This is a genomic window from Marinomonas profundi, from assembly GCF_020694005.1.
Taxonomy (GTDB): domain Bacteria; phylum Pseudomonadota; class Gammaproteobacteria; order Pseudomonadales; family Marinomonadaceae; genus Marinomonas; species Marinomonas profundi.
In genome coordinates, this window is sequence record NZ_CP073013.1 from 1,672,472 (window position 1) to 1,903,157 (window position 230,686).

205 protein-coding genes, 3 pseudogenes and 1 riboswitch (2 of these 209 cut by a window edge) are annotated in these 230,686 nt (G+C 46.8%); of the genes and pseudogenes, 110 read left to right on the forward strand and 98 right to left on the reverse strand.

Annotated elements, in window-relative coordinates:
* The 11 genes from atpA to J8N69_RS07900 all read right to left on the reverse strand — a co-directional run.
* On the reverse strand, nucleotides 1-171 hold the 5' portion of the coding sequence (gene atpA / locus J8N69_RS07850) for a F0F1 ATP synthase subunit alpha (RefSeq protein ID WP_168823756.1). Its footprint begins 1,374 nt before the window's first position; the window shows 171 of its 1,545 coding nt (coding positions 1-171); its start codon is at nucleotides 169-171; its stop codon lies beyond the left edge, outside the window.
* A 38-nt stretch (nucleotides 172-209) separates the two neighbouring features.
* Nucleotides 210-746, reverse strand: a complete 537-nt coding sequence (locus J8N69_RS07855; protein WP_168823754.1) for a F0F1 ATP synthase subunit delta — start codon at nucleotides 744-746, stop codon at nucleotides 210-212.
* An 11-nt stretch (nucleotides 747-757) separates the two neighbouring features.
* Nucleotides 758-1,228, reverse strand: coding sequence for a F0F1 ATP synthase subunit B (locus J8N69_RS07860; RefSeq protein ID WP_168823752.1), 471 nt, complete (start codon nucleotides 1,226-1,228; stop codon nucleotides 758-760).
* 57 nt (nucleotides 1,229-1,285) lie between these two features.
* Nucleotides 1,286-1,543: a F0F1 ATP synthase subunit C gene (gene atpE, locus J8N69_RS07865; RefSeq protein ID WP_111605816.1), complete on the reverse strand. Its 258-nt coding sequence runs from the start codon at nucleotides 1,541-1,543 to the stop codon at nucleotides 1,286-1,288.
* A 68-nt stretch (nucleotides 1,544-1,611) separates the two neighbouring features.
* Nucleotides 1,612-2,439, reverse strand: a complete 828-nt coding sequence (gene atpB, locus J8N69_RS07870; protein WP_168823749.1) for a F0F1 ATP synthase subunit A — start codon at nucleotides 2,437-2,439, stop codon at nucleotides 1,612-1,614.
* A gap of 53 nt (nucleotides 2,440-2,492) precedes the next feature.
* Nucleotides 2,493-2,894: an ATP synthase subunit I gene (locus J8N69_RS07875; RefSeq protein WP_168823748.1), complete on the reverse strand. Its 402-nt coding sequence runs from the start codon at nucleotides 2,892-2,894 to the stop codon at nucleotides 2,493-2,495.
* Nucleotides 2,895-3,058: 164 nt separating this feature from the next.
* On the reverse strand, nucleotides 3,059-3,940 hold the full coding sequence (locus J8N69_RS07880) for a ParB/RepB/Spo0J family partition protein (protein ID WP_168823746.1): 882 nt from the start codon (nucleotides 3,938-3,940) through the stop codon (nucleotides 3,059-3,061).
* 45 nt (nucleotides 3,941-3,985) lie between these two features.
* A complete protein-coding gene (locus tag J8N69_RS07885) occupies nucleotides 3,986-4,753 on the reverse strand; it encodes a ParA family protein (RefSeq protein ID WP_168823744.1) in 768 nt (255 codons plus the stop codon).
* Between the two features lie 3 nt (nucleotides 4,754-4,756).
* On the reverse strand, nucleotides 4,757-5,383 hold the full coding sequence (gene rsmG, locus J8N69_RS07890; RefSeq protein ID WP_168823742.1) for a 16S rRNA (guanine(527)-N(7))-methyltransferase RsmG: 627 nt from the start codon (nucleotides 5,381-5,383) through the stop codon (nucleotides 4,757-4,759).
* A gap of 51 nt (nucleotides 5,384-5,434) precedes the next feature.
* Nucleotides 5,435-7,324 carry a tRNA uridine-5-carboxymethylaminomethyl(34) synthesis enzyme MnmG gene (gene mnmG / locus J8N69_RS07895; protein WP_168823740.1) on the reverse strand — a complete coding sequence of 630 codons (1,890 nt, stop codon included), beginning with the start codon at nucleotides 7,322-7,324 and terminating at the stop codon, nucleotides 5,435-5,437.
* 726 nt (nucleotides 7,325-8,050) lie between these two features.
* Nucleotides 8,051-9,109 (reverse strand): NAD(P)-dependent alcohol dehydrogenase, encoded by a 1,059-nt coding sequence (locus J8N69_RS07900; protein ID WP_168823738.1) that lies wholly within the window; start codon nucleotides 9,107-9,109, stop codon nucleotides 8,051-8,053.
* A gap of 195 nt (nucleotides 9,110-9,304) precedes the next feature.
* Here J8N69_RS07900 and J8N69_RS07905 point away from each other — a divergent pair, with 195 nt between their 5' ends.
* From J8N69_RS07905 to J8N69_RS07945, 9 genes are all read left to right on the forward strand, one after another.
* The gene (locus J8N69_RS07905) at nucleotides 9,305-10,183 is read left to right on the forward strand and encodes an AraC family transcriptional regulator (RefSeq protein ID WP_168823736.1); all 879 of its coding nucleotides are present in this window, start codon (nucleotides 9,305-9,307) and stop codon (nucleotides 10,181-10,183) included.
* 86 nt (nucleotides 10,184-10,269) lie between these two features.
* Nucleotides 10,270-11,253 carry an acrylyl-CoA reductase (NADPH) gene (acuI, locus tag J8N69_RS07910; protein WP_168823734.1) on the forward strand — a complete coding sequence of 328 codons (984 nt, stop codon included), beginning with the start codon at nucleotides 10,270-10,272 and terminating at the stop codon, nucleotides 11,251-11,253.
* A 152-nt stretch (nucleotides 11,254-11,405) separates the two neighbouring features.
* Nucleotides 11,406-12,566, forward strand: a complete 1,161-nt coding sequence (locus tag J8N69_RS07915) for a sugar diacid recognition domain-containing protein (protein WP_168823732.1) — start codon at nucleotides 11,406-11,408, stop codon at nucleotides 12,564-12,566.
* Between the two features lie 187 nt (nucleotides 12,567-12,753).
* The gene (locus tag J8N69_RS07920; RefSeq protein ID WP_168823729.1) at nucleotides 12,754-14,112 is read left to right on the forward strand and encodes a GntP family permease; all 1,359 of its coding nucleotides are present in this window, start codon (nucleotides 12,754-12,756) and stop codon (nucleotides 14,110-14,112) included.
* Nucleotides 14,113-14,134: 22 nt separating this feature from the next.
* Nucleotides 14,135-15,295 carry a glycerate kinase gene (locus J8N69_RS07925; RefSeq protein ID WP_168823728.1) on the forward strand — a complete coding sequence of 387 codons (1,161 nt, stop codon included), beginning with the start codon at nucleotides 14,135-14,137 and terminating at the stop codon, nucleotides 15,293-15,295.
* 111 nt (nucleotides 15,296-15,406) lie between these two features.
* Nucleotides 15,407-16,477, forward strand: a complete 1,071-nt coding sequence (locus J8N69_RS07930; RefSeq protein WP_168823727.1) for a sensor histidine kinase — start codon at nucleotides 15,407-15,409, stop codon at nucleotides 16,475-16,477.
* Complete coding sequence (locus J8N69_RS07935; RefSeq protein ID WP_168823726.1) at nucleotides 16,474-17,163, forward strand: response regulator transcription factor; 690 nt, start codon at nucleotides 16,474-16,476, stop codon at nucleotides 17,161-17,163. Before J8N69_RS07930 ends, J8N69_RS07935 begins: the two co-directional genes overlap by 4 nt.
* A gap of 55 nt (nucleotides 17,164-17,218) precedes the next feature.
* A complete protein-coding gene (locus tag J8N69_RS07940; RefSeq protein WP_168823725.1) occupies nucleotides 17,219-17,872 on the forward strand; it encodes a potassium channel family protein in 654 nt (217 codons plus the stop codon).
* 1 nt (nucleotide 17,873) lies between these two features.
* Entirely contained in the window at nucleotides 17,874-19,241 is a 1,368-nt protein-coding gene (locus J8N69_RS07945) for a TrkH family potassium uptake protein (protein ID WP_168823724.1), read from the forward strand.
* Between the two features lie 69 nt (nucleotides 19,242-19,310).
* On the opposite strand, the gene mnmE is transcribed toward J8N69_RS07945, so the two are convergent.
* The 4 genes from mnmE to rpmH form a co-directional block, all read right to left on the reverse strand.
* Nucleotides 19,311-20,690 (reverse strand): tRNA uridine-5-carboxymethylaminomethyl(34) synthesis GTPase MnmE, encoded by a 1,380-nt coding sequence (gene mnmE / locus J8N69_RS07950; protein ID WP_168823723.1) that lies wholly within the window; start codon nucleotides 20,688-20,690, stop codon nucleotides 19,311-19,313.
* A 144-nt stretch (nucleotides 20,691-20,834) separates the two neighbouring features.
* Nucleotides 20,835-22,490 (reverse strand): membrane protein insertase YidC, encoded by a 1,656-nt coding sequence (gene yidC / locus J8N69_RS07955; RefSeq protein ID WP_168823722.1) that lies wholly within the window; start codon nucleotides 22,488-22,490, stop codon nucleotides 20,835-20,837.
* A 95-nt stretch (nucleotides 22,491-22,585) separates the two neighbouring features.
* Complete coding sequence (gene rnpA, locus J8N69_RS07960; protein WP_168823721.1) at nucleotides 22,586-22,984, reverse strand: ribonuclease P protein component; 399 nt, start codon at nucleotides 22,982-22,984, stop codon at nucleotides 22,586-22,588.
* A gap of 8 nt (nucleotides 22,985-22,992) precedes the next feature.
* A complete protein-coding gene (gene rpmH, locus J8N69_RS07965; protein ID WP_012072147.1) occupies nucleotides 22,993-23,127 on the reverse strand; it encodes a 50S ribosomal protein L34 in 135 nt (44 codons plus the stop codon).
* Nucleotides 23,128-23,638: 511 nt separating this feature from the next.
* Between rpmH and dnaA the strand changes: the two genes are divergently transcribed.
* The 4 genes from dnaA to gyrB all read left to right on the forward strand — a co-directional run bounded on the left by dnaA (nucleotide 23,639) and on the right by gyrB (nucleotide 29,945).
* On the forward strand, nucleotides 23,639-25,186 hold the full coding sequence (gene dnaA, locus J8N69_RS07970) for a chromosomal replication initiator protein DnaA (protein ID WP_168823719.1): 1,548 nt from the start codon (nucleotides 23,639-23,641) through the stop codon (nucleotides 25,184-25,186).
* Nucleotides 25,187-25,218: 32 nt separating this feature from the next.
* Nucleotides 25,219-26,316, forward strand: coding sequence for a DNA polymerase III subunit beta (gene dnaN / locus J8N69_RS07975; protein ID WP_168823717.1), 1,098 nt, complete (start codon nucleotides 25,219-25,221; stop codon nucleotides 26,314-26,316).
* 98 nt (nucleotides 26,317-26,414) lie between these two features.
* Complete coding sequence (gene recF / locus J8N69_RS07980; RefSeq protein ID WP_168823715.1) at nucleotides 26,415-27,521, forward strand: DNA replication/repair protein RecF; 1,107 nt, start codon at nucleotides 26,415-26,417, stop codon at nucleotides 27,519-27,521.
* Nucleotides 27,522-29,945 carry a DNA topoisomerase (ATP-hydrolyzing) subunit B gene (gyrB, locus tag J8N69_RS07985; protein ID WP_168823713.1) on the forward strand — a complete coding sequence of 808 codons (2,424 nt, stop codon included), beginning with the start codon at nucleotides 27,522-27,524 and terminating at the stop codon, nucleotides 29,943-29,945. It begins immediately after the preceding gene.
* A gap of 96 nt (nucleotides 29,946-30,041) precedes the next feature.
* Here gyrB and J8N69_RS07990 read toward each other — a convergent pair whose 3' ends face one another.
* Nucleotides 30,042-30,941 carry a homocysteine S-methyltransferase family protein gene (locus J8N69_RS07990; protein ID WP_211084916.1) on the reverse strand — a complete coding sequence of 300 codons (900 nt, stop codon included), beginning with the start codon at nucleotides 30,939-30,941 and terminating at the stop codon, nucleotides 30,042-30,044.
* A gap of 281 nt (nucleotides 30,942-31,222) precedes the next feature.
* Here J8N69_RS07990 and J8N69_RS07995 point away from each other — a divergent pair, with 281 nt between their 5' ends.
* The 4 genes from J8N69_RS07995 to J8N69_RS08010 all read left to right on the forward strand — a co-directional run bounded on the left by J8N69_RS07995 (nucleotide 31,223) and on the right by J8N69_RS08010 (nucleotide 34,725).
* Complete coding sequence (locus J8N69_RS07995; RefSeq protein WP_168823711.1) at nucleotides 31,223-32,029, forward strand: transporter substrate-binding domain-containing protein; 807 nt, start codon at nucleotides 31,223-31,225, stop codon at nucleotides 32,027-32,029.
* A gap of 70 nt (nucleotides 32,030-32,099) precedes the next feature.
* Entirely contained in the window at nucleotides 32,100-33,047 is a 948-nt protein-coding gene (locus J8N69_RS08000) for an amino acid ABC transporter permease (protein ID WP_168823709.1), read from the forward strand.
* A 4-nt stretch (nucleotides 33,048-33,051) separates the two neighbouring features.
* Nucleotides 33,052-33,801 carry an amino acid ABC transporter ATP-binding protein gene (locus J8N69_RS08005; protein ID WP_168823708.1) on the forward strand — a complete coding sequence of 250 codons (750 nt, stop codon included), beginning with the start codon at nucleotides 33,052-33,054 and terminating at the stop codon, nucleotides 33,799-33,801.
* Nucleotides 33,802-33,837: 36 nt separating this feature from the next.
* Nucleotides 33,838-34,725 carry a LysR substrate-binding domain-containing protein gene (locus J8N69_RS08010; RefSeq protein ID WP_168823705.1) on the forward strand — a complete coding sequence of 296 codons (888 nt, stop codon included), beginning with the start codon at nucleotides 33,838-33,840 and terminating at the stop codon, nucleotides 34,723-34,725.
* A 76-nt stretch (nucleotides 34,726-34,801) separates the two neighbouring features.
* Here J8N69_RS08010 and J8N69_RS08015 read toward each other — a convergent pair whose 3' ends face one another.
* Complete coding sequence (locus tag J8N69_RS08015; protein WP_168823704.1) at nucleotides 34,802-35,647, reverse strand: SDR family oxidoreductase; 846 nt, start codon at nucleotides 35,645-35,647, stop codon at nucleotides 34,802-34,804.
* An 83-nt stretch (nucleotides 35,648-35,730) separates the two neighbouring features.
* On the opposite strand from J8N69_RS08015, the gene J8N69_RS08020 reads away from it, so the two are divergent.
* Together J8N69_RS08020 and J8N69_RS08025 are read left to right on the forward strand one after the other, a co-directional pair.
* Nucleotides 35,731-36,132, forward strand: a complete 402-nt coding sequence (locus J8N69_RS08020; RefSeq protein WP_211084914.1) for a winged helix-turn-helix transcriptional regulator — start codon at nucleotides 35,731-35,733, stop codon at nucleotides 36,130-36,132.
* Between the two features lie 224 nt (nucleotides 36,133-36,356).
* The gene (locus tag J8N69_RS08025) at nucleotides 36,357-36,557 is read left to right on the forward strand and encodes a hypothetical protein (RefSeq protein WP_211084912.1); all 201 of its coding nucleotides are present in this window, start codon (nucleotides 36,357-36,359) and stop codon (nucleotides 36,555-36,557) included.
* A 51-nt stretch (nucleotides 36,558-36,608) separates the two neighbouring features.
* Here J8N69_RS08025 and J8N69_RS08030 read toward each other — a convergent pair whose 3' ends face one another.
* The 4 genes from J8N69_RS08030 to J8N69_RS08045 form a co-directional block, all read right to left on the reverse strand.
* Nucleotides 36,609-37,892, reverse strand: coding sequence for an NAD(P)/FAD-dependent oxidoreductase (locus tag J8N69_RS08030; protein WP_168823702.1), 1,284 nt, complete (start codon nucleotides 37,890-37,892; stop codon nucleotides 36,609-36,611).
* Between the two features lie 12 nt (nucleotides 37,893-37,904).
* The gene (locus J8N69_RS08035; protein WP_168823700.1) at nucleotides 37,905-39,395 is read right to left on the reverse strand and encodes an aldehyde dehydrogenase; all 1,491 of its coding nucleotides are present in this window, start codon (nucleotides 39,393-39,395) and stop codon (nucleotides 37,905-37,907) included.
* A 267-nt stretch (nucleotides 39,396-39,662) separates the two neighbouring features.
* Nucleotides 39,663-40,784 carry an extracellular solute-binding protein gene (locus J8N69_RS08040; RefSeq protein ID WP_168823698.1) on the reverse strand — a complete coding sequence of 374 codons (1,122 nt, stop codon included), beginning with the start codon at nucleotides 40,782-40,784 and terminating at the stop codon, nucleotides 39,663-39,665.
* An 83-nt stretch (nucleotides 40,785-40,867) separates the two neighbouring features.
* Nucleotides 40,868-42,211 carry a glutamine synthetase family protein gene (locus J8N69_RS08045; RefSeq protein WP_168823696.1) on the reverse strand — a complete coding sequence of 448 codons (1,344 nt, stop codon included), beginning with the start codon at nucleotides 42,209-42,211 and terminating at the stop codon, nucleotides 40,868-40,870.
* 239 nt (nucleotides 42,212-42,450) lie between these two features.
* On the opposite strand from J8N69_RS08045, the gene J8N69_RS08050 reads away from it, so the two are divergent.
* Together J8N69_RS08050 and J8N69_RS08055 are read left to right on the forward strand one after the other, a co-directional pair.
* Nucleotides 42,451-43,728 (forward strand): NAD(P)/FAD-dependent oxidoreductase, encoded by a 1,278-nt coding sequence (locus J8N69_RS08050; protein WP_168823694.1) that lies wholly within the window; start codon nucleotides 42,451-42,453, stop codon nucleotides 43,726-43,728.
* 106 nt (nucleotides 43,729-43,834) lie between these two features.
* Nucleotides 43,835-44,488 (forward strand): TetR/AcrR family transcriptional regulator, encoded by a 654-nt coding sequence (locus J8N69_RS08055; RefSeq protein ID WP_168823692.1) that lies wholly within the window; start codon nucleotides 43,835-43,837, stop codon nucleotides 44,486-44,488.
* Nucleotides 44,489-44,527: 39 nt separating this feature from the next.
* On the opposite strand, the gene J8N69_RS08060 is transcribed toward J8N69_RS08055, so the two are convergent.
* Nucleotides 44,528-45,352, reverse strand: coding sequence for a helix-turn-helix transcriptional regulator (locus J8N69_RS08060; RefSeq protein ID WP_227804010.1), 825 nt, complete (start codon nucleotides 45,350-45,352; stop codon nucleotides 44,528-44,530).
* Nucleotides 45,353-45,921: 569 nt separating this feature from the next.
* Between J8N69_RS08060 and J8N69_RS08065 the strand changes: the two genes are divergently transcribed.
* From J8N69_RS08065 to J8N69_RS08090, 6 genes are all read left to right on the forward strand, one after another.
* A complete protein-coding gene (locus J8N69_RS08065) occupies nucleotides 45,922-47,256 on the forward strand; it encodes a glutamine synthetase family protein (protein ID WP_168823690.1) in 1,335 nt (444 codons plus the stop codon).
* 324 nt (nucleotides 47,257-47,580) lie between these two features.
* A complete protein-coding gene (locus J8N69_RS08070) occupies nucleotides 47,581-48,672 on the forward strand; it encodes a polyamine ABC transporter substrate-binding protein (protein ID WP_168823688.1) in 1,092 nt (363 codons plus the stop codon).
* Nucleotides 48,673-48,746: 74 nt separating this feature from the next.
* Nucleotides 48,747-49,907, forward strand: coding sequence for an ABC transporter ATP-binding protein (locus J8N69_RS08075; protein ID WP_168823686.1), 1,161 nt, complete (start codon nucleotides 48,747-48,749; stop codon nucleotides 49,905-49,907).
* Nucleotides 49,904-50,836: an ABC transporter permease subunit gene (locus tag J8N69_RS08080; protein WP_168823684.1), complete on the forward strand. Its 933-nt coding sequence runs from the start codon at nucleotides 49,904-49,906 to the stop codon at nucleotides 50,834-50,836. The genes J8N69_RS08075 and J8N69_RS08080 overlap by 4 nt, the downstream gene beginning before the upstream one ends.
* Nucleotides 50,836-51,645, forward strand: coding sequence for an ABC transporter permease subunit (locus J8N69_RS08085; protein WP_168823682.1), 810 nt, complete (start codon nucleotides 50,836-50,838; stop codon nucleotides 51,643-51,645). Before J8N69_RS08080 ends, J8N69_RS08085 begins: the two co-directional genes overlap by 1 nt.
* 28 nt (nucleotides 51,646-51,673) lie before the next feature.
* Nucleotides 51,674-52,378: a glutamine amidotransferase-related protein gene (locus J8N69_RS08090; protein ID WP_168823681.1), complete on the forward strand. Its 705-nt coding sequence runs from the start codon at nucleotides 51,674-51,676 to the stop codon at nucleotides 52,376-52,378.
* Nucleotides 52,379-52,439: 61 nt separating this feature from the next.
* On the opposite strand, the gene J8N69_RS08095 is transcribed toward J8N69_RS08090, so the two are convergent.
* The 3 genes from J8N69_RS08095 to J8N69_RS08105 form a co-directional block, all read right to left on the reverse strand.
* Nucleotides 52,440-53,177, reverse strand: a complete 738-nt coding sequence (locus tag J8N69_RS08095; RefSeq protein ID WP_168823679.1) for a siderophore ferric iron reductase — start codon at nucleotides 53,175-53,177, stop codon at nucleotides 52,440-52,442.
* A 34-nt stretch (nucleotides 53,178-53,211) separates the two neighbouring features.
* A complete protein-coding gene (locus J8N69_RS08100; RefSeq protein ID WP_227804011.1) occupies nucleotides 53,212-55,314 on the reverse strand; it encodes a TonB-dependent siderophore receptor in 2,103 nt (700 codons plus the stop codon).
* Between the two features lie 194 nt (nucleotides 55,315-55,508).
* The gene (locus tag J8N69_RS08105; RefSeq protein WP_168823677.1) at nucleotides 55,509-56,405 is read right to left on the reverse strand and encodes an AraC family transcriptional regulator; all 897 of its coding nucleotides are present in this window, start codon (nucleotides 56,403-56,405) and stop codon (nucleotides 55,509-55,511) included.
* 191 nt (nucleotides 56,406-56,596) lie between these two features.
* Here J8N69_RS08105 and J8N69_RS08110 point away from each other — a divergent pair, with 191 nt between their 5' ends.
* Nucleotides 56,597-57,724 carry an MFS transporter gene (locus tag J8N69_RS08110; RefSeq protein ID WP_168823675.1) on the forward strand — a complete coding sequence of 376 codons (1,128 nt, stop codon included), beginning with the start codon at nucleotides 56,597-56,599 and terminating at the stop codon, nucleotides 57,722-57,724.
* A gap of 145 nt (nucleotides 57,725-57,869) precedes the next feature.
* On the opposite strand, the gene gmhB is transcribed toward J8N69_RS08110, so the two are convergent.
* The 7 genes from gmhB to def form a co-directional block, all read right to left on the reverse strand.
* Entirely contained in the window at nucleotides 57,870-58,427 is a 558-nt protein-coding gene (gmhB, locus tag J8N69_RS08115) for a D-glycero-beta-D-manno-heptose 1,7-bisphosphate 7-phosphatase (protein ID WP_168823673.1), read from the reverse strand.
* Nucleotides 58,428-58,497: 70 nt separating this feature from the next.
* Complete coding sequence (gene ybaK, locus J8N69_RS08120) at nucleotides 58,498-58,971, reverse strand: Cys-tRNA(Pro) deacylase (RefSeq protein ID WP_168823671.1); 474 nt, start codon at nucleotides 58,969-58,971, stop codon at nucleotides 58,498-58,500.
* 37 nt (nucleotides 58,972-59,008) lie between these two features.
* A complete protein-coding gene (locus J8N69_RS08125) occupies nucleotides 59,009-60,457 on the reverse strand; it encodes a TrkH family potassium uptake protein (RefSeq protein WP_168823669.1) in 1,449 nt (482 codons plus the stop codon).
* 85 nt (nucleotides 60,458-60,542) lie between these two features.
* Nucleotides 60,543-61,916 carry a Trk system potassium transporter TrkA gene (gene trkA / locus J8N69_RS08130; RefSeq protein WP_168823667.1) on the reverse strand — a complete coding sequence of 458 codons (1,374 nt, stop codon included), beginning with the start codon at nucleotides 61,914-61,916 and terminating at the stop codon, nucleotides 60,543-60,545.
* A 243-nt stretch (nucleotides 61,917-62,159) separates the two neighbouring features.
* Nucleotides 62,160-63,557: a 16S rRNA (cytosine(967)-C(5))-methyltransferase RsmB gene (rsmB, locus tag J8N69_RS08135; protein WP_168823665.1), complete on the reverse strand. Its 1,398-nt coding sequence runs from the start codon at nucleotides 63,555-63,557 to the stop codon at nucleotides 62,160-62,162.
* Nucleotides 63,554-64,552 (reverse strand): methionyl-tRNA formyltransferase, encoded by a 999-nt coding sequence (gene fmt, locus J8N69_RS08140; RefSeq protein WP_168823663.1) that lies wholly within the window; start codon nucleotides 64,550-64,552, stop codon nucleotides 63,554-63,556. Before fmt ends, rsmB begins: the two co-directional genes overlap by 4 nt.
* Before the next feature lie 85 nt (nucleotides 64,553-64,637).
* On the reverse strand, nucleotides 64,638-65,153 hold the full coding sequence (gene def / locus J8N69_RS08145; RefSeq protein ID WP_168823661.1) for a peptide deformylase: 516 nt from the start codon (nucleotides 65,151-65,153) through the stop codon (nucleotides 64,638-64,640).
* A 265-nt stretch (nucleotides 65,154-65,418) separates the two neighbouring features.
* Between def and dprA the strand changes: the two genes are divergently transcribed.
* Nucleotides 65,419-66,762: a DNA-processing protein DprA gene (gene dprA, locus J8N69_RS08150; RefSeq protein ID WP_168823659.1), complete on the forward strand. Its 1,344-nt coding sequence runs from the start codon at nucleotides 65,419-65,421 to the stop codon at nucleotides 66,760-66,762.
* A gap of 77 nt (nucleotides 66,763-66,839) precedes the next feature.
* Here dprA and J8N69_RS08155 read toward each other — a convergent pair whose 3' ends face one another.
* Nucleotides 66,840-67,259 carry an RNA-binding S4 domain-containing protein gene (locus J8N69_RS08155; protein WP_168823657.1) on the reverse strand — a complete coding sequence of 140 codons (420 nt, stop codon included), beginning with the start codon at nucleotides 67,257-67,259 and terminating at the stop codon, nucleotides 66,840-66,842.
* 44 nt (nucleotides 67,260-67,303) lie between these two features.
* Here J8N69_RS08155 and cysQ point away from each other — a divergent pair, with 44 nt between their 5' ends.
* Nucleotides 67,304-68,167 (forward strand): 3'(2'),5'-bisphosphate nucleotidase CysQ, encoded by an 864-nt coding sequence (gene cysQ / locus J8N69_RS08160; RefSeq protein WP_168823655.1) that lies wholly within the window; start codon nucleotides 67,304-67,306, stop codon nucleotides 68,165-68,167.
* A gap of 204 nt (nucleotides 68,168-68,371) precedes the next feature.
* Here the strand turns inward: cysQ and J8N69_RS08165 are convergent, their stop codons facing one another.
* The 5 genes from J8N69_RS08165 to J8N69_RS08185 all read right to left on the reverse strand — a co-directional run bounded on the left by J8N69_RS08165 (nucleotide 68,372) and on the right by J8N69_RS08185 (nucleotide 74,151).
* Complete coding sequence (locus J8N69_RS08165; RefSeq protein ID WP_168823654.1) at nucleotides 68,372-69,967, reverse strand: alpha-glucosidase; 1,596 nt, start codon at nucleotides 69,965-69,967, stop codon at nucleotides 68,372-68,374.
* The gene (locus J8N69_RS08170; protein WP_168823652.1) at nucleotides 69,964-70,998 is read right to left on the reverse strand and encodes an ABC transporter ATP-binding protein; all 1,035 of its coding nucleotides are present in this window, start codon (nucleotides 70,996-70,998) and stop codon (nucleotides 69,964-69,966) included. Before J8N69_RS08170 ends, J8N69_RS08165 begins: the two co-directional genes overlap by 4 nt.
* Before the next feature lie 13 nt (nucleotides 70,999-71,011).
* Entirely contained in the window at nucleotides 71,012-71,845 is an 834-nt protein-coding gene (locus J8N69_RS08175) for a carbohydrate ABC transporter permease (RefSeq protein WP_168823650.1), read from the reverse strand.
* Nucleotides 71,842-72,804: a carbohydrate ABC transporter permease gene (locus J8N69_RS08180; protein ID WP_168823648.1), complete on the reverse strand. Its 963-nt coding sequence runs from the start codon at nucleotides 72,802-72,804 to the stop codon at nucleotides 71,842-71,844. The genes J8N69_RS08175 and J8N69_RS08180 overlap by 4 nt, the downstream gene beginning before the upstream one ends.
* Before the next feature lie 69 nt (nucleotides 72,805-72,873).
* Nucleotides 72,874-74,151, reverse strand: coding sequence for an ABC transporter substrate-binding protein (locus J8N69_RS08185; RefSeq protein ID WP_168823646.1), 1,278 nt, complete (start codon nucleotides 74,149-74,151; stop codon nucleotides 72,874-72,876).
* Nucleotides 74,152-74,403: 252 nt separating this feature from the next.
* Between J8N69_RS08185 and J8N69_RS08190 the strand changes: the two genes are divergently transcribed.
* The 4 genes from J8N69_RS08190 to J8N69_RS08205 all read left to right on the forward strand — a co-directional run bounded on the left by J8N69_RS08190 (nucleotide 74,404) and on the right by J8N69_RS08205 (nucleotide 78,505).
* Nucleotides 74,404-75,369, forward strand: a complete 966-nt coding sequence (locus tag J8N69_RS08190) for a LacI family DNA-binding transcriptional regulator (RefSeq protein ID WP_168823644.1) — start codon at nucleotides 74,404-74,406, stop codon at nucleotides 75,367-75,369.
* A gap of 174 nt (nucleotides 75,370-75,543) precedes the next feature.
* A complete protein-coding gene (locus J8N69_RS08195; RefSeq protein WP_168823642.1) occupies nucleotides 75,544-76,323 on the forward strand; it encodes a ThuA domain-containing protein in 780 nt (259 codons plus the stop codon).
* On the forward strand, nucleotides 76,323-77,372 hold the full coding sequence (locus tag J8N69_RS08200; RefSeq protein ID WP_168823640.1) for a Gfo/Idh/MocA family protein: 1,050 nt from the start codon (nucleotides 76,323-76,325) through the stop codon (nucleotides 77,370-77,372). Before J8N69_RS08195 ends, J8N69_RS08200 begins: the two co-directional genes overlap by 1 nt.
* 11 nt (nucleotides 77,373-77,383) lie before the next feature.
* Nucleotides 77,384-78,505: a Gfo/Idh/MocA family protein gene (locus J8N69_RS08205; protein WP_168823638.1), complete on the forward strand. Its 1,122-nt coding sequence runs from the start codon at nucleotides 77,384-77,386 to the stop codon at nucleotides 78,503-78,505.
* Nucleotides 78,506-78,544: 39 nt separating this feature from the next.
* On the opposite strand, the gene J8N69_RS08210 is transcribed toward J8N69_RS08205, so the two are convergent.
* Nucleotides 78,545-79,135 carry a TetR/AcrR family transcriptional regulator gene (locus J8N69_RS08210; protein ID WP_168823636.1) on the reverse strand — a complete coding sequence of 197 codons (591 nt, stop codon included), beginning with the start codon at nucleotides 79,133-79,135 and terminating at the stop codon, nucleotides 78,545-78,547.
* Between the two features lie 76 nt (nucleotides 79,136-79,211).
* Here J8N69_RS08210 and J8N69_RS08215 point away from each other — a divergent pair.
* A pseudogene (locus tag J8N69_RS08215) lies at nucleotides 79,212-79,853 on the forward strand (beta-ketoacyl-[acyl-carrier-protein] synthase family protein); the annotation flags it as partial.
* Between the two features lie 171 nt (nucleotides 79,854-80,024).
* Nucleotides 80,025-80,963 (forward strand): LysR family transcriptional regulator, encoded by a 939-nt coding sequence (locus J8N69_RS08220; RefSeq protein ID WP_168823634.1) that lies wholly within the window; start codon nucleotides 80,025-80,027, stop codon nucleotides 80,961-80,963.
* A 95-nt stretch (nucleotides 80,964-81,058) separates the two neighbouring features.
* On the opposite strand, the gene gabT is transcribed toward J8N69_RS08220, so the two are convergent.
* Together gabT and J8N69_RS08230 are read right to left on the reverse strand one after the other, a co-directional pair.
* Nucleotides 81,059-82,336 (reverse strand): 4-aminobutyrate--2-oxoglutarate transaminase, encoded by a 1,278-nt coding sequence (gene gabT / locus J8N69_RS08225; protein ID WP_168823631.1) that lies wholly within the window; start codon nucleotides 82,334-82,336, stop codon nucleotides 81,059-81,061.
* 96 nt (nucleotides 82,337-82,432) lie between these two features.
* Nucleotides 82,433-83,899: an NAD-dependent succinate-semialdehyde dehydrogenase gene (locus tag J8N69_RS08230; protein WP_168823629.1), complete on the reverse strand. Its 1,467-nt coding sequence runs from the start codon at nucleotides 83,897-83,899 to the stop codon at nucleotides 82,433-82,435.
* Between the two features lie 280 nt (nucleotides 83,900-84,179).
* Between J8N69_RS08230 and J8N69_RS08235 the strand changes: the two genes are divergently transcribed.
* Nucleotides 84,180-84,845 carry a GntR family transcriptional regulator gene (locus J8N69_RS08235; RefSeq protein WP_227804012.1) on the forward strand — a complete coding sequence of 222 codons (666 nt, stop codon included), beginning with the start codon at nucleotides 84,180-84,182 and terminating at the stop codon, nucleotides 84,843-84,845.
* Nucleotides 84,846-84,972: 127 nt separating this feature from the next.
* Here J8N69_RS08235 and J8N69_RS08240 read toward each other — a convergent pair whose 3' ends face one another.
* From J8N69_RS08240 to J8N69_RS08250, 3 genes are read right to left on the reverse strand one after another with little or no spacing between them, the layout of a single operon-like run.
* Nucleotides 84,973-86,223, reverse strand: a complete 1,251-nt coding sequence (locus J8N69_RS08240) for an NAD(P)/FAD-dependent oxidoreductase (protein WP_168823625.1) — start codon at nucleotides 86,221-86,223, stop codon at nucleotides 84,973-84,975.
* 12 nt (nucleotides 86,224-86,235) lie between these two features.
* Nucleotides 86,236-87,171 (reverse strand): 4-hydroxyproline epimerase, encoded by a 936-nt coding sequence (locus J8N69_RS08245; RefSeq protein ID WP_168823623.1) that lies wholly within the window; start codon nucleotides 87,169-87,171, stop codon nucleotides 86,236-86,238.
* Complete coding sequence (locus J8N69_RS08250) at nucleotides 87,162-88,136, reverse strand: dihydrodipicolinate synthase family protein (protein WP_168823621.1); 975 nt, start codon at nucleotides 88,134-88,136, stop codon at nucleotides 87,162-87,164. Before J8N69_RS08250 ends, J8N69_RS08245 begins: the two co-directional genes overlap by 10 nt.
* A gap of 227 nt (nucleotides 88,137-88,363) precedes the next feature.
* Between J8N69_RS08250 and J8N69_RS08255 the strand changes: the two genes are divergently transcribed.
* Together J8N69_RS08255 and J8N69_RS08260 are read left to right on the forward strand one after the other, a co-directional pair.
* Nucleotides 88,364-89,098, forward strand: coding sequence for a HEPN domain-containing protein (locus J8N69_RS08255; RefSeq protein WP_168823619.1), 735 nt, complete (start codon nucleotides 88,364-88,366; stop codon nucleotides 89,096-89,098).
* Between the two features lie 67 nt (nucleotides 89,099-89,165).
* A complete protein-coding gene (locus J8N69_RS08260; protein WP_227804029.1) occupies nucleotides 89,166-89,525 on the forward strand; it encodes a hypothetical protein in 360 nt (119 codons plus the stop codon).
* A 241-nt stretch (nucleotides 89,526-89,766) separates the two neighbouring features.
* Here the strand turns inward: J8N69_RS08260 and lpdA are convergent, their stop codons facing one another.
* The gene (gene lpdA / locus J8N69_RS08265) at nucleotides 89,767-91,170 is read right to left on the reverse strand and encodes a dihydrolipoyl dehydrogenase (protein WP_168823615.1); all 1,404 of its coding nucleotides are present in this window, start codon (nucleotides 91,168-91,170) and stop codon (nucleotides 89,767-89,769) included.
* A gap of 141 nt (nucleotides 91,171-91,311) precedes the next feature.
* Between lpdA and J8N69_RS08270 the strand changes: the two genes are divergently transcribed.
* The 5 genes from J8N69_RS08270 to J8N69_RS08290 all read left to right on the forward strand — a co-directional run bounded on the left by J8N69_RS08270 (nucleotide 91,312) and on the right by J8N69_RS08290 (nucleotide 96,032).
* Nucleotides 91,312-91,872, forward strand: coding sequence for a TetR/AcrR family transcriptional regulator (locus J8N69_RS08270; protein ID WP_168823613.1), 561 nt, complete (start codon nucleotides 91,312-91,314; stop codon nucleotides 91,870-91,872).
* Nucleotides 91,873-91,955: 83 nt separating this feature from the next.
* Nucleotides 91,956-92,894: a lauroyl-Kdo(2)-lipid IV(A) myristoyltransferase gene (gene lpxM, locus J8N69_RS08275; protein WP_168823611.1), complete on the forward strand. Its 939-nt coding sequence runs from the start codon at nucleotides 91,956-91,958 to the stop codon at nucleotides 92,892-92,894.
* Nucleotides 92,895-93,063: 169 nt separating this feature from the next.
* On the forward strand, nucleotides 93,064-94,005 hold the full coding sequence (gene hemF / locus J8N69_RS08280; RefSeq protein WP_168823609.1) for an oxygen-dependent coproporphyrinogen oxidase: 942 nt from the start codon (nucleotides 93,064-93,066) through the stop codon (nucleotides 94,003-94,005).
* A 9-nt stretch (nucleotides 94,006-94,014) separates the two neighbouring features.
* Nucleotides 94,015-94,830, forward strand: a complete 816-nt coding sequence (gene aroE / locus J8N69_RS08285) for a shikimate dehydrogenase (protein WP_227804013.1) — start codon at nucleotides 94,015-94,017, stop codon at nucleotides 94,828-94,830.
* A 41-nt stretch (nucleotides 94,831-94,871) separates the two neighbouring features.
* Nucleotides 94,872-96,032: a GNAT family N-acetyltransferase gene (locus J8N69_RS08290; RefSeq protein WP_168823607.1), complete on the forward strand. Its 1,161-nt coding sequence runs from the start codon at nucleotides 94,872-94,874 to the stop codon at nucleotides 96,030-96,032.
* A gap of 135 nt (nucleotides 96,033-96,167) precedes the next feature.
* Here the strand turns inward: J8N69_RS08290 and J8N69_RS08295 are convergent, their stop codons facing one another.
* Both J8N69_RS08295 and J8N69_RS08300 read right to left on the reverse strand, forming a co-directional pair.
* Nucleotides 96,168-96,722, reverse strand: a complete 555-nt coding sequence (locus tag J8N69_RS08295; protein ID WP_168823605.1) for a PIN domain-containing protein — start codon at nucleotides 96,720-96,722, stop codon at nucleotides 96,168-96,170.
* Nucleotides 96,723-96,731: 9 nt separating this feature from the next.
* Entirely contained in the window at nucleotides 96,732-97,199 is a 468-nt protein-coding gene (locus J8N69_RS08300) for a helix-turn-helix domain-containing protein (RefSeq protein WP_168823603.1), read from the reverse strand.
* Between the two features lie 413 nt (nucleotides 97,200-97,612).
* On the opposite strand from J8N69_RS08300, the gene J8N69_RS08305 reads away from it, so the two are divergent.
* Both J8N69_RS08305 and J8N69_RS17180 read left to right on the forward strand, forming a co-directional pair.
* Complete coding sequence (locus tag J8N69_RS08305; protein WP_168823601.1) at nucleotides 97,613-98,182, forward strand: hypothetical protein; 570 nt, start codon at nucleotides 97,613-97,615, stop codon at nucleotides 98,180-98,182.
* 200 nt (nucleotides 98,183-98,382) lie between these two features.
* Nucleotides 98,383-98,667: pseudogene (locus J8N69_RS17180) on the forward strand (TSUP family transporter); the annotation flags it as partial.
* Nucleotides 98,668-98,932: 265 nt separating this feature from the next.
* Here the strand turns inward: J8N69_RS17180 and J8N69_RS08315 are convergent.
* The 3 genes from J8N69_RS08315 to hmpA form a co-directional block, all read right to left on the reverse strand.
* The gene (locus J8N69_RS08315) at nucleotides 98,933-100,531 is read right to left on the reverse strand and encodes a GMC family oxidoreductase (protein ID WP_168823600.1); all 1,599 of its coding nucleotides are present in this window, start codon (nucleotides 100,529-100,531) and stop codon (nucleotides 98,933-98,935) included.
* A gap of 80 nt (nucleotides 100,532-100,611) precedes the next feature.
* Nucleotides 100,612-102,054: a coniferyl aldehyde dehydrogenase gene (locus tag J8N69_RS08320; RefSeq protein ID WP_168823598.1), complete on the reverse strand. Its 1,443-nt coding sequence runs from the start codon at nucleotides 102,052-102,054 to the stop codon at nucleotides 100,612-100,614.
* Between the two features lie 222 nt (nucleotides 102,055-102,276).
* Nucleotides 102,277-103,467: an NO-inducible flavohemoprotein gene (gene hmpA, locus J8N69_RS08325; protein WP_168823596.1), complete on the reverse strand. Its 1,191-nt coding sequence runs from the start codon at nucleotides 103,465-103,467 to the stop codon at nucleotides 102,277-102,279.
* Between the two features lie 149 nt (nucleotides 103,468-103,616).
* On the opposite strand from hmpA, the gene norR reads away from it, so the two are divergent.
* Nucleotides 103,617-105,284, forward strand: a complete 1,668-nt coding sequence (gene norR / locus J8N69_RS08330; protein WP_211084908.1) for a nitric oxide reductase transcriptional regulator NorR — start codon at nucleotides 103,617-103,619, stop codon at nucleotides 105,282-105,284.
* Between the two features lie 113 nt (nucleotides 105,285-105,397).
* On the opposite strand, the gene J8N69_RS08335 is transcribed toward norR, so the two are convergent.
* The gene (locus J8N69_RS08335) at nucleotides 105,398-105,823 is read right to left on the reverse strand and encodes a group II truncated hemoglobin (protein WP_168823594.1); all 426 of its coding nucleotides are present in this window, start codon (nucleotides 105,821-105,823) and stop codon (nucleotides 105,398-105,400) included.
* Nucleotide 105,824: 1 nt separating this feature from the next.
* Nucleotides 105,825-106,040, reverse strand: a complete 216-nt coding sequence (locus tag J8N69_RS08340; protein ID WP_168823592.1) for a hypothetical protein — start codon at nucleotides 106,038-106,040, stop codon at nucleotides 105,825-105,827.
* A 405-nt stretch (nucleotides 106,041-106,445) separates the two neighbouring features.
* On the opposite strand from J8N69_RS08340, the gene J8N69_RS08345 reads away from it, so the two are divergent.
* Together J8N69_RS08345 and aroE (J8N69_RS08350) are read left to right on the forward strand one after the other, a co-directional pair.
* A complete protein-coding gene (locus J8N69_RS08345) occupies nucleotides 106,446-107,735 on the forward strand; it encodes an MATE family efflux transporter (RefSeq protein WP_168823982.1) in 1,290 nt (429 codons plus the stop codon).
* Between the two features lie 117 nt (nucleotides 107,736-107,852).
* A complete protein-coding gene (aroE, locus tag J8N69_RS08350; protein WP_168823591.1) occupies nucleotides 107,853-108,728 on the forward strand; it encodes a shikimate dehydrogenase in 876 nt (291 codons plus the stop codon).
* Between the two features lie 15 nt (nucleotides 108,729-108,743).
* Here aroE (J8N69_RS08350) and J8N69_RS08355 read toward each other — a convergent pair whose 3' ends face one another.
* Nucleotides 108,744-109,520: an FCD domain-containing protein gene (locus tag J8N69_RS08355; RefSeq protein ID WP_168823589.1), complete on the reverse strand. Its 777-nt coding sequence runs from the start codon at nucleotides 109,518-109,520 to the stop codon at nucleotides 108,744-108,746.
* Between the two features lie 245 nt (nucleotides 109,521-109,765).
* Between J8N69_RS08355 and J8N69_RS08360 the strand changes: the two genes are divergently transcribed.
* Nucleotides 109,766-112,672: an FAD-binding and (Fe-S)-binding domain-containing protein gene (locus J8N69_RS08360; RefSeq protein ID WP_168823587.1), complete on the forward strand. Its 2,907-nt coding sequence runs from the start codon at nucleotides 109,766-109,768 to the stop codon at nucleotides 112,670-112,672.
* A gap of 216 nt (nucleotides 112,673-112,888) precedes the next feature.
* Here J8N69_RS08360 and J8N69_RS08365 read toward each other — a convergent pair whose 3' ends face one another.
* Both J8N69_RS08365 and J8N69_RS08370 read right to left on the reverse strand, forming a co-directional pair.
* Nucleotides 112,889-113,695 (reverse strand): sulfite exporter TauE/SafE family protein, encoded by an 807-nt coding sequence (locus J8N69_RS08365; protein WP_168823585.1) that lies wholly within the window; start codon nucleotides 113,693-113,695, stop codon nucleotides 112,889-112,891.
* 66 nt (nucleotides 113,696-113,761) lie between these two features.
* Entirely contained in the window at nucleotides 113,762-114,652 is an 891-nt protein-coding gene (locus J8N69_RS08370) for a LysR family transcriptional regulator (RefSeq protein ID WP_168823583.1), read from the reverse strand.
* 94 nt (nucleotides 114,653-114,746) lie between these two features.
* Between J8N69_RS08370 and J8N69_RS08375 the strand changes: the two genes are divergently transcribed.
* On the forward strand, nucleotides 114,747-114,962 hold the full coding sequence (locus tag J8N69_RS08375) for a DUF2798 domain-containing protein (protein WP_168823581.1): 216 nt from the start codon (nucleotides 114,747-114,749) through the stop codon (nucleotides 114,960-114,962).
* Nucleotides 114,963-115,061: 99 nt separating this feature from the next.
* On the opposite strand, the gene J8N69_RS08380 is transcribed toward J8N69_RS08375, so the two are convergent.
* Both J8N69_RS08380 and J8N69_RS08385 read right to left on the reverse strand, forming a co-directional pair.
* Nucleotides 115,062-116,468, reverse strand: coding sequence for an alanine/glycine:cation symporter family protein (locus J8N69_RS08380; RefSeq protein ID WP_168823579.1), 1,407 nt, complete (start codon nucleotides 116,466-116,468; stop codon nucleotides 115,062-115,064).
* Between the two features lie 272 nt (nucleotides 116,469-116,740).
* Entirely contained in the window at nucleotides 116,741-117,391 is a 651-nt protein-coding gene (locus J8N69_RS08385) for a pyridoxamine 5'-phosphate oxidase family protein (RefSeq protein ID WP_168823577.1), read from the reverse strand.
* Nucleotides 117,392-117,496: 105 nt separating this feature from the next.
* Between J8N69_RS08385 and pdxR the strand changes: the two genes are divergently transcribed.
* From pdxR to J8N69_RS08420, 7 genes are all read left to right on the forward strand, one after another.
* Nucleotides 117,497-118,966 (forward strand): MocR-like pyridoxine biosynthesis transcription factor PdxR, encoded by a 1,470-nt coding sequence (pdxR, locus tag J8N69_RS08390; protein ID WP_168823575.1) that lies wholly within the window; start codon nucleotides 117,497-117,499, stop codon nucleotides 118,964-118,966.
* 778 nt (nucleotides 118,967-119,744) lie between these two features.
* On the forward strand, nucleotides 119,745-120,731 hold the full coding sequence (gene cyoA / locus J8N69_RS08395; RefSeq protein ID WP_168823573.1) for a ubiquinol oxidase subunit II: 987 nt from the start codon (nucleotides 119,745-119,747) through the stop codon (nucleotides 120,729-120,731).
* Complete coding sequence (gene cyoB, locus J8N69_RS08400; RefSeq protein ID WP_168823571.1) at nucleotides 120,731-122,710, forward strand: cytochrome o ubiquinol oxidase subunit I; 1,980 nt, start codon at nucleotides 120,731-120,733, stop codon at nucleotides 122,708-122,710. The genes cyoA and cyoB overlap by 1 nt, the downstream gene beginning before the upstream one ends.
* A 2-nt stretch (nucleotides 122,711-122,712) precedes the next feature.
* Nucleotides 122,713-123,336: a cytochrome o ubiquinol oxidase subunit III gene (gene cyoC / locus J8N69_RS08405; protein ID WP_168823569.1), complete on the forward strand. Its 624-nt coding sequence runs from the start codon at nucleotides 122,713-122,715 to the stop codon at nucleotides 123,334-123,336.
* Nucleotides 123,336-123,656: a cytochrome o ubiquinol oxidase subunit IV gene (cyoD, locus tag J8N69_RS08410; protein ID WP_168823568.1), complete on the forward strand. Its 321-nt coding sequence runs from the start codon at nucleotides 123,336-123,338 to the stop codon at nucleotides 123,654-123,656. The genes cyoC and cyoD overlap by 1 nt, the downstream gene beginning before the upstream one ends.
* 71 nt (nucleotides 123,657-123,727) lie before the next feature.
* Entirely contained in the window at nucleotides 123,728-124,618 is an 891-nt protein-coding gene (gene cyoE, locus J8N69_RS08415; RefSeq protein WP_168823566.1) for a heme o synthase, read from the forward strand.
* 206 nt (nucleotides 124,619-124,824) lie between these two features.
* Nucleotides 124,825-126,489, forward strand: coding sequence for a tannase/feruloyl esterase family alpha/beta hydrolase (locus tag J8N69_RS08420; protein ID WP_168823564.1), 1,665 nt, complete (start codon nucleotides 124,825-124,827; stop codon nucleotides 126,487-126,489).
* 15 nt (nucleotides 126,490-126,504) lie between these two features.
* Here J8N69_RS08420 and J8N69_RS08425 read toward each other — a convergent pair whose 3' ends face one another.
* Complete coding sequence (locus J8N69_RS08425; RefSeq protein WP_168823562.1) at nucleotides 126,505-127,254, reverse strand: SDR family oxidoreductase; 750 nt, start codon at nucleotides 127,252-127,254, stop codon at nucleotides 126,505-126,507.
* Between the two features lie 227 nt (nucleotides 127,255-127,481).
* Here J8N69_RS08425 and J8N69_RS08430 point away from each other — a divergent pair, with 227 nt between their 5' ends.
* The 9 genes from J8N69_RS08430 (at nucleotide 127,482) to J8N69_RS08470 (ending at nucleotide 135,111) form a co-directional block, all read left to right on the forward strand.
* Nucleotides 127,482-127,907: a MarR family winged helix-turn-helix transcriptional regulator gene (locus tag J8N69_RS08430; protein WP_168823559.1), complete on the forward strand. Its 426-nt coding sequence runs from the start codon at nucleotides 127,482-127,484 to the stop codon at nucleotides 127,905-127,907.
* A gap of 23 nt (nucleotides 127,908-127,930) precedes the next feature.
* A complete protein-coding gene (locus J8N69_RS08435; RefSeq protein WP_168823557.1) occupies nucleotides 127,931-129,010 on the forward strand; it encodes an HlyD family secretion protein in 1,080 nt (359 codons plus the stop codon).
* 10 nt (nucleotides 129,011-129,020) lie between these two features.
* The gene (locus J8N69_RS08440) at nucleotides 129,021-130,547 is read left to right on the forward strand and encodes a DHA2 family efflux MFS transporter permease subunit (RefSeq protein WP_168823555.1); all 1,527 of its coding nucleotides are present in this window, start codon (nucleotides 129,021-129,023) and stop codon (nucleotides 130,545-130,547) included.
* A gap of 86 nt (nucleotides 130,548-130,633) precedes the next feature.
* The gene (locus J8N69_RS08445; protein ID WP_168823553.1) at nucleotides 130,634-131,242 is read left to right on the forward strand and encodes a gamma-glutamylcyclotransferase family protein; all 609 of its coding nucleotides are present in this window, start codon (nucleotides 130,634-130,636) and stop codon (nucleotides 131,240-131,242) included.
* Nucleotides 131,232-132,293, forward strand: coding sequence for a class I SAM-dependent methyltransferase (locus J8N69_RS08450; RefSeq protein ID WP_168823551.1), 1,062 nt, complete (start codon nucleotides 131,232-131,234; stop codon nucleotides 132,291-132,293). Before J8N69_RS08445 ends, J8N69_RS08450 begins: the two co-directional genes overlap by 11 nt.
* A gap of 280 nt (nucleotides 132,294-132,573) precedes the next feature.
* The gene (locus J8N69_RS08455) at nucleotides 132,574-132,813 is read left to right on the forward strand and encodes a hypothetical protein (protein WP_168823550.1); all 240 of its coding nucleotides are present in this window, start codon (nucleotides 132,574-132,576) and stop codon (nucleotides 132,811-132,813) included.
* Nucleotides 132,782-133,312, forward strand: coding sequence for a hypothetical protein (locus J8N69_RS08460; protein ID WP_168823548.1), 531 nt, complete (start codon nucleotides 132,782-132,784; stop codon nucleotides 133,310-133,312). The genes J8N69_RS08455 and J8N69_RS08460 overlap by 32 nt, the downstream gene beginning before the upstream one ends.
* 101 nt (nucleotides 133,313-133,413) lie before the next feature.
* Complete coding sequence (locus J8N69_RS08465) at nucleotides 133,414-133,872, forward strand: YehS family protein (protein ID WP_168823546.1); 459 nt, start codon at nucleotides 133,414-133,416, stop codon at nucleotides 133,870-133,872.
* A gap of 195 nt (nucleotides 133,873-134,067) precedes the next feature.
* Nucleotides 134,068-135,111 (forward strand): hypothetical protein, encoded by a 1,044-nt coding sequence (locus tag J8N69_RS08470; protein WP_227804014.1) that lies wholly within the window; start codon nucleotides 134,068-134,070, stop codon nucleotides 135,109-135,111.
* Between the two features lie 83 nt (nucleotides 135,112-135,194).
* Here J8N69_RS08470 and J8N69_RS08475 read toward each other — a convergent pair whose 3' ends face one another.
* The 9 genes from J8N69_RS08475 to J8N69_RS08515 form a co-directional block, all read right to left on the reverse strand.
* Nucleotides 135,195-136,154, reverse strand: coding sequence for an AraC family transcriptional regulator (locus J8N69_RS08475; RefSeq protein ID WP_168823542.1), 960 nt, complete (start codon nucleotides 136,152-136,154; stop codon nucleotides 135,195-135,197).
* 265 nt (nucleotides 136,155-136,419) lie between these two features.
* Nucleotides 136,420-137,484, reverse strand: coding sequence for a peptide ABC transporter ATP-binding protein (locus J8N69_RS08480; RefSeq protein ID WP_168823540.1), 1,065 nt, complete (start codon nucleotides 137,482-137,484; stop codon nucleotides 136,420-136,422).
* Nucleotides 137,481-138,449, reverse strand: coding sequence for a dipeptide ABC transporter ATP-binding protein (gene dppD, locus J8N69_RS08485; RefSeq protein ID WP_168823538.1), 969 nt, complete (start codon nucleotides 138,447-138,449; stop codon nucleotides 137,481-137,483). The genes J8N69_RS08480 and dppD overlap by 4 nt, the downstream gene beginning before the upstream one ends.
* Before the next feature lie 11 nt (nucleotides 138,450-138,460).
* Complete coding sequence (gene dppC / locus J8N69_RS08490) at nucleotides 138,461-139,375, reverse strand: dipeptide ABC transporter permease DppC (protein ID WP_211084906.1); 915 nt, start codon at nucleotides 139,373-139,375, stop codon at nucleotides 138,461-138,463.
* A 10-nt stretch (nucleotides 139,376-139,385) separates the two neighbouring features.
* The gene (locus J8N69_RS08495; protein WP_168823536.1) at nucleotides 139,386-140,396 is read right to left on the reverse strand and encodes an ABC transporter permease subunit; all 1,011 of its coding nucleotides are present in this window, start codon (nucleotides 140,394-140,396) and stop codon (nucleotides 139,386-139,388) included.
* Between the two features lie 172 nt (nucleotides 140,397-140,568).
* Nucleotides 140,569-142,161, reverse strand: a complete 1,593-nt coding sequence (locus tag J8N69_RS08500; protein WP_168823534.1) for an ABC transporter substrate-binding protein — start codon at nucleotides 142,159-142,161, stop codon at nucleotides 140,569-140,571.
* Between the two features lie 585 nt (nucleotides 142,162-142,746).
* Nucleotides 142,747-143,613, reverse strand: coding sequence for an NAD(P)-dependent oxidoreductase (locus J8N69_RS08505; RefSeq protein ID WP_168823532.1), 867 nt, complete (start codon nucleotides 143,611-143,613; stop codon nucleotides 142,747-142,749).
* A 431-nt stretch (nucleotides 143,614-144,044) separates the two neighbouring features.
* A complete protein-coding gene (locus tag J8N69_RS08510) occupies nucleotides 144,045-144,668 on the reverse strand; it encodes an SGNH/GDSL hydrolase family protein (protein WP_227804015.1) in 624 nt (207 codons plus the stop codon).
* Nucleotides 144,669-144,895: 227 nt separating this feature from the next.
* A complete protein-coding gene (locus tag J8N69_RS08515; protein WP_168823528.1) occupies nucleotides 144,896-146,881 on the reverse strand; it encodes a methyl-accepting chemotaxis protein in 1,986 nt (661 codons plus the stop codon).
* Nucleotides 146,882-147,058: 177 nt separating this feature from the next.
* Here J8N69_RS08515 and J8N69_RS08520 point away from each other — a divergent pair, with 177 nt between their 5' ends.
* On the forward strand, nucleotides 147,059-148,228 hold the full coding sequence (locus J8N69_RS08520; RefSeq protein ID WP_168823527.1) for an aldose 1-epimerase family protein: 1,170 nt from the start codon (nucleotides 147,059-147,061) through the stop codon (nucleotides 148,226-148,228).
* On the opposite strand, the gene J8N69_RS08525 is transcribed toward J8N69_RS08520, so the two are convergent.
* Both J8N69_RS08525 and J8N69_RS08530 read right to left on the reverse strand, forming a co-directional pair.
* Nucleotides 148,203-148,658, reverse strand: coding sequence for a gamma-glutamylcyclotransferase family protein (locus J8N69_RS08525; RefSeq protein WP_227804016.1), 456 nt, complete (start codon nucleotides 148,656-148,658; stop codon nucleotides 148,203-148,205). The two genes, J8N69_RS08520 and J8N69_RS08525, sit on opposite strands and share 26 nt — an antisense overlap.
* A 159-nt stretch (nucleotides 148,659-148,817) precedes the next feature.
* Nucleotides 148,818-149,870, reverse strand: coding sequence for a bifunctional transcriptional activator/DNA repair enzyme AdaA (locus tag J8N69_RS08530; RefSeq protein ID WP_168823525.1), 1,053 nt, complete (start codon nucleotides 149,868-149,870; stop codon nucleotides 148,818-148,820).
* Between the two features lie 259 nt (nucleotides 149,871-150,129).
* On the opposite strand from J8N69_RS08530, the gene ypfH reads away from it, so the two are divergent.
* Entirely contained in the window at nucleotides 150,130-150,744 is a 615-nt protein-coding gene (gene ypfH, locus J8N69_RS08535; RefSeq protein WP_168823523.1) for an esterase, read from the forward strand.
* Between the two features lie 88 nt (nucleotides 150,745-150,832).
* Here ypfH and J8N69_RS08540 read toward each other — a convergent pair whose 3' ends face one another.
* Nucleotides 150,833-152,740 carry a methyl-accepting chemotaxis protein gene (locus tag J8N69_RS08540; protein ID WP_168823521.1) on the reverse strand — a complete coding sequence of 636 codons (1,908 nt, stop codon included), beginning with the start codon at nucleotides 152,738-152,740 and terminating at the stop codon, nucleotides 150,833-150,835.
* 136 nt (nucleotides 152,741-152,876) lie between these two features.
* Nucleotides 152,877-153,848, reverse strand: coding sequence for an IS5 family transposase (locus J8N69_RS08545; protein ID WP_067038543.1), 972 nt, complete (start codon nucleotides 153,846-153,848; stop codon nucleotides 152,877-152,879).
* 396 nt (nucleotides 153,849-154,244) lie between these two features.
* Between J8N69_RS08545 and J8N69_RS08550 the strand changes: the two genes are divergently transcribed.
* Entirely contained in the window at nucleotides 154,245-155,006 is a 762-nt protein-coding gene (locus tag J8N69_RS08550) for a sulfite exporter TauE/SafE family protein (RefSeq protein WP_168825235.1), read from the forward strand.
* A gap of 64 nt (nucleotides 155,007-155,070) precedes the next feature.
* On the opposite strand, the gene J8N69_RS08555 is transcribed toward J8N69_RS08550, so the two are convergent.
* Nucleotides 155,071-157,101: an SWIM zinc finger family protein gene (locus J8N69_RS08555; protein WP_168825237.1), complete on the reverse strand. Its 2,031-nt coding sequence runs from the start codon at nucleotides 157,099-157,101 to the stop codon at nucleotides 155,071-155,073.
* A 404-nt stretch (nucleotides 157,102-157,505) separates the two neighbouring features.
* Here J8N69_RS08555 and J8N69_RS08560 point away from each other — a divergent pair, with 404 nt between their 5' ends.
* The 3 genes from J8N69_RS08560 (at nucleotide 157,506) to J8N69_RS08570 (ending at nucleotide 158,876) form a co-directional block, all read left to right on the forward strand.
* On the forward strand, nucleotides 157,506-157,916 hold the full coding sequence (locus J8N69_RS08560; RefSeq protein ID WP_168825239.1) for a hypothetical protein: 411 nt from the start codon (nucleotides 157,506-157,508) through the stop codon (nucleotides 157,914-157,916).
* 75 nt (nucleotides 157,917-157,991) lie between these two features.
* A complete protein-coding gene (locus tag J8N69_RS08565) occupies nucleotides 157,992-158,468 on the forward strand; it encodes a HEPN domain-containing protein (RefSeq protein ID WP_168825241.1) in 477 nt (158 codons plus the stop codon).
* 87 nt (nucleotides 158,469-158,555) lie between these two features.
* Nucleotides 158,556-158,876, forward strand: a complete 321-nt coding sequence (locus J8N69_RS08570) for a hypothetical protein (RefSeq protein WP_227803848.1) — start codon at nucleotides 158,556-158,558, stop codon at nucleotides 158,874-158,876.
* A gap of 212 nt (nucleotides 158,877-159,088) precedes the next feature.
* On the opposite strand, the gene J8N69_RS08575 is transcribed toward J8N69_RS08570, so the two are convergent.
* The 3 genes from J8N69_RS08575 to J8N69_RS08585 form a co-directional block, all read right to left on the reverse strand.
* On the reverse strand, nucleotides 159,089-159,388 hold the full coding sequence (locus tag J8N69_RS08575) for a type II toxin-antitoxin system RelE/ParE family toxin (RefSeq protein WP_168825243.1): 300 nt from the start codon (nucleotides 159,386-159,388) through the stop codon (nucleotides 159,089-159,091).
* A complete protein-coding gene (locus J8N69_RS08580; protein WP_168825245.1) occupies nucleotides 159,385-159,627 on the reverse strand; it encodes a type II toxin-antitoxin system ParD family antitoxin in 243 nt (80 codons plus the stop codon). The genes J8N69_RS08575 and J8N69_RS08580 overlap by 4 nt, the downstream gene beginning before the upstream one ends.
* Nucleotides 159,628-159,725: 98 nt before the next feature.
* A complete protein-coding gene (locus tag J8N69_RS08585) occupies nucleotides 159,726-160,007 on the reverse strand; it encodes a diguanylate cyclase (RefSeq protein WP_227803849.1) in 282 nt (93 codons plus the stop codon).
* Between J8N69_RS08585 and J8N69_RS08590 the strand changes: the two genes are divergently transcribed.
* Nucleotides 159,969-160,187, forward strand: a complete 219-nt coding sequence (locus J8N69_RS08590) for an addiction module antidote protein (protein ID WP_227803850.1) — start codon at nucleotides 159,969-159,971, stop codon at nucleotides 160,185-160,187. The two genes, J8N69_RS08585 and J8N69_RS08590, sit on opposite strands and share 39 nt — an antisense overlap.
* Nucleotides 160,188-160,215: 28 nt before the next feature.
* On the opposite strand, the gene J8N69_RS08595 is transcribed toward J8N69_RS08590, so the two are convergent.
* Both J8N69_RS08595 and J8N69_RS08600 read right to left on the reverse strand, forming a co-directional pair.
* The gene (locus tag J8N69_RS08595) at nucleotides 160,216-160,806 is read right to left on the reverse strand and encodes a DNA-3-methyladenine glycosylase I (RefSeq protein WP_168825249.1); all 591 of its coding nucleotides are present in this window, start codon (nucleotides 160,804-160,806) and stop codon (nucleotides 160,216-160,218) included.
* Nucleotides 160,790-161,722: a LysR family transcriptional regulator gene (locus tag J8N69_RS08600; protein ID WP_168825251.1), complete on the reverse strand. Its 933-nt coding sequence runs from the start codon at nucleotides 161,720-161,722 to the stop codon at nucleotides 160,790-160,792. Before J8N69_RS08600 ends, J8N69_RS08595 begins: the two co-directional genes overlap by 17 nt.
* 281 nt (nucleotides 161,723-162,003) lie before the next feature.
* Here J8N69_RS08600 and J8N69_RS08605 point away from each other — a divergent pair, with 281 nt between their 5' ends.
* From J8N69_RS08605 to J8N69_RS08625, 5 genes are all read left to right on the forward strand, one after another.
* Complete coding sequence (locus J8N69_RS08605) at nucleotides 162,004-163,035, forward strand: amino acid ABC transporter substrate-binding protein (protein WP_168825252.1); 1,032 nt, start codon at nucleotides 162,004-162,006, stop codon at nucleotides 163,033-163,035.
* 97 nt (nucleotides 163,036-163,132) lie between these two features.
* A complete protein-coding gene (locus tag J8N69_RS08610) occupies nucleotides 163,133-164,320 on the forward strand; it encodes an amino acid ABC transporter permease (RefSeq protein WP_168825254.1) in 1,188 nt (395 codons plus the stop codon).
* Nucleotides 164,321-165,679: an amino acid ABC transporter permease gene (locus J8N69_RS08615; RefSeq protein WP_168825256.1), complete on the forward strand. Its 1,359-nt coding sequence runs from the start codon at nucleotides 164,321-164,323 to the stop codon at nucleotides 165,677-165,679.
* Entirely contained in the window at nucleotides 165,679-166,449 is a 771-nt protein-coding gene (locus tag J8N69_RS08620) for an amino acid ABC transporter ATP-binding protein (RefSeq protein ID WP_168825258.1), read from the forward strand. Before J8N69_RS08615 ends, J8N69_RS08620 begins: the two co-directional genes overlap by 1 nt.
* 50 nt (nucleotides 166,450-166,499) lie before the next feature.
* The gene (locus tag J8N69_RS08625; RefSeq protein WP_168825260.1) at nucleotides 166,500-167,810 is read left to right on the forward strand and encodes an NAD(P)/FAD-dependent oxidoreductase; all 1,311 of its coding nucleotides are present in this window, start codon (nucleotides 166,500-166,502) and stop codon (nucleotides 167,808-167,810) included.
* A 143-nt stretch (nucleotides 167,811-167,953) separates the two neighbouring features.
* Here the strand turns inward: J8N69_RS08625 and J8N69_RS08630 are convergent, their stop codons facing one another.
* From J8N69_RS08630 to rarD, 4 genes are all read right to left on the reverse strand, one after another.
* Entirely contained in the window at nucleotides 167,954-168,487 is a 534-nt protein-coding gene (locus tag J8N69_RS08630; protein ID WP_211085024.1) for a 5' nucleotidase, NT5C type, read from the reverse strand.
* A 624-nt stretch (nucleotides 168,488-169,111) separates the two neighbouring features.
* A complete protein-coding gene (locus J8N69_RS17110; protein ID WP_168825262.1) occupies nucleotides 169,112-170,419 on the reverse strand; it encodes a methyl-accepting chemotaxis protein in 1,308 nt (435 codons plus the stop codon).
* A 321-nt stretch (nucleotides 170,420-170,740) separates the two neighbouring features.
* Nucleotides 170,741-171,562 carry an ATP-grasp domain-containing protein gene (locus J8N69_RS08645; RefSeq protein ID WP_168825266.1) on the reverse strand — a complete coding sequence of 274 codons (822 nt, stop codon included), beginning with the start codon at nucleotides 171,560-171,562 and terminating at the stop codon, nucleotides 170,741-170,743.
* 205 nt (nucleotides 171,563-171,767) lie between these two features.
* Nucleotides 171,768-172,664, reverse strand: coding sequence for an EamA family transporter RarD (gene rarD, locus J8N69_RS08650; RefSeq protein WP_168825268.1), 897 nt, complete (start codon nucleotides 172,662-172,664; stop codon nucleotides 171,768-171,770).
* A 225-nt stretch (nucleotides 172,665-172,889) separates the two neighbouring features.
* On the opposite strand from rarD, the gene J8N69_RS08655 reads away from it, so the two are divergent.
* Both J8N69_RS08655 and J8N69_RS08660 read left to right on the forward strand, forming a co-directional pair.
* On the forward strand, nucleotides 172,890-174,098 hold the full coding sequence (locus tag J8N69_RS08655) for an MFS transporter (RefSeq protein WP_168825270.1): 1,209 nt from the start codon (nucleotides 172,890-172,892) through the stop codon (nucleotides 174,096-174,098).
* Between the two features lie 174 nt (nucleotides 174,099-174,272).
* Nucleotides 174,273-176,423, forward strand: coding sequence for an FAD-dependent oxidoreductase (locus J8N69_RS08660; protein WP_168825272.1), 2,151 nt, complete (start codon nucleotides 174,273-174,275; stop codon nucleotides 176,421-176,423).
* Here the strand turns inward: J8N69_RS08660 and J8N69_RS08665 are convergent.
* Entirely contained in the window at nucleotides 176,420-177,334 is a 915-nt protein-coding gene (locus J8N69_RS08665; RefSeq protein WP_168825274.1) for a LysR family transcriptional regulator, read from the reverse strand. The two genes, J8N69_RS08660 and J8N69_RS08665, sit on opposite strands and share 4 nt — an antisense overlap.
* A 129-nt stretch (nucleotides 177,335-177,463) precedes the next feature.
* On the opposite strand from J8N69_RS08665, the gene J8N69_RS08670 reads away from it, so the two are divergent.
* Both J8N69_RS08670 and J8N69_RS08675 read left to right on the forward strand, forming a co-directional pair.
* Nucleotides 177,464-178,189, forward strand: a complete 726-nt coding sequence (locus J8N69_RS08670; RefSeq protein ID WP_168825276.1) for a sulfite exporter TauE/SafE family protein — start codon at nucleotides 177,464-177,466, stop codon at nucleotides 178,187-178,189.
* Nucleotides 178,190-178,336: 147 nt separating this feature from the next.
* Nucleotides 178,337-178,852 (forward strand): M48 metallopeptidase family protein, encoded by a 516-nt coding sequence (locus J8N69_RS08675; protein WP_168825278.1) that lies wholly within the window; start codon nucleotides 178,337-178,339, stop codon nucleotides 178,850-178,852.
* 2 nt (nucleotides 178,853-178,854) lie between these two features.
* Here the strand turns inward: J8N69_RS08675 and J8N69_RS08680 are convergent, their stop codons facing one another.
* The gene (locus tag J8N69_RS08680) at nucleotides 178,855-179,526 is read right to left on the reverse strand and encodes a 7-cyano-7-deazaguanine/7-aminomethyl-7-deazaguanine transporter (protein WP_168825280.1); all 672 of its coding nucleotides are present in this window, start codon (nucleotides 179,524-179,526) and stop codon (nucleotides 178,855-178,857) included.
* Between the two features lie 616 nt (nucleotides 179,527-180,142).
* Here J8N69_RS08680 and J8N69_RS08685 point away from each other — a divergent pair.
* Nucleotides 180,143-180,463, forward strand: a complete 321-nt coding sequence (locus J8N69_RS08685; protein WP_211085026.1) for a hypothetical protein — start codon at nucleotides 180,143-180,145, stop codon at nucleotides 180,461-180,463.
* A gap of 29 nt (nucleotides 180,464-180,492) precedes the next feature.
* Here the strand turns inward: J8N69_RS08685 and J8N69_RS08690 are convergent, their stop codons facing one another.
* The 4 genes from J8N69_RS08690 to lhpI form a co-directional block, all read right to left on the reverse strand.
* The gene (locus tag J8N69_RS08690) at nucleotides 180,493-181,350 is read right to left on the reverse strand and encodes a PA4780 family RIO1-like protein kinase (RefSeq protein ID WP_168825282.1); all 858 of its coding nucleotides are present in this window, start codon (nucleotides 181,348-181,350) and stop codon (nucleotides 180,493-180,495) included.
* Between the two features lie 106 nt (nucleotides 181,351-181,456).
* Nucleotides 181,457-182,371 (reverse strand): hypothetical protein, encoded by a 915-nt coding sequence (locus J8N69_RS08695; RefSeq protein ID WP_168825284.1) that lies wholly within the window; start codon nucleotides 182,369-182,371, stop codon nucleotides 181,457-181,459.
* Between the two features lie 497 nt (nucleotides 182,372-182,868).
* Nucleotides 182,869-184,107, reverse strand: coding sequence for a DEAD/DEAH box helicase (locus J8N69_RS08700; protein ID WP_168825286.1), 1,239 nt, complete (start codon nucleotides 184,105-184,107; stop codon nucleotides 182,869-182,871).
* Between the two features lie 285 nt (nucleotides 184,108-184,392).
* Nucleotides 184,393-185,343: a bifunctional Delta(1)-pyrroline-2-carboxylate/Delta(1)-piperideine-2-carboxylate reductase gene (gene lhpI / locus J8N69_RS08705; protein ID WP_168825288.1), complete on the reverse strand. Its 951-nt coding sequence runs from the start codon at nucleotides 185,341-185,343 to the stop codon at nucleotides 184,393-184,395.
* A gap of 389 nt (nucleotides 185,344-185,732) precedes the next feature.
* Between lhpI and J8N69_RS08710 the strand changes: the two genes are divergently transcribed.
* Complete coding sequence (locus J8N69_RS08710) at nucleotides 185,733-186,737, forward strand: carbohydrate porin (RefSeq protein ID WP_168825290.1); 1,005 nt, start codon at nucleotides 185,733-185,735, stop codon at nucleotides 186,735-186,737.
* Between the two features lie 154 nt (nucleotides 186,738-186,891).
* Here J8N69_RS08710 and gss read toward each other — a convergent pair whose 3' ends face one another.
* Nucleotides 186,892-188,769: a bifunctional glutathionylspermidine amidase/synthase gene (gss, locus tag J8N69_RS08715; RefSeq protein WP_168825292.1), complete on the reverse strand. Its 1,878-nt coding sequence runs from the start codon at nucleotides 188,767-188,769 to the stop codon at nucleotides 186,892-186,894.
* A 227-nt stretch (nucleotides 188,770-188,996) separates the two neighbouring features.
* Between gss and J8N69_RS08720 the strand changes: the two genes are divergently transcribed.
* Both J8N69_RS08720 and J8N69_RS08725 read left to right on the forward strand, forming a co-directional pair.
* Complete coding sequence (locus J8N69_RS08720) at nucleotides 188,997-190,073, forward strand: alkene reductase (protein ID WP_211085028.1); 1,077 nt, start codon at nucleotides 188,997-188,999, stop codon at nucleotides 190,071-190,073.
* A gap of 120 nt (nucleotides 190,074-190,193) precedes the next feature.
* Nucleotides 190,194-191,351, forward strand: a complete 1,158-nt coding sequence (locus tag J8N69_RS08725) for a methionine aminotransferase (RefSeq protein ID WP_168825294.1) — start codon at nucleotides 190,194-190,196, stop codon at nucleotides 191,349-191,351.
* A 46-nt stretch (nucleotides 191,352-191,397) separates the two neighbouring features.
* On the opposite strand, the gene J8N69_RS08730 is transcribed toward J8N69_RS08725, so the two are convergent.
* Complete coding sequence (locus tag J8N69_RS08730; RefSeq protein ID WP_168825296.1) at nucleotides 191,398-191,805, reverse strand: GFA family protein; 408 nt, start codon at nucleotides 191,803-191,805, stop codon at nucleotides 191,398-191,400.
* 30 nt (nucleotides 191,806-191,835) lie between these two features.
* The gene (locus J8N69_RS08735) at nucleotides 191,836-192,111 is read right to left on the reverse strand and encodes an Lrp/AsnC family transcriptional regulator (RefSeq protein ID WP_168825298.1); all 276 of its coding nucleotides are present in this window, start codon (nucleotides 192,109-192,111) and stop codon (nucleotides 191,836-191,838) included.
* A gap of 348 nt (nucleotides 192,112-192,459) precedes the next feature.
* Between J8N69_RS08735 and J8N69_RS08740 the strand changes: the two genes are divergently transcribed.
* Nucleotides 192,460-193,752: a dicarboxylate/amino acid:cation symporter gene (locus J8N69_RS08740; protein ID WP_168825300.1), complete on the forward strand. Its 1,293-nt coding sequence runs from the start codon at nucleotides 192,460-192,462 to the stop codon at nucleotides 193,750-193,752.
* A 29-nt stretch (nucleotides 193,753-193,781) separates the two neighbouring features.
* Here J8N69_RS08740 and J8N69_RS08745 read toward each other — a convergent pair whose 3' ends face one another.
* The gene (locus tag J8N69_RS08745) at nucleotides 193,782-195,491 is read right to left on the reverse strand and encodes a diacylglycerol kinase family protein (protein ID WP_168825302.1); all 1,710 of its coding nucleotides are present in this window, start codon (nucleotides 195,489-195,491) and stop codon (nucleotides 193,782-193,784) included.
* 223 nt (nucleotides 195,492-195,714) lie between these two features.
* Here J8N69_RS08745 and J8N69_RS08750 point away from each other — a divergent pair, with 223 nt between their 5' ends.
* Entirely contained in the window at nucleotides 195,715-197,712 is a 1,998-nt protein-coding gene (locus tag J8N69_RS08750) for a BCCT family transporter (protein ID WP_168825304.1), read from the forward strand.
* Nucleotides 197,713-197,859: 147 nt separating this feature from the next.
* Here the strand turns inward: J8N69_RS08750 and J8N69_RS08755 are convergent, their stop codons facing one another.
* Nucleotides 197,860-199,788 carry a B12-binding domain-containing radical SAM protein gene (locus J8N69_RS08755; RefSeq protein ID WP_168825305.1) on the reverse strand — a complete coding sequence of 643 codons (1,929 nt, stop codon included), beginning with the start codon at nucleotides 199,786-199,788 and terminating at the stop codon, nucleotides 197,860-197,862.
* Between the two features lie 148 nt (nucleotides 199,789-199,936).
* A riboswitch (cobalamin riboswitch) is annotated at nucleotides 199,937-200,131 on the forward strand.
* A gap of 120 nt (nucleotides 200,132-200,251) precedes the next feature.
* Between J8N69_RS08755 and J8N69_RS08760 the strand changes: the two genes are divergently transcribed.
* The 5 genes and pseudogenes from J8N69_RS08760 to J8N69_RS17115 all read left to right on the forward strand — a co-directional run.
* The gene (locus J8N69_RS08760; protein ID WP_168825307.1) at nucleotides 200,252-202,039 is read left to right on the forward strand and encodes a TonB-dependent receptor domain-containing protein; all 1,788 of its coding nucleotides are present in this window, start codon (nucleotides 200,252-200,254) and stop codon (nucleotides 202,037-202,039) included.
* A complete protein-coding gene (locus J8N69_RS08765; RefSeq protein WP_168825309.1) occupies nucleotides 202,039-202,944 on the forward strand; it encodes a cobalamin-binding protein in 906 nt (301 codons plus the stop codon). The genes J8N69_RS08760 and J8N69_RS08765 overlap by 1 nt, the downstream gene beginning before the upstream one ends.
* A 28-nt stretch (nucleotides 202,945-202,972) precedes the next feature.
* Nucleotides 202,973-203,935, forward strand: a complete 963-nt coding sequence (locus J8N69_RS08770; RefSeq protein ID WP_211085043.1) for a FecCD family ABC transporter permease — start codon at nucleotides 202,973-202,975, stop codon at nucleotides 203,933-203,935.
* A complete protein-coding gene (locus tag J8N69_RS08775; RefSeq protein ID WP_168825311.1) occupies nucleotides 203,932-204,705 on the forward strand; it encodes an ABC transporter ATP-binding protein in 774 nt (257 codons plus the stop codon). Before J8N69_RS08770 ends, J8N69_RS08775 begins: the two co-directional genes overlap by 4 nt.
* A 164-nt stretch (nucleotides 204,706-204,869) precedes the next feature.
* Nucleotides 204,870-206,408 (forward strand): annotated as a pseudogene (locus tag J8N69_RS17115) (methyl-accepting chemotaxis protein); the annotation flags it as partial.
* Between the two features lie 76 nt (nucleotides 206,409-206,484).
* Here the strand turns inward: J8N69_RS17115 and hrpB are convergent.
* The gene (gene hrpB, locus J8N69_RS08790) at nucleotides 206,485-209,013 is read right to left on the reverse strand and encodes an ATP-dependent helicase HrpB (protein ID WP_168825314.1); all 2,529 of its coding nucleotides are present in this window, start codon (nucleotides 209,011-209,013) and stop codon (nucleotides 206,485-206,487) included.
* Between the two features lie 47 nt (nucleotides 209,014-209,060).
* Complete coding sequence (locus J8N69_RS08795; RefSeq protein ID WP_227803851.1) at nucleotides 209,061-209,375, reverse strand: 2Fe-2S iron-sulfur cluster-binding protein; 315 nt, start codon at nucleotides 209,373-209,375, stop codon at nucleotides 209,061-209,063.
* A 132-nt stretch (nucleotides 209,376-209,507) separates the two neighbouring features.
* On the opposite strand from J8N69_RS08795, the gene J8N69_RS08800 reads away from it, so the two are divergent.
* From J8N69_RS08800 to J8N69_RS08850, 11 genes are all read left to right on the forward strand, one after another.
* A complete protein-coding gene (locus tag J8N69_RS08800) occupies nucleotides 209,508-210,242 on the forward strand; it encodes a response regulator (protein ID WP_168825317.1) in 735 nt (244 codons plus the stop codon).
* Nucleotides 210,243-212,756 (forward strand): PAS-domain containing protein, encoded by a 2,514-nt coding sequence (locus J8N69_RS08805; protein ID WP_168825319.1) that lies wholly within the window; start codon nucleotides 210,243-210,245, stop codon nucleotides 212,754-212,756. It abuts the gene before it with no gap.
* 153 nt (nucleotides 212,757-212,909) lie between these two features.
* Nucleotides 212,910-213,932 carry a sugar ABC transporter substrate-binding protein gene (locus tag J8N69_RS08810; protein ID WP_168825320.1) on the forward strand — a complete coding sequence of 341 codons (1,023 nt, stop codon included), beginning with the start codon at nucleotides 212,910-212,912 and terminating at the stop codon, nucleotides 213,930-213,932.
* Nucleotides 213,933-214,025: 93 nt separating this feature from the next.
* Nucleotides 214,026-215,108 (forward strand): ABC transporter permease, encoded by a 1,083-nt coding sequence (locus tag J8N69_RS08815; RefSeq protein ID WP_168825322.1) that lies wholly within the window; start codon nucleotides 214,026-214,028, stop codon nucleotides 215,106-215,108.
* Nucleotides 215,108-215,902: an ATP-binding cassette domain-containing protein gene (locus J8N69_RS08820; RefSeq protein WP_168825324.1), complete on the forward strand. Its 795-nt coding sequence runs from the start codon at nucleotides 215,108-215,110 to the stop codon at nucleotides 215,900-215,902. The genes J8N69_RS08815 and J8N69_RS08820 overlap by 1 nt, the downstream gene beginning before the upstream one ends.
* A gap of 119 nt (nucleotides 215,903-216,021) precedes the next feature.
* Entirely contained in the window at nucleotides 216,022-217,008 is a 987-nt protein-coding gene (locus tag J8N69_RS08825) for a substrate-binding domain-containing protein (protein WP_168825326.1), read from the forward strand.
* A 71-nt stretch (nucleotides 217,009-217,079) separates the two neighbouring features.
* On the forward strand, nucleotides 217,080-217,967 hold the full coding sequence (locus J8N69_RS08830) for an AEC family transporter (protein ID WP_168825328.1): 888 nt from the start codon (nucleotides 217,080-217,082) through the stop codon (nucleotides 217,965-217,967).
* 21 nt (nucleotides 217,968-217,988) lie between these two features.
* Entirely contained in the window at nucleotides 217,989-218,573 is a 585-nt protein-coding gene (locus tag J8N69_RS08835; RefSeq protein WP_227803852.1) for a mechanosensitive ion channel domain-containing protein, read from the forward strand.
* Between the two features lie 82 nt (nucleotides 218,574-218,655).
* Nucleotides 218,656-218,931, forward strand: a complete 276-nt coding sequence (locus tag J8N69_RS08840; RefSeq protein ID WP_168825330.1) for a hypothetical protein — start codon at nucleotides 218,656-218,658, stop codon at nucleotides 218,929-218,931.
* 117 nt (nucleotides 218,932-219,048) lie between these two features.
* Entirely contained in the window at nucleotides 219,049-219,882 is an 834-nt protein-coding gene (locus J8N69_RS08845; RefSeq protein ID WP_168825332.1) for an ion transporter, read from the forward strand.
* Nucleotides 219,883-220,228: 346 nt separating this feature from the next.
* Nucleotides 220,229-221,596, forward strand: a complete 1,368-nt coding sequence (locus J8N69_RS08850; RefSeq protein ID WP_168825334.1) for an Abi family protein — start codon at nucleotides 220,229-220,231, stop codon at nucleotides 221,594-221,596.
* Nucleotides 221,597-221,853: 257 nt separating this feature from the next.
* Here J8N69_RS08850 and J8N69_RS08855 read toward each other — a convergent pair whose 3' ends face one another.
* Complete coding sequence (locus J8N69_RS08855) at nucleotides 221,854-222,750, reverse strand: EamA family transporter (RefSeq protein ID WP_168825336.1); 897 nt, start codon at nucleotides 222,748-222,750, stop codon at nucleotides 221,854-221,856.
* A 277-nt stretch (nucleotides 222,751-223,027) separates the two neighbouring features.
* Here J8N69_RS08855 and J8N69_RS08860 point away from each other — a divergent pair, with 277 nt between their 5' ends.
* The 5 genes from J8N69_RS08860 (at nucleotide 223,028) to J8N69_RS08880 (ending at nucleotide 229,257) form a co-directional block, all read left to right on the forward strand.
* Nucleotides 223,028-223,699, forward strand: coding sequence for a response regulator transcription factor (locus J8N69_RS08860; RefSeq protein ID WP_168825337.1), 672 nt, complete (start codon nucleotides 223,028-223,030; stop codon nucleotides 223,697-223,699).
* A complete protein-coding gene (locus tag J8N69_RS08865) occupies nucleotides 223,692-225,125 on the forward strand; it encodes a sensor histidine kinase (RefSeq protein ID WP_168825339.1) in 1,434 nt (477 codons plus the stop codon). The genes J8N69_RS08860 and J8N69_RS08865 overlap by 8 nt, the downstream gene beginning before the upstream one ends.
* Complete coding sequence (locus J8N69_RS08870; RefSeq protein WP_168825341.1) at nucleotides 225,122-226,222, forward strand: ABC transporter substrate-binding protein; 1,101 nt, start codon at nucleotides 225,122-225,124, stop codon at nucleotides 226,220-226,222. The genes J8N69_RS08865 and J8N69_RS08870 overlap by 4 nt, the downstream gene beginning before the upstream one ends.
* A 127-nt stretch (nucleotides 226,223-226,349) precedes the next feature.
* Nucleotides 226,350-227,291, forward strand: coding sequence for a TAXI family TRAP transporter solute-binding subunit (locus J8N69_RS08875; protein WP_227803853.1), 942 nt, complete (start codon nucleotides 226,350-226,352; stop codon nucleotides 227,289-227,291).
* Between the two features lie 10 nt (nucleotides 227,292-227,301).
* A complete protein-coding gene (locus J8N69_RS08880) occupies nucleotides 227,302-229,257 on the forward strand; it encodes a TRAP transporter permease (protein WP_168825345.1) in 1,956 nt (651 codons plus the stop codon).
* Nucleotides 229,258-229,344: 87 nt separating this feature from the next.
* Here J8N69_RS08880 and J8N69_RS08885 read toward each other — a convergent pair whose 3' ends face one another.
* The 3 genes in view from J8N69_RS08885 to J8N69_RS08895 are tightly spaced (each overlapping or abutting the next) and all read right to left on the reverse strand, a layout consistent with a single transcriptional unit that may run on beyond the window.
* Nucleotides 229,345-229,482 carry a hypothetical protein gene (locus J8N69_RS08885; protein ID WP_168825347.1) on the reverse strand — a complete coding sequence of 46 codons (138 nt, stop codon included), beginning with the start codon at nucleotides 229,480-229,482 and terminating at the stop codon, nucleotides 229,345-229,347.
* Complete coding sequence (gene cydB, locus J8N69_RS08890) at nucleotides 229,482-230,492, reverse strand: cytochrome d ubiquinol oxidase subunit II (RefSeq protein WP_168825349.1); 1,011 nt, start codon at nucleotides 230,490-230,492, stop codon at nucleotides 229,482-229,484. The genes J8N69_RS08885 and cydB overlap by 1 nt, the downstream gene beginning before the upstream one ends.
* Nucleotides 230,492-230,686, reverse strand: partial view of a cytochrome ubiquinol oxidase subunit I gene (locus J8N69_RS08895; protein ID WP_168825351.1) — the final stretch only. It continues 1,260 nt past the right edge of the window; the window shows 195 of its 1,455 coding nt (coding positions 1,261-1,455); its start codon lies off the right edge, out of view — the gene reads right to left on this strand; the stop codon is at nucleotides 230,492-230,494. Before J8N69_RS08895 ends, cydB begins: the two co-directional genes overlap by 1 nt.

Sequence of the window (230,686 nt, forward strand, 5' to 3'; positions counted from 1 at the left end):
AGGGAATTCAATCATTTCCCCGTACATAACATCTGCCAAGCCGTGGATCAGAACGATACCGTCTGCCACACTGACAATTGTGCCCTCATTTTGGGCATCAGAAGATACATCGAGGTTCTCGATGCGCTTCTTGATAATCTCGCTGATCTCAGATGGATTCAGTTGCTGCATGCTAAATTCCTCAACCCTGGTTTCGACTTAACGAAACACTAGGAGTTTATCGCCTCGGCCAGTTTCGCTAATTTACCGCGTACTGAACCGTCGATGATTAAGTCACCGGTACGGATAACCACGCCACCAATTAGGCTCGCGTCTGTGTCACTGGATAAGTTGACAGTACGGTCCAACTTTTTCGCCAATGATGCGGCCAATGCCTGTGTTTGTTCAGCTGATAATGCAAAAGCGGACGTAAATTGAACATTTACCGCTTTTTCATAGTTCAGTTTAAACTGTACAAATAACTCAGAAATAGCAGGAAGAAGCGATAAACGCTTATTCATAGCAAGGGTCAGTAAAAATGCTTTCCCTTGTTCTGTTGTTACTTCTGCACAAACATCTGCCAGAGCGTTTGCCTTCTCTTCCGCACTAAAAGCCGGATTTCCAAGTGCTTTTTTAAGCTTAGGTTCTACTGTCACAGCGGCTAATGTGTTTAACATTTCTGCCCACTCTGAAATATGACCTTGCTCTCTAGCGACTTCAAAAACCGCTTTAGCGTACGGTCGCGCGACTGTTTTTAATTCAGCCATTAGACCCTCGCTTAAAGCTCTTTGGCGAGCTGTTCAACGATCTCGCTATGTGCTTTTTCGTCAATGGTGGCGCCCAAAATTTTCTCGGCTCCAGCAAAAGCTAAAACAGCAACTTGAGCACGCAATGCTTCTTTAGCACGCATAACATCTTGTTCTATTTCCGCTTGAGCTGCTTCGCGCAGACGCTTGCCATCAGCAATCACCTGCTCTTTTGCCTCGTCGATCATTTGGTTCGCACGTTTGTTGGCTTGTTCAATAATCTCGGCCGCGTTGTCTTTGCTTTCACGTAATACCTGAGAGGCTTGTTCTTGTGCCAATTCAAGATCACGTGAAGCGCGGTTCGCTGCTTCTAAACCGTCTGCTATTTTTTTGCTACGCTCTTCGAGCGCAGCAATCACTGGTGGCCACACAAATTTCATGCAGAACCAGACAAAAATAGCAAACGAAATAGCTTGGCCTATAAGTGTGAGATTCAAATTCACGCTAATACCCTCGCTTTAGTCGTTCAAAAAATAAGTCACTTACAATAAAGTGAGATATTAGCCTGCAACCAAAGCAACGAATGGGTTTGCGAAAGTGAAGAACAATGCAATACCAACACCGATCATAGAAACAGCGTCCAAAAGACCTGCCACGATGAACATCTTGGTTTGTAGCATTGGTGCAAGTTCTGGTTGACGCGCACTTGCTTCAAGAAATTTGCCACCCAAGATAGCAAAGCCAATTGCTGTGCCCAATGCAGCCAAGCCGATAAGGATTGCTACAGAGATAACAGTTAAACCAACTACAGTTTCCATTTTAACTCCTAGATTTTACAGTTTTAGATTCAAGGTTTATAAATTATTACTTTAAAAGGTAACAAACTTTAGTGCTTTTCAGTAGCCATACTCAAGTACACAATGGTCAACATCATGAAGATAAAAGCTTGCAGTGTGATGATCAATATATGGAAAATTGCCCATGGTACAGACAGAGCCCATTGAACACCCCATGGCAAAATGGCGATCAAGATAAAAATCAATTCGCCGGCATACAGGTTACCGAACAGTCGCAATGCTAATGACACAGGTTTCGCCAACAAGCCAACCATTTCCAATATAAAGTTAAATGGAATCATGATCGGCGTATTGAAAGGTTGTAATGTCAGCTCTTTCGCAAAACCACCAAACCCTTTGATGCTGATGCTGTAGAAAATAATCAGTAAGAACACAGATATAGACAAACCAATAGTGGCGTTAATATCGGTTGTTGGCACTATTTTAAAGTACTCTAAACCAAAAACATCACTCGCTATTCTTGGAATAAAATCAATAGGGACCAAATCCATTAAGTTCATCAAAAATATCCAGACAAAAACCGTCAATGCCAACGGGGCGATGACTTTACTTTTGCCATGAAAACTTTCTTTAACGGAGTTATCAATAAACTCGACCATAAGTTCTACAAAATTCTGTAGGCCTCTTGGTGTTTCTACTGATGCTTTTTTCGCGGCAATACGGAATAACCATAGGAATAGAATACCTAAACCAATAGAGAACCCCATTGTGTCTAAATGTATCGCCCAAAAGCCCATGTCCGATGCTTCTTGAGATGTCTTCGCAATACCCCAGCTACCATCAGGGTGCTGACCATAAGTCAAATTCTGAAGGTGATGCTGTATATATTCCGAAGCGGTTGGATTTTCACTTGCCATATTTATATCCACGCTATTTCAATGATAAAACCACACGCCTACCATTCGTTTTTTTAACGAATAATCGCAGGACTGAGCCAGTGACTCAAAATTGCTAAACTGAAGCCTATAAAAAAGCTTCCTGCCGCCAAGGGTTTCACTAGGATAAACACCAGCGATAACAGTAATACTGTTAACACCAGTTTTCCGGCTTCTCCCCTGTAGAAGGACTTAACCACTTCTTTTGCAGGCAAAATTCCTTTATGGCCAAACACACGCCAAGCCATATAAATATTGGGTAAAATACTGCAAAAAGCACCCAGTAAAAAAGAGTACCCACTCAGACCGCCAGAAACATAAAAAATTCCCAACGACACGAAAATAGTAAGAAATATTTGTAACCGTAAGAAACGAAACACCGTCTTCTTTTTAGCGCTAATAATAGCACTGGCACTTAACGGCTTATTCACTTCCATTACTAACTCTCTTTTTCGCACTAAAAAAGTGCAAGCAATACGATGATTTACAAAATTCGAGGCATTATAGGGGTAATGACGGCCGTGTTCAACTTAAAGTGATTATCAGGATCACTTTATAGGTATCTTGTCTAGATAGGAAAAAGCACTTGTCATAAATTGCTTCATTTCCCCTCTAGCAGCTCACCAATCAAGCGCTCCAAATGTTCAGGGTTGCGATATTCAATAACCAACTTACCCTTCCCTTTAGAAGAGGGCTGTATTTTTACCGCGGCATTGATTTTTTGGCTAATGCGTTCCGCTTCTGCGCTTAAATCAGGCAGAGAAGGTTTATTGTCTGCCGTTTTTTCCACTTGGAAAGTTTTCACTAATCTTTCTGTTTCACGTACAGACAGCGATTTGGTGACAACTTGTGACGCGGCTTGAATTTGCTTGTCATGTTCTAGAGGAAGTAAGGCCCTTGCGTGACCCATTTCAATATCGCCATGTTCCAATAAACGTCGCACTTCTGGCGTCAATCCAAGTAGGCGCAGCAAATTCGCCACGCTAGAACGAGATTTACCAACGGTATCAGCTACTTCTTGCTGGGTGAGGTGGAAGTCTTCAACCAAACGCTGTAACGCTAACGCTTCTTCAACAGGGTTCAGGTCTTCACGCTGAATGTTTTCGATTAAAGCTAACACCACCGCATCGGCGTCTTCAACATGGCGCACAATAACCGGAACTTGCGTTAGGTCCGCCAGTTTGGCCGCACGCCAACGACGTTCGCCAGCGATAATCTCATATTGATTATGGCCACTGGGTCGCACCACAATAGGCTGCATGATGCCTTGATTACGAATGGACGCAGCAAGATCTTCTAGGTGAGCGGGATTCATGTCACGACGAGGCTGAAACTTGCCTTTTGAAAGCCAGTCTACAGGCAGATAGGTCAAGCCTTTAACCTGCTCATCATTAACACCGCCATTAACCTCTTTGGTTGAGGTTGTTTGTGGTGCCAATAAGGCATCTAAGCCACGACCTAGACCTCTTTTTTTCATCGTCATTTCATTAACCCTAATGGCTATTAAAGCACACTTATAAAACAGTAATCACACTACAGATTTTCGAATAAACTCACCCGCCAAAGCAAGGTAAGCAATAGCGCCACGAGATTGTTTCTCGTAATGTAAGACAGGTAGGCCATAACTTGGCGACTCCGCCAAACGGATATTTCGAGGGATCACAGTGTCGTAAACCTTGTCGCCAAAATGCTTATGAAGCTGGCTAGAAACATCATGCGTTAAGCTAGGACGTGGATCATACATGGTTCGTAAAATTCCTTCGACCTCTAATGCGGGGTTTAATGCTTGGGTAATACGGTTAATCGTTTGCAATAACGCGGTTAACCCTTCTAGTGCATAATATTCACATTGCACCGGAATAAGCACCCCTTGAGACGCCGCCAATGCATTCACTGTCAACATATTTAAAGACGGTGGGCAATCGAGCAAAATAAAATCGAAATCATTGTCGACTTCATAAAGACCAGCACGCAGACGCGTTTCTTTACTGGGCAAATCCAATAAAGCCACTTCTGCGCCAGTCAAATCGCCATTCGCAGGCAACACCCAATACTCACCAGGCATGCTTTTTACCATGACGTCTTTTACGCCATGCGACCCCAGTAAAACGTCATAAACACTGGTGTCTAATTCTTCCTTAATCAAGCCACTTCCTGTCGTCGCGTTGCCCTGCGGGTCTAAATCGATCAACAGCACTCGGCGCTTCATGGCTGCCAATGATGCCGCTAAATTAACACAGGTGGTGGTTTTGCCCACACCACCTTTTTGGTTGGTCACTGCAATGATTCTTGCCATGCTTTATCCTTTACGCGTCATCACGACCATGTGACGCTCCGCCTGAACATGTGGCACATTAAGAGGTTCTACTGAGACTAATTCAACCTCTTTCGGTAGCGCCGCGATTTCTTCACTAGGGTAAACCCCTTTCATGGCTAGAAAATTACCCGTCGCTTTAGGAAGCGGTAATGTCCAATTAATCATATCTTGTAAAGAGGCAAAGGCTCGTGAAATAACATGATCGTATTCACCTTGATGCTGGTGTTTTTCAACCCGCTCGTTTGCGACCGTGACATTTTGAATGCCCAATTCCATCTTAACTTGCGTCAAAAAACGGGTCTTTTTGCCATTACTGTCGAGTAACGTGACGTGTTTCTCTGGGTAACATATAGCAAGCACCATACCAGGTAAACCTGGACCAGTGCCCACATCAATGATATTTGCGCCAGTAATAAAGGGTAAAGTCGCCAAACTATCAAATAAATGCAGAGAAATCATCTGTTCCACATCACGAATCGCGGTCAGGTTATAAGCCTTGTTCCACTTTTCTAGCATGGCTAGGTATTTTACCAGTGTCTGAATCGTTTCATCAGATAAAGCAGCGCCCATTTGTTGGGCGCCTTTTTGAATAGTGTCAAAGTGTGTCACAGTCGATCCATTTCTATATAAATAGCAATTAGGGATTATCGGCTGATGATTCTAGGCACTTTTGCGCGCAATGGCACGTTTTTTCAAGTGAATTAACAGTAAGGACACCGCAGCAGGCGTGACACCTTGAATTCGAGACGCCGAGGCAAGTGTCGCAGGACGAAGCTGAGTCAGTTTTTGTTTGATCTCATTCGACAAACCTTCCATCTTCAAATAATCCAAATCATCAGGCAAGGCAGTATTTTCTTGGCGGCGTAGACGCTCAATATCGTCAGCTTGACGAGTAATGTAGCCTGCGTATTTCACCGCTATTTGCACTTGCTCGGAAACTTGTTCATCAACCGGTTCAGTAAGACTATTTTTCAAATTCGCCACATCGGAATAAACAATATTCGGACGTTTAAGCAAATCTAACAAACTGTATTCATGGGTAATCGGCGTTTCCAATTTGGGGTTAATGGCGTCGGCTTCTGGTGTATTAGGCACAATCCAGCTGGATTTCAGACGTTGCGTTTCCAATTCAATGGCTTCACGCTTTTTACAAAACGCCGCCCAACGCACATCAGAGACCAAGCCAAGTTCACGGCCTTTCTCGGTGAGACGCATGTCGGCGTTGTCTTCACGTAAAATCAAACGATATTCCGCACGACTGGTGAACATACGGTAGGGTTCTTTCGTTCCCATGCTAATCAAATCATCAACCAATACACCAAGATAAGCTTCATCACGGCGCGGTGTCCAAGCGTCTTTATCTTGAGCTAATAACGCTGCGTTTAAGCCCGCCAATAAACCTTGCGCACCCGCTTCTTCGTAGCCAGTCGTGCCATTGATTTGTCCAGCAAAGAACAAACCTGGCATGTGTTTGGTTTCTAACGAATATTTTAGATCTTGCGGGTTAAAATAATCGTACTCAATGGCGTAGCCAGGGCGAGTAATATGGGCGTTTTCCATGCCTTTCATCGAACGAACCAACTCAATTTGCACATCAAATGGCAACGAGGTTGAAATACCATTTGGGTACAATTCGTGCGTGGTTAACCCTTCAGGCTCGATAAAAATTTGGTGTGAGTTTTTATCGGCAAAGCGGACAATTTTATCTTCAATTGAAGGGCAATAACGTGGGCCAATTCCTTCAATAACCCCAGTGTACATAGGAGATCTGTCCATTCCCGCACGAATAATGTCATGGGTGCGTTCGTTGGTATGGGTAATAAAGCACTCAATTTGACGCGGGTGCATGGCGCGATTCCCCATGTAAGACATGACCGGATCAATATCATCGCCCGGTTGCGCTTGCATTTGCGAGAAATCAACCGAACGAGCGTCGATTCGAGGTGGCGTACCGGTTTTTAAACGATCGACACGAAAAGGCAAGGCGCGTAATTTTTGCGCTAAACCAATGGATGGCGGATCACCCGCTCGACCACCAGAATGATTTTGTAAGCCAATATGGATAATGCCACCTAGAAAAGTCCCAGCCGTTAGCACCACGGTTTTACTGTTAAACCGTATACCGGTTTGGGTAATGACACCACGAGCAGCACCATTTTCAACAATTAGGTCTTCTACAGACTGTTGAAAAAGCCATAAATTTTCTTGGTTTTCTAATTTATGACGAATAGCGGCTTTGTATAAGATACGATCTGCTTGAGCACGAGTGGCTCGAACAGCGGGCCCTTTACGAGAGTTCAAAGTACGAAACTGAATGCCTGCTTGATCTGTTGCTAATGCCATAGCGCCATCTAAAGCATCAATTTCTTTTACCAAATGTGACTTCCCTATCCCACCGATAGCAGGGTTACAAGACATTTGTCCTAACGTTTCAATGTTATGGGACAGTAAAAGTGTTTTCACACCCATACGAGCGGAGGCTAAAGCGGCTTCTGTGCCAGCATGTCCGCCACCAACCACAATCACATCAAAACAACTTGGGAAATCCACAGCAACCTCGGTATTACTAATCAATAGAATGGAATGAATAAAAAACGAACAGATTCGATAAGGTGGCCTAGTATATCGGCAAATTTTGAAAAAGAAAGAGACGCTAGAGGCTATTCCCCGGTCATCAATATTAATAAATTAATTAAGTATATAGATCTTTTTATGTTTGTTATGTTTATGTAGTAAGAGAAAATCTGTGTATAACGATAAAAAATCCTTATTTATTAAATTCTTATAGAGATAACATCTTGTTAAGAGAGGGCATGACTACCTGTGGTGTGGATAACCTCAACCTGTGTATAAATACCCTACTTATACAGAGTGGTTTTTTTACCTCTAAGTTGTTAAAAACTGTGCAAAACTTCTTATCCACCTATCACCATACTTATCAACAGCACTTTTTTGTTATTTTATAAATATTATCTATTTGTTTTTATTGGACTTTTACCTTAAAAATAGCTTTTTTAAAGCGCTTATTTTAAAAAAAGAGTCCACAGGCAAAAAAATTAATTTTTTTGAAAACTTCATATTTCAGAACAATTAAGAATGTGCATAATATCCCCTGTCAACGCCTTGACAGGGATAACGATTGCCTTGTGTATAAAAAAATAGGCTTAAAAAGCCCCCGTGTGGATATCCGCTTTAGACAGACGAAAAAAAACGCCAGTGATGCAAGTTAGGGCATCACTGGCGTTGTATGGATTAGGTGTTGTTTTACACCTTGGCTTACTCGTCGTTTTTTAGGCTTTTCATATCAATGATAAACCGATATTTCACATCGCCTTTTTTCATGCGTTGATACGCTTGGTTGATATCTTGGATATTGATCATCTCAGCATCACACTCGATATTGTGCTGTGCACAGAAGTCTAATACCTCTTGTGTTTCTGCAATACCGCCGATGAGAGAGCCGGTCAGAACGCGACGTTTCAACACCAAGTTTGCAGAGTGAACCGCCGGTTCCATTGGTTCAACTAATCCCACTAAAATATGCGTTCCATCGACTTTTAAGCAATTTAGGTAAGGGTTCAAATCGTGTTGTACCGGAATAGTGTCTAACAGATAGTCAAAGTGCATGGTTGCAGCGGCCATTTGCGCGTCATCGGTCGACACAATGACATGATCGGCGCCCTGTTTTTTAGCTTCTGCAATTTTACTTTCAGAACGAGTAAAGATAGTCACTTCTGCACCGAGCGCTTTAGCGAACTTGACGCCCATGTGACCTAAGCCACCCATGCCTAAAACACCGACTTTATCGCCTGCTTTTACACCATGATGGCGAAGCGGAGAATAAGTGGTAATGCCAGCACACAATAATGGTGCGGCTTTACTTATATCAAGGGCTTCTGGAATGGCTAAAACGAATTTTTCCCTTACTACTATGTGATCTGAGTAACCGCCATAGGTTAAGGTGCCATCTATTAAGTCGTTGAAACCGTAAGTTCCGACAAACCCCTTGTCACAATATTGTTCTAGATCTGCGGCGCAGTGCGAGCAATGCTGGCAAGAGTCGACCATACAGCCAACACCGACCACATCGCCTATTTTGTATTTAGAAACCTTGTTGCCAACTTGTGTCACTTTACCCACAATTTCATGGCCTGGAACGATAGGATAGTTACTTGGCCCCCAATCACTTTCAGCCACATGAATGTCGGAATGGCAGACGCCACAATACAGAATATCGATCTTTACATCATCTTCACGAAGCGCGCGGCGTTCAAATGAAAACGGGGCTAACGGGGTGGTGGCAGATTGTGCTGCGTAGGCTTTTGCTTGACTCATAACCTTTACTCCAGTGGTTGAATAGAACATTAGTGGTATTCAGTTTAGAGTAAAACAAACACAATTAAGTTGTGCATTTTTGCTATAGTTTTGCCTATTCCTCTAAATAGAGCAGACTTTACTTTTCCTACACAATCTCGTAAGACCTAAATTCAGCGCTAATAACGGCATTGATTTTTTATAGATGGATCAAACATGAGCGATAACAATTTAGTCAATTTGATCAAACCTCTGGTGAGTGACGATGGCTTTTCAGATACCTTAATTACTCATGTTCGCCTGATGAAGTGTGCGAAGTCTCTGCCTCGCATGCCCCTTATCTATCGTCCTGGGTTGACGATTATTGTGCAAGGTCGAAAAATAGGTTACTTAGGTGACCGTGAAATTCACTATAATTCTGGTCATTATTTGGTCCAAACCCTGCCTTTGCCTTTTGAATGCGAAACCTTTGCCAGTCAAGAAGAGCCGCTACTTGGCGTGTCTATAGAGATTGACCCTGTTTTATTATCTGAGTTGGTGTCTGTTGCTTCTGAAGAGCATTTAAAGCCATCTGTATCTCATTTTCCCATGTCATCCGTGCCGATGAGCGCGGATATGATGGAGTCTGTGGCGCGTCTTATCAAAGCATTGCATGACCCTTATACGGCAAAAATCATGGGACAAAGTCGAGTACGAGACGTTATTTTTGAAGCCTTACAAAGTCCACAAGGCGATGCTTTGCGTGCCTTAGTGACGAATCAAGGCCGCTTTTCATTGATAGCAAATACGCTTAAGCAATTACATCTTCAGCTGGACCAAGAGGTTCGGGTAGAGCAGCTTGCTGAACATGCTCATATGAGTGTGTCTAGTTTCCATCATCACTTTAAAAGCATCACGGGCTCTTCCCCTTTGCAGTATTTAAAGCGACTACGTTTACTTAAAGCACAGATGCTATTGAACCAAGGCTATTTGAATGTCAGTCAGGTCTCATTAGAAGTCGGTTATAACAGTATCCATCAATTTAGCCGAGACTATAAACGCTACTTTGGATTGCCGCCAACAAAAGACCTGCTAAGAGAAGACACACTAATATGATGCTTTTCTGGACTAGAGTTGATTTTTTCATCATTGTTATCTAATGGTTATCAGATGAGACTAAAAGAGCAAAACGGGAGAAAATGATGTTTAAAGCCATATTAATCACGCAAGAAGATAAAAAAAGTGCGGCATCCGTGGCGACACTACATGACTATCAATTGCCTGAAGGCGATGTCTTAATCGAGGTACATTACAGTACTTTAAATTATAAAGATGGTTTGGCCATCACCGGCAAAGCGCCTGTGGTGCGTTCTTTTCCTATGGTGCCAGGCATCGATTTAGTCGGCAAAGTGTTACAAAGCGATTCTGAACGTTTCTCACCGGGGAATTTCGTTGTGCTTAATGGTTTTGGCGTGGGGGAAGTCCATTGGGGTGGATTGGCCGAAAAAGCACGACTCAAAAGTGAGTGGCTTATTCCCCTACCAAAAGGTATAGAACCAAAGCAATCTATGGCAATAGGTACCGCGGGCTATACTGCAATGTTGTCGATTCTTGCCCTTGAAAAACAAGGTGTTACGCCGGATTCTGGCGATATTCTTGTCACCGGTGCAAACGGTGGTGTGGGCAGCTTTGCGATTCGTCTATTAAACCGCCTTGGTTATCATGTGGTTGCTTCCACAGGGCGGATGGAAGAAAGCGATTACCTAAAAAGCCTTGGAGCGCGTGACATTATCGACCGAAATACCTTGTCTGAGCCTGGTAAACCTTTGCAGAAAGAGCATTGGGCAGGGGTAATCGATTGTGTTGGTAGTCACACCTTAGCCAATGCGTGCGCCAGTACCAAATACGGCGGCGTCGTTACCGCTTGCGGCTTGGCTCAAGGCATGGACTTCCCCGTTTCCGTCGCTCCCTTCATCTTACGAGGCATCAAATTGATCGGCATCGACAGCGTTATGCGGCCCTTAGCGGACAGAATAGAAGCGTGGCAGCGCTTGAGTGAACTACTACAACCAGAAGACTATGACAGCATCAGTGAAGAAATCGGCTTGGAAGACGTAGTCGACACGGCCCATAAATTGCTCGATGGTAAAGTTCGCGGTCGAGTGATTGTGACATTAAAATCGTAAGATAAAACAACGCTCTGGATTTATTACAGACACTGAATTATTACAGACGCAGAATACTTTTGTACTCTGTGTCTGGCTTATGTCTACCTCGCTATTTTCCCTCGTGGATTTTCAGTAATATGACACCTACTTTGTTATAGATTGGAGCGCCAATGGATGTCTTAGACCCCGCTATTGCGATGCAAATTGTTAGTCGTACCATGAGCATTTTGGGTCACAATGTGAATGTGATGAACAGCCGAGGGGTGATTCTTGGTTCGGGTGATAATCTGCGTATTGGCGCGGTTCATGAAGGGGCTTTACTGGCGATCACTCAAAATAGAGTGGTAGAAATTACCGCAGAAGTGGCTTCTGGACTTATTGGCGTTAAACCGGGGATTAATTTACCTCTGCATTATCAAGGAGAAATCATTGGTGTTATTGGGATAACCGGTGAATTTAAAGAAATAACCCCTTATGGCCAGTTGCTCAAAATGACCGCAGAGATGATCGTTGAGCAAGCTAACTTACAAGACAATCTGCAATGGGAAAACCGTCAGAAAGAAGCGTTTATATTACAGCTGGTTAAGGGAGAACTCCCACATAAAGCGCAGCTGACAGAATGGGCAGCGCAATTAGGTGTTTCTCTAGAAACCCCTAGAGTCGCGGCTATTATTGAAGTCAGTGATTTGAACGCCAGCGTGCAGCATGATGGTCATGGTGCCAACAACCTTAAAGAAATATCGCGCCTTTTACAGCATCCAGAACGCGATAATTTAGTGGCCATGACATCACTGAATCAGCTGGTTATCTTAAAACCCGCGTTGCTTGATGGAAAACAATGGGATCCTATTTTAGAAAGCACACGCATTGATTCCTTGCTAAAGCGTTTGCCTGCGCATCTAAAAGACCGTATTAAAATTGCCTTAGGGCATTATTTTCCGAGCATTGAAGGCATTGCTCACTCCTATCAAACGGCACAAGAGACTTTAAGCATTGGTAAGCAGATGAACAGCGAAGAGAGAAAATATCTTTTTGAGGATTACTCTTTGCAGGTTTTGCTGTCAGGCCTCAAGCATAACTGGCGGGGTGAGGTTCTTTCCAGTCATTATAAGCAGCTTCAATCCGTTGATAAAAAAGGTGTTTTAAGAAAAACCTTGGCAGCTTACACCACTCATTTTGGTGATTTACAACACTGTGCCAATGCGCTACACATTCACCGTAATACGCTGCGTTACCGATTAGACAAAATCCAAGCGATCACCCATGTTGATATTCATACCTTAGATGGCCTTTTCAGTCTGTATTTGGGGCAGTTGATAACAGATCAATGACTGGAAAAGGGAGGACTTATCCCATAAAAATGCATTTTTTTGTGCAAATGACTAAAAAATAAAGAAAAATCCTCCCAATATCCAGCTAAGTGGCTAAAGCTTCTGATGCGCATTTGTTGAATAATGAAAAGTCTTAAACGCTGGTGTCATTGGCTCCAATAATTAAAATTAAAAAGGACATTATTCGATGAACTTAGTACTGATCTTGATAGGGGTTATTGCCTTTATCGTACTCGCAACCTCTAGATTTAAACTTCATCCCTTCTTAACCTTGATATTAGCGGCGTTTATCGCGGCTTTTGCTTACGGTTTACCAAGTAGTGATATCGCAAAAACCATCACATCGGGCTTTGGCGGCATTCTTGGGTACATAGGCTTAGTGATCGTTTTGGGCACGATTATTGGTGCCATTTTAGAAAAAAGTGGTGCCGCCATTACCATGGCGGATTGTGTTATTAGGCTTTTAGGTAAGCGCTTCCCTACGTTAACCATGTCTTTGATTGGTTATCTTGTCTCCATTCCTGTGTTTTGTGATTCTGGTTTTGTCATTTTGAACTCATTGAAGCAGTCGATGGCAAATCGTATGAAGGTTTCCAGTGTGTCCATGAGTGTGGCATTGGCAACAGGGCTTTATGCTACTCATACTTTTGTTCCGCCAACGCCAGGTCCTATTGCTGCTGCCGGTAACTTAGGCTTAGAGTCAAATTTAGGTTTGGTTATCTTAGTAGGGGTTTTTGTTGCTGCTGTGGCCGCTTTGGCGGGCATGTTGTGGGCAAATCGCTTTGCGAATGTCGAGCCTGATGGTGAAGGCGCGGATGAACTAAAAACGCAAAATGCAGACTACGAAGCGTTAAAGCAAAGTTACGGTGAGCTGCCAAGCCCATTCAAAGCTTTTGCGCCGATTTTTGTGCCTATTTTATTAATCTGTTTTGGTTCTATCGCCGGCTTTCCTTCTGCTCCTTTAGGGAAAGAGACGTTATATGATGTATTGGTCTTTTTAGGACAACCCGTTAATGCCTTGCTAATTGGTCTGTTTTTATCTTTGTTGTTGCTAAAAAGTGATAAAAAAATAGCAGAGTTTAGTGAGCGAATTAGCCAAGGTTTGGTGGTTGCTGCCCCTATTTTGCTAATTACGGGGGCCGGTGGTGCCTTTGGTGCGGTTCTGAAAGCCACCCCGATTGGCGATTTTCTGGGTACGTCACTGTCTGCGCTGGGGATTGGTATTTTTATGCCGTTTATTGTGTCGGCGGCATTAAAATCGGCACAAGGCTCTTCTACCGTTGCTTTGGTGGCAACATCGGCTTTGGTTGCGCCTATGTTAGGTGATATTGGCTTAGCCAGTGAGATGGGTCGAGTATTAACGGTCATGGCAATTGGTGCGGGCGCCATGACGGTATCTCATGCTAACGATAGCTTCTTCTGGGTAGTGGCTCAATTTAGCCGCATGAGCGTCTCTCAAGCTTATAAAGCGCAAACCATGGCAACCTTGATTCAAGGCGTTACCGCAATGTGCCTTGTGTATATTTTGAGCTTATTCTTACTGTAACGGATTGTTGAAAGGAACCACTATGAAGATTGTGATTGCACCCGATTCCTTTAAAGAAAGCTTAACCGCTTTTGACGTCGCCAATGCGATTGAAGCGGGTTTTCGTCAGGTATTTCCGGCGGGGGAATACGTAAAAGTGCCGATGGCCGATGGCGGTGAAGGCACGGTGCAATCCATGGTTGAAGCGACGCAAGGGTATTTGGTGGATCTTGAAGTGACTGGGCCGCTGGGCAATAAAGTGATGGCGCAATACGGTATTTTAGGCGCGGTAGAGGGCCAAACATCGACCTCGGCAGTGATTGAAATGGCGTCGGCTTCAGGGTTGCATTTGGTGCCACGGGATCAGCGTGATCCGCTTTATACCACCAGCTTCGGCGCAGGCGAACTCATCAAAGATGCCTTGGATCGAGGCATTAAACACATTGTGTTAGGACTAGGTGGCAGTGCAACCAATGATGCCGGTGTCGGTTTGGCACAAGCATTGGGCATTCAATTCCAAGATGAAACCAATCAAGAACTGCCGTTTGGGGGCATGGCGCTGGCGCAATTAAGCCGTGTGGATTTGAGCCAGGTGCACCCTTTGTTAGCCGAATGCCGTTTCGATGTCGCCTGTGATGTTGATAATCCGTTATGTGGTGAACATGGCGCTTCCGCTATCTTTGGGCCACAAAAAGGTGCCACCCCAGACATGGTGGCCTTGTTAGATAAAACCCTTGGTCATTTTGCGGATGTGTTAGTGCAAAGTGGCTTTGCGGACCACAGATTAGAGCCAGGCGTTGGTGCCGCTGGCGGCATGGGATTAGGGGCGAAAGTCTTTCTTAATGCGACGCTAAAACCCGGTATCGAGATTGTGATGGAAACCGTTGGTCTGGCTGAAAAACTGCAAAATGCCGATTTGGTCATCACCGGTGAAGGCCGAATTGATGGCCAAACTGTGTTTGGCAAAACGCCCATGGGCGTGCTGAAACAAGCCAACGCAAATAAGGTTCCAACCATTGGTATTGCTGGTAGTTTGGGACAAGACGCCGAGGCTATTTTGGCGCACGGCATGTTGGCTATTTTCCCGATTATTCCCGCGCTGGATAGCTTGGATAATGTGCTGGCTCAGGCTGAAAAGAACCTCATCACCACCTCACGCAACATCGCCGCCGCGATGAAATTAGGTCGTTTTCTAGGCGAGTGAATTTGATGGTGTAATGAAAAATTACGCTTTTTTTACGCGCTAATGCTTATCGCCTTTGTTAGAGTCTTGCTTGTGCTCTTCCCTATTTAATTGCCCATAACAAGCGACCCTATGAAACAGAATTGGCCAAGCATCTCCTCTCACTATCTAGCCGTGTGTGCTGTTGTTGCGGCTCTGCTAATCAGTTATGGGTTGGATACTTGGCTTGGGTCAAATATTGCGGTGTTGCTGATTTTACAATTGGCGGTGGTGGTAGTGGCGCTTTTGTGTCGTCCTCGTTGGGTCTATGTTGTCGCTCTGTTTGAGGCTTTGTGTTTCAACTTTTTCTTCACCGTTCCGCGTTATTCTTTTGAAATGTTTAACCGCGATGACATGTTGAATTTGCTGGTGTTTTTGCTGGTGGCCGTGATCACCAGTAGGCTAGCTGAGCTGTATCAGCATCAACAAAATCAATTAAAACAAGAACAGTTACGCAGTCGTATTTTATTGTCCGTTTCTCATGATTTACGCACGCCTTTGGCGACGATTATTGGTACTTTGAGTACGCTTAAAGAGTACACGAATAAGCTGACTGAAAAGGAAAAAACCGAGCTATTAGGCAGTGCCACCAGCGAAAGTCACCGACTGCATCAATACATCGAAAATCTGTTGCAAGCGACCAAACTGCAGCATGGTGTGGTGGTTCCGAAACAATCTGAACAGTCTGCTGTTGCCATTATTGATCTTGTTATGGCGCGTTTTAGCGAGCAAAAATCACGTTTAACACTACAAATAGACGACAAGCTGCCGCTGATTTCGGTGAGTGCGTCGCTTATCCAACAAGCGATTTTTAACGTTGTCGACAATGCCTTGCGCTATTCGCCAATCGATAAATCTGTGATCATTTCTGTAAGTACGTTAGATACAGATAATAAGCATCCTCAGATTGTGATTGACGTGCAAGATCAAGGTGTTGGTATTCGATCGGATCAGTCAAACAGTATCTTTGAGCTGTTTTATTCGGTTGATTCTTTTAAGCGTAGCGACAGTGGTACGGGGTTAGGTTTAGCGGTATCAAAAGGCATTATTGCCGCCCATCAAGGTACGATTCAATCCATTCCCGTTGCGCAAGGTTGTCTGATTCGCATCTGTCTGCCCGCGAGCATTGAGCCATCACGGCATGGCAAAGGGAGTGCATCATGACTTCTTATAAAATACTGGTGATCGACGACGAACCACAAATCCACACCTTTATGCGAATCTCATTGGTGGCGGAAGGTTTTGAATATCTTGGTGCGGACTCTATTCAGTCAGCTAAGCAAATTATGGAGCAGAACCCACCGCACTTGTTGATATTGGATCTGGGGTTGCCTGATGGCGATGGTATGGATTTGCTCAACTTCGTGCGCGCCACCAGTCATACACCAATTCTGATTTTAACCGCGCGTGATGAGGAAGAGGAAAAAATTCGTCTACTTGAGGCAGGCGCGAATGATTATCTTAGTAAGCCATTCGGCATTCGAGAGTTGATCGCCCGAGTGAAGGTTTTGCTGCGGGACTTAGTAAATACCCACTTACCTGCTGATATCCTAGAAACAAGAGATATTAAGCTGGAAATCAGCACCAATCAGGCGTGGTTTCAAGGCGCACCTTTGGCGTTAACCAAAAAAGAATTCGCCTTTCTACGCATGCTGATCACCACGCCAGATAAGCTGGTGATGCAAGAAGTGTTACTGGCCAATATTTGGGGCGTTACTCACACCCGAGATTCGCATTACTTGCGGATTTTAGTCAGTCAGCTGCGTAAAAAACTCCAAGATAATGCCAATGAGCAGCGTGTTATCAAAACAGAGCCCGGTCTAGGTTATCGCTTGTTATCAGACAGTTAACTCATCAGAAAACTTTTAAAAAACTCTCAAAAGACATGAATAAAAGGTAATTAATATGGCGCATTTTACGGTGATTGGTTTGGGGCGTTTCGGGGTTGCCGCCAGTATGGAGCTGATTTATCTGGGTCATACCGTCACCGGCGTGGATCGAGACGCCAAAATTGCGGAGAAATATGTCGATGATTTCACTCAAGTGATGATTTGTGATTCCACCGATGAAAATGCGTTAAAAGAGCTTGATCTGATTAATAGCGATGCGGTGCTGGTGGCCATTGGTGAAGACATGGAATCCAGCCTGTTGTGTATTCTGGCACTGAAAAAGCTTGGTGTGAAAGAAATCTGGGTCAAGGCCAGTAGCCGCGCTCATCACACGATTGTTTCCAAACTTGGCGTGGCGCGTATTATTCACCCTGAAGAAGAAATGGGCATGCGTGTTGCTCAGGCGCTGAATTACCCGATGGTGAACGATTATTTGTCTATTGGCCACGGTTTATATGTGGTGGAGATTCACATCAAACCACAGCTAGACGGACGTCCTCTTGGCGATGTTTTAGACCCAGCAAAAGGAAAAGTCGACGCGGTGATGATCAAACGAGAGCAAGAGACGTTTTTGCAATTGGATAAAGCGTTTGTGTTGAAAGAAAAAGATATCTTGTTACTGTGCGGTCTGCGTAGCGAACTAAAACACATCGCACCAAGGCTGGCTTGAGATGATGAACTGGGACCCCGCCGTAATCGCCATAGAGCGTCATCCCAAAGCGGCGAAAAAAATCATGGCGGCGCCACCCTTAATCTTGTGTGGTGGCTTCTTATTATTAATTCTAATTGGTACCTTGTTGCTTAAATTGCCGATGGCGACCACACAACCTATCTCTTGGTTACACAGTGTTTTTACTGCGACCTCAGCAGTCACGGTAACAGGCTTGGTAGTTCAAGACACGGGCACGGTATTTACTACCTTTGGGCAAGTGGTGATTGCGCTACTGATTCAGTGCGGTGGCCTGGGGTTAATGACCTTCGCTATCGTCACTCTCGTCGCGCTGGGTGGTCGTATTGGTTTTCTTCAGCGTACCGTCGCCATTGAAGCCTTTAATCAAACTGACGCCTCTACCATCGTTTCTACGGCGAAGTCTGTGTTGCTGTTCTCCTTGATTGTCGAAGTGATCGGCATGTTGATTCTTGCAGTACATTGGAGTGATACATTAGGTTGGAAAACCAGCTTATTTCATGGTTTTTTCTACACCATTAGCGCTTTTAATAACGCGGGATTTGCCTTGTCCTCTGCAAGCTTAATGCCCTACGTGGCGGATCCTGTGGTGAATTTGACCATCAGCGGACTGTTTATTATCGGTGGTTTGGGTTTTTCCGTATGGATTGACCTCATAAAAAATCGTCGTTGGGCGAGGCTTTCGCCCTACAGTAAAATGATGATTACCGGCACCATTATTATTAATCTTGTTGCCTTGCTGGCCATCTATTTTATCGAATACAGCAACCCGAAAACCCTTGGCCCACTGAGCGAAACAGGCAAATGGCTGGCGTCTTGGTTCCAAGCGGTGACACCACGTACGGCAGGGTTTAACACGCTCGCCATTGAAGAACTAAGAGATGCCACGACCGCGCTGATGTTGGTGCTGATGTTCATTGGTGGTGGGTCTTTGAGTACCGCCAGCGGCATAAAGGTGGTGACTTTTATGCTGCTGGTGCTAGCAACTTACGCTTACCTGCGTCGTGATGACGAAGTGAACGTATTTAAACGCGAGATTCCTAAGGAAGTGATCAGCAAAGCGCTGGCTTTGAGCATGATTTCTATTGGTGTGACTTGGTTGGCCATATTTGTGCTATTGATAAGTGAAAAACACGCGCAAATGATCGACGTGGTGTTCGAAGCCGTATCGGCATTGGGTACGGTTGGCCTTTCTCGTGGCTTAACCGGTTCCTTGAGTAACACGGGGGAAGGCATCATCATCTTCTTGATGTTTATTGGCCGCCTTGGGCCACTCACACTCGCCTACTTCCTCGCCAGCCCAAGAAGCAAAAAAGTCCGCTACCCGAAAGTCAAAATGACCGTGGGTTAGAGACTTTCCGTGCTCTAAACCTTATGGCTTAGAGCACGGAATTTTTTTCATTTGTTCATTAACGTATTTCTATTTCCCGATACAAAACGAGCCAAAGATGCGGCCAAGTAGGTCATCGCTGGTGAAGGCGCCGGTGATTTCACTGAGGGCTTGTTGGGCTTCTTTTAGGTCTTCTGCGAGTAATTCCCCTGCGCCGTAGCCGTGCAGTTGTTCGTTGCCGGCGTCTAAAAAGCGCTTGGCTTTGTTGAGTGCTTCAATATGACGACGACGCGCGATAAAACCGCCTTCTGTGGTGCTGTCGAAGCCCATGACGGCTTTTAGGTGTTCCGTCAAATCACTAACGCCCTCGCCTGTTTTGGCCGATAGAGAGACAACAGAGACACCTGAGATCATTTCTAGCCCCGTGCTTTCTTTGGTCAAGTCGACTTTGTTGCGTACCAAGGTAAGGTGTTTGGTGTTGCCCAGTTTTTCGATGAATTCAGGCCAGATTTCGTTTGGGTCTTTTGAATCAATGGATTGGCTGTCGACCATCATTAAGATGCGATCCGCTTTGCTGATTTCGTCCCATGCGCGCTGAATACCGATGCGCTCGACTTCGTCTGGGCTGTCACGTAAACCGGCAGTGTCGATAATGTGCAGCGGCATGCCATCAAGATGAATGTGTTCGCGCAAGACGTCACGCGTGGTGCCTGCGATGTTGGTGACGATGGCGGATTCTTTACCAGATAAGGCATTCAATAAGCTGGATTTACCGGCATTGGGGCGGCCTGCGATGACCACGTTCATGCCTTCGCGAATCAAGGCGCCTTGGCTTGCTTCTTTGAGTACCTCGGCCAGTTTGCTTTGAATGCCGGTCAGTTCTGCGGCGACTTTGCCATCCCCAATAAAATCGATTTCTTCTTCCGGAAAATCAATCGCAGCTTCGACATAAATACGCAGGTGGATTAAGGCTTCAACCAGTTCGTCTACGCGTTTTGAAAACGCCCCTTGTAAGGAGCGCAACGCGCATTTGGCGGCTTGCTCCGAGGTACTGTCGATCAAATCGGCAATGGCTTCCGCTTGGGTTAAGTCCATTTTGTCGTTCATAAAAGCCCGTTCGGAGAATTCACCGGGACGGGCTAAACGCGCGCCAAGCGTCACACAATGGCTCAGTAGCATGTCCATAATGACGGGGCCGCCATGGCCTTGCAGTTCAAAAACATCTTCGCCAGTGAAGGAGTTGGGCCCTGGGAAATACAGCGCCAAGCCCATGTCGAGTTGTTCGTCTTGCGCGCCTTTGAAGGGCACATAATGCGCGTAACGTGGCGTGGGTTCGAAGCCGATAATCTGCTTGGCGATGGCAAGGCTTTTTGGCCCTGATAAACGAATAATCCCTACGCCACCTCGGCCGGGAGCCGTGGCTTGTGCGGCGATGGTGTCTTGGTCTGTGGCGTATTGGAAATCGGTCATAATCAAACTCTGTGCTGTGGTACGGTAAAAAAGAATGGCTAGCAATCGGGCAATTGTCTATTAGCCTAGCTGACATGGCAATCTAAACGTAAAAAAGGCCTCCCACTGGGAAGCCTTTTAATCGAAACCTGAGCCTGTTGAGTATCAGGCTTCTTTTTCGATGCGCTTAGTAATGATGTACTGCTGTACGATAGATAAGGTGTTGTTAACCACCCAGTACAACACCAAACCACTTGGGAACCACAAGAAGAAGAAGGTAAATGCGATGGGCATTATCTTCATGATTCGAGCTTGCATTGGATCGGGTGGTGTTGGGTTAAGCATTTGCTGGCCCATCATACTTAAGCCCATCAAGATAGGCAGTACGAAATAAGGGTCCATAGACGCTAAGTCATGTATCCATAGGAAGAAGGGTGCGTGACGTAATTCAACCGACTCCATCAATACCCAGTACAAAGAAAGGAAAACCGGCATTTGTACCAAGATAGGTAAACAGCCCCCTAGCGGGTTAATTTTCTCTTTTTTGTACAATGCCATCATTTCTTGCGACATTTTCTGGCGATCGTCACCGTACTGATCTTTCAGCTTGGCGATTTCTGGGCCGAATTTGCGCATTTTTGCCATTGAACGGTAGCTAGCAGCAGACAACTTGAAGAAGACGGCTTTTACGCACACTACGATCAAGATAATCGCGATACCCCAGTTGATCACGAAAGATTGGATCAGGGTAAGCAACCAAAATAGCGGTTTCGCTAACCACCACAACCAGCCGTAATCGACAGTGAGATCTAGATTCTCTGCGGTTTCTTCCAGCTGGTCTTGAAGTTTTGGACCAACATAAAAGGTTGAGCTCAACGTGCCTTGTTTGCCAGAGGCTATTTCAACCGGAGAGCCGGTGAAACCTATGATGTTAAAGTCGCCATTGGTTCGCGCTTGCAAGGTGACTTTTTGGCCTTGTTCAGGGATCCAGGCAGAAACAAAATAGTGTTGCAGTACCGCAACCCAGCCTTGAGTGGTGGTGGTTTTAAGCGGTTCCTCTTCCATGTCTGAAAAAGAAATCTTTTTGTATTTATTCTGCTCATCTGAAACGGCACCACCCAGATAAGGCTGTAGGCCCATACTTGTCGCGCTGCTTGGATCTTCTGAGTTATCACGCTTTATTTGAGCGAATAAATTACCGCGCCACGTATCCGCAGACGTATTGTCTATCGTGATTAGCTGACGAATACGGTATTTGCCTTTAGTGAAACGGAAGGTTTTGGTGTATTTCACGCCTTTCGCGTCAGTGTAGTAGAGGTTTACATCAAGCGAATCGTCACCTTCTGCCAAGGAGTAAGACGTTTGCTCTGATTGGTAAACTGGACGACCTTGTGGTGACGCATCAGGACCATTTTGACCGATTAGGCCACTTTGTGTCACATAAGTGCGTTCGTCGCCGTTTTCTAAGATGACAAAAGAATCGGGTTTATCCAATGTTTTTTTGTAATCCAAAAGCGCCGCTTCAACTAGGTCACCGCCGACTGGGTTAATGGCAACACGTAGGGTATCGGTTGTCACTTCAATCAATTTTCCAGGTGCGAGTTTTGTCGCACTTTGTGGAATTTCGGCATTAGCATCGCTAGTACTTTGAGTTGCCAAAGGCAAATCATCGCTCATTTGAGGGTTCGCCTCAGATTGATTCTGAGTGCTTTGAGCTACGCTTTGAGTGGACTGAGGACCATAATCTTGGCTCCACTGTAAAAACAGTAGGTAGCCACTGATAAAAAGCGCACCCCATAAAAAGTAACGTCTGAAATCCATGGTATTCAACTAATTTATTTGGTTGGACAAGTAGGTTCATTGAACCCTTATAAAAATCACGCGCTATTAAACCAGCCTTTGGCAGTTTTTTCAGCCTATTTCTGCTTATCTTGGTCGCGTTTTTTATTTTGGGCGGGTTTTAGGGCTTTTTTTGCTAACTGATCCCATGCTTTTTCGAGTCGGCTGTGCAAAGTGGCGTTGTCTAGCTCTTTAATGCCTTGTCGTGCTAAGAAAATAATATCCAAGCCGGACAGTGGAATTTTGTGATGGCGAAAGGAATCACGCACCAAGCGTTTGATACGATTCCGGCCTACGGCACGCTTATCTGTTTTTTTCGACACAATAAGACCCAACCGAGTTTGGTTGTCATCTCGTTTTCGTGCCAATAAAAGAAATTCGCCAGCGAAGACTTTGGAGGTGGTGTCGTTAAAGACGGATTGATAATCCCCGGCATTCAGAAGTCTGACATGCCGAGGAAAACAATATTCGGTCATCAGCGGTTTTATGCGCTTAGAACCTTGCGGCCGCGAGCACGACGACGAGCGATAACTTGACGTCCGCCTTTAGTAGCCATACGAGCACGGAAACCGTGGTTACGTTTGCGTTTTAGAACGCTAGGTTGGAAAGTTCTTTTCATCTTAATTCTCTCACTGAATGCAGTGTTTGAGTTTTGAGGGTTAGCGATCGCCAAGCCTCTACATTTGATTGGTCAAATCAGGGCGCGGATTTTAGAGCCTTTCCCCAGTAAATTCAATGCTTACACCGCTTAATTATGAAAAAAATAGCGATACAATCTATTAAATACTTACCCACAGAGTTTTACTCTGTTGGTGGATAAAAAAACTCGCTGAAAAATTTATTATCCACAGGTGTGCTGTTTTTTTATTTTATGTGTATAAAAATCAAATAGATGAAACCTTTTTAAATTGTGCACAAGGTAAAAATAAAGGTCGCTTATTATGTGTATAACTTACCCTTTTATGCACATGATTGATCTTTTATCACCCGCTGTGCATAACCTTGATTGTTATTAACATTTTTAGATTTAGCGTCGAATTCGGTTTTTTTCTATTTATGTGTGGATAACTTTAAAAGCCCGATGTAAAATCCGCTCCTTGTCTGTCACTCAACCAGGGAGTACGTCTACAGTGTCTTTGGAGCATTGGAATCTTTGTCTGCAGCGCTTGCAGGGTGAGTTTTCCACATCTCAATTCAACACCTGGATTCGTCCATTACAGGCTGAAATGATGCCGAATGGCGAATTGTGCCTAAGTGCACCAAACCGTTTTGTGTTGGATTGGGTGAGTAACAAATATCAAACGCGCATAAAAGAGTTGTTGTCTGAGTTTGCGGGCGACGATCTTGCCCCGGCTTTAACGTTAGAAGTAAAGACTCAAAACTTTGCTCAAGCAAATCGAACGTCGCCACCGCCTCCGGTCTCCAGTGAACCGGCTATCAACCCGTTGAATAATGAAGTGGCAAGAGAGTCTGGTTATCGCCCAGGGTTTGGCTTAATGGATGATGAAGAAGGCAGCGCCAATGCTGACCTTGAATTTGAAGCACCATTAACCTTGTCTGGCGCAGGCTTGCGCGGCGAACTTGAACCTTACGAACAGGGTCAACTGCCATTAACGGCACCCAAACGTAAAGTGCAGGTAGAAGGCGGTATTAATCACGGCGCGAATCTGAACAATTCATTTACCTTTGATAACTTCATCGAAGGCAAATCCAACCAGCTCGCTCACGCCGCGGCCTTGCAAGTGGCGGAGAACCCCGGCGGCGCTTACAACCCGCTGTTTATCTACGGTGGCGTTGGTCTGGGTAAAACTCACTTAATGCAAGCCGTCGGCACTGAAATGATGCGCCATAATCCGAATGCCAAGGTGGTTTACCTGCATTCTGAGCGCTTTGTGGCCGACATGGTAAAAGCATTACAGCTGAATGCGATTAACGATTTCAAGCGTTATTATCGTTCTGTGGATGCGTTATTAATCGACGATATTCAGTTCTTTGCTGGCAAAGACCGTACGCAAGAAGAATTTTTCCACACCTTTAACGCTTTATTAGAAGGTGGTCAGCAGATGATTTTGACCTGTGACCGCTATCCTAAAGAGATTCAAGGCTTGGAAGATCGTCTTAAATCGCGTTTTGGTTGGGGGTTAACGGTCGCCGTTGAGCCACCGGAACTGGAAACACGAGTGGCGATTTTGATGCGTAAAGCGGATGAAAGTGGCATCAAGCTGTCTTATGATTCGGCTTTTTTTATTGCGCAGAAAATACGTTCAAACGTCCGAGAATTAGAAGGCGCGCTTAAACGGGTTATTGCCAACTCGCATTTTACTGGACGAGCCATTACGCCAGATTTTGTGCGTGAGTCGTTAAAAGACCTTTTGGCCTTGCAAGATAAGCTGGTAAACATCGATAATATCCAGCGCATTGTGGCGGAATACTACAAGATTAAGATCAGTGATTTGTTATCGAAGCGCCGTAGCCGCTCGGTGGCGCGTCCTCGCCAAGTGGCGATGTCGTTGGCAAAAGAGTTAACGAATCACAGTTTGCCGGAGATTGGTGATGCCTTTGGTGGCCGCGACCATACCACGGCCTTGCATGCGATTCGCAAGATTAAAGAACTGCAAGACACGGATTCCGATATTCGTGAAGACTACAAACAATTGATGCGAATTCTGACCACCTGATGGTCTAAGACTTTGAGTTTACGAGGAAAATAATGAAATTTTCAGTCGTCCGCGAGACGCTTCTTAAGCCCCTTCAATTAGTGGCTGGCGTTGTAGAGCGCAAACAAACCATGCCGGTCTTGGCCAATGTGTTGGTGGAAGTGAAAGACCAAGTATTAACGCTTACCGGTTCTGACTTAGAAGTCGAACTGATTGGCCATGTGCCATTAGATGAATGCGAGGAAGGCCGAATTACGGTACCCGCTCGTAAATTAATGGACATTTGCAAAAGCTTACCAGACAGCGCGGTGATTGAATTCACCTTGGATGACCAAAAAGCGGTGATTCGCTCTGGCCGTTCACGTTTTAGCTTGTCTACCTTGCCTGCGGATGAATTTCCTAATATCCAAGACATGCAAGGCGATTTAACGGTTTCTATCGCGCAAAACAGTGTCCGTCGTTTGATCGACCGCACGGGCTTTGCCATGGCGAACCAAGATGTGCGCTATTACCTTAACGGCATGTTGTTAGAAGTCGCCGATGGTCAGCTACGTGTGGTTGCAACCGATGGACACCGTTTAGCGACAGCGGTTGAAGACGCGCAAGTCAGCGGCGATTTGACCCAAGTGATCGTACCTCGCAAAGGGGTGTTGGAACTAAACCGTTTGCTAAACGACACAGAAGAAGTGGTTGAGTTAACCATAGGGACAAATCATATTCGCGCTAAAGTCGCTGACTATGTGTTTACCTCGAAATTGGTCGACGGTAAGTTTCCAGATTATCATCGTGTTATTCCGCGTAATAATGAAAAAATCGTCATTGCCGATCGTTTGGAATTACGCCAAGTCTTCCTACGTGCCTCGATTCTATCTAACGAGAAATACCGTGGTGTGCGTTTGATTTTGTCTAACGGCATGTTGCAAGTGTTTGCCAATAACCCAGAGCAAGAAGAAGCCGAAGAATCCGTGTTGGTGCAATACCAAGGCGATAATATAGAAGTCGGTTTCAACGTGGGTTACTTGTTAGATGTGCTGGGTGTCGTCGACGCGCAAGAAGTGCGTTTGTCATTGAACGACTCCAACAGCAGCGCCTTGATCGAAGAAGCGCAAAGCCACGCCGCACAATACGTTGTGATGCCGATGCGTCTTTAGTCATTTGTTAGATGATAGACCTATCACCCGCTTGGCGATTTAGTTCGTTAACATGCCAAGCGGGTTGTCTTCTCTCCCCTAATTAAGGTTTTAGTGTTATGCCGCTGGTGCGTTTGGACATCTCTCATGTTCGCAACCTTTCTAGTGTGCGCTTTGAACCTTCGCCCCAAGTAAATGTGATCGTTGGCAAAAATGGCAGTGGTAAAACCTCCATTTTGGAAGCCATTCATCTGTTGTCGTTTGGTCGTTCCTTTCGCAGTCACAAGCATAAAACCTATATTCAGCACGAAAATGATGCCTGCGTTGTCTTTGCGCAACTTCATCAACCACAAGGCGGCCCGATTCGTGTCGGCTTGCAGCGCTATCGTGATGGTCACATTGACGTGCGTATTCAAGGACAGCGAGCGCAATCGGTTGTCGAGCTGGCCGAACGCCTCCCCGTGCAGCTGATTAACCCCGATGCGTTTCGATTATTAGAAGGTTCCCCGAGCATTCGACGCCAATTTATTGACTGGGGCGCGTTCCATTTTGATAAAGACTTCATTCAGGCGTGGCGAGGCTGGCAAAAAGCATTAAAACAGCGGAATACCTTGCTCAGACGTGGTAAAATATCCCACAGTTTATTGGCGGCATTTGATCAGGAATTGATCCGACTGGGTGAGCAAGTGAATCAATCTCGCAAAGCCTACGTGGAGCAATTAACCCCGCATTTTGTGAAGGTTTTATCGCTATTAACCACAGAGCTTTCGGTGAGTCTACAGTTCTTCCAAGGCTGGGATGCACAGAAAAGCTTGCAAGTGGCCGTTGAAGCGGGACGTGAGCGAGATATCGAACTCGGTTACACGCACACCGGCCCTCAAAGAGCCGATTTACGTGTGAAAACCGCGACGGGAGATGCGCTTGATACCCTGTCTCGCGGCCAACAAAAATTGGTGGTTTCTGCGCTGAAGATTGCCCAAGGGCAATTGCTGATCGATATGGGTCGCCCGCTGGTATTTTTAGTGGATGATTTACCAGCCGAGTTGGACGCCAACCACAGACAGAAGCTTTGTCAGTTGTTGGAGTCATTAAACAGCCAAATTTTTATTACCAGTGTCGAGCCTGATACCACGGATTTTACGTGGGCCGACACCACAGACGTTCGTCAGTTTTCCATGAACCATGGCGAGCTGTCTTTATTGAGCAAAGGTTTGCAGGAGAGTTAAATGAGTGAAAATAATTACGATTCGTCCAGTATCAAGGTGCTCAAAGGGCTAGATGCCGTACGTAAACGCCCCGGCATGTACATTGGCGATACGGATGATGGCACAGGTTTGCATCACATGGTGTTTGAAGTCGTGGATAACTCCATCGATGAAGCCCTTGCAGGTCACTGTGACACCATTACCGTACTGATTCACCCAGATGAATCGATTTCTGTTTCGGACAATGGCCGTGGTATTCCGGTCGATATACACGAAGAAGAAGGCGTTTCTGCAGCGGAAGTGATCATGACAGTCCTTCACGCTGGTGGTAAGTTTGACGATAACTCATACAAGGTGTCTGGTGGTCTTCACGGCGTGGGGGTTTCGGTAGTAAACGCCCTCTCTGAAGCACTTACTTTGACCATCCGCAAAAACGGTAAAGTATACGAACAATTTTATGCGCATGGCGTGCCACAAGCACCATTGTCTATCGTCGGTGACTCTGATGGCGCAGGCACAACAGTGCACTTCAAACCTTCTCCAGCGACCTTTAACAATATCTTGTTTGTGTATGACATCTTGGCGAAGCGACTACGTGAATTGTCGTTCTTGAACTCGGGTGTTGCCATCAAATTGAAAGACGAGCGCACTGGCAAAGAAGACTTCTTTAACTACAGTGGGGGTTTGCGCTCTTTTGTTGAGCATTTGAATACCAACAAAACGCCAATCAACGATATTTTTCACTTCATTTGCCAGCGTGATGACCTAGAAGATGGCATCGCCGTAGAAGTGGCATTGCAGTGGAACGAAGGCTTTCAAGAAAACATCTACTGTTACACCAACAACATTCCACAACGCGACGGTGGTGCCCACCTTGCCGGTTTCCGTGGTGCCTTGACGCGTACCCTAAACACCTTCATCGAGAAAGAAGGCTTAGCGAAAAAGCAAAAAGTCGCCACCACGGGCGATGACTGCCGCGAAGGTTTGACCGCCATCGTCTCGGTAAAAGTACCGGATCCAAAATTCTCTTCTCAGACCAAAGACAAGTTGGTGTCGTCTGAAGTAAAAACCGCCGTAGAGCAAGAAATGACCAAACGTTTCTCTGAGTATTTACTTGAGAAACCTGGCGAAGCGAAAATTATCGTTAATAAGATGATCGATGCCGCTCGTGCCCGTGAAGCGGCGCGTCGTGCTCGTGACATGACACGTCGTAAAGGCGCGTTAGACATCGCCGGTTTACCGGGTAAATTGGCCGATTGTCAGGAAAAAGACCCCGCGCTTTCTGAAATCTACCTAGTGGAGGGTGACTCTGCAGGTGGCTCGGCAAAACAAGGTCGTGATCGTCGTACCCAAGCGATTTTGCCGTTGAAAGGTAAAATTCTAAACGTCGAAAAAGCCCGTTTTGACAAAATGCTAGCGTCGGTTGAAGTCGGCACCCTGATTACCGCACTCGGTTGTGGTATCGGTCGTGACGAATTTAACGCCGACAAATTGCGTTACCACAGCATCGTCATCATGACCGATGCCGACGTGGATGGATCGCACATTCGTACCCTGCTGTTGACCTTCTTCTTCCGTCAAATGCCAGAAATCATCGAACGTGGTCATATCTTTATTGCCCAACCGCCGTTGTTCAAAATCAAACGTGGCAAGCAAGAACAGTACATCAAAGACGAAGCGGCATTGAATCAACACTTGATCGAAGTGGCGCTGGACGGCGCTCACATGCACGTTAACGAAGAAGCACCAGGCATCCAAGGCGAGCATTTAGCGAAATTAGTCCGTGATTACATTCAAATCGAAGCCGACATTGATCGTTTGTCTCGAGTGTACCCAAAAGATGTTATGGGAAAACTTCTGTACTGCAAAGCGCTTACGCAAGAAAACTTAACCGATGAATCTATTGTCTTGGAATGGGTTGACGCCATTCGCAGTCAAATGCCACAAGATGCACGCACGGGTTTCCGTTTCGACTTCTCGGTAGAAAAAGACGACGAGCGCAATATCTACTTGCCAATCGTCGACATCATGTCTCACGGCGTCTCTAACCGTTACCGTTTTGAAGGCGCTTTCTTTAATTCGCCCGAGTACAAACGTATCGTTGCTATGGCGGAAACCGTCGGTGAATTGTTTGGCGAAGAGTCTTATATTCAGCGTGGCGAACGTCGTGAAAGCGTGAAAACCATCAGCGAGATGAAAGCCTGGCTAATGAAAGAAGCCTCCCGTGGCATGACCATCCAGCGCTATAAAGGGCTGGGAGAGATGAACCCAGAACAACTTTGGGAAACCACCATGGACCCAGAAGCTCGCCGCATGCTCCGCGTGACCATCGACGACGCCGTCGCCGCCGACCAAATGTTCACCACCTTAATGGGTGACGAAGTCGAACCACGTCGTAACTTCATCCAAGACAACGCCTTAAACGTCGCCAACCTAGACGTATAAGTGTTTGATTGATCAATAAAAAAGCCCCAGTTTGAAGAAGCTGGGGCTTTTTAGTATATGGAGTAATTAGCGAGGGGCGCTTTCCCTTTTTGTATCTTAAAGCTGTTCGGATAGCGCTTTAATGTGTTCTGGCCCAATACCGCAGCAGCCGCCAATCAAGGTAGCACCCTGCTCTTTCCAGCGTTGTGCCCAAACAAGATAAGAGCTAGGTGATAGGTCTTTACGTAGTTCGTCCAAACCATCATTTGCCGTCGCATTTTTGGGTTGAGGAGGAAACGCATTGGCGTATGCGCCTAGTTGTACTTTGTCATTGATATCGGACAGTACGGTTTTTGAGATTTGGATCGCATCGGCAATAATTTCAGGCTGGCAGCAGTTAAACAGAATGCCATCCACTCCGGCTTTGGCCATGGCGGCAACGGCTTCTTTGACGGTTTCGCCAGAGCGTAAGCGTGGTTGATCTGTTGGCTCAGAGTCTTCAAGAGTAAAGGAAACCCAGTAAGGCTTGCTTTGGTCGTCGATCTCATCCACTAACGCTTTCATTTGCAGGGTTTCAGCGAGCAAACTTTGAGTTTCGTTGAGCCATAGATCGACTCGTGGTGCTAAGGCTTCAATGATTGGACGAGCAATTTGCTCGGCACGATCTGCTTCATACAAATCAGCACGGTATGAACCAAATAAGGGAGCTAAAGAGCCAGCGATTTTCACTTCAGCATCGGCTTCTTGTGCTGCTTCACGAGCAACGCGGGCCGATTCAATCACCAGTTCCGTCACGCGTTGCTGGAACACGTCTTCACCAATGTGGAAAGGCACCAATGCGTAGCTATTAGTGGTGATAACGCGAGAACCTGCTGCAATAAAGGCTTTATGGACCTCTTTAACTATTTCTGGTGCTTCCATCATGGCCAAAGCGGACCATTCAGGTTGTTTAAAGGGAGCGCCGCGACGCTCTAATTCGCGACCCATGCCGCCATCTAGAATAGTGATTGATTGCATTACCGTCCCCAGTATTTTTAATACTGGGCATTTTAACCATGAGCTCTACAGATAGAAATTAGTTTTATTATAAAATTTGGGTCAATTTCAGGTTTTTATGTCTATAATGGCCTTATCCATTAAAAATCATCCTCTATCAATTAAAAAACATTGGTCTTAGGGGCGAATTCAATAGTTATTCTTACGTTCCCATTTCCGTTATATTGTCCGCCAAATACCCCCCTATAATGTCGAGATTCATGCGTTTTATCGCATATTGGATGAACAGCGAGAGGAATAATATGAAAGTTAGTCTTAAAGAAGCCCTGTCCGGCTTAGCATTGGTTGGAGCTTTGTTCTCTGCTAACAGTTACGCTGCCGATTCTGCTATTGATAGCATTTTGACCAGCAGTGAGCTTAAGGTGTGCTTTGAGGCGGGTTACATTCCTTTCGAAATGAAGAGTAAAGATGGCCGTTTTATCGGCTTTGATATCGATCTGGCTAAGCATATGGCACGTTCGATGGATGTGAAGTTTGTGCCAGTCAATACGGCTTGGGACGGTATCATTCCTGCTCTACAAACGGGCAAGTGCGACATTATTATTGGTGGCATGGCGATTACACCGCAGCGTAACTTGAAAGTTATGTTTGCAGATACTTACATCGAAATCGGCCAAACCGTTCTTATCAAGCCTGACTTACAAGGCAAAGTGACGTCTTACCGTGATCTGAACGATGCGAAATACACCTTGTCGTCTCAAATTGGTACCACTGGCGCGCAAGCAGCGAAAAAATACTTTCCAAAAGCAACGTTAAACCTATTTGAAACCTCTGCAGACGCCGTGCTTCAAGTCGCAAATGGAAAAGCGGATGGATTTGTTTATGACCTGCCATACAATGCGCTGTATGCATCTCAGCATAAAGACACAGTCGTACACTTGGACCAGTCATTCACCTATGAGCCGTTAGGTTGGGCGATTCGTCAAAATGACCCGAATTTCCTAAACTTCTTAAATAACTATCTTGTGCAGATCAAAAAAGACGGTTCTTACGATCGTATTTACGACAAGTGGTTTAAATCTGATGCTTGGGTCGATAGCATTCAGTAAACATAGATGTTAATTATCGCGTTTCAAAGAGTCTATATTATATAGGCTCTTTTTATATTTAAGAGAGCTCATGCAAACACAATCTTCACGTTGGCTTGGACACGGTTTATACCTAGTGATCATGGCTTTACTGGTTTCTGGTGTGTACTTCGCAGGTCAGAAGATCAATTACTCTTGGCATTGGGAACGCCTGTGGCCCTACATCATTAACACCGAATCCCAAGACATTGTGGCGATAACGGATGGCACCGCTGTGGTTAATAAAGCAGGCCGTTTATCTATTGAACCCGATTATGGTGATGACTCCCAGATGGTTAATGCCTACGACACTCTAGTGGCTCGAGATGGTGATTTGATTTTCCAAGGGGACACCATTGCACGCATTGATGGCTGGCGCTTTGGCCCTATTGCAGAAGGATTATGGGTTACCATTAAAATCTCATTCGTCTCGCTGATATTTGCCGTGTTATTGGGGGTAATGTTTGGCTTGATGCGTGTGGCGCAGGGTCAAGTATGGCGAAATTTGGCGGTGACTTATGTGGAAGTCATCCGTGGTACGCCCCTGCTCGTACAGATATTCATCGTGTATTTCTTTATTGGTACCGTATTTGATTTAGACCGTTTCACTTCTGGTGTCGCAGCCTTGTCTATTTTTACTGGTGCCTATGTTGCCGAGATAGTAAGAGCTGGAATTCAGTCTGTTCCTGCAGGGCAAATGGAGGCGGCGCGCTCTCTTGGGATGAATTATGTGCAAGCCATGGTGTACGTCATCATGCCACAGGCGATTAAACGTACCTTACCACCGCTCGCTGGGCAGTTTATTAATCTGATCAAAGACTCTTCGCTGGTGTCGGTTATTTCTATTACCGATTTAACCAAGGCGGGTCGCGAAGTCGTCAGCGGCAGTTTTGCGCCATTTGAAGTCTGGTTTACGGTCGCCGTTTTATATTTGGTGGTGACAGGCGGCTTATCTTTGCTTATTCAGTGTTTAGAAAAGAGGTTATCGGTCAGTGATTGATCCAATGACAGAGCAATCTAACCTGCGCGCACTTATTAAAGCGCGTAAGGTAAACAAGGTTTTCCCTAATGGTTGCCACGCTCTTAAGGACGTTTCCTTAGATGTTCAGCCAGGTGAAGTGGTGGTTATTATTGGGCCAAGTGGTTCGGGTAAATCGACCTTTTTACGTACCATTAATCAATTAGAAAGCATCACATCTGGCCGTATTTTGTTAGATCAAGTGGACCTTACTGATAAGCGCACCAACATCAATAAGGTACGCGAAGAAGTGGGCATGGTATTTCAAGCGTTTAACTTGTTTCCCCATAAAACCGCGCTAGGCAATGTAATGTTGGCACCAATGCAAGTGCTTAAGCAAAGCAAGTCGGAGGCACGACGAACGGCCGTTGATTTGCTAGAGCGAGTTGGGCTTGCTGATCGCATGGGGAATTTTCCGTCACGTTTGTCTGGTGGCCAGCAACAGCGCGTAGCGATTGCTCGTTCGTTAGCAATGAAGCCCAAAGTGCTTTTATTTGATGAGCCGACCAGTGCGCTTGACCCTGAAATGGTTGGCGAAGTGTTGGACGTGATGAAAGAACTCGCCCGTGCGGGAATGACTATGGTGGTAGTAACGCACGAAATGGGCTTTGCTCGTGAAGTCGCAGACCGCGTAGTGTTTATGGAAGATGGAGAGCTTGTTTTAGAAGAATCCCCAGAGCGTTTCTTTCATTCTGATCATCCGCGCTTGCAACGCTTTTTAGGTCAGGTACTCTAACGCTTCGCTTTTTTTGAACGATGGTTAAAGTACTAAATGAACCAAAAGTCACTTCCTCCGTTAAATTGGTTAAGAACCTTTGAGGTCTCTGCGCGCAGCCTGAATTTTACCAAGGCGGCACAAGAGCTGCACTTAACCCAAGGAGCTGTTAGTCAACAAATACGCTTGCTCGAAGGCCACCTAGGCGTATCCTTATTTACTCGCCTGCCTAGAGGGCTCGCGCTTACCGACGAAGGTATGTCTTATCTTCCGGTAGTACAGGATTCTATTTCCCGCTTGGCGGCAGCGACTAATGAGCTGTTTAACCAAGATCAGCGAACCCCGGTTAAAATTCGCGGTAGCTTGTCTTTTTTCGTTCATTGGCTGGCACCAAGATTAACGAAATTTCATCGTCTGTACCCCAATATCGATATTCGATATATCAGCTCCCTGTGGGTGAAAGACTCAGAAGCCGATGATGACTTTGAAATTCGCTGGGGGAATGGTCAATGGCTAGGTTATGTATCTCAGCGTTTAAGTTGGGACAGTTTATTTCCCGTCTGTTCACCCGAGCTGCTAGAGCGCTTACCGCTTAATACCACTGCTGATCTTGTCGACCATACTTTATTGCATGTATTAGGTTACGAGGAGGGTTGGGGTTATTGGTTGTCTATGGTCAATGAAGCTGACGTAGATCCATCAAGAGGAATGCAAGTAGATACCCTATTGGCGTCGTTACGTTTGGCAGAGCTGGGGATTGGTGTGGCTTTAGCAAGATCTTCCATGGTGGAAGATATGCTGGTTGATGGCCGTCTGGTAGAACCTTTTAACCTGCGTATTCCCGCGAGTGAATCCTTCTATTTGGTGCGTAAATCTGGTCCAGAAATCTCTGTGGAAGCCATGCAGTTTTTTGAATGGCTAGAGCGACAAGCACATCTTTCTTAAACAAATGTACCTTTTATAAAAATGTAGGTGACAGAATAAGGTGAATGACTTTGCCTTAGTCTGTCACTGCGTCAACTTACAACGCGGCTTTGATGCTGTCTTCAATGGACGTGGTTGGACGGCCAATCAGAGTCGATAAGTCTTTGCTGGCGCTGAATAAGCCGCCTTTGGAGGCGCCGACTTCAGCGTTTGCAAGGATAGCGGCAAAGCCTTCTGGTAAGCCTGCGCCAACCAAAATCTTGGTGAATTCCGCTTCTGGAACATTGTGGTAGGCCACGGTTTTGCCTGACACCTTGCTGATGGTGGCGGCGTATTCGCTTAGTGTGAAAGCCTTGTCGCCAGCCAGTTCGTATACTTTGCCAGCTTGTCCGTCTTTTAACAGAACGACGGCTGCGGCGGCTGCATAATCTTCACGCGTTGCCGTAGCGAGTTTGCCCTCTTCAGTACAACCCACCACGCCGTGTTCTAACGCGGTGACTAGGCTCATTGTGTAGTTTTCTGAGTACCAGCCATTGCGCAGCAGTACATGAGGCACGCCAGACTCCGCTAATAGTTTCTCTGTCGCTAGGTGCTCTTCTGCCAAGATAAGGGGGGATGTGTCGGCCTTTAAAATGCTGGTGTAAGCAATCAAAGAAACACCCGCTTGTTTGGCGGCGTTGATGACATTGCTGTGCTGAGCAGTACGTTGACCGACTTCACTGGAAGAAATAAGCAATACTTTTTCTACGCCGGCAAATGCAGCCACTAGGCTATCGGGTTGCGAATAGTCTGCTTGTCTTACTTGTACGCCTTTTTCAGCGAGATCTTTTACGCTGTCTGGGTTACGAACGGCGGCGATGATGTTGCTTGCCGCTGTTTTTGCTAAGAGGGAATCAATAACAAGACGGCCAAGTTGACCCGATGCACCAGTTACTAAAATCATACTATTCTCCTTTGAATTTTACGTTGATGGAAGTAGAATATATCACTAACAAACTTTTAGTAAGTACATACAAAAAGGTAAGTATGAAGAAAAATAATCAAGCCTATGACGAGATCAAACAGTCCGGTTTATCGGCTCAAATACATCGCGGTAATGTCTTCTCGGATAAGTGCCCTTCTCGTAATGTGTTGAATCACGTTACCAGTCGTTGGGGGGTTTTGGTTTTACTGGCCTTAAGAGATGGTCAAACACACCGTTTTAGTGAACTGAGACGAACGATTAATGGCGTCAGTGAAAAAATGCTCGCACAAACCTTGCAAGCGCTAGAACAAGATCGTTTTGTTTTGCGTACGGCTTACCCCGTTGTGCCGCCGCATGTGGAGTACAGTTTGACCGCATTGGGGGCCGAGGTAGCGGTTCGAGTGGCCAGTTTAGCAGATTGGATTGAAGACAATATGGCTGATATTTTGAGGCGTGCATCATAACGCTGAGTGAATAGCCGTTGGCTTTTGTTGTGTTAGCTTTGTTTCAGTTGATAAGCCAGTCTGATGTTTGATTGCAATTTTAGAGCAAAAATTCTAACTTAGCGGTTACTAACGTGTCGAGTATCGAAACGATCAGACAAAGATACATATTCTAAAAAGACACTTATTTGAAAAAGCCCCTTTATTCAACAAGGATAAAGGGGAAAGACAATAAAAATAGGACCATGATTTTGAACGAAGCAGATCGTAAATTTTTTCGCCCCAAATGGCGTCGTGTCGTGGCCACACTATTTTGTGCTGGCTGGACGGTGGTTGAGTGGTTTTCTGGAGAACCTTTTTGGGGCGTTATGGCCGCGGGTATTACGTTGTATTGCCTCTGGCACTTTTTCTATGCCTATGAAGAAAGCCAAGACACGCCAGAGTAACGCGCTTTGTTTGGCCCATTGCTGGTACATGGACCAAACGGTGTACGCTTTTCAAATACCGAGTTTATCGCGTATGTTGTAGTAGGCCGCGCCGACGGCGGTGTAAGGTATGCGCAGCAGGCGGCCGCCGGGGAATGGATATTGGGGCATGCTGGCGAATACGTCGAAACGTTCGGTGTCACCGTGAATCGCGTCGGATAATATTTCACCCATTAAGTGTGAGTTGGTCACGCCATGGCCTGAGTAGCCTTGTGCATAGTAGAGGTTGTCGCCAATCTTGCCCACCTGTGGCATGCGCATCATGGTGAGGAGAAAGTTTCCCGTCCAAGCAAAGTCAATTTTTGTGTCTTTTAGCATGGGGTAGGTTTTCAGCATTTTGGGCACGATAATGGATTCAATTTTGCCCGGATCGCGGGCGCCATAAGTGGTGCCGCCGCCATAGATCAAACGACCATCGCCGGATAAGCGGTAATAATCCAATAAATAGTTACAGTCTTCGACACAGTGATCGGTTGGTAACAGTTGTTTTTGGATTGCTTCAGGCAATGGCGCTGTCGCGATTACTTGTGTGCCACAGGGCATGGCTTTTTTTTCTATTTCTGGCAGCAAACCAAACAGGTAGGCGTTGCCAGCGACGACAATTGTATCGGCGATAACACTGCCTTGTTGGGTGATCACTTTGCCGGGTTTGCCTTGCTCAAGGCGAATGACTTGAGAGTCTTCGAAGATTTGCCCGCCCAGCTTTTCAAAGGCGTTGGCTTGGCCCAGTACCAGATTTAATGGCTGAATGTGCCCGCCTTTTCGATCTAGCAAGCCGCCTGCGTAGCGGTCTGTGCCGATATGGTCTTGGATGGACGAGGCGCTCAATAGTTCTAGCTCGTTATGACCGTGCTTTTCCCATAAGGCTTTTTTGGCTTTGAGGTCTTCAAATTGCTTTTTATTGCAGGCCGCAAAGAGGTTGCCATGTTTGAGGTCGCAGTCGATGTTGTATTTTTCGATACGATGACGAATCAGTTCCGATCCCGCAAAGGCCATTTTTGCCATTTTGTGGCCAATGTCTTCACCGTAGGTGTTGAAAATATAGTCGATGTCACGGTTAAAACTGTTGACGATTTGACCGCCGTTACGACCTGAGGCGCCAAAGCCAATGCGGGCGCTTTCTACCACGATGACGCGTTTGCCCTTTTCTGCCAGGCTTAAAGCGGTCGAAATACCGGTAAATCCAGCACCAACAACGCACACATCGCAGCGCTGTTCACCTGTTAGTTGTGGGCGGATAACCTTGTCGTTGGCGGACGCTGCGTAGTAAGAGTTTGCATGAGTAGGGGCTGACATATCGGACCTCTCCTATTTTAAGCTGATCCAGGTGTTTTTAATTTCCGTGTATTTTTCAAGCGCGTGCCAAGATTTATCTCGACCGTTGCCGGAGGCTTTCACCCCACCAAATGGCACCGTGGTATCGCCATCGCCCCAGGTATTGACCCAGACCATGCCAGATTCTAGTTGTCGGCTGACGCGGTGGGCGCGAGACAAGTCGTTGGTCCAAAGTGCTGCGCCAAGGCCGTATTTAGAGTCGTTTGCTAAGGCGATGGCTTCTTCTTCTGTGTCGAATGTCATCACCGCGAGCACGGGGCCAAAAATTTCTTCCCGGACAAATTCCATCTCATGGTTTGCGTCGGTGAAAATGGTTGGTTGAGCGTAATACCCCTGCCCTGCTTGATAGTCACGTACGCCACCCAAGGCGAGGTGGGCGCCATCGTTTAGGGCGCTTTCGATAAAGCGCGTCACCGTATCCAGTTGGGCTTTGTCGACCATGGGGCCCATTTTGGTGGCGGGATCCAGTGGGTCTCCTGGTACATAGACTTTGGCCGCTTCAAGCAGCGCTGCCATGAATTCGTCTTTGATGGTGTTTTGTATGTAGAGACGCGAGCAGGCGATACAGACCTCCCCTTGGTTGGTAAAGATGGCCGCCGCTGCGCCTTTGGCGGCCGCTTTGATGTCTTTGCAATCCTCAAATACCAAACACGGCGATTTACCGCCCGCTTCGAGCCAGACGCGTTTCATGTTGGACTGTCCGGCGTATTGCATCAGCATGCCAGCCACACGACTGGAGCCGGTAAACGCTAGGGTGCCAATGTCGTGATGTAAGGCTAGCGCCTTTCCTGCGGTATGACCAAAGCCTGGAAGGACGTTGAATACGCCATCTGGGACGCCCGCTTGCGTGGCTAATTGGGCAATTCTTAAGGCGCTTAATGGGGATTTTTCGGACGGTTTTAAAATAATACTGTTGCCCGCCGCCAGCGCGGGGGCGATTTTCCACATCACCATCATTAATGGGTAATTCCACGGAGTGATGATCGCCACAACGCCTAACGGCTCGCGACTGATAAGCGCAAGGTTGCTGGAATGGGTGGGCGCGATTTCGCCGTATAGTTTATCAATGCACTCGGCAGACCAGCGTAGGCAGTCGATGGAATCGGGCACGTCGATATTGACCATTTCAGAGATTGATTTACCCATGTCTAAGGTATCAATCAATGCCAATTCATCTTGGTTTTCTTCGAGTAAATCAGCCCATTTTTGCAGGATACGTTTACGCTTACCGGGGGCCATGTCTGACCAGACGCCACGTTTAAAGGCGTCTTTGGCCGCTGCGGTGGCGAGGTTTACATCGGCTTCATCACAGCTGGCGACGTTAGCCAGTAACGATTCATCGCTAGGATTGATGCAAGCAAACGTTTCACCGCTTTGAGCGGGCGTGAAAGCGCCATTAATGTAAGCGTCAAAAGGCAGGCTAATGGTGTCGCGAAGGGCTTGCCATTCTTGGTAGGTTCTCATACGTAATTCCTTTCTTTGGCGTTCAAGCAGAGCGCAAAATGTGTGGCCATGACAATAAACTAACTGAGTACGGCCACATCACACCATATCCCCGTGGGGGTATATGGTTATTTTCTGGAGGCTAAGAGTGTGCCATGGGCTAAAAACCTTTTTCCCTTAGCACGACATAAAAACTGAGCGTAAAACAAAAAATGCCTAGCATACAGTGCTAGGCATTTTTTATTGATTAGTGACTGACAGCGACGACTCAACATGCTCGATGCTATGTTAGCGTCCGGTTTTAATATCCGTCCATAAACGCACCATCAAACGTTCGATTTTCAGCCCTCGTACTTTTTGAGCGAACAATTTCTTTTTCACGTCGTCGCTTGGGTAGATGCCTTTGTTATTCGCAATGTCTGGGTCTTGTAGATCCATGGCGTCTAGGTTTGGGTTAGCGTAGGCGACGTAGTTTGAGACATCCGCAATGATCTCTGGGCGCAGTAAGAAATTAATAAAGGCATGCGCGGCGGCTTTGTTTTCGGCGTCTTTTGGTATCGCTAACATGTCAAACCAGATCTGCGTGCCTTCGTTGGGAATGCTGTACTCGATGTTGACGCCATTGTCCGCTTCAATGGCGCGATCTTGGGCTTGAATGACATCGCCAGACCAACCAATGGCCACACAAATTTCGCCATTGGCGAGGGCGCTGATGTATTGCGACGAATGGAATTGGCCGATGTAGGGGCGCACGTTTTTGAGCAGCGTCACCGCTTCACTGTCCAAGGCATAGTCTTGAGGATTGCGACTATTGGGGTTTTTGCCCAAGTAATTGAGCGTTAATGGGTACAGTTCATCGGGTGAGTCTAAAAACATAACGCCGCATTCTTGTAGTTTGGCCATGTTTTCAGGCTTAAACACCAGATCCCAGCTGTTGACCGGTGCGTCTTCTCCCAGCACTTCTTTTACTTTGTCGACATTATAACCAATGCCTGTGGTGCCCCATAAGTACGGCACGCCGTATTGGTTGCCTGGGTCGACGGCTTCAAGGAAGGACAATAAGTCGGGATCGAGATGGTGAAGATTGGTTAGCTGCTGTTTGTCCAGTTTATCAAACACCCCTGCTTGAATTTGACGCCCCATAAAAGACGCGGTGGGCACCACTAGGTCATAGCCGGAACGACCCGCCAGCAGTTTTGCTTCTAATACTTCGTTGCTATCAAAAACGTCTTCTATGACCTCTATGCCTGTTTCGTTGGTAAATCGATCAACTGTATCTTCGGCTATATAGTCCGACCAGTTGAACAGTTTCAGTGTTTCCGCGGTGGCGGGCGTTGCCATGGTGCCTAAAGTACAGACCAGACCTGCAATAGGTAATAGGTGACGCATTGGACGATATTTGTATGTCATGATTTGGTTCCTTTTATGATGAAGCCATGAAAACCATGCCGGGCTTTTATATCCCAGTCATGGCGTATCGCGGGTTAAGATGATTACACATTGAGCAATAAATGCTCGCGCTCCCAAGAGCTGATGACTCGGTTAAAGGTCTCGAACTCACTGCGTTTCACGCCCATATAAGCGGTGACGAAGTCTTGACCTAAGATGTCACATAAGGGTTCACATTCTTCCAATAGGCGTAAGCCTTCTTCTAATGTTCGAGCGATTTCCACGTCTGGATTGTCGGATGGTGCTTGGTTGGTTTTGACCGGTTCAGTAGGATGCAGCTTTTGTTTCATGCCTAAGTAGCCACATGCCAGTGTTGCGGCGATGGCAAGATAAGGGTTGCTGTCTGCCCCGGGGAAACGGTTTTCTATCCGCGTTGCTTGTGGCGGTGCAAAAGGAATACGCAAGCCAGCGGTACGGTTATCAAAGCCCCAATTCATGTTGATGGGAGCGGCCATTTCGGGTGAAAAACGACGGTAAGAATTCACATTTGGCGCAAAGAATGAAATCGCATTCGGCGTGAATTTTTGCAGCCCACCTAAATAATGATAGAACAATTCACTGGGTTTGCCGTTGTCATCAAAGACATTTTTACCGGTTTTTGCATCGACTAGACTCTGGTGAATGTGCATCGAGCTGCCGGGTTCATCTTTCATTGGTTTTGCCATAAAGGTGGCATACACACCATGTTTCAGCGCGGCTTCACGTAGGGTACGCTTGAAGACAAAAACCTGATCCGCTAACTCTAATGGGTCTCCGTGAATAAAGTTAATTTCCATTTGGGCGGCACCGGATTCATGGATCAAGGTGTCTACATCCAAGTTTTGTGCTTCACAATAACTGTAGAGAGTATCAATGATGGTATTGAACTCATTTACCGCGTCAATGCTGTAGGAGCGGCGTGAGGTTTCACGCTTGCCCGAGCGCCCTACGGCAGGTTTTAGTTCATAATCGGGGTCGGTATTGGGTTGGATCAGATAGAATTCGACTTCTGGCGCGATGACCGGCTGTAAGCCTTCTTTTTCGTATAAAGCCAAAATATGGCGCAAAATGGTGCGGCTGGCCAGCGGGTGAAGATTGCCGTCGGTGGTATAGCAATCATTGATCACCTGCGCGGTGGGCTCGTCGGCCCAAGGCACCATACGTAAGGTGTTGGGGTCCGGTTTAAGCACCATATCGCGGTCACTGGCGTCGATAATATCGTAGTGATTATCGGCCCAATCCCCCGTCACACTTTGCACTAGGACGGTTTCTGGAATGCGACCTGTCTTTTCTGCGAGGAACTTGAAGGTGGGGTAAAATTTCCCCCGCGCATTGCCTGTCATATCAGCTAATGTAGACTCGACCTCTGTAATGCCATTGTCTTTTAAAAAAGCCTCAAACTCTGTCATAACTCACCTTTACGTTGGCTGCTTAACGAATATTTCTGAGCCGTAAAAGAGTCTATTACGGCTTTTTGTTATTGGGATTCTATTGCACTAATCCGAATGATAGTTCGGTTTAAACCATATTTTAGTTTGATCATTAAATCAACACTTGGTCGAAAAATAAGTTTACAGTACAATTGACATCGCCTTTAAAATCGATCAATCATTCGGTTAATAGGTTTGAATGATAAGAGGAGTCGCCTTTGAGCAAACATCAATTGTCTTACTATGAGGCCACGGCAAAGGGGGCAAAAAATCGCCCTCAATTGATCGGTGAACATAATGTCGACATCTGTATCATCGGCGGTGGTTTGACGGGTACCTCTGCGGCGCTGCATCTGGCGGAGGCGGGTTATCAAGTTACCTTATTGGAAGCGAATGAGATCGGCTGGGGTGCGTCAGGACGCAATGGCGGCCAAATTTGCCAAGGCCACAATATGAGCCATGAAGAAATGCTCGCTAAGGTGGGCAAAGACACCGCGGATGCTTTGTGGCAAACGTCAGTCGACTCTGTCGCCATGGTCAAAGCTCTGATCGCGAGATACCAAATTGATTGCGATTTAACGCCGGGGGTATTGCATGTAGCCTCTAAACCGCGCCATGCCGAGGAAATTAAAAAAGCCGTCGACTATAAACGCCATGTATTGGGTTATGACGGCGTCGCATTTTATGACCGCAAGACGGTCGCCGATAAGCTTGGCACCGATCGTTATCATGGTGGCGAGTGGTACCAAGACGGGGCGCACATTCAGCCGTTGAATTTTTCGCTTGGGCTGGCCGCAGCGGCCGAGGCTCACGGTGCCAAGTTATATGAACATTCGGCGGTATTGGAATACACCGATGGGCAGCATCCTGAGGTGATTACCGCCAAAGGTCGTGTTACTTGTCGCTATTTGTTGTTCGCCTGCAATGGCTATCTTGGGCATCTAAACGGCCCGGCGGCGCGCAAAATTATGCCGATTAATAACTTTATTATCGCGACTGAGCCCTTGCCGGATGAGGTGGTTGAACGGATTAACCCTGACCGTATTGCGGTTGCTGACTCAAAATTTGTCGTCAATTATTATCGTCTATCCAGCGATAAACGTATGTTGTGGGGCGGTGGCGAAAATTACAGTCAACACTTCCCGAAAGACATTGCCGGGTTCGTTAAAAAGCACATGCTGGAAACGTATCCAGAGCTTGCGCGCTATCGAATTGACTACGCTTGGGGCGGTACGCTGGCCATTACGCTGAATCGAATGCCGCAGATTGCCCGTCAACAGGAGAATATTTTTGTTGCCCATGGTTATTCTGGCCATGGGGTGGCCATGGCAACCTATGCGGGGGCCATTTTTGCCAAAGCCGTGCAAGGCTCATTAGAAACAGTGGATGCGTTTGAGGCGTTGCCTTGTCGAGATTTCCCCGGTGGCACCTTACTGCGTTGGCCAGGGTTGGTGGCTGGCATGCTGTATTACTCTATGCTCGATCGCTTGCCATAATTTTACTGAAGTCGCGCCATTGGCGTGTCCAGTATTGGTGGCTGTGTGTATAATTTAAACACTCGTTTATTCGTCGTATTTTGTATTAAGGAAATCAGTCCCGATCATGGCTACCCCTCCCACGACAATGAAAACCATGCAATCTGTCTCGCCCCGTAGCGAGCCAGTACAGTCACGTTCCATCAAGCGTGCGCAGCAAATCTTAGACGTCACCAGTGAGTTGCTGGAAAGTGTCGGATTGAACGATCTCAACACCGCCATTATCGCCAAGGAAGTCGGTATTTCGGTGGGTTCCTTGTACCATTATTTTCCCAATAAACACGCCATCTTGTATGCCATGGGAAAGTCATGGTTGGACAGCATTGAAGAGGTGCTTAAAGAGATTCAAGAGTGGCACCTTGAAGACATGACCTTGTCGCGTTTCATTGATCAGGTGGTCGACACAAATCTGCGTACGTATCGACAACAGCGTGCGGTATTGCGTTTGGTACAGGCGATGTTTTCGGTGCAGGAATTACGGGAATTGGATGAGCGCCATGATGACATGGTGATCTCGCAAATGGCCAAGGTGTTTAAACGCATTGGGCTGAAAAAACATGTTCGTGAACGGGAGCGAATTGCGCGTTTGTATTTAGAGGTTACCCACAGTACGTATCTGGTGGTGGTCAATCAAAACGAACGGCGTGCAGCGCGTACATTAGCAGACCTTAAACTGATGCTAGCGTCTGTGCTTGAACACCATCTCAATGAGCCAGAATAGTACAGAGCGTTTCGAATGACCTGCTTTAAGACGCTGTTTTCATTCGTTTTTTGCTCGATCCAAGGCGTCCAAATGACTTAAAAACAAGGTAAAAATCTCAGACTGAGTTGAAGTGTCTAGTTTGGCGTGGATATTTTTGCGGTGAACCTTCACCGTACCGGCACTGATACCCAGTTCGTTGGCGATGGATTTTGAGGAATGGCCTTTGAGCAGCAGCCCGAGAATCTCTTGTTCACGAAGCGTCAACACCCCATGAGCAAAGCTTTTAAGCGCGTATTTAAGAGGGCCTGAGCTAGACGCTCTGTCGACAAACTCCCCTGCTTGGGCGAGCCAAAATTGCCGAATCAAAGCTTCCAGCATCGGGAAGACGGCTTTTAAGTTATTCAATTCAGTACGGCGTATCGAGCCCACCACTTTCTGACGACCCAATGACACAGTGCAAGTTGTCGTGTTATCGAGCTCGACCAAAATATTGATTTCATCGACGAGATCAAAGTTGCGATAGCATGTTTGATAGTATTCGGTCTCTTCAAAAGAGTCTGGCGCCATGTCGACCAAGCGATACACCCCAGGCGTAATACCGTGCTGAATGGCATTGAACAAGGGGTCGAGCAAGTAAGCTTGGTTTAAATACAGGCGCAACGTATGGCTTTGCTCGCTAGGGTCGCTGGGGTGAATGAGCAGCGGCTTTAACGCTTTTTTGTACGTCACCATGATAATGGTATCGAAATAGCACAGGTTTTTAAGCGTGCTTTCTAACGCGATGGGGAAGCTAGGAACGCGAATGTGATGGGTGAGAGACGCCAGGTCTTTCATCAGTTCAGGTAATACTAACTGCCCTCCCAAGGTGTTTTTCGGCATCATTTTAGTCCTCTTTTTTGCCCTCTATGATAGGCTGTTTGAGCTCATAAACAGCGCCATTTTGGTGCACTGAGCATCACAGATACAGATTTTGCCATCAAAAGCAGCAGACGCTTCAAGCAATCTGCGCTGCATCTATCAAGCCGATCTTTTACTCGGTTTTGGTATTTCTTTAAAAGAGATTGCTTGGCGCAAAATTTCTATCGACTTCTTTATTCTTTCTGTAGTAGAAATATGGACTTAACGCGGATGAATTGTCGACTTAGGCCGATCGAAAGTGCGTTTAAGTCAGCGTCCTAAATATTTTTTATTAATAAATATCAATAAAATAGACAGTCAAGATGAAAAGGTTACACCTATTGTAAGGTGATTTATAGACAAATGAATCTAGGTTTTCATATACCTACTCGGAGATAGTTACTCGTATCATTTGCTCAGGTTAAGGTAATTTGTATCGAAAGAATTTGGCTTGAATTATGCGTCAGCAATGAAATAAACGAATTAAAATTCGATTATCCGTTAGCACAAACACCTTCTTTCGCGGTAAGACTAATTTCATAAGAGTATATTTTATGTCGGATATGTACGAAGGGAACAACGAATTTGATCTGTTCATTACAGACCTAAACGGCAACTTACGTGGTAAGCGTATGCCAGCCAGTGGTTTAAAATATGTGATGACACAAGGGGTAAAACTGCCTCACTCGGTGATTGGCTTTGATCACTGGGGCGACGATGTTCTTGATAACGGCATGGTGTTCGAAACGGGCGACAGCGACGGGTTGTGCTTGGCCGTGCACCCTAAGCCAATTTCTGTGCCATGGGCTGAATCTGCCCGCGATCAAATTTTAGCCATGATGTACAACGCAGACGGCACGCCTTTTTACCCTGATCCACGCCAAATACTGACCCGAATTGTTCAGCGTTACAAAGACCTAGGGTATACCCCTGTGGTGGCAACGGAGCTGGAGTTCTATTTATTAGATGGCGATTCGGAAGCAAAACGCCGACCTTCGCCGCCGATTATAGTCGAAGGCAATGGCGTGCGGTTGAATAAAACCGACTGTTATTCGATTGAAGAAATGGATGGCTTAGAGGGTTTTTTTGCCGAAGTTCGCCGAGCTTGTGAGATTCAAGGCATTCCTGCAGACACGATTATTTCGGAATTAGGCCCAGGCCAATTTGAAATCAACATGAAACACAGCAACGACGCGGTTCAGGCCGGTGATCATGCGATTATGTTTAAACGGCTGATCAAAGGGGTCGCTCGCCAGCATGACTTTGGTGCCACCTTCATGGCGAAACCTTACGCGGATAAAAGCGGCAATGGCTTTCATGTGCACTTTAGTTTATTGGATGAGCAAGGAAACAATGTCTTCAATAATGGCACCGAGGAAGGTTCTAGCTTGATGCAACAAGCGGTCGCGGGGTTGTTAAATCACATGGCGGATTGCATGTTGGTGTTTGCGCCACATATGAATTCTTACCGTCGTTTCCAAACAGGCGCCCATGCACCGACCTTTGCCAGCTGGGGCTATGAGAACCGCACGGTTGCGGTGCGAATTCCGGAAAGCGACGATGTGGCCCGTCGTATTGAACACCGTGTCGCGGGGGCAGACGCCAACCCTTATTTGGTGTTGGCGGCGGTTTTAGGCGCCGCATTGCATGGCATAGAAACCAAAATGTCGCCGCCACAACCCATTGAAGGCGATGCTTACGCCTTGTCAGAGCGGTTTGAACCTTTGCCTAACCGTTGGGAGCTGGCCAGTGAATCGTTTGCGGACAGTGCCTTCTTACAAGAGTATTTAGGGGAAGAGTTTGTGCGTGTCTACGCGGCCGCAAAAGAGCAAGAGCAACTAAAAATACACGGACGTATTTCCAATGTGGAATATGAGGCTTATTTATAAGTGCTGGCTCTGCTTTATAAGTGCTGGCTCTGCTTTATAAGTGCCCTGCACTGCTTGATAAGTGCCCTGCACTGCTTGATAAGTGCCCTGCACTGCTTGATAAGTGCCCTGCACTGCTTGATAAGTTCAAGGCCTGCTTTATAAGTTCAAGACAGGGTCGAGCCGCAATAAAAATAGCAGAACAACAAGAAAGCACTGAAAAAAAACAAAACAAAAAACGCTATGAAAGGTGACAAGAAGCCCAACCAAGGCGTCACAAAAATAGCGAATACCATCACAACTGGAACCAGTCCAACAAGGTTGGCTGATAATGGGAGAACCCACATGAAACCGAATGTATTAAGTTTATTAGTGGCAGGCGCCGCCTCTACTTTTGCGTTAAACAGCCAAGCTGAAGACGTCTTGAATATCTATAACTGGTCGGATTATATGGCGCCAGGTGCGTTGGAACAGTTTAGCCAAGAGACCGGCATTAAAGTCAATTACGATGTCTACGACAGCAACGAAGTACTGGAAGCCAAGTTGATGGCGGGCGGTTCTGGTTACGATGTGGTCATGCCATCAAACTCATTTTTTGAACGCCAAGTTCAAGCCGGTGTGTACCAAGCCATCGATAAAAGCAAATTGAGCAATTACGCCAACCTAGATCAAACGTTGGCCAAGCAAATTGAAAAACACGATGCTGGCAATGTGCACAATATCCCTTATGCGTGGGGCACGATAGGCATAGGCTACAACACCAAAATGATAGAGCAGCGCTTGGGCACGACACAAATTGATTCTTGGGATATCTTGTTTGACTCAAGCATCGCCGCCAAGTTAGAAGACTGTGGTATCGCCGTATTGGATTCACCCGCCGAAATCATGTCGGTGGTGAATAATTATCGTGGCGAAGACCCTAATTCAGAAGATAAAAATGTGCTCGATGAGTCGGTAAAATTGATGGCAACGGCGCAAGACAACATTAAATATTTCCATTCAAGCAAATACATTTCTGACTTAGCCAATGGTGAAGTGTGCGTGGCGATTGGTTACAACGGTGACATTTTACAGTCGCAAAGCCGAGCAGAAGAAGCCAATCAAGGGGTTGATATCAACTTTGTGATTCCACAAGAAGGCACCTTAGTGTGGTTTGATTTGATGGCGATTCCGGCCGATGCTCCGCACCCTGAAGCGGCGCATCAATTTATCGACTTTATTCTCAAAAAGGACATTGCCGCCGCGATTTCGAACTACGTCTTCTATGCGGTGCCAAATACCGCCGCGGAACCACTGTTAGACGACGAAGTAGCGAACAATAAAGGCGTGTACCCAACACAAGCCGTAAAAGAAAAACTGTTCGTACAAGTGGCTCACACCGCGCGCTTCGATCGCTTGCTGACGCGGGCGTGGACAAATATTAAGACAGGGCGTTAAATCGTCTGCTGTGCGTGGACGGCACGCTTGAGTGCCGTCCTTGTTGAATATTAACACGCTGACAGGTGGGTATTATGTCTGTGTCTTCTGTTTCTCCCTCTCCTATCGTGACGTCTCAAACGATGCCTGCTTGGCGTCAAAAAGAGGCAGAACCCTTTGTTCGCATTGAGCAAATACACAAGAATTTTGGCGACTTTGCCGCGGTGAATAATGTCTCGTTGGACATTTATAAAAATGAGTTGTTTTGTTTATTGGGCGGCTCTGGCTCGGGCAAAAGTACCTTGTTGCGTATGTTAGCGGGGTTTGAGACCCCAACATCAGGTCGTATTATCATCGATGGTGTGGACATGTCCAATGTGCCACCGTGGGAACGCCCCGTTAACATGATGTTCCAGTCTTACGCCTTGTTTCCGCACTTGACGGTGGAAGGCAACGTGGCGTTTGGTTTAAAGCGCGAAGGCTTGCCCAGTGCTGAGGTGAAAAAGCGTGTCGCAGACATTCTTGATATGGTTCAGTTGGGGCATCTTGCACGTCGTAAACCTCATCTGCTATCTGGCGGTCAGCGTCAGCGTGTGGCGTTGGCGCGGTCTTTAGTGAAACGACCTAAGCTGCTATTGCTGGATGAGCCGCTTGGCGCGTTAGACAAAAAGCTACGAGAAGAAACACAATTCGAGTTGGTGCGTTTGCAAGATGAGCTGGGCATTACCTTTGTGGTGGTGACGCACGATCAAGAAGAAGCCATGACGCTGGCCACGCGCATTGGGGTGATGAACAACGGCGTGATTGTGCAAACCGCTGAACCACATGAAGTTTACGAATATCCGAGTAATCGTTTTGTGGCGGAATTTGTTGGCAACGTGAATTTATTTGACGGCACTGTGGTGTCGGATGAGCGAGACAGTGCGACCATTCATTGCGCCGACACCAACGGCTTGATTTACCTCGACCATGGCATCAGCTGCGCGCCTAATCAGTCTGTCTGTGTGGCGCTTCGACCAGAAAAAATGCGCATTACCCGCGACGCACCCACGGCGCAACATAATACCGCGAATGGCATTATCACCGAAGTGGCGTACATGGGCAGCCAGTCAATCTACAAGGTGCGCTTGGCGTCAGGTAAAGAGGTTCGTATTACCCAACCCAATACTCAGCGCGACACGGGAGAGCGGTTAACCTGGGATGACGTGGTGTACTTGTCTTGGGACGCGGACAGCAGCGTGGTACTGACATCATGATAACCACCACGACCAATACGACACGTCTGACGCTATGGCAGCGACTACAAGGCATTCGGTTGGGGCGCTGGTTGGTGATTTTGGTGCCTATGCTGTGGTTGGCCGCGTTTTTCTTCATTCCTTTTTTGGTGGTGTTTAAGATTTCGCTGTCGGAAGCCATGATCGCGGTGCCGCCCTATTCGCCTTTGTTGGAGTGGGACCCGAGCCGCGCCTATGCCACACTCAAAATTACCTTTGGTAATTACTTATTCTTGTTCGAGTCGCGCTTTTATTTGGATGCTTACCTAAGCTCTTTACGCATCGCGGCGGTGTCTACCTTTTTCACCTTGATTATTGGTTTCCCTGTTGCCTACTTGATCGCCAAAAGTGGCCCAACCATGCGCACCGTGTTGCTGTCCTTGGTTATTTTGCCATTTTGGACGTCTTTCTTGCTGCGGGTTTACGCTTGGATGTCCTTGCTGAAAAAGAACGGTTTGGTTAACGAAACCCTGTTGTCTCTGGGATTGATTGATCAGCCATTGCAAATTTTACAGACCGATGTGGCTGTGTATATCGGCATTGTTTATACCTATTTGCCTTTTATGATTTTGCCCTTGTATACCTCTTTGGAAAAAATGGACATCAGCCTGATCGAGGCCGCGAAAGATTTGGGCGCGAAGCCTTGGCGCGCTTTTTGTCTGGTGACGTTACCATTGGCCAAGCCCGGCATTATCGCAGGGTGTTTGCTGGTGTTTATTCCCGCCGTGGGCGAGTTTGTCATCCCAGCATTGCTGGGGGGGTCTGACACCCTAATGATTGGTCGTGTCTTGTGGGATGAGTTCTTCCTTAACCGGGATTGGCCATTGGCGTCTGCGGTGGCGATCATCATGCTAATTGTTTTGGTGGGCCCGATTATGTTTATGCGCAACGGCAATAAGGAGGCGATGTAATGAAAAATCATTCCTTAGCGTTAAGACTCAGTGCGGGCTTTGGTTTCTTGTTTTTATACGCGCCGATTGTTGCCCTGATGGTTTACAGCTTTAACGAATCCAAATTGGTAACGGTATGGGGCGGTTGGTCACTTAAATGGTACGTCGAGCTGTTCCAAAACAAGCAGATTATGGACGCGGCGTGGGTGAGCTTAAAAATAGCCTTTATCAGTGCGACGTTGGCCTCGGTATTGGGGACATTGGCCGGCTTTGTGCTGAGTCGTATGGGCAAGTTTCGCGGTAAAACCATGATGGCCGGTTGGGTCACTGCCCCTTTGGTCATGCCAGAAGTGATTACGGGGTTATCTTTGCTACTGCTGTTTGTGGCGATGGAAAACCTATTTGGTTGGCCCGCGGGGCGCGGTTTGACGACCGTTATTATCGCTCACACCACCTTTTGTTTGGCGTTTGTCGCGGTGGTGGTGCAGTCTCGTCTGGCGTCAATGGATGAAACTTTGGAAGAGGCGGCGATGGATCTTGGGGCGAAACCGGTGTCACTGTTTTTCTTAATCACCTTGCCATTGATTGCGCCAGCGATATTATCGGGTTGGTTGCTGGCGTTTACCTTATCGCTTGATGATTTGGTGATTGCCAGCTTTGTGTCTGGGCCGGGTAACTCGACATTGCCTATGGTGATTTTCTCCAAAGTACGCCTTGGTGTTACGCCAGAGATTAACGCCCTAGCAACCTTAATGATACTCGTGGTGGCCATTGCGGTGATTGCTGCAATTGTTATTATGCGTCGTCAAAGTCGAATCCAAGAACCATAAATAGAGTGTTTTTCGAGGTAAATTGTTCATGAAAATAGGCATTCTTGCGGCGGGTATTACGCCGGATGCGTTACGCTCTCAGTATCCGACGTATGCGCAAATGTTTGCACAACAGATTTCAGCCTTGGCGCCGAGCTTGTCGTTTGAAATATTTGATGTGCGTTTGGATCAGTTCCCTAGCGACGCGGACGACTGCGACGGCTGGTTGATCACAGGCTCTAAATCTGACGCCTACGGTGATGAGCCATGGATTACGCGGTTGTGCGAACTTATTCGAGAGGTGGACGGTAAAGGCCAAGTGCTGGTGGGGATTTGCTTTGGCCATCAGATCATTGCTCGCGCCTTGGGTGGTCGCGTGGCTAAATTTGACGGTGGCTGGGGCGTGGGCGTGCATAATTACCAAGTGGCGGATAATATGGCGACGCCATTAGGGCTTAAAAACCTCGCCTTTTGCGCATTCCACCAAGACCAAGTGGTGGAAAAGCCGGCCAAGATGACGAGCTTTTTGAGCAATGATTTCTGCCAGCACGCAGGTTTGATCTACAAAGACCGCATCTTGACGTTCCAAGGTCACCCAGAGTTTTCTAAGGCCTATGAAATGGCATTGATCGATCTATACGATGGGGTCACTCTCACGCCAGAGGAGGCCCAAAAAGCACGCCACAGCGTCCAGCAAGAAAACATTGATAGCCAACAGCTGATGGCTTGGATTGGCGCGTTTTTGCAAGGCTAACGCCTAGCGCTGCCTTGCCCTTGAGCATTCTTTTGGTCTGCATGAAGGCGTCTGAAAACACTCAGCACGCCATTTTCGCACTGCGTTTATGCAGCCTTGGGCAATTGGCACACAACTCACCCTGATCACGACGAAAGTGTAAGCAGCAGGTATGGCGCACAAAAACAGGCGCGGCGGCAGTTTGTGGGGCGAGCCCTGCGAGTGGTTTCAATGGCAAGTTCATCGCGTGCGCCCAACGGCAAAAATCTTTTTCTAGGGTGTGTTTTTGCTCGTCTGGCAAGACGTTCCTGACGGCAATTAAGGCGCTCATTAATTGGTCGGCGAGCAAGCCTTTATAAAGCGCGGGTCGTCCGCCAAAGGCCTCAACATGGGCGGTTTCAAAGGGCATAAAAATCCTATTGAGCTGTTCGCTGGCAGCCTTAATAAGCGCCTCATGGCAGCCCTCTTGCCACTCGCCATCGGCTAAGACATAACCCGCGATCATTTCACCCTGTTGTTTTTGTTCTATTTCGTGCAAGCTCAAGGGCACCGCCTTGAGCTGATAAACCGAGATCATGGCAAGATAGATAGGCTGCCAACACACCAAGCCCCAGCAACGCACACGCCAATAAGGCGCACCCGTTTCCGGGTGCGCCTCGCGTAGTGTTTGATGCAAAGCCTGAAGCGCCTGTGCTGGTTTTTCTGAAGACAAAAAAACTGTGTCTATTTTTGACTCAGCAGAAACGCTTTCTTGTCCATCTAAGGCCGCTATATACGACTTCGCCGTCCTGAAAAGACGATCTAAAAGCCTTTCCACCATGTATCTTTACCTCTGATTGTCGATCATAAGTCGGCTAAAACTCATAACGACCGCTGATTTCAAAAGACCGCTCATCGCCGAACCAGCAATTGGAGGCGTCGTAGCAGCTGTAATAGGTGTCATTAAACGCGTTGCTCATGGAGAACTTGACACTGGCGCCTTGCCATTGTGCCGACAGCTTAGATAAGTCATAACCTATGGACAAATCGACCAAGGTGAAAGACGGCACCGTATTAGAATTTGCGGCATCGAGCTGCATTTGACCGACATAACGTACGCCCGCTCCAAAGGACGCCCCGGTTAAATTCCCTTCTGTCGGCACATAGCTTAGCCAAGCATTAAATTGCTTTTCAGGTACCCAGATAGGCGTATTGCCTTCTATGCCGCTGTTGTCTTTGGTGACTTCAACATCTTGCAAGGTGTAAGCGGCTTTGACTGTTACGTCAGCTGTAATGGCTTGTTGTAACTCCAGCTCGATACCACGAGAGCGAACTTTGCCCACTTGGATTTTGTCGTAAGCGGAACCGTTTGGATCGCGTGTTAACACTTTGCTTTTAATGATCTCGAAGGCGGTTGCACTGGCGGTCATATTTCGTCTTGTGTATTTTAGGCCTGCTTCTCTCTGATCGGCGGTGGATGTATCAAAGGTATTGCCATTTCGGTCCGAGCCTGTGATGGGTTCGAAACTTTGCGCGTAACTCACAAACGGCGCTAAGCCATTATCAAATTCATACAACGCACCGACTCGGCCGCTAAACTGGCTCTGATCGACTTCCGTGTTGGTGGCCGCGCCGTATTTTCGGCCTTTTTCAGTCGCTTTAAACTGATCATAGCGGCCGCCCGCAATCAGCACCCACTGGTCTAGGCGTATTTGATCTTGCAGATACACACCGGTTTGCTCTTTGTTGATGGTGAAATCGCTGCTGTAACCTGAGGCGGCAAAATCTAGGCTGCTACTGATGATTTGCTGATGGTCTGGATTATAAAGGTCGATACTCGGCGCCGCCGCGTCTTCATAAAGAATGTCTGATTTTAGTTTTAAGTAATCCACACCGACCAAGACATTGTGCTCGGCATCCCCAATATCAAATACGCCCGAAAATTGGTTGTCTATATTGATGCCTTCGGATTTTTCGTCAGTGAGATAAGCGCGGCGATTTAGGGTTCTTTCATCATTGTCTAACGAGGTGGAATAGGTGTTTTCTTGGTACGCTTTGGCGGTGGTGAAACGAGCATTCTGTAAAAAGCGCCACGTGTTGTTTAGGTTGTGGTCGAGTTTATAACCAAGCAAAAGCACGTCTCGATCATAGGTTTCCCAATTACTGTCGCCAGCGTAGCTATCGGACGACAAGGTGCCATTGATATTGTCGTAGACGGTGCCTTTTGACGGTAAAGAGGAATAGACGCCCATGCTGGGGTCTTTTTGGTAATACAGGTTTAGGTTAAGCATGGTGTCATCGCTGATTTTCCAATCAATAGAGGGCGCTATCATGATGCGCTCTTCTTCTGAGGTGACAGCTTGTCCGTCTTTCTGGCGAAGCAGCCCGACGACACGATAGTTCAGATTATGCTTGATCGCGCCTGTGCTATCGATTTGTGTTTCGCGTTTATTGTCACTGCCAAGGGCGACGTCAATACTGTGTTCGCTGTCGGCTTGCGGCGCTTTACCGATGAGATTCACCATGCCACCCGGTGGCATAGCACCATAAAGCGTCGAAGTTGGGCCTTTGAATACTTCCACTTGCTCTACGGCTGCCATGTCAATTTGTGGCTGTAGGTTCCAATCGTTATAAAGCAACTGCAACCCGTCGTAATAGGCTTTGTCATTTTCAAACCCTCGAATATTGAAGAAATCCAATCGTGTGACGGCACCTCCGCGCAGCTCTGTATTAATCCCAGCGGTATAGCGAACCGCTTCGGCAACGCTTTCTATGCCTCGTTGTTGCAGCTCATCCTGCGTTACCACGGAGATGGCTTGCGGCGTTTCTTCTGGGTCTAATTGCGTTTTTGTTGCTGTGTTGCGGTAGGTCTGCCCCTTAACTTCCAATGTGGTTAGCGAACCGTCGATGACCGTGCCTGTGTTGTTGACGCTTTCTGCCGTTTCCGTGGCGAGGGAATAAGACGACACTGAGGCCATTGCGATGGCAAGCAAAGAGCGTTAGAAATGTGCAACTGGTTTCATGATAACTCCGAATATAGAACGAATCAATATTGATAATGAATATCATTCTATAGATGGTGATAAATAAAACTTAACCTTTTGGTGCATCATAGCCCTTGTCTTGAACTACCGCTTGAGCGCTTTCAGGCCAGAGCAAGAGGTGCTGAAAATCACCTTGGCTCGATTGGCAGCCAATATTCCATGTAGCTCAACGGGCTGTTCGGGTCGTAGTCTGCTGCATATTTTTCTAGTTCAAAGCCAGATACGCCGTTGTAATTCGAATCGGGTAGCCATTGATGAAGAAACCATCTTACCGCCAGCTCGATCGCGTGTACTTTTCCATGCACGGGAATAACGGCGTATTCTTGTCGCGGTACATGGATGGTCTCGGCGTGTTCTGGCGCATGGTTTTGGTCCTGATACCCAGCCCAATAACAGATTGCGTCGGGCTGTTCGGGATGGTCGCGGGTATCGATAACCCCAATGGCTTGAGCGTCGCTTGCGTGCGTTTTTTTAGTCTGTGTTCTTTTAGTCTGTATAAGGTCCGCCCAAATTTGCGGTACTCGCTGCAGAAAATTAGGCGATGAAGAAAAAGGTCCGTAAATCCAGTCGTGCTTACCTTGTATTTGAAACGCGTCGACGCTTTCGATGCGGATTTGAGTGAAGACGGTTGGCGCTTCATTGGACGCGTACTGTGGGCTTCTATAGCGTAACGGTGTGCGCAAGCCATAGCGCTTTCCTCGTTGTCGATAATCCCGAGGGGTACAGTTGAACATGTGCTTAAACGCTCGACAGAAGCTTATTTCGGAGTCAAAGCCACATGAAATGGCAATATCTAGGTGTTTGTTTTTACTGGACAGTAACAGTTCAGCGGCCTTGCTTAAACGCAATTCTCTAATGTATTGGGCGACGGTCAGCCCCGTAGCTTCGCCAAAGACACGTTGGAATTGCCAACGTGACCAACAGCTTTTTTCAGCCAGGTTGGCCACATGAATAGGCTCATCTAAGTGCTGATGAATGTATTCTAAGACCCTTTCGATACGGGTTAGTCTGCTTTGAAGTGTCATAGGGGTATTTTTGTTAAAATAATAACCATTATCATCTAAACGCCCTGCTATGCCAATCTGTTTTGTGTGGCAGAGGATTTTCTTTGCGCTCTATTAATTAATCAAGTTGCGTGATTAAATTCAAATTCAAACGCTTTTCTAATCGGTTTACTTGAAAAAGCCAACAACAATAAAAATGGATAACGCTTGCTATGAAGGAATTCCCACGAACGGCGCTGTATTGCGCGATGTTTCTGGCGGCTGGTGCTGCCTCTGGGTTGCTTGGCCCAAGTCTGATTTATTTGGCGGGGTTAATTGAGGCATCGGTTGCTGAGATTTCGGTCGTATTTACGGCGCGAGCCATCGGCAATATCCTCGGTGCTTTGTTGGCTGGGCGCATGTTTGATCGTTGGCAAGGCCATCACTATCTTATCGTTATGTTGCTGTGTGTGATTATCAGCTTGGTGTTGGTGCCCTTTTCGTTCAGTTTGCCGATGTTAGTGGGGTTATTCTTTTTGCTGGGGGCGACAGAGGTTTCGGTCAATGCCGGAGGCAATATGATGATGCTGTGGCTGCATAAGGAAAAAGTCGGCTCTTACGTGACGATTTTGCATTTATGCTACAGCGCGGGCTGTATGTTGGCACCATTGATCTTGGTGTTTGCCGAGTGGACTGGGCAGGGTTACGGTGCGGGTTATTGGCTGGTGGCGTTGTACGCTCTTGTGTTGCCGTTTTTGCTCTGGCGCCAACCGAGTCCGACTTTTGAGGCAAGGCCCAATGAGGTGGTGCCAGCCACCAAACAGAAAGCCACCTTTATTGCCTTTTTGACGGTGATTTTTTTGTATGTGGGGTTTGAGATCACTATTGCAGGCTGGATCAGTACGTATGCTGTGTTGTCGGGCGAAGATCAAAATAGCGCAGCGATTTTGGTGACGTGGTTTTTTGTGAGCTTGTCGCTTGGGCGTTTGTTTTCCGTGGCGTTATTGCGTTGGATCAGCCCTCAGCAAGGGATTTTCGGACTTTTGTTGATCAGCATTACGGGCAGTTTGATGATGTTGTCTGATGCCTCGTTGATCGTGATCGCCTTGTGGTTAGGGCTGGGATGCTCGGCGTTTTTCCCTATGCTGTTTTCCTTTGCCAATAGCATTATGTCGCTGAATGGTAAGCGCACAGGGTTTGTGTTTGTGTGTTGCGGACTGGGCGCGCTGGTGGCGCCATCCCTAACCGGGCCTATTATTGAGGTGTTTGGTGTGGCGACCTTCCCGTACTTGTTACTGGGACTGGCGTTATTAATGGGGTTAAGTTGGTTACGACTGTCAGCCATGACCCGAAGTAAATAGTATTGTTTACGGTTAAACTGACTGACTGACAGTAAGTAAGTACTTACTTCTACCTGAGCGCCTACCATATTAGTGCTCACTGTCAGTTAAAGATCGATGGTCAGTTAAATGACGGCTTGATACGCAACCAGCATAAGCTTACCAATCAACTGTATTTATGCAGCGTGGCAATGGTGAACGCGGCCAAGTCGGTATAGACAGCGAATGGAAAGTCTATTGCCTTGTATTGCGTCTCACGGCCTTTTCCCGTCAACACTAATACTGGCGAGCAACCACGGGCATTTCCCGCCTGAAGGTCGCGTAGAGAGTCTCCGACCATGATCGCTGGGTGGTCTTCGAACGATAGTCCTAGTTCTGCTTCAATGGCTTCGATCATGCCGCTTTTGGGTTTGCGACAGTGGCAGTCATCATCAGGGCCATGAGGACAATAGTGAATGCCCGCAATTTTGCCACCTTCTGCCTCAACCAGTGCGGTCATTTTGTCGTGCATGGCGTGCAGCGTGGAGTCGTCATAATAACCGCGGGCAATGCCTGATTGATTGGTGACAACGAACACCTGAAAGCCGGCTTTCGACAGAGCAGCGATGGATTTTATACTGCCCGAAATAGGTTGCCATTCGTCGACGGATTTAACATAGGCGTCTGAGTCTTGATTAATGACGCCGTCGCGGTCTAATAAAATAATGGGTTTGGTTTGCGTCATAGAGAATCGCCTTATTTGTGAATCAAGTTGAAATGCTGGTTGTGCGGCTTTGAACACACTTGTCGTACGGCTATTTGGTTTCGCCAATGGCGGCAAAGATAGCGCCACGACACGCCAGACTCAGATCGTTTGGCGTTAGGCCAATATCCAGACCTCGCTGCCCACCGCTCACATAGATTTTTTCAAACGCCTGCGCACTCTGGTCAATACAGGTGACGAGGCTTTTCTTTTGCCCTATTGGACTGATGCCGCCAACCAAATAGCCCGTGAGCCGTTGGGCATCCTTCGCGTCCGCCATGCGCAATTTTTTTACCTTCAAGGCGCTGGCGGCGCGTTTTAAATTTAACGTGCCCGTGACGGGCACTATGGTAACGAAGGTGTTTTTGTCGTCGGTGACCAGCAGTGTCTTGAACACACACGCGGGGTCGAGATTTAGCTTCTCGGCGGCCTCCTCGCCAAAATGAGAGCAGTGCGGATCATGCTCATATTCGTGGAGGCTAAACCCAATCTTGAGTTGCTTCAGCTGGTTGATGGCTGGTGTCATGGTTTTCATCCCTCTGTTTTCTAACGGCCACTGGGTGCTATTTTTGCCAGAACATAGGCGTGAACAATACCAACAAGGTAAAGACTTCCAAACGCCCTAACAACATAGAAAAACACAGCATCCATTTGGCCGGATCACTGACGTTGGTGAAACTCGATGCGACTTCACCTAAGCCTGGGCCAAGGTTATTGAGCGTGGCGGCAACAGCCGACCATGCGGTGACTTGATCCAAACCCGTCGCCATCAGGCCAATCATCAGCACCACGTAGACCAACAGATAGGCTGAGAAAAACCCCCAAACCGCGGACACGACTCTTTCATTGACCGCTTTGCCGCCCACCTTAACGGGAATAACCGCATTGGGGTGAATCAAGCGTTTAATTTCTCGCATGCCTTGCTTGAGGATTAATAAAATACGAATGACCTTCATACCGCCACCTGTTGAACTGGCACAGCCACCCACGAAGGAGGTCACTATGAGTAAGAAGGGCAAAAAGTGTGGCCAGCTTGAAAAGTCTGTCGTGCCAAAGCCTGATGTCGTGGCAATCGAGACACTTTCAAACACCGCATAACGTAAAGACGAACTCCAGTCATAAGTCGCAGTCATTGCCAGCACTAAGGTCGAAAGCGCACAAGTACTTAATAATATAAATAAGAAGAAACGGGCTTCTGGGTCTTTAAAATAATGCCAGACACTTTTGTGACGCCAAGCGTAAAAATGCAAAGCAAAGTTGCAAGCAGAGACAATCATAAAGAAGGTACAAATCATCTCTATCGCCACACTGTCAAAGTAACCAATGCTGGCGTCATGAGTCGAGAAGCCCCCAATCGCCACGGTTGAAAAGCTATGGCAAATGGCATCAAACAAGCTCATCCCCGCGATCCAATAACCTAAGGCACAGACACTGGTGAGTGTTGCGTAGATGTACCAAAGTGCTTTGGCGGTTTCGGCAATACGAGGGGTTAACTTGGTGTCTTTTACCGGTCCTGGGGTTTCCGCCCGATACAGCTGCATCCCACCAATGCCCAACATCGGCATGATGGCGACCGCCAGTACAATGATACCCATACCGCCAAGCCAGGTGAGCAACTGGCGATAAAACAAAATCGATTTAGGTAAATCATCGATACCCGTGAGTATGGTGGCCCCTGTGGTCGTCAGCCCGGATATGGATTCAAACAAAGCATCAGTGAAACTGAGGTTGGGGGTTTCCGCCAAGAAAAACGGCACCGAACCGAACAAACCCAACACGGACCAGAACAGCACAGTGACTAAAAAGCCATCGCGAATTTTCAACTCGCCACGTTCATTACGAACGGGAAACCAAAGCAAAAATCCACAGACTAAATTGATGGCGAAGGCGTATAAAAACGCTTGAACTGTGCCGTCGGAATAAATAAGAGAGACGATAATCGGTGGAATCAGTGTCACACTGAACACCATCACCAATAAGCCAATCACGCGTAAAATGACGCTAAAATGCATATGTGTTTCCCAGACCCTGTCGTTGCTTCATTCGTTGTTTTACTCAAAGCCGCTTATATTAAAAAAAGCGTAAACCTACTTGTGATTAAAAAAAGCTTAAACCTACTTGGAACAGTTGCTCCACCGCGGGAATTTGTTTTTTGTTGGTGACAAAAATGATGACATGATCTTCTGCTTGAATCACCAAATCGCCCGTGGCGACCAGCATATTGTCTTCACGTACGATGGCACCTATGGTGGCGCCTTCTGGAAGGTTCAAATTAGCAATGCTGCGCCCAACGACTTTAGAAGAGCGATAATCCCCATGGGCAACCGCTTCCAGTGCTTCTGCCGCGCCTTTGCGCATAGAGTGAACGTTGACCACGTCGCCGCGTCGGATATAACTTAATAGCGAACTGATGGTGGTTTGTTGAGGTGAAATCGCAATGTCGATCATGCCTTCCTGCACGATGTCGACATAGGCTGGGTTATTAATAATGGTCATAACCGTGCGCACGCCCAATACCTTGGCCAACATGGACGACATGATATTGGCTTCGTCGTTGTTGGTGAGAGCGCAAAAAACATCGGTGGATTCGATATTCTCTTCCAGTAGCAACTCTTGTTTTGACGCGTCGCCATGGAGCACTATGGTGTTGTTTAAGGTTTCGGATAAATACCGGCAGCGCTCTGGATCTCGTTCAATGATTTTGACACGGTATTCTTTTTCTAGACTCTGCGCCAAACGCTCCCCTATGTTACCGCCACCGGCAATAATAATGCGGCGATAAGGCGTATCTAACGGGCGTAATTCACTCATGACATCCAATACATCGCGCTGCGCGGTAAGGAAAAAGACTTCGTCATTCGCGTGAATGTGTGTATTGCCGTCTGGCGATATGGATTTACCGTCACGATAAATCGCCGCGATGCGCGTTAGGATTGATGGCATGTGCTCTTTTAGGAAGCTGATTGGCTGATCAATAAGCGGCCCGCCCTTTTCGGCTTTCACTACCACTAGCTGTACTTTGCCATCGGCAAACTCCATGACTTGCAAGGCGCCAGGATAACGAATCAAACGGCTTAAATGTTTTGTTACTTCTTTTTCAGGGCTAATGCGCACATCCATCGGAATAGCCTGATCCGCAAAAAGCTCGGGGTAATTCGCGTAAGCGCTTGATCGAACCCGACCTATTTTAGTGGGGGTTTTAAACAAGGTATGCGCAATCTGACAGGCGATCATATTGGTTTCATCTTGGCTGCTGACGGCAATCAACATATCGGCATCATTACACCCTGCTTGGTTCAACACATCTGGGTGCGAACCGCTGCCCTCAACGGTCTGAATATCAAGCCTGTCTTGCAGCTCTCTAAGGCGGTTTGAGTCGGTATCGATAACGGTAATATCGTTATCTTCACTCGCTAAGTTTTCCGCCAGTGTGGCGCCAACTTGGCCTGCACCTATAATGATGATCTTCATAATCTGCCTTAGAGCGCGGTTTGTTGTTTGGCTCTTTTAGTGTATTAATTGTTGCTTGAATCAAGTTAGGTAAGTGTACTCATATAAGGGGCGATATTTAACTTGAACTTGCAAAATAGCCGTAATTTTTTCTGGCTGTCTACGCATTCGCCGGATTACATCTTCGTGCCTCGATTCATCCGGCCTACGGTTGGTTGTGCGTGGTTGCTTTCGATGTTTCATGTGAAACACGACTTTAGGTTTCTAGGCTAGTTTTTGCAGCAAGCAATAATAGAAACCATCGTGCCCTTCTAGGTTAGGAAACAACTGACGACCATGACTAACGGGAATCCCCCACTCTATTTGCTTGTCTGGTGCTAATGAATTCAACGCCACTTCTTGGGCGTCTTCTTGGTGTGCCAGAAAATGCTGAATCTGTTGCTCATTTTCTTCCGGCATTAAAGAGCAGGTAGCGTACAACATGAACCCGCCCGGCTTCAGTGTCGTCCAAACCTTGTTAAGGATCGCTCGCTGGATGATAACGAGGTCATCAATGTCGGCGGGTTTTCGATTGATCTTAATGTCTGGATTACGACGAATGACCCCAGTCGCGGTACATGGCACATCGAGGAGGATTTTGTCGAAGTGCTCGCCATTCCACCAGGCGTCCAGATCGCTCGCATCGGCACAGATTAATTGCGCCGAATAACCGAGTCGATGCAAATTAGACTCGATTTTTTCCATGCGCCAAGGTTCTAGCTCGACGGCCGTCAGTTCAATGTGGTTGGACTTTTCTAACAGGTGACCTGTTTTGCCACCGGGCGCTGCGCAAGCGTCCAATACTTTCTCTCCAGCTTTTGGGGACAATAGCTGAGCGGAAAGTTGAGCGGCTTCATCTTGAACGCTCACAAAACCTTCTTCAAAATCAGGTAGCTCTCCCACTCGAACGGCATTTCTTAGGTACAGTGCTGAGCCTGAAAACGGCCCTTCTTCTGAATTTATACCCAATTCTACAAGCTGTGCTTGGTATGTTTCACGTGAAACTCGAGCCTCGTTGACACGAATGCACATAGGCGGATGGGTGTTACTGGCTTCAATGATTTGCTCAAAGTGTTCAGGCCAATGTTTGTTAAAACGCTTCACCAGCCACTTTGGCATGTTGAATTCCACGGAAGGTTGCGCTTCTAGCAGTGCGACGATTTCGTCCGCTTCTCTTTGGTAACGACGCAGTACGGCATTCATTAACTTGGTGGCCCAGTCCTTTTTCAGCAGTCGACAGGCTTCTACTGTTTCATTGACCGCCGCATGATCTGGGGTGTTCATGTAGGTTAATTGGTATAAACCTAAAAGCAGCACAGCGTATAAATCTGTGTCCTTTTCTTCAAAAGGATGTGCCAACAAGTGCAATGCGATGCTGTTTAGTCTTGGGTACTGCCGACAAACACCGAAGCATAATTCCTTTAACATAGGAATGTGGTCACTGGCCACTTCCGTTTGGTGGCGCGCCAGTTGCGTACTAAGCGAGCCTTGCTGAAGCAAAATATTGCTGATGACCTTGACCGCGACTTGTCGAGCGCTCTGCTGGCTTGTACTCATGTCAGACTGAAAGCTTGTGTCGGACAGGCTTGTGTTAGATGAGAAGGTATTGTCGTGTTGATTCATGCTGCTTGCTCGCTAAGGCCAAGGCGTTGACCAATTTCTAAGGCGGCTTTGTGTTTGCCGTTGAGTGCGTCTTGCACCTTCATGCGTTTACCGCCAGCAAATTGGATCTCAGTAATAAGGAGAGAACCTTGCCCAGTCGCAACGATAATGCCCTCTTTGCTCACGACCAAAATATCACCCGGTGTTGAGGCTTCATCACTGACGCTGGCAATCTGTGCCGCATGGATTTTCATTACCCCAGCAAGGCTGTTGGTATAAGCCACAGGCCAATGCGATAGGCCGCGGATTTGACGTTCGATTAGCTCTGCAGACAGCATCCAGTTTACGTCACCTTCTTGCTTGGTGAGTTTGGTTGCGTAGCAAGTGAGGCTGTCGTCTTGTTGCTCCGCTCCCAGCGTGCCCGCTTGGAACTTCTCTAGGGCTTCAATCAGCGTGCTACCGCCAAGCGTCGCCAAGCGATCATGGAGCGTTTCAGAGGTGTCTGTTGGTTTGATATCACAATGCGCTTTGAGCAACATGTCGCCCGTGTCCAAGCCAACATCCATTTGCATAATGGTGATGCCGGTTTCTCTGTCGCCAGCGATTAAGGCGCGATGAATCGGCGCCGCACCACGCCAGCGAGGCAGCAAAGACGCATGCACATTGAGGCAACCAAACTTAGGCGCCTCCAGTACGTCTTTTGGCAAAATGATGCCGTACGCCGCGACTATCATTAGGTCCGCTTTCAATGCCGTAAGTTGCGCCTTGTCTTCCTCTAGCTTGAAATTCAGCGGCTGATAAACCGGAATATCATTGGCAATAGCAAGTTGCTTCACGGGGCTTTGTACCAGCTTTTGACCACGTCCCGCAGGACGGTCTGGCTGGGTGTAAACGCCGACGATGTGATACTGGTTTTCAGCGTTTGAATCTTTCATGTTTATTAAGAGTGCCTGCAGGCTGGCCGCTGCGAATTCGGGTGTGCCAGCAAAAACAATACGAAGTGGTGAGGTTGACATAGGGTTTCCTTAACAAAAAATCAGGCCAAAGCCTGATTTTGTAATAGGTTCTTAATGATCCAAAGACGCAACACGAAGCCGCTTTCTAACCTTGTTTCTGCGCTAGCTTGTGGGCTTTTTCAAGCTTGCTCTTGATGCGGTTACGTTTTAATGGCGACAAATAATCCACCATCAACTTGCCGTCAAGGTGATCCACTTCGTGTTGTACGCACACCGCCATCAGCTCGTCCACTTCCAGTTCAAAGGGCTTGCCATGACGGTCGAGTGCTTTGACGCGTACTTTGGCCGCACGATAAATGTGCTCGTAAAAACCCGGAACCGACAAACAGCCTTCTTGGCATTCGTTTGGCTCGTCGTCTAGGACGACAAATTCAGGGTTAATAAAAACGATGGGCTCGTTACGTTCTTCAGAGAAATCCATCACCACAAGGCGATAATGATAATCCACTTGCGTCGCCGCTAAGCCCAAACCATTTTCGTCATACATGGTATCAAGCATGTCGTCGATTTGAGTTTGCAGCTCGTCAGTGAATTCGGTAATGGGCTTCGCAATGGTGCGTAAGCGTTTATCTGGGTATTCAAGTACAGTCAAAACAGCCATGATCTTTTCCAACGATGTGTCTTTATTAATGAGTAGAGGGTCGCTATGGGTTCTCTTACTCGTTTCATTCTGTCTATTGTAACGCAAGTCTGACTTTTGGGCAGTCTTCTCATGGCGGTTTTTTGGTCAATATGGTTGAATAGCTTTCATTGCCAAAGGCTATGTGTGTTTGGTGATGGTTTTAACTCGGATTGGGCAGGGAATGTCTAATGTATTGATCGACGGTTGAAAGACTGTCATGGGGTTACGCAAGGAGGCTTTGTTTATGCCCGCATCTTCTATTTCTAATGACACTGATAGTCGTGCCGTCAATGATGCCGATCGTCATTGTGCCAGTAATAGCACCGGATTATCTCAGAGCGATTGGCTATGCTTGAGCTTCTTATCGAGCATTGGCCCAGCCCGACTCTCGCGCCTCTATACTTATCTCAGTCAACTGCACCAACATGTAACGAGCGACCAAGACGATAATCTGTCGCTGTTTCATCACGCCGATACGCCCAAAACGATTTCGTATGATTTGCTAAGAGCGCTAAAGTGGCCTGATATTACCGCGCGTCAGGCGGTGGATTACCTATCCCATGGCACATTAACAAAAGAACAAGCCACTAAGCGTGATGAATCGCTCGCTTGGTTAGAGGAAGACGATCACCATTTGTTGTTGCGCGAAGACGAGTATTACCCCCTTGCACTAAGAGAGATCAGCGTGGCGCCGGCTTTTCTTTATGTAGAAGGCAATCGTGATGCGTTGGCTTTGCCCAAAATTGGTATTGTTGGCGCGCGAAAATGCACGCGCTATGGCCGAGAAACCACCTTTTTGTTGGCTGAGCAATTAGCCTCTTGTGGTATTTGTGTGGTCAGTGGCGGCGCGCTGGGGATCGATACCGCGGCACATCAAGGCGCATTGCAGAGTAAAACGACGCCCACCATTGTGGTGATGGGAACGGGGTTATTACACCGTTATCCTAATCAGAACCGAGCGCTGTTTGACGACATCCTAGAGCGCGGCGGCGCACTAATAAGTGAGTACCCACTATCAACCAGTCCGCGCCCTCACCTTTTCCCACCCCGAAACCGTATTATCAGCGGCCTAAGTATGGGGGTGCTTGTGGCGGAGGCGTCACTCAAAAGCGGCTCATTAATAAGTGCGAATTATGCTGTGCAGCAGAATCGAGAGGTGTTTGCTTTACCGGGACGTTTAACCGACCTGCAGTCCGCAGGTTGCCATCAGTTGCTTCGACAGGGTGCGACCTTAGTGAGACAGGTGGACGATATCTTGGCGGAGTGCCCAGAGCTGCCTACCACAGGCAAGACAAGCGCACGCCCCGCTGGACATCAAACGACTAAAAAAACCGCGCCAGACAGTCGTAGCCACTCGACGCAAAACGCCCCGGCTCTCACTTCAGGACGCTCTCATAGCTTGCCTGAATCGACATCAGACAATGCCAAAGCCGTGGTCGCCATTATGGAACAAGAAGCGCAACCGATGGACTTTGACGCCTTGATTCGCCATAGCAAAATGGACGCAGGACTGATGATGCAGGTGTTAATAGAGCTGGAACTGTACGGCTGCGTGGAAAACCGAGAAGGTCTTTATGGTCGTTGTTAACTTTTTAGCGGTTAACCTTTATACATAGCCATTAACCTTCATAGCCATTAACCTTCATAGCCGTTGCTGACCTGCGTTTACTCCATGCCACCGAAGATGTCTTGCTTGAGCTGCTTAATATCGCGGCGCTCTTTTTTGTTTGGCTTATGGTCGGACATGATACGGCCACCATAAGACTTATTTTCCAAGACGCGTTTTTCACGCTTTTCTATCGACTCAGGTGTTTCCTCATAAAGCAACTGTGCTTCAGGGGCACCACGGCGTTGTTCGCTAATGGCTTTTATCTTCACCACTTTTTCATCCCAACCGGCTCGTATGCCGATCAAGGCGCCGATTTCGACATTGCGACTGGCTTTGCCCTTGCTGCCGTTATAAGACACCTTGCCACCCTCGATGGCGTCTTTACAAAGTGAACGGGTTTTAAAAAAACGCGCGGCCCAAAGCCACTTATCTAAACGAACGGCTTGTGGAGTTGACTGCTTTTCTGTTTTACTCATAAGGAATGCGTTGATCCTATTCTGTTGTCATATTTGAGGCTGTTATGCAGGACATTAGTAGACATCCCACTTTCCAAGCTCTGCAAAAAATAATACACGATGCGGCCGATGCGATCATGGAAATTTATCAAGGTGCCGACTTGGGCATCGAACAAAAACTGGACGATAGCCCAGTGACGGCCGCTGACCTTGCTGCTCACAACGTGATTCTAGCAGGTTTGCAAGCACTTACACCCGATATCCCCGTTTTGTCTGAAGAAGGCGTGGTGACCTTCGAAGAGCGCTCTAAATGGCCGATGTTGTGGATCGTCGATCCGCTGGATGGCACCAAAGAGTTTATCAAGCGCAATGGCGAATTTAGCATCAATATTGCCCTAGTCGAAAACGGCGCGCCCATTTTGGGCGTGGTGTACTTACCGACCACCACGGAAGGCTATTTTGGTGTCACCAAAGCCTGGCAAGACCTACCCATTGGCGCGGTGAAATGGCAAGGCCGAGAAGACGAAAAAATTGACTATGAAAGCATTAACGTGCGTGAACCGCGTGAGCCGATTATTGCGATGACTAGCCGAAGCCACGGCCCTGCTCTTCCGGCGTCACTAAAAAATAAGCTAAAGCAAACCTACGAGCAAGTACGAGAATTGCCTAAAGGCAGTTCAATAAAAGGCTGTCGAATTGCCGAAGGCATCGCGGACTTACATCTGCGCCGAGGACCAACCAGTGAATGGGACACCGCCGCCCAGCAAGCCATCATCGAAGCCGCTGGCGGCATGCTCGTCACCCCGGATGGCAAACCCTTTCGCTACAACCAAAGAGAAACCCTACTCAACGGCCACTTCTTTGTGTCCGGTGCGGAACTCGCCCCCTACGTGATGAACTGGTATCTCGAAAATGACGAAGAAGAGTAAAGCCTACTCTTCTTGTTCTTTCTCCTAAGAGTTGTTCTTTTTTTTAAGGGTTGTTCTTTCTTCTAAGGGGTGACTGCTTTATCTAATTGTTTCACGTGAAAAAATGTAAAAACAAAAAAGCCTTTGCGTGGTAAAACGCAAAGGCTAGTTGGCAGCCTTGTTTACATTGCTCTCTTACATTGCTCTCTAATGAAATTTAAATCGCTACCTTATTAAAAAAGCAAAACCGTTGGCCTTCAATAGTATGTTTTGTGCCTCTACGGTGGCGTGCTGATGTTTGACACACTGCGTAAACTCACTGGTGTTTTGGTAAGTCACCGGCTGATGGCTGAGGTTAAACACGCATAATAGGGCATCGCCTCGGACATAGGCTAAAAGTGAGTTTTCTGCACTGAGAAAACACGAATTTCCGCTCCGTAGAACAGGGTTTTGCTTACGAAACGTCAGCATGTCGCGATAAAAATTAAGCACAGATTCTGGATCATTGTCTTGGTCGGCGACATTTCGTTGACGCTGATTGTCTTTGACTGGAAGCCATGGGGTGGTGGAAGAAAACCCGGAAAACGGAGTATTATCCCAACTCATTGGCGTGCGACAGCCGTCTCTTCCCTTGTCTTCCGGCCAAAATTCAATGCCTTGTGGATCAACCAGTTCGTCGTAGTTTAAATCCGTTTCTTGTTGGCCTAGCTCTTCGCCTTGATACAGACAAACAGAGCCTTCTAAACTTAATAATAAAGCACAGGCTTGTTTGGCTAACACGGCTGAGTCCTGTGTATGGTGCTGCCAACGACTAACGTGTCGCACCACATCGTGGTTGGAAAATGCCCAACATGGCCAGCCGTTTGGTGCGAGCCGGAAGAATTCAGTGACTTGTTTTGAAAAGTGTTTTGGGGAAAAGGAATGCCCTAACATTTCAAATGAGTAAGCCATATGCAATCGTTTGTTAGTGGTATATTCGCCCATCATCTCTATCGGATGGTGGCTTTCTCCTACTTCTCCAACCGATGTGGTGGCTTCATATTCATCTAATAGCGCCCTAAATTTTTTAAGGAAGGCTAAATTTTCTGGCTGGTTTTTTGAAAACAAATGATATTGCATGTGGTAGGGATTCCAGTCTACTACCGATTTCTGACGAAAATCCGCGGCGTCGTCACGTAACAATGCATCATGAAAGTAAAAATTGACCGTGTCTAAACGGAAGCCATCGACGCCACGCTCTAGCCAAAAGCGTACCGTGCTGAGAATCCACTCTTGCACCGCTGGATTATGAAAGTTCAAATCCGGCTGTTGGCGTAAAAAATTATGCAAATAATACTGCTTGCGACGCGGTTCCCATTGCCAGCCGATGCCACCAAAAATGGATAGCCAGTTATTCGGTGGTGAGCCATCGGGTTTCGCATCGGCCCACACATACCAATCGGCTTTATCATTCGTTTGGTCTTGGCGGCTTTCTAAGAAATAAGGGTGTTGGTCGCTGGTGTGTGACAGCACTTGATCAATAATGACTTTAAGGCCCAATTGATGCGCCTTGGCTATCATTTCATCAAAATCTGACAGCGTCCCAAAAGACGGATCTATGTCAATATAATTTGAAACATCGTAACCCATGTCTTTCATGGGAGACGTAAAAATTGGCGACAACCAAATCGCATCGACACCCAAATCAGCCAAATACTCTAAACGGCTGGTGATACCAGAGATATCCCCTATACCATCGTTATTGCTGTCCATAAAAGATCGTGGGTATATTTGATAAGTAACACTGCCGCGCCACCATTCTGGTGAAATCGATCCACTCATAAATTTTCTCCTGTTTGATTTATTGTTGGAGTAATGGGCAAACCATTGACGTCAAAGCGGTGCAGACGCGCAGGTAGCGGACGAACATGCACTTGCGTATCTAATGGAATACGTTCTTGCCCATCTAAACGGACGACCAGCGGTTCACCTGTGCCCATATCCAAGTAAACAAAAAAATCTGAGCCCAAATTTTCCGTGTGTATTACCTTACCTTTCCAGACACCTTTTTCTGCATCGATCAGAAGGTGTTCCGGACGGATACCAAGCGTGTGGCATTGATGCTGGTCAGCAATGTCTCCGGTAATGAAGTTCATTTTTGGGGAGCCAATAAAGCCTGCAACAAATAGCGATTTGGGAGAATGATAGAGCTCTTCAGGGGTGCCAACCTGTTCAATGTTGCCATCTCTTAACACACAAATGCGGTCCGCCAAGGTCATGGCTTCTACTTGATCGTGGGTGACATAAACCATGGTGGCGTCTTTCATTTTGTGATGCAGCTTGGCTATTTCTAGTCGAGTATCCACCCGTAACGACGCATCTAAATTCGAGAGCGGTTCGTCAAAAAGAAACACTCTCGGATCCCTGACAATCGCGCGGCCAATGGCAACCCGTTGGCGTTGGCCGCCGGAAAGTTGTTTAGGTAAGCGATCAAGTAAATGGTCTATTTGCAGCATTTTAGCGGCTTCAAGGACGCGAGCTTGCATTTCTTTATTTGAGAAATTGGCTAATTTGAGACCAAACGCCATATTTTTATACACTGACATGTGCGGGTACAGGGCGTAGGACTGAAACACCATGGCGATGCCACGTTCAGACGGCACCTTGTCATTCATCGAGACATCATCGAAGAGTAACTCTCCTGAGGTGATGTCTTCTAATCCACATATAAGCCGTAATAACGTGGATTTTCCGCAGCCGGAAGGCCCCACAAAGACCATAAATTCGCCAGCGTTAATGGTGAGGTCAACTGCTCTAATAACGTCTACATCACCGAAGGTTTTACTCAATTTTTTTAGTTCGATTTTTGCCATAACAAAGTACTCCTTAGCCTTTCACGCCACCAGCGGTCAGACCAGATACGATTTTTCGTTGAAATATAAGCACCAAGATCACTAACGGAATGGTGACCAAAACAGAGGCCGCCATAATCAGCCCCCAGGGTGTTTCATATTGTGATGAGCCTGACAACATAGCGATGGCTAGCGGCACGGTGCGCATGGTTTCCGATGCGGTAAAGGTCAGAGCAAATAAGAACTCATTCCAAGCACCGATGAAGGCGAGCAAGCCGGTTGTGACCAAGGCTGGCCACAGTAAGGGCATAAAAATTTGCGTGATAATGACCCAAGGTGTGGCACCATCGACAATCGCTGCTTCTTCAATTTCGACGGGCAAATCACGCATAAAGGTGGTCAAAACCCAAACGGTGAACGGCAGTGTAAAAATGGTGTAAGACAAAATCATCGCCCAAGGGGTGTTGTATATCCCAATAAAGCGAATCAGTTCGAATAGCCCTGCTAGCACGGCAATCTGAGGAAACATAGAGACGGCTAAAATAGTCATCAGCAACAACCCTCGCCCCCTAAATCGGACTCTCGCTAATGCGTAGGATGCCGTAACGGCAATAAACAGAGCGAATATGACCGTGGTGCTGGCAATAAATACGGAATTTAAAGTGCTGCGTATAAATTTGCCATTATTCAGAATCTCGATGTAGTTGCGAAAATCGAACGACGAAGGGAAATAATTCACCTTGAACAAATCTGTCCCAGTTTTAAAGCTGGTTAAGATCGCATAGTAAAATGGGAACACTGAAATAAGGACAATAACCACCACGACGGTGTAGAAAGCGAATTTGTTGCGTAATGTCTTGAGAGTCATGATTTATCTCCATTCAGGTCGAGCTTGCCAAGCCAAATATAAAGCGCGACGAATATCGCGATAATGGCAAACAGTAATGTCGACTGGGCGGAGCCATAGGCAAACTTGTCAAATTCAATGAGGTTCTCTCTGGAAATAATCGACATGGTTTTGGTGGCGGTGGAGTTTGGCGTGAGCACATAGACCAAATCAAACATGCGTAATGCATCAAGTGTTCGAAAGATGACCGCTACCATGAGTGCTGGTTTTACTAAAGGAAGCGTCACCTGAAAGAAGACTTTGATGGGGTGAATGCCGTCGATTTTCGCCGATTCGTACATATCTCTGGGGATCATTTGCAGCCCCGCCAAACAGAGCAGCGCCATAAAGGGCGTGGTTTTCCAAATATCGACGATTAATACCGACAGCATGGCGGTATCAAGATTCGCTGTCCAAGCGATTTTATGATCGATTAACCCCACGGTTAACAGCATGTCATTAATGATGCCGAATTGGTCATTGAACATCCATGCCCACATTTTTGCTGAGACAATGGTTGGGATCGCCCAGGGGATTAAAATCGCCGCCCGTACCAACGCTCGGCCTTTGAACTCAGCGTTTAAGACCAGCGCAACCATTAAGCCGATAATGGTTTCGAGGGTGACAGAAACAACGGCAAATTTTACGGTATTCCAAACGGCATTCCACCACGCGGGATCAACCAAGGTGCCGGAGTAAATGATGCGTCCAGAAGACAGTGTTTTCCAGCTCAAGTAATTTTTGAACCCAACCCACTCTCCGCCATACAAATCGGTTAACGAGGTGTCGGTGAATGAGAAGTAAATAGAGCGTAAGAGTGGCCAGGCGGCGACACAAATCAATACCAATAGCATTGGCGCTAGGAACCAAAATGCCGCTCGCTGTTTTTGTTTTTGCAAACTGGAGATGGGCGGATTGGTTAAGGTGTGTTTATTAAACATACAAGCGTGTCCTATCGAAAAAGGAAGGGGCTCAAAAGAGGTTCTTTTGAGCCTTATCTAGCGCTGGAATTACCAGCGGCTGCCTTTTAGTTCTTCCAATTCATATTCGAGTACTTCAAGGTTCTCTTCTGCGGAGCCGCTGCCTAACAGCGTGGCGTGTACCGCAGAGAAAAATTTAGAAGACACTTCGTTGTATTTGATTTTGGTCGGCGCAGAAGGCCGTGGTACCGCCTGTAAAAACACGTCTTTCCATTGTGCGATCATAGGTTGTTGCTGTTTGATGTCTGGATCATCGTACAAGGACATGATGGTCGGTAACCGAGATGATTGAAGGGCTTGGTACTTTTGTACTTCTTCGGACGCGAGGAATTTTATTAATGAAATAGACGCGTCTTTTTTGGTTGAGTAGCTTGAAACCGCTAAATTCCAGCCACCTAATGTGGCTGCGGATGGGCCATTTTCAGTGCCACTGGGTAATGGCATAACAGCAAACTGGTCTTTAATCGTACTGGTTTCCATGTTGCCAAGCGCATAGGCATAAGGCCAATTTCGCATGAAAACCGCGTTGCCTGTTTGCCACACGCCGCGAGCATCTTCTTCTTGATAAGCCAATACCCCAGCAGGAGAAATGTTACCGACCCAAGATTTCGCCAGTTTTAACGCCTCTATGGCTTTTTCGTTGTTGATCGAAATTGAACCGTCAGCTTCTACTATTTGGCCGCCGCCAAAAGATTTTACCCATTCAAGCGCGTTACAAGTCAGGCCTTCATAAGAATTGCCTTGCCAGACAAATCCCCACATATTGTCATTGCCTGCTTGACGCTCTTTGGTTTGAATTTCTTTTGCGGTAGCGGTGAGTTCTTGCCAAGTGGTTGGTGCTGCTTTTTGGTATTTTTCCAATAGGTCTTTACGGTAATAAAGTGCGGGAGCATCAGTAAAAAAAGGCAGCGCAACCAGCTTCCCGTTGCTTGTTTGTGACTCAATAATGGAAGGAAAGTGTTGGTTTATGATGTCTTTGGTGTAGGGAGTAAGGTCCACAAAATTATTAGCGAGTTGTGGGGCCCAAATTACGTCGGTTTGAAAAACGTCTATGTCGGCATTCCCCGCCGCGAGCCATAAGCGATACTGAGCGAACTGATCGGTCGTTGACGCTGGCATGGGAAATACGGTCAGCGTATGCCCCGTTTTTTGTTCCCACGGTTTTACTATTTCTTTTAGTATTTCGATGTCTTTACCCACTGCTCCAGAAACTAATACGACTTCTTCGGCCTGTGCCACATTAATAACTGAGGCGGCGATTGAGATGGATAGAAAAGGCGCATTGATATATTTCCACGGTTTTTTCATTGCACTCACTCCTGTTCTTGTTTTTGTTGAGTTTATTTTAAATATGAGAACGTAAACGTTTACTCATGCTTTTGAAATTAACGTAAACCTTTACGTCAGTCAATGAAATATGGAAATAATTAGCATGCTTTCAAAAAAAGACAGTGAGGATAAAACGACATGAAGGTTTTTCCGCGGTCAGTCGCTTGTGTGGTACATTTGCGATATTCTTAAAAGTCTTATCCCATATTCTAAAAAAGCGATCATCACTGCATGAGTAATAAGTCGGTTACGATTCACGAATTGGCCAATTTAGCAGGCGTGTCTATTGCGTCGGTCAGTCGAGCATTAAATGGCAAACCCGGTATTAGCGACGCCTTGCGCGCCCGTATTTTGTCGTTAAGTGAGGAAATTAATTACCAACCTAATGTCATGGCCCGTCAGCTTATTTCAGGAAAAACGCCGGTAGTGGCTCTGTGCATGCCGCCTTCTCCTTATGAGTTTTCTGATAGACCGTATTTCGTTCATCTTTACCAAGCACTAACCTTGTATTTACATCGCAAAGGCTTGGTTCCAGTGTTATTCGCCTATGAAAATATTGATCAGGTGTTCTCTCAAGCAAGCTCGGCTATTTTGTTAGGGGCAACGGAAGATGACAGGCCTGAAATATTTGATCGGCAGGCGTTTCCTTACGTCACGTTAGAGACGGGTGTGGGTGCATCGGTGGTGATTGATGAGTCAAACGGTGTGTACAAGCTCACCCATTACCTTGCTCAAAAAGGCCGTAAAAAGATGCTTTTTTTAGGCGAAAATATTGATATTTCGACCAGCCAAGGGCGGCTTCGAGGCTATCGAAAAGCCATGGCGGAGCTTGAGTTGCCGGAATATTTTGATAATGTGTCTCGCCATATAAGTGCCTCGTTAAGTGCTTATCGACGAATGATGGTGCACTTTCAGTCACCTGAATCCTTTCCTTACGATGCGGTTATTTGCGTCAATGATGAATTGGCCGTTGGGGTGATTCAAGCGGCAGAAGATGCGGGTTATCAAGTGCCTGAAGATATTTCGGTAACCGGATTCGATGATTTACCACGGTTTTCGAATAAGATTACAACAATCCATCAAGATATCCCCAAAATTGCTGAGGCCGCTGTCAGTTTGCTATCAGAGCAGTTAGATGGACTCCCTCCGCGCGTTGTCGAAGTGATGACGCGGCTGGTTAGCCGAGAGAGCGCTTAAGTCCTTCGTGCTCTCTCCACTTCTCCTCTGGCTACCACTACCAGCATTACAAGCTTTGTAATTTATTTTATCAAAAAGGCTTTTATTATTTTGAGTAAACGTTTAAGTTAATAACGTAAACGTTTACTCACGTTTATTTTCCATTATCAAAAAAACAACATCTTGGAGAACAGAATGACAATAAAAGTGACGGTATGGGGCGAAAACGTCCATGAAAAAACCAATAAAGTGGTCGCCCGCATTTATCCTGATGGTATGCACAACTGCATTGCGGAGGGGTTAAATGAAGATAAAGCGATCACCGCAACCAGTGTTACCTTGCAGGATAAAGAGCACGGCCTTACCGAAGAAAAATTAGAAAATACCGATGTTTTAATTTGGTGGGGACATGCTGCTCATGGTGATGTGTCTGATGAAATTGTAGACCGCGTACAACAACGTGTACTGGAAGGTATGGGCTTATTGGTTTTGCACTCTGGACATTATGCCAAAATATTTAAGCGTTTAATGGGCACGACCTGCTCTCTTAAATGGCGTGAAGCCGGCGAACGTGAGCGCCTCTGGGTCGTCAATCCGGGCCACCCTATTGTTCAAGGTGTGGGCGATTATATTGAGTTACCCCATACTGAAATGTATGGCGAACCCTTTGCGGTCCCCAATCCTGATGAGGTGATCTTTATCAGCGCTTTTGAAGGCGGAGAAGTATTCCGTTCAGGTCTTGTCTATCGTCGCGGCAATGGCAAGATTTTCTACTTTCGTCCTGGTCATGAAACTTATCCAATTTACTATGATGACAAGGTCAAACGTGTTCTAAAAAATGCGGTGAAATGGTCTCAGCCCGAAGGCAGCCGTTGGATTGACTCTTGTCCTTGTGTACCGGCGGATCAAGCGCCGAACCCTATCGAGGTTAAAGGTGAAGGTTTGCATCAAGCTGGTGAAGAGGGCTTCAAATAATGATTCGCATTGGCATTATTGGAACGGGCGGAATGGCCCGATCTCATGCAGAGGCGTTTGCTAACATTGCTAATTGTGAGCTTGTTGCGGCATGCGATCTTAACGCGGCGCGTGTTGAGAGTTTTGCTAAGGCGCATAATATCCCCCACGCTTTTGAATCCATAGAGGACTTAATCACCAGTGGATATGTGGATGCGGTATCCATTGTGACACCGGATCCTTTTCACAAAAAACTAGCGCTTCAAGCGCTTGAAGCGGGTTTGCATGTGTTATGTGAAAAGCCTTTAGCACTCAATGCATTGGACGCCAAAGAGATGGCAGATGCCGCGTTAAAAGCAAAACGCATTAACATGGTTAATTTGAGCTACCGCAATGCGCATTCATTGCAAAAAGCTCGAGAGCTGATTGCTGCTGGTCGAATCGGCAATATTCGTCATATAGAAGCCAGCTATTTGCAGAGTTGGTTAGTATCGCCTAAATGGGGGGATTGGAAGACTGAAGATACTTGGTTGTGGCGGCTTTCCAGTGCACACGGCAGTAAAGGCGTCTTGGGCGACGTGGGGGTTCATATCCTCGACTTTGTGCGCTTTCCGGTTGGCGAGTTTGCGAGTGTAAACTGTACCCTAGCGACCTTTGATAAGGCGGATAATAACCAAATTGGTGACTATCATCTTGATGCAAACGACAGCGCCTTAATTACCGCTCGAATGCAAAATGGTGCTATGGCGTCTATTCATGCTTCTCGTTGGGCCACGGGAAATCTCAATGATTTGCGTTTGGTTGTGCATGGCGATAAAGGCGCAGTGAAAGTGTCATTAAAGCTGGATCAGGAATGGAATCAACTGGAAGTATGCTTGGATGACGATGTGATTGACGGCGTCTGGAAAACCGTAAAGTGCGAAAGCACGCCCAATATCTATCAACGCTTTGTCAGTAGTATCTTGTCGGGTAAACAAGAGCAACCCGATTTTAATGCCGGGCTGCAGGTGCAGCGGGTGCTGGATGCCTGTGAGCAATCTGACCAGCTAGGTCAGGCGGTACAACTTTAGGAGCGTATTGGATGACGATATTACGTTGGGGAATGGTCGGCGGTGGAGAAGACGCTTTTATTGGCGATGTTCACCGCATGGCGGCCCGCTTAGATGGAGGCTACCAGCTTGTCGCTGGTTGCTTTTCCTCTAACCTCGAAAAAACAAAAACGTCCGCAATAGTACTAGGTGTGGCGGAAGATCGAGCTTACGCTGATTTTCACACTATGGCTGAGACGGAAAGCCAACGAAAAGATGGCATTGAGGTAGTGAGTATTGTCACCCCCAACTTTTTGCATTATGACAATGTAGCGGCTTTTTTAAACGCCGGTATCGCGGTTATCTGTGAAAAGCCCCTTACCGTTTCGTTGGCTCAGGCTCAAGCGTTACAGACGTTGGCAAAGGAGCGAAACACGTTTCTCGGAGTGACCTATAACTATATTGAAAACCCTATGGTTAAGGTGGCACGAGAACGGGTCAAAAACGGTGAATTGGGCGAATTGTTAATGATAGACGCCTACTATTTACAAGATTGGTTGGCTGTAGACATTGAGCATTCTGGTCAAAAACAAGCCGCTTGGCGTACGGACCCCGCGAAGGCAGGACGTGCTGGCTGTTTAGGCGATATAGCGATACATGCTTATAATTTGCTCAGTTATTTGGTTGGTTATTCGGCCACATCCGTGAATGCACGCTTAACGTCTTTTGTTGAGGGAAGAAAAGTGGATGACCATGCGGATATTCAATTAAGTTACTCAGATCGTCTTTTGCAAGGTCGAGTGCTGGCTTCTCAGGTGATGACGGGGCATGAAAATGATCTCGGCTTTCGCTTGACTGGCCGTAAAGCAACGCTTGAGTGGCGCCAAGAAGACCCTAATGTGTTGTGGTTTAGGCCACTTGGCGCACCAGCCCAGCGCCTCACCCGTAATGGCCCTGATTATCCTGAGAGCTTAAACGCCTGGTGTCGTGTTCCGGCAGGTCACCCTGAAGGTTACTTAGAAGCTTTTGCCAATGTGTATCAAAATATCCGTCTGGCTTTATTGGAAAAGGATACTTTGCACTACTCAAATATCGATCAGGCGGTGAAAGACATGGCGTTTGTTGAAGCCTGCTTACAGTCTCATGATCAAGGTAACTGGCGTGAGGTTGAATAGGCATACGGGAATAAACAATATCGCTCCTGCCGAAAAAGGCTAAGCCGTATTTTCTAACCCGCTGTTGAGTCGGTTGACGATGCGTTCTTGGGCGCGTTTTAAAAAGTCGCTTTGCAGCGGTTGATCAAAGGAGCGTGCGATGGCGACGGTTCCAACTAGCGAGACGACCGTTTCTTCGGCGAGGGCTTCGGCTTCGTGGCTACCGCGTTTTTTCAAAATCCCGGCAAGACGTTCAACTAGGCTATCAAAACATGCTTGGTAAGCTTGGCGAACTTTTTCTTCGTTGTGCGCAGCGTCAGTGACCAAAAACTCCAATGGTGATGGGTGCTCTTTGTCACTGCGACTCCAGCTTAGGTAACGGGTCACCAGGGCTTTCAAGTGCGTCTCATTGCTTTCGGTTTTTTTGTCGTTACGCGCCCAAAAACCATGGGACGTGGCGAATTGCATGGCCGCTTCATATAGGCTGCTTTTACCTGAAAAATGCGCGTAAAACGCACCGTGCGTCATGTTGGCTTGTTTCATGATTTGGGTCAGCGTGACGCGATCAAAACCATGCGAACAGAAGAGTTTTGCCGCGGCTTGCAAAATGCGTTGTCGAGTTTGCTCTTTGTGTTTTGGGGTGTAAGACATGGTTAACCTCCTTTATATCCCATGATAAAACGAATTCTAAATATTATCTTGATCATATATAGGCTCACTCTAGCATGGGGACTTGAAGGCGCTGTCTACGAGAAACGACGACCCAGCAAAAGCGTCGCGCCCTTTTGATAAAGACCGTGAAGGCTTTGTGATGGGCGAAGGTGCTGGCTTAGTAGTGCTAGAAACTCTTGAGCATGCCTTGGCTCGTGGTGCGACACCTCTGGCTGAAATCGTCGGTTACGGCACTAGTGCCGATGCTTATCATCTGACGTCTGGCCCAGAAAATGGCGAAGGCGCCGCTCGTGCGATGCAAACCGCGCTCAACATGGCGGGCATTACTGCGGATCAGATTGGTTATGTAAACGCCCATGCTACATCGACGCCAGTGGGTGATCGCGGTGAAATTAACGCCTTGCGTCGTGTATTTGGTGAAAAAGTGACAGAGGTGGCGATTTCGTCGACAAAATCGGCGACAGGTCATTTGTTGGGTGCCGCTGGTGGCGTAGAAACCATTTTCAGTGTTCAAGCGCTTATCACTGGCATTTTGCCGCCAACACTGAACCTTGAAAACCCAGAAGACTGCATGGCGGATTTGGATCTTATCCCCTTGGTTTCACGTGAAAAAAGTGTTGAGTATGTGCTGTGCAATGGCTTTGGCTTTGGCGGCGTAAACGCAGCGATTATCTTAAAACGTTACCTTGATGGATAAAGGCAACAGACATTTGTCGTGGCGTTACGGATAGCGGAGGTCGTGGTGTTTGATTGATAAGCTATTTTCTACCTTAAAGATGCAGAAAGAAGGATGAAAGCGATATAAATCAATGTAAAGTTAGAAAATCAGCGAACTGATAACCACGATAAGATCAAACTGGGAGAGGCGATGAGTGCAAAAAACTACTCACTGGGGCAAGTTGGTGATTACGAGATCAAGCAGCTAAAAGTGTTTAAAACCGTGGTGGATTGCGGTGGCTTTTCAGCAGCGGAAACCTCTCTTAATATTGGTCGTTCCACCATCAGCTTGCATATCTCCAATTTAGAAGCGCGCCTCAATTTAGTGCTCTGTAAGCGTGGGCGTGGTGGATTTTCGCTGACCGAAGAAGGCGTCATTATCTATAAAATGACCGAGAACCTACTCGAATCACTCGATGCCTTTCGAACCACGGTCAATAATCTAAACGCCAGCTTAACTGGACAGCTTCGCCTCGCCCTTTCCGATAAAGTCAGCTTGGATCCTCGCAGTCATTTTCCTGAACTTATCCAGCGCTTTTCGACCGAAGCGCCTGAAGTGTCTATCACCACTAACGTGGCGTCGATGTCGAACATCGAACGGATGATTCTGAATGATGAGGCAGACATTGGCTTCATTCCTTATCACCGCAAACTGGATGGCCTAAGTTATGTGCATTTGTACAGCGACGATTGTTATCTTTACTGCGGGAAACAGCATCCATTGGCAACCATGTCGTTTGCAGAGCAAGAAGCGCAAGCGGATAAATACCCCGCCACCCACGCAGGCTTAAAGCCACATGAAGCGGTCAGCGAGCAAATTTCTCATATGAACCTCACCGCCATTTCGTATTTTTATGACAGTCGCCTCGCGCTTATTTTATCGGGTAAATATATCGGATTTTTGCCAGAGCAATACGCCCTGCCTTACGTTGAAAAAGGCGACATCGTTAAAGTCTCACCGCACGATCGCTCTTATACTCTCGGTGTGGCAGTGATTTGCAAGAAAACCACCCAGCCCAACAAGCCTCGTGAATTGTTCTTAAAAGTGCTTCATCAGACCGTTGAAGAGCTTGTCGTGGCGCCTTATTAGTTCTGTCTTTAAATAGGTCATTTAAACAATTTGCTGAAATAAAAAACACGGCCTTGATACATCAAGGCCGTGTTTTAGCTGGTGCAATGTTGGTATTAAACCAGTTCTTTAAAGCAGCGTTTGAAGATCTCCATACCTTCGTCGATCAGTGCCATTTCAATGGTCAAAGCAGGCAAGAAGCGAATAACGTTGCCGCGAATACCACAAGACAGAAGCACTAAACCATTTTCAGAGGCTTTTGCTGACAGTTTTTTAGCAAGCTCTGGATAAGGTTTGTTGACGTCACCATCGTGCACGAACTCCACCGCGATCATCGCGCCCGCGTTACGCACATCACCAATCACTTGCGGGTAATCAGCCTGAAGCGCTTTTAAATGCTCAACAAAGTATGTGCCAATCTGCGTGGCACGATCACATAGTTTCTCTTCTTCGATTACTTCAAAGACGGCAAGACCTGCTGCACAACCAACAGGAGAACCGCCGTAAGTGCCGCCTAGGCCGCCAGGAATGGGCGCATCCATAATGTCTGCTTTACCGACTACTGCCGCGATGGGGAAGCCACCAGCGATGCCTTTTGCCGCCGTCATAAGATCGGCTTCAATGCCCGCTTGCTCGTGACAGAACAGGGTGCCAGTACGGGCAAAGCCTGTTTGAATTTCATCAAGAATCAATAAAATGCCGTGCTCGTCACATAGCTTACGAAGTTTCTGTAGGAAGCTTGCGGACGCTTTGTAGAAACCGCCCTCACCTTGTACTGGCTCGATGATGATGGCCGCAACGCGTGATGGCTCAATGTCACATGTGAAGCGCAATTGCAGGTCAGCAAGTGCTTGCTCTTCGGTAATACCTAGGTAGTCATTTGGGTAAGGAACATGGAAAATATCGCTTGGGAAAGGGCCGAAACCAATCTTGTAAGGATTCACCTTCCCCGTTAGACCCATGGTCATATTAGTACGGCCATGGAAGCCACCATTGAAGGCGATAATGCCAGGACGACCAGTGTAAGCACGAGCAATTTTTACACAGTTTTCCACTGCTTCAGCGCCTGTGGTAACAAAGATAGACTTCTTCGGAGTGCTACCTGGTGCCGCCGCGTTTAGCTTCTCTGCCAACGCCACAGCGGATTCGTATGGGCTAACCATCACGCAAGTGTGAGTGAAGCGTTCAAGTTGGGCTTGCACTGCGGCTTTTACTTTTGGGTGGTTATGGCCCGTGTTGACCACGGCGATACCCGCACCAAAATCAATGTGGCGTTTGCCTTCAACGTCCCAAATTTCGGCGTTTAAAGCACGGTCAACATAAACGGGTGCCATGTTTCCTTGGCCGCGAGCAATCGCACTTTCTTTGCGTTTTTGTAGATCTGCGTTGTTCATTTTGTCTTTTACCTTAAGAGCAAGCTCTATGCACATGAAGCAGCATTTTGCTCCGCTTGTTAATGAAAATAAGAGAGGTTGTGTGAGGTAAAAACCTTACGCCAAGCCGCCCATGCACAAGTATTTAATTTCAACGTATTCATCAATGCCGTACTGAGAACCTTCACGGCCACTGCCAGACTCTTTTACACCACCAAACGGCGCCACTTCACTGGAAATAATGCCTTCGTTGATGCCAACCATGCCGTATTCCAAGGCTTCAGAAACACGCCAAATACGCGCAATATTTTGGGAATAGAAATAAGACGCCAAGCCAAATGGGGTATTGTTTGCCATGGCAACGGCTTGGTCTTCGGTTTTAAATTTAAACAAGGGCGCAACAGGGCCAAAAATTTCATTAGAGAAAATATCCATGTCTTCGGTGACGCCAGTCAAAATCGTTGGCTCGAAGAACTGCGCGCCAGCCGCTGTGGCTTTTGATCCGCCAATCAAAGCCTTTGCGCCTTTTGCCAGCGCATCGCCAACAAGTTGCTCAACTTTGCTGATCGCCGCAGGATTGATCAATGGACCAATATTGACGCCTTCGGCAAAACCATCGCCGGTTTTAAAGGTCGCAACACGCTTCGCAAGCTTCTCGGCGAACGCATCGTACACGCCTTCTTGTACCAAGATTCGGTTCGCACAGACACAGGTTTGACCAGCGTTACGGTATTTAGACGCAATCGCGCCTTCTACAGCGGCGTCTAAATCAGCATCATCAAACACGATGAAAGGTGCGTTGCCGCCCAATTCCATTGACGTGCGTTTCACCGTTTGTGCGCACTGAGAAAGTAATAATTTGCCCACTGGCGTCGATCCCGTGAAAGACAATTTACGCACTGTCGGATGGCCCGTTAATACACCACCAATGGCTTTTGCGTCTTTGCCGACCACCACGTTCAACACGCCAGCTGGAATACCTGCTTGATGGGCAAGCTCTGCCAGCGCCAAGGCACACAACGGCGTTTCATCAGATGGTTTGATCACAATCGCACAACCCGCCGCCAATGCTGGGCCAGCTTTACGAGTGATCATGGCGATCGGGAAGTTCCATGGTGTAATGGCTGCCACCACACCAATAGGCTGCTTGATGGTCAATACACGTTTGTCTTTCGCAAAAGTCGGAATCACATCGCCATTTAAACGACGCGCTTCGTCAGCAAACCAATCAATAAAAGACGCGCCATAAGCCACTTCGCCTTTGGCTTCGGCAAAGGGTTTGCCTTGTTCCAAGGTCATCAAGGTCGCTAAATCGTTTTGATTATCCAGAATAAGCTGATTCCAACGACGCAATAGGGTCGCACGCTCTTTTGCGGTGCGGCCTTGCCATTCTTTTTGGGCTTTTTCAGCGGCTTCAACGGCAAGCGTTGTCTCTTCTGCGCCTAAATCCGCAACATCGATAATGTGTTCGCCATTCGCCGGGTTGGTAATCGCGAAGGTCTTGCCAGATTTGGCTTCTACCCACTCACCCCCAATGTATGAGTGACTTTTGAGTAGAGAGGGCTGAGATAGTATTGCTGTCATAAAACACTCCAGGCTTGGCTACGGAGAATGGTTAATAAGTGCTGCTCGTCATATAACGTAGCACTTTTAATACCCATCGATAGTAGGCAATGGCGGAAGTTTGAAAAATGAGAAGCTATCAATTCAATGTTTGATGTATTTCAAACATTGATCTATGTTTTTAGAAACGTTAATCGCGAATAACACTCTAAAAAAGCGCTGTTAACCTCACGTTAGCGGCGCTTTTGCGTATAATAGCTTGATCTTCCTGTATTTTAGTTGATGAAGGAGTCATAGCTTGGTGCCAAAAAGAGCCGTTGTTCGTCAGAGTTTACCCGATGTCATTGCGGCCGATTTGCGTCAGCGTATTTTGTCTGGCGATTTGGTTGAAGGGGAATTGATTCGTCAGGAACTTTTAGCGGAAGAATATGCTGTGTCACGCATGCCCATTCGTGAAGCGTTAAAGCGTCTTGATGCGGAAGGGCTGGTGGTGTTTACCAATAATCGTGGTGCCACTGTGACCAAACACTCGTTAGATGAAATTGCCGAAATCTTTGATGTGCGCATGATGCTAGAAGTGGATCTGTTCACCCGCGCCATTCCTCTCATGCAAGCAGCACACTTTGCGGAATGCGAGAGCATTCTGGAAGAGATGGAAATCTCTTATCAACGTGGTGATGTGGCGGCTTGGGGGCCGTTAAACGCGAGATTTCATGGTGCGCTGTATGCCGCAGCAGACCGAAAGTTAACCAGTAATTTATTAGAACGCGCCAGCTTACAATCCAATCGATATGTGAGTATGCACATCGACCAGTTGAATAAATCCCAAAGCGCCCAGCAAGATCACAGCGATTTATTGGTCTTGGCAAGACAAGGTAACGTACAAGGCGCGGCAGACAAACTGCGTTCTCATATAGACAACACCAAGTTCCAAGTGCTGGAATGGATTACCGCCGCTCGCCGCTGATTTTTATTCAGGTTCTTAACGTTGCCTTTATTGCCGATTAATAAGAGTGGCGTTTTTGATGAGGTAGGCGATAGTTTCGAAGAAAAACGCCACTCGTTTAATCTGCTTTTGCACAGGTTAGAAGAGGTTAAAAACGGGCGGCTGAAAACGGCGTGAGGTCGATTTCTGGCGTTTCGTTGTTAGCAAGTGCCGCGACTAACTCTGCCGTCCCTGCGGATTGTGTTAATCCTAAATGTCCATGTCCGAAGGCGTAAATCACTCGTTTAGATCGGTTTGAATAGCCGATTACCGGTAGGCTGTCTGGCATGGAAGGACGAAAGCCCATCCATTGCTTTCCGCCCTCGGTTTTTAACCCGGGTAAGAATTCCGCCGCTTTGTTGAGCAAAACGTCCGCACGCTTGTAATTGGGTTCTAGGTTCAAACCACCCAGCTCCACTGCGCCGCCAACTCGTACACCCTCGCCTATTTTTGTCACCACAAAACCGTGATTACTAAAGGTGATATGGGTTTTTAAGTTAAATGCGCCAGCTGGTAAGGTCGTGTTGTACCCGCGCTCGGTGTCCAATGGCAAACTGTCACCAATGGATTGCGCTAGGGTTTTCGACCAAGCCCCTGCTGCCAGCACCACTTGATGGGCTTCATAATCGGCCGAGTCGCTTTTTAATGTCACTGAATCCTTGTTTATCGTCATAGAATGAATCGACGCAATGGCAATTTTACCACCGAGCTTTTCAAATTCGTTGGCTAGGTGCTGAGTCCATTCGGCAGGATCACAGACATTCTTCCATTCTGGGGTGAACACCGCGTGGGTGAATCTAGGGTGAATGCCGGGCTGTCTTTTGGCAATGGCATCAGGTGTGAGCAACAGCTCATAGCGCACACCGTGTTTTTGACGTGTTTGCCAACCAGCAAGACTGGCACTGAACTCGGCTTCGCCTTCATAAAGTTGCAACTGCCCTTCGCGTCGAATCATGGCCTCGCCATTAACGGCGTTAATTTGACGTTCTAGCGCCGCTTTCGACAAATCCATTAAACTGGCTTGTGCGGCCAAGGCAGCTTGGTATTTGTCTTGCCAGCTGGCCCGCCAGAAACGCAACATCCAAGGTAAGATTTTCAGCGCGTAAGCAGGACGCAAGGACAAGGGGCCGAGCGGGTCGATTAACCACTTTGGTGCCTTGCGCATAATTCCGGGGGTGGCGAGTGGAATCACATCGGCAAAGGCAAAGGCGCCTGCGTTGCCAGCGGAGGTTTCGGCCGCCACGCCTTTTCGATCCAACACTAAGACCTGACGGCCTTGAGATTGCAGCTTGAGCGCAATGCTTATGCCGATAATCCCAGCGCCAATGACAATTACATCCTGATTTGTTGCCGTGTCCATTTTTTGTCCCTATTAAGAGAGCCTAATGCCGTTTTTTAATGGGTCGTTAGGGTTCATGATTAAAGTAGCTTCCTTAGTAACAAACGCCTGTCCGGTAATGTTAGGGATAATCGTATCGCCTGTCGCAGGCTGATAGCTCAAACGATAGTGGCTGCCAATGGTGCTTTCTTGAATGATCTCTTCGCCCGGCGCAAGACGATTATCCGCCGCGAGGCAAGCCAAGCGAGCCGAGCTTCCCGTACCGCAAGGTGAGCGATCATAAGCATTGTCAGGGCATAAAACGAAGTTGCGGCTGTGGCCGTTTTTGTTCAAAGCTGGCCCATACAAAACAACGTGATCAATGATGCCGCCCTCTGACCCTGTTAATTTTTTCTCTTCAATGGCATCGCGTAACTTGATAGCGACTTCCGTTAGAGTGCGAATGTTGCTGGGAATCACAGGAACAGGGCTTTTATCGACGATAAAGAACCAATTTCCACCATAAGCCACATCACCAAAAACTGTACCCACACCATCGATTTCAAGGCGAACGTCTTTCTGTAAACGGCGGCTGGCAACGTTTTTCACCGTCACAGTATTCGCATCAGACAAGGTGACTTCAACCACACCGACGGGCGTTTCGATTTTGTGCGTACCAATATCAATTTTACCCATGTGAGCCAGCGTGGCCGCGACGCCAATCGTGCCATGACCACACATACCAATAACCGCCGCCGCGTCAAAATAAATCACCCCAGCGACGCAGGTTGGATCGACCGGTTCGACCAGCATCACGCCGACCATGGCTTCTTGCCCGTAAGGCTCGGACACCACAGAACGATAAAAATCCTGGTGCTCTGTGGCTAATATCTTGGCGCGTTCCGCTAACGAACCAGAACCCAAATCTGGCCCGCCAGACACAATAACGCGAGTGGGTTCACCTTCCGTATGACTGTCGATTACTTGCACGAATCTATTACTCCACCTTGCTTTTTCCAATCCGCGAACCAGTCTTTGAAAAGTGCATATTGCTCTTCACAATAATGACGTTGCGCGGCATTTAGCTCGTCTGTTTCGTTAAAGTGTAATCGATACGCTTCTTCGCCGTTTAAAACAAGCAAATATTTGAAGAACAATACCAGATCAGGCCCTTCGTCGAAGCTCGCTAAGACAGAAAAGGCTTCTTCTAACTCTTGCGCGCGAACGCGTGCTTCGGCGTTGCCCTTCGCAGCCAATCGACAGAGATTGGCGAGCAACAAAACTTCTTTCGGCAATGCTGTGCCAATACCCGTGATGGCACCCACTGCGCCGCATTTGACAAAACCGTGGTAGACCGCTGTATCCACACCCACCATCAGCAACACATCATCGTCTTGGGAGGTGATATTTTCCGCGGCATAGCGCAAGGCTTCTTTGCTACCAAACTCTTTAAACCCCACCAGATTTTTGTGCTCCGCTCGCAATGCAAAAAATAAATCCGCACGGGTTTCAAAACCATACACAGGGCTGTTGTAGATAATCGCTGGAGTGGAAGGCGCCGCGGCTAAAATCGCCTTGAAATGATGCTTCTGCGCCGCGATTACCGAGCCACGAGACAGTACGCGAGGAATCACCATCAAACCCGCTGCACCGATTTTTTCGGCGTGTGCTGCCAACGCCACCGCCGATTTGGTATTAATCGCCCCAGTGCCGACCACCACAGGAATGCCTGCGTTAACCAAACGCTCCACGCCTTCCATGCGTTCCGCATCCGTCAACAAAGGCCAATCTCCCATGGAACCGCAATACACCACCGCCGACATCCCTGCCGCCATCATTTCCTTGCCCTTCTTCACCAAGTTATCAAAATCTGGCGTGCGATCCGCCTTACAAGGCGTCATCAACGCCGGCATGATGCCGTTAAAAACACTTACATCAAAAACGTCATTGCTCATCATTCGATACCTTTTTTAAGAAGTTGAAGGAACTTGCTAACCATTGGTTAAAATGTATTTTGTATCCAAAATATACCTAGAGCAAAAAGTAGTCAATGGTGTAAAGTTAAATTATGAAGACTTGAGTAGGTAAGTAGCAGTACGATAGAAGCGTGTTTTATGCATTGAAAATAATAATGTTAATGTATAGACGTTGAAAGGCATCGAAAAACCATTAAGGACTTAGCATGAATGATGAGTTTAATTTTCAGATAGCATTGAATGCTTGCGCTCAAGATATTTTTAGGTCACAGGCGGATCAAGATTATATTTCAGCTAGATCTAGTTATTTTATGGGGTTTCAGCAACAGTTTTTATGGTCAGCTCAACAGGCAGTTGAAAAATACTTGAAGGCAATACTGCTTTATAATGGCAATACCGCTCGTTGGAAAAAAGAACCAAACTCAAATGGAAATGGAGGTAAGACTTTTGGGCATGACTTGATTGCATTAAATAGTAAAGTCAAAGAAATTGGTTACTTAGAATACTCTCTTCCTGAGTGGGGGGAATTATATTTAAACAAACTAGCTAAGTTTGGTGGCGCTAATCGTTATCTTTCACAATGGTCAGATACTACATATGAAGATTTAGAAAAGTTGGATGAGCTAGTTTGGTATATCCGTAGGTATTGCTTTTTTATTCGCGAAAATACTGAAAAAATGAGTTTTAGGGATACAAAGATAAATAGTATTAAGTCAAAAAGTTTTCCAACTATGCACAACTTGAATGATGGTTTACTGGAAAAAGTTATTAAAAACAAATCTACTGCTAGAGATGCGTTGGTAAGAGAAAACCGTGTGTACGGAACTGAGAATGATTTATTACAAGAAACTCAAATATCATCCTCTATAATTCCTCCGCGAGATCGAGATTGGTTTACTGAGGATATGAAAGAGCGGTTAGAGTATTTCATACAGCCATAATGCCTTTAATCAAGCTGCAAAATGATTTTATAAGTTAGAAAGGATTAACGTGGTTCGGTTGGAGAGAATGTGTTTGCCCTATTTCGATCAGTTTATGCAGCAGTGGAAAGCCTATTTAACGCAGCAGCTTTCCCAATGCGGGCTACGTTATGAAGTCTCAGACGCTGGTGATGTAGTGGATATTAAAACGAATTCATTGGCGTATTTTGCTTGGTTGAGGACGCATTCCATCGAACTTGTTGGAATCGATGAAGCAAGGGATGGCGTGGCGTGGGTCATGTTGGAAAAGCAGTTAAAAATCTTAGCGGAAAAAGCCGAAAAAGGTACTTTTGATCTGGTTTCGAAGCTGCATATTGAAGCAAGCCAAATCCAGATTGACCTGAATTTTAGTTATGATGACGAACAGCATATTGTTTATGTAAGTTGATCTCGGGCTTCCTGGTTATTGTTTTTCATCATAAGAAAATGTTCTCGCATTCCCGAGAAGGCGGGTGTTGCTAAACCACTTCCGTTGATCTTGTAGGTCGTCGCGCATTTATGCCGACAAAAAACTCCTCATAACACATTCCGTCTTGTCGGGCTAAAGCCACGACCTACAAAAAACAATATAAATCAATAAATTGTACGTGAACAACCATAGGTTGCTCACGTAAAGAGCTCTGTAATCATTAAGCTTTCTTTGCTTTCTTGTTCGGCAAGTCGGTGATCGTTCCTGCACCGAGTTCCGCCGCTAAGCCGACGGATTCGTGTAGGCTTGGGTGGGCGTGGATGGTTAAGGCGATGTCTTCCAATGTAGCACCGAACTCGATGGCTAGGGTTAGTTCACCGAGTAATTCTCCTGCATGAGAACCAACGATGCCAGCACCCAAGACGCGTTCTGTGGCTTCATCATAGATGAGTTTGGTTTTGCCTTGGGTGACACCAGAAGCAATGGCGCGTCCGCTTGCAGTCCATGGAAAAACAGCGGTTTTAACAGGGATGCCCTGCTTTTTCGCTTCGGTTTCGGTTAAGCCCACCCAAGCGACTTCTGGATAAGTGTAAGCAATCGATGGAATGGCAAGGGGCTGAAAATCGACTTTGTGACCAGCAATGACTTCAGCGGCGGTATGGCCTTGATGGGATGCTTTGTGTGCCAGCATGGGGCCGTGAGTGACGTCGCCAATGGCATATATATTGGGTACAGATGTTCTGCATTGTTCATTGGTCAATACAAAACCACGTTCGTCTAATGTGACGCCAATGTTGGCAATACCAGCGGTTTTGCCATTCGGCGAGCGGCCTACCGCAACCAGTACGGCATCCACCGCGAGCTGGCGTTCGCCGTCTTTGTCTTTTAGGGTGACATTTAGCGCTTCTGGTGTGGCTTCTATGTTGGTGACTTGGGTTTTGATTAAAAAGCTCATGCGGTCTTTGTTTACTTGCTCGAAGACACTAACAAGGTCTTTGTCTGCGCCGGTCATGATTTGCTCGCCCAATTCCGCCACGGTAATTTTTGCGCCTAGCGACTGGTAAACGGTGGCCATTTCAAGACCAATGATGCCACCGCCAAGCACCAATAAATGTTCTGGAATACGTTCGAGTTGCAAGGCGCTGGTGGAGTCTAAAATGCGCGGATCGTCATAAGGCACAAACGGCAATTTAATGGCGCGTGAACCGACGGCAATAATGGCGTTTTTGAATGCTACTTTTTCTTCTGAACCTGCTTTTGAGACAGTTATTGAATTGACTGAGTCAAACTTCCCTTCCCCATGCAGCACGGTGACTTTTCGCCCCTTGGCCATCATGGTAAGGCCGCCAGTTAATGTGTCGACAGTGGATTGTCTGTGATGGCGGATGGCTTCAAGGTCGATGGTTGGCTTGGCAAATTGCACGCCATGAGCGGGCTCTTCTGCCATCAATATTTTCCCCGCCACATGCAATAACGCTTTGGACGGAATGCAGCCAACATTAAGACAAACACCACCCAATGTATTATGACGTTCTATCATGGCCACCTTTAAACCCAAATCTGCCGCTCGAAATGCCGCCGCATATCCGCCAGGGCCACTGCCTAACACCACTAGATCGTACATATCATTGTTCTCCTCAGACTGTTTAGTGAATGAATAAGTATTTCTACCTATCACTAGATAGGTGCAATATAGCTTGAGTATTTAAGCTTGGTCAATAGAATACCTATCACTAGATAGATGAAATGATGAGATAGATCAAAGATGGCTGATAAAAACGATACTAAAACCAAACTCTTAGACGCTGCCGAAGGCTTTATTGTGCAAGGCGGCTACAATGCGTTCAGTTTTCGTGATCTTGCTGAAGCGGTTGGTATTAAGAGTGCAAGTGTTCACTATCACTATCCGACCAAAGAAGACTTAGTCGCAGCGGTCATGGCGCGTTATACCGAATTATTTTCGCAATTATTGCCTGATCCCAATGATAACGTGCTGGACCCTAAACGCTTATTAAAGGGCTTTATCGATGGTTTTAAAGCCAAGATCGTCGATCAGAAAAATATGAGTATATGTACTGTACTGGCATCCGATAAAAGGCTATTGCCTGAGTCGGTTGGCAGAGAACTTGCGGGGTTTTATCAGTTAAAGCTAAATTGGCTCGCTCAGATCTTTGTGCGCCTAGGTTACACTGAGGGCGAGTCTGCCTTGGTGCAGGCCAGCCAGTTACTCGCTTGCCTACATGGTGCATCGATTCTAGTACAAGGTACGAATCAGCCCGACTTTTTTGATCGTGCTTTGTCTACATGGCGTCAGCTAAGTGGTTGAAATAAAGCAACACAATTGTATTTTCAGCTGTTGGAGGATTGCTGTATCATCAAACATCCACAATTTATGCGAAATGTTGCCAAATGAGATCTGCTGATAAGCATTTATACAATCCTACTTTTCAATGGCGATTTCTTCATCCTCGGTTTTGGTTAACTTGGTTGGGTGTTGCGGGGGTGCTGGCGATTGCCTTTTTCCCGTTGCGTTGGCGCGATAAGTTAGCAAGTTGGATAGCTTGTCGTTTGTTGCATACCAAAAGTGGTGCCTTAAAAAGAGCACGGATTAATTTGGCGCAATGCTTTCCTGAAAAGTCGTCGCAAGAACGCGAAGCGCTGCTCAAACAAAGCTTTCAGACCGCCGCGCAGTACTTTATTGCCTATGGTGAGTTGATTGTGCGTAGTAAACGTCATTGTGAAAATCGCTGTGTGATTTTTGGCGAAGAGCATTTATTTCCCTTGCTAGAAAGCGATCAGAATGTGATTGCCTTGGTGCCGCATTGTTGGGCGATTGATTACGCTGGGGTGATGTTGACGGCAAAAGGTCATAAAACCGTGGCCATGATCCGTATCCAGAAAAATCCTATCTTTAATTGGTTGATTCATTGCCAACGAGTGCGTTATGGCGCTCGCGTGTATTTGCGTAGCGCCGGTATTAAGCCTTTTATGACGTCAATCAAAGAAGGTTATTTAGGGTATTACTTGCCGGACGAAGACTTGGGTGCTCAGCATTCTGTTTTTACGCCTTTTTTTGCCTCTAACAAAGCCACCATGAAAGGCTTGGGGCGCTTGGCCTGCTTGGCCGACGCGAAAGTAGTGCCCATGTTGCCTGCCTATAATGCTGAATTGGGCCGATATGAGTTGTTTATTTCTCCGCCTTTAGAAAACTTCCCAAGCGGTAATGAAGAGACCGACGCGCTGATGATGAACCAAGCTCTTGAGGCGATGATTGCCAAACATCCTGAGCAATATATGTGGGTACTGAATTTGCTTCGCACCCGTCCCGATGGTTCGCGTCTTTATTAACGATAACCGTAATGAACAAGTTGCGTCGCGATGGGGCTCTTTTCAGTGCTAAACTTGGGTAACTATTTAGCTAGGCTCTTCTTTAGCCATTTTTTACGTTTTTTATAAAACTGTTTTTTTTACGATTTTTTAAGCTGATTTTTTAATAAAAGACACGATGGAGCATTTCATGTCAGTAAGCGCACCGGCCACGGTCACCCGTCTTGATGTTCAGGCGGTTAAAGATTATCTCCTGTCCCTTCAAGACCATATTTGCTCTACATTAGAAAGCGTCGAACCAAGCGCTCGTTTCAAAGAAGACGCTTGGGATAGACCCAATGGCGGCGGTGGACGTTCGCGTGTTATCGCGGCTGGTGAGGTGATTGAAAAAGGCGGCGTGAACTTCTCTCATGTGATGGGCGACAAGCTCCCGCCTTCCGCAACGGTCGACCGTCCAGAGCTGGCGGGTGGTCGTTTTGAAGCCATGGGCGTGTCCTTGGTGATTCACCCAAATAACCCTTTTGCTCCAACCTCTCATGCCAATGTGCGTTTGTTTATCGTTTATAAAGATGGCATGGAGCCTGTTTGGTGGTTTGGTGGCGGTTTTGATCTGACACCTTATTACGGTTTTGATCAAGACTGTATCCATTGGCATCAAACCGCGTACGATGCGGTGGAGCCGTTTGGCGAAGGTTATTACGCTCGTTTCAAAAAATGGTGTGACGAATATTTCTATTTAAAACACCGTGGTGAGCCTCGCGGTATTGGTGGTTTGTTTTTTGATGATTTCAACGAAGGCAGCTTCGAGCATTGTTTTGCCATGATGCGAGCGGTTGGTGATGCTTACACAAAAGCCTATTTGCCGATTCTAGAGCGTCGTAAAGACCATGAGTTCAATGAGCAACAACGGGACTTCCAATTGCACCGTCGTGGCCGCTACGTGGAGTTTAACTTGGTGTTCGACCGAGGCACGCATTTTGGTCTACAAAGTGGTTTGGGCCGTACGGAATCTATCTTGATGTCGTTACCACCAGAAGTGCGCTGGACCTATGAATATCAGGTTGATGCCGACAGTGAAGAGGCCAAGTTAACCGAGTATTATCTCACGTCAAAAGATTGGCTTTGGGTTTAGTTGTTTAACATGAAAGGACATATTTTGGATCAATACGCCGTTGTTGGAAACCCGATTGCTCACAGCAAATCCCCCAGTATTCATGCCTATTTTGCTCAGCAAACGGGGCAGGATTTGGTTTATTCGACCTTACTCGGAGATGAGGTCGAATTTGAAAACCAAGTGCGAGACTTTTTTGAAAAAGATGGAAAAGGTTTAAATATAACCGTGCCTTTCAAAGAGCGCGCGTTTGCCATGTGCGATATTCTCAGCCAACGCGCCAAGCAAGCGGGGGCGGTAAATACCTTGATGATGGGCAAAAATGGCGACCTGTTCGGCGATAATACCGACGGCGTCGGCATGGTTCGTGACATTATTAAAAACCATGGCCAGAGCTTAACCGCTAAAAGCATTCTTATTTTAGGGGCGGGTGGCGCGGTGCGTGGTGTGCTTGAACCTATTTTAGCCGAGAATCCAGAATCTGTTACCATCGCTAATCGTACTCTTGAAAAAGCACACGCCTTGGCGGACCAATTTGATTGCCTCGCTTCGTCTTTCGAAGACTTAGAAGGCCCGTTTGATATTATCATCAACGGCACGTCGGCGAGCTTGTCGGGCAGCTTGCCACCCTTAAAAGACGCCTTAGTGAATGCTGAAACATGGTGCTACGACATGATGTACGGCAAAGACCGCACGGTATTTTTACAGTGGGCCCATGAACGCGGTGCCGATGGCGCGGATGGCCTTGGTATGTTGGTCGGCCAAGCGGCCGAGGCATTTTATTTATGGCGACAAGTACGACCCGAAACCGCCAGCCTAGTGGATGACATGCGCCAACAGATGTAAGCCAAACAGTCTTTGCAATAAGCAATAGAAAGGAAAGTGGTATGAAAGCGCAGTGGTTCAACTCAGTTGATCAAATAGGCGAAGCCAAATGGCAAGCGGCTATTGGCGAGACCCGTTATCCCTTCGCGCAATTTGCTTTTCATCAGGCGTTAGAGCAAAGCCACAGTATTGGTGATGGCACGGGTTGGTACCCTGAATACTTATTGGTGATGGACGATGATGACAGTCCACTGGCCATCGCCCCAACCTATTTGAAAACCCATTCCCAAGGCGAATTTGTCTTTGATTGGTCGTGGGCCGATGCCTATCAGCGTTACGGTATGCGTTACTTTCCTAAGCGCATTTGGGCGATTCCCTTTTCGCCTGTAACCGGTGTGCGGCTTTTTTCTCATCTTGATCCAAACGGCGATGACGTAGCGTTCTCGCATCTGTACCCAGCGCTTGCCGACATCATGACCCAAGCCAACCAAGAGCGAGGCTTTTCAAGCTGGCATCTGTTATTTGCCAAGCCAGAACATGTCGCACTATTCGCGCCAAGCAAAGATCTGCTACAGCGAATCTCCTGTCAGTTCCATTGGTTCAACCGTGGCTACAAAGACATGGACGATTACTTCTCACACTTCTCTAGCCGCAAACGCAAAACCGCCCGTAAGGAACGAGAAAAGGTTGCCAAAGAAGGCATCAAACTGACTCGAACCCTAGGTAGCGATTTGACCTCGGCCGACATCGATTTCTTTTATCTGTGTTACCAATCCACCTACGCCAAACGCGGACAACAAGGCTATTTAACCCGAGAGTTCTTTAGGCAACTGGCCGAGACCATGGGCGATCAAATCCTCTTGGTACAAGCCTTTCGGGACGACGAGCCTATTGCCGCGTCTTGGTGTTTCTTTGACCATCATTCCTTGTATGGCCGTTATTGGGGCTGTATGGAAGAAGTGGATTGCCTGCACTTCGAAGTCTGCTATTACCAAGGCATCGAATTTTGCCTCGAAAAAGGCTTACAGCACTTTGACCCTGGCACCCAAGGGGAACACAAAATCGCCCGTGGATTTGAACCGGTATTCAGCCACAGCGTCCACTACATCGCCCATGACGGCTTCCGCGACGCCATTGGCAACTTCTGCGAAGAAGAAGCCCAAGCCGTGCGTGAGTACCATCAAGACACCCATGCGTTGTTGCCGTTTAAGCAAGAAACTTAGTAACCCCCTCCCCTTTTGTCTTCCAAGGGGAAGAGTTAAAGATCACACGTCTTGATGTGTGAAAAATGTTTTGTTCAGGCACAAAAAAACCACCCGAAGGTGGTATTTTTTAAGCAATACAGGATTTTATTTAAGTCACGACTCCCTTACTAAGTGAGTAAAACTTGGAACTGAACGTTCAAGCTTTATTAGTAAGTCTTCGACTGTAAGCTTTGGATCTTTGTGTACACGAGCAAAATTATCTAAAGCTTGCATGACATTATCTTTCTCATTAGTGAACAAGAAACACATCAATTCGTCTCTTGTCATCGTTCTAATGCCATACTCAGCCAATAATTTTGCTGGAAAATGTTTAATGTTATCTGTCGCAATAATGTTACAACCCGTCTTTATAGCAGCGGCGAGTACATGGCGATCATTTGGATCAGGAAGCTCAAGCAGCTCTATTAATGGCTCGTAATCTAAGACATAACAGTCAAAAAAGGACGTCTTAATAGATTTAACTTGGCTGATAACGCTTTCTTTGCCTTCAGGGTGATTGCGATTTAAAGCACCAGTCCATTCCGCATCTATCTTATCTGTCCAAAACAATTGAACTGAACACTCATCTAAATTGGCTAAATTGAGAAGCATCATTCTCAATGGCTGTGAATACAAGACATTCGCATCCAATAAAACTTTATCACTCATGGTATTTCCTTACATAAAATCTGACTCCTGTTCAAAGTTAGCAATTAAACTAAGGGTTTCATCACGCGACATTTTCGCGTTAGAAAGCTTTTCTCTGAATAACATCACATCCGCCATTTTTACACGGTGATGAGTGCCTACCTTCATAGATGGAATTTGCCCAGCCAAAATATAACCGGTTACTTTTGGTCGTGACATTCCAAGGTATTTCGCTGCAATAGCCGGACTAACCATTTTATTTGGATCAACCTGTTGCACTTCAAAGTTTTCACTTTCCCCATTTTTAGCCAATTGACTTAACGCCTGAACAAGTACTTCAAGGGTTAGTGTTGGCACTTCAAATTCGGCTTTTTGGCCATTTTTTAGAAGCACATCAATTTTTAACTTGTCTAGATCCGCTTGGTGCTGTGTTAGATACTGTTGCGCTCTCATTATTGCGCTAACATCCGGTTCAACATGTAAACGTGTCTTATTCATTAATAACTCCTTCCTCTTAGCATTATCGAAGCAAGCCGAAGCTAGGAATTCTCAAACGTCTTAGAGGGTTATAATTTTTACTAAATCTTTGATAACTAATAACAAAGATCCACTATTTTATACCAACATAGGTTTTAGCTGGCTAAGTTTCGCCCTTAGATAGAGCTTTAATTACCAATTATCTTGGTTCTAGAGGCATCCAACGATGCTGCAAATTGTGTTACTGGATTCGACACCAGTAACACAGATAATAAGTGAAACAACTGAAAAAAACAACTGAAAATTCAGATATTTCATTTATTTTTTTTAGGATATTAATCTCCAGTTTTGCAACCAGAAATGAGGCGGGATTTCAAGAATGACGAACTCTAGGGTAAAGTAGCGAGATCAATCATTTATTCATGGACGACACCATGCTCAAAAAAATTGAAGCACTTCTAACTTACTCTGTAATGGCTTTATTGCTAATTATTACTGGTTTTGCAATTGGCTTATTAGCAGCTGCTTTGTACTTCATACCTATCTATCAAACCAAACTCACTTTTGCTGACATAGGTGGAATGCTGGCTGGTGTTGGCACAATGGGGCTTTTGGTTGTGGCACTCAAGACAGCAAGCTCATGGAAAAAACAGCTTAAAGAACAAGATAGAACACGCACTATAGAAGAGTATTTTGAAGCTAGGCGTCAACTAACTAAGATTATGGTAGAGCTAGCCAGTACTGAGTATTTAGATAACAAAGACAATGTTGATGAAGTAGTAATATACCAAAAACTCGATAATGCCTATGACGTATTTCAGCAAAAATATTTAAAGCTAATAACTGCATATGGTGCTGATGAAAAACATGGGCTTCAAGTCTTAAATATGGCAAATAAAATGAAACTACAAAATAGACCTAACATGGAAGAGCTCTACACAATGCGTCAGCAAATGATGGATCAAGAAGAAAAACAACTAGTCAAACTCTATAGCAAACACTAGGGGCATTTCGTCCCTTGTTCCTTCTCTGTTCTACCCTTCTCCTAAGTGACGGCCTGTGGCGTTTTTTACGTGTTCGATGGTTTGGTTGACCATGCTGGGTTAGTTTGGAGTCTGGTAGCTTGTTGTTAGCTGTTGCAGATGGTTTGTACCATTGTTCATTAGGCAAATAATGGGGCTGGAAATTTTTAAGCGGAAGTTTCTTAATATTTTTATTTGTAAGAGGCTTTGGCTTTGATTTTTTGAATGCATCAGCCTCAGCCAAGCTTATTAACATGGGAACATTCACCGCAGCACTGTTGTTTTTCATACCCACTGGAAATGTGCTGTGGCAGGTGGGCGCTATTATTGCTGTCTGCAATATTCTCGGTGCATTTGTTGGCGTTTTCCTTGCTCTACGTTTTGGTAGCGGATTCATTCGAATTTTGTTCTTAATATTGCTGGTTTTTTTAATCGGCCGCATGGGGCTAGACCTATTATTTAACTGATGTTTGAAGTTTTCATATCATGGCGAAAACCTCTAAAGTTGAATCTCAAAATAGAGTGTGAGTACATCAAGAAGACACCCATGCGTTGTTGCCGTTTAAGCAAACTTAGTGCCTTGAGTTACTTTTCGCATTAATCTTTTAATCTTGTCTTATGGCCCTTTTATCGGCTCCAAAGCAATTTTTGACAGGCACACTTGGCGGTTATTAGCGTGCTGAATAATGCCAAACAGTGATTAAAATTGAAGTCGGGTTATCAGCATGGTGTTTATGACTGCATTAGCATCATATCTGCGCCTTTTTCGGCGATCATGATGGTGACCGCGGTTGTATTCCCCCCGATCAAGGTTGGCATGATAGACGCATCGACAACGCGCAGCCCTTCAAGGCCGTGTACTTTAAGTGTGTCGTCAACCACTGCCATATCATCATGGCCCATTTTACAGGTGCCTACGGGGTGGTAAATGTTGTCCGCTTTTTGACGAATAAAGGCTCTGATTTCTTCGTCGCTTTGCACGCTTTCCCTTGGGAATATTTCATCGCCGCGCCATGATTCCAATGCTTTTTGAGCAAATATAGTACGGACTGCTTTCACGCCACGAACCATGCGCTCTAAATCATCAGGATGGCTTAGTAAATTGGGGTCAATCAGTGGGGGGCTGTTTGGATTGGCATCTCGTAACGTTAGGGTACCCCGACTTTTAGGCCGTAGCACACAGGCATGGCCCGAGTAACCATAGCCAAGAGTGAAGGCTAAATTAAGGCCATGATTATCCAAACGTACGCAACTCATGTGCAACTGAATATCGGGGATGTTTTCTTCCGGGCGTGATTTAATAAATCCGCCGGATTCTGCGACGTTAGACGTTAAAATCCCCGTTCGTTTAAAAATATAATGATATAAGGCAGCAGGGCCATTTATGCAGATCATTTTTGGTGTGATGGCTATGGTGTCCCGGCGCTTACTTTTGTGCACAATTAAAACATCGGGGTGATCTTGTAGATTCTCGCCAACGCCAGGTAGTTCATGTAGCACAGCAATGCCATGTTTTTCTAACTCATCTCTCGGGCCAACACCTGATAATTTTAGGAGTTTCGGTGAGTTAATTGCGCCACCCGATAAAATAATTTCGGTACCTTCGAGTGTTTCTTTCGTCTTGCGCGTCTTAGCGATTTCAACACCGGTCGCACGTTTGCCAGCAAACACAACCTTATTAACGGTGACGCCGGTCATAACCGTGAGATTGGGACGGTTTACGATGGGATGAAGATAGCCACGAGCGGCACTAAAGCGTTCGCCATTTTTCTGGAATACTTTGAATAAACTGACGCCTTCTGGGGTGGCGGTGTTTAAATCGTCAGTTGCTGAGTAACCGGCTTCAATGCCCGCGTCGACAAACGCTTTGCTAACGTCTAATGGCGATTGCAAATCGGCAATGTTTAACGGACCACCGACGCCATGAAATTCATTCTCGCCGGCTTCGTAGTGCTCGCTACGCTTAAAAATAGGCAATACGTCATGGTAGCCCCAACCTTTATTGCCTAACGATTCCCAATGATCAAAATCCCATTGATGGCCGCGGGTATAACACATGGCATTGACCGCCGATGAGCCGCCTAACGTTCGTCCACGTGGGATGTAAACTTTGCGGTTGTTAAGCGCTTTTTGTGGTTCAGTCCAATAGCGCCAATTACGGCTAAGCGAACGCATCATGACAATAATACCGGCGGGCACTTTAATAAAAAGGCTGTTGTCGGTTGGGCCCGCTTCAATCAGGCAGACTTTATTGTTTGGGTCTTCCGATAGACGATTGGCTAATACACAACCGGCCGCACCTGCACCAACGATAATGTAATCAAATGTCATTTGGTTTTGCCCTCAATGATAAGCGATCTAGTCGATGTGATTGGCCTGTGTAAATGGTGAGGCAAGTCATCAGGATACAATTAACGGATAAAAATTTTGTAAATCAGTTTGTGCCATGCTGTGCCATAGGGCGGATAAATAATTTTACCGATATTAAAGCGCCCTTTACGGTGTACTGATTTTGCTTTTGATAATGTTAAGAACCCTTCTTTACCATGGTAATGTCCCATGCCAGAAGGGCCGATACCGCCAAATGGCATATCATCTTGAGCAATGTGCATCAGTGTGTCGTTGATGGAGACTCCTCCTGAATGAGTCTGTTTTAACACATGCTCTTGTTGCACTTTATCTCCGCTAAACAGGTATAACGCGAGGGGGCGTTCCCTATTATTAATGTAGTGGATGGCATCATCAAGGGACTGGTAAGGCACGATTGGCAAAATCGGACCAAACAATTCTTCTTGCATGATTGTCATGCTGTCGGTTCCCTCTTCGATAATATGTGGCGGCATTTTGCGTGTTCCGGCAAAATCTTCATGTGCAGGGTTGATCTGGGTGATTTTCGCGCCTTTGTCTTCTGCCTCTAGTAGCCAGCCCGCTAAGCGTTCGTATTGGCGGTCATTAATGATCGCCGTATAGCTGCTGTTGTCGCGCAAAGAAGGGTACATCTGAGTGAAAGCTTGGCGGTATTTATCAATAAACTCTTTTTCGGCTCCTTTCGGTAGTAAAACATAATCAGGTGAAATACAGGTTTGCCCTGCGTTGACTGATTTACCAAAGCAGATGCGGTCAACCGCATCATGTAGATCCGCTCCCGGTGCGATAATAGCGGGCGATTTGCCGCCGAGTTCAAGCGTGACGGGGGTAAGGTTTTTTGCCGCTGCAGACATGACGTGTTTACCGACAGCGGTCGATCCGGTGAAGATCAAATGATTCCACGGGGTTTCTGAAAACGCGCTCGATACTTCAACTTCACCCTCTATAACGGCAACGGATTCTTCGTCGAACACGTCCGCAAGCAATTTTTTGATTACCGAGTTTGTCGCGGGGGTAAATTCCGACATTTTGATCATGGCGCGATTGCCCGCAGCAATAGCGGTTGCTAAGGGAACAATGGCGAGCTGAATGGGGTAATTCCATGGCACCATAATGCCAACGACACCTAGCGGTTGGTAGATGACTTGGTTAGATGATGGGGTAAACAACAGACTGACACGACGGCGTGACGGACGCATCCATCGGTGTATATTTTTGATCATATAGTTCAGTGATTGAACCGTCATCATGATTTCAGTGATCAGGGTTTCGTCTTTGGCTCGACAGCTAAAGTCTTCGTTTACAGCATGAATAATGGCGTCTTGATGGTGGATTAACGCGACTTTTAGTGCACGCAGTTGGTCAATTCGAGAAGCGGCGCTTGGCATAGAATGGCAATGAAAGGCCGATTGTTGTTTGGCGAAAAGATCTTGTAGCCGAGCTATTTCTTGTGCGGGCGGATGCATTCCAGTAACCGTGCTAACCATTTTGGGCTCCTGCATTGATCTATTGTTAGTTGCCCTGTCATTTTTACATTGTTAGGGTAATGACTGATATGTTGTTAGGCGATATTTATCAGATTTTTATATGTGTCTTGTGCCTCGTCTCATCTGACCTACGGGGGGTAACCCCATCCTCCACCTTCCCCTTGGAAGACACAAGGGGAAGGTACTAAGCCCAGCTCAGCGGGGTTAGGGAGGGGTTAACTATCACACGTCTTGATGTGGGCCGAATAGTTCGTAGTGAATGCGGTCGGCTTCTACGCCAAGGGTTAACAATTGCTGTTTAACGAACATCATGAAGCCAACGGGGCCGCATAGATAAAACTCACCATTGGTCAGCGGTAAGCTGTCTTTGATGGCTTCTAGCTGCATCATGCCGTTTGATACGCCCTCTTCTGCGCTGTCTGCTTGCTCGTACCAAGTGTGGACAGACAAATTCAATTGGTCTTTTAGGCTGTTTACGTGGTCTTTGAACGAATGCTGACTTGGCTGGGCACAAGCGTGCAAATAGCTTACTGGTTGGCGATATTGCTGCTTAGCAAGGGTATTTAATATGGCTTGCATGGGCGTTAAGCCAACACCGCCAGAAATCAGTACCACGGGCGTTTGCTTGTCTTGGAAAACGAAGTCGCCTGCGGGTGGCATAGCGTCAACTTCATCGCCCACGTTTAAGTGATCATGTAGGTAATTCGACATAACGCCTGCAATGTCGCCCGCGCCTTCGCGTTTTACGCTGATGCGGTAGTTTTTGCCATTTGGCGTGGTTGATAGAGAGTATTGACGTATCTCATCGAACTCATTGCCTTTTGGGTGTAACTTAACGCCCAAATATTGGCCGGGTTGGTAGTCGATTACCGCGCCGCCATCGACTGGTTCAAACACAAAGCTGGTCACTAAATCGGACTCTGGTGTTTTAGACGCCACACGGAAGCGACGGAAATCTTTCCAGCCACCCAGTTGCGCGGCGCGTTCTGCATAAAGATCGCCTTCGACCTTGATGAAGATGCCTGCTAATTGGCCATAAGCGGCTCCCCATGCTTCTTCTACGTCTTGGGTAAAAGCGTCTGGTGCCAGTTCGCGTAAGGTTTCAATCAGGTGATGGCCAACGATATCGTATTGATTTGGTTGGATATTAAAGCTGGTGTGCTTATGAGCAATACGCATCACCGCACTGGTCAGCACTTCTAGGTTATCGATGTGCGTGGCGTAGGCAGCGATGGCGTTGAACAAGGCGGCAGGTTGACCACCTGTTCTTTGGTGCGTCATGTTGAACACGTCTTTTAGTTCTGGATTATGAGAAAACATGCGCTGGTAAAAATGCTCGGTAATGGCGGTGCCAGCAGACGCAAGCAGAGGAATAGTTGCTTTCACTGTGTCTATATGTTGTTGAGATAACATGTTTGTTTCCTTTTTAAGCGAGTGAATAAAGTCTTATTGTCTCTTCTATAGCGAAACGCGTGCCAACTTAAAATAATTAATAAAATCAATGTTTTAAGGTTTTTCTTCAAATAAAAGAGTCGATAAGACTCGCTAATAAAAAAGTCTATATGGTATCTTTGAGTCAAATTGACATAAAACAAATCTCTCCCTATGAGCCGATTACCATGAATCAGGTTTCTAATAATGCCTTGCTGAGCTTTGCCCTCGACCTTGCCAGTGCGGTGACGCAACCCAATCGCTTCGAACAATTAGTGTATGCCGTGCGCGCAACGATTAACTGCGATGCGGTTGTTTTGTTGGTCAATCATGATGGTGTGTTAATCCCCATGGCTCAACGTGGCTTAACGGAAGACCTGATGGGACGGCGATTTATTATTGATGAACACCCGCGTTTGAAAGCCATCAGTAGCGGTCATTATCCGGTGCGCTTTCCTGCTGATTCCGATCTCCCTGACCCTTACGATGGCATGGTGTTAGGCCATGACGAAAATCTACCGGTGCATTCCTGTATGGGCGTACCACTGTATTTGGAAGGCAAATTGATTGGCATTGTCACGCTCGACAGCATCATGCCGGGTGTGTTTGACGATATTGACGCGCGCGCGTTGGAAATCATCGGCACCATGGCCGCCATGACGCTAAATACCGCGATTTTGATGGAGCAATTAGAAAGCAAGTCGCAACATGCACAGCATGTTTTAAAGGTCATAAGTGAGCAAAGTCATGAAATGATCGGCCAAAGTAAGGCCATGCAAGATCTCAAACAATCGATCAATCTGGTGGCGCCATCGGACTTTGCCATCTTGATCGAAGGCGAAACCGGCGTGGGCAAAGAATTGGTGGCTCGAGCGCTGCACGAGCACTCTTCTCGTTCTGATGCGCCTATGGTGTATGTGAACTGCGCAGCCATTCCTTATCATCTGATTGAAAGTGAGCTTTTTGGACACGTCAAAGGCGCCTTTACTGGCGCGAATCGAGACAGAGACGGCAAGTTTTTATTGGCCGATGGTGGAACCTTGCTGCTCGATGAAATTGGTGAGCTGCCGTTAGAAGTACAAGGTACCTTGTTAAGGGCGATTCAGAACCAAGAAATTCAAGCCGTCGGCAAAGATCAAATTCGCAAGGTAAACGTGCGTATCATAGCCGCCACCAACCGACATTTAGAAACCGAAGTCGCCGAAAATCGTTTTCGTGCTGACCTCTTCCATCGCCTCAGCGTTTTCCCTATTCATGTACCGCCGCTACGAGACCGACAAGGCGATATTCCGCTCTTGGCAGGTTTTTTTGCTGAACGCTTTTGCCGTAAATTGGGACTTCAGCAACTGACCTTGTCTGCGTCAGCTATCAACTTATTAGAGGCTTATCATTGGCCTGGCAATGTGCGCGAGCTAGAGCACGTTATTTCCCGTGCGGCACTATTTTCTAAGGCCGAGAGCTCAAAAGCCGAGAGTTCTAAGGCAGAAAGCGCTAAAGCGGATAATGCAACAGGGATTACCGTTATTTCATCGGCACACTTAACTGGATTACAGATAGACAGTAGTGTTCAAGAAAAGAAACAGAAACACGACACATCGCCGTTAGCCTTGGATAATCAAAAATCAATCGATTTGCGTTTAGAAACAGAAGCTTACCAACGAGACTTAATCCGTAAAGCATTGGAAACCAATCAAGGTAACTGGACCAAAGCCGCGCAGCAGTTGTCTATGGACCGCGCCAACCTAGCGCGCTTGGCAAAACGCTTGGGAATTGTCGTCGCCAAGGAAGTACGCATTTAAAGACACCAGAATGACATTATTTAAAGCAAAGCAAAATGACATTCATACGAGGTAGGCGATAGTTTCGAGGAAGAATGTCATTTGCTTTGATTACAAGTCGCGTTGGGAATAATTTATTGGTGTCTCGCCGCGCTCACCTGTCGAATTCGCTCGGCAGGAAAGGCAAGTTGAGGTAGCAAATAGGCTTTCAACTCTTCAGGATAATTTAGTTCGTCCAGTGCCGCTGCCATGCAGTTTAGCCACATGGCTTTTTCTTTTTCGGTGACGATTAAGTGGGCATGAGCTTGCGGTAAGCTGATTGGGCCATATTTTTGCGAGAACAGTTTTTCACCCCCCATCCAGCCGGATAAAAACGACACCAGTTTATCAATGGTTAGCTCAATATTGTTTGGGTGCATATCAAACAAGGGGCGAAACTCTGCTGTGTTTTGCATGATTCGGTAAAAGGTTTCGACCAAGGTTTGCAAGCCAGTTAAACCGCCAACAGCTTGTAATGTCGCGTCGCCTTCGCCATAAACAGGTGGGTGAGAGTGAGTCATTTTATTTGGCGTCTTGTTTGTTTTCGTTTGGTTGATTTTGTGCTTTTTTCGCGGCTTTTTCTTGATCCATTTTGATCGAGTTGCGATAACCGCCAAGCGCCGCTAAAGCGCCAATGATGAAACTCATATACAGCGGAATTTCAAATAACATCGTGATGCTGATAAAGACGCAGCCGACGGCTAAACCTTCCAGATAGGGTTTAAATTGCTTTGGCATTGGGCTTCTCCGAGAGATAAAAATAAACGCGAGTTTAGCAAAGTTTTACGACGATGTGCGCCTGATTGTGGAAAAAAGCACCACTTATCCCATATTAGAAACAGTGAATTTGATCGGATTGATGGTGTCTATTTTTGTGGGTAAGTCCGCGCTAAACGAGAACCATACCTGATAGTAGCCAGTTTTTGATCCGTTAATGCACAAAATCAGTAAAAACCGCCTCTAAATGTGAATAAATGTTATTATTTTCCACAGATCGGCGCGTTCCGGTTTTCCAATTTTGATTATTTTTTATCCACAGATTTTGAAATATCCACAAGTGAGACTCGTGTGTCAAAGTTATCCCCCAGTGCTATTTTTCACTCGTATCGTGCTAATGCGGTATTAAATCAAAAAATTTGGCGTATGGCGTGGCCGCCGATGGTGTCGAATATCACCACGCCGCTGCTTGGCTTGGTCGATACGGCGGTGGTTGGGCATTTGGGAACGGCAACGCATTTGGCTGCGGTGGCGATTGGCGCGAGTATTTTTAGTTTTCTATTTTGGGCGTTTGGTTTTTTGCGCATGGGTTCAACCGGATTAACCGCGCAAGCGCTTGGACAAGGCGATGACAGACGCGTGCGTGAATTGCTGCTGCAATCGATTTTGATGGGCGTGTTTATCGGCTTGATGCTGATTCTATTTCGAGCGCCCTTAATTGATTTGGCGATTACCCTGATGGCGCCCAGCGCTGAAGTGGAGCCTTGGGCGCGATTGTATTGTGAAGCGCGGATTTTCAGCGCGCCAGCTGTGTTGGCGGGTTACGCCTTAATGGGGTGGTTCTTTGGCGTGCAATATTCCAAAGGGCCGTTGTGGATGTTGTTGGTGATCAATGTCGCCAACATGATTCTCGATTATTTCGCGGTATATGGCTTGGGCATGGCGAGTGACGGCGTGGCGTGGGCAACGGTGGCGGCGCATTATATCGGCGTGACGGTAGCGGCTGTGTTGGCTTGGCATAAGCTAAAAGGCTTTTCGGGCCATGTGCCATTCAGTGTGTTGGCAAAATGGCGCGAATACACGGCCTTGGTCAAAGTAAACCGCTATCTGTTTGTGCGCACGATTCTCTTGTTGTTGGTGATGTTGTTTTTTACTGCTCAAGGCGCGCGCCAAGGGGATTCGATTCTGGCCGCCAACGCGGTTTTGCTGACGTTTTTGATGATTATATCTAACGCCTTGGATGGCTTTGCTTTTTCGGTAGAAGCCTTGTGTGGCGAATATTATGGTCGTAAAGACAAAGCCAATTTTAAAAAAGTGATTCAGCTATCGACCTATTGGGCGCTGCTCGCTGCGGTTGTTTTGATGCTGATATTTTGGCTTTTTGGTAATCAAATCATTGCCTTACTGACCAGCGTGCAAAGCGTTCGAGACGATGCTGCTCTGTACCTACCTTGGCTTATTTTCTTTCCTTTGTTGGGTATTTGGTCTTTTATGCTGGATGGCATTTTCATCGGCACTACCAGCGTAAAACAAATGCAAAACACCATGATTATTTGTGTGGTTGGTGTGTTCTTCCCTGTATGGTTTATCACCCAAGACCTTGGTAACCATGGTTTATGGTTTAGCCAAGCCATGCTGTTTATCGCCAGAGCCATTACCCTTTATTGGTGTTACCTGCAAAACATGAAAAAAGGCGTGTGGTTCGCGAATGCTTAAAGACTATTACCTCGTGTAAAGGCTTCTGTTAACAATTGAAATTTTTTTGGTGACTGGGTTTGTTACCATGCATGACGTGTTCTTTTTTAAAGCCACCAAACATGGAGAGAATTCAATATGTCGAAGCATTTTTTAAGCGAGTTAACCGGTTCTTTTGCCACGCCAGCGTTAGAGAACCCGACTGGCGTGATGATGGAAGCTGCGTACCAGAATTTGGGTCTGGATTGGCGTTATATTAACTGTGAGATCCAGCCAGATGATCTAAAAAACGCCGTATTAGGGGCGAAAGCCATGAACTGGCGCGGCTTTAACTGCTCTATTCCTCATAAAGTGTCCGTTATTGCTCACCTTGATGACTTAGGCGAGTCGGCTCGCATCATTGGTGCGGTGAATACCGTGGTGAACCGTGATGGCAAGTTGATTGGTGAAAATACCGATGGTCGTGGCTTTGTCGAATCGGTTAAATCCAGCTTAGCACTGGCCAATAAACGTGTGGTCTTGTTCGGTGCGGGTGGCGCGGCACGAGCGGTGGCAGTGGAGCTTGCCTTAGCCGGCGTCGCGCACATAATCATAGTGAATCGTAACCAAGAACGTGGTCAAGAGCTTGCTAGCTTAGTTGCCGAGAACACGCCTGCTGATGCGGAATACCATGCTTGGACACAGCAATATCAGATTCCCGCAGAGGCAGATTTAGTGATCAATGTGACCTCTATTGGCTTGTTTCCTAACGTGGATGCAGAGCTAGATATAGACACAGAATCGATTAAATCAAGCATGGTAGTTGCAGATGGGATTTTTAATCCACCTGAAACTCGACTGATCCAAACTGCGAAATCTAAGGGCTGCACGACGGTAAATGGCTTGGGTATGCTCGTCCAGCAAGGCGTGATCGCCTTCGAATATTGGACAGGTAAAACGCCTTCTATCGATGTAATGAAAGCCGCATTGAGTGATGCTTTGGATATCACTGACCTGAAGAGTACAGAAAAGTAATTTTCCAAAGATCGTTCAAAACGGATTCTGGTGCTCGTTTCTGCGTAGCGAGCGCTGGATTCGTGTTTCCTCTTGGCGCATTTTCAATAAGTTGTCTTCTACAAACACCAAATGCATATGTGCTGCTGTTCGAGCCGCGTCCGCATTGCCCGCCATGATGGCTTGATAAAGAGTCGTGTGTTGTTCCATCACGCGCTGTCGGGCGGCGTGTTTCTCAAATAGGTTCCTAAGGTTGCTTGAAATACTTTTTGCCAACATGGCGTGCAGGCTGCGGAGTGTGTGTAGCAAGACCACATTGTGCGCTGCTTCCGCGATGGTCATATGAAACTCCACATCGAGCTTGGCTTCTAAGGCGAAAGCTTTATTTTGGTTGGCTTCTACTAGCTGATTAAAGCAGTGCGTGAGTTTGGTTTTGTCGGCGTCTGTACTACGTAACGCGGCGTAATAAGCGGCGAGACTTTCTAACGCATCGCGAAATTCCAATTGATCGTATAAAAACTCATCGTGCGAGCTGAGCAAATCTTGTAGCGGGTCGGCAAAGGAGCTGCCGAGTTGTTCCGACACATAGGTTCCGCCGCCATGACGACTGAATAACACACCGCGGGCGATCAGCTTTTGAATGGCTTCCCGCAGCGAAGGTCGAGACACTTCAAAACGCGCCGCCAATTCCCTTTCTGGTGGTAGTTTTTGCCCAGCGGTAAAACTGCCTTCTACAATCATGCTTTCGAGTTCTTTCATGATGATGTCGGAGATTTTGGGCTGTTTAACGCGAGCAAAGTGATTGGAATCCATGACGTTTCCTAAAAAATGGTTTTTTAGCTATTTCTTTCGTGAAGGCTGTGCATAAGCTAAAAAGTGGTAAAACCAATTAATATTGTCGTTAAAATTCACGAAATATCGACTAAACTATCGGTTGACAAAGTTTATTAAGCTTCTTAATGTGCCTTATATTTAAAAGGTAAATTGGTCTTACCAATTTGTCTAGCATTCATTTTTAGTACACATAATAAAAATAGGCTTCTGCCGTGGAATTTTTGATGAACACTGCCTCAACTGCTATCGACTCACTCGCACACAAAACAGCTCAATACCGTGATTTATACCTTGCCCTGAAAGACGCGAAAAACGGCGCGATTGATGAGGCTCGATTAATCCGCGATCCACTGCGTACCTTAGCTTATGGTACGGACGCGAGTTTTTATCGCCTGATTCCGCAGTTGGTGGTGCGAGTCGATAACGAAGCTGAGGTGCAATTGGTACTAAAAGAAGCCCGAAAGCGTCATTTGCCGGTGACGTTCCGCGCGGCGGGCACGAGTTTGTCTGGGCAGGCGGTAACCGATTCCATCTTGATGCAGTTGTCCGATAACTGGAAAGGTCACCGAGTGCATGAGCATGGCCATCGTATTTCGCTGCAACCTGGCATTATCGGCGCGCGAGCCAACCAACTGCTGGCGCCTTTTCAACGAAAAATCGGCCCAGATCCCGCGTCTATTAATGCCTGTATGATTGGCGGTATCGCCGCCAACAACGCCAGCGGCATGTGCTGTGGCACGGCGCAAAACAGCTATCACACCATCCAAAGTGCTCGGCTGATTTTCGCCGATGGTTCGGTATTGGACACCGCTGACGAAGCCAGTCGTTTGGCGTTTGGTAACCGCCATGCCGATCTACTTGATACACTCAGTCGTTTGTCTAAAAGCGTGCAAGCTAACAGCGAGCTAGCCGAAAGAATTAGACACAAATATCGTTTAAAAAACACCACAGGATACAGTTTAAACAGCCTAGTCGACTTTGAAGACCCGTTTGATATCTTGCTGCATTTGATGATCGGCTCCGAAGGCACCTTGGGCTTTATCAGCGAAATCACCTACGCAACCGTGGTCGATCATCCGATTAAAGCAGCGGCGATGATCTTCTTTGAGGATATGAAAACCACCTGCCAAGCCGTCACCGCGTTAAAAAGCTCGCCAGTCTCTGCGGTAGAATTGATTGACCGCGCAGGCCTGCGTGCTGTGGAAGGCAAACCGGGCATGCCGGACATCTTGTCGTCCCTTGGTTCGCAAGTGGCGGGGTTATTGGTCGATGTGCGCGCCGCCGATGCAGAGGAATTAGCTGCGAATTTGCTCTTGGTGAAACAGGCATTACGCGGTCAAGCAACACTCAATGAGATTGAATTTACTCAAGACAAAGCCATTTATGATTCCTACTGGAAGATTCGCAAAGGCTTGTTCCCTGCGGTCGGCGCGGTGCGTCCTGTTGGTACCACTGTGATCATCGAAGACGTGGCCTTCCCTGTCGAACAACTGGCAGAAGGGGTTTTAGAGCTGCAAGGTGTGTTTCAAAAACATGGCTATCGTGAAGCAATTTTGTTCGGTCACGCCTTAGAAGGCAATTTGCACTTTGTTTTTACCCAAGGCTTTGATGATCCGAACGAGGTAAAACGCTACGAGCAATTGATGGACGAAGTGGCGCAACTGGTAGCGGTGAAATACCAGGGTTCGTTGAAAGCGGAACACGGTACAGGCCGCAACATGGCGCCGTATGTGGAACTGGAATGGGGCAAAGAAGCCTATGACATTATGTGGCAAATCAAACGCGCGTTTGACCCGCAAGGCTTGCTCAACCCAGATGTGATCTTGTCGCACAATGCCAACTTGCATGTACAGAATCTCAAGCCTTTGCCCAAAGCCAATGACAAGGTCGATACCTGTATCGAATGCGGCTTTTGTGAATCCTCTTGTCCATCAAAATCCATTACCTTAACGCCGCGCCAGCGGATCGTGATTTGGCGCGAGATTCAGCGGTTGACCGCAATGGGTACAGATCCGCTGCGTCTTGTTGAACTGAAAAAAGATTATGATTATCAAGGTGTTGATACCTGTGCTGGTTGTGGTTTGTGCTCGATGCAATGTCCAGTCGGCATCAATACGGGCGATTTAACCCGCGAATTACGACATGATCGCCATCCAGGTAGTAAAGTCGGTTATTGGATTGCCGATCATTTTGCAGGTGTAACCAAAACCGCAAGAATGGGGCTTGGCCTTGCTGGCGGTACGCGTCGAATTATTGGCGATTCTGGCATGTCTGCTGTTAGCTCAATGATGAACAAGGTATCTCACGGCGCAGTGCCGAAGTGGCATAAGCAAATGCCCAGCGCTGCGGCGTCTTTGAAGTCTATTCCTGTCATTCAATGTAATGATATTCAAAGTAATGAGATGCAAGCGGATGACAGGCAGAAAGAAGTCATTTACTTCCCCAGTTGCGCCACTCGCGTGATGGGCGCAGGACCAAATGCAGAAGATAAACGTTCTGTCATGGAGGTGATGTTCTCTGTATTGCAAAAAGCAGGCTATAAAGTCACTGTACCTAATAATATCGACAGTCAATGCTGCGGTATGGCGTTTCAGTCCAAAGGGCAATTCGACGCAGCGAACAAAAAAGCAAATGATCTCAATAATTTACTACTCGAAGCCAGCGATAATGGCCGAATCCCTATCGTCTGCGATGTCAGCCCTTGCTTGCTACGAATGCAGGAAAGCCTTGATCCTTGTTTGGAACTGCATGAGCAAGTAGGCTTTGTCTCGACTTATGTGATGCCAAACCTAATGGTAAAAGAGAAGCTTGGCAAAATCGCGCTGCATGTCACTTGCAGCACCACCCGCATGGGGCTCGCCGACAGCTTCGTGCAACTGGCTCACCAACTCGCCGATGAAGTGGTGATTCCGCCAGACATTACTTGCTGTGGCTTTGCTGGCGACAAAGGCTTCTCGACACCCGAACTCAACGCCAGCGCCTTGAAAACCCTAGCCAAAGCCGTAGAAGGCTGCGAAGCAGGTTACTCCAACAGCCGCACCTGCGAGATTGGCTTATCGGAACACAGCGGCATCGAGTATCAATCCATCGTCTATCTGGTTGATCAATTGTCTGAATCCTCAACTTCCTAATCGCGGTTCAAGAGGACGTTTTGCTTGCGTCACTGACGTCGTCACCGCAAAACGCCCTCTTGAACCGCTTGAACCTGTTATGTCGATACTATTGCTCATTTAGCGAATGTCACTAGATCAACACCGAGCGGACGTTCTCGCTTTAGCGCCGAAGCGAGGGTTGATCTAGTGACTGAGCTAACCGTGAGTGGCTGCGTTAAAGACGAATTAAAAACCTCAAAGCATGAACGTCGAGTACAAGCCAAATCCGCAGACGATGAGTAGTGCCCAGCCGACGAATTGGAAGAAGACGGGTGTTTCAGCTTTTTGAATTCGGTTGTGGAGCTTTTGCCCAAAGACGTGTCCAAGCAAGGCGCAAGGCAGTAACCAAAGTTGGTGAATGAGTTGTAGGTCGATGCCGGCGATGAGGAAGGACGCCATTTTGATCATCACTAAGATAAACCAAAGTACGAACAAGGTGTCGCGCAGTTGGTGGCGCGGTACTTTGGTGGCGAAGACGGAGACGATAAGCGGTGCGCCGATTAAGGAGGTGCCGCTGACGTAACCGCCGAGCATGAGGAAAACCGTATCGAGGAATTTGTTGTTGGTATAAAAAGGTTTATTCAGAATGTAAGACACGGCAAATACCGCGACGATGACGAAAATCACCCCAGTGACTATGTTGCCCGGTAAGGTTAATAAACCAAATACGCCGATCAATTTCGGCACTATCATGATACCGAGTGCTTTCTTTAAATAACCCCAGGCGATGTTGCCCTGGGCTTCTTGCGGTGCTTCGCCTCGCTCTGCGGCGAGTTGAGCTTGTTTCTTGCTCGTTCTCGCACCTTGCCAAGCAATCCAGCTGGAAAATACCAAAAGGTGAATGGAAATAATCGGCAAAAATAACAGCGGATCGTTTTTCACCAATAATAGGAAAGGCAAAGCCAGTACCGCGCCGCCAAACCCTAGGCCGCTGCGAACAAAGCCGCTCCATATAAAAATGGCGCCGATTAAGGCGTATTGCCACCAGAATAAGTTTTCCATGAGTATCCTTTAATCGGTATAAAAATAAATGCTGTGCGCTAGTATAACTAAATTTCCCTTTTTAAACTAAGGGCTTGGGTGGAACCAAGTCTGTTGCTGGAGGAATTTAGTGAGTTCATCACGCAATAATTTTGCTCTGGCTGATAAGCTGCGTCTGTAAGGCCAGACTAAGAAAATTTCTCTATTTTGTCCGCGCCACTCTGGCAATACTCGAACTAGTTCGCCTGCTTCAAGGGCGTGTATAACCATGCTCATGGGCATTAAAGCAATGCCTGCGCCTGCTTTGGCTAGGTTGAGGGTGACATTCATGTCGTTGCTAATATGCCTGTGTTCTTTGTTTAGTGGATGAAGCTCACTTTGGCTATTCATTAATAACCAATCGGCAAACATATTAGACGCGATACTTGGAGCTTGCTGTAAGTCGTCTATCGATTCTGGCAGCGGAAACGTTATGTTGGGTGATGCCACTAAAATGGGCTCAATGTGCCCCAGTTTTTTTTGAATAAGTGATGAACTCGGCAGCGTTCCTGAGCGCAAAGCAATGTCGGCGCGAGTATCTCTTATGTCTTGCACTGTGTTGCTCAGTTCGATATTTAATTCAATCTCTGGGTATTGTTGAACAAAGTCGCGCCAAAATCCATCTAGAGGCCCACTGCCTAAATTGACAGGTGCCAATATTTTTAACTCGCCTTTTAGGCTGTTCAAGGTTTGATCGAGATTGGATATGCGTTGGTCTAGCGCATCGATAAATTCGGCGCATTCTTGATAGTAGCTTTCCCCTATTGGCGTCAGCGTTAGACCTTTTGTTGAGCGATGTAATAGCTCGCAGCCGAGTTTTTGCTCAAGCGCACTGATACGACGCGACACAGTAGCGATGGTCATATCGAGATGCTGAGCCGCAGCGGTCAGGCTATTTTTATTGGCCGCGGTGATAAAAATCTTTAGATCATCAATCATTTTGCATTTTTGTAAATTTGATTTTAAAAAATCAGTATATTTACAAATAAAGATGTTTGCTAGCATGAACACATAAGTTCATCAGGAGAGAAAAATGAAACACAGAATTATTTTTGCGGTATTAATGTCGTTTACCTTGTCGTTGATGATGTCTGCGTGGATTACTTACGTGAACATTGGACTGCACCCAGATTTTGTGTCCTTTTGGATGCATGCTTGGGTATTGGCATGGCCAGCTGCTGGCCTTATTTCTTTTATCGCTGGCCCATTCTTACATGGCTTAGCGCATAAATTGGCAGTGAAATTTTAGTTTTTGCGAAGAGCTTGAAAGAGTCTTGATTGCCAAAAGAGAACCCGCTGATGTGCAGCGGGTTTTTTGGAAAACGTGTTATGAGCTGGCAATAACGGCTTATTTGCTTGGTTTTTCATCCCATACGGTTAGATCGATATCGTCACGAACTTCTGGGAAGTCTTCGGAGTTGAAGACTGGAGTGTGAGTTTTCAATTGCGTGAAATAGTCTTTGGTTAATTTCACCACCAAACCAGATAACATCATGATGGCAATCAGGTTGATTGTCGCCATTAGTCCCATCGCTGCGTCTGCGGCATTAAAGACCATAGCCACACTTTCATAGGCGCCCCAAGGAATCATGCCCAGTGCTAAGATGCGAAGAATGAAAATACCAGGCTTATTTGCCCATTTTAGGTAAGTCAGTGCATTTTCAGCGTAACTGTAGTTACCAATGATGGACGTAAACGCAAAGAAGAAGATCGCAATCGCCACAAAGTATTGACCCGCGCTACCGATGTGAGTTGTAAGAGCTGTTTGCGTCAAAGCGATACCGGTTTGGCCGTTACCCAAGGCACCTGACAGTAGGATCATTAAGGCGGTTGCTGTACAAATTAGCAAAGTATCAATGAAGACACCAAGGGACTGAACCATACCTTGAGACGCAGGATGATGAGGGTTTGGTGTCGCCACTGCAGCGATATTGGGCGCAGAGCCCATACCCGCTTCGTTAGAAAATAAACCACGTTTTATACCGTTTAGCATGGCACCCAAAACGCCGCCAGCGGCTTGCTCAATACCAAATGCGCTTTTGAAAATTAACGCGAAGGCTGCTGGTACATCGGAGATGTTGGTGAAAATAACGTATAAAGCTAATAGTAGATACAAAGCTGCCATGAATGGCACAACAATTTCAGCAAAGCGTGCGATTTTTTTGATACCGCCGAAGATGACAATCGCCGCCAACAGCATGATAATGATGCCAGTGATACTAGTGTCGATACCAAACGCACCTTCCATTGCGCCAGCAATTGAGTTTGCTTGCACCGCGTTGAAAACCAAACCAAACGCTAATATCAGTGCTAGAGAAAATACTGCGCCAGCCCAAGGTGCTTTTAAACCTTTACTGATGTAAAACGCCGGACCACCACGCAATTGACCATTCTGATCACGTACTTTATAGAGTTGCGCTAAAGTGCTTTCCGCGTAAGCGGTGGCCATACCAATAATAGCGACGATCCACATCCAAAAAATAGCGCCTGGGCCACCCAAATATAATGCGACAGCCACACCTGTCATGTTGCCGGTTCCGACACGAGAAGCGAGGCTAGTACAAAGTGCTTGGAAAGGAGAAATACCGCCACGATCGGATTGTGGAGCTTTAAGAACCGTTCGAATGAATTCCGGAAAACGATGGATCTGAATAAAACCTAGGCGTAAGGTGAAATATACGCCTACGGCTAGTAGTCCGTAGATGAGGATGTAATTCCAGAAAATAGTATTTAAAAAATCTATGATGGCTGCCATGTAGGGCACTCCCTTTATTCGATAGGATTATCGCTTTATTGTTCGTGGGTTGAATGTTAGAGATGTATTTTTGGGTAAAAAAGGCACTCTAAGAAACGCGCAGAAGCTTAAAAAAGTGTGCAAGGGTAGCGATTTTATGGAAAACCGCAAGAAAAAAACCATTTCCACGCACATAAAAAGTGCATAAAAGGTGATTTGTGGCTCTTGGAGGGAATGCGAGACAAAGATCTGGAAAAAGACTTTATCTCGCTGGTGAATAAATGTGTTTATGTTTAGAACGCACTTGGGCTGGTTGGGAAAGGTAAAATCGCTGTTTGAATTGGATCCTGCTCCACCTCACCCCACTGTTTTTCTAAAGGAATAACGCCCGCCCATACGGGCCAGTCTTTATCGGCTGGATCATCAATAGGTGGTTCGGCACGCATTTTTACCGAGGCTTCTTCGATTTTAATGCGAACTAAGCCGGTGGCTTTGATTTCTTGATCGTTGACTGGACGTAGTTCGTCCCAGCGACCTGGGCTGACTTTTTCTAAGAAAATCTTAAATTGACGGACTTTCTCTTCTTTCTCTTCGACCCGTTCAGGCACACCAAATAACGTCACTGAGCGATAGTTCACAGAATGGTGGAATGCTGAGCGCGCCATCACCAAACCATCGAGCTGGGAGATATTGATACAGACTTTCTCCTGTGCATCAATGGGCCCTTTGACATTTCGAGCCTTCGAGTGGCCGTGCCAATACAAATAGTCACCATCGCGCCAGTGGCAAGTGGGAGTAACAAAGACTTGACCATCTTTAGTTTGTCCTACATGGCACATCAGCGATGAATCAATAATATGGAGCGCGATGTCTTTGTCGTAAGAGGCACGATTTGGCCCACGCTTGACCTTGCTTAATGCCGTTTCTTCTAGTGACTGGCTCACGAATTATCTCCTTGTGTCTTAATAAGTGATTGGCTATAACAAGACTTTAGAAGAATCTGGCTTTTATAAAAATAGCCAGAATTAGGATAAATTAGCAGGCCAGATATGAAGCATGCCATCGCCAGTTTACGTTTCTCTTTAGAGGACGGGGCGCCTTATTACCAACAATTGGTGGAACAGATACAGCAAGGCATAGTGTCGGGTGAATTGTTTGTTGGTGACAAACTTCCCTCCTCGCGTTTTCTGGCGGGATCACTAGGCGTTTCACGAAGTACTACGTCGCGGGCTTATGATCAGTTAATTGCCGAAGGCATTTTAACCAGTGAAGAAAAACGCGGTGTGTTTGTTGCAGCCTTGCCCATGGTGAGTCATCGTTCAACGAAACACCCTTCCACTTCAGTGAGTGATATAAAGCAGATGCCCTTGGCATTTGACGCAGGCGTGGATGTGTCTGTTTTTCCTACCAAGGAATGGGCGGCAAGTATGCGACGTAGCTGGCTTAATCCTGACATGACTGTGTTGGAAGGCGGTTATGCAACAGGTTACCCGGATTTAAAAGCAGCGATAGTCGACTATTTGTATCGCGTGCGTGGCCTTGAATGCTCTGCAGAGCAAATTATTGTCACGGCTGGTAGTCGGGATTCGTTGCTTTTATTACAACATGCGATTACGTCATTGGGTGATTCTGGAGATTCGGCAATGAAGTGGTGGTTAGAGGAGCCGACATATCCGCCTATCCGTGAGACGATTTCTTCCCGCACAAAAAAAGTCGGTACACTTTTAATTGATGAAGATGGGCCGTGTTTGCCTGATAGTGCACACATTTCGAATGTGGCGATTGTTACACCGAATCGGCAATACCCTCTTGGGGCAAGCATGAGTGCGGTTCGACGGCAGCAATGGTTGCAAGCCTTACAGCATGATTCGCCAAGCTGGTGGTTGGTAGAAGACGATTATGACAATGAGTTTGTTTATCAAGGTCGCAGCAATGTGCCTTTTATGCAAACGGCGAGCGTGCATGAACAGGCTCGTGATCGTGTGTTCTTTGTGGGGAGTTTTTCTAAAGTGTTGTTTCGTGGCTTGCGACTTGGTTTTATTGTCGCACCGACAAGGCATGTTGTGACATTGCATAAAAGTCAGAGCGTTCTGGGGACATCTGCGTCTTTGCCAATACAGCCTGCGGTGGCTGATTTTATGCAACAAGGGAACTTTGACCGTCATGTAAATAAGATGCGTCGACATTATCGATTGAAGCGGGATTTCTTAATCTTGCAATTAGATAGACGATTCACCTCTTGGTTTGAATGGAGAAAGCCGCGAGGGGGGATGCATATATTAATAACGCTTAAACCGTCCATTGTGTTGGCGCTGTCGTCTGATATGGCATTGGATCAACGCATAGCGTTAGATCTCGCGCAAATAGGTATTGAGCTTTCGCCTCTGTCTGCACATTATAATGACGCTTCTTGTGCTACACACATGGGGTTCTTATTGGGCTTTAGTGGTGCTAAAGAAGAAACTATGGTGCACATTGTTGTCGCATTGGAACATTGGTTTGAGAAAAAACTGGGGTAAGGTACAATCTACACATTGTAAGGAAACCGTCTTATAAGGGCGTTACTCTTTGGGATGAGAGTAAAAATCAGGGATTTCCTTATGCTTAGAATGTGAATTTTTATAAAAAGACAGTGAAGCAAAGAAGAACAAAGGCTAAACTACGCTTTGTGTGGTTGCTTAAATTTTGCTATATTTCGCCTACGTAAATTCGTATGAAGCGAGTAAAAACGGCATCTACACTTTTGTTTTTATGGATTGGATGGATAAATTGAACAATTTTCAAGACATTTTGCATCATTGTATGCATTCAGTATCCAGCGTCTTGGCGGATTCCTTACGCCCTGTGATTGCTGTGTCTTGCCTTTGCCTATGTTTCTTTGTATTTACTGCCGCTCCTTCCTCTGTTGATAGCCTAGGCGTTATCAGTGTCGACCCTATTATTAAGACGGGGCTACCTCTTAGCCTCGTTTTTACCACCCTATTATTGGTTAGTTATTGGTCCGTTATGACCAATATCAACCCTGCTCGCCAGATATTGGCCTTCTCTTTAGTTCATGTGTTTGCTCCTAATGAGCAATCTAGTCGTGCTGAGGCCCGACGCATGTTGAGATGTAGAGCTCCCTTTTTCAGATTAGGTGATCCAAAAAAATCATTACTGCGTTAATAGTATTAACTTAGTAATGGTTTTTGTGCTGTTCTCAGTATGGTGATCTTTACTGAAATACCCGGCATTAGCCGGATTTTCGTTCTGTTACCTGATCTTAGGTAGCAGTTTTGTGAACATAAGGGTTAGAGGATGATTCTCTTGTTAACTCGTATCCTAAGTAAAGTCGCTTTGGCGCTAATGGTGGGCTTGCTCGCCGGTTGTCAGGGTGGTGTGCTCGATCCTAAAGGGCAAATTGGTATTGAAGAGAAGCAACTAATTATTGTTGCGACTTTGCTGATGCTGCTTGTTGTGATTCCTGTCATTTTCATGACACTGTATTTCGCTTGGAAATACCGTGAAGGTCGTGACGAAATCTACGAACCGAAGTGGTCCCACTCCACAAAAATTGAAATCATAGTATGGGCTATTCCAATTGTCATCGTCATCATTCTTGGTGTGATTACATGGAAATCCACTCATGCACTAGATCCTTATAAGCCGTTGAAATCGGATAAAGATCATATCAACGTTCAGGTCATTTCAATGAACTGGAAGTGGTTATTTATCTATCCGGATCTTGGTATTGCTTCTGTGAACGAGCTGAGATTCCCAGCAAACGTTCCTGTTGCTTTCCAGATTTCATCTGAAGGCACAATGAATTCGTTCTTCATACCTCAATTGGGTAGTCAAATTTACTCAATGGCAGGCATGGTGACCAAGCTACATTTGATTGCGAATGAACCAGGCACATTTGATGGTATTTCGGCAAACTACAGTGGTGCTGGTTTCACTGGTATGAAGTTCAAAGCCATTGCGACAGAAACAGAAGCAGATTTTGAAGCTTGGGTTGAAGGTGTGAAAGCACAATCCATAGAGGGCGCCATTAACAATGGCGTACTGGATCAGGCTTCCTATGAGGCGCTTGCTGAATTTGATCTAGATGCTCATCACATTGAACCTACGCCAGTTCAATACTACAACTCTATTAAATCAAGCATTTTCATGGACAATGTTATGAAGTTTATGAAAGATCACGGCAAGGTTGAGTTGCTTAAAGGAACTGTTTTTGATTCTAAAATGATTCATGAGGAGTCTCAACACTCATCGCATGATATGCATACGGAGGCTGAAAAATAATGTCTGCACTCTTAGGCAAATTATCTTGGGACGCGCTTCCATACGACCCGATTGTTATCACGACTTTGTGCGTGGTAGCGGTTGCGGCGTTTGTTGTTGCCTTCCTAGTGATAAAAAACAACTTACTTGGTGTACTCTGGAATGACTGGTTAACGTCCGTTGACCACAAACGTCTGGGTGTAATGTACATCGTACTGGCACTCGTAATGCTTATTCGTGGCTTCGCTGATGCCATCATGATGCGTTTGCAACTTGCACTCGCCACGAACGGTGATCCTGGCTATTTGCCTCCAAGTCACTACGACCAAATCTTTACCGCTCACGGTGTGATCATGATCATCTTCATGGCTATGCCATTTATGATTGGTTTGATGAATATCGTGGTGCCTTTACAGATTGGTGCTCGTGACGTTGCATTCCCGTTCTTGAACAACTTAAGCTTCTGGCTTGCTGTTTCTGGTGCGGTATTAGTCAACATTTCCTTAGGCCTTGGTGAATTTGCTATGACGGGTTGGGTAGCGTATCCACCATTGTCTGGTTTGGAATACAGTCCAGGCGTTGGGGTAGACTATTATATCTGGGCATTGCAGATATCGGGTATCGGTACCACTTTAACTGCGGTTAACTTCTTGGCAACTGTGTTTAAAATGCGTGCTCCTGGCATGAAATTGATGGATATGCCGATCTTTACTTGGACCTGTACTTGGGCCAATATTTTGATCGCAGCATCATTCCCGATTTTGACTGCTTTACTGGCTATGTTAACGCTTGACCGTTACCTAGACTTCCATTTCTTTACGACTGATGGCGGCGGTAACTCAATGATGTATATCAACTTGTTCTGGGCATGGGGTCACCCTGAGGTGTACATCCTTGTACTTCCAGCGTTTGGTATCTTCTCTGAAGTTGTATCTACCTTTACAGGTAAGCGTTTGTTTGGCCATAAATCTATGATTTGGGCAAGTGGTGCAATTTCCATTCTTGGCTTCATCGTGTGGTTGCATCACTTCTTTACCATGGGCTCCAGCGCAAACGTCAATGCCTTCTTTGGTATCATGACAATGATTATCGCGGTCCCAACGGGTGTGAAATTGTTTAACTGGTTGTTCACTATGTACCGCGGTCGTCTTCGTGTGACTGTTCCGGTTCTATGGACGCTTGGTTTTATGGTGACCTTCACTATCGGTGGTATGACTGGTGTACTTCTAGCATTGCCTGGCGCTAACTATGTATTGCATAACAGCCTATTCTTGATTGCTCACTTCCACAACACCATCATTGGTGGTGCGGTATTTGGTTATCTAGCTGGTTTTGTTTTCTGGTTCCCGAAAGTGATGGGCTTCCACCTCAACGTGAAGTTGGGTAAAGCGGCTTTCTGGTGCTGGTTGGTCGGTTTCTTCTTAGCCTTTATGCCTCTTTACGTATTGGGCTTCTTGGGTATGACTCGTCGTCTTAACCACACGGATAACCCAGACTGGAATATCTGGCTGTACATAGCGGTTGTGGGTGCGTTTGTTATCCTTGCGGGTATCATCTGTCAGTTCCTACAACTGTACGTCAGCTTCCGTGATCGCAAGCAGAACTTAGACACAACGGGTGATCCATGGAACGCTCATACGCTTGAGTGGGCTACCTCGTCTCCACCACAGTTTTATAACTTTGCCGAGATTCCTGTTGTTTCTGATATCGATGCGTTTACTGATATGAAAGAAAAAGGCACAGCGTACGTTCGTAAAGCAAGTTACGCACCTATCCACATGCCTAAGAATACGAATGCTGGAATTATCATCGGTGCTCTTATCACAGCCTTTGGTTTCGCTATGATTTGGCATATTTGGTGGTTAGCAATCGTTGGCTTGGTAGGCTCTATCGTGGCCTTTGTGGTTCGCGCTTATACCAAAGATGTGGATTACTATGTTCAGCCAGATGAAGTGGCTCGCATTGAGAATGCACATTTAGATAACGTGGCTAAGGGGTAATCATGAGCACAACACATATGAGTACACACGGCGCTCACGACGCCGCTCATGACGAGCATCACGATACTGGTGGCAACACCGTATTCGGGTTCTGGTTATACTTGATGACAGACTGTTTGCTTTTTGCATCAGTCTTCGCTACCTATGCTGTGCTCTTTATGAACTCAGCAGGTGGTGTTACAGCCAAAGAAGTGTTTGAGCCTACGTTGAGCCTGATTTTGGTGGGAACGTCTGCGTTACTTATTTCAAGTATCACATTCGGCTTCGCTATGATCAGTGCTCATAACAAAAATCGTTCTGGCACGTTAATGTGGTTGCTGGCGACCTTTATTTTTGGTGGTGTGTTTATAGCACTAGAAATATATGAATTTCAGCATTTGATCCATAATGGCAACGGCCCTCAAGCCAGCGCATTTTTGTCAGCATTTTTTAGCCTTGTTGGCTTGCATGGATTGCACGTTACAGCAGGTTTGATTTGGATGGTTATTTTAGCTGTTGAAATCATTATGACAGGGCTGACTGGTCGATCATTGACTCGTCTGGCTTGCCTAAGCTTGTTCTGGCACTTTTTGGATATTATCTGGATCTGTGTTTTCACCGTTGTTTATCTGATGGGGGCGATCTAATGAGCGATCATTCTTCTGAAGCGCATTCACACGGTAGCGTTAAATCATACGTAGTGGGCTTTATTTGGTCGGTTATTCTGACCGCTATCCCATTTTGGATGGTTATGACGGAAGCGTTTGATAAAGGACCAACTTACATAACAATCGTTGTGTTGGCCATTGTTCAGATTTTTGTACATTTGAAGTACTTCCTTCATTTGAACTTTTCTCAACAAGGTAAGTTGGATACTTATTCATTTATTTTTTCTGTTGTTATCATTGTTATGGTGGTGGGATTGTCCGTATGGATTATCTACGCTTCCAACGCGATGATGATGTAAGCAGAGTAATTTGATGATTATGCGGACTTTTTTCATGTTATGTGATACCTGTCCGGTGGGAGCCTATAAAGATGTTTAAGCGTTATCTTCAGGTGACTAAGCCTGGCATCATTATGGGCAACCTCATCTCTGTTGCGGGGGGCTTCTTTCTAGCCTCCCGTGGCGAGATTGATTGGATTCTTATGCTAGCGACGGTTATTGGCTTGTCGTTAGTGGTTGCTTCTGGCTGTGCCATTAACAACTATGTCGATAGAGATATTGATGCAAAAATGCAACGTACACGTAACCGCGTTACGGTCAATGGTGAAATGTCCGGTAAAGCGGCGTTTTTTCATGGTGTTGTGTTAGGTGTTATTGGTTTTGCTTTATTGGCGTATTTTACTAACTGGGTAGCGGTTGCTTTTGCTGCCTTTGGTTATGTTGTCTACGTTGGCTTGTATACCATGTATTTCAAGCGCAATTCCGTTTATGGAACCTTTGTTGGTAGTTTATCGGGTGCGGTTCCTCCAGTGGTAGGATATTGTGCCGCTGCAGGTCAGTTTGACGCTGGTGCTGCTATTCTTCTGACGATGTTTTGTATTTGGCAGATGCCACATTCTTATGCGATTGCTATTTTTCGCTATAAAGATTACGAAGCGGCAGGTATTCCTGTTTTGCCTGTGTCACAAGGTATTGCAAAAGCCAAGCGCCATATAGTCCTCCACATTGCTGCTTTTGCAGTGGTTGCAGCACTTTTACCACTGACTGGCTATGTTGGAATTGGCTTTATGGTTGTTGCTCTGGCGACTAGCCTTTGGTGGTTAGCCATGGCGTTGCGAGGTTACCGTTTAGGTATTGATGTGAATAAGTGGGCACGACAAGTGTTCTTCTTTTCTATTATCACAGTAACGGCGCTTAGCGTGACCATGGCGTTGGACTTTAATGAGGTGTCACCCAATTTGCTGGTGTTTAGCGCCCATTAATTCAAGCGTTGCAAAACGGGCTTTTCAGCCCGTTTTTTTATTTGTCTCTTCTGACGCCAATACTTTCTTCTGATAACTTTCTATTTGCCCCATTATTCGTTATTTTGAAGGCTTGCCTGTTAAATCCCATGCTTAAAAAAGCCTTTCTTATAATACTGGGAATAATTTCTTTGCTCTGACATTAAAAATCAAAAAGGACGATGTGTATGAGAACGCTGTTTATCGTATTGGCCCCCGTTATTGTGCTTTCTATGCTAACGAGTCATTCCACTCTGGCGAATGGGGCGAGTTGCCAAGCTTTACCCACGCAAGCACCGGATAATGTCAGTATAAAAACCACTATGATGGCGCCAGATAAGGACGTGAGAAGCGCTTATTGTTTGGTGTCTGGTGTCATGGCGCAACGCATGGGAGTGGACGATAAAGCTTATTCGATTCAATTTGAACTGCGTTTACCGCATTTTTGGCAAGGACGTTTTGCCTATCAGTTTAATGGCGGTAACGACGGCGAAGTTAAACCCGCTTTAGGCAAGGTGACAGGGCTTAAAGGTTATCAGTATGCGATTAACCAAGGCTTTGCGGTGGTCTCGAGTAATGGTGGTCATGACGCAAACGCGAACCCTGAACGGGGCCTGGTTGGCGGAGCGGTATTTGGACATGACCCAGAAGCGCGCCGTGATTACGGTTACGCCGCGGTAGAAAAATTAAACCCAGTCGCTCGATTTCTGGTGGAAAGTTATTACGAGTCGCCTATCCGCTATTCTTATGGCTTGGGTCAGTCGAATGGCGGGCGCATGGCGATGGTCGCGGCGACGCGTTTTCCGGATAGTTTTGACGGACTGTTAGTGGGTTATCCCGGGTTTAATTTGCCCAAAGCCGCTTTACAGCATGCTTGGGATATTCAAGCGTTGCATCGGGTAAACGCCGACATTAGCCAATCCTTAACTCAAAGGGACGTGACCTTTTTTTCGAATAAACTGCTTGAGCAGTGCGACACACTGGACGGTATCAGTGACGATATGATCTTCGCTGCTGACGCCTGTCAAAAGGTGTTCGAACCTAAGGCGTTAGTTTGCAAAAATGAGTTTGATCGAGACTGTTTGCCATTGCTAAAGGTCGCCGCGTTAATCAAGATGCACAGAGGTCCGCATAACTCGAAAAACCAAGCCCTCTACTCGGATTGGGTATATGACGCTGGCATTCGTTCGAATAACTGGCGCATGTGGAAAGTAGCAAGCCCAGTATCCGCGTGGAATAATAAACCTATCATTGGCGTGATGGGGGCGGCTTCTTTAGCGCATGTGTTCACCACGCCTTTTACCAATGTGGCTGGCGATATTTATTCATTAGAGAATTACCTGCTCAAGTTTGATTTTGATAAAGACGCGCCAAAAATCTACAGCACGAATCAGCAATTTAAAGCATCCGCCATGGCGATAATGACCCCACCGGATGCGGCCAAGCCGAAGCTTACTGAGTTTAAACAAAATGGCGGCAAGATGATTATTTTCCATGGCAACAGTGATCCGGTGTTTTCTGTCAAAGACACCATGCGTTGGTATGATTTTCTCGACTTTGGTTTAGTGGGTCGCGCCCATCAGTTCGTGCGTTTGTATCGCGTGCCGGGTATGTCGCATGGTGCTGGCGGGCCATCGGCGGATCAGTTTGACATGCTTCAGCCCTTAATATCCTGGGTCGAAAGAAACCAAGCGCCGCAAGAAATCGTGGCAGCGACACGAGCCGACAACCCAGAAATTACGCCTCGTATGGTGGGTATGACGCGCCCTTTGTGTCCTTACCCAGCGTACGCTAAGTACCATAAAGGCGACTTTCTGACCGCGAGTTCCTTTCAATGTGTGGTTGCTAAATAGCGTCAAGCGGCGCGGTTAACGACCGCCGCCCACATCAATAAAACCGCCTGTTGAATAGCTGGATTTGTCGCTGAGTAACCAGAGGATAGCTTCCGCGACTTCTTCTGGTTGTCCACCACGCTGCAATGGTAAATTGGGTCCAATGCGATCCACTCGGCCAGCTTCGCCGCCATCGGCGTGCATGTCGGTATATATTAACCCTGGTCTCACCACATTGACGCGAATGCCATCGCCCGCCACTTCCAAAGCAAAGCCTTTGGAAAAAGAATCGACAGCGCCTTTACTGGCGGCGTAATCCACATATTCATTTGGCGAACCATAAACCGAGGCGAGAGAAGATACGTTGACGATGGTTCCGCCTTGGCCTCCACGACTCAGCGCCATGTCTTGGAAGGCTTCTTGGCAGCACTGCATGGTGCCAAAGACATTGGTTTGAAAGATGCGTTGCCAGCGTTCTGGCGTGGTATCAACAAAATGTGCTTGTTGATCCAAGACACCGGCATTATTGACTAAGGCTTTAATCGCTCCCCATTCACGTCTAATCCTTGCAAACATCTCGGAGACTTGTTGAGTATCGCTGATGTCAGCTTGTACGCAATGGACCAAGCCGCCAAATGCGGTAATATCGGCGACCACTTTTTCGGCCGATGCCCGATCCTTTTTGTAATTAATAATAACCTGGTAGCCCTGCTGCGCTGCGAGTTTCGCCGTGGCCGCACCAATGCCTCGGCCTCCGCCTGTGATCAACATAAGCGGTGCTTTCATCTTATTCTCCTGATTGTGTTGTGAGTCACCGTGTCGTGAGTCTCAGTGTTGTTCATCATTGTTTGACAACGATAACCTGCTCGATCAAGCAAAACCAGTTGAATGACGGACAGATAGTGGCTGACTGAACGGCCGATTAAGGAAGTATTAGGCATCTTTATACGTTCATATTGAATATAGTAAGTAACATATATAATAATCATAGCGTATTAAATAGGGTGATTTAAATGCAGACAAAAAATATTGGCTTTCTCTTAACCGACATTCTTCGACTGATGCGTCGGGAGTATACCAAAAGCGATTTAGACATGACGCCAATGCAAGCACGGGCGCTGGTGTATGTTTCCCATAGTGAAGGTATTCGGCAGGTCACATTGGCGGAAATGCTCGACATACAGCCCATCACACTGGCGCGTTTGATCGATCAATTGGCGTTGGACAATTTGGTTGAGCGTCGATCAGACCCAACAGACCGCCGTGCCTATGGTTTGTATCTGACCAAGGACGCGGCTCCGTTATTAGAAAAAATTGAGATTGAGGTTAAGCGAGTGCGTGAAAAAGCATTGCAGGGCTTAACCGACGCACAAGTAGAGGTCATGTTGGATGCCTTACTGACGTTGCACGCCAATTTATCAACTGATTCGTCACTGTAGACTTTATCTGGAGACACCCCTTTATGAGTGAACATGAAACGAGAGAACATGAAACGCCCCCGTCATTACCAAAGCATGTTGAGAGGCGCAGAACGCGGCGTGTTTTATTATTGGCCTTGCCATTGGTCGTGGTATTGGCCTCGGTTGTTGTTTATATGCAAGGCGGACGTTATGTTGAAACGGACAATGCGTATATTCAGTCTGAGATGACGACCATTAATGCTGAAGTATCAGGAGTGATTAAGTCCATTGCTGTGAAAGACAATAATACGGTCAAACAAGGCCAGTTACTGTTTCGTATCGATGATGCTTCCTTTCGGGTCGCTGAGGCGAAAGCACAGGCGCAACGCCAGCAAGTTCGATTGAATATTTTGGAGCAAAAAGCCGCTTACGAAGAGAAGAAAGCGGAAATTGCACAAGCTAACAACCTTTATGACTACAACTTGCGTGAGGAAAAGCGCCAAGCTAACTTGTTGAAGCAAAAATATATTTCCGACACCCAATACGATCAAGCGCGTCAGGCAACACGTACCAGCGAGCTAACTATTGCCACCTTGGAGAAAGATTTATTTCGCCTAAAACAAGCCTTGGGTGGTGATCCAGATGCCGCATTGGAACGTCATCCTAGTTACCAATCCGCTCAAGCGGCATTAGATCAAGCTCGTTTAGACCTTAGCCATGTTAATGTGCGTGCGCCGACTTCTGGGGTGGTGGCGAAAGTCCCACATAACGGAGAGTATGTGCAGGCAGGATCAACCGCCATGGTGTTGGTGTCCACTGAACAACCTTGGATTGAAGCGAATTTCACCGAAAAAGACCTCGCCTATGTTTTGCCTGGCCAAGACGTTGATATCGAAATAGACGCTTATCCAGATAGGAGGCTGCATGGCAAGGTAGAGAGTATTAGCCCTGCGACGGGGTCTGAGTTCTCAGTGATTCCAGCCGAAAACGCAACGGGTAACTGGGTGAAAATTACTCAGCGCTTAGCGGTTAAAATTTTAGTCGAGACAAATCAAAGCACGCCGGTATTGCGTTCAGGTTTCAGTACCACGGTGACGATAGACACAGAACATCAGCGTCGTTTGTTCGGTTTGGCATTGTGAGGCAATAGGTATGGCTGTTACGCAAAGCGTGCAACCCAAGGACGCCAGCACAACACGGATCATGATTACCATCTCTGTTATGTTAGCGACCATCATGCAGGCATTAGACACCACCATTGCCAACGTGGCGTTGCCTCATATGAGAGGCGCCATGGGAACCACTCAAGATCAAATTTCTTGGGTGCTAACGTCTTACATTGTGGCGGCGGCGATTTGTATGCCTCTCACCGGTGTATTAGCTGCAAAAATTGGCCGCAAGCGTCTATTTATGTGGTCTATCGTGGGCTTTACCGTTTCTTCTATTTTGTGTGGCGCAGCGCAATCTTTGGACCAAATCGTATTTTTCCGCCTACTGCAGGGTGTGTTTGGCGCGAGTCTAGTACCTTTGTCGCAGTCTGTGTTGCTAGACACCTACCCGAAAGAAAAGCATGGTTCCGCGATGGCTATGTGGGGTGTTGGCGTCATGGTTGGACCGATTCTCGGACCTTATCTGGGCGGATTATTGACCGAGTATTACAGCTGGCGTTGGGTGTTTTACATCAACGTACCGTTTGGCATTATCGCGTGGCTTGGTTTGGCGGGTTTTTTAGACGAATCAAAGCTCGATAAAAAACGCCGCTTTGACCTATATGGCTTTGTGCTGTTGGGCGTGGCGATTGGCAGCTTGCAGATGATGCTTGACCGAGGCGAATCGCAAAGCTGGTTTGATAGTTTAGAAGTGACGATTGAAGGCTTATTGGCCCTTGTTTGTGGTTATATGTTTCTTGTGCATATTTTTACCCATGACCAGCCTTTCATTGAGCCTAAAATGTTCCGTGACCGAAACTTCAGTATTGGTATGGTGTTTATCTTCATTGTTGGCATTATCTTGCTGTCGTCCATGGCGTTATTGCCACCGTTTATGAGCTCCCTTATGGGGTATCCCGTTGTTGATATTGGCGCGATTCTCGCCCCTCGTGGTTTTGGCACCATGGCAGCGATGATCATCGTTGGACGCTTTGCGAATAAAGTCGATGCACGTTATTTCATCACCTTAGGTTTAGTGCTGATTACGTTTTCTATGTGGGAAATGACCTTGTTTACCACCGAGGTGACGGCATGGGACATTATTCGTACGGGCATGGTTCAAGGTATGGGGCTGGGTTTTATCTTTGTGCCTTTGTCGACTATTAGTTTTGCGACACTGGATCCGAAATACCGCAATGAAGGCACAGCGATGTTTAGTTTATTGAGAAACATCGGTAGCAGTATTGGGATTTCGGTGGTAACCACGTATTTGGCGCAGCGAACGCAAATTAATCATGCGGCATTTGCCGACTATATTACGCCTTTCAGTGTACCTTTGCAGATGGCTCAGGAGCAGGGCAGCTACAATATAACCACCACCGCAGGGCTGGCCGCAATGAACGCCGTGGTCAATGGGCAAGCAGCGACCTTGGCGTATTTGCAAGATTTTCGCTTAATGATGTGGGTAACGATTGCGGCTCTGCCCTTAGTACTGCTGTTAAAAGGCTCAGCGAAAAAAGCCAAATCCTAAGCAACATCAAGCGTAAGCTAGTACTGTCTACGGGCTCAGGCTATCATGGCGGTACGGCGATGCATTGGGGTTTGTTTGGAGGCGATATGAGCGTAGTAGATCGACATTTTATTTTGGGCTATGGCAGCCTAATGAACGGTGAAAGTCGTGCGAAGACGGGTGAGACAGGTGACGTTTGGCCTGTCAAACTGCACGGCTTTGAACGTCATTGGTCGGTAATGTCTGTCGAATATGGCATGAGTTCCGTGGCAGTGGTGCAGACGCCTGAAAAAGCCTGTAATGGCGTATTGGTTGAAGTCCCCCATGACCAGTTTCCGTTATTTGATGAGCGAGAGCGTGGTTATCGGCGTGCTAGAATCAAGCCCGAGCAATTAACGCCTTATCATAAAAAGACCCTGCCGCAAGGGACTTATTGGGTTTATCATACTCATAATGTCGTTGAGCCTCATGATGAATGCCCTATCGCGCTGAGTTATCTTGATGTGATCTTATCGGGCTGTTTGGAGCATGGCGACGCTTTTGCGCAAGACTTTTTAGCCCTCACCAAAGGCTGGTCTTCGCCTTTGCTGAACGATCGACAAACGCCGCGTTACCCCAGAGCGCAACCTGAACTTTCTACTGAGCGCTTAAATACGTTATTGGCGCCAGTCACCACCCTTTCTATAAAAGAGCTATCTGTTACTTATGAATCTTAATTCGACCAGCCAACTATTGGTACGCAATAATACCGAATTAGCGGGCAAAATTTTATTTGCTAATCCAGAAGACACCTACCCGCAGGACGTCAGCCGACAAGCGGACGTTTATGCTTGGTGCCAATCTAAAACCGCTTATGATGCTTTGTTGCGAGTGGGTTTTGCCGACGAAAAACTGTTTTTATCCGCGCAATGGGCGATTGAAAATGGTGATGATTTTGACCATGTTGTAATCTACCAGCCTAAAGCCAAGGAGCTGTTGGATTATTTATTGGCGTCTGTTTTGCCGCTGTTAAAAGACGGTGGTCAAATTTGGCTGGTGGGCGACAATAAAAGCGGCGTTAAATCCTCTATGAAGCGCCTAGAAGCGGGTTTAGACGATGTCGGCAAGGTAGATGGTGCGAAACACTGCTTGCTTTACGCGGGTTACAAACGTCGTCCTGCTAAGCCATTTGTGTTCGAGGATTGGCTTGTCACTTGGCAACAAGAAGTCGCCGGACAAACCTTAACACTGTGCAGCTTGCCGGGGGTTTTTGGCCACGGTAAATTAGACAAAGGCACCAACATCTTGCTGAACCAGCTAAACGAGCATCGCTTTATGAGTGACGTTGCCAGTGCTCGAATACTCGACTTTGGCTGTGGCGATGGCATTATTGCACTTTGGTTGCACAACAAAACCGGCGCGAAAATGACGGCGCTCGATGACAGTGTATTGGCGCTCAAAGCAACGGAATTAACCTTTGCTGCTAACCAAGCCAGCGACGCGCTTACCTTAGTCGCGTCCAATGGTTTGGCAGACGTCAAAGGCCGTTTTAACTACGTTGTCACCAATCCACCCTTCCATACCGGTGTCAATACTGACTACAGCATAGCGGAAAGCTTTTTTATGACGGTAAAACAACACCTTACCTTAAATGGTGAACTGTTTGTTGTCGCCAACGACTTCCTCCGCTATCCACCGATTTTAGACGCCGCGCTGGGGTCGCATACTCGCTTGTACCGAGACAAAGGCTTCGCCATTTATCATGGTCGTCAGCCGAAGAAAAAATAGTCGCTCAACGGCTAGGTAGTGGGTTATAAGCACCCCTTTGGTTACTGGGGGCTGAAAAATAGTTTGTTCGTCAGCGCTTTGCTTTTACAGGCAATCAGAAATGTACGGCATGGAAGTTAATATATATTGACGACTGTGTCAGATAGTGGAAGATGAATAGTAGAAACGCATAATCAGCCCCGCTCGGTTAGGCAAGTCAGCCCCGCTCGGTTAGGCAAGTCAGCCCCGCTCGGTTAGGTAAGTTTGAAAGGTCAAAGATACTGATATGAGGTAATAATGTATGAGTAATTTTCTCAGAGGAATGGCTAGGGTATTTAATTTGTTTCCTGCAACAGATTATATGGCCATGGTCCCGAAAGAAGGTGAAATGCTTGAAAAATCGGCTCGCGATGTCAGTCGATCAATGACAAAGGCCTATAATGACCTCTCCCAGCAATACGGATATGCTCCATATCAGAAAAGTAAAGGTGTAAAAGTAAAAGGATACTTTGAAGGAACAAGATGTCGACGTATCAATTAACCCTCAAGATGTGCTTGACGAGATCGGCCGAGAATCGCCTGCATTAAAAGAAACCTTGGACAAAAACCCTGCTTTAGAAGGGGATTTACTAAAAGATCCTGAAGTGCTTCAGAGACTTTTGGTGCTCAGTAGAACTTCGCACACCGAGATCCGTTCCAGTCATTACCCTCCTGCAGACGAAATGATTAAAGTCGAGACTATCCATCCTGGCTATATTTCCCATCTTATGGATATGCATAAAAATGCATTGGAAAACAACAATAAGATGTCCAATAAAGGCATGGAATACGTTTTTAAAGAGCGTATGTTTGGGCAGGTCTGTGGTTTAGTTCTTGGGGTGCTGGGAGTGAGCGCCGGTGTTTACTTGGGTTTGAATGATCATGATGTTTTGGGGGGTGTTATTGGTGGATCGACGGTCATTGCTCTGGTTACCGTGTTTGTAACAGGGAAAGTTAGCCGAGTTGATAGGTCGTCGGAGCAAAACGATCAAGAAAATTAGCGCACTCTTTTGCCGTGTACTTTTTTCATGTTAGCCAATCTGATAAAGTCCGCCACATTGTCATTCATAGCACTGCCTTAACCTAACACTAGGAACATATTTTGAACAACAACGATATTTTACGCCGCCTTCGCTATACCTTTGATTTAAAAGAGCTCACCGTAGTGGATATTTTTGCTGCCGCAGACGGTGTGGTAGCACAAGAACAAGTTACCAGCTGGCTTAAAAAAGAAGACGATGCGGGTTATGTTGAAATAACCGATGTGGAAATGGCGACGTTTCTGAATGGCTTTATCAACACCAAACGCGGCAAACGCGAAGGCCCACAACCTGAGCCAGAAAAGCGCCTGACAAACAATATTGTCTTCATGAAGTTGCGTATTGCCTTGAACCTACAAGCCGACGCCATTCTAGACATCATGTCGCTTGCAGAATTTAACCTAAGCAAGCATGAACTAAGCTCCTTCTTCCGCAAACCAGACAACCGTCACTACTGCGAATGCAAAGACCAGATTCTGCGTAACTTTCTGATGGGACTGCAAAAGCAGTTTCGGGCTTAGCGTTTAAGCTAAAGGGGTCGGTCAAAAGATCTGACCCCTTTACGTTCCCTTTTCTATTCCCCTACCTTTTTCTCATTCTTTGCACACAGTGTACAAAGATTGCAGTATACGGCTATTTTATAGCGCTGTGCTTTGCGATATTGATCCTCTAATTATAAATATAACGGTCAATAAGCAGGTGGTATCAATATGCTAATGAAAAATAAAGTTGCACAAGCGGTTATTATTGCAAGCCTTTCTTCTCAAGGGTTTGCGCTGGATTTGGGTGAGTTTAATGGCACTCAATTTAAAATCGGCGGCTACCTTAAAGCAGAAGGTGTGTTTAACAACCCAGACACAAGCAACAGCACTTTTGAAGGAAGTGCGAGCCAGTCGCGTTTAAACGTCACCACCAGCCGTAAAGAAGGCGACCATAATCTAACAGGTTTTGTTGAAGGTGATTTTAGAGGGGACAAAGATGTATTTCGTTTGCGCCATGCCACGATTACGGTCGATAACCTAACGGTTGGTCAAACATGGACAGGGCAGTTTTTTGCCAATGCGCCGTTTGATACCGAAATGATTAACTTTTATGGAACAGGCATTGGTACCGTTTCGGGTAACGGCGCGGTTGTTAGACCGGGATTGGTTGCTCACTATGCCAAAGACGGTGTGCGTTTAACCCTACAAGACCCCATTTACAATGAAGCCCATCACCCAGATATGGTGGCAGGTTATACTCACCGCACCGCTGACGGTCACGCATTCAACGTGGCGGTTACGGGTCGTGATGTTGACTTGGGCAATGGTGATTCTGAGTTTGGAGCGGCCTTGTCTTTGGCGGCGAAACTTAAATTTGGCGATACCAGTGTATCGCTGAGCGGTTTCTCTGGTAAAGGCGCCGCAGTATACGCAGGTTGGGGCTATAATGGCTCTGCTGGGGCAGCTACGTCTGAAGTCGATGCTCAAGGGGATTTGATTACTCTGACGGGCTTCTCTGCAGGGGTGGGTCACAAGTTAAGTGACAAGCTGCGTATGAACTTACGTTATGGTCAAGTGACGTCAGATGAAGTTTCATCAGCAGTCGCTGACGATACACTTAAACTGACAACAGCGAATATTATTTATACCTACCTTCCTGGACTTGATATTGGTGTAGAGCTACGCGATCAAAATATCGCTAACCGCCCAGCCTCTTCAGACACGACTACCCGCCCAGCGGGACAACAAGTGGAAGTAATGGCGATGTATTCGTTTTAATAAGCCTGATACGCCTTTATAAAGAGTAAGCAAGAACAGACTGGGCTTTCCCCTTTTGCCCAGTCTGTTTTTTTTTGATTTGATTAATAAGAAAAATCACGCAATGTTTTTGAGGGTAATTCCCCTATTTGCTCACGGTATTGCGCCGAGAATCGCCCTAAATTGGTAAAGCCATACTTCAATGCCACCTGAGTCACATTCTTAATCCGCTCATTGTTTTTTAATTCCGCATGCACACTTTCTAGTTTCAGACGACGAACATAGGTTGAGGGGGTTAGCCCTGTTTCACGCTCAAACAAATTGTAAAGTGATTTACGGCTAATCTGGCATAGACTGGCCAATTCGTCGATCGTGATGTCAGTGGTAATATTGTCTAATACGTAATGACGAATGCGCGCAATATAGCGATGTAATGAGGCGTTAGACACGGAATCTGAACGGACATTACTGTTGAAGATATTGAGAATGGCGCTATTGAGTAGCTTGCAGTAATACACCAGCGCCCGTTCGTTAAGGGTCGATTTATCTTGCTGCAGCATGTCATTTAGCAGATTAAATAACGGCCCCGCCATGGGAAAACGATGGGCGGCCGAATCAAACTGAATCGCTCCAGCGGGTGATAAATAACCAAACTCAAGCAGCGTTTGGTGTAAAAAATCCGTGGGGATTTTCACCATGAGCTTTTTACAGTCTGCCGAGTCATCGGATTCAAAATGCGTATTAGGCATAATCATCAGCGAATCGCCGGCGGTTAATAGGCGCTCTGTGCCTTGGCCTTGTACAACACTGCGGCCAGTCAGAATCACCTGTAAAAAATACGCGTTTGACACCTTGGGAGCGTGCACCTGTACTGATGCCCCAACGCCATACTCTAAAATAGTAAGAGGGCCGAACGCTTTAAACTTCAGCGTTGCGAGCTTTTGTTGCGCTGTACTTTCAATAAAATGATGCTCCCCGAAGCCCTTGTCTAATAAAATACCAGCAAGCGCTTGAGTAGAGGCGTCTACAAGTTGAAGATCGTAAGTTGAAAAATCAAATCTCATAACAACACACCAATGCATTAATTGTTTTTATAAGCCAGCAAGTTTAGGTAATGCCTAAATTGCTATTAACGTGCCTAGTGAGTGTAGTGCGTGAGGCTTTTAATTAGTCATCCATTTTTTAGGTCAACACATCAATTATTGGTATAGTAAACAGTCATAAAAGCCGTCCATAAAAAAACGCCATAAAAAAAACGCCCTTGCGGGCGTTCAAAAGCTCACTTTTCAGTGAGTCGGGTATGATCTGTTTGCTAGGCAGCGCGACGGGTTACGCGGCGTCGATGCTGATGGCGTCGATGCGCTTTTCTTCCACCGCGTGACAGGCGATCATGTGGCCTTGTTCTTGCGCTGCCTGATCGTCTAATCTCAGCAATGGCGTTTCGCTTTTGCAGCGCTCGTTGGCGTAGCTGCAACGTCCGTGGAAAGCGCAACCAGAAGGCGGATTCAGCGGTGAAGGCAATTCGCCTTGCAGCTTAATACGCACCCGACGTTTATCGGGCGAAAGCTGCGGCGTACTAGACAGCAAAGCCAAGGTGTAAGGGTGTTTAGGGTTCTCGAATAGTTGCTCACGCGTGCCTTGTTCCACCACTTTGCCCAAGTACATCACCATCACGTCGTCGGCGATGTGTTCTACCACAGACAAATCGTGCGAGATAAACACATAGCTCAAGCCAAACTCTTGCTGCAAATCCATCATCAGGTTCAATACTTGTGCCTGAACCGAGACATCTAGTGCCGATACAGGTTCGTCAGCAACAATGACGTTAGGGTCGAGCATCAAGCCGCGAGCGATGGCAATACGCTGGCGCTGACCACCGGAAAACATGTGCGGGTAACGCTCGTAATGTTCGGTTTTCAAGCCAACTTTCGCCATGATAGCGAGGGCCTTTGCTTTGCGTTCGGCTTTGGAAAGCTTGGTGTTAATCACCAAAGGCTCTTCCAAAATGGCACCGATTTTCTTGCGCGGATTCAGCGAGCCATAAGGGTTTTGGAAGATGATTTGGATCTTCTGACGTAGCTTTGCTTGCGCGTCAGAACTTAAGGTGAGTAAGTCTTCCCCTAGGTGCGACAAGCTACCCTCAGTGGGCGTTTCAATCATGGTGAGCATGCGACCAAGGGTGGATTTACCGCAACCTGATTCACCTACCACCGCAAGGGTTTTGCCCTTTTCTAGATTGAAGCTAATGCCATCGACGGCTTTCACCACCACGTCCGGTTTAAAGAAACCTTGTCTGACGTGGTAATGCTGCTTTAGATTTTCAGCCTTTAAAATTAATTGGCTATCTAATGTATTGTCGGATGTATTGTCGGATGAATTATTAAATTGATTCATGCGGCGGGTCTCCCTTCGCTGTCCAATGGCGTATGGCATTTTACTTGGCGGTCAAGATCGCCTTGGTTGGCAGGTTCCACCTTACGACAATGATCGGTCGCATAAGGGCAGCGCGGGCTGAGCAAACAACCCAAAGGTCGATCATATTGACCCGGAACCACGCCCGGCAAGGCTTCTAGTCGTGCTTTACCGGCGGCGGACTCTGGCAAAGAAGCCAGCAATGCCTGCGTATACGGATGTCTTGGTGTACTGAAGACTTCCGCTGCGGGGCCAGATTCGACGATTTGACCGGCGTACATCACAATAACGCGATGGGCGACTTCGGCGACTAAGGCCAAGTCATGGGTGATCAACACCAAGCCCATTTGTTTTTTGCGCTGCAGTTCGATCAATAGATCAATGATCTGCGCTTGAATGGTCACGTCTAGCGCCGTGGTTGGCTCGTCGGCGATCAATAAACGCGGATCACAAGCAATCGACATGGCGATCATCACCCGCTGGCTCATACCGCCTGAGAGCTGATGAGGGTAATTGTCCAAACGCGATTCCGGCGCCGGAATGCCCACTTGCTTTAACAGTTCAAGGGCGCGCGCTTTGAGCTCTTTTTTGCTGCCGCCTTGGTGCGTTTTTAACGCTTCAATGATCTGATAACCGACGGTAAAGCATGGATTCAGGCTGGTCATCGGATCTTGGAAGATCATCGCAATGTCGGAACCTGTTAGCTTACGACGTTGCTTTTCTGGCATGGCTTGCAGATCCTGACCGTCGAAGGTCAACTGGTCTGCACTGACTTTGCCGGGAAAATCGATCAAGCCCATAATAGACAATGAACTGACACTTTTGCCTGAGCCAGATTCCCCCACGATGCCGAGAACTTCCCCTTCTTCGACCTTGTAACTGATGTTATCCACGGCGCGAAAATTGCCGAAGGTAACGCTTAAATTTTCCAACTGTAACAGTGACATAACAACCTCTCTTACTGTTTCAACTTGGGATCAAGGGCATCACGTAAGCCATCGCCCATGAGGTTAAACGCCAGTACTGTGATCAAAATCATCAAACCGGGGAAAGTCACCACCCACCAAGCGCGCTGCACAAATTGCAAGGCATCGGCCAACATAGAGCCCCATTCTGGGGTCGGTGGTTGCGCGCCAAGGCCCAAAAAGCCAAGGGCCGCCATGTCGAGAATGGCGCTAGAAAAGCCTAATGTGGCCTGTACGATTAACGGCGCCAAGCAGTTTGGCAAAATGCACACAAACATCAAACGCAGTGGACTCGCGCCAAGCACCTTGGACGAGGTGACGTAATCGCGGGACATTTCCGCCATGGTCGCGGCACGGGTTAAGCGCACATAATGCGGCAGCGAGACAATGGAAATCGCCAACGCGGCGTTGACAATGCTTGGCCCCAAGATTGCCACAATCGCAATCGCCAACAACAAGCTTGGCATTGCCAACATAATGTCGACAATGCGCATGATGGCGGTGTCTATCATGCCTTTAAAATAACCGGCCACTAGGCCAAGTAAAATGCCCATGATCAAAGACGCGGTCACCGCGACGATGCCAACGGCAATCGACAGGCGTGAGCCATAGATCAAACGTGACAAAATATCGCGGCCTACATCGTCTGTGCCTAAGACAAATGACCAGTTACCGCCTTCTAACCAAGCCGGAGGCAATAACAGCGCATCACGGTATTGATCCGATGGCGAATGTGGCGCGACAAAGTTAGCAAACACCGCCATAAAGCAAATAATTAAAATAACAATCAGACCCGCTACCGCGCCTTTGTTGCTGCTGAAATAGTGCCAAAATTCTTGCAATGGCGTCATTGGCGCGGGGGCGGTCAATGGCATGCTCGTCGTGGACGTTTTAGTAGATGTCGTCATAAACGCCTCCTTAGCGGCTGTGTCGAATACGTGGGTTAACGATGCCGTAAGTGATATCTACCAAGAGATTCACCACAATGATGATACAAGCGACAATCAAAATACCGCCTTGTACAACGGGATAATCACGGCGTCCGATGGATTCGATCAGCCATTTACCAATGCCCGGCCAAGCAAATACTGTCTCGGTCAAAATCGCCCCAGAAAGCAAAATACCCACTTGCAAGCCGATCACGGTAATCACCGGAATCAAGGCGTTACGCAACGCATGAATCACGATAACGCGCCAAGGAGCGATGCCTTTGGCGCGGGCGGTACGAATGTAATCTTCGCTTAATACTTCCAGCATAGAAGAGCGCGTCATACGGGCGATCACCGCCATAGGAATGGTACCAAGCACAATACTGGGCAACACCAGATGCGAAACCGCAGACGTAAACGCACCCGCCTCGTCAGATAAGAGCGAGTCTATTAGCATGAAGCCGGTCACATCCTCAATCCAGTAGACGACGTCGATCCGCCCCGAGACAGGCGTCCAACCCAGATTAACGGAAAACACCAACATCAATAACAGCGCCCACCAGAAGATGGGCATCGAATAGCCGGTGAGAGAGAAGGTCATTACCGAGTGATCAATAAAGGTGCCGCGCTTTACCGCGGCAAAAATACCCGCGGGTAAACCAATAAAAATGGCAAAAATAGCCGCACATACCGCCAGCTCTATTGTGGCGGGAAAGAGCGTGAGAAATTCTTTCATCACCGGTTCGCGGGTGATCAAGGAGTTACCCAAGTCGCCTTGCAATACACCAGTGACATAATGGAAATACTGCTCATACAAGGGCTTATCAAAGCCCAGTTGCGCACTTAATTCGGCGTGGCGTTCTGCGCTCACACCGCGTTCGCCGGCCATCACTTCAATAGGGTCACCGGGAATTAAGCGAATAAGGGTAAAAGTCAGCAAGGTGATTCCGATAAAAGTCGGAATGACGAGGCTTAAGCGACGGAAAATAAACTGGAACATAAAGGACAGGCTCTCTTGAGATATTATGTGATCGAGCAAGTTGCTCGGTCAGCAAGACATCTGCTCGCGTCCCAGCGAGCAGATGTCTTGTAGTCCGAAGACTTTTGTTAGTCCGAAGACTTTTGTTAGTCCGAAGACTTTTTAGCCCTAAGGGCTTACTTCGAAACGTCGATTATTTGCTGACGTTATAGAAGTAGTGACCACCCAATGGGTCAATTTTGTAGCCTTTTACTTCTTTACGGATCGGCTCGTAAACCACTGAGTGGGCGAGGGTGATCCAAGGTGCTTCACGTTTGAAGACTTCCTGAGCTTTTTCGTAGTCTTTGGTACGTTCGGCTTTGTCAGACGTTTGTTTGGCTTTTAGAAGCAAGTTATTGAACTCTTCGTTACACCACTGGGCACGGTTCGCGCCACCAACAGCGTCACAGCCTAACAAAACATATAGGAAGTTATCTGGGTCACCGTTATCACCGGTCCAACCTAGCAATACGGTATCGTGTTCACCATTTTTAGAACGGTTTAGGTATTCACCCCATTCGTAAGAAACGATTTCTGCTTTCACACCGATTTTAGACCAGTCTTCTTGCATGATTTCGGCCATACGGCGGGCATTTGGGTTGTATGGACGTTGTACTGGCATAGCCCAGATATTGGTAGAGAAACCATCAGGATAACCCGCTTCAGCCAGCAATTTTTTCGCTTTTACAGGATCGTATGGATAATCAACAATGTTCTTGTTGTACGACCACATAGTGGGTGGAATAGGGTTTTTAGCGTCTTTGCCTGCGCCTTGGAACACGGCGTCAATGATGGCGCTCTTGTCGGTGGCTAAGCTTAGGGCTTGGCGAACACGAACATCAGTGAAAGGGGCTTTTTGTGTGTTAAACGCCAAATAACCTACGTTCAAGCCTTCTTGGCTCATTAGGTTGATATTTGGATCCGCTTCCATCTGCTTAAGATCCGCAGGATTCGGATAAGGCATGATGTCGCACTCACCCGCTTTTAGCTTTGCGTAACGCACTGAAGCGTCTGGTGTGATAGAGAAAACCAGACGATCGATTTTTGCTTTGCCTTTCCAGTAGTCTTGGAAAGCGGTGTAGCGGATCAAAGAGTCTTTCTGGTACTGAACTTTTTGGAAAGGACCGGTGCCCACTGGATCAAGGTCTAACTTCTCTGGCGTGCCGGCTTTCATATAAGCATCGGCTTGTTCTTTGGAAAAGATCGACGCAAAGTCCATCGCAAGGTTGGCGATGAAAGGCGCTTCAGGCTTGCTTAAAATGAATTTGACCGTGTAGTCGTCGACTTTCACCATCTCTTTAATCAAGGTGTCCATGCCCATGCCGGTGAAGTACTCGTAAGAGCCGCCAGACACAGTGTGGTAAGGGTTGTTTTTGTTACCCTGACGGTCAAAGGTAAAAATCACATCGTCAGCGTTAAAATCACGGGTCGGTTTGAAATCTTTTGCCGAATGAAACTTCACGCCTTTGCGTAAATGGAAAGTGTATTCAAGGCCATCGCTGGATACGTCATAGCTTTCTGCTAATCCTGGCTCTGTTTCAGTGGTACCCAGTTTGAACTCGATTAAACGGTTGAACATGTTTTTCGAGGTTGCATCAAAAGTGGTACCCGCGGTGTAAAACGCTGGGTTAAAGCCTTCTGGGCTGCCTTCTGAGCAATAAACCAGTGTGGTTGCAGCGTGAGCAGAGGTACTGATTGCTCCGGCGGCCATAAGTGCAAGCGTTATTTTTGCTAGCCCTGTTTTCATTGTCACTCTCCATTAACATAATTATTGTCGTGCTAAGCACGTGGGAAGTCGAATCAAGGTGTTCGTTACTTTTGTGTTTTTTTGAGGGTGAAAAGCGGCTTTTAGCGTTGCTGTCATGACCGTTAATAAAACAAACCCCATCCAAACTCCTAGTTCGAATGGGGTTGTTCTGCCTCGTCCCTGAGCCCCCTTTAGCTATAAAAGATGCACCTGAATACACAGAAGCATCAAGAACAGCGTCTCTGAAGATTACTCAAGCCTATTTAAATAACCAATCGAAATAACGATATGGCCTATACGTGGAATGAATACAGAATGGCTATAAAGGGTGGGAGGCCTTGAAAACAAAGGCATTGAAGGGAAATGCCTGGCGTAATAAAAGTGAAAAAAAAGAGACGACATTGTCATAAAAAGTTGAGAAAAAGAAAATAACCCCTCCCTAGCCCTTTTCTTGAAAGACATAAGGGATGGCAAGGATTTCGCACCTCCCCCTATTTAGATAAGGGGGACAGTGACAATTCGGGTCTGCTCCTCCCCCTTGTGTCTTGAAGGGGGAGGCTGGGATGGGGTCACTTTAGGAGGAGGTTATTTCTTATCCAATGCCTTAATTAAGACCGATGTGTCTTGGCGGCCACGGCCTTCTGCGATTAAATCTTGATAGTCTTGGTCGACGGTTTGGGTGAGTGGCAGTGTTAAGCCCATTTTTTCCGCTTGAGCAAGGCATAAGCCTAAGTCTTTATGCATCCATTCAATAGCGAAGCCGAAATCAAATTCGTCTTTTGCCATGCTGGGGCCGCGGTTCTCTAATTGCCAAGATCCCGCCGCGCCATGTTTGAGCGTATCGACTAATGTGGCAATGTGTAGATTCGCTTTTTGGGCAAAACGAATGCCTTCGGATAAGCCAGAGAGTACGCCTGCGATCAGGATTTGATTGACCATTTTTGCCATTTGGCCGTTGCCGACAGGCCCCATTAGGCTGGTGGCTTTGGCATAGCAATCCAACACGGCTTGCGCTTTGTCTAGATCACGTTGAGAACCGCCTATCATCACGGTTAAGACGCCGTTAATCGCGCCAGCTTGACCGCCAGATACCGGTGCATCCATGAACAAGAACCCACGCTCTCGCGCGGCTTGATGAAGCTCTTTTGCCACTTCGGCAGACGCGGTGGTGTGGTCAATAAACAGTGTACCGGCCTTGGCATGTTGAAACGCGCCTGCTGGGCCCAAATACACCGAGCGCAAGTCGTCGTCATTGCCAACACAGGTCAAAACGATGTCGGCATCTTGTGCCGCAAGGGCCGGCGTGGTGGCAAACGTGCCGCGGTATTCCTCACACCATTTTTGGGCTTTTGCTGTGGATCGGTTATAGACCACAAGGCTGTGGCCCGCTTTGCTGACATGTCCTGCCATTGGGTAACCCATTGTACCCAGTCCGATGAAGCTTACTTTCATTGCTTTTTCCTTTACTGCCTAGGTTCGAGATGGCTTAAATAATACGGATTTGCTGATGAATTACGAGGCACAAAAAGCCATAAAATCAGGCATACAGAAGTAAATACGGGTGTTCACTAGCAAATATTGTGACCTGGGTGTGGGCGCGATACCCTGTGGATAACTTTGTGCAAGAAAATATTAATGAGCGATTATTTCGTGAAAATGCGACGACGTTCAAATAATCGTGCATATTTCATACAATTTTCATGCTTTCCTTTTGGGCTGCTAGATCTTCCTTCCTTTGTCAATAGCTGAAAGCGCTTGTTCGTTAACATGGTTGAATTTTATCGCATTTTTTATGGCTCTAAGCGGGTTTCTCGGCGGTTTGCTTTGGTCGTTTTGACTCTTCCAATAAAAACAAAAAATCTATTTAAAACATATTGTTATGATCAAACCTTGCCTTTTAGAAGAGAAAACACTGCCTCAGCCAGTTGCTCGTTTGCTTGGGCATCCAGATGCACACCATCAATCTCACTGGGTTGTAGGATGCCTGCAGAATTGAGGAAGAGGCATTTATTGTGAACCGCAACATCTTGGTAGTATTGATGAAAATGTTGAGACTTTTCAACGGCTCCATCAAAACTTTCGGCCACCGCCCCGTTTGGGGATAAAATATTTGGCGGTGCAATGATCAGCAAGATTGGGCTAGGAAAGCCATGAGTGTTTGGCATTTTTGACTTTTCGATCAGTTTTTCTATTCCTTTTGCTGCCTCGTAAGCCCCCACATTAAAATGCCGCTTCAAATCATTGGTGCCTAACATGATGATTAAAATATCAACTGGGCCAAAGGTTTCCAGCGCCGCTTGCAGATACGCAAGGCCATTTCGACCTTCTAAAAAAGGATCGTTCCATAACGTCGTGCGACCAGGCAAGCCCAAATTAATGACCTGATGGTGCTTACCTAATCGCTCATTGAGTTGGCTTGGCCAGCGTAGATGTTTTGGGTAACGTCCGCCATTCGGTACGCTGCCCCAAGTGAGTGAATCGCCATAACAAAGAATTGTCGTCATCATGTTCCCCTTGCCGGTTGCTTGCAGCTATTTGCTTGCTACTACTTGCTTACTACTAAATAGTGCTTTGCTCATTAAATAGTGTAGCTACTTTGGCGATGCTTAGAGCAAAATATCCTGTTAATCCTTGCTGGTGAAATAAGCTGACAGGGCCTAATAAAACGAAAAAAAGCCATGATGATCGAGTCATCATGGCTTTTTAGTCGTTAAAGAAAATGCTGGTTTAGGGGTTATTTCAGCGCGTTTAGACGTTTTGCGATGGCGTCTATTTCTTGGCTCATACGGCTCAGTTGGTTTGAGTCACTGGCATTACTGCCGGTGAGTTCCTGTAGCCGAGACACAAACATGCTCAAGTCCTGCGACACTTTCTGTTGTTCGCCAGCGGCAACAGAGATTTGCGTGGCTTGATCGGTGATTTGTGAAAACGCGTCAACCACGTGTTGCAAATGGGCGGCGGTGGATTCCGCTGTGGTCACGGCCCGTTGGGTTTCACTGTGTCCCAGCTCCATGGAGCTCACCGACTCTTTAGACGCTACCTGTAAGCGCCCTAGCACTTGTTCTATCTCCACCGCAGAGCTTTCGCTCTTCGCGGCTAGGTTACGCACTTCGTCGGCCACCACCGCAAAGCCGCGGCCTGTTTCTCCGGCTCTTGCGGCCTCAATAGCGGCGTTTAATGCCAGTAGGTTCGTTTGCTCGGCAATGTCTCTAATCACTCCCAACATGCCGTTTGCGCGGCGGCTGTCTTCGTCCAATTGCAGAATGTTGGTTTGTGCCTGCGTCATGGCATGGGTTAAAGAACGCATGGTTTCAATCACCGTGTTCATTTCTTTGCCGCTATTACGCACGTCTTGGTGAATACGCTCTACGGTTTCTTTGGTTTCGTTCGCATACATGGCGACATCGTGAGAGGTCGCGCCAAGCTCTTCTGTGGCGGCGGCCAGCGTGGTGTTCTCGTCACTTAGGCTATTCGCCTTGCTTAAAAAATCGTTACTAAAGGTGCTAAGACGACCAGCGTCTTTTACCAAGTTGGCTGATTCTATGTGAATGTGTTCCAGTAGTTTTTTCAATTTATCGCCATAGGCATTGACCGCCTGACGCAAGTCGCCCAGCTCATTTAATTTGCCCACGTCAAGCTCTTGGCTGCTGCCGCCATCGGCAAGTTCTTGGATTTGTTGTGTGGTTTGATTGACCTTATTCAACAAGCTACGGAAGAAGGTGGCGGCGATAATACCGACAATAATCAGCAAGGCCCCAATGGTTAATACTAGAAACAAACCCATACTTTGGGCTATTTCTGTCATCCGTGCTTTGGAGACGACTAAGCCAATGGTCCAGCCTGTTTGGGGATGTTCAAACAGATTAACGTAGGCTTCACCGCCCAGAATGTTGTCATGATCCAGAGAAACGATTTGCCCTGATCGCCCGGCCTTGACCAAGGCGGGTTTTAGCCAAGGCAGTTGGTTGCCCAGCTCTGTTGATGTCAGCATGCTGCCATCGTTTTTAACAAGGTCTGCCTTATCTTTTGGGAAGCTTAACACTTGGCCTGTCTGGTCAATGGCAAACACATAGCCTTGATTCTCTTTGCCGTATTGTTCCAATGTTGCTGTGATGCCATCGAGCATCATGTCGACGGTGGTGACACCGGTAAATGTATTGCTCTCTTTCATGGGGATAGTACAGGTCACCATAGGAATATTGGTGATAGGGTCAATGTAGGCCTCTGACCAAGAACAAAGCTTGGTGGTGCCTGTTTTGCCAACTGTGTACCAGCTTTCGTTATGATAACCCGAGCTTGATGGGTCATTGTAATCGTCCAGATAGCTCATATTGGCGCCATCACGTCCCCAGAAAAAGCTGCGCCGCTCGGTGCCTTTGGTGAAGACAGAAGGTTCTGGCCAAATCCCTCCGCCGGCAATGCTTTTGTCGCCATGGTTATTGATAATACTGGGAAAGACCTTTTTAAATAAGGCTTCCTCTTTTGGAAGCTGAGATCCTGCTAGAGCCAATGTACTGGTTAATAACTGAATTTTCTCCAGCTTGGCACTGAGTAAATCACTTAAATCGTTTTGATTGACCGTAATTTGTCTTTGTCGCTCAGCGGTTAGATCGGGTTTTACTTTGAGTTCGACAACGAGAAAAATACTGGCAAGCGCGAGCAGAAAAATGACCACTAAGCCAATGTTAATCTGCTGACGAATTCGAATTGGAGACTTCATAATAACCTCACTCTATCAATGCAACATGGGGGATATTTAAAACAATAGTCGTATATAAAGACTGAGATCAAGCGCATTTTTTACACAATTTGTAACAAGCTCGTATTCAGAGGGATTGCCAGTAGCCATCAACCAGTGAGCGCGCTAGCATAGGGGGATTTTTTGGGAGTCTAACGTATGTTTCAACTTGTTCTTCTTAGTCATCAACAACAGATTGATGTGGGTAATTTATCGCTGTCTGCTGAGTTAATGGGGTTGCCGAAAGCCATTCCGATCAGTGTACAGCAGACTTGCCTGATGGGCGGCAAGCAAGCGGGTTCGCGTTTGATCACCTTAACCGTGGGTGATTCTGTGGTGCGTGTTGTGCCGACTCGTGGCATGGCGGTGCTGGATGTCGTTAGGAAAGATGCAGCGAGAAAAGACGTGCGCTTTGGTTGGGACTCGCCCGTTAAAGACGTTGTGCATCCCAGCTTTATTAACCAAGAAGCCTCTGGTGGTTTGGGCTGGTTAGATGGTTTTAACGAGATGGTCGTGCGCTGTGGTTACCAGTGGGCGGGGCATCCCGGTCAAGATGGCGATGAGTTTTTAACGCTGCATGGTCGTATTCAAAATACGCCCGCCGACGAGGTGGTTTTAGAGGTTGAGCAAGTGCCGCCTTATCGTGTGACCTTGCGTGGCCGAGTCGATGAAAAACGTTTCAAATCCACTAACTTTGAGTTGCAAACCGCCTTGTCATTAACGCCCGATGAGCCGTATTTGCTGCTGGAAGACACCTTGACCAATAAAGGCAGTTATCCGCGTGAATATCAGGCGATTTATCACAATAACTTTGCTCAGCCAATTCTGGAAAGCGGCGCGCAACTGCATGTTCCCATGGCGGAGTTATCGCCCTTCAATGATTATGCGGCGGGTGGTTTGAGCGATTGGAATCAGATGCCAGCGCCAACCAAAGCGTTTGACGAAATGGTGTTTAACATTCGCCCTATTAGTGACGAAAACGGCTTTTCTCATGCCTTATTGCACAATGCCAACGCCAGCTGTGGCATAGAGGTGAGTTATCACACCGATACCTTGCCCGTGCTGACCGTATGGAAAAATACCGACACACTGGAGCAAGGTTATGTGGTGGGCATCGAACCGGGCACCAGCTTCGCTTATAACCGTGCTTATCAGCGAGATTTAGGCTTGGTGCCGACCATTGCGGCGGGTGAGTCGAAACACTTTGTGGTGCGTTTTGGCTTGTTAACGCAAGCAGAGCAAGTCAACGCCAGTGTGGCGAATATTGCCCAATTACAAAACAGTCAAACCGCGCAAGTCTTGTCTACGCCGATTGTGCGTCTTGGTTAGACATACTTTGGCTAGACATACTTTGGCGAGTTATGTCTTGGCGAGGCATAACGGTTCGGGAGTATCGCTCCCAATCGCCTGCTTCCATGTACGGCGCGTGGTCTAGGGATTTGTTGTACACGTAAATCCAGCCTCGTCCATAGGGCGAGAAAACGCGCTTTCTAATGTACAAAGAGCTTTCTGGTGTCTTTGGGTCGTAACCTTCGAGTTGATCCAAAGACGCGAGTATTTCGTCTGATACGTCATACCATTCGACGCGTATCCGACCGCCGTTTTCATGGGTTGATACAATCCCTGGGAAGTCTCCTAGATTGTGCATGCGAAAGCCTGTTAACCAGCCGAGGCCGATGCGCTTGCATTCGGCTAGAAGTTGGTGATTATTAAGTCCTTCACGAAGCGTTCCATATACAGCAACAATGTTTGTCGGCATGTTAAATTCCATCCAGTCACGATCAAAGTGCACAAGATGGACTGACCCAGCAGGCATTTCAAGAGGGCTATCGGGAAATTACATTGCCATGACACAACCTTGATGTATTCATGAGGTTAGCGTCACAGGGCGATGAATTTTTGCGGTCTTTTAGGTTTTTTAGCGGTGTGTCTTTTCATGATCCAATAACCAGCGTTTGCGTTCTAGTCCTCCAGAATAGCCGGTTAAGCTGCCATCTTTGCCTATCACTCGATGGCAAGGAATAACAATGGCAATGCGGTTCATACCATTGGCGCGGGCGACGGCTCTGACGGCGTTGGGGTTGTTCAAGCGAATGGCTTGTTCTTGATAGCTGGCGGTGTCACCAAAAGGAATGGAACCCAAGGCTTGCCAGACGGCGTTTTGAAAATCGGTGCCCGGCGTGTGGAGCGGTACCGAGAAGGTTTTCCGTTGGCCTGCAAAATATTCCTCCAGCTCTGTTTTAAGCTGTGTCATATGGGCGTTTTCCCCCGTTATGATCGGTGCTTTTAAACGCCGTTGTAAGTCTTCAAATTCGGTTTCTAACATGCGTCGATCAACGAATTCTAGTAGACAAATGCCGTCATCCGTCGCGCAAACAAACATCGGCCCAATCGGCGTGGTTAACCTATCGATTAGAATCACAGTATTCTCCAAATTCAAGGTTGGCGCATGGCCAAGTAATTTTTTAAAAGTGTAACCGAAACCACTTAACGAGTCGTAGCCCGAATCCAACGCAGTATGAGTGGCGGTTTTGCCGGTCTTTAATTCTTGAAAGGCATAATTGATACGGTACATGCGCTGAAACGTTTGAAACGTCATGCCGTAATGTTGATTAAACCAACGACGGACAAAAATGGGCCGGATGCCGGATTCTCTTAACTGCTGGTCGGTGATTTTGGCCTTAGTGCAATCGCGCACTAGGTTCATCGCGGCTTGCACTTCATCGGGTGCTTCGTGGGCGTTTTCAGTGGGTCGACAGACTTTACAAGGACGAAAACCCGCGTCCATAGCGTCTTTAAAATGCGTGTAAAACACCACGTTTTCGCGCTTTGGCTTGCGCGCCCGACAGCTCGCAATGCAAAAAATAGCCGTGGTTTTCACGCCAACAAAAAACACCCCAACATAGCTTGGTTCACGGTTGAGTAAGGCTTGATAATAACCATCGGCTTGTTTTTCATCTGTTATTAACATGCGCTTGTCCGTTGTTTGAATAATGGATGAAGTCGTGTGTAGTTGAGTTGTGTGTAGTTGAGTCGAGTTTACTGAGTTAGGTTAGCTTGCTTAGCAATCAAGCCACAACCGAAAACTGGACGAGCATTTTTTTATTTTTTAATGGGGCGATAGATTATTTCTAAATACGAAATAGAAACTTAATAAATAGCCTATATATCTTAATTTTGTAAAAGAATAGAGTGTTTATCATTCGAGTGACTCTTTATAAGGATTCTGCATGTCTACTACTCTTTTGATACAAGCGCCGCATTCGCCCACGCATTTGTTTTTATTATTTCATGGTGTTGGTGCTACGCCACAGAGCCTGGCTTTTTTGGGAGGTGTTTTGGCGACGTCTTTCCCCAGCGCCACTATTGTGTCGGTACAAGCACCAGATGCTTCCGATTTTGGACAAGGTTACCAATGGTTTTCGGTACAAGGTGTGACGGAAGAAAATCGCATTGAACGTATCGAAGCGGCGATGCCAGCTTTTGTCGATAGCGTAAAATATTGGCAACAAAAAACCGCTTTAAGCGCGGCTAAAACAACCTTGCTCGGTTTTTCTCAAGGGGCAATTATGGCCTTGTCTTCGACACAAATGGTCGATGAAAAGCTAGCCGAAAAAATAGTGTCTTTGTCTGGGCGATTTGCTTTATTGCCAAAGAGAGAGCCCGTGAATACGCAAATACATTTTATCCATGGTGATCAGGACAAGGTGATTGACTATCGTCTGTCTAAATCAGCGTATGACGCTTTGATAGGTTATGGTGCAAAGGCGACTTATGATCTTATTCCAGGTCTGGCTCATACGGTGAATCAGGCTGTTTTGGATCGTTTGTTAGGGCATTTATAGAGCATTTATGGACAATGAAAAAGCCCTAACGCCAGTGTTCTGGTGTTAGGGCTAGGGGAGAGATTTTGAAGCGCTTTAACGATGCAGACTAACTAGACTTGAAGCGCGCCACCATGCTTTGCAGTTCCGCCGACAGCGTATTGAGTGCGGTGGCTGTTTGTGAAACTTGCTGAGAAAGATCGCTGGTTTTTATCGTGCCATCATGAATCACGATCACATTGGTGTTAATTTCTTCCGCCACCAAATGTTGCTCCTCGGCGGAGGCGCTGATTTGAATCATCATGTCCTTAATCTCCAAAACGGAATGAAGGATTTTTTCAAAAACTTGGTACGTTTGAGACGCCAATACAACCGACTCTTTTGTCACCGTAACGCTGTTATTCATCTTATTCGCCACAGCGCCTGTTTGTTGTTTTAACTTAGTGAGCATGTTGTCAATTTCGGTCGTTGATTCTGCCGTTCTGCCTGCTAGTGTGCGCACCTCATCGGCAACAACCGCAAATCCACGCCCTTGCTCACCAGCACTAGCCGCTTCAATTGCCGCGTTCAACGCGAGCAAGTTGGTTTGTTCAGCGATGGCTTTAATGGTGTCTAGAATACTAACGATACTCTCAGAATCTTTTGTTAACTCGATCATGCTTTCATTTGAGCTGAAAATTTCTTTTTCTAGATTATTCAAAGAACTCATCGTTTGCTGGATAAGTTTATTGCCTTCTTGTACCTGTGCTTCACTGTTTTCCGCTGCTGCCGCGGCGCTACTGCAGTTTGACGCCACTTCATTCGCGGTAGCGACCATTTCATTAAAGGCGGTTGAGACATGATCAACAGAGTTCACTTGATGTGACGCAATGTTGCTGAGCTCTGATGATAGCCCTTCCGACTTGTTAGCAACTTGGCTGATCTGCTCACAAGACGATTTTGCATGGCCGACGATACTGTCTATCGATGTGACAAACTGATTAAACGCTGACGCCATTTGGCCTGATTCGTCTTTGTCTTTTACTTCTAAGCGCTGTGTTAAATCCCCTTCGCCTTGACTAATATCGGTCAAGCGATCGGCCATAACTTTGACGGGGCGAATCACAATGCCAGACAAAATGGCGCCAATTGTCATAAATATTGCGATCATGACGAGCGCAATAATAACGGTGGTGGTGATCAGACTGTTTGCTTGTGCGTAAATAACCTTGCTTGGAACCAGCCCGATAAACTTCCAGCCAAGAGCGGGTGATGTATAAACCATCGCGAACCATGTTTCTCCATCAATGGTTAGCTCTTGAAGGGCATCGCTATCCTTGAGTGTAGAATAAGGCCGCGAGGCATCTTTAATCGGTTTGAAGTTGTTCTCTGGATCAACAGGGTCGGCTAAGATGGTATTGGTATCTTCCACCATGACCACATAGCCTTCACCACCAAACTTTACTTTGGCCAATAATTCCGTCAGCTTTTTCAAGGTTACATCAACACCAACGGTTCCATACAGACCGTTTTGGCCTTCAAAGCGTTGTAAGTAATCGACTAAAGGCGCTCCGGTAAAAGAGTCTTTATAGGATGGAATGCGGATAGGTGTTTTGCTATCAATCGATTGCTTGTACCAATTATGAGTTGTAGCGTCATAGTTGATGCCATTTTTACCTTTTGGCCACTGCAGGTAACCTGAATCGTTGGTTCCAAGCCAAATATACGCTAGATCTGGGTGTGATTTACCAAAATCATCCATAAGCGCGAACGCTTTTTGCTCTTGAGGAGAGTTTTGCTCTGGGGTCATCATTTCTTGGGTGGTTTTGTTTGCGTAACTCGTGATGCTGTTAGGCGTCAGTTCGTTTAGTGCACCAGATCTTGCGAAAAACGCGACATTTTCGGCAAGGTTATTTAAATACATTGAGAAAATACTATCGACGTGCCCAATCTCTGTCTGACTTTGGGATTCAAAATTCTTTATCGCATTTTTACGCACTTCGCTAATGATGACAGCAGATACAATAAAAACAGGCAAGGGAACATACGAACAAGTAAGACAATTTTTAGCTGACTTTCAGCTTGTGACAGTATTTCCTCAGAAGCGACATTTAATCACCACTTAACCCACTTGTAAGGTACTTCAAGCACCTTACAACCGTTATTTGGACGGATTAACCCCGTGCAGAACGTATCATCTGATCTACTCGTAACAAATTTCCAAGTGCAAACAGCACGGCGAGTTTGTTGTCATTTTTAGACAGGCCTTTGTAGACGACTTTGCGGAACCCAAACTGGCATTTCAGTATTCTAAACGGGTGCTCGACTTTCGCTCGGATACTCGCCTTTAAGTATTCCGTTCGGATCAGCTGCTTGTTGAGGCGGGGGTGCTTTTTCCAAGCACGTATCTTGCTGGGCATCTCAGCTACTAACCAATCGACATTCTTATCTTTTGTTTCTGTGCGCTTTTCTACGCCACGGTAGCCAGAGTCCGCCGATACAAATGACTCATTGCCATGAAGAAGTTCCGTCAACTGGTTTAAATCGTGATCATTGGCAGGCGTCGTGGTGAAGCTGTGAACTAACCCACGCTTTGCATCAACACCGATGTGAGCTTTCATGCCAAAGAACCATTGTTTTCCCTTTTGCGTTTGGTGCATTTCGGGATCGCGTGCATTAGATTTATTTTTGGTGGAACTTGCTGCCTCAATAATCGTCGCATCAACGATTGTCCCTTCTTTAAAGTAGGTGCCAGAATCAGACAGCCATTTGTTTACTTCTTTGAAGAGTTTACGACCCAGCTTATGCTTCTCAAGCAGGTGACGGAAATTCATGATGGTCGTGTGGTCTGGGATCGCACCTTCTAATGATAGGCCAGCAAACAGCCGCATAGAGGTGATCTCGTAAAGGGCATCTTCCATCGCTGGATCACTCATGTTGTACCAGTTCTGCATAAAGTGAATGCGCAGCATGGTAGCGAGAGGGTATGGACGCCGACCATTGCCAGCTTTTGGGTAAAACGGCTCAATCTGAGCTTCGAGCTGTAGCCATGGAATCAGCTCATTCATCCGACCAAGGAAGAGCTCTTTGCGAGTCTTGCGGCGTTTGCTGGTAAATTCGGTATCGGCGAAGGAAAGCTGATTCATGTCATTCGGTCTTGAGGTAATGGTCAGATCGGCATTGTCTCATATTGGGGACTTAATCGCAGTTTCCCAAGATGACGCCTGCGGCCATTAGAGCAATGATTTTAGATCTAACTGTCATGAATACCTCACTTAAGTACCGAATAGAATATAAGACCTATAACGAATTAAAAAAGGGCGCTGGGTGGCAGGGTTCTCTAATGCAATTTTCATTGTCACTTTTATGGTCACTGCAATGAATCTAGGCCATTTTTAGCCATCTGTCAGTATTAATTCGTCTCTGTTCAGTTGATAAAAGAAAGCAAAAAATCTTTTGTTCATCCTACATTTTATCCTTATCATTCGTCCCTTCTTTTTATTCTTTTCCGATTCGCTCAAGAGTCATGTAAGGACGATTTTATGGATTACAGTTTATTCACCGTGTCGCTTTTGATCGGGACGGGTTTTCTTGCTGGCATTATTAATACTTTAGCGGGTGGTGGCTCTAATCTTACCTTGCCCGCCTTGATGGTGATGGGCATGCCAGCGGACATTGCCAATGCGACCAATCGAGTGGGGGTGTTTTTGCAAAATGTGGCGGCGACTTTTGGCTTTCGTAAAGCGAAAAAGCTCGATAATGCCGATATTTTACCGGTGATGATACCGTCTCTACTGGGCGGCGTAGTAGGGGCTTTTGCCGCCAGCTACGCACCAGAAACTTGGCTCAAGCCGCTATTGCTTAGTGCGATGATCGGCATGACCATCATCATGATTGTTCGCCCTACCATGATAGCGCCACCCGAAGGCACGGTGCCTTTTAAAGTCTCAGAAAAGCCCAGTGCGTGGATTGCCTTGTTTATTGCTGGCGTGTACGGTGGTTTTGTGCAAGCAGGTGTGGGCTTTATTCTTATTGCGGCGTTGGCGGGCACCTTGCGTTACGACTTGGTACGCACAAATGCGCTGAAAATGGTCTGTACGCTGGGCTTTACCGCCTTGGCGCTAGGGGTGTTTATTTGGAATGATCAGATCCTGTGGATTCCTGGATTAATCCTTGCCTCTGGCACCATACTTGGCTCTTTCCTCGCGGTAAAAATGGCCATCAAAGCCAACCCCGGCCAGCTTAAATGGTTCCTTTTTGTGATGACGGTATGTGGCAGTGCCGCCGCGCTGTTGAGTGATTAAACTGATATCTCGCCCCTTGGGGCGGGGTTATTCATTTTCAGAGAAAAGGTTACGTAATTCGCTGTTACTCGACCAGTTTTTTCCCCGGAGCCGCAAAACGGTTCAATACTTCTTGCAGACGTTTCTTTGCCTTATGGCGCTGGCGAACATCACTGAGGATTTTTTCCCACCGTGGCAGCGTGTTTTGTTGTTGGCAAATTAAATGGATCTGCTTGAGGTGTTCCCCAGCGGTTGGGTAGTTCTTAGGGTTCACCTTGCCAATTTCAGCCTCAGCTTTATTAAGCCATATGGTGATAGCAAGATCGGGATGGGTAGCGGCGACTTTTCTCGCCAACATTTTCGCTGTGCTTGATTGATACTTATAGGCGTTGGCTGGCAATTGCTCAAATAACTCTGCGGCCGCTGCAAAGCGCTTTTCATGTAGCGCAATGTCAATCTTAAGCAAATCATAGGAAGAAGACTTGGGTAAACTGCTTGGGGAAGATTGTCGATTTGCGTTGTAGTTAAACCGCGTTAGTAAAGGCGCAGGCAAAGGCCACACCGTTTCATCCCAATCCGGTTCTGGCAGGGTGCCGTCATCTAAATAATCGATGAGTTTGTTGCGTACTGGCTGCCAAATAGACAGAGACTGACAAAGCTCTTCTTGTTGTTTAAACCGGTCAAGATCTGGGCGAGTAAAGTAATCATCGGCCAATAATGCCGCCACCTCGTGGTTTTTGCCTTCTTTTTGCAATTGTTCTACTAACAGTTTTTTCAGTGATGAGGCTGCGCCAGATGACGTGTTTTTAAAGCCTATAGTGATCCATTTTTTGGCTTTCTCCGCGTCATTGATGGTTAAATACTTTGTTACTAATTCACGATAGTCTTCCGTGATGTCTATATTGTTTTCCATTATCGTTAATATCGCCGCTTGGTCATGCAATTTTTCCAATGCGGACAGCAGGTGTTGTAAGACATTTTTGTACTGGTATCGCTCACTAAAAGATAACGCTCTATTAGTTAGTGCTTTTCTCTGATTGTCCAACCGTTCACCCAGTATCCTGGCGACAGAGCGCCATTCAGTCTCTTGATAACTGGCATGCTCATAGGGCAGGTCAATGTTATACAAAATACAATACTCGTCTGATAATTCATGATCGATTAGCCAAAGTAGCTGATCAACCGGCGACAGTGAACTATTGGCAAGTGCTGTGTATACGGGTTGCATGGCAGAGCACAGCTGTTCGGCGGTTTCGCCTTCGTCACCCGAGTTTCCAACTTGTATTATGCCCATTGTCCAAAGTTCTTTTCCTAGGGCGATTACCTCATCAAACTGCCCCTGTTCCAGTAACGCTGTTAAGCCTCTTTCAATGGGGCCATAGCTTGGTGTAAAACCTGTGCCATCCCAATGGTTTTGCCAACTTTCTTGCGCGGTGATTTTCTTGATTTGGTGGCGTAGATTCGCAATTTGTTTTTTAGGATCCAGCGTCGATAACGCGTCAGCGCGCTCCCTTATATCAAACAGAATATCATCAGGATCATCCTCTGCCATTTCCATTAGTAACTGAATAAGTTTGCCTTTAGTCAGAGCGTTCAGAGTACGACGAAGCTGCATATGAAAGTCTATGTCTTCGTCTGCTTCATCCTCGTCTAGGTCTTGATGACGGTAGAGTTGGCTTGGTAACGCCAATACTGACTCAGTATTTAGGCCCGAGTTGGTGAGTTTTTCCCTAATCGACTTGATTCTGGCGTCTTTATCTAGTCTTTCTTGATCCATTTCGGTAGGCATGAGAGTGTTTTCTTCTGGCGCTTGTGTGGGAATATTCTGACCCGATGTTAGCACTTTTGCCGCTGCCAAAATCAGGGCCACCGCATGTTTGCAATGCCCCCAGCTATAAGGACAAGAACAATCGGATTCCAGAGAACCCTCTAGAAAGACTCGGCAATCGTACAGCTCACTACCTTGAACCCGTGCATTGAGTTGGTCGTCATTCCCTAAATGAAGTTGCATGACCTTGTGGGTAAGCCCCTTACCCCGCTCAAAAATAGTGCTACCAGCCCATGTTTCTAAATCATCATAGGTTAGGGCTTGTAAATATCGAATCAGATCAGTCACGTTCTTCCCTCAGTTTTCTCATTTTTTGTGCTACGTCTCATCTACTATGATCATGGGCATGGCATTTGTGGATAATTGCCCAAAAGCCGTAAATATATCGTTTATTTTTATGACTGCCAATTTTTGACTCGGTTTGTCTAAAAGGCAATCATGATTTAGCGCATTGGTACTGGCAGCAAGCCAGAAAGTCTTTTAGTATCAATGGATAAGAATTTACAGAACCGAAATAACAGGCTGTGAATAAAGGTGCAAACGCGCATGCTCGTTTTCCCGGTTTTGGTTTTTGTTAATATCCATAGGAAATCATTATTATTCATCTGGTTATAATGGGATTTTGAGGGATTTTAAATTGTTTAAACACGCATGCGCATTAATAAAACGTTATGCCCAATGGAGTTCCGCAGATGAGCGAGTATGGGTTGAAAGAAGCAATTGATGAGCATATGCCATTTATTGACGAGCATCTGCAAAAATTGAACGTACCGATATTTGATCGATTTATGCGTGCTGCATGTTTGTTTGTGGATTTTGCCATAATTGATTCAAATTATGAAAGCAAAGAGGAGCTTTTAAAGAGTGCAGCGTTTATTGAAGGAATAGTCCCCTTAGTCAATGACTGGTATTGGGATAAATATGGAGAGTTGGCTAAAAGCCCAGTCAATAGAACTTACTCGGGAATTATTACTCCTTATGGGCATCCTGTTTTAGTCAAGATTCCAGCAACTACAAGTAGAGTAGAAGTGCCAAATGAAACAGCATGGCTTACTTTCCCTGACTGCTTGACCGAGAATGAATCCATAGGAGATATGGCTTAGACTACGATTGATTTAGGCAAGCTCCCTGCAGAAGAGATGGATAGGTTGTCAACCGAGTTTAGCGAAGTGGTTTCTATGACTCGGAAAATTAATCTTAATGTAGGTTCGGTGGGTGGTGTTGACAAAGAAGCTGCCAACATGGCAGACGGTATATGGGGGCATATAGAAAAATCTATTGCTGATATCTTGTCATTTCAAGATACTCAAGCATCAATTGGTTGCTGGGAACTACATTTGGCAATCGAAAAAACATTAAAGGTGTATTTAAAACAAATTTGCGGCTTTTGGGTATTTGGTCATGACCTAAACAAATTGAGCAGCAAGATTAATAATCATGATGCGAGCTTAGATTTTTCTGTGATTCAGTCGCTTCCAAGTGACAAAGACGCTATTAAATTGAGGTATGCCGAGCTTGTAACAAATGTAAGTGATGCGGTGGATTATTATAAAAAAGCGTTGCGATTAATTGAGAAAGTGACAAGTAAGTACGAAAGAAAGTACTCTATCAATAATGCATCTTTTTTGCTGAAGATGGCGCCGTGGGCAAAATGAGGCTTAACAAGTTGCTGCACGCGGAAAAATTACTCGCTACGCTCCCAATTTTCCGGTGAGCAAAGCGTTAAGTTTTTGGGAGGTAGCTTGAGTACAGTCGTTGGACGGTGGCGCATTAAATGGATGGAAATGTGGGATCAAGATTTTGTTGATCTTGTCGAGCCTGGATACTTCCAGTTTGATAAAGGTGGCCTTGGTTTTTTTGTATTCGGTGCAGTTGAGGGGAAAATTGATTACCGTGTTTCTGCTGATGGAGAACGAGTCGAGTTTTCATGGGCTGGAAATGATGATGGCAGCGAGAACTCCGGGCGTGGGTGGTTTCAGATTCAATCTTCACGTTTAGCAAAAGGGATATTTTTCATTCATTGTGGAGATGAGTCGGCAGTGGAGATCGAGCATCAAACATAACCATGCCAGCCACGCGTGTTGGCGGCGTTATGTGCCTCCCGTATTGTCTGTGATTGCATGCTAAATCCTCGAAAAGTACAATAAAACGTACTTCTATTTGTACGGTGTATTTGCCATGTCAAAGTTCAGAGCTGATAAAGATATTCGCCCTTTATCAGATTTCGGGCTGGAATAGCGTCGTTTGTAAAGCACGCACTACGCTGTTTGTGGCGTTATGGCTTTTCAAGCTGTGATTCAGTATCCATGCTTTTATGAAGAACACGAACAATGAAAATTGAGTTATCTTTATTTTCGTAAAAGATGGTATGACTTTCATGTCGGTGTTTTTTTAAACCAGAGATTATGTAGTCACAAGGCGTGCCTGACATTGGATTTTCTGCTAAAAAAAGGAAGGTTCGATCTAGTTCTTTTATGTAGGATCTGCGTTGCTCAGTCCCCCATGTCTTTTGGGTATATGCCGCTATATTTTTCAAGTCTCCACGAGCAGCTCTTGAAATTAAAAATAAGCTCATTTGCCAAGCTCGTCATCAAGCTCTGCCATCAAACCGTCATAACTGTATTCGGCAGTACCGCTGGCTACACCTTCCTGTATAAGCGCGCGCAGTGTTTCAAGCTTTTGGGTATCGTCCTCAAGCTTACGCAGCCCAGCACGAATCACTTCACTAGCAGAACCATAGCGCCCATCAGCTACCTGTCGTGCAATAAATTGATCAAAATGATTACCCAAGCTAATACTTGTGTTTTTAGCCATACATCACCTCTAAAGTACCAATATTTATTGTATTTTGGTACAAATGCCATAACAAGTCAAAGCGCTCGGACGCAGCTACGCTCGCCGATGTTCGAACGTTATAAAAGGTCTTTGTGAACGCTTTTCCATTTAACTTGGTTTTTACCCTTGTGCTTTGCAAGGTATAAGGCTTCATCCGCTGTAGCGAATAAAGATTCAAAATTAGAATCTTCTTTAGGAATCATAGAGGCGACCCCCGCGCTTATAGTCACGACTCTTTTGTCGTTTCGATTGCACACAATGGCCATTGCCTGAACCTCGTCAATACATTTATTAAGGCGCTGCAATGCTTCTTCTTTTCTATGGTGCTTGAGGATGGTGATACCGATGAACTTATTCATGCGCTTGGTCACATTGCCAAAGCGCGAGGCATGACACAAATAGCCAAAGACAGCGGGCTTGGGCGTGAAAGCCTTTATAAAGCGCTTAGATCCGGCTCTCGGCCACAATTTGACACTATAGTAAAGGTGCTTAAATCCCTTAACTTTGACTTGAAAGCCGTGATTCATACGCAAAAATAAGCGTATCGACATTCAATTGGATGTGCTTTTACGGCCTCATAAACTCTCTTCGCGCCTGATCAATTTCCTTTCGCATAAAACAGTCTTTTGCGTGGTCGTTGATCAGTCCCATGGATTGCATGAAGGCGTAGATGGTGGTTGGGCCGACAAACTGCCAGCCGCGTTTTTTCAGTGCTTTGGCGAGGGCGATAGATTCCTCGCTAGTGGTTTGCGTTTCGGGCGGTGGCAGGCTGTTTTCGTCGGGTTCGTAGCGCCAGATGAAGGCGGCTAACGAACCTTCTTGTTCGACCATTTCTTGAGCGCGTTTGGCGTTGTTGATCACCGCGAGGATTTTGCGTTTATTACGCACGATGCCGCCATTATTGAGCAAGTCTGCGACTTCTTTTTCGCCAAACTGCGCGACTTTATTGAAATCAAACTGCTGAAAGGCGAGACGAAAGTTCTCTCGCTTGCTCAAAATCGTTCGCCAACTCAAGCCAGACTGAAAGGTCTCTAAACAGAGTTTTTCAAACAAACGCTGGTCGTTATCGACCGGAAAGCCCCATTCTGTATCGTGGTAATGAGGAAAGTCTGGCGCGGAATCGGCCCACGCGCAGCGGGGTTTATCGTCGTGACGCATGGTTTGCGTCCGATGGTAGTTGTGTCTGTCTCTCCAATTTTGCAATCAATGCGTCGTAAAAGTCTTTGGCGAGGCCGGACAGTGGGCTTAAGTTGGAGGTCAGTACTTCTAATGGTTCAACAATGTTGGGGGCGAAGGGTTTGATGACGACATTAGGCAGTTGGAAGACTTTGTCAAAGTAGCGGAAGTTGAGGATGTCGACCAAGGTGGCGCCCATGCCCAAGTTGACAAAGGAGAGTCCGTGAATCGTGGTGTGGACTTCTAGGCTTCGATTAAAGGGCAAGCCGTTTTCTACGTAAAGGCGTTTCAATGCTTTGGTGGTGGCGTTTTCGGAATCGAGCGTAATCCAGTTTATGCCGTGTAAATCATGGGGATGAATAATATCTAGTTGGGCCGCTGGGTGGTCTTTTGGCACCGCGCAATAACAGGCCAGGTCAAAGGCAACGGAATCGTGTTTCGAAGAGCTTTGGGCTTTATCAACCAAACCAATTTGATATTGCCCTGAAGCGATGCCTTGTCGAATCGCTGAGCAACCAGAAAGGTGTAAGCTCACGTCTACACCGGGGTGTGTTTTCATGTATTCGGCTATCAGTTCGGGTAAAAATTGATAGGATGGGCCAAAAATGGTGGCGATGCGCAAGCGGCCGGTTTTGCTGTTTTTCGCGCTTTTGATACTGTCTTCTAGGTGGTTCACGCCCTGTAATAAACCATACACTTCTTCGTGCAAATAGAGCGCTTCGTCAGTTGGGATAAGCTTGCCGTTATTGCGCACAAAGAGTTTGTAGCCAATTTCGTCCTCAAAATTCGTCAGCATTTTACTGGCGGCAGGCTGGCTAACATAGCTTCGTTCTGCCGCACGAGTGATGCTGCCAGTAACAAAGACCTCGTGAAAAATACGCAATTTATTGATGTTCATTGGCATAACCTAAAGTTATCAGACTATTAAAAATATTCAGTGTGATTATAGAAAGTCTTCACATAAGATCCTAAAGGTTAGTTGTTTGATCTGCATTAAAAAATTTCATAAAAGAATGCAATCTAGGTATCACAACCCCACCCTAGCCCTCCCCTTTAAAGACACAAGGGGAGGGGACAAGAGCTCTAGCTCCTCCCCCTGCCAAGGGGGAGGTTGGGAGGGGGGCGGGGCACTAAATAAAAAGAAACCATAAAATCAACAGCACATAAAAGGAACGAACAATGAATAAATTTACTATGGCGTTAGCGGCAACCACAACGCTGCTGGCGGCAAACACTTATGCCGATGACAATGTTTCAACTTTGAGCGCGGTAAAAGATCGCGGTTATGTGAGTTGTGTGATCGGTAACTCTTTCCCAGGTTTTTATAGCTTAAACAAAGCAGGCGAATGGCAAGGCATGGACATTGATATGTGCCGAGGCGTGGCTTCTGCGGTGTTTGGTGATGCGTCTAAGGTGAAATTTTTACCGGTACAGTGGGCACAAAGTTTTACTTCTATTAAGAGTGGTAAAGGTGACATTTTATCAAAAGGCATGACCTGGACTTTGTCCCGTGATACGCAACAAGGCTTGGATTTCTTGGATACTTATTTTTATGACGGCCAAGGTTTTATGGTGCGTAAAGACTTGGGCGTGAAGTCGGTGAAAGAATTAAAAGGCGCAACGGTATGTGTTCTCACCGGTACGTCCAGTGAATTGAATATTGCCGATTACAGCCGTGCCAATAATTTGGACATCAGGACCGTAGTGTTTGATGACTCTTCTGTGCGTAACACTGCCTTCTTCAATAACAACTGCGATGCGTTAACCAATGATAAATCCGGCTTGGCGGCTCAACGTTCTGCTGCACCGAACCCAAGTGATTACGTGATTCTGCCTGAAACCATTTCCAAAGAAGCCTTGTCGTTCGCGGTAAAACAAAACGACAGTGAATGGGCGAACGTAGTGAAGTGGACCTTTGCCGCTATGATTGCGGCGGAAGAATTTGGGGTGAATTCTCAGAACGTGGAAAAAATGCGTGCCGACAGCCAAAGCCCAGTGATTCGCCGTTTGCTAGGGGTTGAAGGTGATTTGAATAATGGGCTAGGACTGCCACAGGATTGGGCTTATCAAGTAATTAAAAACGTCGGTAACTACGGTGAAGTGTACGAGCGTAACGTCGGGCCAAACAGCGTGTTGGGCTTGGATCGTGAAGGCACATTAAACGCCTTGTGGACCCATGGCGGCTTGATGTACGCGAAGTCTTTCCGCTAATACACGACTTTTTACCAATGCTTGCTAATAAATAGCCCTGTGGTTCTCGGCCTATTTATTAGCATTTTGGTTTTTCTCCTTCGTTTGGTGTATCGATATGATTCAGTCCTCTACGAGCAAGTCGTCTAATCGAACGGGCTTGTTAAATAATGATGCAAGCAGGGCGGTGATATTACAGGCCGTTGTGTTGCTGCTTGCCTTGTTTGGCTTGTGGTTTTTATTCGCCAATGCCAGCGAAAATTTAAACCGTTTGGGTATGACCTTTGGTTTTGATTTTTTGCAGGTGACAGCGGGGTTCAATATCAGTTGGAGCCTGATCCCTTACGATCCGAGCATGAGTTATTGGCGTGTGTTTTTTGTTGGTATCGTCAATACGCTGGTGTTGTCTTTCTGCGTGATTGTTGTTGGCACCATCATTGGTACAGTGGTGGGGATTTTAAGATTATCCGATAACCCTTTGGTGTCTCAACTGGCCCGTTGGTATGTGGAAATCGTGCGTAACGTGCCCTTGTTAATCCAGATTATCTTTTGGTTCACCGTGGTGTTTTCGACCTTGCCTGCGCCGCGTCAAAGTTATCATCTTGGCGAATGGCTGTTTTTGAATAACCGTGGCTTGTATGTGACGACCTTGCAAAGTGCCGTGTCATGGGGCTGGGTTCTCTTGCTGGTCGCGGCATTAATCATCGCGCTTTATGGGCTGTTTCGCTGGTCTAAATCTTACTACACCTTGTCGGGTTCCCGCTCCACAGGATTCTATATTGGCTTACTCTTCTGGGCGCTATTTGCTTGTTGGGCGCTGTGGTTTTTGGTCAACGCCATGACGTTGTCGGTGCCGAGTTTACAAGGTTTTAATTTCAGCGGCGGGGCTTTTTTGCCAGCGTCATTTGGGGCGGCGTTTGTCGCCATGACGGTGTATCGATCCGCTGCCATTGCAGAAACGGTTCGCGCGGGCATGCAGTCGATTGATCGCGGCCAGCACGAAGCGGCCTTTACCATTGGCTTTTCGCGTGTTCAGTCATTGCGCTTGATTTTAATTCCACAGGCGATTCGCGCCATTATTCCGCCTATGACCAACTCTTGGTTGACCAGTGTAAAAGATTCTTCTCTCGCCGTGGCGATTGGCTTTCCTGAACTGGTGTCGGTGTTTATGCAAACCTCGATGAACCAAACCGGACGTGCTATCGAAATCATCTTTATGGTGATGGGCTTCTATATCTTCATCAGTTTGCTGATCTCTTACTTGCTCAACAAGTACAACGACAGCGTGCAGTATAAGGTGCGATAAATGGACGATTTAAACGTGAAAAACCAATCTGCTGTAAAGCAATTTGTGCCGACACCACCGCGCCCGCCACGTAAAACTGAACGAGGTTTTTTGGGTACGATTCGCCATCGTTGTTTTAACAGTGTAGGTAATGGCTTACTGACCCTGTGTGTGGCGACTGTGCTGTTTTATCTGGTTAAACATGTGTTGGATTGGGCGGTGTTTAATGCGGTGTTTAGCGCTGATAATCGTCGCCAATGTATGGACGTCAGCCCAGAAGGCGCGTGCTGGGCTGGGGTGATTAGTTGGTTTAATGGCTTGATTTACGGCCGTTTTCCGCTCGAAGAGCAATGGCGTGTCAATGTGGGAGTGTTGCTGGGCTTGGTGTGGTTATTGCCGCTGATCTCGAAGCGCTTACCCTTGCGCAATTTCATCCTGTTGTCTTGGATTGGCTTATACCCTTTTGTCGGCGCGTATCTTTTTTTAGGTGGCCGCTTTGGCGCTGAGCTGGGCTTGATTCATGGCGCGATGGCTTCTCTTGCCTTGGCATTTCTGGGCATCCTCTATGCCAACTGGGTCTTGTCGGCGCTGGGTAAAAAAGGTTTAAACGAGCTGTTTGTGCCCTTGCTGTCTCGCTTTGTTCAACGTCGTCTTCAGTTGCTGAGCCTTGTTGCCGTATGGCTGCTTGTTGCGCTGGTGATGGTGTTTGGGCTGAGTCAAATGTCGTTAACGCCTGTGCCGATTGATCGTTGGGGCGGCTTGTTCTTAACCTTTATTATCGCGGGCTTTGCCATCACCATGGCGATTCCCATTGGCGTGGTACTGGCGCTGGGTCGTCGTTCTAAATTGCCGGTGATTCATTGGCTGTCGATGGCGGTGATTGAGCTGGTGCGCTCGGTGCCTTTGATTACGGTTTTGTTTATGGCGGTGACCCTGTTGCCGATCTTTTTGCCAGCCGACATGGAGTTTAACAAGCTCACGCAAGTGCTGGTGGCGGTGTGCCTATTTGCCGGAGCTTACATGGCAGAGAATATTCGCGGTGGCTTGCAAGCGATTCCAAAAGGTCAATATGAAGCGGCCGCAACACTGGGCTTGGGTTATCTGCATACCATGGTGCTGGTGATTTTGCCGCAGGCGTTAAGAATGATGATTCCAAACATCATGACGTCATTTATCAGCTTACTTAAAGACACCACCTTGGTGTCCATCATTGGCTTGTTCGACATCATGTTGATGGCGCGTAACATCGCCAATGACAAGGATTGGGTCGGTATGCACACCGAGCCTTTGGTGATGATTTCCGTGCTCTTCTTCGTATTGTGCTACGGCATGTCTCAGTACAGCTTGAATCTTGAAAAACGTTTAAAGGTGGATCGCTAATGACGATATCCTCTGGAAATAGCGCGAAAAAAGTCGCCGTAAACACAGCGATAGACATTCAAAAACTGAATAAATGGTATGGCGATCATCATGTGTTGAAAGACATTTCGCTCGATATTTGTGAAGGCGAAATCATGGTGGTGTGTGGGCCGTCTGGCTCAGGTAAATCCACCTTGATTCGTTGTTTGAACCATTTAGAAGAATACCAAGAAGGCGTGGTGTCGGTGTTTGGTCAGCCACTGTCACGGGATCGCCAAAGCCATAAAATTATTCACCAAACCATGGGCATGGTGTTCCAGAATTTTAATCTCTTTCCGCATCTGACGGTGTTGCAAAACTGCACCTTGGGACTGACTTGGCTGCGCAAAATGTCAGAACGCGATGCCGATAAAATGGCGATGCGCTTGTTGGACCGTGTGGGCATTGCTCAGTTAGCAACTCGTTATCCGGGGCAATTGTCCGGTGGTCAACAACAGCGAGTGGCGATTTCTCGATCCCTCGCGATGGAACCCAAAATCCTGTTGTTCGACGAGCCAACCTCTGCCCTAGACCCAGAAATGGTGAAGGAAGTCTTGGACGTGATGATCGATCTGGCCAAAACCGGCATGACCATGGTGTGCGTCACCCATGAAATGCAGTTTGCTCGCCAAGTGGCAGATCGAGTGGTGTTCATGGCTGATGGTGAAATCGTCGAAGTCGGGCCACCAGAACAGGTGTTAGTGACTCCCCAGTGGGATAGGACGAGAGAGTTTTTACAACACGTACTTTAAGACTTTATTCGAAGTACAAATTTACCCTTATTTTATGGAATGAAATCGATATGTTGGCAAAAAATCTATCGACGTATACCAACATGCCTTTTTGGCTGGCAGATACGTCTTTGGCGAGCAAAATACACGCAAACGCACGTTTTGAAATCCCACAAAAAGCCGACGTTGTGATTGTCGGTGGTGGCTTTACCGGTGTTTCTGCGGCCATTACTTTGGCGCGGGCGGGACTAAAAGTGGTTCTGCTGGAAGCGGGGCATTTAGGCGAAGGGGCAAGTTGTCGAAATGGCGGACTGCTCGGCCCAAGCTTCAGCAAATTGGGCGTCGATGGGCTGGAGCGTCAATATGGTCGTGATCAGGTGCATTCGACAATTCGAGAAAGCTTGGTCGCGTTTAATTGGCTGGTGGACTTTATTCAGCAAGAGCAAATCGATTGTGATTTGTCTTTATGTGGCCGTTTTCGTGGTGCCAGCCACCCTAGTCATTACGCAGGATTAATCGAACAGGCGGAAGAACTGGCGAAAGTCGTGGACTTTCCCGCCATTGCGGTAAGTCGTCAGGACCAATTCGAAGAGGTGGGCTCTAATGCCTATTACGGCGGCGTTATCTACCCGACCGATGGCACCTTACAGCCTGCCAAATTACACCGTGGATTGTGCCAAATTGCTCAGCAAGCGGGCGTATTAATACTAGAGCACACCATGGTTCGCGGTATTAGCAAACAAGGACATAGTCATAAAGTGCAATACGATGGCGGCACGATAGACGCAGATCAGGTGATTATCGCCACCAATGGCTATACGGGCGGCGAGTTTGGACAATTCAAACGTCGTATCATTCCTATTCGCTCTGCGATGATTGCCACCGAAGAATTACCTGAATCTGTGATTCGCTCCGTGAGCCCGAAATTGCGCGCCCACGGCGGCACCGAGCGTTTGGTTGCTTATTATCGACCTTCGCCAGATGGTAAGCGCATCTTATTTGGTGGTCGCGCCTTTGGTCGCGGCGATCAGCCACAGCTGTATTCAAAATACCTACAGGATTTTATGATCCGAACCTTCCCGCAACTAGAAGACGCCAAGATAGATTACGCTTGGTCAGGTTATGTTGCCTACACCTTTGACCATGTGCCGCACATTGGCAAAATGGACGAGATGCACTACGCCATGGGCTACTGTGGCTCGGGTGTTGGTCGCGCCAATTATTTTGGCCGCAAAATCGCCCAACAAGTGCTTAACCAAGCGGAAGGCAAAACGTCTTTTGACCAGTTTCCGTTCAATACTCGTCCGTTTTACACCGGAAAACCTTGGTTCCTACCGATGATCATGAAATGGCACGACTTTGCCGATCGTCGTGGCTGGTAACGGCGGCGGTCAGAAAAGCCTGTGATATCTATGGAAATTGGCGGTTTTGTTAATAACAAAGCCCTAATGCAGGCTATTTTTTAGAAGTTACTTTCTAAAAGCTATTTTCTAGAAACTACTTTGCTAAAGGTTATTTTTTCGCGTTAGTCCAATCCTAGTTTTTCTAGGATGTCTTGCCAGCTATGCACACGTTGATAACCTTGGGCATGGATGTTGTGCAAGGCGTTAAATAGTATCCCTTCACCAACAAAGGTATCTAGGTGTTTTGGTGTGTCATCGATCAGGTAGTCGGCGTGGATGATGCTTTTGTCACCGCAAAAAACAAAATTGAGTTCGTTAATGAAAGGGAAATGAGTTTTTAACCAATCGTATTTGGCGGCAAAAGACGCGGGGTATTCCATGGCGGCAGTGACAAAAAAGATGTCATATTGCGTCGACAATATTTTGATGGCGTCAATTGCGCCGTCAAATGCCGCTAGGTCACGGAAAAAATCGGGATGATTGGGGTGTTGCCTCACCCGATCCACATGTTCCTGCGGAATCACATGGTAAATACGCGTTCCTGTGGTGTCTTCTTTGGTTAACCTAGCGTCAAATTCGTGGTTATACCATTCAATATGACGCTGCAGGCTGTCACAGATGGTTTCGTCCATATCAATTGCGATGCGTTTTCTCACATATTTCCCCTCAATGAAAAATGATATTTTGCGGTTTGTTTGTTATATGCAATCTTGCTGAATGCTTGAAAAATAGCAAATTGACATGACAAATCAGTGACTTAAACACAAGGCTTTGACTCAGTCGTGGGTATTGCTACTTATGAAGCGTGACGCTTTTCTCTTAGAAAGCCTTTTAGTATCAATAGGTCAGAATATCCGCAGCAGGTCTACGGCAATGCTGTATCATGATTCGCATGAGATTCATCGAAACCAGCGCTTTCACAACGCTCCTTCCAGATTACCTTTCCGATGAAGATATGCCTGCCTTGTAGGCATATCTTATGCAAAAGCCTGATGCAGGTGATATCGTCAGAGGCTCAGGAGGCGTCAGGAAGGTTTGCTGGGCTCCCGATGGAAGGGGAAAGAGTGCGGTGTTCGAGCTATCTATTATTGGAAGAAATCTGACCACGAAATCTGGATGCTCACTATTTATAGCAAATCGGAGCGATCTACGATTTCTGGTTATATGCTGAAGCAAAGTTTTCGGGCAGCTCCACTAAATATGTAACAAGCGTAGGTTGTTGGGCTAATTACCCGCTTACGTCAGGTACGGATGTTGGTGAATTTCACTCAGTTGTGTGTTTAATCTTTCATTTTGTCGATCATTTGCACGAATCTGGTGACGCCGGATGATATTTCGGTAAGGCCGCGTGAGACTTCTCCGATGCTTTCTTGGCCGTGTAGTGCGATGCCATTCACGGCGTGTAGCATGTCGTCCATTTGATTGATGAGGTCATGGTTTGTTTCAACGACTTGGCTAATTTCCGCAGTGGCTTCTGCGGTGTTGCTGGCCAGCTTACGAACTTCGTCGGCAACGACAGAAAAACCTCGCCCAGCGTCGCCAGCTCGGGCGGCTTCTATGGCAGCATTTAGCGCGAGCAGGTTGGTTTGGTCGGCAATGGCGCGGATGGTGACGACAATGTCGGAGATGCTTTTCGATTGTGCTTTTAACTGTTCGCCGGTGTCGGTCGCTTGTTGTATTTTATCGGTTATCTCTTTTGATGTTTGCACTGAGGCATTAAGAACATTGACTGCGTTAGACGAGACTTGGCTAGTTTGTTCTGAGGTGGCGGCGGCAAGTTCAACGGCGATGAGGGTATTGTTTACCCGTTCGGTGATGTCGGCCGCAAATTTAATGACTTTATAAACCTGGCCTTTTTCGTTCACTATTGGGTTGTAGGTGGCTTCTAGCCAGATAACATTACCTTCACCGTCAATACGTTGGAAGCGCCCAGAAAAGTGTTTGCCATGGGCAAGCTCAGCCCAAAAATGTGGATTTTGTTGATAAAAACTATCATCACAAAACATTTTGTGGTGTTTGCCTTTAATCTCTTCCAGAGTGTATTTCGTCGCGTCTAAAAAGTTGTCATTAGCATTGAGGACATTGCCTTTGGGGTCAAATTCGATCATGGCTAATGATAGCTCTAAGGCGGTTAAGATGGCGTTTTTGTCTTTCAGGGCAACTTGATTATGGGTAACGTCATTGGCGATTTTGAGGATTTTTGTGACCTCGCCGTTTTCGTCGGTCACGGGGAAATAGCTGGCTTCTAGGTAAATGGGTTGTTGGTCGTTTTTGAAGCGTAAAAATGTGCCACTGGAGGGTTTTCCCGCCGCCAGATCAGACCAAAAACGTTTGTATTCTGTGGTTTTTACATAGTCTTCATCACAAAATATGCGGTGGTGCTTACCGATAATTTGATCCAGCGAGTAGCCCGTTGTTTGCAGGAACGGTTCATTCGCATCGAGAATAATGCCTTCTTGAGTAAAGCTAATGCAGGTGGTGTTTCTCTTGATGGCTCTTAGCTCATTTTCACCGTCCATTAGGTTACTTGTTTGCTCTGATGGCTGTGGCTGACTTTTGCTCTTGCGTCCTTCTCTGGAAAAAAACATGTGTGATCCTTAAAAGAGTTCCGTTGTGATGGGGCTATTGAGCATTAAATATGGCAGAAATGTTTACTTTTGTAATGCTCAAAAGTAAAAAAGTGGATTGCGTGATGTTGGCCTTGTCACATAACGGGCATTTTGCTGTTACTTTGTTGTCGTGTATTCGTCCTCGTCGTGATTATGTTCAGACCTTGCGAGAGAAGATGGGTATTGAGACGATACACTTGCTGGGGCGAGGCAAGGCCAGCCGTTTGAGGTCAAGGTGCGCTGGGAAAAGCATCCTAAGCGGTTGAGTAAAACCGCTCCGAACATTTTATAAGTATTTGTTTATGACGCGAGTGGCTCAAACTCACTGGGTTGATCGATCAAATGAGCGATGGACAGCAAATGTTGCTCATTCAAATAATTGAGCAATTCTGTATTCACTTCTTGCTGAATATTTTGGATGCCTTGATTGCCAAAAATTCTATTGATTTCAATCACGTAAGGTGTTGAGCCTACCATGGCGATATCAAACCCTGCGTGGTTGATGTCTAAGGATTGCGCCAAATAGGTCACCAAGTCTTGGGCTTCTTTAGGGAGCAACGCTTCTTCGACTTGGCCGCCTTGGCTGATGTTGTTGTGAAAACCATTGTCTGATTGTAAGCGCCAATAGCCACTGACAATTTTATTACCCACCCAGATAATGCGCATGTCTCGGTCAATGGGTAAATATTCCTGAGCGTACAAAATATCGGTTTGTGCGACATAATCGCGCCATTGGCCGACGGTTTCTATTAAAAATACGCCATTGCCCATGCTACTACGAGGGATTTTTGCCACAAAAGGAGATGGCATTTCGTCCCAAATTTTCTCCGCTTCATAAGGCGTATTGGCAGAAATAATCGTATAAGGGTGTTGATGAGGGGCAACGGTGCGAAAGGTACGCGTCATCTCGACTTTGTCGTGTCCTATCATGTAGGAAGCAAGACTGGGAAAAATACGCTTTTTTAAGCCATGAACCAAGGCCGTAAGTTGCCAGTATTGTGGAAAAAGTAGCCAGTCAGCCTCTTTGATCTCGTCTAAATGTTCGTACATAGACTCGGGTTTGATGTATCGCACATGAGGTAAATGCAGCGTTCTTAGCGCGTCAAAAGAGATGATCTTCATTAGGTATAATCAGTAGCCAAAGATGCCGCGATTGTGGGGCTTAGCGTGGCAAAAAGAAACTAAGAAAAGCGCCTTTAATATACTTAAAGAAGATTAAAAGCACTTCATATAGACCTAAAGACTATAAAACGTCCAATATACCACCAATGCTCTTACCGAGTGGCGTTGTCGCCAATGGCACAGCATCACAGCTTCTCGCGGCAAACTAGTGGGTTAGTGGCTTCTTTGTGTTCCGCAAGCGGCGGATAGAGTCAAAAATCAGTATGGCAAGCGCGGACCAAATCAGTACAAAGGTCGTGAGTTTTTCTGGGCTGAGGGGCTCGTCGTATAAAAACACCGCCAGAAAAAACATACCGGTTGGGCCGATATATTGGAAGAACCCCAGAGTCACCATACTGACTCGGTTGGCCGCCGCCGCGAAGCACATTAGCGGGATCATGGTGACCGGCCCTGCGGCAAACAGTAACCAATTGACACTGGCACTGTTTTCAAACATGTTGGCACTGGGCGAGTCGACCAGCATTAAATAAACCAAGGCGAAAGGCAGCAAAATAGCCGTTTCAATGGCCATTCCTGTAAAACTATCGACCGCGGCTTTTTTGCGAACTAAACCATAAAAACCAAATGTCACCGCCAGCACCAGCGCGATCCAAGGCAGAGAGCCAAACTGAATCACTTCAAACGCCACCGCACAAAAGCATAAAACCACAGCGGCTTTGCGCACTCTATCCAGCTTATCTTGAAAGAAAATCATCCCTAATAAAATACTAATCAGCGGGTTAATGTAATAACCCAGGCTGGCGCTGAGCATTTTATTGTTTTGAATCGCCCAAATAAACGTCCCCCAATTGATGGCAATCAGTACCGTCGACACCACCATCGCCAATAAGGTCTTAGGCGATTGCAGAACCGTCTTTAGCGCGTCGGTATAGCGCAGTATAAGAATCAAGACAAGCACGATCACGCAAGACCAAATGACGCGATGAGCAAGAATCTCCGTCGCCGGAACAAACGACATTTCTTTAAAGTAAATAGGGGCAATGGCCCAAAGAGTAAACGCGGTTAACGCGTAAAAAATGCCGCTTTTGGAAGAAGTTTGCATTGAAGTGATCCTATTCAATGAGAGTGATTTTTAGGGAGAGAGTGTATCTTAATACTGGATAAACGGTCAGCATTTTTGTTTTTCCTCTTTTGTTTCTGCAACTACCTGCTCATTTTTAGGGCTTTTTGTTTTACAATGGCGGCCATAATTTGTCCGCAAGGTCAGTTTTAAGTCCATCTGTTTGTTCTGTGATGGGCTTAATTTTTATTCTAATAAGGAAGCCAGATGTCACGTTCTTCGTTTAAGTCCCCCGTTATTGAGCCTAAAACCCAGTGGCTGGAAGTGATTTTGCTGTGGGTGGCGGGTATTTCCGCGGCGATGCAGTTTGCCAAGTTTTCAGTGTCGTTTGATGATTTGTTGGTGCATTACCAAGCGGGTGCGACATCTACGGGGGCGGCGCTGTCGGCGGTTGGTTTGGTCGGTTTGGTATTTGGTGTGTCGGCGGGCATGATTGCGAGTCGCGTTGGCTATTTGAAGGTCTTGGTGGGTGCCTTGTTATTAGGCGGCGTGCTGTCTTTTATTCAGTCTACTTTGCCGTCTTTTCAGCTGTTGTTTGTGACGCGAATGTTGGAAGGTTTTTCTCAATTAGGGGTGGTGGTTGCGGCGCCGACCTTGATTGCCAAGTTAAGCGCGCCGCAGCATAAGTCCTTGACCATGGGGATTTGGGGCACATTTTTTGGGATTGCCTTTGCGGTTTGTGGCTGGGCGGGTAAAAGTATTTTAGATCAATACGGCTTGCAGGCGTTGTTTTTAAACCATGGGGTTTTTATCACGACTATCGGTGTGGTGTTGTTTTTTATCTTAAGAAAAAACCCAGTGTTGGATTTGGTGCCAGTCACGGAAATGCAAGGCGGCTTTTTCGCCCAAATGATGAAGATTTACCGTAATCCTCGGGCTTTGTTGCCCAGCTGTGTGTTTGTATTTTATACCTGTACGTTGGTGTCTGTGTTGACCTATGTGCCGGGTTTAATTGACGATGCGGCGTTACAAAAGTGGATGCTAATCTTGCTGCCTTTGGTCACTACCTGCGGGACTTTTTTGGCGGGTGCGATTGCGCAGTATCTGATGCGGCCACAACGGGTGGCATTAATGGCCTATTTGGGGGTGGCGGTCAGTGCGCTTGTGTTGTCTTTTGTTGGTGACTCTGCTGTGGTGTTCTGTTTTGTCGTGGGTGTGCTGGTGTTGTTTTTGGGGATGGTGCCCGGTTCGGCGTTGGCGATGATTCCCACCCTTGCTCGCAACCCAAGTGAGCAGGCGCAAGGTTATGGCTTGCTGGCGCAGTTTGGTAATTTGGGTGCAACGGTGGGGCCGCCAACCTTTGCCACGGCGATTGCGGTTTATGGTCTGTCTGGTTTGGTGGTGTTGGTATTGTGTGTGTGTGCTTTTGGTGTGCTGTTTAGCCTTTTGGCTGGGCGTATTAAAGCGGTCGTTTAGTTTTTTTCTGGTCTTTTTGGGTTGTGCTCGTTAGCGGGTGCAGCCTCTATTCTCGCGTTCTGTTCAAAAAAAGCTGCCAAGTATTGTCATAATATGGGACTGTGTGGCGTCTAATGATTCTGTTTGTTTTGACACATTTCTGTCGGGCCGAAAGGCTTTTTTGGGGTTCTACTCATGAAAAAAATCGGATTGCTGGTTTTGATCGTCGCATTGGCGGTGGGCTTTTTCTATTTTGATTTGCATCAATTGCTGACGTTGGAAGGATTAAAATCCGGTTTGCTCGAGTTCGAGACGTGGCGCAGTGACAGTCCTTTGTTGGTTGGCGGTGCGTTTTTACTTTTATACGTCATCGTGACGGCTTTGTCTTTGCCCGGTGCGGTGATCATGACGTTAGCCGCTGGGGCGTTATTTGGCTTGCTGTGGGGCACGGTGATTGTGTCTTTTGCCAGTAGCATTGGCGCAACCTTGGCATTTTTGGTGTCGCGCTATTTATTGCAAAACACGGTGCAATCGCGTTTTGGTCATCGCTTAAAAGCCTTTAACGAAGGCATTGCGAGGGACGGCGCGTTTTATTTATTTACCCTGCGTTTGGTGCCGATTTTCCCTTTCTTCTTAATTAATTTGCTGATGGGCTTAACCACGCTTCGCGCTTTGACTTTTTATTGGGTCAGCCAAGTGGGCATGTTTGTCGGTACTTTGGTTTACGTGAATGCTGGCACGCAATTGGGTCAGTTAGAGAGTTTGTCGGGCATTTTGTCGCCTTCGTTATTATTGTCTTTTGTGTTGTTGGGAGTGTTTCCTCTTATCGCGAAAAAAATAGTTGATGTAGTGAAAGCGCGTCGCGTTTATGCTGGATTTACCAAGCCAAAATCCTTTGATCGAAATTTGATTGTTATTGGTGCTGGGGCTGGTGGCTTAGTGAGTGCTTACATTGCAGCCACAGTGAAAGCCAAAGTCACCTTGATTGAAGCCCATAAAATGGGCGGTGATTGCTTAAATTACGGCTGTATTCCGAGTAAAGCATTAATCAAAAGCGCGAAAGTGGCTCATCAAATGCGCCATGCTGAAAACTATGGTTTGAACAGCAGCGAGCCGAGTTTTTCTTTCAAAAAAGTCATGCAACGTATTCACGATGTGATCGCAAAAATCGAACCTCACGACAGTGTTGAGCGTTACAGCAAAATGGGCGTCGATGTGGTGCAAGGCTATGCCAAATTGATCGACCCTTGGACGGTGGAAATTCAATTAAATGAGGGCGGCACGAAACGCTTAACGGCGCGCAGTATTGTATTAGCAACTGGCGCTCGTCCTTTTGTGCCAGATCTACTCGGTTTAGACGAGGTGGGTTATGTCACCAGCGATACTCTGTGGGACGCTTTTGCTACATTGGATGAGCCACCGAAGCGTCTGGTGGTATTGGGCGGCGGCCCGATTGGTTGTGAATTGGCGCAGAGTTTTGCGCGCTTGGGGTCGAAGGTAACGCAAGTGGAGCGCTCGGCTCGCATTATGAGTCGAGAAGACGAAGAAGTGTCTGCGCTGGTACAAGAAAGTTTAACGCAAGATGGCGTAATCATGCTGACTTCGCATAAGGCGGTACGCTGTGAAAAGGAAGGTGAAACCAAGCGTTTGATTGTGGAGCTCGATGGTCAAGAGTCGGTGATTGAATTTGATGTGCTGATTTGTGCGGTTGGCCGCGAAGCGCGTCTTGAAGGTTACGGTTTGGAAAATTTGGGCATCGAAACCAAAGGTACGATTGTCACCAACGATTATCTCGAAACCCTGTATCCGAATATTTTTGCGGCAGGCGACGTGGCGGGCCCTTATCAATTTACTCACGTGGCGGCTCATCAAGCTTGGTATGCGGCGGTGAATGCTTTATTTGGCTCGTTGAAGAAGTTTCGTGTCGATTATCGGGTGATTCCTTGGACCACTTTTGTTGACCCAGAAGTAGCGCGCGTCGGCTTGAGCGAGCAAGATGCCAAAGATCAAGGTATTGCTTATGAAATGGTGCGTTACGGACTAGATGATTTGGATCGCGCCATTGCTGACAGCGCCGCAAAAGGCTTTGTCAAAGTGCTGACGGTGCCGGGCAAAGACAAGATATTAGGCGTGATCATAGTAGGCGAGCACGCTGGGGATTTGTTGGCCGAATTCGTGTTGGCGATGAAACATGGTCTGGGTCTGAATAAGGTGCTTGGTACCATTCATACGTACCCAACCTGGGCGGAAGCCAACAAATACGCCGCCGGTGAATGGAAACGCGCTCATGCACCGCAGCGGGTTTTGAGCTGGTTAGAAAAATACCATACTTGGCGTCGAGGTTAATCGGAAGAAAAGCCGTCGTTGAGATGGGAAAAGCGTTTCATCTTTTCCCAAAAAAGTTTTGCCTGAACGCTTTGAGTTTGATGGCGTAAGCGGATCATGAAAATTGGCAGTTGATTTTGTGAGGTGAAGTTTTCCACTTCTATTGGCACTAGGTGGCCATTGTCCAATTCTGCTTCAATGCAATGTTTGGGCATTCTCGCCCAGCCAAGTCCGTGCAGTAGCAGAGTCTTTTTGGCTTGAAAGTCATTCACGTACCAGCGCTTTCCTGTTGGCAAAACATACTGGTGTCCATTTTCCGAGGCGTTGGCGGCGGTGTTGGAGACTAAAATTTGTGGAATTGTATGAAGCGATTGCTGTTTTATTTTAGCGTCATTGGCGTTGAGTGTGACGAGTAAGGTCGGGCTGATCACTGCCATCATGGTGATTTTATTAAGCTCGATAAAGGCGTGCCGGTCATCAAGCCCGTATCTTGGGCCAATGGCGATTTCGCATTTATTTTTTGCCAGTTTTTCTTGCACGCCATGAAGGTGATCTGTGGTGATGTCTAGAGCAATCTCAGGATGGTGAGTTTGAAAGGCTTTGATGCGTGACATGCAATCATCGTCTAGCGCCATTTGGCTCAAGCTGATGTGCAACGGCGCGGCTGTGCCTTGAGCGAGATCATGGCCTAAGTTTTCTAACTGCAGCACCTGAGACATGAGTTTTTTGCTTTGCTGGAAAAATGCATGGCCTTCGGCGGTGAGTGTTGGGCGATAGCTGTTCCGATCAAATAGCAATATGCCATATTGTTCTTCCAAGGCTTTCACCGCCGCACTGATTCCGGGCTGCGTTTTATGGATAGAATCCGCCGCCGAGCGAAAACTGCCTGTTTCGACCACCGCAATAAAGGCTCTTAGCTGATCCAGTTTCATAGGTTCACCACATGATTATTAATTCTGATCGTTTTAATAACAAAACGAGATTATTTATTGTTCATTATATCTTTTATCATAACAACCACTAGACGCGCAGTAGCGTTTGTTTCACAAAGGAGAGAGTAGGTGGATTCAGCATTCGTCGTGCTATTTTTAGCGGGGTTAATTACCGGTTTTTCTAAATTTTCGGTCGGTGGTATGGGCTTGTTGGTGCTGCCTATTGTGATGATTGCCTTTCCGGGTCCTGAGGCGTTGGGGATGATTTTGCCGCTCTATATTATCACCGATATTTTGGCGGTGTGGAGCTATCGATCTAAAATTGCTTGGGCGGTATTAGCGCGCTTTTTACCCCTGGCTTTTTTGGGAGTGATAGTCGGCAGTCAGTTGTTGGCCAACATCGATGCGGACCAGTTTGTGAGCTTTTTAGGTTTGATGATCTTATTAATGATCGCCTTGGGCCTGTATCTGGATTTTCGTCCTGCCTCGTTTATGCAAAAGCCGTGGGCGGCCTATTCAATGGGCTTTTTGGGCGGCATAGTGACCATGATGGCTAACGCAGCAGGGCCCATTTTTAGTCTATTTTTGTTGGAACAAAAACTGAACAAAGAGACTTACGTCAGCACCCGAGCGTGGGCGTTTTTTATCATTAACGTGGTGAAATTGCCCTTTTACATCAGCCTAGGTTTACTCTCGCTTGAAAGCACACAAGCCAGTTTATACGCCGTGCCAGGGCTGTTGGTCGGTTCATTTATTGGCTATCATTTTTTGAAAAAAGTGAACCCCATTCAGTTCAAATGGATGATCCGCATTATGTCGATGATTGCGGCAATTAAGTTGTTTTTGTTTTCGTGATACTTATCTCGTCACGCTTGTTTAGGGGCCGTTACGAGAGCATTTTTCTGAGGGTTTTACATGTCTAGTCATCTTGCTGGGTGATCGCATGGCTTCTGGAAACGGTGGTGTTTGGTTTTAGACAATAAAGAATAGTGATGGGTGAATATGGGTCAAACGACGAGTGTAAAAAACTATCTTGGTGCTTACAGTGCTCAGGTACAGCAGCAGGCGCAAGCATTGTTAGAGACGGAAAAATCCGCTCAATGGTTGTTAAATAAGTATCCTGTTGTCCATGGACTGGGCGGTGCCAGTGGTTTGTATGAATACGCTTTAGAGATAAAAAATACCTTTATGCGCAGTTCGCCGCCCATTAGTAAGGTGATTTACGACGATAAAATACACGTGATTAATAATGCGCTTGGCCTGCATACTTATGTGTCGAGAATGCAGGGCAATAAGCTTAAAGCCAAAAATGAAATTCGAATATCCTCTTTGTTTCGTCAAGTCCCTGAGCCCTTACTCAGAATGATACTGGTGCATGAATTAGCGCACCTTAAAGAAAAAGATCACAGCAAAGCCTTTTACAAGCTCTGCTGTTATATGGAGCCCGATTATCATCAGCTAGAATTTGACCTGCGCTTGTATCTTAGCCATCGAGACCGCTTTGGTGAGCTTTGGTAAGCCTAAACGTTTACGTTTGATAGCTGGAAATCGGGTTTTATGGCGGTGATTTTCTTGCTTAGGTAAGTCAACAAAACCCCATACATAGGAATAAATAACCCTAAGCTGATGATGAGTTTAAAAGCAAAATCAGCCAGTGCGATTTCTTGCCAATGCTGCGCCATAAATGGATCTGGGCTTTGATAGAAGGCAATGCCGAAGAAAGCTAATGTATCCAAACCGTTGCCAAATAGGGTGGAAGCGGCTGGTGCAATCCACCAGGCTTTAAGTTGGCGAAGTCGATTAAAGACTTGGATATCCAGTGCTTGACCCAGCAAGTAAGCCATCAGGCTGGCAATCGCAATACGTCCAACAAAGCTGTTGTACGTGGCCAAGGCGGCAAACCCTTGAAACTCGCCTTGAGCGAATAAAACCGATAAGACATAAGAAACGATTAAAGACGGGATCATCACCAAAAAGATAATTTTACGCGCCAATGGTGCGCCAAAAATTCGCACCGTAAGGTCAGTGGCTAAGAAAATAAAGGGGAAGGTGAAGGCGCCCCAAGTGGTGTGAAACCCCACTACGGTAAAAGGAATTTGTACCAAGTAATTGCTAGAGGCAATGATCAGTAAGTGGAACAGGGCGAGGTAGCCCAACGCTTTGCTTTGTTGTGCCGTGGTAAATGTGCTCATATTGTGGCCTTTTTCGTTTGATTGGGGTGAGGGAACCCAAATTTAAAATTTGATGACGCTTCGCACCTGACCTATCGGTCAAATGCGGAGCGAGATTATACATGAAAATACTGGTTAAAAAAGCGTCAATTGCCAAAAAGATAACAGAGATAAGTTGTAGTTGCGGGTAGACAGGTTGGTCTCGACGATAATGAACAATTCTGTCTACCTTTGTCAATGTGCTTTTCCGACGAAGGAGGGTGTCGCTAAAGGTATTCAGCGAAGGTTGGATAGGTTTTGTAGGCCTGATGAAGGAGGCACGACTGTGATCAGGCGTGTGACACTATTCATCCTACAATTGGTTGATTTATATTGGTTTTTGTAGGTCGTGATTTATCGCGACAAGAGGCTCATTGTTAACGATGGTTTTTGACGGCCTAAAGGCCGACTTACATTTTTGGTTTACGTAAAACTTGTCCGTCGTGATTGTTTTGTAGGTCGTAATTTATCGCGACAAGGGATTCATTGTTAACGATGGTTTTTGACGGCATAAATGCCGACTTACATTTTTGGTTTACGTAAAACTTGTCCGTCGTGATGGTTTTGTAGGTCGTGATTTATCGCGACAAGGGGCTCATTGTTAGCGCTATTTGATGCGTTAGATGATTGGTTCCACGATAGGGTTGAGGTTCTATTGCCATTTAAAGGCTGTTTTTTTGTTAAAGCCAATGGCGAGTTTTCGGATCATGCCATAAACGCTTTGTGTCAGCGTCATAAACACAATATTACGTCTTTTATTCAAGCGAATCTTGTTGGTTACCAGTCTGAATCGACGGCGGCAGAGTTAGCGCAAAGCATTAGTGTGCTGAAAGAAGGGGCGATTGCACAAGCCTATGTTGCTGATGATCGCGATGCTGCCAAGAGAGCAAAAGCGATGGCTGTTGCTCTCTTGGGTTGATTGGGAGGATCTGTATCTAAAATATCTGATTAATCGTCGTCATTGCTGCTGTTGATGCGTGCGAGCCTGTCTTGCTCTTCTTCAAAGGCTTCTTGTATTTCTTGCAGTACGGAGTCAACGTCAGCGGCGTCTGTTGGTTCTTCAAATAAGCCGGTCAGCTCCGTGTTGGGTGTTAATTTACCGGCTTCAAATAACGCCCAAATTTCCTTCGCATATTTTGTTTCGAGCAGCTCTGGGGCAAACAAGCCGTAATAATTACGCATGTTGTTGACGTCGCGCTCTAACATCCACTCGGCGTTATTATTGGCGGCGGCATCGACCGCTTGTGGTAAGTCGATAACAACCGGGCCGTGTGAATCCACTAACACATTGAATTCAGATAAATCCCCGTGTACTAAGCCAGCGCATAACATGCGAACCACATCTTTAATGATGGCGTCATGGTCATTTTTGGCTTGTTCGGCTGTCAGCACCACATCGCTTAGGCGTGGTGCGACTTCGCCGTTATCGTCGGTGACCAGCTCCATTAATAAGACGCCATCAATGCAGCCATAAGGCACAGGCACACGAACACCGGCTTCGGCCAAACGATACAAGGCGTCGACTTCTGCGCTTTGCCAGAGGTTTTCTTGTTCATCGCGACCAAATTTAGAGCCTTTCTCCATGGCTCTTGAGCGGCGACTGTTGCGTACTTTTCGGCCTTCTCGGTATTGCACAGCTTGTTTGAAACTGCGTTTGCTGGCTTCTTTGTAGACTTTTGCGCAACGGATCTCAGATCCGCAACGAACCACGTAAACGGTGGCTTCTTTTCCGCTCATCAATTGTCGAAGAACGTCGTCTATTAAGCCATCTTCTATTAGGGGTTGTAATCTTTTAGGAATTTTCATGCGGCTCGTTATACAGTGATTAGAGGACAAATGACACTACCAATCCATCGAAAATAGGGCTTATTGGTAGGCTGGGCAAATGATTTTTATCTCATGTTGATTTGCATTATTCGCTGATGTCCCGATTTTTATATTCATTGTTGACTAAATACTCAATCATATCATTGATCTTCATGCCTTTTTCCTCCGCTAAGGCGTTTAATTTTTGCTTCGTGTTAAGCGTCATGCTGATGCTGTAAGGCTTTTTGCCTGTTGATTTCTCACGAAACTTTTTTTGGCTCCACGCTTTTTTCATTTTATCAATAATGAGCGCTTTACGGTCTACGTTATCAGATAAATCTAGAGTAGCAATAACCGCTGCTTTTTTTTCTGCGGCGTCTGTGGCGAGCCAAACAGGGGGAAGCGGGCGTTGCGTGATGTTTTGTAGATACGAATATGCCCAAGTCCACTGAACAGAGTCTGACGCTTCCAGCCAGTTGACCACTGCGTCTTGTGAGCGAATAGTTTGCCAGATGTTTTTTAAGCATTCCAGCATCGCTTGTTGCTGCTGCAAATCGGCTTCGCTGTCGAAGAAGGCGTTAATAATGTCGTTGTGTCTGTCCGCGGTATTGTCTCTTTCTGTGCTGAAGGCTTTTTCAGCAAGGCGTAAGAAGCGCGTTTCTTGTGGTGGCGTTTGTTCTTCGCCAGAAAGGTTTTTTTGAGTTTGCGAATGTTCTTTTAAATAGCACCAAGCCCAATTACACAAACGTTGGTCTTTTTTATCGAGCCAGCGGAAGTGGCTAAAGGGTAATTGGGTGGCTTTAAACGCCGTGCGCATTTGACTGGCGAAATTCTGCGGAGCTCGACTTTTTTGGATTAAATTATCCAGTTCATCGTTTAGCTTTTTTACACGCTCAACCAGCGTATCGCTACGTAAGTTTTTTAAAGAGGCGGAGCGAATGTGCTTGAGCAAATACTCTGCATAAAAAGTGTATTCCCTTTCTGATACTGCCTCCAAAAAATCGCTGTTGCTTTTTATCATTCTTATTATTCCCTTGACGCTTAAAAACCCATAAAAACTACGCTGTAGATGTTTCGTAAATGTTACGTGTATTTTAATAACCTTACAATAATTTTACAGTATATTTATTGATCTTTAAAATGCACTCGAATGACGTGCCAGATGCGATTTCGTGCATCAGCAGGCTAAAATTCAGCCGCTAGAGTGAAATGCTGATAAAAAAGCTGATATTGAGATGAGATATAGGTAAGAAGGATGAGGCTGGGGTGAAAAGGACGATATTAGGGGGGATGTGAGCGAAGGCTGTGCTAAACAGAGTAGCGCGCTCTTGGTTTCGTGCTGAATAAGTGATTCCGTGTGAATAGGTGGTTCCGTGTGAATAGGTGGCTTTTAGAACTTGTTAAGCTTTGCCGTTAGTAAACGGCAAAGCTTTTAACCAATATAAATCAACCAATTGCAGGTTCAATAGCCTCGCACGCCTGATATCAGGCCTACAAAACTCCCCCAACCTTCGCTGACTACCTTCTGCGATGCCCTTTTTTAGGTGAAGAAAGCCCAAGCGCTTTCGCTCTTAATGCCTTTTTTGAGGGTTCGCGCTTTTGCTGTGAAGGAGCGTGATTAATGTTTGGTTCGAAGCCTGGTAGCCACTGAGGTACAAATTGCTCACCGACGAGCTTTTCTATCTCCGCTAACAAATATTGCTCTTTTTCCGCCACTAGGCTGACGGCCAGTCCGCTCGTGCCAGCGCGGCCCGTTCTACCAATGCGGTGAATGTAGTCTTCTGCGTTGTAGGGTAATTCGTGATTTACCACATAGTGCAATTGTTCAATGTCGATGCCTCTTGCGGCAACGTCTGTGGCGACAAGGGCGCGTACTTTGCCGGCTTTAAAATCGGCTAATACCCTATCACGTGCGCCTTGGGATTTGTCGCCATGGATGGCTTGAGTGGCGATGCCGTCTTTTGCCATTTCTTTTGCGAGTTCGTCAGCGCCTTGTTTGGTACGAGTGAAAATAAGCACTTGTTGCCAGTTTTTAGAACCAATAAGAAAGGATAAAAGCGCCCGTTTTTGTTGTTGGTCAACGGCATAGACGATTTGTTCAACCTGTGCGGCGGCGGTGTTGCGGTGGTTAACTTCTATTAATTGCGGGTCTTTTAGTAGGGCTTTACTGAGAGCAAAGATCTCATCGTTAAAGGTGGCAGAAAAAAATAGCGTTTGTCGCGTTTCGGGGAGTTTTTTTAATATTCTTTGAATATCAATGATAAAGCCCATGTCGAGCATACGGTCGGCTTCATCCAATACGAGAGTTTGCAGATGGTTTAGATCAATCAGGTTTTTCATCATCAACTCAAGCAAACGCCCCGGCGTGGCAACTAAGACATCACAGCCTTGCTTGAGCGCATCCAATTGCACATTGATACTGGCTCCGCCATACGCCACCACAGATTGGATGGGGAGATTAGCGCTGTATTTTATGAAACTGGCATGAACTTGTTGCGCTAATTCTCGGGTCGGCGTCAGGACCAGAACCTGGATGTTATCGGTGTGGTGCGACGCTTTGGTTTGTAAAATTCGGTGCAATAGCGGTAACGCGAAGGCGGCGGTTTTTCCGGTGCCTGTCTGCGCGCCAGCCATAATGTCTTGATTGGATAAAACCGCCGGAATCGCGGCAAGTTGGATCGGTGTAGGGGTTGAGTAATCTAGTTTTTTTACCTGATCAAGAATGTTTTGATCAAGCCCTAATGATGCAAAGCTCATGGCGCTCCCGCTAAGGTTGAAAGCTATAAATAGAAGGCGCTAGTGTAGCATTATGCCGGTATAACAGGCGGTTTTTGTACCGATCGTGTTGCAATTAAAGCATAGCGAGCAGCGGCTTGAGAACGAAGTCGCCGAGTAGGTAGCTGAGATAAAACGCGACAGGCGCTTTAACTCGGAAGCCGTTAATGCATCGTGTCACTTTCATCACGCCACTATATAGATAGTGGCGTGTGTACAGACCAAGTTTAGAGGAATGAGATTAAGTGAGTTTAGGTTAAAAGGGGGTTATGAATCCTGATACGCCAGCATCGCCGCTGCTAAGTCTTCACGAGAATCGCCGACGGACTTAAACAAGGTAATGGCTTGATCGGGCTGATTAAGCGCTTGTCTGCCTAAGTGCTTGCCGCTGCAAAGCTCGGTTAATTCGGCTTGAATGTCCTCCGCTACTATCGCCCCTTCTCTTATTGGGATGATTAAATCGCCGGTTTCCGCTAATGCACCTGCGCGCGTGTCGACAAAAATCTCTGCTTTTTGCATGGCGAGATTGTCCACTTCGCGCATCATTGGGGTAAAGCTGCCGACTAGGTCCATATGCACGCCAGGTTTGAGCCATTCGCCTAAAATGATGGGTTCATTGGCGAGTGTGGCGCAGCTAATAATGTCTACCTTGCCTGCTATGTCGGCAAGTTGTTCGGTTTTGCAGATTCGGGCATCAATGCCTTGCGCTTGTAGTTCTGCGACAAACTCAGACGCAGTGACATGGTTTCTATTCCAGATCCATACGATTTCAATGGGGCGAACACTGCAATGTGCTGGAACAAGATGACGGCCCATCCGCCCAGCGCCCAGCATTAACATAGCGCGAGAATCTGGGCGAGATAGGTACGAAGACGCCAAAGCCGATGCTGCGGCGGTGCGTATCGCTGTGATGACGTTGCCATCCATTTGCGCCAAGGTTTGCCCCGTTTTACCGCAACTTAACGTATAAAGACTGGTTAAACCGGGTAAGCCTTGTGCGTTATTGCCCGGAAAAACGCTGACTTGCTTAACGCCTAAATATTGACCTTCGATCCAAGCTGGCATCAGTAATAATGTCGCCTGAGGAGCGTTCGGCACATCAATAAAATGATGGTGGCGCACGGGTGACTGTACGTCTGTCACGAAAATATCGCGCAGCGCTGCCACAATTTTTGGCCAAGTTAAGCGAGAACGTAAAGTATCTGCTGATATTTGCATCTTGGGATTCCTCCATTGGGTGAGTCATCATCCTAGCATTCTTCTCTTCTGCTGCTCTTGCTTCTCGCTTGATTTTTTCGCGATCACGTTTTTGTTTTTAATTTTCATCATTTGGTAATTAAAGAACGCAAATCTTAATTTATCTTCATTTCTTTCTTATTTCCTGAAGGTGAGACATTTTATTAGCCTGTCGTATTTCATAAAAAACTATATATTACAATTACTTAAATAATTTATACTTGCTTCTTAAAAAATTAAGTAAAAAATAAGACCATTCAAGTCTGATTTCTTGTTGTAATAAAGTTACCGAAATGTATTATTAATACCGAAAACATACGTTTTTAAGCATTTAATCACTATAAAAACAACAAACATTTGGGTTTGAAACTATGAAAAAATCGATTCTTTACACTGCTATTGTCACTGGTCTTTTATCCGCTGGTGCGATTCACGCGGCGCCTTCATTCGATGCGAACTTCGAGTTAAATACTGATGCAATTGACAAAGCCGTAGGTGATACGACTTATGACCAAAATGGTCGTGTTGAGCTGAACGCTTACAGCAAACACACATCAGGTGAGAACTTCTTTGCTGGTAAGGGCTCGGTGCTTTTAACAACAGATGGAACAGCTGTCGTTGATGACGCTTTTATTCAGTTGGGCAATAACACTTGGGACCTACAACTAGGTCGCTTTGAAGGCATTAACTTATTTCCGTTAGCAAAAGATACTTTAATTGTTCATGCTATTGATGGCGGTGTTTATGAAGCCAATAAAGTGCGTGGTCGTGTGGGCGATAATGGCGGACAGATTGCTTTCCATTACAAAGCCAGCGAAATGCTAAAGTTTGAAGTGGATACGCTTTACGGTGATGGTCAAGCGGATAAGGGTGACGGCAAATCTTATGGTGATAAAACCACAGCAATTGCTGGCATCCGTCCTTCGGTGACTTTTGTGACGGATGCCGCGACTATTTCTGCAGGTTTTGAAAGCGTTAAATATGATACAACGGACGGTGCAACACCTACTCCAACTACTGGTAAAGTGGATCTAACAGGTTATGCTGTTACTGCGAACTTTGATATGGGTGCGGCTAACGTGAACCTTGCTGCAGCGCACAGCAAAGACGATATTTCAGATAAGAAGACCACGTCATTTGTTGCAAACATGGTGTACGGAAACTTTGGCTTGGGTGTGATTGCTTCTAGTGTTGATAATAAAGCCGGTAGTGATCCATCTTTGTTAACCACTTATGTTGCTTACACGGTTCCTGTATTGGATATCGAAAACGCCACAGTAACTTTTGCGGGTTCTTACTCAACAGCGGATGACGTTGCCGCGGGTGATAATGATAAAGTCACAGCAGCACGAGTTCGTTTTAACTACGGCTTCTAGCAGGTAGTTAAAGAGAAGAGCAATATCGCTGGTTACTCCCTTTTCTAGCGATATTGTTCTTTCTGTGTGTTTGTAATCCTTTTTATTCTAGTGATCCTCTCTCAATAGTTACCATACGAAAAACCTACCCTCTTTACCGTCATGCATCGTGATGTTATTCAATCACTCGTAAGGTCATTAAGTCGCTGTCTTTGGTAATGACTAAGCTTGGGTCAACACGCAAGCAGCTGCCAGCGTAATGCCCTGCCACGGAGAAGGTGCAAATTTGTGAGCGATAGCCTTCAATGTCTGGCAGTTTCCACAGCGCTTGGAAGATGTGATCTTGGTGAGAAAAACGCCCAGCGGTTTCTTCCATCAAGGCGTCTTCGCCATCGTATAGGCTGATGTTAAAACCGCAGCGGCCCGCAATGGGTTTGCTCACATAGCCGTTATTTTTTAAGGAATCGCTTAATTCAAAAGACGATTCTAATAAATAGGGATGATCGGGGAAAAGCAGCCATAAAACGGGTAAAATCGCCTTATTGCTGGGAATGAGTGTCCAAAGAGGCTCATACACCATCACGTCTTTGCGTAATAATACATCCACTAAACGCGGTGCTTCACTGCGTGGTATATCGGTTTGGTAGTCGCGTAAACGCTGCTCATCGTCATCGCATTCGGCGCGGATCTGATCGAGGGCGGTTTCCCATGCCCATGTTTTCCACACCCAACGGATTTTGACGCCATCCGCGTCCACCACGTCACCGTCTTCGTCCCAACGCAGACTGCCTACCCCTTTGATGACTTTGCATGCTAGTCCGGCTTTTTCTATGGCGCGTTTCATGAAAAGGGCGTGGTAATTTTCCTCTAGATCTGTGTCTTGCATGATGTGAATCACGCCTTTAACGGCACTGTTTGTCCAAGCTTCGATCAGTTCATCAACGAGTTCCGTCGCGGAGCCTTCGCCTTCTGTCGCGCCATAATGCTTGGCCCATTTTTCTTGAATAATGCCCGCTTCCATATAGCAAGACGCAGAATCGCAGTTGTATTCGTAGACCTTAATGCCTTTTGCCGACAGGCTGAAATCAAAACGTCCGGTGATCATCTGATTGCGACGATTGTCCCAAGATTGATGGATCTTAGGCCATAAGGCGGGGGGGATATTAAAGCTGGAAAGCAAGTCATCGTTTTGCAACACATAGTCTGTGGCGTGCATAAACAAAGCATGCAATTCGTTGGTGGCGCGTTTTAACTCCCGTTCGGCTGTTTCAGTGATGACCATGTATTTATAATCGTCTTCCGCTCGGCTGGCGAGTTTGTGGCCGCCCATCATGTCGACAAAGGCTTCTTCCGCTGGATTCGCAATGTTTAACCAAGCACGCGAGGCTTGGCCTTTGTTGGGTACATGGCGTATTTGCAAATCAAATAAGGCGGGATCGTCGGGTGCAATATTTTCGGCGTGTTGGTCATCGTCGGTTTGTATCACCCAGCCTAAAATAGAGGCATCACCGTAGGAGCAACGTAACCAATAGCCACCGTCAGCACTGATTTTGGCGTCTAGCACACGGGAATAATCTTGCCCTTCTGGCCAGACCTGATGACCGACGTTTTGTTCAACCAGATACAAGCGATCCGCTAAGACCTTGGTGACAATCGCGACATGTCCGGTGATTTCAAATTCCCCACCTTCGCTCCAAATAAGCAAGGCACCCACTTCTGGATGACGCAACGAGCCATTGCGAAAGGATTTTAACGGCAAGCGACTTTCGTCGGCGATTAAGCGCGCTGAGGTGAGACGAAAGATGTCGTAAGCCATGGCGACATCGTCAAAAATGTAGCCTTTATTGAGATACAACCAGCGGCGAGCAAATTCAACGCATTGCCACTTATAACCCATGAAAATACCATCCACATAGCTGCGATAGGCATGGCGGTTAGGCAATTCGTCATCATTGGCGGAATCATAGTCAGATGAGTAAACCGGGACATTGCCCAGCGCTGTGCCTAACAAGGTGCCAAAAGGGGCTATTGGCTTAGTCGAATCGGATGTCATGTCGCTGAGTTGCCTTACACAAATGTGCTTTATTAGGCTTAAAAAAGACGATATGAACATCGTCAGATGCTCGCAATATAGTCCTTGAAAAGGGGAGCTGCAAGCACTCAAAATGCTTATTTTTTGGGCGGTATTTAGTAAAAAAAGTGCAAGCGATTGTATTTTAAAATTACTGCCGCATGTAGAGACTATCCTGTTACTGAAACAGCCTTTTTTTGGAGTTAACGATGAGCACAACACAAAATATTTTATTTAGCCCTGTGGTACTTGGGGACGTAGAGTTGCCAAACCGTTTCGTCATGGCCCCCTTAACGCGAACCCGCGCGCCGGGCCATCAACCCAACGCCTTGATGGCAGAATATTATGCGCAACGTGCCAGCACGGGCTTGTTGATCTCAGAATGCACCATGGTAACGGAAGGTACATCGGCCTTTGGTGATGATCCAGGTATCTATTCTGCTGAGCAGATCGAAGGCTGGACGCTAACGACTAAGGCCGTACATGAAAAAGGCGGTCGTATCTTTATGCAAATTTGGCACGCTGGCCGTGCCGCGCATCCATTGTTGAATGACGGCAAAGAGGCGGTATCTGCGAGTGCCATTGCGATTGAAGGTGAAACGCACACCCCAGAAGGCAAAAAGCCTTACACCGTGCCACGTGCATTGACGGTCAGTGAGATCAAAGACATAGTGAGCGATTTCCGTCAGGCGGCGATCAATGCCAAAGAAGCGGGCTTCGATGGCGTGGAAATTCACGGCGCTAATGGTTATTTGATTGACCAGTTTTTGCGTGACAGTGCCAATCAACGTACCGATGAATACGGTGGCTCCTTGGAGAATCGTTCGCGCTTCTTATTTGAAGTGCTTGATGCGGTGACCGATGTATTTGGCAGCGGTCGAGTTGGCTTACGCCTTTCTCCACTCAACAGCTTCCAAAGTATGAAAGACAGCGATCCAATCGCGTGGACAGGTTACTTGGCAGAGCGGCTAAACCGTTTTGATTTAGCCTATGTACATTTAATGCGTGCGGATTTCCTTGGCGTGCAGCAAGCCGATGTCGTCAGTGTGGCGCGCAAAGCGTACAAAGGTCATTTGATGGTTAACATGGGCTACACAGCGGAAGAAGCTAGCCAAGTGATTGCCAACGATGACGCTGATAGCGTGGCGTTTGGTACGGGCATTCTGGCCAATCCGGACTTTGTTGAACGTGTTAAAGCGGGCGCTGAGCTGAATGAGCCAAACCCAAATACTTTCTATACCTCTGGCGCAGAAGGTTATACGGATTATCCGTTTATGACGGCATAACCCCCAGTAACATCAAGAGCAAACAGACAACGCCAAGGCACTTGCCTTGGCGTTTTTGTTGACGAACTCCCCACCCGTCTTTTACCTTAGCGAATCACTCTTATTTAAGGCAAAATCATCGTGGCCATCACTTCTACTCTCGTGTCAAAACTGCCGTCAGTCGGCACCACTATTTTTACCAAAATGTCGGCGCTAGCGGTTGAAAAAGGCGCGATTAATCTGTCGCAAGGCTTTCCAGATTTTCCACCCGATGTGCGGTTATTAGAACGCGCCTCGCAGGCGATTTTGACGGGCAATAACCAATATGCGCCGATGACGGGGCTGCCGCTGTTAAGAGAAGCCATTGCCAGCGTGATTGAGCGCCATTACAGCCGAAGAGTCAGTGCGCTTGATGAGATTACAGTGACCAGCGGCGCGTCGGAAGCCATTTTTGATGCCATTGCAGCGTTCGTTCATCAAGGCGATGAAGTGGTGTTGTTCGATCCCGCCTATGATTTATATGAGCCAGCGGTGACCTTAGCGGGCGGTATTTGTCGTCGAGTCACCTTGTTGGCCCCTGACTTTCGTCCTGATTGGCAGGCGTTTGCGGAATTGTTGAATGATAAAACCCGCTTGGTGTTAATCAATACGCCCCATAATCCGACTGGAAGCTGTTGGTTGGCAGAAGATGTAGACGCTTTATGGCAAGCGATTGCGAGCCGAGACATTTATGTTTTGTCTGACGAAGTGTATGAATTTATTCACTTTGGCGAATCCGCAGTGAGTGTTCACCAACATGCAGAACTGGCAAAGCGTAGCTTGGTGGTGTCTTCTTTCGGTAAAAGCTTTCATCTAACCGGTTGGAAAGTCGGTTACATTGTCGCGCCAACAGCCTTAACTGCGGAGCTGCGTAAGGTGCATCAGTTTGTTTCCTTCTGCACCGCCACGCCTTTGCAACAAGCTTTGGCGGAACATTTGCTGGCCTTGCCCGGCGCGAGTGCGGGGTTGGCGGCGTTTTATCAGCAAAAACGCGATGTATTAAGAAACGCCCTCGTTGCTAGTCGATTTACCTTATTGCCCTGTGAAGGCACCTATTTTCAATTATTGGATTACAGCGCGATCAGCGATTTAGATGACGTGGCGTTTTGCGAATGGTTAATTGATCAAGTTGGCGTGGCGGCCATTCCGGTTAGCGTGTTTTATCAGCAACCGCCAAAAGATCAGCGCCTTATTCGTCTGTGCTTTGCCAAAGAAGAACGTACCTTGCTTGAGGCTGCTCGACGATTAGCTCAGTTATGAGTGGTATGAAAAAGCCAATATCAATGGATCTTGGCTTTTTTCGGTTTTAGTTTGGCATGGCTTCGAATGCAGGAATATCACCTAAGTGCTGATCCCAATTGCCTTTGCTGTCCATAAAAATATGCGCTTGTGGCGTTATCGTAACGTCTGTGTCTAAACAGCCCGCAGGCATGACAACCAAGCCTCGACTTTTAGCGTCAGTCGGCATATTTGACCCACAAACAGAGCAAAAAGTGCGGGCGAATTTCGAGCCTTCTAGACGATAAAAACTGAGCTTATCTTCGCCACTTAACCAGCTAAGCTTGGCGCCAGGAGCGAATAAATTGGCGCAATGGGCGGTGCCAGACGTTTTACGGCAACGGCTGCAATGGCAAAGGAAGAACGTTTTAAACTCGCCTTCCAACTCAAATTTAACCGCGCCACATAGGCAAGACCCAGTGTGAAGATGGCTCATAATCGAATACTCCAATAAAAAATGAAAAGCTTAAACGCCCACTGAAAACATGCCTTCTAAGTCATGTTTTGAATAGGCTCGAAACGCCAGCATGGTTTCGGTTTTTAAAATGTAATCGATTTGCGCAAGGTGCTGAGTCACCAGCTCAGATAGCTGATCATTGCTCTGCACACGAGCGATAGCGGCGATATCGTAAGAGCCACTGACGGAATAAACCTCAGATAGACCATCGATCGCCGCCAGCTTTTCGGCGACTTGATTAATGTGTTTTTTCTCAATCGATAGCAAAATAATAGCGGTTACCATGAGTGATTCCTCTTAGCGTTTTTAAGGGCGCTGCTGTTCGAGTAAAACCTTGCTCGAACCATTAAGTGTCAGCGCATAGTGCGAGAATTAAAGCACCTTAAGCGGTGATTTACAAAGCCATAACGGCGCTATTTAAATAGCCAAACAACCGTGCTGAAACCCTAATGAGTAGACGAGCCTGATGCGGTACAGTCAAAAAAAGTTTTTATCGACATAAATGACCTGTATTATGCCGCACCTTTATTCGTCTTTTGTATGACGGAATAGTGAGAATGCATTAATTAGACCTGGTTCGACGACACTGGTAACAGTGTGCATGGGTCTCACATAAACACTAGAGAGAATGTTATGAATACAACGTTTAAGGTTTTGCTGGGCATGGCGCTGGGCATCATTGTGGGGTTGATCATCAACCTAACCGGGCTAAACGCAGAAGGAACATGGGCAAACCATTACTTAACCAATGGCGTGTTTTATGTGGTGGGTACCATGTTTGTTAATGCGCTAAAAATGCTGGTGGTGCCGTTAGTGTTTTTCTCATTGGTGTCCGGCGTATGTGGTATTGGTGACATTAAAATGCTGGGAAGAATCGGGACTAAATCTTTCTTCCTGTATCTTGTTACCACCGCCATCGCTATTGCGTCGGCGCTTATTATTGCCTCCGGTCTTGGCATTGGCGAGGGCATGAATGCTGAATCCACGGCCAGTTTTGATGGTAAAGCCTCTCCTCCTTTGTCTACGGTTCTGATTAATATCATCCCGTCGAATCCGATCAGTGCCATGGCGCAAGGCGACATGCTGCCAGTGATCTTCTTCTCCATTATGTTTGGGGTAAGTATTTTAATGGTGGGTAAAAAAGCGCTGGTGGTGAGTGATTTTATTGAATCCCTCAATGAAATCATGATGAAAATGGTCACTGTCATCATGGCGATTGCGCCTTACGCTGTGTTCTGTCTGATCGCAAAAGCCATTGCGGATCTTGGCATGGATTTATTGGCGCAACTGCTGGGTTATGTGTTGGTGTTGATTGGTGTGTTGCTCTTCCACCTATTTGTTACCTTGCAGCTGGTACTGAAAGTATTATCTGGTTTAAGCCCGATTATTTTCATGAAGAAAATGCGTAACACTCAGGTGTTTGCGTTTAGTACGTCTAGCTCCAATGCCACGATTCCAGTGACATTGCGGGCCGTGACTAAACGTTTGGGAGTGAAAAACTCCGTTGCCTCTTTTAGTGTGCCGTTTGGCGCGACCATCAATATGGATGGCACCGCCATCATGCAGGGTGTGGCGACGGTATTTATTGCCAATATTTACAACGTAGAGTTGGGCATGGCGGGCTATTTAACCGTGATCTTGATGTCGGTATTGGCGTCTATCGGTACGGCAGGTGTGCCCGGCGTTGGCCTTATCATGTTGTCTATGGTGTTTGCGCAAGTGGGTTTACCGATTGAAGGCATCGGCTTGATTCTGGGTGTTGACCGCTTGTTAGACATGGTTCGTACCGCTGTAAACGTCTCCGGCGATGCCGTGGTCTCTGTGGTGGTCGCAAAAAGCGAAGGCCAATTAAACCAAGAGGTTTACAACGACCCTAATGCAGATGCTTTGTCTGATCTGCATCTAGAGAAGAACCCAACCGCCTAGACACTGTCAGGTAAAGAGATCTGATCTCTTTACCTGACAGATTCTGGCACGATGACGCTCAAGGATTTAGGCTTCACGATGACTTCTATCGTGTCGGCTTCGCGGGTTTCGCCATCGATGACATAGTGGCCAACTTGGCTGATGTCTACGGTAACGCGTTGGGCGGAACGATGGAAGATACCATTATTGCCGTCACTTTCTAGGTCGTGATTGCCCTTCGAGTCGATATGGCTGGGTGAATCTGCGTGGTTGTTTTCGTCTTGGTTATTTTCTGATTCGTCTTGGTTGCGGTCGCCCATGCCGAGCAAGGCTAACTCCGCTAGGTTCAAAATCTGCATGCGCTCAGGGTCCAGCCAAGTTAAATCCAGTTTGCCATCCATAATATCGGGCACACCTTTTCCTTGAGCCAACAAAGTGGTGACAGGGGCGGCATTAGCAATGGTTAGGCTTGGGGTTTTGATGGTAAATGACGCGCCGTCGTCCAGCTGCACGGTAAATTCATGGACTTCATTTTGCCCAATGGCTTCCCATAAGCCTTGTAGATAGGCGAGCTGACCGCTGCTGTCCTTTTTACTGCGGTCGGCTTTTTCAATCATTTGTTGCTCAAACCCAACGCCTGCCAGTAACAGCATTAATTCGCCATTGCAGGTTGCGGTGTCGATACGCTGTTCGTAGCCATCAATTAAATTCAAACAGATGGTTTCCAGTGACGCGACTTTAGACATTGTGCCACACAAAACATGATTTAAGGCGTTCGCGGTGCCAAAGGGAATAATGCCCAGTTTAATATCGCTATCAACAAGTGCCGCAGCCACTTCGGTGACCGTGCCATCGCCACCGCAGGCGATGATCATATCTGGCGATGTCTTGACGGCTTCTTTGGCCAGCGCGGTCCCGTTGAGTTGCGGCGTGGTGGTTCTGACGGTGACATTAAAATACGCCGACAAATAGCTTAAAATGATGTCTTTTTCTTTTTCCCATTGGTGGGACCCCGAGACTGGGTTTGCGATCAACCAAGCGCTGTTGTGAACCACTAATAGCGTATTGTTAAAGGCTCGTTTTAGGCGTTTAAACTGGCGTTTGTTAAGGCGTGCGGTTTGACGCGCTGCTCGCACTTTTTTCATAATCTCGTCTGGTGAAGACGTTGGGTGTTGGCTCAGTAAGTAGGCCGCCATCATAAACACCGAACGACCGCGTCCTAAGGCACAATGAATCACCACCGAACGGCCTGTTTTTCTGTGTGTGTGGATCCAGTTTAGCGCGCGCTGTATTTGCGTGTCGGAAGGAACTGAGTGGTCAAGGATGGGAATGTTTAAATAATCGATATCGGTTTGGAAAGACACCCAGTTTAATGAGCTAAACTCCGCTGTTACGTCTAATACCGCACTGATATTGGCATTTTTAATGTCATGAATATCCGAAGGGAATAAGCGCCTAGCCAGGTACAATCCCTCGTCGATTTTCTGTAATGCTGGCACCGTATCATTGCTTCTGGCCCAGCTGTTATACAGTTGCGTGCTCCACAAAAAAGGCATAAACACCCAGCGAATATAAACGGGCACCGTGCCATTAGAGCGTTTGCGAAAAATCGTCGGTTTGTTTAATAGGTAAGCAAGGCTGACGCTGAAAAAGGATAAAGCAAACCACGCCCAAGCAAGTTGAAAATACACATTGCTGGTGATAATGACGAAGAAAATAAAGACTGCTGAGATCAGTAAATAGTAATTGGGTTTAAACAAAACGGTGCTCCTAGCATCGAGTCATAGACTAAAAGAGTAACACACCTTTTTTTAAATGACAGATTGACTGTTGTTGAAGGCTGGTTTTTTATAGTATCTCGGCCTAGTTTTGTTTGATTAGGATCGTTCTAGTTTTACGTTATTAGGGAAGTCGGTGTGCAGCTCGGAAAAGCTGCTATTCGTTTAAGGTTTTATCAGGGTATAAAAAAGGAGATTCTGCATTATGGCTTATTCAGAGAATGCACAGAAAACGGCATCAGGCGCGGTGCTACTGCCCGTCTTTATACCGGCCGTTGTGGTTATGTTGCTGCTTATCGTGGGAACATTGAGTAATCCAGAACTGGCCGGTGAGGCGTTTAAAAACGCGCTGGCATGGGTCACCGAGACCTTTGGTTGGTTCTATATGCTGGCGACAGCAATTTTCCTCGTGTTTATTATTTGTATCGGGTTTAGCAGCTGGGGGAATATTCGCTTAGGGCCTGATCATGGGGACCCGCAATACAGTTTTCCCGCGTGGTTTGCGATGCTATTTTCCGCGGGTTACGGTATCGCCTTGCTATTTTTTGGTGTTGCGGAACCAGTGTTACATTTTTCTCAGCCCCCTAACGCGACGCCTGAAACCGTGGCGGCGGCCCGAGAAGCGATGCAAATTGCCTACTTCCATTGGGGATTACACATTTGGGGTATTTATGGCCTGATGGGGTTGGTGTTGGCCTATTTCGCATTTCGTCATGGCTTGCCTCTTGCCGTACGCTCGGCGCTTTATCCGCTGATTGGCGATCGGATTTATGGGCCTATCGGTCACACCGTTGATGTGTTTGCTATTCTCGGGACTATGTTCGGCCTAGCGACCACGCTGGGGTTGTCGGTGACGCAGATTAACGCCGGCTTGCATTACCTCTGGGAAGACATTCCGATTAATACGACGGTGCAAATTACCGCCATTGCGTTGATCACTCTCGCGGCGATTGGTTCTGTTGTTGCGGGCATGGATAAGGGGGTGAAGAACTTATCGATTCTCAATATGGCTCTGGCTGTCGTGATCATGGCGATTGTCTTCATGGTTGGCCCAAGCATTCATATTTTGGATGCCTTTGTGCAAAACACCGGGGCCTATCTGAGCAATATAGTAGAGCGAACATTCAATCTGCAGGCTTATACGCAAAGTGATTGGATTGGTAACTGGACGCTGTTTATTTTTGCGTGGACCATTGCTTGGGCGCCATTTGTTGGTTTGTTTATCGCCAAAATTAGCCGTGGCCGTACCATTCGCCAGTTTATCTTTGGTGTGCTCGCTGTTCCGACCCTATTTACTTTTTTGTGGTTTGCTATTTTTGGTGATACCGCTTTGTATTTGATTATGGAACAAGGCAAAGACGTGCTGATTGGCGAAGTGCAAGCCGATCATGCCGTGGCGCTGTTTCAGTTTTATGATTTATTACCTTGGTCGACATTTTTGTCTGTGATCACGGTATTTTTGATCATCACTTTCTTTGTTACCTCATCGGATTCTGGCTCGTTAGTTGTCGATTCCTTGGCATCTGGTGGTGCACTGGAAACGCCTGTTTGGCAGCGTGTTTTTTGGGCGTCGCTTGAAGGTGTTATTGCCGCTACCTTGTTACTGGCGGGCGGTTTGGGTGCGTTGCAAGCCATGAGTATTCTGGCGGCGCTGCCTTTTGCCATTATCATGTTGATCGCGGCGCTTGGCTTATGGCGCGCGCTAGTCATTGAAGGGCATCGTGGCGCTACGTTAGAAGCCGCAGCGGCCCCCGTGCGAGCCTACAGTCAGGAAGGAAACTGGCGTAAGCGCTTAAGTTCGCTGTTTAAGTTTCCTGGGCAAGCCAAGGTGAATCACTTTATTAAAGAGGTGGTGGTGCCGGCGATGGAGGAAGTGCAAACAGAGCTGGCGATTAATGGTTGGAAAGCCAACATCACCGAAGAAGAAAGCGGTGTAACGTTTCAGTTAGAACGTGAAGATAAGTTGGACTTCTTTTACCAAGTCGCTGCGACGGAACACGAAATACCCGAAGCACACAGTGAGAAGTCGAAATACGATACTCATTGGCAGGCGGATGTGTATATTCGCAATGGTGCACTGGGTTATGAACTCTATGGCTGTAGCCGTGATGAAGTAATACGAGACTTGATTGACCAGCTAGAACAATACTTTAACTTTGTTGAAACAGCGCCTGGGCAATTACCTTGGAATACGGTTTCTTAACGTGTTATTGATATTGAAAAAATAGAGCGAAAAAGCGCATTTAAATAGAGCGAGAAAGCGCTTTAAAATAGAACAACAGCCAGCATTGATCATTCCGTCAATGCTGGCTTTTTTGTGTGCTTATCAAATAGGCTTTAAAGGCAGATGTTAGTGATGGGCAATCACGTCGTTAACGGCTTTGGAAATCAGATCCCTTTTCACCAAGGTGCGTTTCACCGGTTTATCAAACCAAAAATCCATCGGCTGATCAAAACCGATGCCGTGCATGTAGTTGTAGAGCGCTTTGCGCAACCCGTCGCCTAGCATGTCATGATCGGTGCCGGTCGGATCGGTGAAATCCACATCGTTTTCCGCGAATAAAATATCAGGGCGCTCCGCGAGGGTGATGCCGTATTCAGCGGGGTTGATACCAATGGGGCTGTGCGCTGTGGCGGCGAATCGGTGCCAGAAAGCCGATTGAAAACAGCCTTGCGCCATCATCTGCCGTACCATTTCTAGCGCATCAATGGTTTCTTGTTCGGTTTGCGTTGGAAAGCCGTACATCAGGTAGGAATGCACTAAAATATCGGCATCGCTGAAGGCTTTGGTGACGCGCGCTACTTGTTCAACGCTGACGCCTTTTTTCATCAGTTTGAGTAATCGATCCGAGGCGACTTCAAGACCACCACTGACGGCGATACAACCAGAATCTGCCAATAGCTGACAACGCTCTGGCGTAAAGGTTTTTTCAAAACGAATATTGCCCCACCAGCTGATGACCACGCCGCGCTCGATTAAACGTCGTGCCAGCGCAAATAACGCTTTTGGCGGCGCGGCTTCGTCGACAAAGTGGAAACCGGTTTGTCCGGTTTCGGCGATCAACTCTTCAATACGATCCACCAGAATATCGGCACCAGCGGCATCGTAACGGTCGATGTAATCCAGTGTCACATCGCAAAAACTGCATTTGCGCCAGTAACAACCGTGAGCAATGGTCAGCTTGTTCCAGCGGCCATCGCTCCAGATGCGGTGCATAGGATTGAGCATTTCACACAAGGACAAGTATTCTGTTAACGGCAAGCCATCGTAAATGGGCGTACCGACATCGGTTTGGGGAATATCATGCAGCTCGGCGTTTTCATTGTAGTGAACATAGGGTTCGCCGTTTTCGTCTTCTGCAAGAAAGTAAGTACGCACTAACTCATCAATTTCACGCTTGCCGTCGAAGAATTCTAGCAAGGTCATAAAAGGCCGTTCGCCATCATCCAAACAAATAAAATCGACAAACTCAAACACGCGCGGGTCTTTTAGTGCGCGCAGTTCGGTATTGATAAAACCGCCACCCAATACAATCGGCAGATCAGGATTAATGGCTTTACAGGTTTGTGCGATACGCAGTGCGCCCAGCATATTGCCGGGGAAAGGCACGGTTAACGCCACCACGCTAGGTTGGGTTTCTTCCAAGTATTGCTCGACCAACTGTTCTAGAATTTCCGAACTAAAGCTCGGCTCGCCCATCAATGTGTTGTAGAGATCGTCAAAACTTGGGTTTGCCGCCGCTAAACGCTCACCATAACGGCTGACTTCAAAATACGGGTCAACGCCCTGAGTAATCACTGCAGACAGATCATTGATAAACAAGGTGGCTAAATACTTGGCTTTGTCCTGTACGCCGAGATTCCCAAAGGCGGTTTTTAGAATATCGCCAGACACGGCTTCCATTTGCGCGATAGCATCGAACGCTGGGCCTTCTGGCAAAAAACGACGAGAGACAATACGCAACGCAAGGCTAGAATCTTTGCCCTGCAAAAAGCGAATCGCAGGTTCGACACAGAGGCGATAACGGTCAAATTCCGCCAGAAAGGTAAAGATCACATCGGGCAGCTCATCGTCTTCAAAGGATTCGAAGTTGTCTTCCACATGCTGACGGATAATATCCAGCGCTGGGGCTGTCATCATCTCAAGGAAAAGCTCAATGGCCGGATCTCGCTGCACCGCCTCATAACCCCGAGAGCGCAAAAAACCAGTCAGATACGCTGTCGCGGGATACGGCGTATTCAGTTGCGTCATGGGTGGGGTCATCAGAAGAACGGTCATAGCTTGCCTTTAAAATAAAACCTGAACGGAATAAGGCGGATTCTAGCATTTAACGGTTTAAAGAGGTCAGGTCCCTTAAAAAATAATGTCTAGGTTAGAGACAGTCTTATTAGATGTTTAAAGGTTCTGGCCCCTTTAAACCTGTGTTAGAGTACGCGCCGTTACAGGTTGCTGACCCAGTGTTAGCAATAATAGGGAAGTCAGTGCAATTCTGACGCTGCCCCCGCAACGGTAAAAAAAGTCAAACTTTGCCAATACGCCACTGTGGTTCACCATGGGAAGGCGGCAAAGCTAGCATTCGCTACTTTTGAGTCCGGAGACCTGCCTGTAACAGGGGGTTCTGCGTAAGCTGGAACCAAATGTCACCACTGTGCGGGCGTGCTCAGTGCAACAGTAGACTCTATTTATGAAAATTCCATTTACTTTCCCTGCGTTCACGAGAACCCTCGTGGCGTGTAGTGTCGTGTCCGCCATTTCAGCTCATGCGGATAGCGCATCCACGTCATCGTTAACCTTATCGCCTTTGGTCGTCACGGCAACGTCGACGGAACAAAATCAAGCCGACTCGTTAGTCTCGGTAACCGTGATTGACACAGATTCAGTGAAAAAACAGCAACCTCAGGAACTCAGTGAACTACTGGCTAGTCAGCCAGGCATTGATATCGTCACGAATGGGGGATATGGCAAAAGCACGAGCATTTACACCCGTGGTTCAAGCAGTACAGGTACAAAGTTATTAATTGATGGTGTACCAATTCAATCACATTCAACGGGCTCTTCTTCTTGGCAATACTTGCCCCTGTCTCAAGTTGAGCGCATTGAGATTGTGCGTGGACCTAAATCCTCTTTGTATGGGTCCAGTGCGGCAGGCGGCGTGATTCAGGTATTTTTATCAGAGACAGGAGATTCAGAGGCAGGAGACGAACCTCAAGCCAGCATTGCGTTTGGCGGTGGTTCTTTTCATACCAGACAAGCGAATGCCAGTGCATCTGGTTCGTCAGGCAATGCAAGTTATCTCTTATCGGTCGGTACGTTTGATACGGACGGCACCGAGGTGAAAGAGAACGCTGGCGATATGGGCTATTCAAACGATAATATTTTGTCTCGGCTTGGTTATGAATTCGATAATGGGGCATATGCCAAAGCGCTTATTATGCGTGCAGAAGGTCAGTCGGATTACACAACCTCTGCTGGTCGTTTGCGCAGTAATGACTATGTAAATCAGGTTATCGCATTAACGGGCGGTATTGATTTGACCGCGGATTGGCAGTCTGAAATTCAACTGCGAGAGTCCCGTGATGACTCTGATGTTCTGAATGACAAGGGAATAAAGACGAACAGTTATTTTTACAGCCGCTCTCGAGGTGTGCGTTGGAGCAATACCCTATCGCAAGGCAGTCATGAGCTGGTTTTTGGGGCTGAGCATACTCAAGACGATTTCGAGGGATCTTACACAAAAGAACGAACCAGCAAGAGTGTATTCGCTCAGTCATTGTCTCAGTTTGGCCAAGCCAGTGCTCAGTTGAATATTCGTGCTGACCATTACGACGAGTACGATACACAAACTACTGGCGGCGTTGCTTTAGGCTATCAAGTTGACGCTGTGCACTCAGTCAGAACGAGCTGGCGTACTTCTTTTACTGCCCCAACCTTTAATTCTATGAACGCGCAAGAGTGGGGCTACACACTGAGCAATGAGATTCGTCCAGAGACGTCCAAGTCATTCGAAGTCGGCGTGCGCGGAGACTATGGTGATGGCTATTGGGATCTGGCTATTTATCAAGCAGATTATCAGGATTTGATCGCATGGAGCGCTTCCACAGTGGGAAATATTGAATCGGCTCGTGTGCGCGGACTTGAGCTCACAACAGGGTTGAGCATTGATCAATGGTCATTTGGATTAGTGGCAACGATGATGGACACGGAAAACTTAAGCGACGGTGCTGAAAAGGGTAACCGATTAACTCGTCGTGCACATAAAAGTGCTCGTATCGATGTCGATCGCCACTTTGAAAAGACTGCTCTTGGTTTTACAGTAGCAAGCTATGGTGAACGATATGATGACAGTAAAAACCAAGATTTATTATCAGGTTATGGGGTGTTGAACCTGCGCGCCAGTTATGATTTTGCCCGTGATTGGAAAGCCGAGCTGAGCGTTAAAAATGCCCTTGATAAAGAATACCAAACCGCAAAAGGCTATCTGAATCCGGGGCGTGGTGTGTTCTTAACCTTTAATTATACGGCGTTCTAATGACGATGATTCGACGTGTTTTATGTGCCGCCGTGTTGGCGCTATGGCTAGGAGGCTGGGCATTCGTACCCGCCTCTTTTGCTGGCCCTGTTTGTGTGGTCGATGATCGTGGGCAGACGCTTTGTCTTGATCAAGCGGCAACGCGCATTGCGGCCTTGTCGCCGGGGGCAACCGAGCTGATTTACGCTGCTGGGGCAGGCGATAATGTGGTGGCAGTGGTGTCGTACAGCGATTACCCCGCCGCGGCGAAAAGCGTCACTTCTGTCGGCAGTCATACGCGCCTAGATTTGGAACGTTTGCTCAGCTTGCAGCCAGATTTAATACTGGCTTGGGGCACGGGCAATCCTTCAGAACAGATTGATACCCTAGTGCGGTTGGGGTTGCCGGTGTACTACGTTGAGCCTTATGAATTCGAAGACATTGCGCACACTATTGAGAACATGGGGAAATTGGCTGGCACTTCAATAGCGGCCGATGCGCAAGCAAAGCGCTTTCGGACTGGCATACACACCTTGCGAGAGCGCTATAAAGAGGCGTCACCTGTGCGTACTTTTTATCAAGTCTGGGCGGAGCCGCTGATGTCGATGAATGCGAGCCATTACATCAGCAAGGTGGTGAGTCTATGCGGTGGCGTCAACGTGTTTGCCGATTCACCGCGTTTGATCCCTCGACTGAGTCAAGAAGCGGTCTTGCTGGAGAACCCAGAAGCCATTATTGCGGGTGGCATGGGCGAGCGTAATGCCGATTGGTTAAACCCGTGGCGCACCTTTCCTAATTTGCTCGCGACCCAACAAGACAACCTGTTTTTTGTGCCGCCTTCACTGATTCAACGGCCAACGCCGCGGCTATTAGAAGGCGCCAAAACCCTTTGTGAAAAACTGGATATCGCCCGTGCTCGACGTTAAAACCCCTACTTTAATAAATCGCTCTACCATGCTGTTGCCGCTGGCGATATTGGCCAGCATGTCGTTGCTGAGTATCGTCTTTGCGGTCACACAGGGCAGCGTGAGTTTATCGCCTCACGCGGTTTGGCAGGCTTTTTTAGGGCAAGGCTCGGGATTGAATCAAACCTTGGTGCTGGAGCTGCGTTTGCCCCGCGTGATGGCGGGATTTGCCACGGGCGGTTTGTTGGCGGTCGCCGGAGCCTTGATGCAAATTTTGCTGCGCAATCCGTTGGCCGATCCGTATGTATTGGGGATTTCCGGTGGTGCCTCGGTGGCGGCGTTGGCGGCGATTTTGCTGGGCATCGGCGGTGTGCTGATGTCGGGTATGGCGTTTATTGGCGCGGTGTTATCGACCTTATTGGTGTTTGGCTTGTCTACCCGTTTGGGCAGTACCGCGCCGATGCGTTTATTATTGACGGGCGTGGTGATTGCCGCCGGTTGGGGCGCGTTAATCACTCTGATGTTGGCGCTGGCACCGCCGCACAAAATCCCCGGCATGCTGTATTGGCTAATGGGCGATTTATCTTATGCCAGCACGCCTTGGATCGCGTGGCTAGTGCTGATTCCTACCTGTTTGGTGTTGATGCCGCTGGGGCGAAGCCTTAATGTGTTGGCCCGTGGGCCTTTGCAAGCGGCGGCGCTTGGCGTCAATGTAAAAAGCTTGGAACGTTTGGTGTTTCTGCTGGCCAGCTTGCTCACCGCCATTGCCGTCACCACCGCTGGCAGTGTGGGGTTTGTTGGCTTGGTGATTCCACATATGCTGCGTATGGTGCTGGGCAATGATCAACGGCTCATTTTACCCGCCAGTGCATTGGCGGGAGGTTGCTTGGTGACGCTGGCCGATACCTTGGCTCGTACCGTGATTGCGCCAGAACAACTGCCTGTCGGCGTGATTACCGCCTTGCTTGGTGTGCCGACATTTTTGTATTTGTTGCAGCGGGGGCGTTTATGAGCCAGCTTGTTTTAACTCAACTGTTGGCCGCGATCCCCAATAAGCCGCCACAGCCTGAAAATGCTTTATCCCTGAGTTTTCACGCAGGGCAAATGTGGGGCATTTTAGGGCCCAATGGCGTGGGCAAAACCACCTTGTTGCATACGCTGGCGGCGTTGAAATTCCCCACATCGGGCAAGATTGAGCTAAATGGCCAACCAATGACTCAGCTGCCTCGCTTAACGCTGGCACAGCAAATCGGCATCATGTTTCAAGAGCATCAAGACGGCTTCCCCGCGACCGTATTAGAAACCGTTTTGTTGGGGCGTTTTCCGCATTTGTCCCCTTGGGAAATGGAGAGCGAACAGGACTTGGCGTTGGCTCATGCCGCATTAGCGCGTTTGGATCTGATGGATTTTGCACACCGGCCGTTAAGCAGTTTGTCGGGCGGAGAGCGTCAGCGTGCGGCATTGGCGGCCTTAATGGCGCAAGCGCCCGATGTTTGGCTGGTGGATGAACCGACCAACCATCTGGACTTACATTATCAAGTCGCGGCCATGGGCTTACTTGCTGAACAAGCCAGTCAGGGTCGAGCGGTGGTGATGTCGCTACACGATGTTAACGTCGCCGCGCAATGGTGTTCCCATGTATTGCTTTTGTACCCTGATCGACCGCCTATTTGGGGCGAATCCGCCCGCTTATTAACGCAGCAAAACCTAGAGCCGCTTTATCGCCAGAAACTCGCCATGACCGAGCTAAACGGCAAACCCTTATTTGTCCCCGTGGCTTGATTTAGCTTGCGCCTCGCATTCGAGATGTAAAAAGTGCACTTTTTAGCCACAATTTACAACTTTGGTTGTTAAATTGGCGTTTATAAAAAATTACAATTTTTGTGATCCATTGATACATAGAGTGCGTTTAAGATAGATGACTCATTTTTTGGTAGTGGCGTAATATGTGGTTTAATTCAAAAGTAAGTAAAAAAGAGTTTGCTGAGCAATTGGTTTCTACGCATCAGTGTGCGGCAATAGTGGTCAATGAACGCCAGCAAGTCGTTGCATTTAATGAAGAATTCGACACCCTAAGCAAGGCGTTTAAGCAGCCGAATCAAGGTGATTTTTTCCTTACCTTGGTTGATCGCTATGATGCGAAGCTGCAGCAGGTTGTTTTGAGCCAAGACGCAATATTCAAACAACAAATTATCCCATTGACCGGTGATTTACTTAACGCTTGTCGTTTGTTTTTATTTGAACCTATTTCCACCGAACTCTTGCCGCATAATATTTGGCCGCAGCTAATTGCCCTTGGTCAGCATTCTTACGCGGTTTTTGACGAAAACAAGGGTTTGCTCGCCGCGAATTTTGATTCGATCAATGCCGATCAACATTATTTAGATGACAAGGATTTGAACCTGTTTCAAATTCTACAAGGCGCTTTTAAAAACAAAGACGCTTTATTGTGCCTGTCTGATAAAGACGATGTGTATTTACAGGTAAATCGCTCTGTCACTGAGTTGAATAACACAAAGTTAACCTTGTTTTCGTTAACTCGACAGTATCAGCATGCCGATATGAAGCAATTTGAAATGCTCTCGCAAGTCGTCAGTAACACCAGCACGAGCGTATTGATCACCGATAAAAATGGCTTTGTTGAATATGTAAACCCCGGCTTCGAAGCGCTTACCGGCTATACATTAGAAGAGGTTAAAGGCAAGAAACCAGCGGTGCTATTGCAACGTGAACAGACCAACAAAGAAACCATCAAGAGAATTTCCAAAAAACTCAAAGCCCGACAAGCATTTTATGAAGAAATACTGAACTTCGACAAAAATGGCGTTCCTTACTGGATTGTCTTATCGGTCAATCCCATTTTTGACAAAAACGGAGTGCACACCGGATTCGTCGGTGTTAGTTCCGATGTCCGTGACATAAAGCGCGAAGTGTTGGCACAGATTAACCAACGGGATGCGATTAGCAGCCAGTCGGCGGTATTAGAATTCAATAAACATGGTGATTTTACTTTATCTAATGAATACACAAAAAAACAACTGGATATTAATGATGACCAAATGCAAACCGTGGTCGGTAATCTGAAAGATTATTTAGATTCATCCAGAATAGAAAGTATTGAAAACGGTAAAGCAACGGCCGTTATCATTAAGTTAAATCATGCCGGTGTAGAAGTCATACTGGATTGTATTATTTCTTCTGTTGCCGATTTGAATGGGCAGATTTCTAAATACATCGTATTTGGTAATAATGTCACGGCACGTAATAAACTGGTGAGTGAAACGCATCATTCTATGTCGACTGTGCTTGGTAAGATCCAAACAACGGTTACGACCATTAATGCTGTAGCCAATCAAACGAACTTATTGGCATTGAATGCCGCCATTGAAGCAGCAAGAGCGGGCGAAGCGGGTAGAGGTTTTGCGGTGGTGGCAGATGAAGTGCGCAATTTGGCGAAGACCTCAAATGAAGCCGCGGTACAAATAGGCTTGTTAATTGATGAAACTCAATCCCATGTTGATGAGCTTTCGTCGTTCCTACAAGAGAAGCGCTCTTAAATCGTTAAGAAGACCTCAGCGCCCGGTTGGTTTTCGCGGTGGCTTGGGCGTTTAGTGGGTCTTCTGGCCAAGGGTGTTTCGGATATCGACCGCGCATTTCTTTGCGCACTTCTGGGTAGGCTTCACGCCAAAAGAAAGCCAGATCCTGTGTCACTGCAAGGGGTCGTTGCCCCGGTGACAGCAGCTCAATGCGTATCGTTTGATTGAGCACGCTTGGGCTATGGGTGTAGCCAAACATTTCTTGCAGTTTGACTCTCAATGTTGGCTGCTGCTCACAGTAATCAATCGCATGGCTCGACCCTGATGGCGCGGTGAGTCGCGTAGGGACATTTCGATGAAGAAATTGCTGCTGATTCCAGTCTAATTGACTTAACAAAATATCGTTTAATGGGAGCTTGCCCATGGCGTGTTGATTGGTCGTTTTGCCAAGATAGGGCCCAAGCCATGTCTCCAGATCTTTTAATAACGCGTCGTCAGAGCAATCCGGCCAAGTATTTTGCTTATCGTGCATGAAGGCGAATTGCAGGCGCGCTCGCAGTTGTTCGCTCGCGTCATTCCAAGGCAACACAGACAGGCCTTCTTGTCGAATATACCGACAAACCGCTTGGCAGACATCGGCTTCTGACGGTTGGCTGAGCTTGCGTTTATCGATACAAAGTTTGCCGATCCAACGTTGTGTTTCACTGATTAAACGGGCGTCTTTTTTTGACCAAGCAAGATGCTGTTTTATGCTCAATAAATCCGCAAAATCCCCTGTCAGTGTGGACAGTTGAATCGGATTCGCGAGAAAAATGCGATCTTCTTCTTGGCCGTGGTGTCCGCCAATGTCTAACGCGATCAGCCATTCACTTTGCGCGCAAGGGTCGAGAGACGACAGACTTGCCATACGACCGTTGGCCAATTTGTAACGAGCCTTGTCGTGGTCTTGTCCGGTACGTTGGGCAATACGGTCTGCAAAAGCACGAATTAACAAGAAGGCGATGTCCTGCTTACCATGAGTTGAAGAGGGTTGAAGGTTGATCTGCAGGCTGCGTTTTTGCCATTGTTGTTGGGCTTTTAAATAGTTCTGTCTTGGGCGTTTGCTCTGTGTCTGATGGCGGCCAGCTAGCCAATTGAGCCGATCTGACAAATCACTGTGATGACTGGAAAAGGGGTCGCCTTCCGACAAAATAGTGCAGATGGCGCAGGCTGTTTCGCTGTTGTTATTTTGTTTGCCCTCCAATAGTAATCGAGCGAGTCTAGGCTCTATGCCAAGGCGGCTCATTTGCTCACCGAGTTCGCTTAATGCTAAAGAAGGCGGTGAGGTTACACTCTGTTCAAGCGCCTGTAGGTTTGTTAGCAAATCGACCGCTTGTTGCCAATGACTGTTCGGTGGTGGCGTAATCCAATCCAATTCTAAACGTTTTTGCACGCCCCATTTGGCCAAATCCATCACCAAGCTGCTGAGGTCGCTTATCTCTATCTGCGGTTGCGCCTGTGGTGCGAGCTGATGTTGTTGACCTTCGCTCCACCAACGATAGCAAACGCCAGGTTCGGTGCGTCCAGCGCGACCCATGCGTTGAATGGTTTCGGCTTGGGTTGCACGCCGCGTGTGTAGTCGTGTGGTGGCGGTATTGGCATCAAAGCGCGCTTCACGACTCAAGCCACTGTCGACCACCACCCGAATACCTTCAATGGTCAAACTGGTTTGCGCAATGGCTGTCGCCAGCACAATTTTACGCGCCGGTGCTGGGCTTGGCGCAATAACGGCTTCTTGCTCTTTTAGGCTTAATTCGCCATACAAGGGCAAGATGCTTAAATGCGTTTCATGACCTAAGCGTTGTTGCAGCTGATTGGCTGCCTGACGAATTTCTTTTTGGCCCGGTAGAAACACTAATACACTGCCGGTTTCCTCATAAAAGGCTTGGCAAGTGAGCCGAACCACCTCGTCGGTGACTTGAACGCTTTTGAGGGATTGGTTGCTGTAGTGTGTGGTGATTGGAAAACTTCTACCTTGGCTGGTGAGTGTCGGGCAATTGAGTCGTGTTTCGAGCGCTTCTGTGTCTAATGTGGCCGACATTACCAAGAGTTTGAGTGGGTCTTCGTCGCGATACAGTTCTCGTGCTTGTAGGCACAAGGCAAAGGCCAAATCTGAGTGTAGGTTGCGTTCATGGAATTCATCGAAGATCACCAAAGCAATATCGTCCAGACTTGGGTCGTCATGCAGCATGCGGGTTAACACGCCTTCGGTGACCACCAAGACTTGTGTTTGCTGACTTTCTTTTCCCTCATGGCGAATACGATAACCAATGCGTTGCCCCAGCGGTTCGTGCAAGGTGTCGGCAAGGCGTTTTGCCGCGGCCTTGGCGGCCAAACGTCTTGGCTCTAACATGATGATTTTGCGCCCCTTGAGCCAAGCTTCCGCCATTAACGCCAGCGGTACCACCGTGGTTTTGCCCGCACCGGGCGCGGCTTCTAATATCGCCTCGTGATGATGTTCGAGTTGGTGCTTTAGCTGGGGAATCAGTGCATGAATGGGCAGTTCGCTGGACATAAGATGGCTCATTAATTGGCTGCCGATAGGATACCGTTTTTAGGCGATCAGCGCAGTCGTACTTTTGGTTTTGCTATGGATATGTCGGTTTTGCAGGTGGCGATGCAGGGGAGAAAATAACCCTGTTGCTTTTCTTTGTCGTTCAATCCGTGAGGCAGCCGGTTGGCGTAATCAATGTCACCGGATAGCAAAGGCGTTAGGCAAACACCGCATACGCCATTGGTACAGGCGTGCTTGATTGCGATATTTGCCGAGAGCAAAGCGTGCAGAATGGTTTCACCTTGCTCTATCGAAATGGATTGCTCAGGGTCTAAAAAAGTGAGGTGAATCTTTTTCTTTTGCGGTATGAGTTTTGGCGGCACGAGAAGCTTTTCCTTCCGTTTATTGTCTATTAACTTTAGCATGGGTTTCTTGTAAGACTCGGGTATTTTTTATTCTTGCTTGGTGCGCACGCGCAGGCCGAATTATAACGACAATGGGTTCCAATTCAGATAATGACAGAACAAAATAAAAAGACGTTATTGGTAGTAGACGATGATCAGGACATTCTCCAGCTTTTGTGCGATGCCTTGTCGCAAAAAGGGTATCACGTCTTGGCCGCAGAAAACGGTCGCCAGATGAGGCTGCATTTAGACGCTAATTCGGTGGATTTGGTGTTGATGGATTTGTACCTTCGAGAAGAAGATGGTTTGAATCTGGCGCGTGAGATTCGTGAGCGTTTTGCTATGCCGATTATGATGTTAACCGGCAAAGGCGATGAAACAGACCGGATTTTAGGGCTGGAGCTGGCGGCTGACGACTACATGATGAAGCCGTTTAATTTGCGCGAGCTGACCGCCCGAATTCACGCGTTATTACGTCGCTCCTATCAAGTGCCGCCCACTTCTGGAAGCATGATTAACGAAGATCATGAATGTTTGCGATTTGGCCAATGGGCGTTGGACCTCACCGCGCGGCTGTTGCATGATCCCGATGGCAAGTTGGTGACCTTAACGCTAGGGGAGTTTTCGTTATTAGAAGTGTTAGTGCGTCATCCCGATCGTATTTTTTCCCGTGAGCAATTAATAGAGCAGAGTCGAGGATTAGAGACAGAGGTGTTTGATCGAACCGTCGATGTGTTGATTCTTCGTTTGCGCCGCAAAATAGAAGCCAACCCTAAGACGCCTGAATTTATTAAAACTCAACGTGGGCTTGGTTATTTTTTCCAAGGCCCGGTACGGATTCAATAAATGCGCTTTACCAGCATTCGACAAAAAGCGTCATTGTCTATTTTCGCCATCAGCTTGGTGGCGTTTTTCATGGTCGGCATTGGCTGGCAATCGATGCGTGTCAGTGAAGCGTCTTTATCTGAATTTGAATCTGAAACCTTACCCGAAATCAGCACTGCTTTAACCTTAGCCGAAGGCGTCGCGCAATTGGCGGCCATTGCGCCCTATACCGCAGGTTCAGGGAGACCTTTTCAATTACAGAGTGAATCGGAGCGTATCCATCGACGTATTCTTGAGTTACGTGGGGTGGCAGATGGCTTGACGGACTCTGTTTTTCAGCGTGATATCGACCAGCGCTTAGATGATTTGCAAACCACATTAGAAGAGTTGGTTGCCTTGGTGCGCGAAGAGTTGTATTTGCGCGAAGACAGTCTGGCGCAGCAGTTTCGTATTCGTCAATTGCCACTCAATGACGAAGACGCCGCTAGGGTAAACAGTCAGCAGGGCTTGGCTTGGTTGCTGCAATTATTAGAAGCGCCGAGTTTAGTGCCTGAAAGTATACTGAAAAGCCTGCGATTATCTGAGCAAAATGGCCAAGTAGCGAGTATTGCCGACGATCTCTTAATGGCTCATCGACGTTTGAACCAAATTCAAGAGCGTAAAAATTATTTATTGATTTCCATTCGGGCCAAATCGGAACAGTTGAGCAAGCAAGTCAGTGACTTTGTGGGGGGATTGCAGAAGAAAGTGAGTCGTCAGCGTCAAGCTGTGTCTGCTTTTGTGGCGCGGGGGCAACACTGGATTATCGGCATCTCTGTGTTTCTGTTGTTGGGTCTGACGCGCCTGTATTGGTACAGCCAGCGCATGACCAAAGATTTAGGCGTGGTGACCAACGATATGGAGCAGCTTTCCTTGGGGCGCGTTGATTCAAAACACACAGGCATACGCCGCAATGATGAAATCGGTACTTTAGCGGACACCTTTGAAGTGTTTCGTCGCGATGCCTTAAGGCGCTTGGAAGTGACGGCCGAGCTATCGGAACAAAAGCGTTTGTTGGAAACCATCTTTGACAATATGAACGATGGGCTGAGCGTGTTTTCGGCCAAAGGTACCTTGGTGGCTTGGAACTCGGGTTATCAGAGTCTGTTTGATTTGTCGGATGACGATTTGCGCGCTGGCATGTCGATTGATGAGGTGCAAAACCTAATCAATCAGGGCCAGCATAAAAACCTTAATTTAGAGAATCAGCAAGTTCATATGGAAGAAGTGAATGTCTCGCGTCATTTGCGCTTTCAAAGTTTTGAGCGTCATTTTGATTCTGGCAAGATCGTTGAATTTCGTTCTAAACCTATGCCAGAAGGGGGATTTGTTACCTTATATACAGATTTAACCGAGCGAAAAAGCGTTGAAAGCCAGCTCCGTCAAGCGCAAAAAATGGAAATGCTGGGGCAGCTGACAGGGGGCGTCGCTCACGATTTTAATAACCTTCTCGCGGCGATCATGGGCAATTTGCAAATGTTGTCTGACTCGCGTCCACAAACCTCGGATCAGGCCCGATACATAGAGCGTGCGCTGGTTGTTTCCGAAAAAAGCAGCAATCTGGTGCAGCGTTTATTGGCCTTTAGTCGGCGTCAGCAATTGTTTCCGGTGCCGATTGCCATAGACGATTTAATCGAAGGCATGTTGGATCTGGTGGAATACAGTGTTGGTTCGCATATTGTCGTTGAAAGTGACTTGCAATGCTCTGGTGTGGTGAGTTTGATTGACCCTTCGCAGCTGGAAAACGCCTTACTAAACTTGTCCTTAAACAGCGCCAGCGCCATGCCTGAGGGCGGCCGTTTGGCCTTTTCTACCAAACTTTGCACCTTACCTGACAGTGATGTACCGGCTATTCGTATTCGTGTTGAAGACTCGGGTGAAGGCATTTCGGAAGAGGTGATTGGGCGGATTTTTGAACCCTTTTTTACCACCAAACCTGTCGGTAAAGGCAGTGGGTTGGGCTTGAGTATGATTTACGGCTTTGTCAAACAAAGTGGCGGGGAGATTAAGGTCGTTTCCGAAAAAGGCAAATGGACCCGAGTGTGCCTGTTCTTACCACAGCAATTATCCCCTGTTGAGCTTGTGTCTCATGACTCTGATTCTCAGCAAGAGACCATTTTATTGCCTGAACACAGTCTTGTTTGGCTGGTGGAAGACGATGAAGAAGTGTGTCGTGTGATGCGTGAGCAGCTAGAGAAAATGGGCTTGATGGTGCAAACGTTTGATGGTGCAGAAGCGGTCATTAATGGGCTCAGTAACGCCATGGTGCCCGATGCCATTGTGTCTGATGTGAATTTATCAGGTGCGATGAACGGTGTGGCGTTAGCGCACCATATTCGTTCCTCCTCGTCTGGCTTTGTTTGCCCCGTTTTATTGATGTCTGGTCTGCCAAAAGACGAATTAAAGCAAAAGTATCAATTAAGTGATGACGATTTATTTATTTCAAAACCCTTTACTATCAAGGCATTAAGTAAAATATTTCAGATTGAATATTGAATTATTACAAATATTACAAAAAAAGATTAAAGAGTGAAATTATTCATTAGTTTTTTATCTTCATAGTGTTTTTTGAGAAACAGAGTCGGGGCTTGTTCTGTTTTCATGGCATTGCTGCCAATAATAAAAACAAAAAACTGGAGTTATAAAACAATGAAATTCATTCCCTATAAAAAATTAGCTTGTCTAATCGCTGCTGGCACACTTTCTACTGTGGCGATGGCAGAAACCCCAATCATTGGTTTGATCACCAAAACCAATACCAACCCTTTCTTCGTTAAAATGAAAGACGGCGCTCAAGAAAAAGCGAATGAGCTGGGGGTTGAGTTGCGTACTTTCGCCGGTCGTTACGATGGCGATAACGAAACGCAAGTTCAAGCAATCGAAAACCTTATTGCAGCAGGCGCCAAAGGCATTTTGATCACGCCTAGTGATACCGCTGCGATTGTGCCAACCATTCAAAAAGCACGCGATGCCGGTTTGCTGGTGATCGCGTTAGATACTGCTCTTAGTCCAGCCAGTGCGGCAGACATGACCTTCGCGACGGATAACTTTAAAGCCGGTGAAATGATTGGTTTGTGGGCGAAAGCGAAAATGGGCGACAAAGCCAAAGACGCAAAAATTGCCTTGCTAGATTTGAGTTCAAGTCAGATTACGGTTGACGTGGCTCGTAACCAAGGCTTCTTAAAAGGCTTCGGTATTGATATCAAAGACCCGAATCAAATGAGCGATGAAACAGATCCGCGTATTGTCGGTAACGACGTAACATTAGGGTCTGAAGAAGGCGGTCGTCGTGCAATGGAGAACTTATTGCAAAAAGACCCCGAAGTGAATTTGGTCTACACCATTAACGAGCCTGCTGCAGCGGGTGCCTATGAAGCATTAAAATCCTTTGGTCTTGAAAAAGACGTTTTGATTGTTTCGGTTGATGGCGGTTGCCCCGGTGTGCGTAATATCCAAGACGGCGTGATTGGCGCTACCTCTATGCAATTCCCTCTAAAAATGGCCTCTGAAGGCGTCACCGCGATTGTTGAGTTTGCTCAGTCTGGCTCACGTCCTTCGGCGTCAAGTGGCCTAGATTTCTTCGACACAGGTGTTCAGTTGATCACAGATGAGCCAGCCAAGGGGGTGAATTCAGTCACCTCTAAAACGGGTTTGGCGATGTGCTGGGGTTAATTAATTTTTTGTGATAGATGGGCGAGAAGGTGCCCTGATTTGCCGTTAGCCGAGACGTTGGGCTAACGGCCCTTTTCTTGTCTGGAGTAATCTATGAGTTCTAATGACACAAAGCCGTCAACGGCGGTGCTTGATCACGACAAAGTGGCCGATCAAGCCAGTTCGTATGTGGCGCAATTTGAGCGCCACGAAACCCCGTTACAGCGTTTTAAAAAGTTTCTTCATCATTATCCCATCGCCGCGCCTTTGATTGTGCTGTGTTTGGCGGTGATCAGTTTTAGCCTTATTGTTGGCGACCGTTTTTTGCACCCATTCAATTTATCCTTGGTGTTGCAACAAGTGACTATTATCGGTGTGATTGGTGTGGCACAGACCTTGATCATCTTGACCGCGGGTATCGATTTATCCGTTGGCGCCATCATGGTATTGACTTCCGTGGTCATGGGGCGGATGGCGGTGAACCATGGTATCGACCCTAGTTTGTCTATTTTGATCGGTATTGGCGTCGGCGCGTTAGCTGGCTTTATCAATGGCTTATTGATTACGCGCCTAAAAATCCCGCCTTTTATTGCGACCTTGGGTTCTTGGAATGTGTTTTTTGCGCTGAACCTTTGGTATTCAAAAAGCGAAACCATTCGCTCACAGGACATCAGTAACATTGCGCCATTATTGCAATGGACAGGGCATACCATTGATTTTTTTGGGGCAAGGCTGACTTACGGTTCCTTGTTAATGTTGGGGATTTTCTTCCTGATTTGGTACGCCTTGAATTGGACCGCGTGGGGACGTCATGTTTACGCCACGGGGGATGATCCTGAGGCCGCTAAGCTAGCGGGTATTCGTACCAATCGTATTTTGATGTCTGTGTATGTGTTGGCCGGTGTGGTGTGTGCTATCGGTGCGTGGGTGTTGATTGGTCGTATCGGTTCGGTCAGTCCGCAAGCGGGTACCATGACCAACTTAGACAGTATTACGGCGGTGGTTATTGGTGGCTGTAGTTTATTTGGTGGTCGTGGCTCTATTTATGGGACGCTGATCGGCGCGTTAGTGGTTGGCGTATTTCGAAATGGTCTGGCGCTTGCTGGTGTGGATGTTTTGTGGCAAGAGTTTACCGTGGGTATATTGATTATTTCGGCCGTTGGGATTGATCAGTGGATTCGAAGAGGGACAGCATAATGACAGCACATTACGATAAAACACCCGTGTTGCAAACCAAGAATTTAGTAAAGCGTTATGGCAGTGTAACAGCCATTGATCATGCCGATTTAGAGCTTTACCCAGGCGAGATATTAGCCATTATTGGTGATAACGGTGCCGGTAAATCGTCGTTAATTAAAGCCTTATCTGGCGCTTTAATTCCAGACGAAGGAGAAATCTTACTCGATGGCAAACCGGTACATTTCTCCTCGCCAATGGAAGCTCGTGCGTTAGGCATTGAAACGGTTTATCAGAACTTAGCGGTGTCGCCCGCGTTGAACATTGCGGACAATTTATTTTTAGGTCGCGAGTTACGCAAGCCGGGTATTTTGGGTTCCGTTTTTCGCATGCTAGATAAGAAAGAAATGGAGCGCCGTGCTCAAGCTAAAATGACCGAGCTGGGTTTGATGACGATTCAGAATATCAGTCAGGCGGTTGAGTCGCTATCTGGCGGTCAGCGTCAAGGGGTTGCGGTGGCTCGTTCTGCCTTGTTTGGCAGTAAAGTGGTGATCATGGATGAGCCGACGGCGGCGCTTGGGGTAAAAGAGTCGCGTCGTGTATTGAACTTGATCAAAGAAGTACGCGATCGTGGCTTGCCGATTATCTTGATCAGCCACAATATGCCCCATGTGTTCGAAGTGGCGGATCGTATCCATATTCATCGTTTGGGTAAGCGGGCAGCGATTGTCACGCCTCAATCCCATTCCATGTCCGATGCGGTGGCGATCATGACTGGCGCCATGGACGTGAAGGGCTCAACCGAAGCCGCTTAAAAGGAAGAAGCCGCATAAGAAAAAAGGCAGCCGTTATTTTGCTTCTACGGATGAGTAAGGCAAAATAGCGGCTCTTTATGCTTTTCATCATGAGCATGTGGCAATCTTGAGGAAGTGAAATGAGTCTAATGAAATCCACCATAGCGTGTCTTCAAACACGATCGTTCTGGAAGGCAGATCGTCTTATACCCAGCGTGTTGGCGGTTTTTATTGTCGCCGTTTTGTTTTCGCCATTGTCTTCTCAATCTTCTGAACCGCAACCGCTTAAATCGATTGGCATTAGTGTGGCGGATTTGGGTAATCCGTATTTTGTGCAGTTGGTCGATACCGCCACCTCAAAAGCGGAAGAGCTGGCGGGTGAGCCCGTTAACATGCTGATTCGCTCAGACGCTTATGATTGGCAACGCCAAATCACTCAGATCAATGATTTTATCGAGCAAAAAGTCGATTTAATCCTGTTAACCGCAGCAGACGAATACAAGGTTGCTGCCGTGGTGGCCAAGGCTCAACGAGCGGGTATTAAGGTCATCGCTGTGGATGTGAATGCCCAAGGAGCAGACGCGACCATTACCACGGACAATGTACAGGCCGGCGCCATCGCCTGTGAAAAGTTGGCCGAGAAAATAGGCTATCAAGGCAACTTTGTCATTATTAATGGCGTGCTGGTTTCTTCGGTGATTGAGCGCGTGGTAGGTTGTAAATCGACGTTGAATAAATACCCCAATATTACCCTGTTAAGTGATCGCATGAATGGCACCGGCAGCGTAGAGGGCGGAATGGAAGCCATGACTTACTTGATGGAAGAGTACGATCATATTGATGCGGTGTTTACCATTAATGACCCGACCGCCTTTGGTGCTTTACGGGCGTCGCAACAAGCCAATAGACGTGAGTTTGTGATGGCTTCTGTGGATGGCGCGGCGTTTGCCGTGGATATTATCCAACAAGCCAATACGCCTTGGGTCGCCACCGCGGTTCAACGCCCTGTTCCCATGGCGGAAAAAGCCGTTGAAATAGGCATGGACTTGCTAAAAGGCAAGGACGTTGCGCAGCGGTTTATTTTGATTCCTTCGGTATTGGTCGAAAGCACGAGTATTTCTCCCTAACAACGCCGTTGACTTCTTGGTCTTTGCTCACAACAAGGTTAAGCTATTGGCCTTCGTTATAGAGGCCATTCATGGACACATCGACGCTATTCTCGCAAATTTTTAATACCGTTTTTCCTCTCGCCAGTATTGTGCTGGTGGCGTTTTTCTATGCGCGAGTGCGGCCTACCGACATGACGGTGGCGAACCGCTTAAACATCAGTGTGTTTTGTCCGGCGTTAATCTTCTCTGTTATGGCTTCAAAAGACTTTCATATTGCCCAATATGTGGACTTGATTCTAGCGGCAACGGTGGTCGTTTTAGGCTCTGGATTGCTGATTTGGCCGCTGTGTAAGTGGCTAAAAATATCGCCCAAGACACTGGTGCCGCCGATGATGTTTAACAACAGCGGCAACTTGGGGATCCCGCTGATTGTGCTGGCATTTGGTGAGTCGGCGTTGCCGATTGCGGTGGTGCTGTTTTTAACCGAAAACCTACTGCATTTTACCGTGGGAATGTATTTGCTTAACCCAAAATCCAATCCGCTTAATGTGCTTAAAATGCCGATGATTATCGCCACCATGCTGGGGTTAGTTTGGGGCTTGCAAGGCTGGACGGTAATGCCCGCGGTAAAAGTGTCGGTGGACATGCTTGGGCAAATTGCCATTCCTCTGATGCTATTTGCCTTGGGTGTGCGCATGACGAGTGTCGATTTCAGTGAATGGAAGCTGGGTGTTATTAGTGGTTTCTTATGTCCCTTGAGTGGTCTGATTATTGCGGTTATTTGGTATTATGTCGTTGGTATGTCGGCGGAAAATTTCGCCTATTTATTGATCTTTGCCTGCTTACCGCCCGCCATTTTGAATTACATGGTGGCGGAGTTGTATCAACAAGAGCCCCATAAAGTCGCGTCTATTGTGTTAATTGGTAATTTAATGAGTGTGGGGATCATTCCTTGCGTGCTGTTTTATGTTTTGTAGATCCGTGGAAGGAGAAAACCCATGATGGTGCAAATTGGCTTAATTGCTTTGTTGGTGGTGGCGTATGTCATTGTTTCTCGTATATTAAAATCCAGTGTGACGCTATTGGGGCAAAAAAAATACGCGAATGAAGTCCGTATAACTTATGTGTCGAAAATGCTCAACCTCGGTTTTACCGCGATGTTTGTGTTACTGGTGTGTTTGGTGCTTGGCATTGGTTATGGCCAGCTGGCGATTTTTTTCTCGTCTGTGTTTGCAGTGGTCGGTGTGGCGTTATTTGCTCAATGGTCCATTTTGAGCAACATCACGGCGAGCTTGATTATTTTCTTTGGCTTCCCTTATCGGGTGGGCGATTGGGTTAAAGTCGTGGACAAAGACGATGAAATTTTGGGTCAAATTACAGAAATATCAACCTTCCATGTCATCATCCAACGTTTATCGGGTGATGTGGTGACTTATCCTAATAATTTGATCTTACAAAAGGCGGTGGTACGCTTTGAAAGCCGAGAAGCGGCTCAGGCAATGAGTCAGTTTGCTGCGGCTGCTAAGGTGTCAGTTCAGCCGCCAGTTCAGACAGTGGAACAACCCCTTCCGCCGCCGGTTTGAACAAAAAATAAGCAGACTTTTTAAGATTATCGGCTTTTGTGCCATACTAGGAGGCTTTCATCTTTAAGAAAGGAAGTCTCTTGTGAAATCAGATCCAGAGTCCTTGTTAAAAAGTAATGATAAGCTCATACATTCGGAAGGGCTGAAAGTAAAATCTCACGCCCAACGACCGCAAGAAGACTGGGTATTACACACCTTAATGATCGAAGGCTACGACGTGCCTTTTCGGTTCAAACGCCAAGGCAAATACCGCACATTACGCGGCGCGCGCGTAAACCTTACCTACTATCCTGCTCAAGAAATGGTCGCTGGCATTCCAGTTGAAATCATGAAAGTGGTGCGAGTAAAACGTACTTAATGAGTAAACACTTACGCTGAGTTCACTTCTGCTTTTCTTCTTGATGAGAGGAACTTACTATAGCAGCGCCTGTCTTTGTTTCGGGTATTTATCTTTGCATATTAGGTGTAGAAAAGCATGGAAACGAGTCGTTCTGGAAGTTGGTTTACGGTGATGAAGCGCATTGAGCGCAGCGCATGGTTTCAAGGCTTTATCATCAGCATTATTGTGGTGGCGGCCTTAACTGTTGGCGCTAAAACCTACTCTTTACCCTATGGCATTGATATTGCCATTAATTACCTAGACAATTTTATTACCGTCTTCTTTCTGGTTGAGCTCTCCCTGCGTTTTATTGCTTGTGATGATAAACGGCGCTTTCTTAAAGACCCTTGGAACTTGTTTGATACGGTGATTGTACTGGGCAGCTTAGTGCCAATTTCTGAGACAGAAATGATTCTTGTCGCACGTTTGCTGCGAGTCTTCCGCGTATTGCGTCTGGTGTCGATTATTCCGGATCTGCGTTTTTTGATTAATGCCTTGCTCAAAGCCATCCCGAAAATGGGCTACATTGCCCTGTTGATGTTTATCATTTTTTACATCTTCGCCGCCGTGGGTTCGATCTTTTTCCATCATGTGAATGAAGCGCTTTGGGGCGACATTGCTATCTCCATGCTGACCCTATTTCGTGTGGCGACGTTTGAAGATTGGACAGACGTGATGTACGAAACCATGGAGGTGTATCCGTTTAGCTGGATCTTCTACATCATCTTCATTTTCTTAACCGCGTTTGTGTTTTTAAACATGATGGTGGGTGTGGTGCTAGACGTGATGACGCGGGAAACGGCGGAAGAAGAGCACGAGAATCAAGAAAACCATCACCAAGCTTTAGTAACGCAAATTTCAGCGTTACAAGCCCAAGTTGCGCGGCTTGCCGACAAGATAGACGCACAACAAAGTTCTACTAAGAAATAACCTTATACAAGGAAATAGTCCTACTCTCAAAACAGTCTGAGTAGGATGTATAGAGAAGAAAACTTAAAGGCTTCGTGAGCTACACATGGGCATGACATTGGTGACGGATTAGGTTGGATGTTCTGAATTAAATGATCTTTTTTGTTAGAAAGGAAGAATAGTTAGGCTGAGATTCAATCAAATAGTAGCGTTTCACTTGGTTCTGGAATGAGAAAAGCCACCGCTAGGGTGGCTTTTCCGGAACACTTTGTCGCATGAGAGCTTATTATCTAAGCCTGCTCCGCATTGATGTCTGTCATCTTAGTCGTGCTAGAATGGATTGTCAATTCTTTAAAAGGCATTTTAAGTGAAGCATATTTCGACTGAACGACTCAGTATTTATGAAAAACACCTTAAGGTAAAGAGACAGGAAGTACTTGCAGCCTACAATTGGAACAAAGCTCTCTGCGGTGCTCTTTTTCCTGCAATTCAGTGTCTTGAAATTACCTTGAGAAATGCCATTGATCGGGCCATTCAAGAGAACCCTCCAAGCGGCTCAAAAGGCTTATACAGTACGCGTACTGATTGGATTCTTTCACTGCCGACCTATATGGGCAATAAAAAAATTTCGAATCACGACAGGTACTCAAAATCACCTAGAAAACATCAAACAGTTGACTCATCTGGGTATGTCTTGAGCAAAAATGGAACTAGGGAAATAGTCAAACGAATTTGGGAAGAAAAGAAAGTCTTAGATGCTACTTCTAAGCTTAAGAAAGCAGGTAAAAGCCCAACTCCTGACGCTGTTATATCTGTCATGGACTTTGGCTTTTGGACAAATCTTCTATCAAGTAAGTATGAGGATGCTAAGGCATTTTCATTGTTATGGCCTAATCAATTAGCACAGATATTCCCTAATGCGCCTAGTGGAACAAGTCGAGAAGATATTGAAAATGAATTTATAAAGGTTAGAGAGCTTCGAAACAGGCTCACTCATCATGAAGCCATATGGAAATTTTTCTACGATGATCTTAAAGGTAAACCAGACTATTCAAATCCTGTTTATGGAAGCAATGCTAGTTGTAGTCTTTTGCTTAAACACTATGAAGGCATTTTAGAGTTAATTCGCTGGATGAGTATTGAGCGTTTGGATGGTTTCATAAAGCATGAAAGCGACTTACGCTTTCGATCTTTATGTTCACTGAATGGGCTACATAGCTTTATTGCACCGGAAAAAATTAGCCAGACAATACATACTGGAAAGGGTGGCTGGGGCATTAGAAAGCTATTAAAGAAATTAGATAAGGGCGAAACAATTAGAATCGTAAACAAAGCAGGGTCGATCTGTACTATGTCGAACGACTTTCATCGAAGACAGACTGTAGATGATCGTGGCATATTAGACAACACTATTTCTGACATGCTTAAAACTGGCTTGTCTAGTTTTAGATCTAAGAGGCCAGATGACAAGACCATTTACGAGGCATTCAAAACGTCTTCCTTAAACCAAATGAAAGAAGTTGGTGATCGAGTCGTATCATGGAATAACTATTGTGCAGAGGTTCTTGAGGATAAAGATGGTGTCGTTACTTTAAAAGTCATTGGACGATATGTTACTAATGAGGATGGTAATGTAATACGCAATAATATGGATGGTATTAAGAGTACAGGGCTAAAGAGTTTGTCTATGACAGTAAAAGACTTATCTATAAACTGGTACCAGACAGATTATTAACCTAGCGTTATTAACAGGGCTTCTGTTAATAACGCTAAAATTTTTTATCGGTTTGTAAAAATGCTTAACCTTGAGTTTTTCACCCATTTTTTAACACTAATGTTTACAGAGTATGGGTAGATAAGCTCCATGCCATGTACGAAACCATCACCAAGCCCTAGTAACGCAAATTTCAGCGTTACAAGCCCAAGTGGCGCGTCTTGCCGATAAGATAGACGCACAGCAAGATCGAAAGGATTAGTTAAGTTTTTACTGATCTAAACGGCACGCTGGCTCGCTTTTTTTAGCCAGCGTCCGCCGAAGGTATTCAGTATCAAGCCAAGTAAAACGATGAAAATCCCTACCCATTGCATGGCGCTTACCGTTTCAGATAGAAATATCTCTGCTGAGGTTAGCCCGACAACGGGCACGCCTAATGTTAGTGGGGCGACGGTTGCGGCAGGGTAGCGAGACAGCAAATAGCTCCATAAACCGTATCCGGCTAGCGTTGCAAACAGTGATAAATAGGCCAATGTGGCGAGGGTTTTTAGATTCAGATTGACGATGTTGCTCCACATGACGTCGCCGCCATCGATGAAGTAAGCGCAAAGAAAGAAGGGCACAGGCGGCACCCAGCTCGACCAAACGATCAGGTTGAGGTTGGCGTCGTAGCCTTTTTTACTGATGATCTTGGTGAAAATATTGCCCAACGCCCAGCTTGATCCTGCGGCTAAGGTTAAGCCAAATCCCAGCGCTGTCATGGTGGTGTCTTCATTGTCCAATCCGATTACGGCTAAGCCGCCAATGGCGATGCCGATAGCGAGCACTTGATAAGGTCGCACGGTTTCTTTTAACAATAAAATAGCGAACACGAGCGTGAAAATCGCCTGAGATTGCAGCACCAAAGAGGCAAGCCCTGCTGGCATGCCAAACGACATGGCGCTGAATAAAAACGCAAACTGTCCAAAATTCAACGACAAGGCATAGCCAATACACCAAAGCAGCGGTGTATTAGGTCGAGAGAAAAAGAAACAGCCAAGCATACCAATAACTAAAAAGCGTAACCCGCCCAGCATCATTGGGGTTAACTCATCCAGCCCCCAACGCATGACAATAAAGTTAAAGCCCCACGCGACAATAATAATCAGCGCCAAAAACATATCTTTGCGAATCATGGTGAGTCCTTAACCGTGCGATTTTGAGGCGAAAAATAAGCCAATCACTTTACGTGTTTTAGAGCGGCTTGCCCATGGACAGATAGTAAAAGAATCAAGGACACAGATTGAAAAATGCCCCGGTCAATTGAAAAGCACAGGGTATTCATTTTCCATCGCATCTATTGATAGAAGAGATAGGCCATTCTTTCATGCTGGAATATAGGCTAAATTGTTCAGTCAAATGGTGAGAGCCAACGTCTTTTTATAACAATAACGAAAACATAAGAGCATTATCATGCGTATTTTAGTGGTAGAAGATGACCGTATTTTAGGCGAAGCCATTAGCCAGCGAATCAGTCGGATGGGGCATGGTCTTGATCTGGCGCAGACAGGCTTGCAAGCGAATCAAATGCTGGCGTTGCAAGAATACGATCTTATTTTATTGGATCTAAATTTGCCGGATATGACCGGCAGTCAAATTCTGCATGGGTTGCGTAAAAAACACGCCAGTACGCCGGTGATTGTGCTGACGGCTCGAGATGAGATAAAAGATCGAATCGAGCTTTTGGATTTGGGGGCGGACGATTATATGATCAAGCCGGTGGATTTTGGGGAATTGGAAGCCCGTTGTCGTGCTTTACTGCGTCGTAGCCAAGGGCAAGCGCAAAACACCATTGAATACGGTAATGTTTGTTTGGATTTGCAAGCGTGTTCGGTCACTGTGAGCGGCCACCCTGTCGACCTAAAGCAGCGGGAGTTTAGGTTGTTGGAGGTGTTTATTAGTCATACCGGGCGGGTGTTAAGCAAAGAAGCCTTGATCGAACATATTTACAATTTCAATGAAAATCCGAACTCAAGTGTGATTGAAATCTATGTCGCACGGTTGCGGAAATCTCTGCAAGACAGCGATATCAATATTCGTACCATTCGTGGTCTGGGCTATTTATTGGAAAAACATCATGGCTAAGACGGCTAAGACAACTCCCTCGATTCGTCGGCAATTGATTCTTATGGTGGCCACGGTATTGATCGTGATTAATGCGTTGGCGCTTTGGAGTGTGCATATTTATGCGAATCGGTCGGCCAAAGAATCCTATGATCGACTTTTATATGGCTCTGCTTTACAGATGGCGGAGAACATTACGTTGCTGGACGCTAAGGTGTTTATTGATTTGCCGGTATCGGCTTTTGAGACCTTGGCATTGTCGACGGCGGACCGCGCATTTTATGCCATTATGGACAGTCAGTCGCGCGTATTAACTGGTTATAAAGACCTGCCCAGCGTTCCTTTTGCACCCTTACAGCGCCAATCCGCAGAGAAAGAAAAATTTACGCCGATGTATTATGAAACCTCGTATCGTGGTGAAAATGTGCGTTTTATCGCCTTGGGGAAACGTTTACTAGAAGCCGATAACGTCAATGACGTTTTTATTATTGTTGGGCAAACATTGGGTGCTAGACGTGCGGCGGCCGCTGAGATTAGCCAGATGGCGCTGCAATTTGTCACTGTGTTCTTTTTTATTACCCTATCTTTGTTGCTCTTTGTTATTTGGCGAGTGTTGCGTCCGCTACAAGCCATTAAACAAGCGATTATGGCGCGCTCTCCGTTGGAGTTATCACCGTTAGAAACCAATGTGCCGAGCGAAATCGCACCGCTACTGAAAAGTATTAATTATTTTATGGCGCAATTGCAGAACACCTTGAGTCGTTTAAAGCGCTTTACGGCAGAAGCCGCCCACCAGATTCGCACGCCATTAGCAGGGTTAAATTCTCAGGCTCAAAACGCCATTGACGAAAGCGATGACACATTACGCCAGAAGCAACTGCAGCATATTTTAGAAAGCAGTAAGGTGCTTACCAATACCGTCAATCAGCTATTGAACCGTGCGACCTTGACACATCGCTTTCAGAGTCACCCCTTTAGTCCGGTGTCGTTGGAGCAAGTAACCAAAGATACATGCCGTGAATTGGTGGTGTGGGCATTGGATCAACAGGTAGAAATTGCCTATGTCGGTGATAGTCACGCGACCATTAATGGCGATGAATTTGCCCTCAAGCAAATGCTGCAAAACATCATTGAAAATGCCATTAAATACAGCCCCAAAGGCGGTACTGTTGAAGTAGAACTCATGGTGGTGAAGGCGTTGTCTGAGGCCTCCATTGTGTTGCAAATTCGTGACCAAGGGGTGGGCGTTCCTGATCAGGACAAAGAACATATTTTTGAGTATTTTTATCGCCGTCCCGATAATTTTGCTTCCGGCTCTGGTATTGGTTTATCGATAGCAAAAGAAGTGGCAGAACACCATCAAGCGAGGTTTCATTTAAAAGACAATCAGCCGACGGGGCTCATTGTTGAAGTGATTTTTGCCGCGCAAAATGGAGGCGCGCTATGAAGCTTGGTTATGTGTTTTGCTTAGGTTTAATGCTGTTTTTAAGCGTGGCGTATGCCAATGGGGCAGCACAAAATGCCTCTGTTGTTTTTCCCAGCGTGAATGAGCTGAAAGGCAATCAAGCCAGCACTAAAAGCGATGTGTTATTGGTTCATGGGGCGCTCAATCGCGATTCGATAGCGCCTTTATTTCAGGCGTATCAAGAAAAATACCCGCAGGTGACGGTAGCGTATTTTGAATCGAATACACGGCAGTTATACGAACAATTCCTCTCACAGCCGAGCTCTCGGCCAGACATTATGATCAGCCCAGCGATGGACTTGCAATTCAAATTGGCAAACGATGGTTATGCGCTGGCGTATGATTCGCCCGAGCTGGTTAATATTCCGCGCGATGCTCATTGGCGCAATGAACTGTTTGGCTTTACCTATGAGCCGATTGTGACGGCCATTAATAGCGATATTTTAGTCGGGGAGGCCTTGCCACAAAGCCGTGAGCAATTGTTGAATTTGATCCGCAGCAAAAACCATTTGCTCGACGATAAAATTGGTTTGTTTGATATTCAGCAGTCGGGTCTAGGTTATCTGGCGTGGGCTTATGACGGGCAGCAAGCGCGGAGCTATGGGCGTTTGTTAGAAGCCTTTGGAACGCATCAAGCCAGACTTTATACGGATACGTCAGCGATGCTTAATGCCTTGTTAAAAGGCCAGATTTTTATTGCCTACAACCTTGTTGGAGCGTATTCCTACCAATGGAGTCAGCAATACCCATGGATTAAAACCATCATGCCGACCGATTATACCTCGGTCATTATGCGTACCGCCTTTATCGCTCGCGACACACAACAACCTAAGCTGGCGCAGCGTTTTATCGATCTGCTCTTATCGCCACAAGGTCAGCAGCTATTGGCGAATCAATCTGGCATTACGCCAATAAGCCCGAAAGCCGTAGGGCCTTACAGTCGCGATGAATTAAATAAATTGCCCCATGGGATTTTTCGCCCGATTCCTTTAGGGCTTGAGTTGCTCATTCAAACGGATGAAGCACAGAAGCAGATTATTTTTACTGAATGGGACAATGCTATGTTGTCGTCTCCTTAATTTTGCTGTTTGTTCGCGGTGAAAGGTTCATGAAAGGTTGCTGAGCTAGAGTGTTTTCAGCACTTTCAAAAGTGATAAGACAAGTGCCTTTTTAAAGCAGTAATAAAACAACAATAAATTGGAGAATATGATGTTCAAAAAAATGCTTATAGCGAGCGCTCTGTGTGCGACTCTGGTAAACAGTCCTCTGCAAGCGGCAGAGCGGGTTTCTATCGGTACTGGCGGAACCGGTGGTTTGTTTTATGTGATTGGTGCGGGCATTTCCGAAACCCTTAACAAACACATGGAAAACACCACGGCACGGGCCGAAGTGACGGGCGCGTCCGTTGAGAACAATCACCGCGTAGCCGCGGGTCAAATGACAATGGGGCTTTCCTCTTCCTCTACTCTTTTTGAAGCAAAAAATGGCGAGGGCCCATTTAAAGTAAGCGGCCCATTAGACGTGGCGGGCATTGCCTATTTATATCCAGCGGTACTGCAAGTGGCGACGATTTCCGGCAATGGTGTGGACTCTTTTGAGCAGTTAAAAGGCAAGCGCGTTAGCATGGGGCCTCCGGGCAGTAATGCGGCTGTTTTGGCGACGCGCCTGCTGCAAGAATACGGCGTCTTTGACGATGTTACGCCCCGTTTTCTTTCTTACACTGAAGGCGTAAAAGCATTGGTAAACGGCCAAGTAGACGCGGCGGTGGTGCTCGCCGGTGCGCCGACTTCCTCTTTGATCGATCTTGATTCTCAAACAGACATGGCTTTGCTGTCTGCGAGTGTGGAAAAACTGGACAGCTTGATCCAAAAATACCCTTTTTACCAAGCCTTCTCTTTGCCAGCGGGTACCTACCCAGATCAGGCTAAGCAAGTGATGATGATTAACGATCCGGCGATTCTGTTTACCAGTGGCAAAGAAGATCAAAGTAAGGTTTATGACATTACTAAAGCGATTTTCTCTCACCTTGATGAGTTAGGCCAGATCCACCCTCAAGCCAAAGCCATTGCGTTAGAAACTGCGAAACACACGCCTGTTGCTTTGCACCCAGGTGCGAAAAAATATTATGACGAAGTAAACGGTCAGTAGGAGCGTCATTATGTTGAACCTAGATTCCAGCAATGGCTTTCAAAGCTTGCTCCTTGAGTCAAAATTCGCGGGTCGCAAGGAACGTCTAGCCCTTTCTTTATTGTTTAGTGTGATCGCCGCTGGAATCGCCGGTCTTGTACTTTACGGTGCCTATTATGGCGGCATTACGGCGTTACTATTGAGATCGTCGTTTTTCTCCTTGGTCGCCGCGGCCGCCATGTTGCTCTATGCACTGAGATATAAAAGCGTCATCGGCCGCGCTGTGTTTTATTTATTGGCTTTGATTGCGCTCATTCCGGGGCCTTATTTGTGGCATCACTACATTGATATTGTCATGCGTGGCGCCATGTCGGTTGAGCAAGACCGATGGATCTTTATGGCGTTAATGGTGGTGGTGTTTGTTTTTGTGCGCATTGCGGTGGGTCGAGCCCTCATTATTTTAATGGCGCTGGCTTTTTTGTATGCCTGTTTTGGGGATGTGATTCCTGGAAAATATGGCCATGGAGGCTATGATCTTAGCCGTTTGACGTCTACTTTGATGCTCTCCACAGAAGGCGTTTATGGTGTGCCCATGGGCGTTGCTGTTGAGTATATTTTCCTCTTCGGTTTGTTTGGTGCCATCTTAACCAAGATTGGCACGGGCGAAGTCTTTGTTGATATCGCGCGGGGGTTGACGGGGCGAGTGCAAGGGGGGCCGGGTTTATCTGCCGCCTTGTCGAGTGCCTTGCTTGGTTCGCTTAACGGTAGTGCGGTGGCCAACGTGGTGACGACAGGAACCTTCACTATTCCATTGATGAAGCGGGTTGGTTATAGCGCGAAATTGGCGGGTGCGATTGAAGCTGCGGCGTCTTCCGCTGGGCAAATCATGCCACCGGTAATGGGCGCGGCGGCGTTTTTAATGGCGGAAATGATCGGGATTCCGTATGCCGAAGTGGCATTGGCGGCCTTGGTGCCAGCGCTCTTGTACATCTTTGCTCTGATGATCTCGGTGCGTCTTGAGGCGGGGCGTCTTAATTTAGCAAGAGACACCGATGCCGGCTTACAGTTGTTATTAAGAACCCTGAGAACCAAGAGTTATCTTTTGCTGCCATTAGTGGTGTTGATTGGTTTGATGATTTCGGGCAAGTCACCCACGCAAGCGGCGGTGATGGGGATTCTGGCGGGTTTAGTGGTTTGCCCTTGGAAGAAAGAAACACGTATTAATGTGTTCGATCTTATTTCCGCTTGTAAGGAAACCTTGTCTTCCACTTTGCCGATTGTCGCAGCCGTGGCGGCGGCTGGCGTGATCATTGGCGTGTTGAATCTCACTGGTATGGGCTTAATGCTGTCGGGTTTGATCATTGAACTGGGCGATGGCAACTTATGGGCGGTGTTATTACTGACCGCGTTGGCGTCTTTTGTGTTGGGCATGGGTTTACCTACTTCGGCGGCGTATTTGTTGCTGGCGGTTCTGGTTGCCCCTGCGATGACACAACTTGGCATGGAAGCGTTATCGGCGCATATGTTTATTTTCTACTTTGGTTTGGTGTCTGCGATCACACCTCCAGTGGCTTTGGCGGCTTATGCTGCGTCCACTATTTCTGGCGCCGATCCTAATGAGACCGCTGTTGAATCCATGCGCTTAGGCTTTGTGAAACTCTTGGTGCCGTTCTTGTTTGTCACTATGCCGGGCGTTTTGTTGATTGGCACGACGACCAGCGTGATTGCCGCGATTACTTTTGCGACCTTGGCAACAGCATCGATGAGTATCGGCTTTTCTGGTTGGTTGCGTGAACCTTTGTCTTGGCTTACTCGTGCCTTGTACGTGGTTGCCGCGGTGCTGATTGCTTGGCCTGCAGCGGCAACGGATACGTCTTTGTTTGTGGTGAGTGCGCGTGTGTTGGGCGTGCTGGTGTTTGCGGCATTGCTGGTAAAAGCAAGCATGGACAGCACTAGAGCTGACACCCTAAACACAGCGAAAGTCTAAGCCTTAGCGCTTCATTACTCTTCACTACAATTGTTAAAAAGCCCTGCACTTGAAAAATGCGGGGCTTTTTTATGGAATGAAAATCGTCTAGGGCAAGCCCGTTATCATTAACTTGATGCCATAGGAAAGACAAATAATGGCAATAAAGCCAATGATGTAAAGCAATCCAAACCATTGCCATGGTTTAAGTTTGGCGGTTTTTTCTTTTAGGCTTTTAAATGACATTAGTAACCCTCCTGATAATCTTCCACCTTGCCAGCAAAGACACGATAGCCCCATAAGGTATAGGCACAAATTAAGGGGACGAAGATGCAGATCCCTGGTAGTAAAAAGAGCAAGCTGCTGTCTGGTGAGGCTGCGTCCATAAAGGTGAGCTGTCTTGGAATCAGATACGGAAATAACCCCACGACAAGGCCGGCAAAGGCCAGTAGAAATAGCGTTGCAGCGTACCAAAATGGTCGACTTTCATTATGAACAACGCCAGCCGAATGATTGTTTAAATCTTTCCACGCTAAAACTGCGACCACCAAGGTGACGATGGGCAAGGGGGATAGCCAGAGGAAATTCAAACCAGAGAACCAACGCTGACGAATGTCTACTTGGCTCGCCACTGTCCACAAACTGACGATGACCATGGCAAAAATAGTGATCAGCAAAAGTCGTTTGCCGAGTGTCGCGGCGTGTTTTTGAATGCGTCCGCGACTTTTCATAAACAAATAACACGCGGCTAATAGAGCATACCCTGCCATCACCGAAAACCCTGTGAGGATAGAAAAGGGCGTTAACCAATGTAGGCTGGACAAACTGTCTACACCGACTGGCACGCCTTGAACGATTGAGCCTAGTAACAGGCCTTGGCAAAATGCCGCGATGGAAGACCCCGCGCTAAAGGCAAAATCCCAATAAGGTCGAGACGTATCGGACTTAAACCGATACTCGAACGCTACACCACGAAAGATCAAGGCAAACAGCATCAGCATAATGGGCAAATAAAAGGTCGAAGCAATGCCCGCATAGGCGGCAGGAAACGCGGCAAACAACACCACACCGCCAAACACCAACCAAGTCTCATTGCCATCCCAAACGTGTGAGATAGAACGCATTAGATGATCGCGCTCGCCTTCTTGGTTAAACCAAGGATAGAGAATGCCAATGCCTAGGTCGAAGCCATCGAGTAACACGTACATAAAGATGGCAAAGCCTAAGACAAGAAAGTAAAAAAGCGCCAAGTCCATTATTTATCTCCTTGTGTGTTGATTGCATGGTCTGTTGTTTTTTGCTCTGTCGATTGTGTTTCTTTCGTTTGTAGCGTTTTTACCCAAGCCAATGCATAGCCAGGTGCTTTCATACCAATCAATTGTTGTTCTAAGGCTTCCATTGACGGCGGGCCTTTTTTGATCAGCTTACGCATGAAATAGAGATAAACACC

Coding starts and splice junctions, on each gene's coding strand:
- J8N69_RS07855 (WP_168823754.1), bottom strand. CDS start 746: ATGGCTGAATTAAAAACAGTCGCGCGACCGTACGCTAAAGCGGTTTTT.
- atpE (WP_111605816.1), bottom strand. CDS start 1,543: ATGGAAACTGTAGTTGGTTTAACTGTTATCTCTGTAGCAATCCTTATC.
- atpB (WP_168823749.1), bottom strand. CDS start 2,439: ATGGCAAGTGAAAATCCAACCGCTTCGGAATATATACAGCATCACCTT.
- J8N69_RS07875 (WP_168823748.1), bottom strand. CDS start 2,894: ATGGAAGTGAATAAGCCGTTAAGTGCCAGTGCTATTATTAGCGCTAAA.
- J8N69_RS07880 (WP_168823746.1), bottom strand. CDS start 3,940: ATGACGATGAAAAAAAGAGGTCTAGGTCGTGGCTTAGATGCCTTATTG.
- J8N69_RS07885 (WP_168823744.1), bottom strand. CDS start 4,753: ATGGCAAGAATCATTGCAGTGACCAACCAAAAAGGTGGTGTGGGCAAA.
- J8N69_RS07900 (WP_168823738.1), bottom strand. CDS start 9,109: ATGAGTCAAGCAAAAGCCTACGCAGCACAATCTGCCACCACCCCGTTA.
- J8N69_RS07905 (WP_168823736.1), top strand. CDS start 9,305: ATGAGCGATAACAATTTAGTCAATTTGATCAAACCTCTGGTGAGTGAC.
- acuI (WP_168823734.1), top strand. CDS start 10,270: ATGTTTAAAGCCATATTAATCACGCAAGAAGATAAAAAAAGTGCGGCA.
- J8N69_RS07915 (WP_168823732.1), top strand. CDS start 11,406: ATGGATGTCTTAGACCCCGCTATTGCGATGCAAATTGTTAGTCGTACC.
- J8N69_RS07920 (WP_168823729.1), top strand. CDS start 12,754: ATGAACTTAGTACTGATCTTGATAGGGGTTATTGCCTTTATCGTACTC.
- J8N69_RS07925 (WP_168823728.1), top strand. CDS start 14,135: ATGAAGATTGTGATTGCACCCGATTCCTTTAAAGAAAGCTTAACCGCT.
- J8N69_RS07930 (WP_168823727.1), top strand. CDS start 15,407: ATGAAACAGAATTGGCCAAGCATCTCCTCTCACTATCTAGCCGTGTGT.
- J8N69_RS07935 (WP_168823726.1), top strand. CDS start 16,474: ATGACTTCTTATAAAATACTGGTGATCGACGACGAACCACAAATCCAC.
- J8N69_RS07940 (WP_168823725.1), top strand. CDS start 17,219: ATGGCGCATTTTACGGTGATTGGTTTGGGGCGTTTCGGGGTTGCCGCC.
- J8N69_RS07945 (WP_168823724.1), top strand. CDS start 17,874: ATGATGAACTGGGACCCCGCCGTAATCGCCATAGAGCGTCATCCCAAA.
- mnmE (WP_168823723.1), bottom strand. CDS start 20,690: ATGACCGATTTCCAATACGCCACAGACCAAGACACCATCGCCGCACAA.
- yidC (WP_168823722.1), bottom strand. CDS start 22,490: ATGGATTTCAGACGTTACTTTTTATGGGGTGCGCTTTTTATCAGTGGC.
- rnpA (WP_168823721.1), bottom strand. CDS start 22,984: ATGACCGAATATTGTTTTCCTCGGCATGTCAGACTTCTGAATGCCGGG.
- rpmH (WP_012072147.1), bottom strand. CDS start 23,127: ATGAAAAGAACTTTCCAACCTAGCGTTCTAAAACGCAAACGTAACCAC.
- dnaN (WP_168823717.1), top strand. CDS start 25,219: ATGAAATTTTCAGTCGTCCGCGAGACGCTTCTTAAGCCCCTTCAATTA.
- recF (WP_168823715.1), top strand. CDS start 26,415: ATGCCGCTGGTGCGTTTGGACATCTCTCATGTTCGCAACCTTTCTAGT.
- gyrB (WP_168823713.1), top strand. CDS start 27,522: ATGAGTGAAAATAATTACGATTCGTCCAGTATCAAGGTGCTCAAAGGG.
- J8N69_RS07990 (WP_211084916.1), bottom strand. CDS start 30,941: ATGCAATCAATCACTATTCTAGATGGCGGCATGGGTCGCGAATTAGAG.
- J8N69_RS07995 (WP_168823711.1), top strand. CDS start 31,223: ATGAAAGTTAGTCTTAAAGAAGCCCTGTCCGGCTTAGCATTGGTTGGA.
- J8N69_RS08000 (WP_168823709.1), top strand. CDS start 32,100: ATGCAAACACAATCTTCACGTTGGCTTGGACACGGTTTATACCTAGTG.
- J8N69_RS08005 (WP_168823708.1), top strand. CDS start 33,052: ATGACAGAGCAATCTAACCTGCGCGCACTTATTAAAGCGCGTAAGGTA.
- J8N69_RS08010 (WP_168823705.1), top strand. CDS start 33,838: ATGAACCAAAAGTCACTTCCTCCGTTAAATTGGTTAAGAACCTTTGAG.
- J8N69_RS08015 (WP_168823704.1), bottom strand. CDS start 35,647: ATGATTTTAGTAACTGGTGCATCGGGTCAACTTGGCCGTCTTGTTATT.
- J8N69_RS08020 (WP_211084914.1), top strand. CDS start 35,731: ATGAAGAAAAATAATCAAGCCTATGACGAGATCAAACAGTCCGGTTTA.
- J8N69_RS08025 (WP_211084912.1), top strand. CDS start 36,357: ATGATTTTGAACGAAGCAGATCGTAAATTTTTTCGCCCCAAATGGCGT.
- J8N69_RS08030 (WP_168823702.1), bottom strand. CDS start 37,892: ATGTCAGCCCCTACTCATGCAAACTCTTACTACGCAGCGTCCGCCAAC.
- J8N69_RS08035 (WP_168823700.1), bottom strand. CDS start 39,395: ATGAGAACCTACCAAGAATGGCAAGCCCTTCGCGACACCATTAGCCTG.
- J8N69_RS08040 (WP_168823698.1), bottom strand. CDS start 40,784: ATGACATACAAATATCGTCCAATGCGTCACCTATTACCTATTGCAGGT.
- J8N69_RS08045 (WP_168823696.1), bottom strand. CDS start 42,211: ATGACAGAGTTTGAGGCTTTTTTAAAAGACAATGGCATTACAGAGGTC.
- J8N69_RS08055 (WP_168823692.1), top strand. CDS start 43,835: ATGGCTACCCCTCCCACGACAATGAAAACCATGCAATCTGTCTCGCCC.
- J8N69_RS08060 (WP_227804010.1), bottom strand. CDS start 45,352: ATGATGCCGAAAAACACCTTGGGAGGGCAGTTAGTATTACCTGAACTG.
- J8N69_RS08065 (WP_168823690.1), top strand. CDS start 45,922: ATGTCGGATATGTACGAAGGGAACAACGAATTTGATCTGTTCATTACA.
- J8N69_RS08070 (WP_168823688.1), top strand. CDS start 47,581: ATGAAACCGAATGTATTAAGTTTATTAGTGGCAGGCGCCGCCTCTACT.
- J8N69_RS08075 (WP_168823686.1), top strand. CDS start 48,747: ATGTCTGTGTCTTCTGTTTCTCCCTCTCCTATCGTGACGTCTCAAACG.
- J8N69_RS08080 (WP_168823684.1), top strand. CDS start 49,904: ATGATAACCACCACGACCAATACGACACGTCTGACGCTATGGCAGCGA.
- J8N69_RS08085 (WP_168823682.1), top strand. CDS start 50,836: ATGAAAAATCATTCCTTAGCGTTAAGACTCAGTGCGGGCTTTGGTTTC.
- J8N69_RS08090 (WP_168823681.1), top strand. CDS start 51,674: ATGAAAATAGGCATTCTTGCGGCGGGTATTACGCCGGATGCGTTACGC.
- J8N69_RS08095 (WP_168823679.1), bottom strand. CDS start 53,177: ATGGTGGAAAGGCTTTTAGATCGTCTTTTCAGGACGGCGAAGTCGTAT.
- J8N69_RS08100 (WP_227804011.1), bottom strand. CDS start 55,314: ATGGCCTCAGTGTCGTCTTATTCCCTCGCCACGGAAACGGCAGAAAGC.
- J8N69_RS08105 (WP_168823677.1), bottom strand. CDS start 56,405: ATGACACTTCAAAGCAGACTAACCCGTATCGAAAGGGTCTTAGAATAC.
- J8N69_RS08110 (WP_168823675.1), top strand. CDS start 56,597: ATGAAGGAATTCCCACGAACGGCGCTGTATTGCGCGATGTTTCTGGCG.
- gmhB (WP_168823673.1), bottom strand. CDS start 58,427: ATGACGCAAACCAAACCCATTATTTTATTAGACCGCGACGGCGTCATT.
- ybaK (WP_168823671.1), bottom strand. CDS start 58,971: ATGACACCAGCCATCAACCAGCTGAAGCAACTCAAGATTGGGTTTAGC.
- J8N69_RS08125 (WP_168823669.1), bottom strand. CDS start 60,457: ATGCATTTTAGCGTCATTTTACGCGTGATTGGCTTATTGGTGATGGTG.
- trkA (WP_168823667.1), bottom strand. CDS start 61,916: ATGAAGATCATCATTATAGGTGCAGGCCAAGTTGGCGCCACACTGGCG.
- rsmB (WP_168823665.1), bottom strand. CDS start 63,557: ATGAATCAACACGACAATACCTTCTCATCTAACACAAGCCTGTCCGAC.
- fmt (WP_168823663.1), bottom strand. CDS start 64,552: ATGTCAACCTCACCACTTCGTATTGTTTTTGCTGGCACACCCGAATTC.
- def (WP_168823661.1), bottom strand. CDS start 65,153: ATGGCTGTTTTGACTGTACTTGAATACCCAGATAAACGCTTACGCACC.
- dprA (WP_168823659.1), top strand. CDS start 65,419: ATGCCCGCATCTTCTATTTCTAATGACACTGATAGTCGTGCCGTCAAT.
- J8N69_RS08155 (WP_168823657.1), bottom strand. CDS start 67,259: ATGAGTAAAACAGAAAAGCAGTCAACTCCACAAGCCGTTCGTTTAGAT.
- cysQ (WP_168823655.1), top strand. CDS start 67,304: ATGCAGGACATTAGTAGACATCCCACTTTCCAAGCTCTGCAAAAAATA.
- J8N69_RS08165 (WP_168823654.1), bottom strand. CDS start 69,967: ATGAGTGGATCGATTTCACCAGAATGGTGGCGCGGCAGTGTTACTTAT.
- J8N69_RS08170 (WP_168823652.1), bottom strand. CDS start 70,998: ATGGCAAAAATCGAACTAAAAAAATTGAGTAAAACCTTCGGTGATGTA.
- J8N69_RS08175 (WP_168823650.1), bottom strand. CDS start 71,845: ATGACTCTCAAGACATTACGCAACAAATTCGCTTTCTACACCGTCGTG.
- J8N69_RS08180 (WP_168823648.1), bottom strand. CDS start 72,804: ATGTTTAATAAACACACCTTAACCAATCCGCCCATCTCCAGTTTGCAA.
- J8N69_RS08185 (WP_168823646.1), bottom strand. CDS start 74,151: ATGAAAAAACCGTGGAAATATATCAATGCGCCTTTTCTATCCATCTCA.
- J8N69_RS08190 (WP_168823644.1), top strand. CDS start 74,404: ATGAGTAATAAGTCGGTTACGATTCACGAATTGGCCAATTTAGCAGGC.
- J8N69_RS08195 (WP_168823642.1), top strand. CDS start 75,544: ATGACAATAAAAGTGACGGTATGGGGCGAAAACGTCCATGAAAAAACC.
- J8N69_RS08200 (WP_168823640.1), top strand. CDS start 76,323: ATGATTCGCATTGGCATTATTGGAACGGGCGGAATGGCCCGATCTCAT.
- J8N69_RS08205 (WP_168823638.1), top strand. CDS start 77,384: ATGACGATATTACGTTGGGGAATGGTCGGCGGTGGAGAAGACGCTTTT.
- J8N69_RS08210 (WP_168823636.1), bottom strand. CDS start 79,135: ATGTCTTACACCCCAAAACACAAAGAGCAAACTCGACAACGCATTTTG.
- J8N69_RS08220 (WP_168823634.1), top strand. CDS start 80,025: ATGAGTGCAAAAAACTACTCACTGGGGCAAGTTGGTGATTACGAGATC.
- gabT (WP_168823631.1), bottom strand. CDS start 82,336: ATGAACAACGCAGATCTACAAAAACGCAAAGAAAGTGCGATTGCTCGC.
- J8N69_RS08230 (WP_168823629.1), bottom strand. CDS start 83,899: ATGACAGCAATACTATCTCAGCCCTCTCTACTCAAAAGTCACTCATAC.
- J8N69_RS08240 (WP_168823625.1), bottom strand. CDS start 86,223: ATGGACACGGCAACAAATCAGGATGTAATTGTCATTGGCGCTGGGATT.
- J8N69_RS08250 (WP_168823621.1), bottom strand. CDS start 88,136: ATGAGCAATGACGTTTTTGATGTAAGTGTTTTTAACGGCATCATGCCG.
- J8N69_RS08255 (WP_168823619.1), top strand. CDS start 88,364: ATGAATGATGAGTTTAATTTTCAGATAGCATTGAATGCTTGCGCTCAA.
- J8N69_RS08260 (WP_227804029.1), top strand. CDS start 89,166: ATGTGTTTGCCCTATTTCGATCAGTTTATGCAGCAGTGGAAAGCCTAT.
- lpdA (WP_168823615.1), bottom strand. CDS start 91,170: ATGTACGATCTAGTGGTGTTAGGCAGTGGCCCTGGCGGATATGCGGCG.
- J8N69_RS08270 (WP_168823613.1), top strand. CDS start 91,312: ATGGCTGATAAAAACGATACTAAAACCAAACTCTTAGACGCTGCCGAA.
- lpxM (WP_168823611.1), top strand. CDS start 91,956: ATGAGATCTGCTGATAAGCATTTATACAATCCTACTTTTCAATGGCGA.
- hemF (WP_168823609.1), top strand. CDS start 93,064: ATGTCAGTAAGCGCACCGGCCACGGTCACCCGTCTTGATGTTCAGGCG.
- aroE (WP_227804013.1), top strand. CDS start 94,015: ATGAAAGGACATATTTTGGATCAATACGCCGTTGTTGGAAACCCGATT.
- J8N69_RS08290 (WP_168823607.1), top strand. CDS start 94,872: ATGAAAGCGCAGTGGTTCAACTCAGTTGATCAAATAGGCGAAGCCAAA.
- J8N69_RS08295 (WP_168823605.1), bottom strand. CDS start 96,722: ATGAGTGATAAAGTTTTATTGGATGCGAATGTCTTGTATTCACAGCCA.
- J8N69_RS08300 (WP_168823603.1), bottom strand. CDS start 97,199: ATGAATAAGACACGTTTACATGTTGAACCGGATGTTAGCGCAATAATG.
- J8N69_RS08305 (WP_168823601.1), top strand. CDS start 97,613: ATGCTCAAAAAAATTGAAGCACTTCTAACTTACTCTGTAATGGCTTTA.
- J8N69_RS08315 (WP_168823600.1), bottom strand. CDS start 100,531: ATGACATTTGATTACATTATCGTTGGTGCAGGTGCGGCCGGTTGTGTA.
- J8N69_RS08320 (WP_168823598.1), bottom strand. CDS start 102,054: ATGGTTAGCACGGTTACTGGAATGCATCCGCCCGCACAAGAAATAGCT.
- hmpA (WP_168823596.1), bottom strand. CDS start 103,467: ATGTTATCTCAACAACATATAGACACAGTGAAAGCAACTATTCCTCTG.
- norR (WP_211084908.1), top strand. CDS start 103,617: ATGGTATCTTTGAGTCAAATTGACATAAAACAAATCTCTCCCTATGAG.
- J8N69_RS08335 (WP_168823594.1), bottom strand. CDS start 105,823: ATGACTCACTCTCACCCACCTGTTTATGGCGAAGGCGACGCGACATTA.
- J8N69_RS08340 (WP_168823592.1), bottom strand. CDS start 106,040: ATGCCAAAGCAATTTAAACCCTATCTGGAAGGTTTAGCCGTCGGCTGC.
- J8N69_RS08345 (WP_168823982.1), top strand. CDS start 106,446: ATGGCGTGGCCGCCGATGGTGTCGAATATCACCACGCCGCTGCTTGGC.
- aroE (WP_168823591.1), top strand. CDS start 107,853: ATGTCGAAGCATTTTTTAAGCGAGTTAACCGGTTCTTTTGCCACGCCA.
- J8N69_RS08355 (WP_168823589.1), bottom strand. CDS start 109,520: ATGGATTCCAATCACTTTGCTCGCGTTAAACAGCCCAAAATCTCCGAC.
- J8N69_RS08360 (WP_168823587.1), top strand. CDS start 109,766: ATGAACACTGCCTCAACTGCTATCGACTCACTCGCACACAAAACAGCT.
- J8N69_RS08365 (WP_168823585.1), bottom strand. CDS start 113,695: ATGGAAAACTTATTCTGGTGGCAATACGCCTTAATCGGCGCCATTTTT.
- J8N69_RS08370 (WP_168823583.1), bottom strand. CDS start 114,652: ATGATTGATGATCTAAAGATTTTTATCACCGCGGCCAATAAAAATAGC.
- J8N69_RS08375 (WP_168823581.1), top strand. CDS start 114,747: ATGAAACACAGAATTATTTTTGCGGTATTAATGTCGTTTACCTTGTCG.
- J8N69_RS08380 (WP_168823579.1), bottom strand. CDS start 116,468: ATGGCAGCCATCATAGATTTTTTAAATACTATTTTCTGGAATTACATC.
- pdxR (WP_168823575.1), top strand. CDS start 117,497: ATGAAGCATGCCATCGCCAGTTTACGTTTCTCTTTAGAGGACGGGGCG.
- cyoA (WP_168823573.1), top strand. CDS start 119,745: ATGATTCTCTTGTTAACTCGTATCCTAAGTAAAGTCGCTTTGGCGCTA.
- cyoB (WP_168823571.1), top strand. CDS start 120,731: ATGTCTGCACTCTTAGGCAAATTATCTTGGGACGCGCTTCCATACGAC.
- cyoC (WP_168823569.1), top strand. CDS start 122,713: ATGAGCACAACACATATGAGTACACACGGCGCTCACGACGCCGCTCAT.
- cyoD (WP_168823568.1), top strand. CDS start 123,336: ATGAGCGATCATTCTTCTGAAGCGCATTCACACGGTAGCGTTAAATCA.
- cyoE (WP_168823566.1), top strand. CDS start 123,728: ATGTTTAAGCGTTATCTTCAGGTGACTAAGCCTGGCATCATTATGGGC.
- J8N69_RS08420 (WP_168823564.1), top strand. CDS start 124,825: ATGAGAACGCTGTTTATCGTATTGGCCCCCGTTATTGTGCTTTCTATG.
- J8N69_RS08425 (WP_168823562.1), bottom strand. CDS start 127,254: ATGAAAGCACCGCTTATGTTGATCACAGGCGGAGGCCGAGGCATTGGT.
- J8N69_RS08430 (WP_168823559.1), top strand. CDS start 127,482: ATGCAGACAAAAAATATTGGCTTTCTCTTAACCGACATTCTTCGACTG.
- J8N69_RS08435 (WP_168823557.1), top strand. CDS start 127,931: ATGAGTGAACATGAAACGAGAGAACATGAAACGCCCCCGTCATTACCA.
- J8N69_RS08440 (WP_168823555.1), top strand. CDS start 129,021: ATGGCTGTTACGCAAAGCGTGCAACCCAAGGACGCCAGCACAACACGG.
- J8N69_RS08445 (WP_168823553.1), top strand. CDS start 130,634: ATGAGCGTAGTAGATCGACATTTTATTTTGGGCTATGGCAGCCTAATG.
- J8N69_RS08450 (WP_168823551.1), top strand. CDS start 131,232: ATGAATCTTAATTCGACCAGCCAACTATTGGTACGCAATAATACCGAA.
- J8N69_RS08455 (WP_168823550.1), top strand. CDS start 132,574: ATGAGTAATTTTCTCAGAGGAATGGCTAGGGTATTTAATTTGTTTCCT.
- J8N69_RS08470 (WP_227804014.1), top strand. CDS start 134,068: ATGAAAAATAAAGTTGCACAAGCGGTTATTATTGCAAGCCTTTCTTCT.
- J8N69_RS08475 (WP_168823542.1), bottom strand. CDS start 136,154: ATGAGATTTGATTTTTCAACTTACGATCTTCAACTTGTAGACGCCTCT.
- J8N69_RS08480 (WP_168823540.1), bottom strand. CDS start 137,484: ATGAATCAATTTAATAATTCATCCGACAATACATCCGACAATACATTA.
- dppD (WP_168823538.1), bottom strand. CDS start 138,449: ATGTCACTGTTACAGTTGGAAAATTTAAGCGTTACCTTCGGCAATTTT.
- dppC (WP_211084906.1), bottom strand. CDS start 139,375: ATGACGACATCTACTAAAACGTCCACGACGAGCATGCCATTGACCGCC.
- J8N69_RS08495 (WP_168823536.1), bottom strand. CDS start 140,396: ATGTTCCAGTTTATTTTCCGTCGCTTAAGCCTCGTCATTCCGACTTTT.
- J8N69_RS08500 (WP_168823534.1), bottom strand. CDS start 142,161: ATGAAAACAGGGCTAGCAAAAATAACGCTTGCACTTATGGCCGCCGGA.
- J8N69_RS08505 (WP_168823532.1), bottom strand. CDS start 143,613: ATGAAAGTAAGCTTCATCGGACTGGGTACAATGGGTTACCCAATGGCA.
- J8N69_RS08510 (WP_227804015.1), bottom strand. CDS start 144,668: ATGATGACGACAATTCTTTGTTATGGCGATTCACTCACTTGGGGCAGC.
- J8N69_RS08515 (WP_168823528.1), bottom strand. CDS start 146,881: ATGAAGTCTCCAATTCGAATTCGTCAGCAGATTAACATTGGCTTAGTG.
- J8N69_RS08520 (WP_168823527.1), top strand. CDS start 147,059: ATGTTTCAACTTGTTCTTCTTAGTCATCAACAACAGATTGATGTGGGT.
- J8N69_RS08525 (WP_227804016.1), bottom strand. CDS start 148,658: ATGCCGACAAACATTGTTGCTGTATATGGAACGCTTCGTGAAGGACTT.
- J8N69_RS08530 (WP_168823525.1), bottom strand. CDS start 149,870: ATGTTAATAACAGATGAAAAACAAGCCGATGGTTATTATCAAGCCTTA.
- ypfH (WP_168823523.1), top strand. CDS start 150,130: ATGTCTACTACTCTTTTGATACAAGCGCCGCATTCGCCCACGCATTTG.
- J8N69_RS08545 (WP_067038543.1), bottom strand. CDS start 153,848: ATGAATCAGCTTTCCTTCGCCGATACCGAATTTACCAGCAAACGCCGC.
- J8N69_RS08550 (WP_168825235.1), top strand. CDS start 154,245: ATGGATTACAGTTTATTCACCGTGTCGCTTTTGATCGGGACGGGTTTT.
- J8N69_RS08560 (WP_168825239.1), top strand. CDS start 157,506: ATGAGCGAGTATGGGTTGAAAGAAGCAATTGATGAGCATATGCCATTT.
- J8N69_RS08565 (WP_168825241.1), top strand. CDS start 157,992: ATGACTCGGAAAATTAATCTTAATGTAGGTTCGGTGGGTGGTGTTGAC.
- J8N69_RS08575 (WP_168825243.1), bottom strand. CDS start 159,388: ATGAGCTTATTTTTAATTTCAAGAGCTGCTCGTGGAGACTTGAAAAAT.
- J8N69_RS08580 (WP_168825245.1), bottom strand. CDS start 159,627: ATGGCTAAAAACACAAGTATTAGCTTGGGTAATCATTTTGATCAATTT.
- J8N69_RS08590 (WP_227803850.1), top strand. CDS start 159,969: ATGGTGCTTGAGGATGGTGATACCGATGAACTTATTCATGCGCTTGGT.
- J8N69_RS08585 (WP_227803849.1), bottom strand. CDS start 160,007: ATGAATAAGTTCATCGGTATCACCATCCTCAAGCACCATAGAAAAGAA.
- J8N69_RS08595 (WP_168825249.1), bottom strand. CDS start 160,806: ATGCGTCACGACGATAAACCCCGCTGCGCGTGGGCCGATTCCGCGCCA.
- J8N69_RS08600 (WP_168825251.1), bottom strand. CDS start 161,722: ATGAACATCAATAAATTGCGTATTTTTCACGAGGTCTTTGTTACTGGC.
- J8N69_RS08605 (WP_168825252.1), top strand. CDS start 162,004: ATGAATAAATTTACTATGGCGTTAGCGGCAACCACAACGCTGCTGGCG.
- J8N69_RS08610 (WP_168825254.1), top strand. CDS start 163,133: ATGATTCAGTCCTCTACGAGCAAGTCGTCTAATCGAACGGGCTTGTTA.
- J8N69_RS08615 (WP_168825256.1), top strand. CDS start 164,321: ATGGACGATTTAAACGTGAAAAACCAATCTGCTGTAAAGCAATTTGTG.
- J8N69_RS08620 (WP_168825258.1), top strand. CDS start 165,679: ATGACGATATCCTCTGGAAATAGCGCGAAAAAAGTCGCCGTAAACACA.
- J8N69_RS08625 (WP_168825260.1), top strand. CDS start 166,500: ATGTTGGCAAAAAATCTATCGACGTATACCAACATGCCTTTTTGGCTG.
- J8N69_RS17110 (WP_168825262.1), bottom strand. CDS start 170,419: ATGTTTTTTTCCAGAGAAGGACGCAAGAGCAAAAGTCAGCCACAGCCA.
- J8N69_RS08645 (WP_168825266.1), bottom strand. CDS start 171,562: ATGAAGATCATCTCTTTTGACGCGCTAAGAACGCTGCATTTACCTCAT.
- rarD (WP_168825268.1), bottom strand. CDS start 172,664: ATGCAAACTTCTTCCAAAAGCGGCATTTTTTACGCGTTAACCGCGTTT.
- J8N69_RS08655 (WP_168825270.1), top strand. CDS start 172,890: ATGTCACGTTCTTCGTTTAAGTCCCCCGTTATTGAGCCTAAAACCCAG.
- J8N69_RS08660 (WP_168825272.1), top strand. CDS start 174,273: ATGAAAAAAATCGGATTGCTGGTTTTGATCGTCGCATTGGCGGTGGGC.
- J8N69_RS08665 (WP_168825274.1), bottom strand. CDS start 177,334: ATGAAACTGGATCAGCTAAGAGCCTTTATTGCGGTGGTCGAAACAGGC.
- J8N69_RS08675 (WP_168825278.1), top strand. CDS start 178,337: ATGGGTCAAACGACGAGTGTAAAAAACTATCTTGGTGCTTACAGTGCT.
- J8N69_RS08680 (WP_168825280.1), bottom strand. CDS start 179,526: ATGAGCACATTTACCACGGCACAACAAAGCAAAGCGTTGGGCTACCTC.
- J8N69_RS08690 (WP_168825282.1), bottom strand. CDS start 181,350: ATGAAAATTCCTAAAAGATTACAACCCCTAATAGAAGATGGCTTAATA.
- J8N69_RS08695 (WP_168825284.1), bottom strand. CDS start 182,371: ATGATAAAAAGCAACAGCGATTTTTTGGAGGCAGTATCAGAAAGGGAA.
- J8N69_RS08700 (WP_168825286.1), bottom strand. CDS start 184,107: ATGAGCTTTGCATCATTAGGGCTTGATCAAAACATTCTTGATCAGGTA.
- lhpI (WP_168825288.1), bottom strand. CDS start 185,343: ATGCAAATATCAGCAGATACTTTACGTTCTCGCTTAACTTGGCCAAAA.
- J8N69_RS08710 (WP_168825290.1), top strand. CDS start 185,733: ATGAAAAAATCGATTCTTTACACTGCTATTGTCACTGGTCTTTTATCC.
- gss (WP_168825292.1), bottom strand. CDS start 188,769: ATGACATCCGATTCGACTAAGCCAATAGCCCCTTTTGGCACCTTGTTA.
- J8N69_RS08720 (WP_211085028.1), top strand. CDS start 188,997: ATGAGCACAACACAAAATATTTTATTTAGCCCTGTGGTACTTGGGGAC.
- J8N69_RS08730 (WP_168825296.1), bottom strand. CDS start 191,805: ATGAGCCATCTTCACACTGGGTCTTGCCTATGTGGCGCGGTTAAATTT.
- J8N69_RS08735 (WP_168825298.1), bottom strand. CDS start 192,111: ATGGTAACCGCTATTATTTTGCTATCGATTGAGAAAAAACACATTAAT.
- J8N69_RS08740 (WP_168825300.1), top strand. CDS start 192,460: ATGAATACAACGTTTAAGGTTTTGCTGGGCATGGCGCTGGGCATCATT.
- J8N69_RS08750 (WP_168825304.1), top strand. CDS start 195,715: ATGGCTTATTCAGAGAATGCACAGAAAACGGCATCAGGCGCGGTGCTA.
- J8N69_RS08755 (WP_168825305.1), bottom strand. CDS start 199,788: ATGACCGTTCTTCTGATGACCCCACCCATGACGCAACTGAATACGCCG.
- J8N69_RS08765 (WP_168825309.1), top strand. CDS start 202,039: ATGACGATGATTCGACGTGTTTTATGTGCCGCCGTGTTGGCGCTATGG.
- J8N69_RS08770 (WP_211085043.1), top strand. CDS start 202,973: ATGCTGTTGCCGCTGGCGATATTGGCCAGCATGTCGTTGCTGAGTATC.
- J8N69_RS08775 (WP_168825311.1), top strand. CDS start 203,932: ATGAGCCAGCTTGTTTTAACTCAACTGTTGGCCGCGATCCCCAATAAG.
- hrpB (WP_168825314.1), bottom strand. CDS start 209,013: ATGTCCAGCGAACTGCCCATTCATGCACTGATTCCCCAGCTAAAGCAC.
- J8N69_RS08800 (WP_168825317.1), top strand. CDS start 209,508: ATGACAGAACAAAATAAAAAGACGTTATTGGTAGTAGACGATGATCAG.
- J8N69_RS08805 (WP_168825319.1), top strand. CDS start 210,243: ATGCGCTTTACCAGCATTCGACAAAAAGCGTCATTGTCTATTTTCGCC.
- J8N69_RS08810 (WP_168825320.1), top strand. CDS start 212,910: ATGAAATTCATTCCCTATAAAAAATTAGCTTGTCTAATCGCTGCTGGC.
- J8N69_RS08815 (WP_168825322.1), top strand. CDS start 214,026: ATGAGTTCTAATGACACAAAGCCGTCAACGGCGGTGCTTGATCACGAC.
- J8N69_RS08820 (WP_168825324.1), top strand. CDS start 215,108: ATGACAGCACATTACGATAAAACACCCGTGTTGCAAACCAAGAATTTA.
- J8N69_RS08825 (WP_168825326.1), top strand. CDS start 216,022: ATGAGTCTAATGAAATCCACCATAGCGTGTCTTCAAACACGATCGTTC.
- J8N69_RS08830 (WP_168825328.1), top strand. CDS start 217,080: ATGGACACATCGACGCTATTCTCGCAAATTTTTAATACCGTTTTTCCT.
- J8N69_RS08835 (WP_227803852.1), top strand. CDS start 217,989: ATGATGGTGCAAATTGGCTTAATTGCTTTGTTGGTGGTGGCGTATGTC.
- J8N69_RS08845 (WP_168825332.1), top strand. CDS start 219,049: ATGGAAACGAGTCGTTCTGGAAGTTGGTTTACGGTGATGAAGCGCATT.
- J8N69_RS08855 (WP_168825336.1), bottom strand. CDS start 222,750: ATGATTCGCAAAGATATGTTTTTGGCGCTGATTATTATTGTCGCGTGG.
- J8N69_RS08860 (WP_168825337.1), top strand. CDS start 223,028: ATGCGTATTTTAGTGGTAGAAGATGACCGTATTTTAGGCGAAGCCATT.
- J8N69_RS08865 (WP_168825339.1), top strand. CDS start 223,692: ATGGCTAAGACGGCTAAGACAACTCCCTCGATTCGTCGGCAATTGATT.
- J8N69_RS08870 (WP_168825341.1), top strand. CDS start 225,122: ATGAAGCTTGGTTATGTGTTTTGCTTAGGTTTAATGCTGTTTTTAAGC.
- J8N69_RS08875 (WP_227803853.1), top strand. CDS start 226,350: ATGATGTTCAAAAAAATGCTTATAGCGAGCGCTCTGTGTGCGACTCTG.
- J8N69_RS08880 (WP_168825345.1), top strand. CDS start 227,302: ATGTTGAACCTAGATTCCAGCAATGGCTTTCAAAGCTTGCTCCTTGAG.
- J8N69_RS08885 (WP_168825347.1), bottom strand. CDS start 229,482: ATGTCATTTAAAAGCCTAAAAGAAAAAACCGCCAAACTTAAACCATGG.
- cydB (WP_168825349.1), bottom strand. CDS start 230,492: ATGGACTTGGCGCTTTTTTACTTTCTTGTCTTAGGCTTTGCCATCTTT.